The 227,728-nt window shown below is 62.1% G+C and carries 187 protein-coding genes, 6 tRNA genes and 2 pseudogenes (2 of these 195 running past the window's edge); 94 read left to right on the forward strand and 101 right to left on the reverse strand.

Features of this window, described 5'->3' with window-relative positions:
• Positions 1-193, reverse strand: the 5' portion of a protein-coding gene (locus tag ACI2JX_RS02530) for an SOS response-associated peptidase family protein (RefSeq protein ID WP_368971350.1). The gene continues 515 nt to the left of window position 1, outside the view; only the first 193 of its 708 coding nucleotides appear in the window; the start codon lies at positions 191-193; its stop codon lies beyond the left edge, outside the window.
• Positions 194-294: 101 nt separating this feature from the next.
• Here ACI2JX_RS02530 and ACI2JX_RS02535 point away from each other — a divergent pair, with 101 nt between their 5' ends.
• Both ACI2JX_RS02535 and ACI2JX_RS02540 read left to right on the forward strand, forming a co-directional pair.
• The gene (locus ACI2JX_RS02535; protein WP_264235457.1) at positions 295-726 is read left to right on the forward strand and encodes a LexA family transcriptional regulator; all 432 of its coding nucleotides are present in this window, start codon (positions 295-297) and stop codon (positions 724-726) included.
• Complete coding sequence (locus ACI2JX_RS02540; RefSeq protein ID WP_368971351.1) at positions 710-1,987, forward strand: Y-family DNA polymerase; 1,278 nt, start codon at positions 710-712, stop codon at positions 1,985-1,987. Before ACI2JX_RS02535 ends, ACI2JX_RS02540 begins: the two co-directional genes overlap by 17 nt.
• A 143-nt stretch (positions 1,988-2,130) precedes the next feature.
• Here ACI2JX_RS02540 and arsH read toward each other — a convergent pair whose 3' ends face one another.
• The 4 genes from arsH to ACI2JX_RS02560 are packed head-to-tail and all read right to left on the reverse strand — an operon-like array spanning position 2,131 to position 4,986.
• Entirely contained in the window at positions 2,131-2,832 is a 702-nt protein-coding gene (gene arsH, locus ACI2JX_RS02545; protein WP_264235458.1) for an arsenical resistance protein ArsH, read from the reverse strand.
• 12 nt (positions 2,833-2,844) lie between these two features.
• On the reverse strand, positions 2,845-3,315 hold the full coding sequence (locus tag ACI2JX_RS02550) for an arsenate reductase ArsC (protein ID WP_404689298.1): 471 nt from the start codon (positions 3,313-3,315) through the stop codon (positions 2,845-2,847).
• Between the two features lie 15 nt (positions 3,316-3,330).
• Positions 3,331-4,614, reverse strand: a complete 1,284-nt coding sequence (locus ACI2JX_RS02555; RefSeq protein WP_264235460.1) for an arsenic transporter — start codon at positions 4,612-4,614, stop codon at positions 3,331-3,333.
• 21 nt (positions 4,615-4,635) lie between these two features.
• Positions 4,636-4,986: a metalloregulator ArsR/SmtB family transcription factor gene (locus ACI2JX_RS02560; protein WP_404689299.1), complete on the reverse strand. Its 351-nt coding sequence runs from the start codon at positions 4,984-4,986 to the stop codon at positions 4,636-4,638.
• Between the two features lie 275 nt (positions 4,987-5,261).
• On the opposite strand from ACI2JX_RS02560, the gene ACI2JX_RS02565 reads away from it, so the two are divergent.
• The 4 genes from ACI2JX_RS02565 (at position 5,262) to ACI2JX_RS02580 (ending at position 9,782) form a co-directional block, all read left to right on the forward strand.
• On the forward strand, positions 5,262-7,502 hold the full coding sequence (locus tag ACI2JX_RS02565) for a TonB-dependent siderophore receptor (RefSeq protein WP_404689300.1): 2,241 nt from the start codon (positions 5,262-5,264) through the stop codon (positions 7,500-7,502).
• Between the two features lie 146 nt (positions 7,503-7,648).
• Positions 7,649-7,936: an iron transporter gene (locus tag ACI2JX_RS02570; protein WP_264235462.1), complete on the forward strand. Its 288-nt coding sequence runs from the start codon at positions 7,649-7,651 to the stop codon at positions 7,934-7,936.
• Positions 7,933-9,456: a PepSY-associated TM helix domain-containing protein gene (locus tag ACI2JX_RS02575; RefSeq protein ID WP_404689301.1), complete on the forward strand. Its 1,524-nt coding sequence runs from the start codon at positions 7,933-7,935 to the stop codon at positions 9,454-9,456. Before ACI2JX_RS02570 ends, ACI2JX_RS02575 begins: the two co-directional genes overlap by 4 nt.
• Positions 9,453-9,782 carry a DUF3325 domain-containing protein gene (locus tag ACI2JX_RS02580; protein WP_404689302.1) on the forward strand — a complete coding sequence of 110 codons (330 nt, stop codon included), beginning with the start codon at positions 9,453-9,455 and terminating at the stop codon, positions 9,780-9,782. The genes ACI2JX_RS02575 and ACI2JX_RS02580 overlap by 4 nt, the downstream gene beginning before the upstream one ends.
• 114 nt (positions 9,783-9,896) lie before the next feature.
• On the opposite strand, the gene ACI2JX_RS02585 is transcribed toward ACI2JX_RS02580, so the two are convergent.
• Together ACI2JX_RS02585 and ACI2JX_RS02590 are read right to left on the reverse strand one after the other, a co-directional pair.
• The gene (locus ACI2JX_RS02585; protein WP_404689303.1) at positions 9,897-10,988 is read right to left on the reverse strand and encodes a pyridoxal phosphate-dependent aminotransferase; all 1,092 of its coding nucleotides are present in this window, start codon (positions 10,986-10,988) and stop codon (positions 9,897-9,899) included.
• A gap of 84 nt (positions 10,989-11,072) precedes the next feature.
• Positions 11,073-11,663 carry a biliverdin-producing heme oxygenase gene (locus ACI2JX_RS02590; RefSeq protein WP_404689304.1) on the reverse strand — a complete coding sequence of 197 codons (591 nt, stop codon included), beginning with the start codon at positions 11,661-11,663 and terminating at the stop codon, positions 11,073-11,075.
• A gap of 129 nt (positions 11,664-11,792) precedes the next feature.
• Between ACI2JX_RS02590 and ACI2JX_RS02595 the strand changes: the two genes are divergently transcribed.
• The gene (locus ACI2JX_RS02595; RefSeq protein WP_404689305.1) at positions 11,793-12,332 is read left to right on the forward strand and encodes a histidine phosphatase family protein; all 540 of its coding nucleotides are present in this window, start codon (positions 11,793-11,795) and stop codon (positions 12,330-12,332) included.
• A 12-nt stretch (positions 12,333-12,344) separates the two neighbouring features.
• Here the strand turns inward: ACI2JX_RS02595 and ACI2JX_RS02600 are convergent, their stop codons facing one another.
• Positions 12,345-13,130 (reverse strand): sulfite exporter TauE/SafE family protein, encoded by a 786-nt coding sequence (locus tag ACI2JX_RS02600; protein ID WP_186555039.1) that lies wholly within the window; start codon positions 13,128-13,130, stop codon positions 12,345-12,347.
• A 111-nt stretch (positions 13,131-13,241) separates the two neighbouring features.
• Positions 13,242-13,865 carry a helix-turn-helix domain-containing protein gene (locus ACI2JX_RS02605; protein ID WP_404689306.1) on the reverse strand — a complete coding sequence of 208 codons (624 nt, stop codon included), beginning with the start codon at positions 13,863-13,865 and terminating at the stop codon, positions 13,242-13,244.
• A gap of 113 nt (positions 13,866-13,978) precedes the next feature.
• Between ACI2JX_RS02605 and ACI2JX_RS02610 the strand changes: the two genes are divergently transcribed.
• From ACI2JX_RS02610 to ACI2JX_RS02620, 3 genes are all read left to right on the forward strand, one after another.
• A complete protein-coding gene (locus ACI2JX_RS02610) occupies positions 13,979-15,115 on the forward strand; it encodes an NAD(P)/FAD-dependent oxidoreductase (RefSeq protein ID WP_404689307.1) in 1,137 nt (378 codons plus the stop codon).
• A gap of 13 nt (positions 15,116-15,128) precedes the next feature.
• Positions 15,129-15,506 carry a RidA family protein gene (locus ACI2JX_RS02615; RefSeq protein ID WP_404689308.1) on the forward strand — a complete coding sequence of 126 codons (378 nt, stop codon included), beginning with the start codon at positions 15,129-15,131 and terminating at the stop codon, positions 15,504-15,506.
• 66 nt (positions 15,507-15,572) lie between these two features.
• Positions 15,573-16,637: a hypothetical protein gene (locus ACI2JX_RS02620; RefSeq protein ID WP_404689309.1), complete on the forward strand. Its 1,065-nt coding sequence runs from the start codon at positions 15,573-15,575 to the stop codon at positions 16,635-16,637.
• A 71-nt stretch (positions 16,638-16,708) separates the two neighbouring features.
• On the opposite strand, the gene ACI2JX_RS02625 is transcribed toward ACI2JX_RS02620, so the two are convergent.
• The 3 genes and pseudogenes from ACI2JX_RS02625 to ACI2JX_RS02635 all read right to left on the reverse strand — a co-directional run bounded on the left by ACI2JX_RS02625 (position 16,709) and on the right by ACI2JX_RS02635 (position 19,611).
• Positions 16,709-17,449, reverse strand: a complete 741-nt coding sequence (locus ACI2JX_RS02625) for a methyl-accepting chemotaxis protein (RefSeq protein WP_372353318.1) — start codon at positions 17,447-17,449, stop codon at positions 16,709-16,711.
• Positions 17,450-17,563: 114 nt separating this feature from the next.
• Positions 17,564-18,595 (reverse strand): annotated as a pseudogene (gene mcpA, locus ACI2JX_RS02630) (methyl-accepting chemotaxis protein McpA); the annotation flags it as partial.
• A 143-nt stretch (positions 18,596-18,738) separates the two neighbouring features.
• Entirely contained in the window at positions 18,739-19,611 is an 873-nt protein-coding gene (locus ACI2JX_RS02635) for a LysR family transcriptional regulator (protein ID WP_264235468.1), read from the reverse strand.
• A gap of 104 nt (positions 19,612-19,715) precedes the next feature.
• On the opposite strand from ACI2JX_RS02635, the gene ACI2JX_RS02640 reads away from it, so the two are divergent.
• Positions 19,716-20,144, forward strand: coding sequence for a PACE efflux transporter (locus tag ACI2JX_RS02640; RefSeq protein ID WP_404689310.1), 429 nt, complete (start codon positions 19,716-19,718; stop codon positions 20,142-20,144).
• Here the strand turns inward: ACI2JX_RS02640 and ACI2JX_RS02645 are convergent.
• The 5 genes from ACI2JX_RS02645 to ACI2JX_RS02665 form a co-directional block, all read right to left on the reverse strand.
• The gene (locus ACI2JX_RS02645; protein ID WP_404689311.1) at positions 20,128-21,225 is read right to left on the reverse strand and encodes a hypothetical protein; all 1,098 of its coding nucleotides are present in this window, start codon (positions 21,223-21,225) and stop codon (positions 20,128-20,130) included. The genes ACI2JX_RS02640 and ACI2JX_RS02645 overlap by 17 nt on opposite strands.
• Before the next feature lie 120 nt (positions 21,226-21,345).
• Positions 21,346-22,041, reverse strand: coding sequence for a GntR family transcriptional regulator (locus tag ACI2JX_RS02650; RefSeq protein ID WP_264235471.1), 696 nt, complete (start codon positions 22,039-22,041; stop codon positions 21,346-21,348).
• 16 nt (positions 22,042-22,057) lie between these two features.
• Positions 22,058-22,762, reverse strand: a complete 705-nt coding sequence (locus tag ACI2JX_RS02655) for a FadR/GntR family transcriptional regulator (RefSeq protein WP_404689312.1) — start codon at positions 22,760-22,762, stop codon at positions 22,058-22,060.
• 70 nt (positions 22,763-22,832) lie between these two features.
• Positions 22,833-24,143, reverse strand: a complete 1,311-nt coding sequence (locus tag ACI2JX_RS02660) for a C4-dicarboxylate transporter DctA (protein ID WP_186555030.1) — start codon at positions 24,141-24,143, stop codon at positions 22,833-22,835.
• A gap of 206 nt (positions 24,144-24,349) precedes the next feature.
• Positions 24,350-24,664, reverse strand: coding sequence for a helix-turn-helix domain-containing protein (locus ACI2JX_RS02665; protein ID WP_264235473.1), 315 nt, complete (start codon positions 24,662-24,664; stop codon positions 24,350-24,352).
• Between the two features lie 273 nt (positions 24,665-24,937).
• On the opposite strand from ACI2JX_RS02665, the pseudogene ACI2JX_RS02670 reads away from it, so the two are divergent.
• From ACI2JX_RS02670 to ACI2JX_RS02680, 3 genes and pseudogenes are all read left to right on the forward strand, one after another.
• Positions 24,938-25,219 (forward strand): annotated as a pseudogene (locus ACI2JX_RS02670) (PAS domain-containing protein); the annotation flags it as partial.
• A 174-nt stretch (positions 25,220-25,393) separates the two neighbouring features.
• Positions 25,394-26,503 (forward strand): methyl-accepting chemotaxis protein, encoded by a 1,110-nt coding sequence (locus ACI2JX_RS02675; RefSeq protein WP_404689520.1) that lies wholly within the window; start codon positions 25,394-25,396, stop codon positions 26,501-26,503.
• Between the two features lie 12 nt (positions 26,504-26,515).
• Positions 26,516-28,219, forward strand: coding sequence for a putative bifunctional diguanylate cyclase/phosphodiesterase (locus ACI2JX_RS02680; RefSeq protein ID WP_404689313.1), 1,704 nt, complete (start codon positions 26,516-26,518; stop codon positions 28,217-28,219).
• Here ACI2JX_RS02680 and ACI2JX_RS02685 read toward each other — a convergent pair.
• The 9 genes from ACI2JX_RS02685 to ACI2JX_RS02725 form a co-directional block, all read right to left on the reverse strand.
• Positions 28,194-28,688 (reverse strand): Lrp/AsnC family transcriptional regulator, encoded by a 495-nt coding sequence (locus ACI2JX_RS02685; RefSeq protein WP_186555026.1) that lies wholly within the window; start codon positions 28,686-28,688, stop codon positions 28,194-28,196. The genes ACI2JX_RS02680 and ACI2JX_RS02685 overlap by 26 nt on opposite strands.
• A gap of 13 nt (positions 28,689-28,701) precedes the next feature.
• A complete protein-coding gene (locus tag ACI2JX_RS02690) occupies positions 28,702-29,520 on the reverse strand; it encodes an ABC transporter ATP-binding protein (protein WP_404689314.1) in 819 nt (272 codons plus the stop codon).
• A gap of 4 nt (positions 29,521-29,524) precedes the next feature.
• Complete coding sequence (gene hisM, locus ACI2JX_RS02695) at positions 29,525-30,181, reverse strand: histidine ABC transporter permease HisM (protein ID WP_404689315.1); 657 nt, start codon at positions 30,179-30,181, stop codon at positions 29,525-29,527.
• Positions 30,163-30,852 carry an ABC transporter permease gene (locus ACI2JX_RS02700; protein WP_404689316.1) on the reverse strand — a complete coding sequence of 230 codons (690 nt, stop codon included), beginning with the start codon at positions 30,850-30,852 and terminating at the stop codon, positions 30,163-30,165. The genes hisM and ACI2JX_RS02700 overlap by 19 nt, the downstream gene beginning before the upstream one ends.
• Positions 30,853-30,937: 85 nt before the next feature.
• Positions 30,938-31,717, reverse strand: coding sequence for an ABC transporter substrate-binding protein (locus ACI2JX_RS02705; protein ID WP_404689317.1), 780 nt, complete (start codon positions 31,715-31,717; stop codon positions 30,938-30,940).
• Between the two features lie 271 nt (positions 31,718-31,988).
• The gene (locus tag ACI2JX_RS02710; RefSeq protein ID WP_404689318.1) at positions 31,989-33,032 is read right to left on the reverse strand and encodes an ornithine cyclodeaminase; all 1,044 of its coding nucleotides are present in this window, start codon (positions 33,030-33,032) and stop codon (positions 31,989-31,991) included.
• An 18-nt stretch (positions 33,033-33,050) separates the two neighbouring features.
• On the reverse strand, positions 33,051-33,968 hold the full coding sequence (gene ctlX, locus ACI2JX_RS02715) for a citrulline utilization hydrolase CtlX (protein ID WP_264235481.1): 918 nt from the start codon (positions 33,966-33,968) through the stop codon (positions 33,051-33,053).
• Between the two features lie 149 nt (positions 33,969-34,117).
• On the reverse strand, positions 34,118-38,959 hold the full coding sequence (locus ACI2JX_RS02720; RefSeq protein WP_404689319.1) for a dermonecrotic toxin domain-containing protein: 4,842 nt from the start codon (positions 38,957-38,959) through the stop codon (positions 34,118-34,120).
• Between the two features lie 68 nt (positions 38,960-39,027).
• A complete protein-coding gene (locus tag ACI2JX_RS02725; RefSeq protein ID WP_404689320.1) occupies positions 39,028-40,833 on the reverse strand; it encodes a sigma-54-dependent Fis family transcriptional regulator in 1,806 nt (601 codons plus the stop codon).
• 234 nt (positions 40,834-41,067) lie between these two features.
• On the opposite strand from ACI2JX_RS02725, the gene ACI2JX_RS02730 reads away from it, so the two are divergent.
• From ACI2JX_RS02730 to ACI2JX_RS02755, 6 genes are read left to right on the forward strand one after another with little or no spacing between them, the layout of a single operon-like run.
• Entirely contained in the window at positions 41,068-42,162 is a 1,095-nt protein-coding gene (locus ACI2JX_RS02730) for an ABC transporter ATP-binding protein (RefSeq protein WP_264235485.1), read from the forward strand.
• Positions 42,162-43,259, forward strand: a complete 1,098-nt coding sequence (locus ACI2JX_RS02735; RefSeq protein WP_404689321.1) for an ABC transporter ATP-binding protein — start codon at positions 42,162-42,164, stop codon at positions 43,257-43,259. Before ACI2JX_RS02730 ends, ACI2JX_RS02735 begins: the two co-directional genes overlap by 1 nt.
• Positions 43,256-44,119: a carbohydrate ABC transporter permease gene (locus ACI2JX_RS02740; protein WP_404689322.1), complete on the forward strand. Its 864-nt coding sequence runs from the start codon at positions 43,256-43,258 to the stop codon at positions 44,117-44,119. The genes ACI2JX_RS02735 and ACI2JX_RS02740 overlap by 4 nt, the downstream gene beginning before the upstream one ends.
• Before the next feature lie 4 nt (positions 44,120-44,123).
• Complete coding sequence (locus tag ACI2JX_RS02745) at positions 44,124-44,924, forward strand: carbohydrate ABC transporter permease (protein WP_368971377.1); 801 nt, start codon at positions 44,124-44,126, stop codon at positions 44,922-44,924.
• A gap of 12 nt (positions 44,925-44,936) precedes the next feature.
• A complete protein-coding gene (locus ACI2JX_RS02750; protein ID WP_264235490.1) occupies positions 44,937-45,209 on the forward strand; it encodes a DUF2160 domain-containing protein in 273 nt (90 codons plus the stop codon).
• Between the two features lie 35 nt (positions 45,210-45,244).
• Positions 45,245-46,981: a carbohydrate ABC transporter substrate-binding protein gene (locus ACI2JX_RS02755; RefSeq protein ID WP_404689323.1), complete on the forward strand. Its 1,737-nt coding sequence runs from the start codon at positions 45,245-45,247 to the stop codon at positions 46,979-46,981.
• Positions 46,982-47,123: 142 nt separating this feature from the next.
• Here ACI2JX_RS02755 and folD read toward each other — a convergent pair whose 3' ends face one another.
• Positions 47,124-47,978 carry a bifunctional methylenetetrahydrofolate dehydrogenase/methenyltetrahydrofolate cyclohydrolase FolD gene (folD, locus tag ACI2JX_RS02760; RefSeq protein ID WP_404689324.1) on the reverse strand — a complete coding sequence of 285 codons (855 nt, stop codon included), beginning with the start codon at positions 47,976-47,978 and terminating at the stop codon, positions 47,124-47,126.
• Positions 47,979-48,248: 270 nt separating this feature from the next.
• Between folD and ACI2JX_RS02765 the strand changes: the two genes are divergently transcribed.
• From ACI2JX_RS02765 to ACI2JX_RS02825, 13 genes are all read left to right on the forward strand, one after another.
• Positions 48,249-48,325 (forward strand) — tRNA-Arg (locus ACI2JX_RS02765).
• A gap of 42 nt (positions 48,326-48,367) precedes the next feature.
• Positions 48,368-48,443: transfer RNA gene (locus tag ACI2JX_RS02770), tRNA-His, on the forward strand.
• A 57-nt stretch (positions 48,444-48,500) separates the two neighbouring features.
• Positions 48,501-48,585: transfer RNA gene (locus tag ACI2JX_RS02775), tRNA-Leu, on the forward strand.
• Between the two features lie 43 nt (positions 48,586-48,628).
• Positions 48,629-48,704: transfer RNA gene (locus ACI2JX_RS02780), tRNA-His, on the forward strand.
• Between the two features lie 57 nt (positions 48,705-48,761).
• Positions 48,762-48,846 (forward strand) — tRNA-Leu (locus ACI2JX_RS02785).
• A 160-nt stretch (positions 48,847-49,006) separates the two neighbouring features.
• Positions 49,007-49,267 (forward strand): hypothetical protein, encoded by a 261-nt coding sequence (locus ACI2JX_RS02790; protein WP_404689325.1) that lies wholly within the window; start codon positions 49,007-49,009, stop codon positions 49,265-49,267.
• Between the two features lie 157 nt (positions 49,268-49,424).
• Positions 49,425-49,730, forward strand: coding sequence for a DUF6388 family protein (locus ACI2JX_RS02795; protein WP_264235493.1), 306 nt, complete (start codon positions 49,425-49,427; stop codon positions 49,728-49,730).
• A 242-nt stretch (positions 49,731-49,972) separates the two neighbouring features.
• Positions 49,973-51,286, forward strand: a complete 1,314-nt coding sequence (tig, locus tag ACI2JX_RS02800; protein WP_186555009.1) for a trigger factor — start codon at positions 49,973-49,975, stop codon at positions 51,284-51,286.
• A gap of 91 nt (positions 51,287-51,377) precedes the next feature.
• Complete coding sequence (gene clpP, locus ACI2JX_RS02805; RefSeq protein ID WP_186555008.1) at positions 51,378-52,019, forward strand: ATP-dependent Clp endopeptidase proteolytic subunit ClpP; 642 nt, start codon at positions 51,378-51,380, stop codon at positions 52,017-52,019.
• A gap of 108 nt (positions 52,020-52,127) precedes the next feature.
• Entirely contained in the window at positions 52,128-53,411 is a 1,284-nt protein-coding gene (clpX, locus tag ACI2JX_RS02810; RefSeq protein ID WP_186555007.1) for an ATP-dependent Clp protease ATP-binding subunit ClpX, read from the forward strand.
• Positions 53,412-53,564: 153 nt separating this feature from the next.
• Positions 53,565-55,961: an endopeptidase La gene (lon, locus tag ACI2JX_RS02815; protein ID WP_186555006.1), complete on the forward strand. Its 2,397-nt coding sequence runs from the start codon at positions 53,565-53,567 to the stop codon at positions 55,959-55,961.
• Positions 55,962-56,115: 154 nt separating this feature from the next.
• Positions 56,116-56,388, forward strand: coding sequence for an HU family DNA-binding protein (locus tag ACI2JX_RS02820; protein WP_264235495.1), 273 nt, complete (start codon positions 56,116-56,118; stop codon positions 56,386-56,388).
• A gap of 182 nt (positions 56,389-56,570) precedes the next feature.
• Positions 56,571-58,442: a SurA N-terminal domain-containing protein gene (locus tag ACI2JX_RS02825; protein WP_404689326.1), complete on the forward strand. Its 1,872-nt coding sequence runs from the start codon at positions 56,571-56,573 to the stop codon at positions 58,440-58,442.
• Between the two features lie 159 nt (positions 58,443-58,601).
• Here ACI2JX_RS02825 and ACI2JX_RS02830 read toward each other — a convergent pair whose 3' ends face one another.
• On the reverse strand, positions 58,602-59,642 hold the full coding sequence (locus ACI2JX_RS02830; protein WP_264235497.1) for a patatin-like phospholipase family protein: 1,041 nt from the start codon (positions 59,640-59,642) through the stop codon (positions 58,602-58,604).
• Positions 59,643-59,797: 155 nt separating this feature from the next.
• Here ACI2JX_RS02830 and ACI2JX_RS02835 point away from each other — a divergent pair, with 155 nt between their 5' ends.
• The 3 genes from ACI2JX_RS02835 (at position 59,798) to ACI2JX_RS02845 (ending at position 61,740) form a co-directional block, all read left to right on the forward strand.
• The gene (locus tag ACI2JX_RS02835) at positions 59,798-60,076 is read left to right on the forward strand and encodes a hypothetical protein (protein ID WP_027593946.1); all 279 of its coding nucleotides are present in this window, start codon (positions 59,798-59,800) and stop codon (positions 60,074-60,076) included.
• Between the two features lie 14 nt (positions 60,077-60,090).
• A complete protein-coding gene (locus ACI2JX_RS02840) occupies positions 60,091-60,858 on the forward strand; it encodes a CHAD domain-containing protein (protein ID WP_264235500.1) in 768 nt (255 codons plus the stop codon).
• Positions 60,859-60,942: 84 nt separating this feature from the next.
• Positions 60,943-61,740, forward strand: a complete 798-nt coding sequence (locus ACI2JX_RS02845; protein ID WP_404689327.1) for an acyl-CoA thioesterase — start codon at positions 60,943-60,945, stop codon at positions 61,738-61,740.
• Here ACI2JX_RS02845 and ACI2JX_RS02850 read toward each other — a convergent pair.
• The 3 genes from ACI2JX_RS02850 to ACI2JX_RS02860 form a co-directional block, all read right to left on the reverse strand.
• The gene (locus ACI2JX_RS02850; RefSeq protein WP_186555001.1) at positions 61,737-62,105 is read right to left on the reverse strand and encodes an Mpo1-like protein; all 369 of its coding nucleotides are present in this window, start codon (positions 62,103-62,105) and stop codon (positions 61,737-61,739) included. The genes ACI2JX_RS02845 and ACI2JX_RS02850 overlap by 4 nt on opposite strands.
• A 75-nt stretch (positions 62,106-62,180) precedes the next feature.
• Entirely contained in the window at positions 62,181-63,659 is a 1,479-nt protein-coding gene (locus ACI2JX_RS02855) for a methyl-accepting chemotaxis protein (protein WP_264235502.1), read from the reverse strand.
• Positions 63,660-63,886: 227 nt separating this feature from the next.
• Complete coding sequence (locus ACI2JX_RS02860; protein ID WP_404689328.1) at positions 63,887-64,684, reverse strand: TatD family hydrolase; 798 nt, start codon at positions 64,682-64,684, stop codon at positions 63,887-63,889.
• A gap of 159 nt (positions 64,685-64,843) precedes the next feature.
• On the opposite strand from ACI2JX_RS02860, the gene ACI2JX_RS02865 reads away from it, so the two are divergent.
• From ACI2JX_RS02865 to greB, 4 genes are all read left to right on the forward strand, one after another.
• Positions 64,844-66,250, forward strand: a complete 1,407-nt coding sequence (locus ACI2JX_RS02865; protein WP_264235505.1) for a transglycosylase SLT domain-containing protein — start codon at positions 64,844-64,846, stop codon at positions 66,248-66,250.
• Between the two features lie 114 nt (positions 66,251-66,364).
• Positions 66,365-66,802 (forward strand): DoxX family protein, encoded by a 438-nt coding sequence (locus ACI2JX_RS02870; RefSeq protein WP_186554997.1) that lies wholly within the window; start codon positions 66,365-66,367, stop codon positions 66,800-66,802.
• A gap of 215 nt (positions 66,803-67,017) precedes the next feature.
• A complete protein-coding gene (locus ACI2JX_RS02875; protein WP_186554996.1) occupies positions 67,018-67,326 on the forward strand; it encodes a hypothetical protein in 309 nt (102 codons plus the stop codon).
• A gap of 80 nt (positions 67,327-67,406) precedes the next feature.
• Entirely contained in the window at positions 67,407-67,895 is a 489-nt protein-coding gene (gene greB, locus ACI2JX_RS02880) for a transcription elongation factor GreB (RefSeq protein ID WP_264235508.1), read from the forward strand.
• 60 nt (positions 67,896-67,955) lie between these two features.
• Here the strand turns inward: greB and ACI2JX_RS02885 are convergent, their stop codons facing one another.
• Positions 67,956-70,463, reverse strand: a complete 2,508-nt coding sequence (locus ACI2JX_RS02885) for an ABC transporter permease (RefSeq protein ID WP_404689329.1) — start codon at positions 70,461-70,463, stop codon at positions 67,956-67,958.
• A complete protein-coding gene (locus tag ACI2JX_RS02890; protein WP_404689330.1) occupies positions 70,463-71,146 on the reverse strand; it encodes an ABC transporter ATP-binding protein in 684 nt (227 codons plus the stop codon). Before ACI2JX_RS02890 ends, ACI2JX_RS02885 begins: the two co-directional genes overlap by 1 nt.
• 10 nt (positions 71,147-71,156) lie before the next feature.
• Between ACI2JX_RS02890 and ACI2JX_RS02895 the strand changes: the two genes are divergently transcribed.
• From ACI2JX_RS02895 to ACI2JX_RS02905, 3 genes are all read left to right on the forward strand, one after another.
• Positions 71,157-71,762 carry an arylesterase gene (locus tag ACI2JX_RS02895; protein ID WP_186554992.1) on the forward strand — a complete coding sequence of 202 codons (606 nt, stop codon included), beginning with the start codon at positions 71,157-71,159 and terminating at the stop codon, positions 71,760-71,762.
• 58 nt (positions 71,763-71,820) lie between these two features.
• Positions 71,821-72,102: a hypothetical protein gene (locus ACI2JX_RS02900; RefSeq protein ID WP_404689331.1), complete on the forward strand. Its 282-nt coding sequence runs from the start codon at positions 71,821-71,823 to the stop codon at positions 72,100-72,102.
• Positions 72,103-72,234: 132 nt separating this feature from the next.
• Positions 72,235-73,209, forward strand: a complete 975-nt coding sequence (locus tag ACI2JX_RS02905; RefSeq protein WP_264235514.1) for a L,D-transpeptidase family protein — start codon at positions 72,235-72,237, stop codon at positions 73,207-73,209.
• 132 nt (positions 73,210-73,341) lie between these two features.
• On the opposite strand, the gene oprI is transcribed toward ACI2JX_RS02905, so the two are convergent.
• Entirely contained in the window at positions 73,342-73,593 is a 252-nt protein-coding gene (oprI, locus tag ACI2JX_RS02910; protein WP_003259780.1) for an outer membrane lipoprotei OprI, read from the reverse strand.
• A 503-nt stretch (positions 73,594-74,096) separates the two neighbouring features.
• On the opposite strand from oprI, the gene ACI2JX_RS02915 reads away from it, so the two are divergent.
• Positions 74,097-74,378 (forward strand): GNAT family N-acetyltransferase, encoded by a 282-nt coding sequence (locus tag ACI2JX_RS02915; RefSeq protein WP_186554989.1) that lies wholly within the window; start codon positions 74,097-74,099, stop codon positions 74,376-74,378.
• Positions 74,379-74,578: 200 nt separating this feature from the next.
• On the opposite strand, the gene ACI2JX_RS02920 is transcribed toward ACI2JX_RS02915, so the two are convergent.
• Positions 74,579-75,655: a 3-deoxy-7-phosphoheptulonate synthase gene (locus ACI2JX_RS02920; protein WP_186554988.1), complete on the reverse strand. Its 1,077-nt coding sequence runs from the start codon at positions 75,653-75,655 to the stop codon at positions 74,579-74,581.
• Between the two features lie 349 nt (positions 75,656-76,004).
• Between ACI2JX_RS02920 and ACI2JX_RS02925 the strand changes: the two genes are divergently transcribed.
• The 3 genes from ACI2JX_RS02925 (at position 76,005) to cysB (ending at position 78,657) form a co-directional block, all read left to right on the forward strand.
• Positions 76,005-76,952 (forward strand): putative 2-dehydropantoate 2-reductase, encoded by a 948-nt coding sequence (locus ACI2JX_RS02925; RefSeq protein WP_404689332.1) that lies wholly within the window; start codon positions 76,005-76,007, stop codon positions 76,950-76,952.
• 105 nt (positions 76,953-77,057) lie between these two features.
• A complete protein-coding gene (locus tag ACI2JX_RS02930; protein ID WP_186554986.1) occupies positions 77,058-77,555 on the forward strand; it encodes a universal stress protein in 498 nt (165 codons plus the stop codon).
• A 127-nt stretch (positions 77,556-77,682) separates the two neighbouring features.
• The gene (cysB, locus tag ACI2JX_RS02935) at positions 77,683-78,657 is read left to right on the forward strand and encodes an HTH-type transcriptional regulator CysB (protein WP_186554985.1); all 975 of its coding nucleotides are present in this window, start codon (positions 77,683-77,685) and stop codon (positions 78,655-78,657) included.
• Positions 78,658-78,713: 56 nt separating this feature from the next.
• Here the strand turns inward: cysB and ACI2JX_RS02940 are convergent, their stop codons facing one another.
• The 5 genes from ACI2JX_RS02940 to ACI2JX_RS02960 form a co-directional block, all read right to left on the reverse strand.
• On the reverse strand, positions 78,714-79,448 hold the full coding sequence (locus tag ACI2JX_RS02940; RefSeq protein ID WP_404689333.1) for a phosphoadenylyl-sulfate reductase: 735 nt from the start codon (positions 79,446-79,448) through the stop codon (positions 78,714-78,716).
• A gap of 213 nt (positions 79,449-79,661) precedes the next feature.
• On the reverse strand, positions 79,662-81,005 hold the full coding sequence (gene pabB / locus ACI2JX_RS02945; RefSeq protein ID WP_404689334.1) for an aminodeoxychorismate synthase component I: 1,344 nt from the start codon (positions 81,003-81,005) through the stop codon (positions 79,662-79,664).
• Positions 81,006-81,201: 196 nt separating this feature from the next.
• The gene (locus ACI2JX_RS02950) at positions 81,202-82,182 is read right to left on the reverse strand and encodes an alpha-L-glutamate ligase-like protein (RefSeq protein WP_404689335.1); all 981 of its coding nucleotides are present in this window, start codon (positions 82,180-82,182) and stop codon (positions 81,202-81,204) included.
• Positions 82,182-83,717 carry an inactive transglutaminase family protein gene (locus ACI2JX_RS02955; protein ID WP_186554981.1) on the reverse strand — a complete coding sequence of 512 codons (1,536 nt, stop codon included), beginning with the start codon at positions 83,715-83,717 and terminating at the stop codon, positions 82,182-82,184. The genes ACI2JX_RS02950 and ACI2JX_RS02955 overlap by 1 nt, the downstream gene beginning before the upstream one ends.
• A 5-nt stretch (positions 83,718-83,722) precedes the next feature.
• Entirely contained in the window at positions 83,723-84,259 is a 537-nt protein-coding gene (locus ACI2JX_RS02960) for an ATP-dependent zinc protease (protein ID WP_186554980.1), read from the reverse strand.
• Positions 84,260-84,545: 286 nt separating this feature from the next.
• Between ACI2JX_RS02960 and ACI2JX_RS02965 the strand changes: the two genes are divergently transcribed.
• The 6 genes from ACI2JX_RS02965 (at position 84,546) to prpD (ending at position 93,032) form a co-directional block, all read left to right on the forward strand.
• Complete coding sequence (locus tag ACI2JX_RS02965) at positions 84,546-85,262, forward strand: GntR family transcriptional regulator (protein ID WP_186554979.1); 717 nt, start codon at positions 84,546-84,548, stop codon at positions 85,260-85,262.
• The gene (gene prpB / locus ACI2JX_RS02970) at positions 85,259-86,149 is read left to right on the forward strand and encodes a methylisocitrate lyase (protein ID WP_392465635.1); all 891 of its coding nucleotides are present in this window, start codon (positions 85,259-85,261) and stop codon (positions 86,147-86,149) included. Before ACI2JX_RS02965 ends, prpB begins: the two co-directional genes overlap by 4 nt.
• Positions 86,150-86,288: 139 nt before the next feature.
• The gene (gene prpC, locus ACI2JX_RS02975) at positions 86,289-87,416 is read left to right on the forward strand and encodes a 2-methylcitrate synthase (RefSeq protein WP_368973587.1); all 1,128 of its coding nucleotides are present in this window, start codon (positions 86,289-86,291) and stop codon (positions 87,414-87,416) included.
• Positions 87,417-87,574: 158 nt separating this feature from the next.
• Entirely contained in the window at positions 87,575-90,163 is a 2,589-nt protein-coding gene (gene acnD, locus ACI2JX_RS02980) for a Fe/S-dependent 2-methylisocitrate dehydratase AcnD (RefSeq protein ID WP_404689521.1), read from the forward strand.
• A 124-nt stretch (positions 90,164-90,287) separates the two neighbouring features.
• Positions 90,288-91,478 (forward strand): 2-methylaconitate cis-trans isomerase PrpF, encoded by a 1,191-nt coding sequence (gene prpF / locus ACI2JX_RS02985; RefSeq protein ID WP_404689336.1) that lies wholly within the window; start codon positions 90,288-90,290, stop codon positions 91,476-91,478.
• 69 nt (positions 91,479-91,547) lie between these two features.
• Positions 91,548-93,032, forward strand: a complete 1,485-nt coding sequence (gene prpD / locus ACI2JX_RS02990) for a 2-methylcitrate dehydratase (protein ID WP_186554975.1) — start codon at positions 91,548-91,550, stop codon at positions 93,030-93,032.
• Between the two features lie 192 nt (positions 93,033-93,224).
• Here the strand turns inward: prpD and acnB are convergent, their stop codons facing one another.
• On the reverse strand, positions 93,225-95,834 hold the full coding sequence (acnB, locus tag ACI2JX_RS02995; RefSeq protein WP_404689522.1) for a bifunctional aconitate hydratase 2/2-methylisocitrate dehydratase: 2,610 nt from the start codon (positions 95,832-95,834) through the stop codon (positions 93,225-93,227).
• Positions 95,835-96,241: 407 nt separating this feature from the next.
• On the opposite strand from acnB, the gene ACI2JX_RS03000 reads away from it, so the two are divergent.
• Entirely contained in the window at positions 96,242-96,727 is a 486-nt protein-coding gene (locus tag ACI2JX_RS03000) for a DUF1289 domain-containing protein (RefSeq protein WP_186554974.1), read from the forward strand.
• Between the two features lies 1 nt (position 96,728).
• Here the strand turns inward: ACI2JX_RS03000 and queD are convergent, their stop codons facing one another.
• Positions 96,729-97,085 carry a 6-carboxytetrahydropterin synthase QueD gene (gene queD / locus ACI2JX_RS03005; RefSeq protein ID WP_186554973.1) on the reverse strand — a complete coding sequence of 119 codons (357 nt, stop codon included), beginning with the start codon at positions 97,083-97,085 and terminating at the stop codon, positions 96,729-96,731.
• A gap of 52 nt (positions 97,086-97,137) precedes the next feature.
• Complete coding sequence (locus tag ACI2JX_RS03010; protein WP_264233089.1) at positions 97,138-98,217, reverse strand: patatin-like phospholipase family protein; 1,080 nt, start codon at positions 98,215-98,217, stop codon at positions 97,138-97,140.
• Positions 98,218-98,370: 153 nt separating this feature from the next.
• Here ACI2JX_RS03010 and ACI2JX_RS03015 point away from each other — a divergent pair, with 153 nt between their 5' ends.
• The 5 genes from ACI2JX_RS03015 to ACI2JX_RS03035 all read left to right on the forward strand — a co-directional run bounded on the left by ACI2JX_RS03015 (position 98,371) and on the right by ACI2JX_RS03035 (position 102,480).
• Positions 98,371-98,679, forward strand: a complete 309-nt coding sequence (locus tag ACI2JX_RS03015; protein WP_186554866.1) for a PepSY domain-containing protein — start codon at positions 98,371-98,373, stop codon at positions 98,677-98,679.
• A complete protein-coding gene (locus ACI2JX_RS03020) occupies positions 98,679-98,993 on the forward strand; it encodes a PepSY domain-containing protein (protein ID WP_186554865.1) in 315 nt (104 codons plus the stop codon). Before ACI2JX_RS03015 ends, ACI2JX_RS03020 begins: the two co-directional genes overlap by 1 nt.
• Positions 98,994-99,662, forward strand: a complete 669-nt coding sequence (locus ACI2JX_RS03025; protein ID WP_264233090.1) for a response regulator transcription factor — start codon at positions 98,994-98,996, stop codon at positions 99,660-99,662.
• A complete protein-coding gene (locus ACI2JX_RS03030; RefSeq protein WP_404689337.1) occupies positions 99,659-100,978 on the forward strand; it encodes a sensor histidine kinase in 1,320 nt (439 codons plus the stop codon). The genes ACI2JX_RS03025 and ACI2JX_RS03030 overlap by 4 nt, the downstream gene beginning before the upstream one ends.
• 344 nt (positions 100,979-101,322) lie before the next feature.
• Positions 101,323-102,480 (forward strand): HPP family protein, encoded by a 1,158-nt coding sequence (locus ACI2JX_RS03035; protein WP_264233092.1) that lies wholly within the window; start codon positions 101,323-101,325, stop codon positions 102,478-102,480.
• Here the strand turns inward: ACI2JX_RS03035 and ACI2JX_RS03040 are convergent.
• On the reverse strand, positions 102,454-103,320 hold the full coding sequence (locus ACI2JX_RS03040) for a LysR family transcriptional regulator (RefSeq protein WP_404689338.1): 867 nt from the start codon (positions 103,318-103,320) through the stop codon (positions 102,454-102,456). The two genes, ACI2JX_RS03035 and ACI2JX_RS03040, sit on opposite strands and share 27 nt — an antisense overlap.
• Before the next feature lie 66 nt (positions 103,321-103,386).
• Positions 103,387-104,676, reverse strand: a complete 1,290-nt coding sequence (locus ACI2JX_RS03045; RefSeq protein ID WP_404689339.1) for a leucine-rich repeat-containing protein kinase family protein — start codon at positions 104,674-104,676, stop codon at positions 103,387-103,389.
• Positions 104,677-104,860: 184 nt separating this feature from the next.
• On the opposite strand from ACI2JX_RS03045, the gene ACI2JX_RS03050 reads away from it, so the two are divergent.
• Positions 104,861-106,750 (forward strand): propionyl-CoA synthetase, encoded by a 1,890-nt coding sequence (locus ACI2JX_RS03050; protein WP_404689340.1) that lies wholly within the window; start codon positions 104,861-104,863, stop codon positions 106,748-106,750.
• Positions 106,751-106,907: 157 nt separating this feature from the next.
• Here the strand turns inward: ACI2JX_RS03050 and zapE are convergent, their stop codons facing one another.
• Both zapE and ACI2JX_RS03060 read right to left on the reverse strand, forming a co-directional pair.
• A complete protein-coding gene (gene zapE / locus ACI2JX_RS03055; protein WP_404689341.1) occupies positions 106,908-107,993 on the reverse strand; it encodes a cell division protein ZapE in 1,086 nt (361 codons plus the stop codon).
• Positions 107,994-108,196: 203 nt separating this feature from the next.
• Positions 108,197-108,439, reverse strand: coding sequence for a DUF465 domain-containing protein (locus ACI2JX_RS03060; RefSeq protein WP_264233096.1), 243 nt, complete (start codon positions 108,437-108,439; stop codon positions 108,197-108,199).
• A gap of 329 nt (positions 108,440-108,768) precedes the next feature.
• On the opposite strand from ACI2JX_RS03060, the gene ACI2JX_RS03065 reads away from it, so the two are divergent.
• Positions 108,769-108,843, forward strand: a tRNA-Gln gene (locus ACI2JX_RS03065).
• A gap of 69 nt (positions 108,844-108,912) precedes the next feature.
• On the opposite strand, the gene ACI2JX_RS03070 is transcribed toward ACI2JX_RS03065, so the two are convergent.
• From ACI2JX_RS03070 to ACI2JX_RS03080, 3 genes are read right to left on the reverse strand one after another with little or no spacing between them, the layout of a single operon-like run.
• On the reverse strand, positions 108,913-111,297 hold the full coding sequence (locus tag ACI2JX_RS03070) for a hybrid sensor histidine kinase/response regulator (protein ID WP_186554856.1): 2,385 nt from the start codon (positions 111,295-111,297) through the stop codon (positions 108,913-108,915).
• 11 nt (positions 111,298-111,308) lie between these two features.
• Positions 111,309-111,770, reverse strand: a complete 462-nt coding sequence (locus ACI2JX_RS03075) for a response regulator (protein ID WP_085674579.1) — start codon at positions 111,768-111,770, stop codon at positions 111,309-111,311.
• A 15-nt stretch (positions 111,771-111,785) separates the two neighbouring features.
• Positions 111,786-114,029, reverse strand: a complete 2,244-nt coding sequence (locus ACI2JX_RS03080; RefSeq protein WP_404689342.1) for an ATP-binding protein — start codon at positions 114,027-114,029, stop codon at positions 111,786-111,788.
• Positions 114,030-114,362: 333 nt separating this feature from the next.
• Here ACI2JX_RS03080 and ACI2JX_RS03085 point away from each other — a divergent pair, with 333 nt between their 5' ends.
• The 7 genes from ACI2JX_RS03085 to ACI2JX_RS03115 all read left to right on the forward strand — a co-directional run bounded on the left by ACI2JX_RS03085 (position 114,363) and on the right by ACI2JX_RS03115 (position 120,698).
• Complete coding sequence (locus ACI2JX_RS03085) at positions 114,363-114,890, forward strand: spore coat U domain-containing protein (protein WP_264233098.1); 528 nt, start codon at positions 114,363-114,365, stop codon at positions 114,888-114,890.
• Positions 114,891-114,920: 30 nt separating this feature from the next.
• Positions 114,921-115,457 carry a spore coat U domain-containing protein gene (locus ACI2JX_RS03090; RefSeq protein WP_264233099.1) on the forward strand — a complete coding sequence of 179 codons (537 nt, stop codon included), beginning with the start codon at positions 114,921-114,923 and terminating at the stop codon, positions 115,455-115,457.
• A gap of 17 nt (positions 115,458-115,474) precedes the next feature.
• Complete coding sequence (locus tag ACI2JX_RS03095) at positions 115,475-116,008, forward strand: spore coat U domain-containing protein (protein ID WP_264233100.1); 534 nt, start codon at positions 115,475-115,477, stop codon at positions 116,006-116,008.
• A 3-nt stretch (positions 116,009-116,011) separates the two neighbouring features.
• A complete protein-coding gene (locus ACI2JX_RS03100) occupies positions 116,012-116,515 on the forward strand; it encodes a spore coat U domain-containing protein (RefSeq protein ID WP_368972736.1) in 504 nt (167 codons plus the stop codon).
• A gap of 36 nt (positions 116,516-116,551) precedes the next feature.
• Positions 116,552-117,328: a molecular chaperone gene (locus tag ACI2JX_RS03105; RefSeq protein ID WP_186554850.1), complete on the forward strand. Its 777-nt coding sequence runs from the start codon at positions 116,552-116,554 to the stop codon at positions 117,326-117,328.
• Positions 117,329-117,396: 68 nt separating this feature from the next.
• Positions 117,397-119,730: a fimbria/pilus outer membrane usher protein gene (locus ACI2JX_RS03110; RefSeq protein WP_404689523.1), complete on the forward strand. Its 2,334-nt coding sequence runs from the start codon at positions 117,397-117,399 to the stop codon at positions 119,728-119,730.
• The gene (locus tag ACI2JX_RS03115) at positions 119,727-120,698 is read left to right on the forward strand and encodes a spore coat protein U domain-containing protein (RefSeq protein WP_404689343.1); all 972 of its coding nucleotides are present in this window, start codon (positions 119,727-119,729) and stop codon (positions 120,696-120,698) included. The genes ACI2JX_RS03110 and ACI2JX_RS03115 overlap by 4 nt, the downstream gene beginning before the upstream one ends.
• Before the next feature lie 89 nt (positions 120,699-120,787).
• On the opposite strand, the gene ACI2JX_RS03120 is transcribed toward ACI2JX_RS03115, so the two are convergent.
• The 3 genes from ACI2JX_RS03120 to ACI2JX_RS03130 all read right to left on the reverse strand — a co-directional run bounded on the left by ACI2JX_RS03120 (position 120,788) and on the right by ACI2JX_RS03130 (position 123,424).
• A complete protein-coding gene (locus tag ACI2JX_RS03120) occupies positions 120,788-121,936 on the reverse strand; it encodes a M14-type cytosolic carboxypeptidase (protein ID WP_368972733.1) in 1,149 nt (382 codons plus the stop codon).
• A 223-nt stretch (positions 121,937-122,159) separates the two neighbouring features.
• The gene (locus ACI2JX_RS03125; protein WP_404689344.1) at positions 122,160-122,675 is read right to left on the reverse strand and encodes a DUF4880 domain-containing protein; all 516 of its coding nucleotides are present in this window, start codon (positions 122,673-122,675) and stop codon (positions 122,160-122,162) included.
• A gap of 434 nt (positions 122,676-123,109) precedes the next feature.
• Entirely contained in the window at positions 123,110-123,424 is a 315-nt protein-coding gene (locus ACI2JX_RS03130; RefSeq protein WP_264233106.1) for a DUF6124 family protein, read from the reverse strand.
• 128 nt (positions 123,425-123,552) lie between these two features.
• On the opposite strand from ACI2JX_RS03130, the gene ACI2JX_RS03135 reads away from it, so the two are divergent.
• Positions 123,553-124,206 carry a LexA family protein gene (locus tag ACI2JX_RS03135; protein WP_404689345.1) on the forward strand — a complete coding sequence of 218 codons (654 nt, stop codon included), beginning with the start codon at positions 123,553-123,555 and terminating at the stop codon, positions 124,204-124,206.
• A gap of 171 nt (positions 124,207-124,377) precedes the next feature.
• Here ACI2JX_RS03135 and ACI2JX_RS03140 read toward each other — a convergent pair whose 3' ends face one another.
• From ACI2JX_RS03140 to ACI2JX_RS03155, 4 genes are read right to left on the reverse strand one after another with little or no spacing between them, the layout of a single operon-like run.
• Positions 124,378-126,330 (reverse strand): acetyl-CoA carboxylase biotin carboxylase subunit, encoded by a 1,953-nt coding sequence (locus tag ACI2JX_RS03140; RefSeq protein WP_404689346.1) that lies wholly within the window; start codon positions 126,328-126,330, stop codon positions 124,378-124,380.
• A complete protein-coding gene (locus tag ACI2JX_RS03145; RefSeq protein WP_368972731.1) occupies positions 126,327-127,139 on the reverse strand; it encodes a gamma-carboxygeranoyl-CoA hydratase in 813 nt (270 codons plus the stop codon). Before ACI2JX_RS03145 ends, ACI2JX_RS03140 begins: the two co-directional genes overlap by 4 nt.
• A gap of 3 nt (positions 127,140-127,142) precedes the next feature.
• Positions 127,143-128,750: a carboxyl transferase domain-containing protein gene (locus tag ACI2JX_RS03150; protein ID WP_186554842.1), complete on the reverse strand. Its 1,608-nt coding sequence runs from the start codon at positions 128,748-128,750 to the stop codon at positions 127,143-127,145.
• Between the two features lie 19 nt (positions 128,751-128,769).
• Entirely contained in the window at positions 128,770-129,933 is a 1,164-nt protein-coding gene (locus ACI2JX_RS03155) for an isovaleryl-CoA dehydrogenase (protein WP_264233110.1), read from the reverse strand.
• Between the two features lie 280 nt (positions 129,934-130,213).
• Between ACI2JX_RS03155 and ACI2JX_RS03160 the strand changes: the two genes are divergently transcribed.
• Positions 130,214-131,887 (forward strand): AMP-binding protein, encoded by a 1,674-nt coding sequence (locus ACI2JX_RS03160; protein ID WP_404689347.1) that lies wholly within the window; start codon positions 130,214-130,216, stop codon positions 131,885-131,887.
• Between the two features lie 128 nt (positions 131,888-132,015).
• On the opposite strand, the gene ACI2JX_RS03165 is transcribed toward ACI2JX_RS03160, so the two are convergent.
• The 3 genes from ACI2JX_RS03165 to ACI2JX_RS03175 form a co-directional block, all read right to left on the reverse strand.
• A complete protein-coding gene (locus tag ACI2JX_RS03165) occupies positions 132,016-132,243 on the reverse strand; it encodes a hypothetical protein (RefSeq protein WP_404689348.1) in 228 nt (75 codons plus the stop codon).
• Positions 132,244-132,366: 123 nt separating this feature from the next.
• The gene (locus ACI2JX_RS03170) at positions 132,367-140,964 is read right to left on the reverse strand and encodes a neuraminidase-like domain-containing protein (RefSeq protein ID WP_404689349.1); all 8,598 of its coding nucleotides are present in this window, start codon (positions 140,962-140,964) and stop codon (positions 132,367-132,369) included.
• Between the two features lie 490 nt (positions 140,965-141,454).
• Positions 141,455-141,622, reverse strand: coding sequence for a hypothetical protein (locus tag ACI2JX_RS03175; protein WP_264233115.1), 168 nt, complete (start codon positions 141,620-141,622; stop codon positions 141,455-141,457).
• A 138-nt stretch (positions 141,623-141,760) separates the two neighbouring features.
• Between ACI2JX_RS03175 and ACI2JX_RS03180 the strand changes: the two genes are divergently transcribed.
• The 3 genes from ACI2JX_RS03180 to glgB all read left to right on the forward strand — a co-directional run bounded on the left by ACI2JX_RS03180 (position 141,761) and on the right by glgB (position 149,475).
• Positions 141,761-143,782 (forward strand): alpha-1,4-glucan--maltose-1-phosphate maltosyltransferase, encoded by a 2,022-nt coding sequence (locus tag ACI2JX_RS03180; RefSeq protein ID WP_404689350.1) that lies wholly within the window; start codon positions 141,761-141,763, stop codon positions 143,780-143,782.
• A gap of 170 nt (positions 143,783-143,952) precedes the next feature.
• Positions 143,953-147,264, forward strand: coding sequence for a maltose alpha-D-glucosyltransferase (treS, locus tag ACI2JX_RS03185; protein ID WP_264233117.1), 3,312 nt, complete (start codon positions 143,953-143,955; stop codon positions 147,262-147,264).
• On the forward strand, positions 147,265-149,475 hold the full coding sequence (gene glgB, locus ACI2JX_RS03190) for a 1,4-alpha-glucan branching protein GlgB (RefSeq protein ID WP_404689351.1): 2,211 nt from the start codon (positions 147,265-147,267) through the stop codon (positions 149,473-149,475).
• A gap of 182 nt (positions 149,476-149,657) precedes the next feature.
• Here glgB and ACI2JX_RS03195 read toward each other — a convergent pair whose 3' ends face one another.
• The 19 genes from ACI2JX_RS03195 to tssF form a co-directional block, all read right to left on the reverse strand.
• Positions 149,658-150,734: an autotransporter outer membrane beta-barrel domain-containing protein gene (locus ACI2JX_RS03195; RefSeq protein WP_264233119.1), complete on the reverse strand. Its 1,077-nt coding sequence runs from the start codon at positions 150,732-150,734 to the stop codon at positions 149,658-149,660.
• A 317-nt stretch (positions 150,735-151,051) separates the two neighbouring features.
• The gene (locus ACI2JX_RS03200) at positions 151,052-151,846 is read right to left on the reverse strand and encodes an endonuclease/exonuclease/phosphatase family protein (protein ID WP_264233120.1); all 795 of its coding nucleotides are present in this window, start codon (positions 151,844-151,846) and stop codon (positions 151,052-151,054) included.
• A 135-nt stretch (positions 151,847-151,981) separates the two neighbouring features.
• The gene (glgX, locus tag ACI2JX_RS03205; protein WP_368973451.1) at positions 151,982-154,135 is read right to left on the reverse strand and encodes a glycogen debranching protein GlgX; all 2,154 of its coding nucleotides are present in this window, start codon (positions 154,133-154,135) and stop codon (positions 151,982-151,984) included.
• Between the two features lie 83 nt (positions 154,136-154,218).
• The gene (locus tag ACI2JX_RS03210) at positions 154,219-154,506 is read right to left on the reverse strand and encodes a DUF2934 domain-containing protein (RefSeq protein ID WP_404689352.1); all 288 of its coding nucleotides are present in this window, start codon (positions 154,504-154,506) and stop codon (positions 154,219-154,221) included.
• Between the two features lie 14 nt (positions 154,507-154,520).
• A complete protein-coding gene (locus ACI2JX_RS03215) occupies positions 154,521-157,295 on the reverse strand; it encodes a malto-oligosyltrehalose synthase (RefSeq protein ID WP_404689353.1) in 2,775 nt (924 codons plus the stop codon).
• Positions 157,292-159,361, reverse strand: a complete 2,070-nt coding sequence (gene malQ, locus ACI2JX_RS03220; RefSeq protein WP_404689354.1) for a 4-alpha-glucanotransferase — start codon at positions 159,359-159,361, stop codon at positions 157,292-157,294. The genes ACI2JX_RS03215 and malQ overlap by 4 nt, the downstream gene beginning before the upstream one ends.
• Complete coding sequence (gene treZ / locus ACI2JX_RS03225; protein WP_404689355.1) at positions 159,358-161,100, reverse strand: malto-oligosyltrehalose trehalohydrolase; 1,743 nt, start codon at positions 161,098-161,100, stop codon at positions 159,358-159,360. The genes malQ and treZ overlap by 4 nt, the downstream gene beginning before the upstream one ends.
• A 14-nt stretch (positions 161,101-161,114) precedes the next feature.
• Positions 161,115-162,674, reverse strand: coding sequence for a glycogen synthase GlgA (gene glgA / locus ACI2JX_RS03230; RefSeq protein ID WP_186554827.1), 1,560 nt, complete (start codon positions 162,672-162,674; stop codon positions 161,115-161,117).
• Between the two features lie 860 nt (positions 162,675-163,534).
• Positions 163,535-164,152: a hypothetical protein gene (locus tag ACI2JX_RS03235; protein WP_404689356.1), complete on the reverse strand. Its 618-nt coding sequence runs from the start codon at positions 164,150-164,152 to the stop codon at positions 163,535-163,537.
• A 711-nt stretch (positions 164,153-164,863) separates the two neighbouring features.
• Positions 164,864-165,130 (reverse strand): hypothetical protein, encoded by a 267-nt coding sequence (locus tag ACI2JX_RS03240; RefSeq protein WP_404689357.1) that lies wholly within the window; start codon positions 165,128-165,130, stop codon positions 164,864-164,866.
• Positions 165,131-165,853: 723 nt separating this feature from the next.
• Complete coding sequence (locus tag ACI2JX_RS03245; protein WP_368973778.1) at positions 165,854-166,237, reverse strand: hypothetical protein; 384 nt, start codon at positions 166,235-166,237, stop codon at positions 165,854-165,856.
• Between the two features lies 1 nt (position 166,238).
• On the reverse strand, positions 166,239-167,000 hold the full coding sequence (locus tag ACI2JX_RS03250) for an RHS repeat domain-containing protein (protein WP_404689358.1): 762 nt from the start codon (positions 166,998-167,000) through the stop codon (positions 166,239-166,241).
• Positions 167,001-168,023: 1,023 nt separating this feature from the next.
• Entirely contained in the window at positions 168,024-168,458 is a 435-nt protein-coding gene (locus ACI2JX_RS03255; RefSeq protein ID WP_404689359.1) for an RHS repeat domain-containing protein, read from the reverse strand.
• A gap of 624 nt (positions 168,459-169,082) precedes the next feature.
• The gene (locus ACI2JX_RS03260) at positions 169,083-169,481 is read right to left on the reverse strand and encodes a hypothetical protein (RefSeq protein WP_368973758.1); all 399 of its coding nucleotides are present in this window, start codon (positions 169,479-169,481) and stop codon (positions 169,083-169,085) included.
• Complete coding sequence (locus ACI2JX_RS03265) at positions 169,478-174,145, reverse strand: RHS repeat-associated core domain-containing protein (RefSeq protein WP_404689360.1); 4,668 nt, start codon at positions 174,143-174,145, stop codon at positions 169,478-169,480. Before ACI2JX_RS03265 ends, ACI2JX_RS03260 begins: the two co-directional genes overlap by 4 nt.
• On the reverse strand, positions 174,135-176,885 hold the full coding sequence (locus ACI2JX_RS03270; RefSeq protein ID WP_404689361.1) for a type VI secretion system Vgr family protein: 2,751 nt from the start codon (positions 176,883-176,885) through the stop codon (positions 174,135-174,137). The genes ACI2JX_RS03265 and ACI2JX_RS03270 overlap by 11 nt, the downstream gene beginning before the upstream one ends.
• 166 nt (positions 176,886-177,051) lie before the next feature.
• A complete protein-coding gene (locus tag ACI2JX_RS03275; RefSeq protein WP_186557246.1) occupies positions 177,052-177,315 on the reverse strand; it encodes a PAAR domain-containing protein in 264 nt (87 codons plus the stop codon).
• 29 nt (positions 177,316-177,344) lie between these two features.
• Positions 177,345-178,151 (reverse strand): type IVB secretion system protein IcmH/DotU, encoded by an 807-nt coding sequence (icmH, locus tag ACI2JX_RS03280; protein ID WP_404689362.1) that lies wholly within the window; start codon positions 178,149-178,151, stop codon positions 177,345-177,347.
• A gap of 14 nt (positions 178,152-178,165) precedes the next feature.
• A complete protein-coding gene (gene tssF / locus ACI2JX_RS03285) occupies positions 178,166-179,938 on the reverse strand; it encodes a type VI secretion system baseplate subunit TssF (protein ID WP_404689363.1) in 1,773 nt (590 codons plus the stop codon).
• A 319-nt stretch (positions 179,939-180,257) separates the two neighbouring features.
• On the opposite strand from tssF, the gene tssM reads away from it, so the two are divergent.
• Complete coding sequence (gene tssM / locus ACI2JX_RS03290; protein WP_404689364.1) at positions 180,258-183,923, forward strand: type VI secretion system membrane subunit TssM; 3,666 nt, start codon at positions 180,258-180,260, stop codon at positions 183,921-183,923.
• Between the two features lie 6 nt (positions 183,924-183,929).
• Here tssM and ACI2JX_RS03295 read toward each other — a convergent pair whose 3' ends face one another.
• The 5 genes from ACI2JX_RS03295 to ACI2JX_RS03315 all read right to left on the reverse strand — a co-directional run bounded on the left by ACI2JX_RS03295 (position 183,930) and on the right by ACI2JX_RS03315 (position 188,961).
• Positions 183,930-184,769 (reverse strand): alpha/beta hydrolase, encoded by an 840-nt coding sequence (locus tag ACI2JX_RS03295; RefSeq protein ID WP_392463591.1) that lies wholly within the window; start codon positions 184,767-184,769, stop codon positions 183,930-183,932.
• 11 nt (positions 184,770-184,780) lie between these two features.
• A complete protein-coding gene (locus ACI2JX_RS03300; protein WP_368973393.1) occupies positions 184,781-187,144 on the reverse strand; it encodes a TonB-dependent siderophore receptor in 2,364 nt (787 codons plus the stop codon).
• A gap of 66 nt (positions 187,145-187,210) precedes the next feature.
• Positions 187,211-188,137 carry a DUF4880 domain-containing protein gene (locus ACI2JX_RS03305; protein ID WP_264233136.1) on the reverse strand — a complete coding sequence of 309 codons (927 nt, stop codon included), beginning with the start codon at positions 188,135-188,137 and terminating at the stop codon, positions 187,211-187,213.
• Positions 188,134-188,652, reverse strand: coding sequence for a sigma-70 family RNA polymerase sigma factor (locus tag ACI2JX_RS03310; RefSeq protein WP_368973395.1), 519 nt, complete (start codon positions 188,650-188,652; stop codon positions 188,134-188,136). The genes ACI2JX_RS03305 and ACI2JX_RS03310 overlap by 4 nt, the downstream gene beginning before the upstream one ends.
• Before the next feature lie 141 nt (positions 188,653-188,793).
• Entirely contained in the window at positions 188,794-188,961 is a 168-nt protein-coding gene (locus tag ACI2JX_RS03315) for a DUF6026 family protein (protein ID WP_225915609.1), read from the reverse strand.
• Positions 188,962-189,160: 199 nt separating this feature from the next.
• Here ACI2JX_RS03315 and gnd point away from each other — a divergent pair, with 199 nt between their 5' ends.
• The 3 genes from gnd to ACI2JX_RS03330 all read left to right on the forward strand — a co-directional run bounded on the left by gnd (position 189,161) and on the right by ACI2JX_RS03330 (position 193,732).
• Positions 189,161-190,144, forward strand: a complete 984-nt coding sequence (gene gnd / locus ACI2JX_RS03320; RefSeq protein WP_404689365.1) for a phosphogluconate dehydrogenase (NAD(+)-dependent, decarboxylating) — start codon at positions 189,161-189,163, stop codon at positions 190,142-190,144.
• Positions 190,141-191,643 (forward strand): glucose-6-phosphate dehydrogenase, encoded by a 1,503-nt coding sequence (zwf, locus tag ACI2JX_RS03325; protein WP_404689366.1) that lies wholly within the window; start codon positions 190,141-190,143, stop codon positions 191,641-191,643. The genes gnd and zwf overlap by 4 nt, the downstream gene beginning before the upstream one ends.
• Positions 191,644-191,935: 292 nt before the next feature.
• Entirely contained in the window at positions 191,936-193,732 is a 1,797-nt protein-coding gene (locus ACI2JX_RS03330; protein ID WP_264233141.1) for a glycoside hydrolase family 15 protein, read from the forward strand.
• 32 nt (positions 193,733-193,764) lie between these two features.
• Here the strand turns inward: ACI2JX_RS03330 and ACI2JX_RS03335 are convergent, their stop codons facing one another.
• Positions 193,765-194,277 carry a hypothetical protein gene (locus ACI2JX_RS03335; RefSeq protein ID WP_404689367.1) on the reverse strand — a complete coding sequence of 171 codons (513 nt, stop codon included), beginning with the start codon at positions 194,275-194,277 and terminating at the stop codon, positions 193,765-193,767.
• A gap of 167 nt (positions 194,278-194,444) precedes the next feature.
• Here ACI2JX_RS03335 and ACI2JX_RS03340 point away from each other — a divergent pair, with 167 nt between their 5' ends.
• Entirely contained in the window at positions 194,445-194,702 is a 258-nt protein-coding gene (locus tag ACI2JX_RS03340) for a helix-hairpin-helix domain-containing protein (RefSeq protein WP_368971623.1), read from the forward strand.
• On the opposite strand, the gene ACI2JX_RS03345 is transcribed toward ACI2JX_RS03340, so the two are convergent.
• Positions 194,679-195,140 (reverse strand): GNAT family N-acetyltransferase, encoded by a 462-nt coding sequence (locus ACI2JX_RS03345; protein ID WP_404689368.1) that lies wholly within the window; start codon positions 195,138-195,140, stop codon positions 194,679-194,681. The genes ACI2JX_RS03340 and ACI2JX_RS03345 overlap by 24 nt on opposite strands.
• Positions 195,141-195,260: 120 nt before the next feature.
• On the opposite strand from ACI2JX_RS03345, the gene ACI2JX_RS03350 reads away from it, so the two are divergent.
• Entirely contained in the window at positions 195,261-197,459 is a 2,199-nt protein-coding gene (locus tag ACI2JX_RS03350; RefSeq protein WP_404689369.1) for an OsmC domain/YcaO domain-containing protein, read from the forward strand.
• Between the two features lie 68 nt (positions 197,460-197,527).
• On the opposite strand, the gene ACI2JX_RS03355 is transcribed toward ACI2JX_RS03350, so the two are convergent.
• On the reverse strand, positions 197,528-198,247 hold the full coding sequence (locus ACI2JX_RS03355; RefSeq protein ID WP_404689370.1) for a TorF family putative porin: 720 nt from the start codon (positions 198,245-198,247) through the stop codon (positions 197,528-197,530).
• Between the two features lie 313 nt (positions 198,248-198,560).
• On the opposite strand from ACI2JX_RS03355, the gene ACI2JX_RS03360 reads away from it, so the two are divergent.
• On the forward strand, positions 198,561-199,373 hold the full coding sequence (locus tag ACI2JX_RS03360) for a class I SAM-dependent methyltransferase (RefSeq protein WP_404689371.1): 813 nt from the start codon (positions 198,561-198,563) through the stop codon (positions 199,371-199,373).
• A 229-nt stretch (positions 199,374-199,602) separates the two neighbouring features.
• The gene (locus tag ACI2JX_RS03365; protein WP_186557228.1) at positions 199,603-200,223 is read left to right on the forward strand and encodes a TetR/AcrR family transcriptional regulator; all 621 of its coding nucleotides are present in this window, start codon (positions 199,603-199,605) and stop codon (positions 200,221-200,223) included.
• A 62-nt stretch (positions 200,224-200,285) separates the two neighbouring features.
• Here the strand turns inward: ACI2JX_RS03365 and ACI2JX_RS03370 are convergent, their stop codons facing one another.
• The gene (locus ACI2JX_RS03370; RefSeq protein ID WP_404689372.1) at positions 200,286-200,564 is read right to left on the reverse strand and encodes an acyl-CoA-binding protein; all 279 of its coding nucleotides are present in this window, start codon (positions 200,562-200,564) and stop codon (positions 200,286-200,288) included.
• 223 nt (positions 200,565-200,787) lie between these two features.
• Between ACI2JX_RS03370 and ACI2JX_RS03375 the strand changes: the two genes are divergently transcribed.
• Positions 200,788-201,189, forward strand: coding sequence for a DUF4440 domain-containing protein (locus ACI2JX_RS03375; RefSeq protein WP_404689373.1), 402 nt, complete (start codon positions 200,788-200,790; stop codon positions 201,187-201,189).
• A 146-nt stretch (positions 201,190-201,335) separates the two neighbouring features.
• On the opposite strand, the gene preA is transcribed toward ACI2JX_RS03375, so the two are convergent.
• The 3 genes from preA to hydA form a co-directional block, all read right to left on the reverse strand.
• Positions 201,336-202,610: an NAD-dependent dihydropyrimidine dehydrogenase subunit PreA gene (gene preA, locus ACI2JX_RS03380; protein ID WP_368971629.1), complete on the reverse strand. Its 1,275-nt coding sequence runs from the start codon at positions 202,608-202,610 to the stop codon at positions 201,336-201,338.
• Positions 202,611-203,978, reverse strand: a complete 1,368-nt coding sequence (locus ACI2JX_RS03385) for an NAD(P)-dependent oxidoreductase (RefSeq protein WP_404689374.1) — start codon at positions 203,976-203,978, stop codon at positions 202,611-202,613.
• A gap of 152 nt (positions 203,979-204,130) precedes the next feature.
• The gene (gene hydA / locus ACI2JX_RS03390) at positions 204,131-205,570 is read right to left on the reverse strand and encodes a dihydropyrimidinase (protein ID WP_264233153.1); all 1,440 of its coding nucleotides are present in this window, start codon (positions 205,568-205,570) and stop codon (positions 204,131-204,133) included.
• A gap of 617 nt (positions 205,571-206,187) precedes the next feature.
• Between hydA and ACI2JX_RS03395 the strand changes: the two genes are divergently transcribed.
• From ACI2JX_RS03395 to ACI2JX_RS03410, 4 genes are all read left to right on the forward strand, one after another.
• Positions 206,188-207,678 (forward strand): NCS1 family nucleobase:cation symporter-1, encoded by a 1,491-nt coding sequence (locus ACI2JX_RS03395; protein WP_368971632.1) that lies wholly within the window; start codon positions 206,188-206,190, stop codon positions 207,676-207,678.
• A 151-nt stretch (positions 207,679-207,829) separates the two neighbouring features.
• Positions 207,830-209,113: a Zn-dependent hydrolase gene (locus ACI2JX_RS03400; protein WP_404689375.1), complete on the forward strand. Its 1,284-nt coding sequence runs from the start codon at positions 207,830-207,832 to the stop codon at positions 209,111-209,113.
• A 236-nt stretch (positions 209,114-209,349) separates the two neighbouring features.
• Positions 209,350-209,580 carry a LysR substrate-binding domain-containing protein gene (locus tag ACI2JX_RS03405; RefSeq protein WP_404689376.1) on the forward strand — a complete coding sequence of 77 codons (231 nt, stop codon included), beginning with the start codon at positions 209,350-209,352 and terminating at the stop codon, positions 209,578-209,580.
• A gap of 18 nt (positions 209,581-209,598) precedes the next feature.
• Positions 209,599-210,300, forward strand: coding sequence for a YoaK family protein (locus tag ACI2JX_RS03410; protein WP_404689377.1), 702 nt, complete (start codon positions 209,599-209,601; stop codon positions 210,298-210,300).
• 34 nt (positions 210,301-210,334) lie between these two features.
• Here the strand turns inward: ACI2JX_RS03410 and ACI2JX_RS03415 are convergent, their stop codons facing one another.
• Entirely contained in the window at positions 210,335-210,640 is a 306-nt protein-coding gene (locus ACI2JX_RS03415) for an NIPSNAP family protein (RefSeq protein ID WP_404689378.1), read from the reverse strand.
• 233 nt (positions 210,641-210,873) lie between these two features.
• Here ACI2JX_RS03415 and ACI2JX_RS03420 point away from each other — a divergent pair, with 233 nt between their 5' ends.
• The 3 genes from ACI2JX_RS03420 to ACI2JX_RS03430 all read left to right on the forward strand — a co-directional run bounded on the left by ACI2JX_RS03420 (position 210,874) and on the right by ACI2JX_RS03430 (position 212,552).
• On the forward strand, positions 210,874-211,371 hold the full coding sequence (locus ACI2JX_RS03420; protein WP_264233157.1) for a GNAT family N-acetyltransferase: 498 nt from the start codon (positions 210,874-210,876) through the stop codon (positions 211,369-211,371).
• Positions 211,372-211,418: 47 nt separating this feature from the next.
• Positions 211,419-212,060 (forward strand): LysE family translocator, encoded by a 642-nt coding sequence (locus ACI2JX_RS03425; RefSeq protein ID WP_404689379.1) that lies wholly within the window; start codon positions 211,419-211,421, stop codon positions 212,058-212,060.
• 99 nt (positions 212,061-212,159) lie between these two features.
• The gene (locus tag ACI2JX_RS03430) at positions 212,160-212,552 is read left to right on the forward strand and encodes a GFA family protein (RefSeq protein WP_264233159.1); all 393 of its coding nucleotides are present in this window, start codon (positions 212,160-212,162) and stop codon (positions 212,550-212,552) included.
• Between the two features lie 132 nt (positions 212,553-212,684).
• Here the strand turns inward: ACI2JX_RS03430 and nhaB are convergent, their stop codons facing one another.
• The gene (gene nhaB / locus ACI2JX_RS03435; RefSeq protein WP_404689380.1) at positions 212,685-214,187 is read right to left on the reverse strand and encodes a sodium/proton antiporter NhaB; all 1,503 of its coding nucleotides are present in this window, start codon (positions 214,185-214,187) and stop codon (positions 212,685-212,687) included.
• A 149-nt stretch (positions 214,188-214,336) separates the two neighbouring features.
• On the opposite strand from nhaB, the gene ACI2JX_RS03440 reads away from it, so the two are divergent.
• Both ACI2JX_RS03440 and nudC read left to right on the forward strand, forming a co-directional pair.
• Positions 214,337-215,149, forward strand: coding sequence for a crotonase/enoyl-CoA hydratase family protein (locus ACI2JX_RS03440; RefSeq protein WP_368971637.1), 813 nt, complete (start codon positions 214,337-214,339; stop codon positions 215,147-215,149).
• A 33-nt stretch (positions 215,150-215,182) separates the two neighbouring features.
• Positions 215,183-216,013 (forward strand): NAD(+) diphosphatase, encoded by an 831-nt coding sequence (nudC, locus tag ACI2JX_RS03445; RefSeq protein WP_264233162.1) that lies wholly within the window; start codon positions 215,183-215,185, stop codon positions 216,011-216,013.
• Here the strand turns inward: nudC and ACI2JX_RS03450 are convergent.
• The 4 genes from ACI2JX_RS03450 to ACI2JX_RS03465 form a co-directional block, all read right to left on the reverse strand.
• A complete protein-coding gene (locus ACI2JX_RS03450; protein WP_186557210.1) occupies positions 215,981-216,760 on the reverse strand; it encodes a TSUP family transporter in 780 nt (259 codons plus the stop codon). The genes nudC and ACI2JX_RS03450 overlap by 33 nt on opposite strands.
• 178 nt (positions 216,761-216,938) lie before the next feature.
• The gene (locus ACI2JX_RS03455; protein ID WP_404689381.1) at positions 216,939-218,291 is read right to left on the reverse strand and encodes a glutamine synthetase family protein; all 1,353 of its coding nucleotides are present in this window, start codon (positions 218,289-218,291) and stop codon (positions 216,939-216,941) included.
• Between the two features lie 9 nt (positions 218,292-218,300).
• Positions 218,301-218,858: a helix-turn-helix domain-containing protein gene (locus ACI2JX_RS03460; protein WP_186557208.1), complete on the reverse strand. Its 558-nt coding sequence runs from the start codon at positions 218,856-218,858 to the stop codon at positions 218,301-218,303.
• Positions 218,859-218,872: 14 nt separating this feature from the next.
• The gene (locus ACI2JX_RS03465; protein WP_404689382.1) at positions 218,873-220,162 is read right to left on the reverse strand and encodes an NAD(P)/FAD-dependent oxidoreductase; all 1,290 of its coding nucleotides are present in this window, start codon (positions 220,160-220,162) and stop codon (positions 218,873-218,875) included.
• A 177-nt stretch (positions 220,163-220,339) separates the two neighbouring features.
• On the opposite strand from ACI2JX_RS03465, the gene ACI2JX_RS03470 reads away from it, so the two are divergent.
• The 3 genes from ACI2JX_RS03470 (at position 220,340) to ACI2JX_RS03480 (ending at position 223,530) form a co-directional block, all read left to right on the forward strand.
• The gene (locus ACI2JX_RS03470) at positions 220,340-221,227 is read left to right on the forward strand and encodes a LysR substrate-binding domain-containing protein (protein ID WP_264233168.1); all 888 of its coding nucleotides are present in this window, start codon (positions 220,340-220,342) and stop codon (positions 221,225-221,227) included.
• Between the two features lie 96 nt (positions 221,228-221,323).
• On the forward strand, positions 221,324-222,433 hold the full coding sequence (gene aguA, locus ACI2JX_RS03475) for an agmatine deiminase (RefSeq protein ID WP_404689383.1): 1,110 nt from the start codon (positions 221,324-221,326) through the stop codon (positions 222,431-222,433).
• Complete coding sequence (locus ACI2JX_RS03480; protein WP_312152392.1) at positions 222,433-223,530, forward strand: extracellular solute-binding protein; 1,098 nt, start codon at positions 222,433-222,435, stop codon at positions 223,528-223,530. The genes aguA and ACI2JX_RS03480 overlap by 1 nt, the downstream gene beginning before the upstream one ends.
• A gap of 158 nt (positions 223,531-223,688) precedes the next feature.
• Here ACI2JX_RS03480 and ACI2JX_RS03485 read toward each other — a convergent pair whose 3' ends face one another.
• The 4 genes from ACI2JX_RS03485 to purB form a co-directional block, all read right to left on the reverse strand.
• Positions 223,689-225,662 (reverse strand): DNA topoisomerase III, encoded by a 1,974-nt coding sequence (locus ACI2JX_RS03485; RefSeq protein ID WP_404689384.1) that lies wholly within the window; start codon positions 225,660-225,662, stop codon positions 223,689-223,691.
• Positions 225,663-225,841: 179 nt separating this feature from the next.
• A complete protein-coding gene (locus tag ACI2JX_RS03490) occupies positions 225,842-226,276 on the reverse strand; it encodes a GNAT family N-acetyltransferase (protein ID WP_264233175.1) in 435 nt (144 codons plus the stop codon).
• Positions 226,269-227,435 (reverse strand): cupin domain-containing protein, encoded by a 1,167-nt coding sequence (locus tag ACI2JX_RS03495; RefSeq protein ID WP_264233176.1) that lies wholly within the window; start codon positions 227,433-227,435, stop codon positions 226,269-226,271. The genes ACI2JX_RS03490 and ACI2JX_RS03495 overlap by 8 nt, the downstream gene beginning before the upstream one ends.
• A gap of 81 nt (positions 227,436-227,516) precedes the next feature.
• Positions 227,517-227,728, reverse strand: the 3' portion of a protein-coding gene (gene purB, locus ACI2JX_RS03500; protein WP_404689385.1) for an adenylosuccinate lyase. Its footprint extends 1,159 nt past the window's final position; only the last 212 of its 1,371 coding nucleotides appear in the window; its start codon lies off the right edge, out of view; its stop codon occupies positions 227,517-227,519.

Below are 227,728 nucleotides of genomic sequence, written 5' to 3' on the forward strand. Positions count from 1 at the left end.
GCGCCCAGCCCCAGTGGCAGGGGTCGATGCGCAGGCCATCTTCGGCCGTGTGCAGGATCAGTACGCGGCTACCGGGGGCGACGTTGTAACGGCCCACGGGGCTATTGTCATAGCCACTGACCACGTCTTGCTCGGCGTCCAGCTCACGCAGATAGTCGGCCAAGCCTTGGTACTGGACGAAGCGTCCGCACATTGCAGGTCTCCCACTTGTCGAAATTTCCTACGCCGAAATTGACCGAAGGCCCGGCGATCGATTAACTGTATATTCATACAGTTTATTTGCAAGGCTGGCTCATGACTTCCATTCTTGGCCCGATCGCTTCAGGCGGCAGTGCGCTGCCGCGCTATCTGTTTCGCGTGCCGGCGGGGTTTCCCTCGCCCGCTGCGGACCACATGGAGCAACCGATCTCATTGGATGAGCTGTTCAACCTGCGCGCACCGCACATGTATCTGGTCAGGATAGACGGCGACAGCATGCAAGGCGCTGGGATCTTCGACGGCGACCTGGTGCTGGTTGATCGCTCGGTCGAGGCCCACCACGGCCACATAGTCATCGCTGCCGTCAATGGCGAGCCGCTGTGCAAGCGCTTGCACAAGGTTGCTCGGCAGGTGTCGCTGCATTCGGAGAATCCCCGTTTCGCGCCGCGTTACATCCTTGAGGGCGACGAGTTGACGATCTGGGGCGTGGTGACCTTCAGTGTGCGTAGCCATGACCCAAAAGCCTGAAGCGGTGTTCGCCCTGATCGACTGCAACAGCTTCTACGCCAGTTGCGAGCGGGTGTTCCGCCCAGACCTGCGGCGCACCCCGATTGTGGTGCTGAGCAACAACGACGGTTGTGTCATCGCCCGCAGCGCCGAGGCCAAGCAGTGGGTGAAGATGGGCCAGCCGTATTTTCAGGTCAAGGACGTGCTGCGCCGCCATGGGGTGGTGGCGTTCTCCTCCAATTACGCACTGTACGGCGACATGAGCCAGCGGGTGATGACCGTGATCGAAGGCATGGTCCCGGCGCTGGAGGTGTACTCCATCGATGAAGCGTTCGCCGACCTCAGCGGCGTGCCTGGTGACCTAAAGCGCCTGGGCCGCGACATCCGCGAGCGGGTGCTGCAATACACCGGTATTCCGGTCGGCGTGGGTATCGCCGGTACCAAGACCTTGGCCAAGTTGGCCAACCATGCGGCCAAGCGCTGGCAGGAGCAAAGCGGCGGGGTGGTGGATTTGCGTGACCCGGGCCACCGTGACTGGGTACTGAAAAGGTGTGACGCCGCAGATGTCTGGGGCATCGGCCCGCGCATGGCCGCTCACCTGCGCGGCCTGGATATCCGCAGCGCCTGGGATCTGGCCCAGGCCGACCCGCGTAGCCTGGGCCAGCAATTTAGCGTGGTCATTGAAAAGACCGTCCGCGAGCTTGCCGGTACGCCATGCCTGGCGCTGGAGGAGGTGGAGCCGCCACGCCAGGAAATCTGCTGCAGCCGCATGTTCGGCAAACGCCTGACTGAACGTGCGCCAATCAGGCAGGCGGTGGCCAGTTATGTCATGCGTGCCAGCGAAAAACTGCGTGCGCAACAGTCCCTGGCGCGCAAGCTGCGGGTGAGCATTCGCACGGGCATGTTCAACCCCGACGAAGCCAAGTATGCCAATGGCGTGGTGGTGCAGTTGCCTTATCCCACCGATGACGTGCGCCTGCTCACCCGCCTGGCCATCGAGGCGCTGGACAGGGTGTTTCGCGAGGGCTTCAAGTACAGCAAGGCCGAGGTGTTGCTGCTGGAGTTGTGCCAGCGCGGGGAGTACACCGATGACCTGTTCGCCGCCTCGCAACCGCTCAAGAGTGGGCGGCTGATGAGCGTGCTCGATGGGGTGAATGGGCGCTGGGGCAGTGGGACCTTGCGGCCCGCTGCAGTGCCGGCGCTGCCCGACTGGGGGATGCGCCGGGAGTTGATGAGCAACAGCTTCACCACGCAGGTTTCTGGGCTTTGGCAGGTGAGATGATGGACGTTTGAGTTAGCGCATAGAGCTTTGCTGGGTTGGTGCCGGCCTCTCGCCCATTACAGGTGCAGCGGCGATCTTTAGCAACACGCCAAGCCTGTGGGAGCGGGCTTGCCCGCGAAGAGGCAGGCACGAACTTACCGACTTCAAATCGCCCGCTGATTCACCCGCGCCGACAACTGCTCGGCACTTTCCTTGCGCTCCGAGTAGCGGTCCACCAACTCCGGCGCATGATCGCGCAGCAAGCGGGTGAACTTGACCAGCTCCTCCATCACATCCACCACCCGGTCGTAGTACGGCGAGGGCTTCATCCGGTCGTGCTCGTCGAATTCCAGGTAAGCCTTGGGCACCGAGGACTGGTTGGGGATGGTGAACATGCGCATCCAGCGGCCGAGCACGCGCAATTGGTTGACTACGTTGAACGACTGCGAGCCGCCGCACACCTGCATCACCGCCAGGGTCTTGCCCTGGGTCGGGCGAACGGCGCCAAGGCTGAGCGGGATCCAGTCGATCTGCGCCTTGAACACCGCCGACAGCGCGCCATGACGCTCGGGCGAGCACCAGACCTGCCCTTCGGACCACAGCACCAGATCGCGCAGCGCTTGCACCTTGGGGTGGTCGAGCGGAGCGTCGTCGGGCAACGGCAGGCCGCTAGGGTCGAAGATGCGCGTTTCTGCACCGAAGTGCTCCAGCAGACGCGCAGCTTCCTCGGTCAGCAGGCGGCTGAACGAGCGTTCGCGGGTCGAGCCGTACAGCAGCAGGATGCGCGGCTTGTGGCTGCTCGATTGGCTCACCTGCGGCGGGGTATCGAACAGGCTCAGGTCGAGATTGGGCAAGTCAGGGTTCATCGGGCCTCCAGATCAAAGTGTGCCAATGCGTTGCAGTTCAGCCTTGAGCGCAGCAGGGTCGAGCTGGGCGAAAGGCAGGGCGAGGAAGGCGCGGCAGCGCGTCTCGATGCGTGCCAGGGTGGCGCGGAAGGCGGCGTCGATGGTCGCCTCGTCGCCTTGCACCTCGGAAGGATCTTGCAGCCCCCAATGCGCTTTGAGGGCGGGGCCGAAGTACACCGGGCAGGTTTCACCGGCGGCCTTGTCGCAGACGGTGATGACGATATCCGGTGGGTTGTCGGCAAACGCCTCGTTGCCTTTGCTGGCCAGGCCGGTAGTGGCGATACCGGCCTGCTGTAGGGTGAACAGGCTACGTGGCAGCACCTCGCCCTTGGGAAAACTGCCGGCGCTCACGGCGCTAAAACCCTGTGGCGCCAGGTGATTGAACAGGGCTTCGGAAAGAATGCTGCGGCAGCTGTTGGCCGTGCACATAAACAAGATACGCATGCGGGACTCCAGTGATCAGACGCTCAGGCGCAAGGCCAGGGCCGAAAGGGTGATAAGCAGGACGGGCAGGGTCAGCAACAGGCCGACCTTGAAGTAGTAGCCCCAGGTGATACGCACGCCTTTACGGGCTAGCACGTGTAGCCAGAGCAGGGTGGCCAGGCTGCCGATGGGGGTGATCTTCGGTCCCAGGTCGCAGCCGATGACGTTGGCGTAGATCATCGCCTCGCGCACCACCCCGTGGGCGTCGCTGGCATGAATCGACAGGGCGCCGATCAGCACGCTGGGCAGGTTGTTCATCACCGACGAGAGCACCGCCGAAATCAGCCCGGTGCCCAGGGTCGCGGCCCACAGGCCATGTCCGGCCAGAGCATCGAGGACGCGGGCCAGGGCGTCGGTCAGCCCGGCATTCCTCAGGCCATAGACCACCAGGTACATGCCCAGTGAGAACACCACGATCTGCCAGGGTGCTTCGCGCAGTACCCGGCGAGTGGAGATCACATGGCCGCGGGCGGCGACGGCGAACAGCACTGCCGCGCAGACCCCGGCCACAACGCTGACCGGGATGCCCAGCGGCTCAAGGATGAACAGACCCGCGAGCAGGCCGACCAGTACCACCCAGCCCACCCGGAAGGTCGCTCGGTCGCGGATGGCCAGGGCAGGGTCTTTCAATTCGTCCAGTGCGTAGTGCGCCGGAATGTCGCGGCGAAAGTACCAGAGCAGTACCAGCAAGGTTGCCGCCACCGCCGCCAGGTTCACCGGCAGCATCACTGCCGCGTACTGGTTGAAACCGATGTTGAAGTAATCCGCCGAGACGATGTTGACCAGGTTCGACACCACCAGCGGCAAGCTGGCAGTGTCGGCGATAAAGCCTGCGGCCATGACGAAGGCCAGGGTCGCAGCAGGCGAGAAGCGCAGGGCGATCAGCATCGACATCACGATTGGCGTGAGGATCAACGCCGCGCCATCGTTGGCGAACAGTGCCGAGACCGCCGCGCCGAGCAGCACGATGAAGGCGAACAAGCGCCGGCCATCTCCGCGAGCCCAGCGGGCCACATGCAGCGCCGCCCATTCGAAGAAGCCAGCCTCATCCAGCAGCAGGCTGACGATGATGATGGCAATAAAGGTAGCGGTGGCGTTCCAGATGATCGCCCACACGGCGGGGATGTCGTGCAGCGACACTGCCCCCACAAGCAAGGCGAGCAGGGCGCCGATGCTGGCGCTCCAGCCAACGCCCAGGCCTTTGGGCTGCCAGATGACCAGGATCAGGGTGAACACGAAGACGGCGGCGGCTATCAGCATGGCATTAGGCTCGGCGTGGCATTAGCAGCAGGTGGCGCGCGCGGGGCGGCCAGCCATGGTCTGCAGGCGGGCGCTGTCGGCTTCGAGCCAGGCGCTGTTGGCGTGCAAGGTGGTGCTCAGCACGGTATGGACCCAGGCCGGCAGCGCAGGGTTGAGGCGGTAGTACACCCATTGCCCTTGGCGACGGTCGAGCAGGATACCGGCACTGCGCAGCTGCGCCAGGTGGCGGCTGATCTTGGGCTGGCTGTCGTTCAGCGCGCACATCAGCTCGCAGACGCACAGCTCGCCTTGCTCGACAATCAGCAGGGTGGCGCGAGCGCGCGTCTCGTCGGCGAGGGACTTGAAGAGCTCGGGAGGCGTGAGTGTAGTCATAGGTATATATGTAAATTCGAATATACGGATTTGCATATATTAGTCAGGCCTTGCTGCTATCAGCAAGGGTCTTGTGCCGGCAATGCCGGCGAGGCAGGTAAGCAAAGTTCCCCGCGCAATCTGTAAATTTCGTAAATAAGATTTAAACCTATTTGAGAATCATTATATTCACCGTCCCATTGGCCCCCAAGCTTGCTTGTGAGGCCGGTGGGCGTGAGCCTTCCGGTTTCCTGGTGCTGGGCGTGGCCTTCGTCCATGAATCAGGAGATGTGTCGATGCAATCCAGAACCTCACCCAACGGCCTGGCCCTAGCCTTCGTCGCGCTGGCCTCGCCGGCCATGCTTGCGACTGCGGCCAACGCCCAGGAGCAGCAGTCTGCCGAGGTGCTGGAAGTGCCGGTCGACAGCAACGCGTTGGTGATCCAGGACACTCTGGTAACCGCCGAGCGTGAGGCCCGCCAGGCCCTGGGTTCGTCGATCATCACTGAAGAAGACATCAAGCGTCGCCCGCCCGCCAATGACCTGTCCGACATCATCCGCCGCGAGCCTGGGGTCAACCTGACTGGCAACAGCGCCAGCGGTGCGCGCGGTAACAACCGCCAGATCGACCTGCGCGGCATGGGCCCGGAAAACACCCTGATCCTGATCGACGGCAAGCCCTCCAATGCCCGCAACGCAGTGCGCTACGGCTGGAACGGCGATCGTGACACCCGCGGTGAAACCAACTGGGTACCGGCCGAGGCGGTCGAGCGCATCGAGATCCTGCGGGGCCCGGCAGCGGCGCGTTATGGTTCGGGGGCGATGGGCGGGGTGGTCAACATTATCACCAAGCGTCCCACCGACGAGCTCAAGGGCAGCGTCAACTTCTACACCCAGATGCCTGAAGACAGCGCCGAGGGCGTTAGCCGCCGGACCAACTTCAACCTCAGTGGCGGGCTGACCGATAACCTCGGCTTCCGGGTCTACGGCGGCTTGGCCAAGACCGACGCCGATGACCTGGACATCAACGCCGATCATGCTGGCAGTTCGACGGTTGCCGGCCGCGAAGGCGTGCGCAACAAGGACATCAATGGCCTGCTGAGCTGGAAGCTCAACGATGAGCACCGCGTTGAAATGAGCGCCGGCTACAGCCGCCAGGGCAACATCTACGCTGGCGACACCATGAACAGCAACGGTGGTGGCAACCCTGAACTGATCGCCGACTTGTATGGTCATGAGACCAACGTCATGCAGCGCAATACCTACGACCTGACCCACCTGGGCGACTTCAGTTGGGGTACCAGCAAGACCGTGCTGGCCTACGAGTACGTCCGTAACTGGCGCCTGAACGAAGGCCTGGCCGGCGGCCCGGAAGGTGCGATCAATGACAGCGGCGCGGCCATGTCGCGACTGCGCAACACCCGCCTGAGCAGCGAAGTGAACCTGCCGTTTGCCATGGGTAGCACCGAGCACGTGCTGACCCTGGGCGGCGAATACCTCTACGAAACCCTCAATGACCAGGGCTCGTTCCGGCCGCAGAGCTTCGATCCGAGCGGTAACGGCAACAACGTCATCAATGGCTTTGACCGTAGCGACTCGAAGATGTCGGCCAAGAGCTATGCGTTGTTCGTCGAGGACAACATCATCGTCGGCGACACCACCGTCACCCCGGGCCTGCGTCTGGATCACCACGAGGAGTTCGGTGACAACCTGAGCCCAAGCCTGAACCTGTCGCACAAGTTGACCGATCACCTGACCGTCAAAGGCGGCATCGCCCGGGCCTACAAGACGCCGAACCTGTACCAGTACAACCCCAACTACCTGCTCTACAGCCGTGGTCAAGGGTGCAGCGTGCAGCAAACCAACTCCGGTGGTTGCTACCTGCAGGGTAACGCCGACCTCGAGCCGGAGATCAGCGTCAACAAGGAAATCGGCCTGCTCTACGACCGTGGCACCTGGCGTACCAGCGCGACCTATTTCCGCAACGATTACAAGAACAAGATCATCGGCGGCACCGATGTGCTCTACGCCATCAACAACGGCCGCCGCGTGACCCAGTTCGAAAACGCCGGTGAAGCGCGGGTCGAAGGCATCGAAGGCAACTTCTTCATGGAGTTGACCCCAAGCCTGGACTGGAACACCAACCTGACCTGGATGCTCGACAACGACAACCGCGAAACCGGTGAGCCGCTGTCGGTGATTCCTGAGTACACCGTCAACACCACCCTGGACTGGCGTGCAACCGACAAGCTGTCGTTCCAGGTCGCCGGCACCTACTTCGGCAAGCAGAAGTCGCCGACCTACAACTACCGCACCCAGCAGAGCTACGACCAGGACGCCCAACAGGACGTCGAAGCCTACGGCCTGGTGGATATCAGTACCGGTTACAAGTTCAACCAGAACTATGACGTGCGGGTTGGGGTGAACAACGTCTTCGACAAGCAGATCCTGCGCGGCGGCAATGCCAGCAGTGCGGGGGCCAATACCTACAACCAGCCGGGGCGTGCGCTGTTTGCCTCGCTGAACATCTCGTTCTGATCATCGCTAACGGGGGCCGCCTTGCGGCCCAATCGCGGGGCAAGCCCGCTCCCACGCCAGCCGCAACTACCGGGCTGGCGTGGGAGCGGGCTTGTCCCGCGATTGGGCTGCACAGCAGCCCCTCCCATGGTTAAGAGGAACCTCTGATGAGTGAATCGCCCGCCTGGTTGCGCATCCTCTCGCGCAGCGCCGCAGCCCTGCTTGGCGGCTATGCCTTCAGCTACGCCGCTACTGCCTGCCTGGCGCGGATCCTGCCGCTGTCGCCTGCCGACGCGGTATTGGTCGCCACACTCCCGGCCTTCATTTTCTACACCCTGGCAATCCTCTGGGCCTTCGCCAGCCGTGACGCGCTGCGTGCCTGGGCGCCGTTGGCGCTGGCCGCGCCGCTGATGTTGATCGGCTTCTGGCCACAGGCATTAGGGTGGCTGGCATGAAAAACACCTTCACCCAATCGATGTCCTGGCTGCACACCTGGGCCGGGCTGATCTTCGGCTGGCTGTTGTTCGCCATCTTCGTCACCGGCACCCTGGCGGTGTTCGACAAGGAGCTCAACCACTGGATGCAGCCGGAAATCCCGGCTGCCGAGGTGTCCCAGGTCGATGCCGCCACGCGCGCCATCGCCTACCTGCAGACCCACGAACCGAACGCCGGCAACTGGAGCATCAGCCTGCCTACCGAGCGTGCTCCGGGGCTGAGGGTATCTACTGGCGATCGTCGCCATGGCGTGGGCGTGCAGCTCGATCCGCAGACTGGCGAGCCGATTGCCGTGCGCGACAGCGTCGGCGGCAACTTCTTCTTCCGCTTTCACTTCACCCTGGATCTGCCGCGCAACTGGGGCATCTTCGTCGTCGGTGCGTTGGCGCTGGTGATGCTCGCCGGGTTGCTCACTGGCATCGTCATCCACAAGAAGATCTTCAAGGAGTTTTTCACCTTCCGCCCGGACAAGGGCCAGCGCTCGTGGCTGGATTTTCACAATGCCAGCGCCGTGTTGTTGCTGCCGTTTCATTTGATGATCACCTACACCGGCCTGGTGATTTTTATGCTGATTTACATCCCGGCTGGCGTGGACGCGTTGTTCGAGGGTGATACTCGGGCGTACTTCCAAGCCCAGGGCAATGCGCGCATGGAACAACCACGCCGGCTGGCCAAGCAACCGGGTGAGCTGGTCGATGTCGCGCCGTTGCTGGCCCAGGCCGAAGCGCGCCTGGGGCCGATTGGTGGGCTGAACATTCGCAATCCCAATACTGCAGGTGCGCGCATCGAGATCCGTCCGGTGCTGGGTAATCGCATCGCCCTGACCAAGGGCAACGCAATGGTATTCGATGGTGTCAGCGGCAAGCTGCTCAGTGATGTCCCTGAGCTACGCCCGGCACCGCTGACCCAGCGGGTGATGGCCGGCCTGCATTTCGCCCAGTTCGGCGGCTACCCGATGCGCTGGTTGTACTTCATCTGCGGGCTGGTTAGCTGCGCGATGATTGCCAGCGGATTGGTGCTGTTCTGCGTCAAACGCGGGCGCAAGTACGCCAATGCCAATGCCGATGCCTCGGCGCGCCGCTGGTATCGCGTGGCTGAAGTGTGCAACGTCGGCTTCATCGCCGGGCTGTTGCTGGCGTGCGTGGGCCTGTTGTGGGCCAGCCGCCTGTTGCCGGCGGAGCTGGCGCACCGTGAAGCGTGGGAAGTGCGCAGCTTCTTCGGCCTATGGTTGCTGGCGTTGTTGCATGCCGGCGTGCGTCCGGCCAAGCGCGCATGGATCGAGCAACTGGGGGTGAGCGCACTGCTGTGCGCCGGACTGGGCGTGCTGGGCATGCTGGCGGGCGCCGCGGATAACCTGCGCATCGGCGTCGAAGTGACCGGGCTGGTGCTCGGCCTAGGCCTGGCCCTGGCAGCCTGGCGAGTCGCTCATCCCAAGCCTGCGCCGGTCAGGGCCAGGCGCCAGGTGGAGGCTCAGGCATGACGATGATTATTGGCAGTTTGCTGTTCGCTTATGCCGGCATGCTCGGGCTGTGCCAGGGGCTGGAGCGACATTTCAAACAGGTGTGGAACCGACCTGGCCCGCGCAGTCTGCGCCTGGCCCTGCGCGCAGCGGGCTGGTTGGGCTTGGCGATCAGCTTGCTGTTGTGTGCCCAGGTCTGGGGCTGGGCGATGGGGCCGGTGGCGTGGTGTGGGGTGATTTCGCTGGCGGCGATGGTGCTGGTGATGCTGTTGCCCTATTGGCCCAAGCTGGCAGTCGGGCTGGTGGCGGCGGTGCCGGTTTGGGGTGGTTTGCAGATGTTGATATGAGCCAAGCTTTTTCAGCTCAGAGGCGGCCTCTGCGCGGGTAAAGCCACTCCCACAAGATCTCAACGGTAATTCTTGTGGGAGCGGGCCGCAGCAGGCAGCGCCAGTGCCAGAGTCTTAACTGACGGTCACCTTGGCAAACGCCTCGCGGAACCTGAGCATCTCCCGTTCATTCCCGACGCTGACCCGCACCCAGTTCGGCCAACTCGGCCAGACCCTGCCAATCAATACCCCCTCCTTGGCCAGACGCTCGACCACCGGCTGGCCCGGCCCTCGCAGGTCGATCATGAAACAGTTGGTCTGCGAAGCGGTGCAGCGCCAGCCGCGCTGGTTGAGCCAGGCGATGGTGGCATCGCGCACGCGGGCATTTTCGGCCTTGCGCTCAGGCACCAGTTGGCGGTCGTGCAAACTGGCCAGCGCACCGAGCAGGGTAGGTGCCGCAGCGACGTTCCCGCCATCATAGACTTCCAGGCGCTGCAACAAAGACGCCTGGCCGATGGCCAGCCCCAGGCGTGCGCCGGCCATGCCGTAGAGTTTGGAGAACGTCTGCAGGACCAATAGCTCAGGGTGCTCCTTGACCAGGTCGATGCAGCTTTGGGCATCGCTGAAGTGAATATAGGCCTCATCGACCAGTACCACGCTGTCCTTGGCCTTGTTTGCCAGCAAGCGCTCGATGTGGCGCCGCGGGGTGAGGGTGCCGGTGGGGTTGTTGGGGTTGCATAGGTAGATCAGCCCGGGTGCCTGATCGGCGGCCAGCATGGCTTGGATGTCATGCGCATGTTGCCGATCCAGAGCAACCCGATGCACCTTGGTGCCGCGACTCAAGGCCGCTTCGATCGGGGCTTCGTAGGAGGGCTCGGGCACCACCAGGCTGTTGGCGCCGGTGAAGGCCATCACCGCATGTTGCAACGCCAGTTTCGAGCCACAGAACACTTGCACTTGATCCGCCTGCAGAGCGTTCTGGGCGGCGAATTCGTCGATCAGGCGATACTGCGCGTCGTAGGGATAGCGGCCGCATTGCTCGATGCCCTCGCGCATCGCCTGGCGCGCGGCGCTGCTCGGGCCCCACGGGCTTTCGTTGAAGTTGATGCGCACCGGGCCGGTGGCGGCAGGGATGCCTGGCGAACGTGGTGCGGCCCAACTCACCTGGCCGAGCAGCGGTAGAGCCATACCCAGGCCCACCAACGAGCGACGCGTCATATCGGTCATGCTTCGTCTTCCCTGTTGTCATTGGTTACATGAGGGACGAGAGCAGGCGCCGCTGATTAATGGTGGCACTTGGCTTCGCAGGCGCTAGCGCAGCACCCCTTGCTGCGCCAGCCACTGTTCGAAGCACTCGAAGGTGGCGATTGCCGCCTGCACTGTGCGCGTTTGATCCTCGGCGCCACTTGGCGCCTGCTCGAGCCGTTCGAGCAAGCTGCGCCAGCGCGCGCCCGTCAGTGGGCCGTAGACATCGAGAAAGCCTGCGCCGCTGTCTGCGCCAAGGGCCAGGCGTTCGCTCATCGCCCGCTTGAGTACCTGGCCGCCGAGGGTCGAGCCTTCAACCACATACATCACCCCCAAGGCACTGGCTTGATCGCTGATTTGCGGTAGCGCTTGGCAGAGCGGCAGGGTGTCGATCTCGGCGCGGGTCATCGCCAGTGCCAGCAGGTCGGCGACCAGTGTGGGGGTCTTGACCCGCTCGCACTCTTGATAAGCGCCGAGCAGTGATTCCAGCGGCGCATGAAAGCCGAAATAAGCCTGCATCAGGCGCCGATAGGCCGCCTTGTCGAAGTCAGCGGAAAAAAACGGCAGGCGGGCTTCCAGGCGCCTGTGGCAGGTTTGCGTGCCCTCGCGCAGGGCGAGCAGCAGAGGGCTGGAGTAATGGCTGGCAGTGGCGGACATCTTGGGCTCTTGCGATGAGGTGCCAGGGTTGGACTGGCGAACCTGGCGCGGCGTTCCTGCTACGCGACAGGGTTGGCGAAAAACAGGCATGCTAACGCATCTGCGCGTTTTCTTTCGAAGAGGATACCGGTGAAAGCCGTCCGCCTGACCCTGATATGCCATGGCCTGACCGAGGCCCAGAAGAGCGGGCGCTTGGCCCACCCTGAGGATGCCGTGCTGGCGTTAGCCGAACCGCTGGAGATGGCTGCTCCAGATGTGCAGGTGCTGTGCGCGCCTGAACGCAGAGCGAGTGAAACGGCTGCGTGGCTCACCGCCCAGGCCCCTATCGAACCTGCGCTGGCTGACTGCGATCTGGGCAGTTGGCAGGGCCTGGCGCTAAAGCAGTTGCAGCTTGAGCAGCCCGATGCCCTCGCTCAGTGGCTGCAAGATCCGTATAGCGCCCCGCACGGCGGCGAGTCGATCGCGCAGCTGGTGGAGCGGGTCGGCGCCTGGTTGGCCGGCTTCGATGGGCCGGGACAGTGGCTGGCGGTGACCCATCCAATGGTCATTCGTGCGGTGCTGGTGCAGCTGCTCGGTTGCCCGTTGGCGTCGTTCCAGCGCATCGATGTGTTGCCGCTGTCACGCCTGGCGTTGAGCTTCACCGGGCAGTGGCGGCTGCGTCTGAACTAATCGGCAGTTGGCTCAGAACGCCAGCTTGTAGCCGATCATCAGCAGCATGGCCGCCAGGCACGGGCGCAATACGCTGTCGGAGATGCGTCCGGTGAGGTGGCTGCCCAGGTAGATGCCAGGCAGCGAACCGAGCAGCAGGTAGCCCAGCAGCGACCAGTCCATGTTGCCCATGCCGGCGTGGCCAAGGCCCGCGACCAGGGTCAGCGGCACGGCGTGAGCGATCTCGGTGCCGACCAGGCGGCGGGTGACCAGGAACGGATACAGCAGGAACAACGCCACGGTGCCCAGGGCACCGGCACCAATCGAGGTGAGGGTGACCATCACGCCCAGCACCACGCCGGTGAGCACGGTGAGGATGTTCAGGTTGCGGTCGCTGAGGTGGTAGTGATCACCGGCGTGGCGGTTGGCGAAGGCTTGCAGGCGCGACTTGAACAGAATCGCCAGCGCCGTGAGGATCAACACCACCGCCAGGCCTTGCTTGATCACCGCGTTGAGCGCCGAGGTGTCGGCATGCAGGGTGCTGAGGAACCACAGGGTCAGGGCCGCCGCAGGCACGCTGCCCAGGCTCAGCCAGCCGGTGATCTTCCAGTCGATATTCTTGTTGCGCCCATGCACCCAGACGCCACTGGCCTTGGTGATGGCGGCGTAGAGCAGGTCGGTACCCACGGCGGTAGCGGGGTTGACGCCAAACCAGAGCAGGATCGGGGTCATCAGCGAACCTCCGCCGACGCCGGTCATGCCAACGATGAAACCCACAACCAGTCCCGCAATGGTGAAACCGAAAGAACCTACATCCATACGCTACTCGACTGCCCAACTTGCCCGTGATCGGATGGGTGCCAGCATATAGATTTTTTTATAGCCAAATAGACTTGTTCGTTATTAGGTTATAACTGTTGGCCCAGGCAGTCAGCGATCGGTCATCACCACCATGACATGCGCATCGCCGCCATCCTCGCTCTCGGACAGGTAGATGTGGCCTACCTGGCTGTCGAAATAAGCGGTCTGCTGCGGACCGATACTCACCGCCTCGCCGGTCTCGAATTCAATCCGCACGCGACCGCTCAGAACCACTGCGAATTCCTGCCCAGGGTGGCGGATAAAATCGTCGAACTCGCCGCGTTCGCGGGCGATGATGCGAGCATAGGCCGGGGTCATGCGCCGTTCCGGGAAGTCCCCGGCGATCGGGTAATAATCGTAGGTGCCGGTGGAGTAGCCTGCGGCGTCTGTGATCGAGTCGACCACCACGGTCGCCGGCGACGGCACATTGACCTGGCCGCTGGCGCGAAACAGCTGGGCGATATCGACATTCAACGCGCGCGCCGCAGCCGCCAGTTTTTCGTAGCTGACCGAGACCTGCGCCAGTTCCATCTTCGATAGCGTCGAGACCGGTACGCCGCTGAGTTCAGCCAGTTGCTTGAGGGTCAGCTGGCGGGATTTGCGCACTTGCCGCAAGCGTGCGCCGACTTCGCCGCGATCAAGCTGGGGGAGGGCGCTGGAGCGCTCTGGAACAGGCGTTTGGTCGGCGGGCATCGGGGCTCTCATCGGCGGCGTGGGTCGAACATCTTACCTTGGACACTTGCGGGATCGTAAATTCTCATATATTAGAATTCTCATAAATGATAATTATCGTGACGAGAGCCTGCATGACCCAGATCTACGACACCCTGATCATCGGCGCCGGTATTGCCGGCGCCTCTGTTGGCTACCGCTTGGCTGGCCAGCGCAAAGTCCTGCTGCTCGAGCGCGAGGCGCAGCCTGGCTATCATTCCACCGGGCGCTCGGCGGCGATGTTCATGGAGGCCTACGGTACCCCGCAAATCCAGGCCCTGACCCGCGCCAGTCGGGCGTTCTATGAGGCGCCGCCGGAGGGCTTCTGCGAGCATCCGCTGCTCGAACCTCGCGGCTGCCTGTATGTTGCCAGCGTGGAACAGCGCGATCTGCTCGAGGCGACCTACGCACAGAATCTGGCCAATGGCACCCAGGTCAGCTTGCTTGATCGCGACGGCGCCCTGGCCCTGGTGCCGAGCCTGCGTGGGGAGATTCTCGCAGGCGCGGTACTTGAGTCCGGCGCGATGGACCTCGATGTACATGCCTTGCACCAGGGCTTTCTGCGTGGTTTGCGCCAAGCGGGCGGTGAGCTGCGCTGCAACGCTGAGGTGGTCCAGGCGCACTTTCTGGATGATCTGTGGCAGGTCGAGCTGGCCGATGGCAGTTGTATCAAGGCGCGGCAATTGGTCAACGCCGCTGGTGCTTGGGCCGATCAGGTTGCTAAGCAATGTGGCGTGGCCAAGGTCGGCTTGCAGCCTTGCCGGCGTACTGCCTTCACCTTCCCCGGGCCTGCGGCGCAAGACTTCGCCCGTTGGCCCGCGGTGATCGGCGTCGACGAAAGCTTCTACTTCAAGCCCGATGCCGGCCAGCTGCTCGGCTCGCCGGCCAACGCCGACCCGGTCCAGCCGCAGGACGCTGCGCCAGAAGAGCTGGACCTGGCGCTGGGCATCTACAACATCGAAGCCATCACCACGCTTGAGATTCGTCGCCCCAGCCACAGCTGGGCGGGGCTGCGTTCATTCGTGGCCGATGGCGATCTGGTGCTTGGCTTTGATCCAGGCATGCCGAGGTTTTTCTGGCTGGCGGCACAAGGTGGCTACGGCATCCAGTCGGCGGCGGGCGCCTCACGCCTGGCGGCCGACCTGCTGCTGGGCCAGCCGATCTGCACCAGCTTGACCACCCAGGGGGTAGTGCCTGAGCTGCTGTCCCCTGCACGTTTTCAGCAACCGTAACCAGGAGTTTGTCATGAGCAATGAAATACAGCGTTTTCCTAGCAGTTTGCCGTTTCCCTTCTCCCGTGCAGTCAAGGCTGGGGGCTTTGTGTTCCTCTCGGGCCAAGTGCCGATGACCCCCGCCGGCGAGGTAGTGCGCGGCGATATCCAGGCCCAGACCCGCGCGGTGTGCGAGCGTATTGGCGAGAGCCTGGCCGCGACGGGTGCGCGCCTGGACCAAGTGGTGAAGGTGACCGTGTGGCTGTCGGACATGAGCCACTTCGCCGGCTTCAACGAGGTGTACAAGGCGTTCTTCGGCGCGGCCTTGCCGGTGCGTTCTACCGTGGCTTCGGCGTTGGCGCTGGGGGTGGATGTGGAGATTGAAGTGCAGGCGTTTGTCGGGCAGAGCTGAGTGGGGCTGGGCCTGCCAACCCGTGCAAAAACCAACAAGAACAACAACTAACAGCCAGAGGTTCACATGCAAGAGCAGCTGAAGATCGCCGGTGCCTTCATCGGTGTGATCGTGGGCGCGGGGTTCGCGTCCGGACGGGAACTGTTGTTGTTCTTCGTCGACTTCGGAGTCTGGGGCTTGGTCGGCGCGGCGGTCAGTGCTGCCTTGTTCACCTTCCTGGGCATGGCCCTGGCGGGGCTGGGCAACCGTCAACAGGCCACCTCGCACAAGGACGTGATCCAGGCCATCTGTGGCCGTCACCTGGGGCTGTTCGTCGATTGGCTGATCACCTTCTTCATGTTCGCCGTGACCGTGGTGATGCTCGCCGGTGGCGGGGCGTTGCTCGAACAGCAGTTCGGCGTACCGGCCCTGGCCGGCAGCGTAGTGGTGACGCTGGTGGTGGTGGCGATCGTGTGCCTGGATGTGCAGAAGGTGATTCTGGCCATCGGCGCCATCACCCCGCTGCTGATTCTGGTCGCCTCGGCGATTGCCTTGTACGCCGTGTTCACCCGCGAGCAGAGTTTTGCCGAGCTGGATGTGCTGGCCAGCCAGCAGCAGGCAGGCACTCGGCACTGGTTGCTGGGGGCGTTCTTGTATGTGTCCTACAACATCGTTGCCGGTGCGCCGATCCTGGCTATTCTCGGTGGCTCGGCCAAGGGCGAGAAGACGGCAATCTGGGGTGGGCTGATTGGCGGGGCGGCGCTGGGTTTGCTGATGCTGGTGATGAGCGCCGGGCTGTTGTCACGCTTGGACAGCGTGGCTGAGCTGCCGATGCCGATGTTGTCGATTGCCAACGAGGTGTCGACGCTGCTGGGCGTGGTGATGTGCCTGATTATCTTCGGCATGATCGTCAACACGGCGGTGGGGACGATGTTTTCGTTCTTGTCGCGGCTGTTGCCGGCGGGGACTGCGCAGTTTCGCTGGGGCTCGCTGGTGACGGGCGTGGCGGCGTTCGGCTGCAGCCTGGTGGGGTTCATCAGCCTGGTGGGCGAGGTGTATCCGTTCTTCGGCTACCTGGGCTTCGTGCTGATGGCGGCGGTGTTGCTGGCGTGGGTGCGGCGTGGGCGGGTGAGTAAGGCGCTGGCGGTCTAGATGCATCGCGAGGCAAGCCCGCTGCTACACGATCGGTATCGACCGGTAGCAACGGGCTTGTCCTTGGCTGGTTAGATTCGGAAACTACCCACCAACTGCTTCAAACGCCCGGCCTGCTGGCTGAGGGCATCGCAGTGCACCAGGGTCTCGTTGAGGTTCTGCACCCCTTGCTGGTTCAGCGCGTTGATCTGGGTGATGTCCAGGTTGAGGCTTTCGACCACCGCCGTCTGCTCCTCGGTCGCGGTCGCCACCGATTGGTTCATGCCGTCGATCTCACCGATGCGCTGGGTGACGCTGGCCAGGCGCTCACCGGCTTGGTTGGCGACTTGCACGGTCTGTTCGCTGGACACCTGGCTGGCGTTCATGGTGTGCACCGCTTCACGCGAGCCCACTTGCAGGCTGGTGATCATGCGGTGGATCTCTTCGGCCGACTCCTGGGTGCGGTGCGCCAGGTTACGCACTTCGTCGGCCACCACGGCAAAGCCACGCCCGGCTTCACCGGCCCGCGCGGCCTCGATGGCAGCGTTGAGGGCCAGCAGGTTGGTCTGCTGCGAGATGCCCTTGATCACGTCGAGGATCTTGCCGATGTCGTCGGTGCTGGCATTGAGGGTTTCGATCTGCTCGCACGACTCGCTGATCTTCAGCGACAGCGCGGTCATGGCGTTGATGGCATCGTCGACCACCTGGCGGCCGTCATGCGCCTGCTCGCTGGCGCCGCTGGCGTGCTGCGAGGCATCGGCGGCGTTGCGGGCGATTTCCTGGGTGGCGGCGCCGAGCTGGTTGATTGCCGCCGCCACGCTGTTGGTGCGCATGCTTTGCTCTTCGGAGCCAGTGATCGAGGCGTTGGAGGCGCTCACCACTTTTTCCGACAGGTCATGTACCAGGCGGGTGGCCGAAGACACTTCGCTGATCGAGGCGTGGATACGCTCGACGAAGCGGTTGAAGGAGCTGGCCAGCTCGCCGAACTCGTCTTTGTTCTGCACATCCAGGCGGCGGGTTAGGTCGCCTTCACCTTCAGCGATATCGCGCATGGCCCGGCCCATGGTGGTCAGCGGGCGCATCAGCACTGGAATTAACAACCCCAACAGGCCTGCGATGGCCGCCACGGCGATGAGCATGGCGATGATCGCCGAGGTGCGGAATTGGCTCAGCGCTGCGAAGGCCTTGTCTTTGTCGATCGACAGGCCGATGTACCACTGCGCCGAAGGCAGGCCGGTCACGGGTGCGAACGAGATCAGTCGCTCTTCACCGTTGAGGGTCACATCCTGCATGCCCGACTCGACCCGCAGGTTGCTGGCGGGGTAGATGTCCTTGAGGTTCTTCATCAGCTGGCTTTTGTCGGGGCTGACGATCACTTGGCCATCGCGATCGGCGAGGAACGCGTGGCCGATGCCGCCGAAGTCCACCGAGTTGATGATCTCCACCAGGGTATCGAGGGTCAGGTCACCGCCGACCACGCCGATCAGCTGGCCGTCGGCCTTGGCTTTGACCGGGGTGGCGATGGTCACCATCAGGCCGCCCACTGCGCCTTGGTAAGGGGCGGTCAGCACTGTTTGTCCGGCGCTGGCAGCGGCGCCGTACCAGGGGCGCTGGCGTGGGTCGTAACCTGCCGGCATCTGCGTGTCGGGGCGCTGGGTGAACACGCCGTTGGCCTGGCCAAGGTAGGTAAACAGGAAGTTGCGCGTGTAGGAAGGCTGATCGACCAGCCCCGCCAAGTTGTCGCCAGCGCCTTGCTGGCCGATATCCTGGGCGAGGTTTTCCAGGACCAGGATGCGTCCGCTCATCCAGTTCTGCACGCTGCTCGCTGTGAGCGCGCCGGACTGCTGGACCGACGATTCGATATTCTGGCGAATCGTGCTGCGTTGCAGGTAGTCGTTGTAGAGGGTGAACAGTGCGAATGCCAGGACGACGACACCGCAGGCGCTGAGGAGAATCTTGTGGCGGAACTTCAGGTTCATGTTTCGAGACCTTGAGCCATTTCTTGGGGGAGGGCGCCGTGCGCTCGTGGCGCGATGGCGGGACCTTTCAAAGGTTTTATCGGCTCAGGGTGAAAAATGTTGAAACAGTTACCGGCTGTTCTTCATGCGATGTCGACGGACGGCTATGCCAACAACTCAACCAATGTCCGCGCGCCTTGGCGCAACGGCTGCTGCTTGCCCCAGAACGCATGCACAGGCAACTCCAGGGCATTGTGCGTGTTATGAAAATCCAGCCGCACCAACCGCCCGGCAGCTATCAATGGCGCTACCCGTGACAAGGGAAAATCGCCCCAGCCAAGCCCGGCTTCGACCATCTGCAAGGCCAGGTCCAGGCTGTTGCTGCGCCAATGACTGGCGCCGATCAGCGAGCGCGGGTCGGCCAGAGGGAGCTCACTGCTACAGACCAGGATCTGCCGCACGTTGACCAGATCCTCCAGGTAGCGGATGCGTCCGCTAAGTAGCGTCGGATGGTGAGGTGAAAGTGTTGCGACCAACGACTCGCTGGCGATGTGCTGAAAACTGCGGCGTGGATCGACCTGCAGCCCGGCAAAGGCCAGGCACAGGCTGACCCGACCGCTGTCGAGCAGTTGCAAGGCCTCCTCTTGCGGGGCGCTGAGCAGCTCGATGTCGAGCAAGGGGTAGCGCTCGGCCAGGCTGGCAATGGCGCGTAACAGGGGGCGGTGATCGATGTCTGGCACCACGGCAATGGCCAGGCTGCTTTCCAATCCCTGGGACAACTCCAAGGCATGCACTTGCAGCAACCCCAGCTGCTCGGCGATCAGCCGGGCATGCGGCTCCAGAGCCTTGGCCTGGGCAGTGGGCCGGGCCTCGCGCGAACCGCGCTCGAACAGCGCATAGCCAAGCTCCGCTTCGAGGTTGCCGATGGCCATGCTCACCGCCGAAGGCACCCGCTTGAGCGCCCGCGCCGCTGCCGAGAACGAGCCGTGGTCGAGTACCGCGAGAAACACCTGGATGGTATCGCTGGAAAAATTCATAGGGTCAGCTCCTTTCAATTAATTTGAAAGCTGCTGACTTTCTCTGTCAAGTTGATTGAAGCATCCTGCACCGCTTTCGTAACCGCATCACCCGAGGTAACCCGGTGCAAGGACTTAAACGCAAACTGGTCTACGTGACCTTCTATGAACTGATCGGCCTGTGCATGTCGACCCTTGGGCTTGCCTACCTGTCGGATACCCAGGCGTCGCACACCGGGCCCTTGGCGGTGATGATCACCACCATCGCCATGCTCTGGAACCTGATCTACAACAGCCTGTTCGAGTGGTGGGAGAGCCGCCAGGTCAAGCGCGGGCGCAGCGTGGCGCGGCGGATTGGCCATGCCATAGGCTTTCAGCTGACGCTGGTGGTGTATTTGATTCCGCTGATTGCCTGGTGGCTGGACATGACCCTGATGGACGCATTGTGGGTGGACCTGGCGTTCATCGTGCTGGTGCCGTGCTACACCTTTGCCTACAACTGGGCGTTCGATCGGATCTTTGGCTTGCCGACTTCGGCTATGGCCACGGCTTGAGGTTAGCTGCCCCGGCCTCATCGCGGATCAGCGACAACCCTGTAGAAGCGGGCTCGCCCCGCGATGAGGCCGGTGCAGGCGCCTGTGATTGTGCATCCTTGCTCAACAGGCTGTCCTCCACCTGCCCCGACAAGTAATACACCCCAGCCATCGCGCCACTCTGACGATTCTCCATCAACTCTTTCCATTCCTCGTTCAGCGCCACATTCAGAATCACCCGCAACTGCTCGACCATCTGTGGATGTTCACGGTCGTGGGTCATCATGCCGATGCCGGTCGCCGCCACCGAAATCAATGCACCGGCCGCCTTGCCCACCGCAGCGGCAACCGCACTGGCGATACCACGCGGGGCCAGGGTAGCGCCGAGTTTTTCACTGGCGCGGGTGGCCACCGATGACAGCCCCACCTGGGTCTTGCTGGCCAGCTTCGCCGCCTGCTGATTGAGGTGCTGGCGTAAAGCAAGCCAGGCCGGTTGCTCATCCAGCGGCTTGGCCCTGAGCAACTGGTACAGCGTGGCGTTACGCGCGTCCGGCGGGCCCAGGGCGATTGCCGGGACACGGTTGAGGCGTTGGCTGATCTGATCGGGCGGGGCGTTATAGCGCTGGATGATCGCTGGCAACTGTTGGCCGAACAGCTGCAAGTACAATTCGCTGGCGCGATCACGGATAGCCTCGGGATTGATCTGTTCGGCCACCGGTTCAATCACCCGGTCGTGATACTGCTCTTGCAGATATAACGCCAAGCGTTTCTCCGGTGGATCAGCGCCATTGCCGCTGTTCATCTTGTACCAGGCCACTTTCATGGTCAGCCATTGCTGGGTCCAATAGCCGGTGAACCACGGAATGAAGTCGCTTTCGGTGCGCTGCTGAACCTGCTCCTTCCACACCCGCATCGAGCGCCGGGCATAGTCATTGGCTGAACCTGTGGCGCCGACCGAAGCCTCGATCAGCTCCTGGTCGATCTGTTGCCACATCGCTGCGCTCAGCACGGCAGGCGGCGGCGGGGCAGGCGGGCGCTTGCTGGCGCAACCGGTGAGGGCCAGCAATAGGCAGAGCACGACCAATGCAACACGCGGGTTCACGCAAATAGCCCCCTGGATAGAGGCTGGGTGGTTACCTGATTATAGGTAAGGGCAGGCAGTGGGGCCGGAAGGCGGCCCCTTTTGCGGCAAACGGCATGCCTGCCCGCGCTTATCGCCAGTTCAGCACATTGCGTGCGGGCCGAGGTCCAACTTGGCTTCCAGGCGGTCCAGGTGCTCATGCATCAGCGCCAGGGCCGCCTGGCCGTCGCCGCTCTCCACCGCATCGATAATCGCCGCGTGTTCCTGCCAGGCGCAGTGTTCGCAGCAAGGCGATTCGTAGCGGGCGATGATCAGCGAGGTCATCGGCACCAGACCGTTGAGAAAGCGCGCCAGCGGCGCGTTGGCGGCCATCTGCGCGAGCTTGAGGTGAAACTCGCCGCCCAGGCGGATCGCCGTGCAGCGTTCACCGCTTTCATGGTGCTGGCGTTCGCGTTCGACCAACTGGCGCAGTTGGCGGATCTGCGTAGGCCGCGCACGCTGGGTGGCCAGGGTGATCAACGTGGTCTCGGCCAGGCGCCGGGCGCTGAGCACCTGGCGCGCTTGCTCTGGATCGGGTGCTGCCAAGTGCGCCGTGTGGCTGGGGCGCTGGACCACCACTTGCTGGTCCGACAAGCGCCCGAGCACCCGCCGGATCACCGTGCGGCTTACTCCAAAGGCGTTGCCCAGGGCCTGTTCGGGTAGGGCGCTGCCGGGTGGCAGGCGCTGTTCGAGGATGGCGTCGAACAGGCGCGGGTAGATCTGCTCGGCCGACAGGCGAGTCTCGCCAGCGCTGAGCAGGGCGGGCAAGTGCGAGGCGGCGTGGGCGCAGGCGGTCATGGTCGCTCTCCTAGATTCAGGGCCCGGGATGTTCGTCCGGGATATTCAGTTCGATGCCCATGCGCTGGCCTTCCTGAAGAATGTGCAGACGCATCTGAGCGCTGGCCTGGGCGCTGTTCTTGTCACGGATGGCGCGCACCACCGCTTCGTTCTCGCTTAGCCGCGCGGCCAGGTGTTCTGGCGAGTTGCGCAGCATGTCGGCGCTCTGCTTGAGGGCATTGCCGGTCTGCTGCACCACGCTCTGGAAGATCGGGTTGGTGGTCAGGGCGAACAGCGCCTGGTGAAAGGCGATGTAGGCGCCAACGCCGGCTTCACTGTCACCGGCATCCAGCGCTTCGCGCATGTCCATCAGGGTCAGGCGCAATTGGCCGATGTCCTGGCTGTTGGCCGACTGCGCGACCAGGCCGACGATGAACGGCTCAAGCGTGTAGCGCAGCTCCAGTACATCGGCCAGGCTGGCTGTGCCCACGCCATCGCTGAGGTGCTCGGGCTGGGCGGCTTCGGCATCGAGTACCAGCACGCCCTTGCCGGGCAGCGAACGCACCAGGCCGAGAGTTTCCAGCACGGTTACCGCTTCACGCAGGCTGGGCCGGCTGATGCCCAGTTGTTCGGCCAACTCGCGCTGGCCCGGCAGCATCTCGCCAGTGCGCCACTGGCCACGAGCCAGCGCCTGGCGCAGTTTTTCCACCACTGAGGTGACCACGGTCGATGAGCTGATCATGGTTTGCTCCCTGTCGAAGGTTGCATCAAAGCTCCTTGAACAGGCCGGCGCGGTGGCCGGCCTGGGTCAATCAGAATTCCTGTTGATGGGCGTTGGGCTGCTTGCGCGGCAGCGGCGCGAAGCCCGGCTTGCCGCTAAGCACATTGTTGGCCCGCTCAAGGTCGATGTCTTTCTCCCAGCGCGCGATGGCCACGGTGGCGACGCAGTTGCCGATCAGGTTGGTCAGCGCCCGGCCGATACCCATGAACCAGTCCACCGCCAGCACCAGCACCAGGCCAACCACCGGGATCGCCGGCACGGCGGTCAGGGTCGCGGCGAGAATCACCAGCGCCGAGCCTGGGATGCCATGCGCGCCCTTGGACGTTACCAGCGACACCAACAGGATGGTCAGCAGGTCAGTCATGGCCAGCGGCGTGCCGGTGGCATTGGCGATGAACACGATAGCCAAGGTCAGGTAGATGGAGAAACCGTCGAGGTTGAACGAGTACCCGGTAGGGATGACCAGGCCGACCGTCGAGCTGCCGATACCCAGATGCTCAAGCTTGCGCATGATCTGCGGCAGCACGGCGTCGGACGAGGCGGTGCCCATGACGATGGTCAGTTCTTCACGCAGGTACTTGATCAGTGGCAACAGCTTCAGGCCGGAAAGGCGCATCACCGTGCCCAGCACGATCAGCACGAAGCCTGCGCAGGTCAGGTAGAACAGCGCCACCAAACCGCCCAGGTGCTGCAGCGACTCCAGGCCATATTTGCTGGTGGTGAAGGCGATGGCGCCGAACACGCCCAGCGGCGCCAGGCGCACGATCATGCCCATGATGCGGAAGATCACGTGGCTGAGTTCGTTGATCAGCCGCGAGATACCCGAGGCCGACTCGCCCACCAGGTTCAACGCGCTGCCGAACAGCACCGAGAACAGCAGCACTTGCAGAATGTTGTTGTCAGCGAAGGCGCCCACCACCGAGGTGGGGATCAAGTCCATCAGGAAGGTGGCGGTGCCATGGATGTGCTGGCCGCGCTCGGCCAGGCCATTGGCGTCGGCCGTAGACAGCTGATCGAGGTGGATGTTGGCACCGCTGCCAATGCCGGAGGTGAAGGCGAACACCAGGCCAATGACCAGGGCGAGGGTGGTCAGCACTTCGAAGTAGATCACCGACTTCAGGCCAATCCGACCGACCTTCTTCAGGTCGCCAGCACCGGAGATGCCGCTGACCACCACGCAGAACACGATCAGGCCGATGAGCATCTTGATCAGCTTGATAAAGCCGTCGCCGAGGGGTTTTAGCTGCAGGGAGACTTCGGGAAAACTGAGGCCGCAGGCAATGCCCAGGGCAAGCCCTAGCACCACTTGGAGGAAGATCGAACGCGAGCACCATTTAAGCATGGGAGGGGTCTCTGATCGGTGTCCTTGCTTCGATGGCGCAGGGTCAAAGAGCGCAGGACTTAATTATTGTGGTCTTACCGGTTTGTTCAGTGCGTCCCCATAAAAACGCGAAAAATCACACAAAGCAAGCAATTTTGGCCTTACCGGTCTGACCAGTTGTGGTGCGATTATGCTTCGACCGCTCTGCTCTGGTGCACGCATGGTTTTCAGGCCTTGGCCAGCGCCTGGTTGACGGCGGTAATCAGCTTGGCGAGGTCCTTGGGCGCTGCGTTGTGCACGACACCGAACAGGTAGGCGCGCTGATCCTCTTCGTCGTCTGGATCGGCGAAGAAGGCCTTGAGCTTGATCCCTAGCACCCTGGCAAACACCTGCAACGCGTCAATGCTGGGGGTGTAGGTGCCGGTTTCAAAACGACTGATGGTCTTGGGGTCGAAGCCGCTTTGCTCGCCAAGCTGAGCCTGTGTCAGTCCGGCGAGCTTGCGGTAGCGACGCAGGGCAGATCCTAGACCTGACATCGTCATCTCTTAATTCCCATTTAGAATCAAGAACTTAACGATATAAATCGTCATAGCGCAACGCCATGATTCATCACATTTATTGGCAAAATGTGATGGATTTCGTAGAATTAGCTTCTTTGACTGATCAGTCATTCAAGTTAATGTCCAAGGTGATTCGACCGCCTGTGAGGTCGCGCAAGCCGTTGTTGGACATTGGAGCTGGTCAAGGATGAACGGTTCCGGTAAGCCGCTGCCATCAAGGCAGGGCGCCGTTTCGTCTGCGAATGGAGTCTCATCGTGCGCCTCAACCTGCCGGTTTCGCCGGTCGAACAACGCTTCCCGCCAGAACAACGGCTGATCTCGGCCACCGATACGGCCAGCCTGATTACCTACTGCAATGCCGAATTTGCCGCCATCAGTGGCTACAGCCAAGCTGAGCTGATCGGCCAGCCGCACAATCTGGTGCGCCATCCCGATATGCCCGAAGCGGTGTTCGAGGATATGTGGCGCTACCTCAAGGCTGGCAAAAGCTGGATGGGCATCGTCAAGAACCGCTGCAAGAACGGCGACTTCTATTGGGTCAATGCCTATGTGACGCCGATTCTTGAAGACGGGCGGCTGGTGGGCTATGAGTCGGTGCGGGTGTGCCCAACCCGCGAGCAAGTGCAGCGCGCTCAGGCCTTGTATGCCCGCTTGCGCGCAGGCAAGCCCGCCTTGTCATTCGGCCGGCGCCTGGCAGGTCTTGGCCAGGCTATGGCTTTGCCGGTGGTGGCTGGGGCGTTGGCGGTTGCGGCTAACCAGCTGTGGCCGGGTCTGCGGGGGCAGGGGCTGACGCTAGCGCTGTTCGTCTCTTATGGGGTGTGGGCCAATGGCGGTGTTGGCCGGCAACTGCGGCGGATCGTCAACGGCGCCGAAGGCACCTTCGCTGACCCGATAGTGGCACTGACCTACAGCGATTTGCCCGGCGCCGCGGGGCAGCTCGAGCTGATTCTGATCGGCGAAGAGGCGCGGCTGAAAACCGCGCTGACGCGTTTGAGCGATCTGGCCGGCCAAATGGCCGTGGCCGCCAGTGATGCTGGTCGGCTGTCGCGCAGCACCGAACAAGCGCTGCTCGAACAGCGCGCCGAAACCGACCTGAGTGCCACGGCCATGACCCAGATGGCCGCCTCCATCGCTGAAGTGGCCAATCATGTGCAACTGACCGCAGGCGAGGCGCACACCGCGCATCAGTTGGCGGAGCAGGGCAGTCAGGTCGCCGATGCCAGTGGCACGGCGATCCGTGACTTGGCCGGCACGGTCGATCAGATCAATCAGGCCGTCACCGAGCTCGCCGGGCAGACCGATAACATCGCCGAAGCGGCGGGGATGATCCGCGCCATTGCCGAACAGACCAACCTGCTGGCGCTCAACGCTGCCATCGAGGCGGCGCGGGCGGGTGAACAGGGGCGAGGCTTTGCCGTGGTCGCCGATGAGGTGCGGGCGCTGGCCGATAAAACCCGCCAGTCCACCTTGCATATCCAGACCATCATCGACGGCTTGCGCGGCGGTGCCGAGCAGGCTGTGGCCATTGCCAGTCTCGGTATCGCCGGTGCCGAGCAGGGCGTGGCGCGTGTTCTCGAGGCGCAACATGCCCTCGACGGCATTCGCCAGGCGGTGCAGCGCATCAGCGACATGGGCCAGCAAATGGCGACGGCTTCGCAACAGCAATCGGCGGTGGCCGAGGATGTCTCACGGCAGATCAACGGCGTGGCGGGCATCGCCCAGCAGAGCGCGCTCGGTGCCAACGCCGCAGCGTCGCGCGGCGCCGAACTGGAACAGGTGTGTGCCGGGCTGCGTGCCCTGGTTGAGCGCTTCAACCGCTAAGGCATGATGTACATGGATGATATCTATCGCGCGGCTGTGGACGCGGCCGCGATCTTTTCCGAAACCGACCTGAGCGGACGGATTACCTACGTCAACGAGCAGTTCTGCAGCATCTCCGGCTATGGCCGCGAGGAGCTGCTGGGCGCCAACCACCGCATCCTCAACTCGGGCTTGCACGAGCCGGAGTTCTTCCTCGAAATGTGGCGAGCGCTGGTCGCTGGCCGGGTGTGGAAAGGCGAAATCTGCAACCGCGCCAAGGACGGCTCATTGTATTGGGTCGACAGCACCATGGTGCCGCTGATCGATCCGCAGTCGGGCAAGGTGCACAAATATGTGTCGATCCGCTTCGACGTCACCGAGAAGCGTCAGCTGCTGCACACCTTGCAGTGGCGGGTTGGCCACGATGTGCTGACCGGCCTGCCCAACCGCGCTTATCTCTCCGACCTGCTCAACCAGGCCTTGGCCTTTTCCCGCCGCGAGGAAATTCCGCTGGCGGTGTGCATGCTCGACCTGGATGGCTTCAAAGCGGTCAACGATGGCTACGGGCATGCCGCCGGTGACCTGCTGCTGATGGAAGTCGCCCAGCGCTTGCAGGGCATTTTGCGCGCAGGTGACTCGGTGGCGCGGCTATCGGGCGATGAGTTCGTGCTGATCTTGCGCCACATCGATGGCAGTGCGCCGCTGCATGCGGCGTTGCAGCGCATCCTGCACACGTTGGCTGCGCCGTATCTGATTCGCGAGCGAAGCCTCTCGCTGAGCGCTAGCATCGGCGTCACCCTGTTCCCGCAGGACGATGAGGACGCCGATACCCTGGTGCGCCATGCCGACCAGGCCATGTATGTGGCCAAGCAGCGAGGGCGCAACCGGTATCACCTGTTCGATGTGTCCCAGGAGCAGGAGCTCAAGGCCACCCACCAGACCGTGGCGCGGGTGCGCCAGGCCCTGCACCAGGGCGAGCTGTGCCTGCACTATCAGCCGAAGGTCAACATGCGTACGGGCCAGGTGTTGGGGTTCGAGGCGTTGCTGCGCTGGATGCACCCGGCCAAGGGGCCGGTGCCACCCGGAGCATTCTTGCCTTTAGTGGAGCAAACCGACCTGATCGTCGAGATCGGCGAATGGGTCATCGACCAGGCCTTGGCCCAACTGCAAGGCTGGCAACGCCAGGGCCATCGCTGGTCAGTCAGCGTCAACATCGCCGCCCGCCACCTGCAACGCAGCGACTTCGTCCAACGCCTGCAAGACGCACTTTCCCGCCACGCCGAGGTCGACCCCAAGCAGCTGGACCTGGAAATCGTCGAATCCGTCGCCATCGAGAACATCCACCATGTCAGCCGTTGCCTGGAGGCTTGCCAAGCCCTGGGTGTGCGCTTCTCGCTGGATGACTTCGGCACTGGCTATTCGTCGCTCAATTACCTCAAGCGTCTACCCACCCAGACCATCAAGATCGACAAATCATTTGTGCGCGACATCCTCCATGACCACGACGACCTGGCCTTGACCGGCGCAGTCATCGGCCTGGCCCGCGCGTTCGATCGTGAGGTGATCGCCGAGGGCGTGGAGAGTGTCGAGCATGGTCGGCTGCTGATGGAGCTGGGCTGTGAACTGGCCCAGGGCTACTGCATCGCCCGGCCCATGCCGGCGGGCGAAGTAGTGGAGTGGGTGGCCGACTACCTGCAGCCGGCGCAGTGGCTCACACCTGTGGCGCCGTGCTCTTGACCGAGGCCAGTTCCGGGTGCGCCACCAGTTTGTCGATGTGCAACTCGTCGTTGTTCATCCAGGTCTCGGTCAGCACCCGGTAGTGCTCCATGTCGCGGCAGCGCATGCGCAAGCTGTAGTCGAAATGGCCGCTGATCAGCTGGCATTCATACACCTGCGGGCAGGCACGCACGGTGGCCTCGAAGGCTTTCTGCGCGGCGCGCCCGCTCTGGTTGGACAAGGCCACCAGCACCAGCAATGACAAGCCCGGCGAGACCGTTTGCAGGTCGATGATTGCGCCATAGCCGCGGATCACACCGCGTCGCTCCAGCTTGCGCACCCGCTCCAGGCAAGGCCTGGGGGTCAGGTGCACGAGGGTCGAAAGCTTCTCATAGGTGATGCGCCCGTTGTGCCGCAGCACATCGATGATGGCTTCATCGATGCGGTCCAGTGCGGCAGGGGCGTGAGCGGTGTTGGCCTTGGTATCCATATACGGCGTGACTTCACTTAAGACGGTTGGAAAGGAACTGCCGCAGGCGATCGCTCTGGGGGCGATCGAGGATCTCGGCGCTGCCGTGCTCCTCGACCAGGCCCTGGTGCAGGAACAGCACCTGGCTCGACACCTGGCGGGCGAATCCCATCTCGTGGGTAACCATCAGCATGGTACGTCCTTCCTCGGCGAGCGTCTGTATCACCTTGAGCACTTCCCCGACCAGCTCGGGGTCGAGGGCTGAGGTCGGCTCGTCGAACAAAATGATCTCCGGCTCCATCGCCAGCGCGCGGGCGATGGCCACCCGCTGCTGTTGGCCGCCAGAGAGAAACGCTGGGTACTGCTCGGCTGCGCGCGCGGGCAGGCCGACCTTGTCCAGGTAGGTGCGCGCGCGGGCCTCGGCTTCGTTGGCACTGATGCTCAGCACCTTGCGTGGTGCCAGGCAAATGTTCTCCAGCACGGTCAGGTGGCTCCACAGGTTGAAGTGCTGGAATACCATCGCCAGGCGCGTGCGCAGGTTCTGCAATTGAGCCGGCGGCGGGGTGCGGGTGCCGGGGCGGATCTCAAGGGTCTGGCCGTCCAGGGTGATACTGCCGGCGTCGGGTTGCTCAAGGAAATTGATGCAGCGCAGGAAGGTGCTCTTGCCCGAGCCGCTGGCGCCGATCAGGCTGATCACATCGCCCTTGCGCGCTTGTAGCGAAACACCCTTGAGCACCTGGTGCTCGCCGTAATGCTTGTGCAGGCCGTCGACGCTGAGTTTGCGGGTGCCGCTGAGGCTGTGGGCGCCAGGGGCGAGTTCGGTGATGGGCAGGGACAGGGCAGACAGGGGCATCGGTTCAGCCTCGGGTAGGGTTCAGAAAACGCATCCAACGACGCTCGGCCAGTCGGAACAAGCCGACCAGGGCGAAGGACAACAGCATGTACAAGATCGCCGCGACGCCGAAGGCCTGGAAAGTCAGGAAGGTCGCGGCATTGGCGTCGCGGGCCACCTTGAGGAGGTCGGCGACAGTGGCGGTGAAAGCCAGCGAAGTGGCGTGCAGCATCAGGATCAGTTCGTTGCTGTAGGCCGGTAGCGAACGGCGCAAGGCTGCAGGCAGCACCAGGAACAGGTTCAGCCTCCAGCCGCTCAGGCCATAGGCTTGGGCCGCTTCCATCTCGCCGTGGGGGATGTTGCGGATAGCCCCGGCGAAGATCTCCACGGTGTAGGCGCAGGTGTTGAGCACCAAGGCCAGCAGGGTGCAGTTCAAGGCGTTGCGAAAGAACTGGTCGAGCAGGGCGTAATCGCGCACCACCTCCAGGCTGTACAAGCCGGTGTAGCAAATCAGCAGCTGGATATACAGGGGGGTGCCGCGAAACACGAAGGTGTACAACTGCACCGGCAGGCGCAGCCAGGCGCGGCGTGAGACCCGGGCCAGGGCCAGCGGCAACGAGAGCAGCAAGCCCAGGAGCATGCTGACCACGAACAACCAGAGGGTCATGGCCAGGCCGGACACCGCTGCAGGTAGTTGAGCAGGCGATTGGAGAGGGTGGTGATCAACAGATAGACCAAGCCTGCGATGCACAGGAAGAACAGCATGTCGTTGGTGGTCTTGCCGGCGTTCTGCGCGGCTTTGACCAGGTCGGCCAGGCCGATGATCGAGACCAGCGCGGTGGACTTGAGCAACACCAGCCAGTTATTGCCCAGGCCCGGCAGGGCGAAGCGCATCAGTTGCGGAAACAGCACCAGCGCAAATCGCTGTGCCCGGCTCAGGCCATAGGCGGTGGCCGCTTCCAGTTGGCCTGCGGGCACGCTGAGGATGGCGCCGCGAAAGTTCTCGGTGAAGTAGGCGCCGTAGATGAAGCCCAAGGTCAGCACGCCGGCGCTGAACGGGTCGATTTCAACGTAGTCCCAGCCCAGCGTTTCGGTCAGGTCGTTGAGCCAGATCTGCAGGCTGTAGAACAGCAGCAGGATCAGCACCAGGTCCGGTACGCTGCGGATCAAGGTGGTGTAGAGGGTGGCGGGGATGCGCAGCAGGGCTGAGCGCGAGAGCTTGGCGCAGGCGCCGATCAGGCCCAGCAGCAGGCTCAGGGCCAGCGCCAGCAGGGCCAGTTTGACCGTCATCCAGGTGCCTTCGGCCAGCAACGGGCCGAAGCCTTGCAGGCCGCTCGTGAGCAAGTCGTTCATGGGGTAGGGATCTCGTGGAGGCCACTTCGCCGGCAAGCCCGCTGCCACACAATGGTGTGGACAGCGAGGTGAGCTACCGGTCAGGTCATTCGTTGTAGATATCCAGTTCGCCGACGTACTTCTTCTGGATCGCGGCATAGGTGCCATCGGCATGGATCGCGGCAATGCCCCTGTCGAGCAGGGCCTTGAGCTCGGGATCGGTCTTGCGCAGGCCCATGGCGATGTCCAGCGGCAAGGTCGGATCCTTGATCGCCGGGCCTGACTTGAAGCCTGCCCCTTCGGGCTTGGAGAGGAAATTGAGCTGGGCTTCGAGCTTGTCGGTGACGGTGGCGTCGAGGCGGCCGTTGATCAGGTCGGCGTAGTTCTGGTCTTGGGACTGGTAAGCCTTGACCTGGGCACCCAACGGCGCCAGCTTGGCGCGGGCATAGGCTTCTTGCAGCGAGCCTTGCAGCACGCCGACCTGTTTGCCCTCGAGCGATTCTGCGGTTTCGCCGAAGTCAGCCCCGTTGCGCACGATGACTGAGGTGGGGCTGAGGAACAGGCGCTCGGTGAAAGCGATCTGCTTGAGCCGCGCTGGGGTGACGGCCATCGACGACATGATGGCGTCGAACTTGCGTGCGCGCAGAGCCGGGATCATGCCGTCGAACTCGTTGTGCACCCAGGTGCATTTGACTTGTAGCTTTGCGCAGATGGCATTGCCCAGCTCGATGTCGAAGCCTTGCAGGCTGCCGTCTGCGGCGACCGATTCAAACGGGGGGTATTCGGGGAACACGCCGAAGCGGATTTCAGTCCACTCCTTGGCTTGGGTGGCGCTGGCGCACAAGGAAAGCAGAAGGACGCCGAGGCGTTTTCGCATGCGGATCATATGAAGGTCCCTGGGTGTTGTTATTTGAAGTAGGGGCAGTTCAGAACGGTCGGTTGCTGGTGTTAAGGGTGACTCATCGGTCAGGGCTCAGGATGCGCGAGCTAGAGGGTTTTTTTGTGTCGTTTGGTGTGTGCTGGGCTGACCGATTCGGTTGTTAGGTTCGTGTTGGCAGCAGAATCGGCTGTGGCGACACAGGTTTATAGAAGTGCGACAGCGGTTTTAGCGTGGGTTTTGGCGTTTTGGGGCCTGCAATGCAGACCCCAAAAACCGTTCAGGCAATGCGTTTGACGCTGGCCACCTTCGGCTGCAACAGCGCATACAGATCCTTCGGATTCTCCAGCGTCGGCACCAGCGCGATGTCACTGCCAATCTCCAACGCCTTGGCCTCATCCAGCACATAACGCAGCGCCGAGTAATCCTCGATGGCAAACCCGACCGAGTCGAACAGGGTTACCTGCACGTCACTCTCGCGCCCGGCGACCAGCCCCTGGACCACCTGCCAGAATTCAGTGGTCGGCGAGTCCGCCGGCAGCTGCTGAATCTCACCCTCGATGCGGCTCTGCGGCTCGTACTCGACGATCACCCGCGCTCGCTCGACGATCTCCCGGTGTAACTCGGTCTTGCCGGGGCAGTCGCCGCCCACGGCATTCAGATGCATGCCCGGTTCGATCATCTGCGGGGTGAGAATGGTCGCGTAAGCCTTGTCGGCAGTCACCGTGGTGACGATGTCGGCGCCGCGTACCGCCTCGGCCACGGAGCCTGCAAGGGTCAATTTCAAGCCAGGGTAGCCGGCCAGGTTGGCCAGCAGCTTGGCCGATGCGTCGGGGTCGATGTCATACAGACGGATCTCCTCGATCCCCAGCATCGTATGGAAGGCAATGGCTTGGAATTCGCTCTGCGAGCCATTGCCGATCAGCGCCATGCTGCGGCTGCCAGAGCGGGCCAGGTAGCGGGCTGCCAGGGCTGATGTGGCGGCAGTACGGATGGCAGTGGTCAGGGTCATTTCGCTGAGCAGCACCGGTGCGCCGGTGTCAACGTCGCCCAGGGCGCCAAAGGCCATGACCGTGAGCAGGCCATTGTGGGTGTTCTTCGGATGGCCGTTGACGTATTTGAAGGCATACAGGTTGGCGTCCGATACCGGCATCAACTCGATCACCCCGTCAGGCGAGTGGTTGGCCAGGCGTGGGCATTTCTCGAAGTCGTGCCAGCGCAGATAGTCCTGGCGGATGTACTCGGCCATTTCGCCAAGGCAGCTGGGCAGGCCCTTGCGATTGACCAGGCGGGCGAGGTCTTGCACGTCGATGTAGCGGGTCATGATGGTCTCCTTCAAGGGTCAATGGCGCACGGGCAGGTGCACTTCGGCGAGCATGCAGCGGGCGCTGCCGCCGCCGATGCGTTCGATATGGTCGATGTTCACCACCACCGGCCGGTTGTGCCGCTCGACCTGGCTGCGCTGGCGGCTGTCGAGCGAGCGCCAGGCACTGCGCGACATCACCAGCAGTGGTTGGCCTTGTTTGTCGTGGACTTCGAGCATGTTGCCGGCGAAGTTCTCCAGCTGCTCGAAACCCAGGGCAAGGATGTCTTTGCCGGTATCGCGCAGCGAGTGTTCCAAGGCCTTGCGTTCATGGGCGTGGGGCAGGGCATCGAGACAGGCGACGGCGAGCTGGCGGCCTACATTCATCATTACGTTGCTGTGGTAGATCGGCGCCTGCTGGCGATCAACGGCATGGAACAGGCACAGGCGATAGTCCAGCTGTTCGGCGAATTGGCGCAGCGCGGTCTCATGGGTGCGGTCGGAGTGGCAGGCGTAGCTGATCCGGTGTTCGCGGTCCAAAACCATGCTGCCAGTGCCCTCGAGGAACAGATTCTGCTGCTCCAGCGGGCTCAGATCGATGGTCTGGCCGATGCTGAAACGCTCGCGGATAACCTGCAAAACGCCCTTGTCGCGCTCCAGGCGGCGGTTGTGGCCCTCCATGGGGTAGAGCACCAGGCTGCCGTCGGCATGGCTGCTCCACCAGTTGTTGGGAAAGATCGAGTCTGGGGTGTGCGGCTCAGGGGTGTCTTGCACCACCAGTACCTCGACCCCGTGCTGGCGCAAGGTGTCGACGTAGCCATCGAACTCTTCCAGTGCTTTGCGGCTGGCGCTTTCTGGATCCAGCGGGGCCTGCTGGAAACGGTTGTTGCTGGCGGTATCGGGGTTGAAGGCGAACCGCGCCGGGCGAATCATGAGGACGGTATTTGTTGTTTGCATTAGGGCACGCATCCACAGGTGGGCTGTGTGTCCATTGTCCGCTCAAGGGTGATGAAATCCCGGCTGAAGCGCGGCTGGAGTTCAGCAGGTCCAGCTGAAAAGGTGGGGTGTGCAGCCGAATCGGCTGCACGTTGTCAAAGCCGCCCTGATCAGGCTTGGCTGACGTGGAACAATTCTTCAGCCAGCTGAGCATAAAGCGCTTGTTCTGCTTGGCGACGGGTGCTTAGCAGCAACCTGCCTGCCAGCTCATACAAGGCACTCTCGCCAGGGTAGCGATTGGAAACCAGATCGATGCGTTGCAACACGCCGTCGATCCGCCAGATCAGGCCAGGCACCGCCTGGGTTTGTCGCTCTAGTGCAGCGACAAAGCGTTCGGGCACAGCGGGACCACTGTAGGGGCCGGGGCTGGAAGTTGCCTCGCTGAGTTCATTGAAGTATTCCGAAGCCGCTTCCCAGTCTCGCGCCAACGCCTCGAACGAGGCCGGACGCAAGCGCCGGGTCCAGGCCTGCCAGAAGCGTTGCTCGCTGGCCCAGTGCGCCAGGTAACGAGCATCTGTCTCGCGCTCAACCGCTACTGCCAGGCGTTCTAGCGTCGCCTCGCTGAGGTTGGCCAAATAGCCAAAGGCGATCTGTCCGGGCTGCTCGGGCAAGCCCAGCCGGTCAGCGAGGTAGATCCGCGCAACCAGCGCCATTTCGATTTCATCCAGCGGGCTTTGCGGGTTGCTCAACAGCGCGTCGCTCAGATCGTCATCAGGGTGCAAGGCGGGAGCCGCCTGGCGCGCTACATCGTCTTGTGCGGCTGCCAATGCACTACGCCGAGCGACGCGGGCGTCGTACACGGCGGCGACTTGCGCATCCAGGCGGCTCTGGCGTGCCATGGCGGTGGCCACGGATACCGCCACGGCCTCGTCGCCAGCACCGGCTTGGGCGGTAGAGACGGCGCGCCAAATCGATACCTCTGTCTCGACCTGCTGGAACAGCAGGCTGGCCTGATCAACGCACGCTTGGGCGGCGGCATCGATCTGGTTGACCAACTGTTGCTGCAATTGCGCCAATCCCCAACCGCCGTCTTCGCCGGCAACCGGTTGCAGGCTTAGCACACGCAGGATATGCACGATCCGTTCGCGCATCCGAGGTGGGCTGGCGACATATTCCGGCGTATCTATCATGCGCTCGAACAGCTGGTACAGCGGGGCCCACATAGGGTCCTCGGCGTTGGCTTGACGTTGCGCTTGCAGGTCGGCGGGAAGCTCGATATTCCACGCTTGGGCGGGCGCCTCGAGCGCGTCCATGTCGGGAATCGCTGCCAAGCCAGCATCACGCAGGGCGCGTTGGGCGGGTTCGGCGAATGGATTGCCGTCGAAATCGTAGAAGGTTGCCTGTTCTTGGTTGCGGATCGCTTCGGCAAATGCACTGTCATTTAGCGCTGGTGCATCGACCAGTCGGTTGTCGCTCAGGTCCAGTGAGCGTAACACCAGTGGCCGCTGGTTCATCAGATCCGCCAGGCCCTGGGGCCACTGGGTGAGTTCGCACTGACCCAGGTCCAACGACTCCAGGTGTTGCCAGCCGCTGACATCGGGGGCCAGCTGCAATGGGTTTTCCCCCAAGTGCAGCGAGCGCAGACGAGTGAGTTGAGCGAGTGCTGCGCGGCTTTCGGCGGTCAAGGTGATGGAGTTGGAGCCGAGGCTGAGTTCGGTCAGTGCAGGCCAGCCGTGCAAGGCTTGGAAATGCTCGGTTTGCAGGGTCAGCTTGTTAGCGTCGAGTTGCACCGCTTGCAGGTGTTGCAACTGCGCCAGTCGTTGCAGCGCTGCAACCGAAAGATTTTCAGCGGCATCGGTCAGGTTCAGGCGCTGTAGCTGCGCCAGGCGAGTCAGCACATTGAGGTTTTGTTCGCCATCGAGCGGGAGGCAATTTTCCGCGACATCCAATGCTTGCAACTCGCGCATCTGGGCGATGGACTCAGGCAACCAGCGCAGCATGTTGGAGGAAATGTCCAGTAGCTGAACCCGCGGGAAGGCTTGCACAAAGCCCTCCATGTTCATCGCTTCGCCACTGCGTGAGCCGTTGATCATGAGCATCCTCACGTGTTCGAACTGGGTTGGCAGATTAGGTAGCGGGCCCAGGTGCTCGGCCTGCAGGATCAGCCCCGCATCACCCGGCTGGCTTTGCCTGCGCCAGGCTTGGCGTATTCGCTGCGCAGCCTCGGCACGTGCGGCCCTTCTTTGCTCGAATTCGCCTTCAGCGATGCCGGCTGGATCGTTGGTCCAGGTATCGAGCGTGCGGTTAAGCCGCTGCAGGTCGCTGCGTAGACGTTCCAGCAATCTGCCGAACGCACCTGGGCTGTTGCCTGCTTCCTCGCGCAGGCGCTGGCGTAACCAATCACGATCCTGCGGCTCGCGGCTGGGAAACAGCGCCTCGAACACTTGCTCATCAGTCGTCCAGCCTTGGCCTCGGCCGCTGAGTGGATAACCGATACGGCGGTCTTGTGGCAGACGCGTTGGCAGACGGTACAAAGGGCGAATGGGCACCAGCCCTAGTTGATTGGCAGTACGCTGCCGATCTATCGAGGCCTTTTCGAACAGCGCGTCTCGCAGGCGCAGCGGCTGATGGATCTCAAGTTTCATTGCAACGCGCTCGGTATCGGGCAGTGCGTTGAGAATCGCCTGGTAGATAGTCATCTTGCTGGCCAGAGCCTGGCTGCGTTCATCAAAGGGTTGGTAGCCCTGCGCGCTGCGCACCAGGGTTTTGACCGGCCCATCCTGGGCACCGCAGGCCTGGAGCAGCGAGCCATATGGGCTGCCTTGGCGTAGCTCGAGGCGTACCTCGTTGGTCCAACCAGGCAGTTGCTCAAATGTGCTGAAGATCAACGCATCACGGTCCTGGGCTGGGCCGCTTTCTTGATAAAAGCGCTGCAAAGCGCGGTCGATGCGCGCTTCACGCAAATACACGCGGGCCGTTTCGGCGATCGGCAGGGGCAGTCGGCTGCTCTGTTGCATCCGCATGACGTCTTTGGCATCTGCCTTGGCCAGGATCTCAGCGCGGACCCTTGAGCTTAGCGATGGGAAGTCGCGCGCCAACGCGCTGGCGTCCGCCCAACTGCTCTCAGGCCCAGCTGCACCAGTGGCATCCAGTGCTTGCAGGCTGTCGAGCAGCAGGGCGGGCGCCGCTTGCTGATCGGCCATCACTCGACGTACCGCCGCTTCGCTGTAGCCACTGCAGCGCAGCGCACGCAGCAGGGTTTCATCGCTCACTGCCGGCCCGCACTTGGCGATGCGCCTGAGCGACTTGGCAGTACCCCAGGCCAAAGGTTGCTCGTGTTCGAGCTGCCAGGGTATCTGGCCGTTACCAAGCAAGCGCGGCTGATACTGATGGCCCTTGGCAGGCGCCAATTGCCAGCCACCTTCGGGGTTTTGCTCCACGGGCAATGCCTTGCCATCAAGGTTCAGCCAGTGCTTGCCTTGCCATAGGCGCAGGCCTTCGCCGTTGCTGGCGGTGCCGCTGGGCCATGGGGTTGGCTTGCTGAAAGGCTTGAGATCTCCGTGCCACAAGCGTGCACCGGATTTGCCGGCAATGCTTGTCCAGTGCTCCAGCGGCCCAGGCAGTTCGATTGCCGCATGTGCAGCCCCCAGCACAGCGAATTGCACCAGGCTATCGAACACCTCGAAGAGATGCTCGATGGCCGCATCCGTTTCGCCTTCCTCGAGTGCGTGGACCCCTTCGAGAAACTCGTTGACGATCTGCGCGCCTCCTACCACCAACATGACTTGAGCAAGACCAGGAACGAACAAACTGACCACGTTCAGCACAGTCAGGCCGACACCGAACCAGCCCATAATTCGCGTGCGTTGCGCCTGGGTGTCCAATCGCGCGGTCGGGACGGCGAGGGTGACGGCATCGTCAAGCATGCTCTGAACCTGATTGCTGGCGCGGGCAGTGAAGCAGTTGCCGGGCCACTGGGTGAATGTCAGGCTCAGGCGGGCATTCTTATCCAAGGTTTCCTGCCACAGCTCATGCGGGGCGGGAAACGCACGCTTGATCCAGCTGAACGTCTGGCCTTTTTCCAGTACGGGTGGTGTGGGATGAAGGGTTGCGTAGGGATAGCGCGGATAGAGCGTCTGGCGCAGCCGGGCGATGAAAGTGGGGCGTTGCGCGTGGCTGACGTAACGCGTGAAGAATTGGCGAAAGTCGGACTCCCATAGCCTTCGAGTCAGCGCGGCTCCAGCAGCCTGCAAGGAGGGATACTGGCGCACTGCGCCTGGCTGATCGCCAGGTAGATAAAGTAGGCATGGTTCGGTTTGCCCTTGGGGCTCGCGGCGCACCAGCAGCGGTCCGCTCAGAGGTACGCCCAAGAGGCTCAGGTAGCCACATTGCAGGCGCGCCGAGCCGTGTACAGAAGGGATCTCGACCGCTCCTGCCAGGGCGGCTTCGCCCAGCGCTTGCCCCCGGCTGTCGAGCCGACCCTGCATCTGTGCGCAGCTGAGCTCGGCGGCAAAAGCGGCGTGGTCCTGGGCGCGCAACAGGCTGCGAAAAATGTCGTTGTCGACATGATCGCGCAGGTGGTTCAGATAGCGCTGGCCCAGGTCAAGGTTGCGGATGCCCTTGACGAACCTGCTCGTATCCAGCGCCATCCGCTCGCCAACGGCTGAAGGATAAAGCCAAATTGGCGTGTCCGGCTTCAGGTTTTGCAAAGCGGCCTCCAACCAGGACATCGATCGGTGGTGGTCCGGGGTGCGATCGCTGAGTACTGCTTGGTCAACCTGGGGCAGCGTTTGGCCGGGATACCAGGACTTAAGAGCGTCGTGCAGCAGTGGCCGGCAGAAAGTCTCGACCGATTGGATAGAGGCCATGGCCTGCTCCAGCTTGCGGGTTGCCTTATGACTGAGCTGCAGACGGCTTTTCAGCGTGCTGCGCTGCGCAAGGGTGCTCTGTTGCAGCCAACTCGGCATTCGTTGATGGATCAAGGCAAGGTGATGAGGCAGTGCGTGAGACATGAGCTGCTCCTGGTGTGTGGAGCAGAGAGGCTAAGCAAACGCCAGTGCCGGGATTGTGTATCCGGTTGCTACCTGTGCCGGACAAGGCTTGAGTGGGCGGGCTCGACACCTTGCTCACGCAAGCGTTTGTACAAGGTGGTGCGGCTGATACCCAGGCTGCGGGCCAGCGATGAGAGGTTGCCGTTAGCCGAGCGCAGCAGTTCAACCAGGCTGCCGGTTGCCGGCGCACTGCCTGGCAACGCGCAAGGTTCTGAGATACCAGGCTGTGGTTCAGCAAAGCCTTGTGGTAGGTGCTCAATGCTGATCGCAGCGGTACCGGCGAGTGCCAGTGCCACTTGCAGCACGCTGCTCAGTTGCCGCAGGTTGCCAGGCCAGGGGTGATTGAGCAAAACCTCCAGCACTGGGGCAGTCAGCTGCTGGGGTTGCCCAGCCTCGCAATAGCGGGCGTGCAGTTGTTCGATCAACTGGCGGCGGTCGCTGCGCTCGCGTAGCGCCGGCAGGGTCAGGCTCAGCCCGGCGATGCGGTAGTAAAGGTCCTGGCGAAATGAGCCGTCGCGCACTTGCGCGGCCAAGTCACGGTTGCTCGCCGAGACCACGCGGATGTCCACCGCTACCGGCTCAGCGCTGCCCAGCGGTTGAATGCTGCGCGATTGCAGCACCCGCAGAAGACGAGCTTGGGTGGCCAGTGGCATGTCGCCGATCTCATCGAGAAACAGGATGCCCAGGTGGGCCTTGCGGATCAGCCCAGGGTTGCCTTTGTGGTGGGCACCGGTAAAGGCGCCTTTGTCATAACCGAACAGTTCCGACTCCACCAGATCGGCCGGGATGGCTGCACAGTTGACCGCCACCAGTGGTTGCTGGGCACGGCTGCTGGCGCCGTGCAGGGCTTGCACGAAGACTTCTTTGCCGACGCCCGTTTCGCCCTGAACCAGCACCGGGATGTCCTTTTCCAGCAGTAGCCCAGCCTGGGCCAGGGCCTTGTCCACGCGCGGGTCGCAGTGGCCGCTGCGCTGCCGAGTGCGCGGCTTGCGTGGGGCGTGCCATTGGCAATGCAAGCGGTTGCGCCCGGTCGCTTGCAGGGCAAACGGCTGACCTTCGGCTTGCGCCAGTATCTGGCGTAGTGGGATCTGAAAGAGTTGTTCCAGATTGTGCTGCAGCGGCACCCGTCCCAGCAGGCTATCGGCCCGGTGGTTGGCGGCCAGTATCCGACCGTGCTCGTCGAACAGCAGCAGGCCGGCCCATGAGCTGTCGAGGTTGTCCGGACCACTGTTGAACAGCAGCTGATGCAATTGATCGGCATGCCGGGCGAGGATCAGCCGGTTCTCCAGGCTCTGGCTCATCATGCGCACCAGGCCCAGGGTTTGAGCGGCGGGCAGATAACCATCGCTGGCCACATCGAGCACGCCAATCAGGCCCCGCTCGGCATCGAACAACGGCGCAGCGGCGCTGGCCATGTAGCGATTCTGGCGCAGGAAGTGCTCGTCCTGGCTGACATGAATGGCTTCACCGCAGATCAGCGCGGTGCCCAGGGCATTGGTCCCCACGCCTTGCTCGCGCCAGCAGGCTCCGGGGCAGAAACCATGTTGCTGGCGCGGCTCGACAAAACGCTGCGTACCCCAGGTCTGCAGCAGGCAGCCAGCGGCATCGGCGAGCATGACCAGATAGCTGGAGTTGCCCAACAGGTGGCTGTATTGCGGCATGACCTCATCTCGGGTCACGCGCAGCAGGGCTTGCTGGCGTTCGAGCAGGGCGCTGAGTTGCGCGGGGGGTAGGCAGTCGAAATCCGGCGCGCCGTGGGGCGCCAGGCCATGCTCGCGGCAACGTGCCCAGGAGGCCTGGATCAGTTGGGCATGGGTCGATGCGGATGCGGCCATGGGCCTGTCCTGTGTGATTGTTGTTTTATGCCGACCGCAGTTCAGTGTTGTTCAGCTCTGTTCATTGTCAATGCCGAGCCTGTTCAGCTGTGCAGCGAAACTGTTCATTTGTGTTCAGTCGCGTTGTGCTGGCAACCAGCGCTGAGGCCCCACGGCTCGGTGATAGAGCGCTTGCCCCTGGCCTGGCACGGATCTGGCTCTGGTCTGCGCACAACAACGAGAAAAGGCCACGCCATGTCCCTGGTGCTCGAGCAGGTCAGCCGCAGCGTCGATAACCAACCCTGGATTGTCGATGCCAGCCTGCGTTTCGAACCCGGCTCGTTCAACGTGCTGCTGGGTCGCACGCTGGCCGGCAAGACCAGCCTGATGCGCCTGATGGCCGGGCTCGATCGGCCCGATCGTGGCCGGGTGCTGATCAATGGCCAAGACGTGACCGGCGTGCCGGTGCGTCAGCGCAACGTGTCGATGGTCTATCAGCAGTTCATCAATTACCCGACCCTGACGGTCTTCGAGAATATCGCCTCGCCCTTGCGCCAGGCACGTCTGGCGGAGGACGAAATTCGTCGGCGCGTGCAGGAAACTGCGCAGATGCTGCGCATCGAAGCCTATCTGCAGCGCTTGCCGTTGGAGCTTTCCGGCGGCCAGCAGCAGCGCACGGCGATGGCTCGCGCGCTGGTCAAGGACGCCTCGCTGATCCTGTTCGACGAGCCGTTGGTCAACCTCGACTACAAGTTGCGCGAAGGGCTGCGCCAAGAGTTGCGCGAGCTGTTTGCCGCACGCAATTGCATTGCCGTGTACGCCACCACCGAGCCGAACGAAGCGTTGGCCTTGGGCGGTACCACGACCCTCGTTGATCGAGGGAGAATTATCCAGAGTGCAGCCAGTGCCGAGGTCTACCACCACCCGTGTAATGAACTGGCCGCCGAGCTGTTTTCCGAGCCGCCGATCAATCTGGTGCCCGGGCAGATCGCCGGTAACGAAGTCAGCCTGGCCGGCGCGGTGCACTTTGCCCGCAACGCCGACCTGCGCAGGCTGGGCGATGGCCAGTACCGCTTCGGCGTGCGTCCCAGCCATATCACGCTAGTGCCGGCGCATGACGATGATCTGGAGTTGCCGGTGTTGGTGGAGTTGGCCGAAATCAGTGGCTCGGAAACCTTCCTGCATGTGCGCAACGAGCACTGGCGGATGATTCTGCACCTGCCCGGTGTGCACGAGTATCAGGTCGACACGGCCATTCGCGTGTTTGTCCCGACCCACAAGCTGTTCGTCTTCGACAGCACCGGAGCACTGGTGCAGGCGCCTGGCCTGCGCGAAGCGAGGAGCGCCTGATGGCTGAGATCCGTTTGCGCCAGTTGGCTCACAGCTACAGCCGTCAGCCACGCTCATCGGCCGACTATGCCTTGCATGAGCTGGAGCATGTCTGGGAGCAGGGTGGGGCCTATGCCTTGCTGGGGCCGTCGGGCTGCGGCAAGTCGACCTTGCTCAACATCATTTCCGGTTTGCTCAGCCCATCCCAGGGCGAGGTGCTGTTCGACGGCAAGCCGGTCAATGAACTGTCGCCGCAGCAGCGCAACATCGCCCAGGTGTTTCAGTTCCCGGTTGTCTACGACACCATGAGCGTGTTTGACAACCTGGCCTTTCCCCTGCGCAACCAGGGCCTGGACGAAACCCGGGTGCGCGCGCGGGTGGCGGAGATCGCCGAGGTGCTCGACCTGACTGACGTGCTGAAAAAGAAAGCGCGCAACCTCAGCGCCGACGAGAAGCAGAAAGTTTCCATGGGGCGTGGCCTGGTGCGTGATGACGTCTCGGCGATCCTCTTCGACGAGCCGTTGACGGTGATCGACCCGCACCTGAAGTGGAAGCTGCGGCGCAAGCTCAAGCAGATCCATGAGCAGTTCAACATCACCATGATCTACGTCACCCATGATCAGCTGGAAGCCTCGACCTTCGCCGACAAGATTGCGGTGATGCATGGCGGACGTATCGTCCAGTTCGGCACCCCGCGTGAGCTGTTCGAGCGCCCGCGTCACACCTTTGTCGGCTACTTCATCGGTAGCCCTGGGATGAACCTGATCGAGGTGCGCGCGCAGGCCGATGGGGTGGGTTTTGGCGACATCCACCTAACGCTGCCAGCAGGCTTGCGCGAGCGGCTGGCGGCGCAGCCGGGCGGGCGCCTGCAGGTGGGGATCAGGCCGGAGTTCGTGCAGGTTTGGGAGCGGCCGCTGGACGATACCTTCGAGGCGCGTGTGGTGGATGTGGAGGATTTGGGCACCTACCGCATTGTCACGCTCGATTTGGCCGGCACCCCGCTCAAGGCGCGTATGGCAGAAGATCGGCCGGTGCCACAGGGGCGCGCCTGGGTGAGCTTGCCGAGCCAGTGGTTGATGCTCTATGTCGATGATCTGCTGCTGGAGCTGGCGCCATGAACAAGGTGCCGAACAACAAGGCCTGGTGGCTGGTGCTGCCGGTGTTCCTGCTGGTCGCGTTCAGCGCGGTGATCCCGATGATGACCGTGGTCAACTATTCGCTGCAGGACATCTTCGATCAGTCCAATCGCTACTTCGTCGGCGCCGACTGGTATCGCCAGGTGCTGCGAGACCCGGCCCTGCACGACGCGCTGTTGCGTCAGTTCATCTATTCCGGTTGCGTGCTGCTGATCGAGATCCCGCTGGGCATCGCCATCGCCCTGACCATGGCGACCAAAGGCCGCATGGCCTCGGTGTGCCTGATCGTGATGGCCATCCCGCTGCTGATTCCATGGAACGTGGTGGGCACCATCTGGCAGATCTTCGGCCGTGCCGATATCGGCCTGCTCGGGGCTACCCTGGCGCAGCTGGGGGTCAACTACAACTATGCCGGTAACCCCTTCGATGCCTGGGTCACGGTGCTGGTAATGGATGTCTGGCACTGGACTTCACTGGTCGCGCTGCTGTGCTACTCGGGCCTGCGCGCGATCCCCGATGTGTATTACCAGGCCGCGCGCATCGACCGCGCCTCGGCCTGGGCGGTGTTTCGGCATATCCAATTGCCGAAGCTGAAGAATGTGCTGCTGATCGCGGTAATGCTGCGTTTCATGGACAGCTTCATGATCTACACCGAGCCTTTCGTGCTCACTGGTGGCGGCCCCGGAAATGCCACCACCTTCCTCAGTCAGACCCTGACGCGCATGGCCGTGGGGCAGTTCGACCTAGGCCCGGCAGCGGCTTTTTCGCTGGTGTATTTCCTGATCATCCTGCTGGTGTCGTGGCTGTTCTACACGGCCATGACCCATGCCGACAAGGACTAGGCCGATGACCGTGCGCAAGACAGTGCCACTGCTGCTGTACTTCTTCTTCCTGCTGGTGCCGATCTATTGGCTGCTGAACATGTCGTTCAAGCCCAACAGCGAGATCCTCGGCGGCCTGACCTTGTGGCCAGAGGCATTCACTTTGGATAACTACAAGGTGATCTTCACTGACCCCAGCTGGTACACCGGCTACCTCAACTCGCTGTACTACGTGTGCCTGAATACCCTGATCTCGCTGGCGGTGGCGCTGCCGGCTGCGTATGCCTTCTCGCGCTACCGCTTTCTCGGCGACCGGCATCTGTTCTTCTGGCTGTTGACCAACCGCATGGCACCGCCGGCGGTGTTCTTGCTGCCGTTCTTCCAGCTGTATTCCTCGATCGGCCTGTTCGACACCCATATCGCCGTAGCCCTGGCGCACTGCCTGTTCAACGTGCCGCTGGCGGTGTGGATCCTGGAAGGCTTCATGTCCGGCGTGCCCAAGGAAATCGACGAAACTGCCTACATCGACGGTTATAGCTTCCCGCGTTTTTTTGTGAAGATTTTCATCCCGCTGATCGGCTCAGGGATCGGTGTGACGGCGTTTTTCTGTTTCATGTTTTCCTGGGTCGAGCTGCTCCTGGCGCGCACCTTGACCTCGGTCAACGCCAAACCGATCGCCGCGGTGATGACCCGCACCGTGTCGGCCTCGGGCATCGACTGGGGGGTGCTGGCCGCCGCCGGGGTGCTGACGATCCTGCCAGGCATGCTGGTGATCTGGTTTGTCCGTAATCATGTGGCCAAGGGCTTTGCCTTGGGCCGGGTGTAGGAGGGCGACGCGATGGAGTGGATGGCCTGGACCTTGCCCACTGCGCTGTTTTTCATCGCAGTCGGCCTGTTGCTGTTGGGCATGACCGTGCTTGAGCTGCGCCGGCCGTGCATCGAGCGGCGTGGTTTTCTGCCGATCGCCACCACCCGTGGTGACCGGCTGTTCATCGGTTTGCTGGCCAGTGCCTACCTGCACCTGTTGCTGGTCGGGGTCAGCGACTGGCCGTTGTGGGTGGCCTCGCTGTTGTCGCTGGCTTGGCTGGTGCTAGTGCTGCGCTGGGGATGACTGGCGCCGTGGAATAACTCAATCGGGAGATCACAATGTTCGATAACGACAACAACCGGCGACATTTGACCCTGGCCGCGGTACTTGTGCTAGGGCTGCAGGGCAACGCCTGGGCCGATCAGTACGAGGACGCGGCGAAGAAGTGGATCGACAGCGAATTCAAGCCCTCGACCCTGACCCCGCAGCAGCAGATGGACGAACTCAAGTGGTTCATCAAAGCCGCAGAGTCGTTCCGTGGGATGAAGATCAACGTGGTGTCGGAAACCATCACCACCCACGAGTACGAGTCCAAGGTACTGGCCAAGGCCTTCAGTGAGATCACCGGGATTGCGCTGACCCACGATCTGCTGCAAGAAGGTGATGTGGTGGAAAAGCTGCAGACCCAGATGCAGTCGGACAAGAACATTTATGACGGCTGGGTCAACGACTCCGACTTGATCGGTACGCATTTTCGCTACGGTAAGGTCGAATCGATTACCGACATGATGGCCAACGAAGGCAAGGCCTACACCTCGCCGACCTTGGATCTGCAAGACTTCATCGGTATCTCGTTCACCACCGCGCCAGACGGCAAGGTCTACCAACTGCCTGACCAGCAGTTCGCCAACTTGTACTGGTTCCGCGCTGACTGGTTCGATCGCCCCGAGCTCAAGGCCAAGTTCAAGGAGAAATACGGCTACGAACTGGGCGTGCCGGTGAACTGGTCGGCCTATGAGGACATCGCCAAGTTCTTCACTGAAGACGTCAAGCAGATCGACGGCAAGCGCGTGTATGGTCACATGGACTATGGCAAGAAGGACCCATCGTTGGGCTGGCGCTTCACGGACGCCTGGTTTTCCATGGCCGGCGGCGGCGACAAGGGCCTGCCCAATGGCCTGCCGGTGGACGAGTGGGGAATACGCGTTGAGGACTGTCATCCGGTCGGCTCCAGCGTGACCCGGGGGGGGGACACCAACGGCCCAGCAGCGGTCTATGCGACCCAGAAGTATGTCGACTGGATGCGTGCCTACGCGCCCAAGGAGGCCCAGGGCATGACCTTCTCCGAGGCAGGCCCGGTGCCTGCGCAAGGCAACATCGCCCAGCAGATCTTCTGGTACACCGCGTTTACCGCTGACATGACCAAGCCCGGCCTGCCAGTAGTCAATGCCGACGGTACGCCGAAGTGGCGCATGGCGCCTTCGCCGAAGGGCCCTTACTGGGAGGAAGGGATGAAGCTCGGTTACCAGGACACGGGCTCCTGGACGTTCTTCAAATCCACTCCCGAGAAGCAGCGTTTGGCGGCCTGGCTGTATGCGCAGTTCGTGACCTCCAAGACCGTGTCGTTGAAAAAGACCATCGTCGGCCTGACGCCAATTCGTGAGTCGGACATCAATTCCCAGGCCATGACCGAGCTTGCGCCCAAGCTTGGCGGTTTGGTGGAGTTTTACCGCAGCCCGGCTCGGGTGCAGTGGACGCCGACCGGGACCAACGTGCCGGATTATCCGCGCTTGGCCCAGTTGTGGTGGAGCCATATCGCCGAAGTGGCCAGTGGCGAGAAGACTCCGCAACAGGCGCTCGATGGGTTGGCCCGCGATCAGGACCGCATGCTTGAACGGCTTGAGCGCTCCAAGGCGCAGGCGACCTGTGCACCCAAGCTCAATCCGGAGAAAGATGCCCAGTATTGGTTCGACCAGCCGGGTGCACCCAAGCCTAAGCTTGAGAACGAGAAGCCCAAGGGCGAGACGGTGAGCTACAGCGAATTGCTCAAGTCGTGGGAGGCGGCGCGTAAGTGACTTGAGGGTGCTGCTGTACGTGCCAAGGCGCAGAGCGCTCTGGGTGGGGGCGGGCTTGCCCCGCGATGAGGCCGGTGAGGGCTGCATGAAATTCAGAGCATAAAAAAACGGCACCTGCTAAAGGTGCCGTTCTCTGTTCAACTCACTTATGCAGCTCTTCGGCGGCAAACAGTGTGTTCTCCAGCAAGCAGGCCCGGGTCATCGGGCCCACGCCGCCCGGTACCGGGGTGATCCAGCCTGCGCGGGGCAGGGCAGTCTCATAGACCACGTCGCCGACCAGCTTGCCGTCTTCCTGGCGGTTGATGCCGACGTCGATGACGATGGCACCTTGCTTGATCCACTCACCCTTGACCAGGCCTGGTTTGCCAGCAGCCACCACCACCAGGTCGGCGCGGCCGACGTGGCCGGCCAGGTCCTTGGTGAAGCGGTGGGTGACGGTCACGGTGCAGCCGGCCAGCAGCAGCTCCATGGCCATTGGCCGGCCAACGATGTTTGAAGCGCCCACTACGACCGCGTTCATCCCATACAGATCCTGCCCGGTGCTTTCCAGCAAGGTCATGATGCCTTTCGGCGTGCACGGGCGCAGCAGCGGGATACGTTGGGCCAGACGACCGACGTTATAAGGATGGAAGCCATCGACGTCTTTGTCCGGGCGGATGCGCTCGAGCAGCAGCGAGGCGTCCAGGTGTACCGGCAGCGGCAGTTGCAGCAGGATGCCGTCGACCGCTGCATCGTCATTGAGGCGATCGATCAGCTCGGTCAGGGCTTGCTGCGTAGTATCGCTAGGCAGGTCGAAGGCCTGGGAAATGAAACCGACCTCCTCGCAGTCCTTGCGCTTGTGCGATACATAGACTTGGGAAGCGGGATCGGTGCCGACCAGGATCACCGCCAGGCCTGGCGTACGCAGGCCTTGCTGGCGACGCTCCACGACACGTTGAGCGATCTGCTGGCGCAGGCTGGCGGCGATCGCCTTGCCATCGATAAGGTGTGCAGTCATAGACGCGTGATTAACCATCGAGAAAGGAACATATAGAAGCGCGCATTCTCGCACGACACGGCGCGAGGGCAAAGGCGGGTGGTCGGGCAAATCCCCTAACCCCTTCAATAATTTAAATTTTTTAGAGAAAGAGGTTGACGCTTTTGCAGCTCGTCTATAACATTCGGCGCACTTGTCGGGCACAGCCTAGCACTGGTTGGCTAAGTCGGGCAGAATGAGTGGTTTAACAGCTTGACTGATAAGCCTCATTCGGTCAGGCGGCATGCTTATGCGCCCGTAGCTCAGCTGGATAGAGCATCCGCCTTCTAAGCGGATGGTCGCAGGTTCGAGTCCTGCCGGGTGCGCCATTAGGCGGCATAGGCACGCAAGTGAAGTTGTAGCGCGATATGGTGGGCGTAGCTCAGTTGGTAGAGCGCCGGATTGTGATTCCGGTTGTCGTGGGTTCGATTCCCATCGTCCACCCCATATTCTGCAAAGGCGCCTTGATTGTTGGATCTGGCGCCTTTGTTTTAAGTGTTACACGCGGACGTGGTGAAATTGGTAGACACACTGGATTTAGGTTCCAGCGGCGCAAGCTGTAAGAGTTCGAGTCTCTTCGTCCGCACCATGTTTCTGTAGGCTTCAGCGCAACACTGCAACACCGCAACATGGTGGGCGTAGCTCAGTTGGTAGAGCGCCGGATTGTGATTCCGGTTGTCGTGGGTTCGATTCCCATCGTCCACCCCATATTTTTCGAAGGCGCCTTGATTGTATAATCAGGCGCCTTTGTTTTATCTGCTCCACGCGGACGTGGTGAAATTGGTAGACACACTGGATTTAGGTTCCAGCGGCGCAAGCTGTAAGAGTTCGAGTCTCTTCGTCCGCACCATCCAAGTGCTTGATTGTTCGAGCGCAAAAAAGCAGCCTGCAGGCTAATGCTGTTTACTTTGGCTGTTGGGGCCAAAGCAGGCGACACAGGCCTCATGTGAGCAGCATTGACCTGCAGAGCTGCCTTTTTCTGCCTGTTTCGATGCTTTCTGCGAGGCTGAATGATTCGCCGCTGCGCCGCACTGCGCGGATTGTTCCTGCTAATGGCCACCTTGCTCAGCGCGGGATGCCAATCGCCGCGCGAAAGCCTGCAAGCCCTCGCAGCCGAGCATGCGCAGCGCGTTGAGCTCATCCACACTCGCGACTATCCAGTGCTCTACAGTGCAGTGCGTGTTCCTGCGGCGCCCACGCTGCAGGTGCAGACCTTGGCGGGTAATCTGAGTCCACAGCAATGGGTGCGCTTGCTTCTATTGACCTCATGAGCAAGCCTGGCGTCAGTGGCGCGGGCGCTCGCTGGAGTGCGTGGGCGCGCAGGATTAGCGCCGATCACGCAGCTGGCTCTGGTGGCGGCGTAATAAAAGCTGATAGATTTCAGTCGGTTGAAACTCCGGTCGACAAACCGGTAGAGGGATTGCCCCAATGATTGCAAAAGAAGCCCGCCAAGCCTTGGCGCTAGAGCGTTTCGCCCAAGCCAATCCGCAGATGCTCGAGGAAATCCGCGAGTTGGATCCGCGCGAGCAGGCCCAGCAGATTGAATGGGCGTTCGAAGATGCAGCGCAGGAGCAGGGCATAGAGCCCTGGGAGTTGACCCTGCAACTGATCGCCGAGAGCCCAGAACAGCTGCAGGCCATGCGTCTGGAGGTCCATCGCGAGGTGGCCGAGGCGCTGGGGATGGAGTGGCAAGAGTACTGCGCGTTCAACGAGATCGATCCCGAGCAGGGGTGATGGTCGCTTGGCCGGGTAGTTGTTTGACAAGGTTTTTCAGCTGCGTGCCCCAAGCGGTGGCGTGCAGCCCTTAACGGATAGGGCCTGGCGGCTGATCGCGCAGGTCCTTGAATGAAATCGATCGGCGTGGTTTCCCGTCGTCCCGAGTGGGGTGACTTCTGGTGCGTGAGTCACTAGAATGCTTGCCCTTGATTCTGGAGTCGGGCTATCGCCGGCTAACGTCTGTGCAACGAGGAATATCCATGCAAGTTTCGGTTGAAAACACTTCCGCTCTCGAGCGCCGCATGACCATCGCCGTTCCGGCCGAGCGCGTCGAGACCGAAGTCAACAAGCGTCTGCAACAGACTGCCCGTCGCGCCAAGGTTCCAGGCTTCCGTCCTGGCAAGGTGCCAATGAGCGTCATCCGTCAGCGTTACGAAGACGCTGCCCGCCAGGAAGCGTTCGGTGACCTGGTCCAGTCGTCCTTCTACGAAGCCGTCGTCGAGCAGAAGCTGAACCCGGCTGGCGCCCCAGCTGTTGAGCCTAAGTCCTTCGAAAAAGGCAAGGACCTGGAATTCGTTGCCATCTTCGAAGTATTCCCAGAGTTCACCGTTGCAGGTTTCGAGTCGATCAACGTCGAGCGCCTGAGCGCCGAAGTGGCTGACGCTGACCTGGACAACATGCTGGAAGTCCTGCGCAAGCAGAACACCCGTTTTGAAACCGTTGAGCGCGCTGCGCAAAACGATGACCAGGTCAACATCGATTTCGTTGGCAAGGTCGACGGTGAAGTATTCGCCGGCGGTTCGGCCAAGGGCACCCAGCTGGTGCTGGGTTCCGGCCGCATGATCCCAGGCTTCGAAGATGGCCTGGTTGGCGCCAAGGCTGGCGAAGAGCGCGTTGTCAACGTGACCTTCCCAGAGGACTACCAGAACCTCGACCTGGCGGGTAAAGCCGCCGAGTTCACCATCACTGTCAACAGCGTTTCCGCGCCTCAGCTGCCAGAGTTGAACGAAGAGTTCTTCGCTCAGTTCGGCATCAAAGAGTCGACCCTGGAAGGCTTCCGCAACGAAGTTCGCAAGAACATGGAGCGCGAGCTGCGCCAAGCGATCAAGACCAAGGTGAAAAACCAGGTCATGGACGGTCTGCTGGCCGCCAACCCGATCGAAGTGCCAAAAGCGCTGCTGGAAAACGAAGTCAACCGTCTGCGCGTACAAGCTGTTCAGCAGTTCGGTGGCAACATCAAGCCTGACCAACTGCCGGCCGAACTGTTCGAAGAACAGGCCAAGCGTCGCGTTGTCCTGGGTCTGATCGTTGCTGAAGTGGTCAAGCAATTCGACCTCAAGCCTGACGAAGGCAAGGTTCGCGAGATGATCGAAGAAATGGCTTCGGCTTACCAAGAGCCAGAGCAGGTCATCAGCTGGTACTACAAGAACGACCAGCAACTGAACGAAGTGCGTTCGGTTGTGCTGGAAGAGCAAGTTGTAGATACTGTCTTGCAGAAAGCGACTGTGACCGACAAATCGGTCTCGTACGAAGACGCAGTCAAACCAGCCCAGGCCCCTGCCGAAGCTGAGTAAACTGCCCCTCTCGTAGGAAGCCCCCACAAGCCAGCCTTCGCGCTGGCTTGTGCGTATTCAAGCCATGACTATTTGGGAGTGAGTGCAGGACATGTCCCGCAATTCTTATATTCAGCAGAGCTCTGACATCCAGGCCGCAGGCGGTCTGGTCCCGATGGTTATCGAGCAGTCCGCCCGTGGCGAACGCGCCTATGACATCTACTCGCGCCTGTTGAAGGAGCGAGTGATCTTCCTGGTAGGTCCGGTAGAAGACTACATGGCCAACTTGGTCGTGGCGCAACTGCTGTTCCTGGAAGCGGAAAACCCGGACAAGGATATCCATCTCTACATCAACTCACCGGGCGGTTCGGTGACTGCTGGCATGTCGATCTACGACACCATGCAGTTCATCAAGCCGGACGTCTCCACCATCTGCATCGGCCAGGCCTGCAGCATGGGCGCCTTCCTGTTGACCGCGGGTGCCAAAGGCAAGCGTCACTGCCTGCCGAACTCGCGCGTCATGATTCACCAGCCGCTCGGCGGCTTCCAGGGTCAGGCGACCGACATCCAGATCCACGCCCAGGAGATCCTCAGCATCAAGGGTCGTCTGAACGAGCTGCTGGCCTACCACACCGGCCAGGACCTCGAGACCATCCAGCGTGATACTGAGCGCGACAACTTCATGAGCGCCCAGCGCGCGGCCGAGTACGGCCTGATCGACTCGGTATACGACAAGCGGCAACTGGTCTCCTGATCCCAGGGGCCAGAGCGGGTAGGCGCCGAAAGCGCCTACCTGCGGACTTGAAAAAGCCCGCAATTGCCTTCATCTTGTGTTTCAAGCCTACCGGATTGGATCGATCGAATGACTGACACCCGTAACGGCGAGGACAGCGGCAAATTGCTCTATTGCTCCTTCTGCGGCAAAAGCCAGCACGAAGTGCGCAAATTGATTGCCGGGCCCTCGGTATTTATCTGCGACGAGTGCGTCGACCTGTGCAACGACATCATCCGCGAGGAGGTGCAGGAAGCCCAGGCCGAGAGCAACGCGCACAAACTGCCTTCGCCGAAAGAAATCAGCGGCATCCTGGACCAGTACGTCATTGGTCAGGAGCGCGCCAAGAAGGTGCTGTCCGTAGCGGTGTACAACCACTACAAGCGCCTGAACCAGCGTGACAAGAAGGGCGACGAAGTCGAACTGGGCAAAAGCAACATCCTGCTCATCGGGCCTACTGGCTCGGGCAAGACCCTGCTCGCCGAAACCCTTGCACGCCTGTTGAACGTACCGTTCACCATTGCTGACGCCACCACCCTGACCGAAGCCGGTTATGTCGGTGAGGACGTCGAGAACATCATTCAGAAACTGCTGCAAAAGTGCGACTACGACGTAGAAAAAGCCCAGATGGGCATTGTCTACATCGACGAGATCGATAAGATTTCGCGTAAGTCGGACAACCCGTCGATCACCCGCGACGTTTCGGGCGAGGGCGTGCAGCAGGCACTGTTGAAGCTGATCGAAGGCACCGTGGCCTCCGTGCCGCCGCAAGGTGGCCGTAAGCACCCGCAACAGGAATTCCTGCAGGTTGATACCCGCAACATCCTGTTCATCTGCGGTGGCGCGTTCTCGGGTCTGGAAAAAGTCATCCAGAACCGTTCCACCAAAGGTGGCATCGGCTTTAGCGCTGAAGTGCGCAGTAAGGAAGAAGGCAAGAAGGTCGGTGAATCCCTGCGTGAAGTCGAGCCTGACGACTTGGTCAAGTTCGGTCTGATCCCAGAATTCGTTGGTCGTCTGCCAGTGCTGGCGACGCTCGACGAGCTGGATGAGGCAGCGCTCATGCAGATCCTCACCGAGCCGAAGAACGCGCTGACCAAGCAATATGGCAAGCTGTTCGAAATGGAAGGCGTGGACCTTGAGTTCCGCAGCGATGCGCTCAAGGCCGTTGCTCGCAAGGCTCTGGAGCGCAAGACTGGCGCCCGTGGCCTGCGTTCGATCCTCGAAGGCGTGCTGCTCGACACCATGTATGAAATTCCTTCGCAGAAGGAAGTCAGCAAGGTGGTGATCGACGAGAGCGTCATCGAAGGTAGCTCGCAACCGCTGCTCATCTACGAGAACAGCGAGCCGCAAGCCAAAGCCGCGCCAGACGCCTGAATCAGGTATTTGTTGCGTAAACAGAAGGGGCCTACGGGCCCCTTTCTGCTTTTCCTGCTTAAGCGCTTGTAATTTCGCAGGGCTGCCCCCACATTAGGTCCAAGCATCATTTCCACCGGTTTCCGGCCATAAGGCCGCTGTAGAGGCGAAATCATGAAGACCACCCTCGACTTGCCTCTTTTGCCATTGCGCGATGTCGTCGTCTATCCGCACATGGTTATCCCGCTGTTCGTGGGGCGCGAAAAATCCATCGAGGCCCTCGAGGCCGCGATGACGGGCGAAAAGCAGATCCTGCTGCTGGCCCAGAAGAATCCAGCCGATGATGATCCAGGTGAAGACGCCCTGTATCGCGTGGGCACCATTGCCACTGTTCTGCAGCTGCTGAAACTGCCCGACGGTACCGTCAAGGTGCTGGTCGAGGGTGAGCAGCGCGGCGCGGTCGAGCGTTTCACTGAAGTCGATGGGCATGTGCGTGCCGAAGTCAGCCTGATCGATGAAATCGACGCACCTGAACGTGAGTCGGAAGTCTTCGTACGCAGCCTGCTGTCGCAGTTCGAGCAATACGTGCAGTTGGGCAAGAAGGTGCCAGCCGAAGTGCTGTCCTCGCTCAACAGCATCGAAGAGCCTGGGCGCCTGGTCGATACCATGGCCGCGCACATGGCGCTGAAGATCGAGCAAAAGCAAGAGATCCTCGAGATCGTCGACCTGCAGACACGTGTCGAACACGTGCTGGCCCTGCTGGACGCGGAAATCGACCTGTTGCAGGTTGAGAAGCGTATCCGTGGTCGGGTCAAGAAGCAGATGGAGCGCAGCCAGCGCGAGTACTACCTGAATGAGCAGATGAAGGCCATTCAGAAAGAGCTCGGCGATGGCGATGAAGGTCACAACGAAGTCGAAGAGCTGAAAAAGCGTATCGACGCCGCTGGCCTGCCTAAAGATGCCCTGGCCAAGGCCCAGGCCGAGCTGAACAAGCTCAAGCAAATGTCGCCGATGTCGGCCGAAGCCACCGTGGTCCGTTCCTACCTGGACTGGCTGGTGCAGGTGCCGTGGAAGGCGCAGAGCAAGGTGCGTCTCGATCTGACCAAGGCCGAGGAAATCCTCGACGCCGACCACTACGGTCTGGAGGAGGTCAAGGAGCGCATCCTTGAGTACCTCGCCGTGCAAAAGCGGGTGAAGAAGATCCGTGGTCCGGTGTTATGCCTGGTCGGTCCTCCGGGTGTCGGCAAGACCTCGCTGGCCGAGTCGATCGCCGCTGCGACCAACCGCAAGTTCGTGCGCATGGCCCTTGGTGGGGTGCGTGACGAGGCTGAGATCCGTGGCCACCGCCGCACCTACATCGGTTCCATGCCCGGTCGTCTGATTCAGAAAATGACCAAGGTGGGTGTACGCAATCCGCTGTTCTTGCTCGATGAAATCGACAAGATGGGCAGCGACATGCGTGGCGACCCGGCATCGGCGCTGCTGGAGGTGCTCGACCCCGAGCAGAACCACAATTTCAACGATCACTACCTGGAGGTCGACTACGACCTGTCGGATGTGATGTTCCTGTGCACCTCCAACTCGATGAACATCCCGCCGGCGCTGCTTGACCGGATGGAAGTGATCCGCCTGCCGGGTTACACCGAGGACGAGAAGATCAACATCGCGGTCAAGTACCTGGTGCCCAAGCAGGTCAAGGCCAACGGTTTGAAGAAGGATGAGCTTGAGGTCGACGTCAGTGCGATCCGCGACATCATTCGTTACTACACCCGTGAAGCTGGCGTGCGTGGCCTGGAGCGGCAAATTGCCAAGGTCTGCCGCAAGGTGGTCAAGGAGCACACCGGGCAGAAACTGGTGAAGGTCAAGGTCACTGGCGAGCAGCTTGAGCAGCTGCTGGGTGTGCGCAAGTTCCGCTACGGCCTGGCCGAGCAGCAGGACCAGATTGGCCAGGTCACCGGCCTTGCCTGGACCCAGGTGGGCGGCGAATTGCTGACCATCGAAGCGGTGGTCATCCCGGGCAAAGGCCAGTTGATCAAGACCGGTTCGCTGGGCGATGTGATGGTCGAATCGATCACTGCCGCGCAGACCGTGGTGCGTAGCCGTGCCCGCAGCCTGGGGATTGCCGCTGACTTCCACGAGAAGCGTGATGTGCACATCCACATGCCCGAGGGCGCCACGCCCAAGGATGGCCCGAGTGCCGGTATTGGCATGTGCACTGCACTGGTCTCGGCCCTGACCCAGATCCCGGTGCGGGCAGATGTCGCGATGACCGGCGAAATCACCCTGCGCGGGCAGGTTCTGGCCATTGGTGGTTTGAAGGAAAAACTGCTCGCAGCGCACCGTGGTGGGATCAAGACCGTGATCATTCCCGAGGAGAATGTTCGCGATCTGAAGGAGATTCCGGAAAATATCAAACAGGATCTTCAGATCAAACCGGTCAAATGGATTGACGAAGTCCTCCAAATTGCGCTGCAATACGCCCCGGAGCCCTTGCCAGATGTGGCTCCTGAGATTGTCGCGAAAGATGACAAGCGCGACAGCGATGCCAAGGAAAGAATCAGCACGCACTAATCCGTTTCTCGCTGGGGGGCTTTCCTTGACAGTTTTTTCGGGCCCTTGTTATAAAGCGGCACGCCAGTGTCAACAGGCCACCCAGCGCTAGTTTCATACGCTTTTCATTACATACTTAGAAACAAACTCAAATAGAGATATAAGGGGACTTAGAGTGAACAAGTCGGAACTGATTGACGCTATCGCCACATCTGCTGATATTTCGAAAGCCACCGCCGGCAAGGCGCTGGACGCCGTAATCGAATCCGTCACCGGCGCCCTGAAGCAAGGTGATGACGTGGTACTGGTAGGCTTCGGTACTTTCTCCGTCAAGGATCGCGCTGAGCGCACCGGCCGCAACCCGCAAACCGGTAAGGCGATCAAGATCGCAGCTGCCAAGGTTCCAGGTTTCAAAGCTGGTAAAGGCTTGAAAGACGCCGTCAACTAAGTCGTCTCTTTCAGCCGGTCCGGGCGCCGCCAGGGCCGACCGCGTGACGGCGGGACGCAAACGTTCCCGCCCGACACGCTCGCTTCGAGAAGGCGCATCTTCGGATGCGCCTTTCTTCTATCAGGACTCTACCCACGCTCCGCGGTTGACGACGCAGTGGTACAACCGTTTCTGGGGGACGCATGCTGCAGAATATCCGGGACAATTCACAAGGTTGGATTGCCAAGTCCATCATCGGCCTTATCGTCGTGTTGATGGCGTTGACTGGCTTCGAGGCCATTTTCCAGGCCGCCAGCCATAGCCAGGACGCCGCCAAGGTGAACGGCCAGACCATCAGCCAGAACGAGCTGAGCCAGGCCGTCGACATGCAGCGCCGCCAGCTGATACAACAGCTGGGCAAGGATTTCGATCCTGCTCTGCTGGATGAGAAAATGTTGCGCGAAGCCGCGCTCAAAGGGCTGATCGATCGCAAACTGCTGTTGCAGGGTGCCGAAGACGCCAAGTTCGCATTCTCCGAGGCTGCACTGGATCAAGTGATCCTGCAAACGCCGGAGTTCCAGGTTGACGGCAAGTTCGACGCCAACCGCTTCGACCAGGTCATCCGCCAGATGGGCTACGGTCGCATGCAGTTCCGTGACATGCTCGCCGAAGAAATGCTCATCGGCCAGCTGCGCACCGGGCTAGCCGGTAGCAGCTTCGTCACCGACAAGCAGGTCGATGCGTTTGCCCGCCTGGAAAAGCAGACCCGTGATTTCGCTTCGCTGACCTTCAAGGCCAACCCGGCATCGGTCAACGTCAGCGACGACGAGGTCAAGGCCCATTACGAGCAGCACGCCAAAGAGTTCATGACGCCTGATCAGGTAGTCATCGACTATATCGAGCTGAAGAAGTCGGCGTTCTTCGACCAGGTCAAGGTCAACGAAGACGAGCTCAAGGCGCTGTACGAGAAAGAAATCGCCAACCTGTCCGAGCAACGCCATGCCGCGCACATCCTCATCGATGTCAACGACAAGGTCAGCGAAGCCCAGGCCAAGGCGCGTATCGAAGAGATCCAGCAACGTCTGGCCAAGGGTGAAGACTTCGCCAAACTGGCCAAGGAGTTCTCCCAGGATCCAGGTTCCGCGACCACCGGTGGTGACCTTGGCTTCGCAGGGCCTGGCGTCTACGACCCAGCCTTCGAAGATGCGCTGTACAAGCTGAGCAAGGACCAGGTCTCCGAGCCAGTGCGCACAGAGTACGGCTATCACCTGATCAAGCTGCTGGGCGTCGAGGCACCTGAAGTGCCGAGCTTTGCCAGCCTGAAAGACAAGCTGACGCGTGAGCTCAAGACCCAGCAGGTCGAACAGCGCTTCGTCGAAGTGACCAAGGAACTCGAAGATGCTGCCTTCGAAGCCTCCGACCTGGCCCAACCGGCCCAGGACCTGGGCTTGAAAGTGCAGACCTCGGCGCCGTTCGGTCGTGAAGGTGGCGAAGGCATCACCGCCAACCGTGCGGTAGTCCAGGCAGCCTTCAGCGAAGAAGTGATCGATGAAGGTTCCAACAGCAACGCCATCGAGCTCGATCCGGAAACCGTGATCGTGCTGCGCGCCAAGGAACACCGCAAGCCAGAGCAACTGCCGCTGGAAGCGGTAGCCAAGAACATCCGCGAGCACCTGGCCAAAGAGAAGGCGACCGCCGAACTCAAAGCCAAGGCTGACAAGCTGATTGCAGGTCTGCGTGATGGCTCGATCGCTGCCGGCACCGCCCACGAAGGTCAGAGCTGGAAGGTCCAGGAAGCGGTCACCCGTGGCCAGGACGGCATCGACCCGCTCGAGCTGCAGGCGGTATTCCGCCTGGCCAAGCCAGCCGCCAAGGACAAGCCGGAATACGGCAGTGTGGTCCTGGCCGATGGCAGCCTGGTGGTAGTGCAGCTCAAAGGCGTCAACGAAGGCGCTGCGGCCACTGACGAGGAGAAGCAGCAGATCCGTCGCTACCTCGCCTCGCGTGCAGGCCAGCAGGACTTTGCCGCCTACCGCAAGCAGCTGGAAGCCAATGCCGATATCACGCGCTACTGAGTGATCATTGGATAACCAGACAGGCCGCTTTTGCGGCCTGTCTGCTTTGCGCGATCTGAACTACCATGCCGACCTCATCGCGCGGCTAGCCCAGAGGCATCGCCTGGCTAGCTGAGCGACCTCGTGGGAGCGGGCTAGCCGCGCGATGCTCAGCTTGCATCAACGCCGTGTCCCTTCGTAGTTATCCAGCGTATCGCGTGCAATCTCCCGCCCCAGCGCAATCAACTCCGGCGCCTTGTAGAACTCGAAGAACTGACACACCCGCTTGGGTACGTTGATCAGTACATCCGGCGGATAGCCGGCGATCTTGTATTGGGCCAGCGAGGTCTGCATCACTTCAAAACTTTGGTTGATCAGGTCCAGCAACGACGCAGGTCCCACGTTGTCGATGATGAACGAGCCGGTCGCCGACTTTGGCGCGCCGCTGCTTTCCGGCGCCGCCGCCGGTTGCTGGCCTTCAGGTTCGGCCGAGTCACTGAGCCAGGGGTTGGGCGGCGCCATGCCCTCGGCAGCGATCTCCTGTTCGATGCGGATCATCTGCTCGGCCGGCTTGCGTCGAAACGGCAGGCGCGAGCCTACCGAGTTGATCAAGGAATCAAAGCGCTTCTTGAACGCTGCTGGGCGCTCGATCACGGGCAGTTGATACTGCTTCTGGTTGGTGGCGTTGAGGTTGACCGCGATGATCAGGTCGCAGTGGCTGGACACCACCGGCACGATTGGCAGCGGGTTGAGGATGCCGCCGTCCACCAGCATACGATTGCCTTGCACCACGGGCGTGAACAGGCTGGGGATCGCCGCCGAAGCGCGCATGGCCTGATGCAGGCAACCTTCCTGGAACCAGATCTCCTGTTGGTTGGTAAGATCGGTGGCTACCGCGGTATAGGGGATGCGCAGCTGCTCGATGTTGATCTCGCCCACGATCTTGCGGATCTGGCCAAACACCTTATCGCCCCGAATGGCGCCAAGGCGAAAGCTCACATCGACCAAGCGCAACACATCCAAGTAGTCCAGGCTTTCGATCCAGTGCCGGTATTCGTCGAGCTTGCCAGCGGCGTAGATGCCACCGACCACGGCACCCATGGAGCAGCCGGCGATGCAGGCGATGTCATAGCCGCGTCGCTCGATTTCTTCGATCACACCAATGTGGGCATAGCCCCGTGCACCACCTGATCCCAGCACCAACGCGACACGTTTGCTCATAGAATTCCCCCGCAGCTGTGCAACCATGGTCCAACAATGCACCCATTGCACCCTGTGCTTCAATGGACGCCGTGCTGAGCTACGCTGAACAGGGCACTTTTCCCTAGCCTGAGCGTCGAACGGCCACTGACTTTTTCACCTTTGGAGTATTACCGATGAAAGCCTGGATCTGCCTTCCACTGATCGCCCTGGCCCTGGCTGGCTGCGCGGGCAAGACGGCCTACCGTGACAGCTGCGCGACCCAGTTGGATGCCGCCTGGAAGGAGCTTGACCTGGCCAAGGCCGAAGGCTTTGCCGGCACTGTCAGCTACTCCAAGGCGTTATCGCTGCTGACCGGTGCCAAGACCCAGCAGCAGTTCGAAGGGTTCGAGGGTTGCACCAAGAAAGCCGAGAAGGCGCGGTTCTACATTCGTGAGTCGCGCGCGGGTCGTTGATCAAGGAGCCTTGAATGTCTGCCATGCTCGATCATGTCGTCGCGCAACTATTGACCTTGCAAGTACGCCTGCTGGCCTGCCGCGAGCGCTTGGCAGGCGATGTCGACAGCGAGGCGCTGCATGACCTGCGCACCACCACCCGGCGCTTGCGCAGCCTGCTCAGGCCGTTACGCGGCCTGCCAGGGGTCGAACAGCTGGAAGATGCCGCTGGGGCCCTGGGCGACCTGACTACGCCACTGCGCGACCGTGAGGTGCTGGCCGATCAGTTGCTCGAGCGCGGTTACCAGCAGGCCGGTCAAGCGCGTTTGCAGGGCAGGGCGCGCACCTTCGCCAGCGTGGCCGGCAGCGCTCAGCTCACGCGCATGCTGGCGATTGTCGATGCCTTCCCGCTGTTTCTGCGTGCGGCCGATCGTGAAGGGCTCGCCGATCGGCTCAAGCGGCGCATCGACAAACGCCTGACCAAGCAATGGCGCAAGCTGGAAAAGGGGTTGAAGGATCCGGCCCATGATCGCCATCGGCTGCGGCTGCTGATCAAACGGGTGCGCTATGGCGACGAAGCCTACCCGCAGCTCGATCACGCTGGGCGCAAGCTGCAGCGGTTGCTCAAGCGCGCCCAGGGCGACCTGGGCGACTGGCATGACCGCGTTCAGTGGCTGTCGCAGGTGCCGAGGCATGCCGATCTTGCGTCGTGCCAGGTGGCCTGGGAACAAGAGCTGCAGGAGGCTGAGCAGCAGTCTGATGTCACCCTGCAGAAGCTGCAGGATGCCTTGGCGCGACGATAGCCCGCTGAAATGACCGATATGCGGGCTGCTGTGTGCAGGTTCGCTGGCTAACATCGGAGTTTTCCTGCAAAAGCCGAGGGCATCATGAATTTCACTCAATTGCTGGTTGCGGTGCGCGAGCACCCCGAATCGGTGTGCGTGCCCGCCAGCTGGGCTCAGGGGCGGGCGGCGTTTGGCGGTCTGATGGCCGCGCTGGTGTACCAAGCCATGCGCTTGAAGCTGACAGACGAGCGCCTGGTTCGCTCCCTGGCGATCACCTTCGTTGGGCCTGCTGCGCCTGATGTGCCGATCAGTTTCGAGGTCGAGGTGCTGCGTGAGGGCAAAGCCGTCAGCACCCTGCTTGGCCGTGCGGTGCAAGACGGCCAGGTGGTGACGCTGGTGCAGGGGAGTTTCGGTGCGGGACGAGCCTCAGAGGTCGAGGTGACGGCGCTGCCCGCGGTAGAGATGAAAGCGCTCGAGCAGAGTGCCCCCGAGCTGCCTTATATCAAGGGCATCACACCGGAGTTCATGCGCCACGTGGCGCTGCGCTGGGCTATCGGCGGGTTGCCTTTTACCGGCAACGCTTCGCGGCAAATGGGCGGTTGGGTGCGCCTGCGCGATGTCGAGCAGGGGCCGGTCAACGAATCGCACCTGCTGGCCCTGGTGGATGCCTGGCCGCCTAGCTTGATGCCGTTTCTCAAGCGGCCCGCTGCGGGCAGCACGTTGACCTGGACCATCGAGTTCGTCCAGCCGACACCGACCCTGTCGACCCTGGACTGGTGCCGCTATTGCGTCGAGACCGAGCACGCCAAAGACGGTTACGGCCACGCCTCGGCCGCGCTGTGGAGCGCCGAGGGTGAGTTACTGGCGCTAAGCCGGCAAACGGTCACGGTGTTCGCTTAACGCCGGTGCTTGTGCCGTTCGCGCCAGGCCCGCCACCAGGCGCCACTCAAAAGGAAGCGGGGAAAGGTGATGAATTGCTCGGTGAGCAGGCGCTGCACGGCGTCCTTGCGATTGGCGAAAGGCTCTGGCTGCTCGGCTTCCAGGCGATGCCCTTGGCGTTGTAGCCCAAGCCCGGCAATCAGGGCGATGATGCCCACAGCGATCTGCCCCAGATCCAGGCCGAACAGCCCGGACAGCACCAGCAAGGCGCCGAGGATGAACAGCGGCACGGCAATCAGGTGCAGTACCAGGTTGGCCGGGTGACGGTGATTGTGGTGATAGCCGCGCCATTGCCAGGCGGGCAGGTTGGGCAGGCGTTTGCTCATGGACAATTCCTCAGGGTCATGTCCAAAGCTTAGTGCGGCCCCCGCCAGGGGGCCAATCGAGGCTGGCTATGATGACTATAGCTTGAGCTGGCCGATGGCCTTGCTCAGTTCCCCGGCGAGGGTCGCCAGTTCGCTGCTGGTGGTCGCCGAGCCGACCGTCTGCTGCACGGTCTGTTCGGTCACGTCGCGAATGCTCACCACAGCCCGATTCATCTCTTCGGCGACTTGGCTCTGTTGCTCGGCAGCTACCGCTATCTGGGTATTGCTCTCACGCATCTGTGCTACGGCGCTGGTGATTTCCGCCAGCGACTCACCCGCCTCCTGGGCCTGCTTGACGCAGTCGTCGGCCTTGTACGAGCTCTCCTGCATAAACTCCACCGCATCGCGTGTGCCCGATTGCAGCGCAGCGACCATGCCGGTGATTTCATCGGTGGAGGTTTGCACGCGCTTGGCCAGGTTGCGCACCTCGTCGGCGACCACTGCGAAGCCGCGACCGAGGTCGCCCGCCCGCGCGGCTTCAATCGCAGCATTGAGCGCCAGCAGATTGGTCTGCTCGGCAATACTGTGGATCACCCCAACCACGCCATTGATCTTCTGGCTGTCTTCGGCCAACTGGCGGATCATTTCGGCGGTCTGTTGCACGCCGCTGGACAGGCCGGAAATCGAATCCTGCACCCGGCTGACCACAACCTGGCCGCTGCCTGCCAGACTATCGGCGGTTTGCGAGAGGTCACGGGTGGCGCCGGCGTGCTGGGCGATATGATGCACGGTGGCCGACATCTCGTTGATCGCTGTCGCCGCCTGATCGGTCTCGCTCTGTTGGCCGATCATGCCGTGGCGCACCTCGTTCATGCTCGCCGCCAGGCGCGCCGCGCCGGAGTCGAGCTGCGCGGCGGTGCGGGCGACGGTGCTGACGACCCGGTGATAGGTCGACTGCATGGCATTGAAGGCGCCAGCCATCTGCCCGACCTCGTCGCCACAGGCCAGTGGCACCCGCGCCGACAGGTCGCCAGTCTTCTCCACATGCAGCATCACATCCTTGAGAGTGTTGAGCTGGCTGAGCAGGAAGCGGATCAACAATTGCGAGGCACAGAGCATCGCCAGCATCAGGATGGCTACGCACACCGCATAGTTGCCGAAACGGTCGAAGAACACCTGGCGCAGGCTCGGCGACTGGGCCAGAACAGCCAGCTGCTGATCGCCCTGGCGCACAACCTGGGCGCCGCGCAGTGGATTGTCGCCAAGGATCCACGCGCTGGGTAACTCGACCCAGCCTTGGGCGTCCTTGGGTAGCATCAGGGGTTCGCCAGCAATGCTCGGTGTTTGCCCCGGCTGCCAGCTGATCACGTTGCTTTGCTTGGGCAGTTGCTGTGCGCTGGGCCAGGCTGCCAGCAGCTGCGCCTGGGCTTGCGCTTGTGCGCGTGCGCCCTCGGCGCGGGCCTGTTGCTCCAGGTGCACGGCATACAGCACCAGCAACAGGGTGGTGACGAAGGCCACCGCATTGACGGCCCAGAACTTGTACTTCAGGGAAATATTGCTAAGCCAGGCACCCATCGTAGGTCTTCTCTGAGTTGAGCGGAAACAGTATTGGCAAGGTGCCATCATTGTGTCCGAGCGGCTCAGTGGGGGTCTTGATGTGCGTCAAGAAAGCGCAGGGGGAATCTGTCAGTTGCGCGGTGCTCTTTTCGCGGGCAAGCCCGCTCCCACAGGTTCCGCGCAGGATTGGAAATCTGCGCTTAGCCTGGGGGAGCGGGCTTGCCCGCGAAAACAACGACTCGATTTCAAGGCAAATCGAAGAACTGCCGGGCGCATTCGCTGGTATGTCGAGCCGTATGCTCTGGCGCTTCGCCCCGATGCAAGGCCACCTCGTGTAGCACCTGGGGCAAGAACGCCGGTTCATTGCGGCCATTTTTTGGTTTGGGCCGCAAGCTGCGTGGCAACAGGTAGGGCGCATCACTTTCCAGCATCAGTCGCCCTTCGCGAATATTGCCCACCAGCGGATGCAGATGAGTACCGCGGCGCTCATCGCAGATCCAGCCGGTGATGCCGATGTGCAGGTCCATGTCCAGATAGGCGAACAGCGCCTCACGCTCACCGGTGAAACAATGCACCACGGCGGCCGGCAGGTGATCGCGATAGTCCTTGAGAATGGCCAGCAGGCGCTCGCTGGCGTCACGCTCATGCAGGAATACCGGCAGCTGCAGTTCCGCGGCCAGGCTCAGTTGCGCCTCCAGGGCTTTTTCCTGCAGCGGGCGAGGGGAGAAGTCGCGGTTGAAGTCCAGGCCGCATTCGCCCACGGCCTTGACCCGAGGTTGTTCGAGCAACTGGCGCAAGCGACGTTCACTGGCGTCATCCCAGCTCTTGGCGTCGTGCGGGTGGACACCTGCGGTCGAGAACAGCCGCTGCCCTTGCTCATCGAGTTGCTGGCACAGTTCCAGGGCCTGTTCGCTGACCGCCAGGCTGGTGCCGGTTACCACCATTTGCACCACGCCCGCTTGCACGGCCCGCTCGACGATCTCCGCCTGTTGGTCATGGAAGCTGCTGTTGGTCAGGTTGACGCCGATATCGATCAGTTGCATGGTGCTACCTCGTGCCGCGGGGCGGCCAGCATAGCAAAAACCGGGAATTTCAGGAAAAAGCCAAGAACTTCAAGCTGTTGCCATGGTCTTCTAGCGTCATTTGTCACGGACGCACTGGCCTTGATGGTTTCCGCCCACAGCCCTCGGACACGTTTTCGCATGCAGCGAACCTTGCTGACCCTACTGCTGATGATTGGCTTGCTCCTGCCTGGGGCGGCCAGCGCCCGCTTGCCAGGGCCGCAGCAGACTGCAAACAGCAATCAGCCTCGTGATCTGGCCCAGGTGCGCGCAACCAAGGTGCTGCGGGTGCTGGTCAATCAGAGCCGCAATAGCTCTGGCGAGGTCAAGGGCGAGCCGGTTGGTATCGAATATCACCGGCTCAGGGCGCTGGAGCACTACCTTAACGGCCGCGAAAGGGAAGGGCAGCTGATCCAGGTCAAACTGATTCCGCGGGCCAAGGAGCAGTTACTCGGCGCCTTGGCCCGGGGTGAGGGTGATCTCGCCGCTCCCGGCGAACTACTTGATCCGGGCGTGGTGCGCGGTGTCAGTACCAGCGCCCCGGTGCTCGATCAGGTGCCGTTGCTGCTGGTCGGGCGCAAGGGCGAACGCAGTTTCAGCCGGGTCGAGCAACTGTCCGGGCGGACCATCGCGCTGACCACGGCCAGTGCCGCCGGCGCGCTGATCCAGGACATCAACGAGCAGTTGGCCCTGCGCAAACGCGCGCCGATCAAGATCGAGTGGGTCGATCCGAGCTTGGCCATCGAAGACGTGTTGGAGATGGTCCAGGCCGGCATCTATCACCTGACAGTGGTGGAGCGGCCCATTGCCCAGCGCTGGGCGCGCGTGATGCCGCGTCTGCGTGTAGACACTCGCTTGAAGCTCGGCGAACCCCAGGCCATGCGTTGGTATGTCGGTCGCGATGCGCATCAGTTGCTGGCCACGGTCGACCGCTTCCTCGCGGGCTACCGCGCCCCAGACAACCAGGACGCCGCGTTCGAGCGCATTTATCGGCGTCAGTACCGGGTGCACAACCCATTGGCGCGCAAAGACCGCCAGCAATTGCAGACGCTGCGGGCGGTGCTGCAAAAGCATGGGCAGGCGCAACAGATCGACTGGCTCAACCTGGCTGCGCTGGCGTTCAAGGAGTCCACCCTCAATCCCGCCGCACGAGGGATGGGCGGCGCTCATGGATTGATGCAGATCACGCCCTCGGCAGCGCAACGGGTCGGGGTCAGTAACACCACCACGGTCGATGGCAATGTCCAGGCCAGCGCCCGCTACCTGGCGTTGATCCGGCGCAAGTTCTTCGCCAGCCCCAAGCTTAACGAGCGCGAGCGCATGGCGTTCATTCTGGCGGCTTACAACCTAGGCCCGGAGCGGGTGCAGGCGATGCGTGCCGAAGCGCGTCGGCGCGGACTCAATGGCAACCAGTGGTTCTTCCAGACCGAACGCATCGCCATGGAGCAGGTGGGCATGGGGCCGGTCAATTTCGTCAACAGCGTCAACAAGTACTTCCTGGCCTTCAATCGTGAGCGGGCTGCGCTAGAGCGCGTGGCAAAGCGTTAATGAATCGAATTATCCGATATTAATTACGCATATTATGCGATTTTACTATTGGTTAATTTGATTAAGATGGCGCCCATCCCAACCCAACATTGCTTGCCCTAAGGAAGATTTGAAATGAACTCCAACACCCTCAACTCGCTGTTCGTCACCCGTGCTGGCGCTGGCTTGAGCGTTATCCGCATCCTGGTCGGTCTGATCTTCATGGCCCACGGCGCACAGAAATTGTTCGGCCTGTTCGGTGGCTACGGCCTGGAAGGCACCGGGCAGTGGATGGAAAGCATCGGCCTGGCCCCGGGTTACCTGATGGCCCTGTTGTCGGGTAGCGCCGAGTTCTTCGGTGGTCTGGCACTGCTGATTGGCCTGCTGGTGCGCCCAGCTGCCCTGGCACTGACGGTGACCTTGGTGGTGGCGATCTTCTCGGTGCACATCGGCAATGGGCTGTTCATGTCAAACAACGGCTACGAGTTCGCCCTCGCGCTGATGGCAGGCACCGTGGCAGTGCTGATCGAAGGTGCCGGTCGCTTCTCCCTGGACCGCCTGATCGCCCGCTGACACAACGCTGTAAAGCCCATCCCTCAAGCTGCGAGTAAAGTCTACTTGCAGCTTGTCGTTTCACTCTCTAGGATACCGCTTGCGCCGATTTAAACAGCTACTTGCGGGGCGCAGGAAAGGCCCCCAGCCGGGTCATCCGAAATACCGCTAAAGCGCTGGTTCGGTGACGCCTCCCACCGCTGCCCAGCGGGATTTGCGAGGCGGAGAAATACTCCATGAGTTGTCCACGTACCAGTGTCTGCCTGACCCCCCTGCCTGCCAGCCAGGCCTCTCGCACACCGCGCATCCTGCTCGGTGGCCAGCATCAGCCTACCTTGTTGCGTCACCTCGATGGTTTCTCGCGACGCAAGGGCCAAGCCCGCGCTTTCCTCATCCAGTTCGCTGAAACCTGCGGCCTGCTCGAACAGTACGGCAGCGATCGCTTTGACCTCGCGGTGATCCAGTCGCCGGCAGCCGAAGACGCCGCCGAGGTTATCGGCCATCTCACCCGCATCGCCCGCCAAGGCCTGATTACCCGTCGTTGAGTAGCATGTCAGCGCCGGGCGTTTTTGGTTAAGCTCGGCCTCACTACGTCGGCACGCACAGGCGTTGAGGAGAATGCCGTTTGAGCACCAACATCATCACCACCGAAGGTCATCAGGCGCTCAAGCAAGAGCTCGACCATCTGTGGCGGGTCTACCGGCCGGAAATTACCCAGAAGGTTGCCTGGGCAGCGTCGCTGGGCGATCGCAGTGAAAACGCCGATTACCAGTACAACAAGAAGCTCTTGCGCGAGATTGATCGTCGCGTACGTTACCTGCGCAAGCGTCTTGAAGATGTCAAAGTGGTTGCCTATTCCCCCGAACAGGAAGGCAAAGTGTTCTTTGGCGCTTGGGTGGAAATCGAAAACGATGACGGCGAGACCCTGAAGTTTCGCATTGTCGGTTATGACGAGATCTATGGGCGCAACGACTACATTTCGATCGATTCGCCCATGGCCCGCGCGTTGCTCAAGAAGGAGGAGGGCGACGAGGTGGTGGTCAAGACGCCGACGGGGGATGCTACCTGGTATGTCAACAGCATCCGTTATCCGGCTGTGCAGGCGGATGCCTGAATAACTGAAGCTTCCAAGACTGGGGCCGCAAAGCAGCCCCAGTTCACAGTTGCGTTGAGCTCAAGTGTCGCGCAAAACCGCCAGAGGGCTGGCATTGAGCGCGCGCCGGGTGCCAATCACACCAGCACCCGCCACCAGCAATGCCCCCGCCAGCGGCAATGCCAGTAGCCATGGATGCGGACTCCACGGCAGGTCGAACGCGTAGCGATACAGCGCCCAGCTGATCAGCTCGCAACCCAGTGCCGCCAGGACGCCGCTGGCCGCCCCCAGCAAGCCGAACTCGATGCGCCGGGTCCTGACCAGCAAGGGCCTGGGCGCACCCAGCGCGCGCAGCAAGGCGCCTTGGTGAATGCGCTCATCCAGCGTTGCCTGTAGCCCGGCGAACAGCACTGCCAGGCCCGCCGCCAACACGAACAACAGCACATACTCCACCGCCAAGGTCACCTGGGCCAGGATGCTGCGCAATTGCTCGAGCAGCGCGTCGACCTGAAGAATGGTCGCGGCCGGGAACGCGCGGGACAGGGCGACCACTTCCTGGTCGTGACCCGCTGCCAGGTAGAAGCTGGTCAGGTAGGTGGTGGGCAGGCCCTGCAGGGTGCCGGGTTGGAAAATCATGTAGAAGTTGGGCTGGAAACTGTCCCAGTGCACCGAGCGCAAGCTGCTGACCCGTGCCTGGCGTTGCTGACCACCGATATCGAAATTGAGCAGGTCGCCCAGCTTCAGGTGCAGGCTGGCAGCAAGCTCCGCTTCTACCGAAACACCAGGGATGCCATCGCTTGCTGGAGTGGGTTGCCACCAACCACCTGAGGTCAAGGCATTGCCCTCGGGCAGCTCGGCGGCCCAGGTCAGGCTGAGGTCGCGTTGCACGGCGCGTTCACCGGTGGACTCCTTGCTCACCAGCTGGCGTACCGGCTCGTCGTTGATGTGCGTCAGCCGACCCGGGATCACCGGATACAACGGCGCCGAAGTGGCGTTAACCTCGCGCAAGCGCTGGATAAAAGCATCGCGTTCATCCGGTAGGATGTTCAGGGCGAAATGGTTGGGAGCATCTTTGGGCAGTTGCGCTTGCCAGGTATCCAACAGCTCGGCGCGCAGCAATGCGACCAAGCCCATGGCCAGTAGGATCAGGCCAAACGCCAGCGCTTGGCCGGCCGCCGCCAGCGGATGGCGCAGCAATTGGCCCAAGCCCAGCCGCCAAGTCAGGGGAGCGCCCGCCAGTAACCGGCGTAGGCTGCGTAAACCGAGCAGGAGCAAGCCGCCCAGTAGCAGCGCAGCGATCAGCCCGCCGCCGAGCAGGGCAAAGGTCAGCAGCAGATCCAGGCTCAGGCGCCACATGATCAGGCCCAGGGCGAATAGGGCAGCGCCATACACCAGCCAGCTGCTGGGCGGTACCGGCAGCAGATCGCGGCGCAACACCCGCAGCGGCGGCACACGGCCCAGTGCCGCCAACGGCGGCAGGGCAAAACCTGCAAGGGCGACCAGACCCGTGCCGATGCCAGCCAGCGCCGGGGTGATGCCACCGGGTGGAATGACGCTGGGCATCAGCCCGTGCAGCAGGCGAAACAGGCCCAGCTGTGCCAGCCAGCCGACCAGAGCCCCGGCCATTGCTGCCACCAGGCCCAGCGCAGCCAGTTGCACGCAGTACAGGCCCAGGGCCTGGCGGCGAGACAAGCCCAGACAGCGCAGCAGGGCGCTGGCGTCCAGGCGACGGGCCGCGTAGCGGCTGGCCGAGAGCGCCACGGCAACGCCTGCCAACAGCACCGCCACCAGGCTGGCCATGTTCAAGTAGCGCTCAGCCTTGCCCAGGGCGCCGCCGATTTGCCGGTTGCCATCGCGGGTATCGAGCAGGCGCTGGTTGGCGGCCAGATCCTTGTCGATGGCCTGGCGATACTGGCTCAACGTTTGCGCCTCGCCTCGCCATAGTTCGCGATAGCTGACCCGGCTGCCTGGCTGGATCACGCCGGTGCTTTGCAGGTCGTCGAGGTTCATCAGCACCCGCGGGGTGAGGCTGTAGAAATTGTTGGCGCGGTCTGGTTCGTAGGTCAGTACGCGGGTCATGCGCAAGCTCTTCATGCCAACATCGATGCTATCGCCTATCGCCAAACCCAGCGCCGCCAGCAGACGTGGCTCGACCCAGACCTCGCCGGCTGCTGGGCCACCCCCGGGCGCTTCCTGCGCATAGGGCGCTGCGGCGCTGCGTAGTTTTCCCCGCAGCGGGTAGGCAGTGTCGGCGGCCTTGATGCTGGAGAGCTGGATGCCGCTATCGCCCCCGACCACGCTGGTAAATTCCACCACCCGTGCATGGCGCAAACCCAGCGCCGTGCCGGCGTCGATCTGCTCCTGGCGAGCTGGCGAGCTGCCCTGCAGGACCAGATCTGCGCCGAGAAACTCGCTGGCGCGCAGCTGCATGGCGCCATTCAGGCGTGCGCCGAAATAGCCGATGGCGGTGCTGGCCGCCACGGCCACCAGCAGGGCGAAGAACAGCACGCGTACTTCACTGGCACGGGCGTCGCGCCAGAGCTGGCGCAGGGCCAGGGCGCACAGGCGCAGAAACGGCAATCGAGTCATCACGGCTCCAGGGGCGCCACCAGGCGCCCAGCGTCCAGGCGGATCAGGCGCCGGCAGCGCTTGGCCAGGCGTTCGTCATGGGTGACCAGAACCAAGGTGGTGCCGCGCTCTTTGTTCAGTTCGAACAACAGGTCGCTGATGCGCTCGCCGGTGTGGCTGTCCAGGTTGCCGGTAGGCTCGTCAGCGAACAGCACCGCTGGCTGCGCGGCGAACGCGCGGGCAATCGCCACTCGCTGCTGCTCACCGCCTGAAAGCTGGCGCGGGGTATGAGTCAGGCGTTTGCCCAGGCCAACCCGTTCGAGCAGGCTGCGCGCATGCTCGCGGGCATCGTGGCGGCCATCGAGCTCCAGCGGCAGCATGACGTTTTCCAGTGCATTGAGGCTGTCGAGCAATTGGAACGACTGGAACACGAAGCTGACATGCTCGGCGCGCACCCGCGCCCGTTGATCTTCATCCAGCGGCCCCAGGTCGTGACCTGCAAGGATCACCGTACCGGCGCTAGGGCGGTCCAGGCCTGCGAGCAAGCCCAGCAGGGTCGATTTGCCCGATCCCGAAGCGCCGACGATGGCCAGGCTGTCGCCCTGGTTCAGATCGAGGGAGAGTGCGTGGAGGATGGTCAGGTCGCCTTCCGCACTGGGAACCACTTTGCTAAGGTGCTGCGCAACGAGAATGCTTGGGCCCATGGAGAATCCGATGCGAGTGTGGTGGTTGAGTGCCGGTCTGGCCCTGTATTGCTTGGCCCAGAGCGCGGCGGCGGGAACACTGCTGGTCGTGGGCGATAGTATCAGCGCCGGTTTTGGCCTGGATACCCGCCAGGGGTGGGTTTCCCTGTTGCAGCAACGGCTGCAGCAGGAAGGCTCCAGCGATCAGGTGGTCAATGCCTCGATCAGTGGTGACACCAGTGCAGGTGGCCAGGCGCGGCTGCCGGCGCTGCTTGCAGAGCATAAGCCGAGCCTGGTGATCATCGAGCTGGGCGGCAACGATGGGCTGCGTGGGCAGCCGCCAGAGCAATTGCAACAAAATCTTGCTTCGATGATAGACCGCTCCCAGGCGGCAGGGGCCAAAGTGGTCCTGTTGGGCATGCGCCTGCCGCCCAATTACGGGGTGCGCTATACCACTGCCTTTGCCCAGGTCTATGAGCAGTTGGCGACACAGAAAAAAGTGCCCTGGGTGCCGTTTTTCCTCGAAGGGGTTGGCGGTGTGCCGCAGATGATGCAGGCCGATGGCATTCACCCAGCCCAGGGCGCCCAGCAGCAACTGCTGGAAAATGCCTGGCCGGTGATAAAACCCTTGCTGTGACGCTTTTAACGGGGGCTGCTTTCAGATAATGTTGCGCCCCCCGTTTCGAGACCCCCCAATGCCGCGCCCTGCCTGGTCCCTGTATGCCTATCAACTGATCGAGCCCGATGAGCAACTCGACCTGTTCGCGTGTCAGGAAGTCCGCGTCCACCTGGTAGCCCGCCAACTTGAGCTGGGCGCGCCGGTCGACCGCACCCTATGCGGCGGTCTGTTGCCAGCACAGCCACGGTGGTCGTTGGTGCCGCGCACGATCAATCGCGACAGCCGCCTGTGCACGCTGTGCAAAGCGATCCTCGATGCCCAGCGCCGTGGCACTCGACCGATATGGCCGCAACTCTAGAGGGCAACTGCCGGCCGGAACTAAGACTGCCTTTCATCATCTGAAACGCATGCAACTGCCCGATGCCTCCCGCTTGTGCCGGGGCGGGTGTACAATCGACCCTCTTGACCCACCTTTCGAAGGATTTACCGGATGTTGCCGCGCTTTCCCGCCGTCACCCGTAGCCTGTCCCTGGCCGCCCTGCTGGTAGCGGGCCCTGCCTGCGCGCTGGAGCTGCCACTGCCGCCACCCGGTGAGGACGTCGTCGGCCAGGTCCAGACGATCAAGGCCAAGTACGAAGACACCTTCGCTGACATCGGCACCGCCAATGATCTGGGCTATCTGGAGATGATCGCGGCCAACCCGGGCGTCGATCCATGGTTGCCCGGCGCCGGAACCGAAATCATCCTGCCGACGCGCTATGTGCTGCCTCCGGGGCCACGCGAAGGCATTGTCATCAACCTGGCTGAATACCGCCTGTACTACTTCCCGAAAGGGCAGAACGTAGTGCATACCTTCCCGCTGGGCATCGGCCGTGAAGGCTGGGGCTCGCCGATTGCCAATACTAAGATCACCGCCAAGACGCCGAATCCGACCTGGACGCCGCCTGCTTCGATCCGCGCCGAGCATGCCGCCGATGGCGACATCTTGCCGACCGTAGTGCCCGCTGGCCCGGACAACCCGCTGGGGCCTTTCAAGTTCACCCTGGGGGTACCTGGGTACCTGATCCACGGTTCCAACAAGAAGTTCGGTATTGGCATGCGCACCAGCCATGGTTGCTTCCGCATGCTCAACAATAACGTCCTGGAACTTTCCAAGATGGTCCCGGTAGGCACGCCGGTGCGCATCATCAACGAGCCGTACAAGTTCGGTATCAGTGCCGGCAAGGTCTACCTCGAGGCGCACACACCGCTTGATGATCATGGCGATCCGTCGGTGGTCGACAAGCACACTGCAGTTATCAATGCCTTGCTCAAGCGTGAAGACCTGGCCAATAACCTGCGAATGAACTGGGACATGGTGCGCGACGTGGTTGCCGCTGAAGATGGCATGCCGGTGGAAATTGCCGTTCCCGTCAGCGGTGGTGCGGCACCGATGGTCTCGAGCATCCCGCCTGAACTTCAGTAAGTCGTAAGTCCCTGTGCCGCGATCAGGCCTGCCTTAGTGCAGGCCTTTTTCGTTTTTGCCGCAGGCTTTTTCATCGGCAATAAAAAAGCCGACCCACAAGTGGGTCGGCTTCATAACAATCCGTGAGGATTATTACTTGCGGCTGGCTTTGTCCAGCATACGCAGAGCGCGCTCGTTGGCTTCGTCAGCGGTTTGCTGAGCCTTCTGAGCGGCAGCCAGAGCGTCGTCAGCCTTACGGTAGGCTTCATCGGCACGGGCTTGGGCGCGAGCTGCTGCGTCTTCGGTAGCAGTCAGGCGAGCTTCGGTTTCTTTGGAGACGCTGCTGCAACCGGTAGCCAGAACTGCGGCCAGAGCCAGAGCAGAGAATTTCAGAACGTTGTTCATCGTGTTCCCCTTCAAGGACTTTCTATTAAAGAGCCATCTCTCGGAAAAGAGAAACTGGCCGGCGTACATAGTACCCATTACTTGTAGTAAGTAAACTGACTGAGCGCAAGAACTGCAAAAAAAATGTGGACTGCTGGGGCGCTGACACCTTTGTAGCGCTTTTGTGAACAACCTGTTCAGGATTCGCAAGCGATTGTACTAGCGGAACTTTTTGTTGAACTAAAGGTGACTTGTACTGTCCTTGTGCGTCTTAGCAGTACAACATCCGCGTGCTGTTGCGAGTCCACCTTCAGGTCCGTTCAACTGGGTGTAACGGCTAATTTTTGCCGTCTACCACCTTGAGCAATCCCGCTGGCGGCGCCTACTATTTGTGGGTGCCCAGGGTACAGAACGACCCAGTCACCTTGCTGTCCAAGGGGGCATGAGGGGGCGTAGAAGATTCCGCGCCGGATATATCATCGGGTAAGGTAAAGGTCTGCCGAGAAGACCTGCGAGGAGTAGTGATGAGCGAAGCGCTGACCATCCACCATGACCAGGCCGGTCATCAGTTCGAGACCAACGTGGACGGTCATCGTGCCTACCTGACGTACATGGACCTGGGCAAGCAGACGCTGGATATCTATCGCACCTTCGTGCCCAACGCCCTGCGCGGCCGCGGCATTGCCGCAGCACTGACCGAACAGGCCCTGCAGTATGCTGACCAGATGGGCTACACGGTCATCCCGTCGTGCTCGTACGTCGAGCGCTACATGGAGCGCCAGCAGCGCCATTCCAGCAAAGCCTGACGTTCGGGGCTGATCGAAACACAGAAAAATTCCGGGCATTGCCCGTAATGCTGTTCACTTAAGATTTTGGGGCCGCCTTGCGGCCCTTCGCGGGCAAGCCCGCTCCCACAGGTATCGCGCCGCCCTCAAGTTAAGCGCTGTCCCTGTGGGAGCGGGCTTGCCCGCGAAGGGCTGCAATGCAGCCCCAAAACAGACGACCCTCAGCCGCGTTGGCGTTTGGGCAGAACGTCCTTGAGCTTGTCGCGCATGCTGCGCACGGACTTTTCGGTGGCGGCCCAATCGATACAGGCGTCGGTGACCGATACGCCGTACTGCAGGTCGGCAAGATCCTTGGGAATCGACTGGCAGCCCCAGTTAAGGTGGCTCTCGACCATCAGGCCGATGATCGACTGGTTACCTTCGAGGATCTGGTTGGCGACGTTGTCCATCACCAGCGGTTGCAGGGCCGGATCCTTGTTGGAGTTGGCGTGGCTGCAATCGACCATGATGTTGGCCTTGATCTTGGCCTTGGCCAGGTCTTGCTCGCACAAGGCCACGCTGACCGAATCATAGTTGGGCTTGCCGTTGCCGCCGCGCAGTACTACGTGGCCATAGGCATTGCCCTTGGTGGTGACGATGGACACGCCACCTTCCTGGTTGATCCCCAGGAAACGGTGTGGCTTGGATACCGACTGCAAGGCGTTGATCGCCACGGTCAGGCCGCCATCGGTGCCGTTCTTGAAACCGACCGCCGAGGACAGGCCTGAGGCCATCTCTCGGTGGGTCTGCGATTCGGTGGTGCGAGCGCCGATCGCCGACCAGCTGATCAGGTCCTGCAGATACTGCGGGGAGATCGGGTCAAGTGCTTCGGTGGCGGTTGGCAGGCCCATTTCGGCCAGGTCCAGCAGCAGTTGGCGACCGATATGCAGACCGTCCTGGATCTTGAACGAGTCATCCAGGTACGGGTCGTTGATCAGGCCTTTCCAACCGACGGTGGTACGTGGTTTTTCGAAGTACACGCGCATTACCAGGTACAGGGTGTCGGCGACTTCCGCGGCCAGTACCTTGAGGCGCTCGGCGTATTCGTGAGCGGCCTTGATGTCATGGATCGAGCAGGGGCCGATCACGACGAACAGTCGATGGTCCTTGCCGTCGAGGATGTTGCGCACCACTTCGCGGCCGGCAGTCACGGTCTGCAGGGCCTGGGCGCTGAGAGGAATTTCCTTCTTGAGCTGATCGGGGGTGATCAAGGTCTCGTTGGAGGCAACGTTTAGGTCATCGATCGGTAAATCAGCCATCGTGTTACTCGTCAGGTCACGGGTGCCGGCCGCCAGCAATCCCCGTGCGGCCTAGCAGCAGATTGTTCGCAACGGGGAGGCCGAACCTTAGCGCGTTACAGGGGGCGCGACAATGGGCTGGGCCCCGTCGGCGTGGGGTTTTTGGCCTATAGAGGGTTTTTTGTTTCTGCGCGCTGGAAGCTACCTGCCGGCAGTGCCTGTGTGCTTGGTTGGGCCGGCCTCATTGCGGGGCCAGATCTGACACTAGAAAATGCTGCTCTGACTTCAATCGCGGCATTACAGTTGGGCCACATCGGCCTGACTTGTAAGCATCTGGCGAACCAGCAACTGGATCGAAAAGGAGTACAGCATGGAGTCTCGCAGTACGCGTATCGGGATCATCGGCAGTGGTGCCATCGGTGGGTTCTACGGGCTGATGCTGGCCCGCGCAGGCTTTGAGGTGCACTTTCTGTTGCGCAGCGAGTATGAGGCGGTGCGCGAGCAGGGGCTGAGCTTGCAAAGCGCGGTGCATGGTCAAGTGCATATGCAGGTCAACGCCTATGCCTCGGCCGCCGACGTGCCGGCGTGCGACTGGTTGCTGGTGGGCGCCAAGGCCACCAGTAATGCCGAGCTTGCGCCGCTGATCGTCCAGGCTGCCGCGCCTGGGGCCAGGGTGGTGCTTTTGCAAAATGGCCTGGGCGTTGAAGAGCAGTTACGCCCTGCGTTGCGTCCAGACATGCACTTGCTCGGCGGCTTGTGCTTTATATGTGTCAACCGCGAGGCCCCCGGAGTGATTCGTCACCAGGCGCTGGGCGCGGTCAACCTTGGCTATCACAGCGGCCCGGCCGCAGGTGCAGCGCTGGCCATCGTCGAGGAGGGCGCCGCGCTGTTTCATGCCGCGGGGATCGACTCGCAGGCCATGGAAAACCTCGACCAGGCCCGCTGGCAGAAGCTGGTGTGGAATGTGCCCTACAACGGCCTGTCGGTACTCTTGCAAGCCAGTACCACGCCGTTGATGGCCGACGCCGACAGCAGGCTGCTGATCCAGCAACTGATGGCCGAAGTGGTGCAGGGCGCCCAGGCCTGCGGCCAGCTGCTGGCGCAGGGCTATGCCGAGCACTTGTTGCGCATCACTGAGCAGATGCCTGACTACTGGCCCAGCATGTATCACGACCACGCCCAGCAGCGTCCGCTCGAGCTTCAGGCGATCTATGCCGAGCCCCTGGCGCGGGCACGCGCCGCAGGCTGCCAACTGCCGCGCATGGAAATGCTCTACCAATCGCTGGCCTTCATCGATCGACGCAATCGCCAGGCCTGACTGAGCCTGAAGGCCTGCTGGGCAGCACGCCGGACGGCGCAGCGCCCGGCTACGGCGCTGCTAAGCTGAAACTTGCTCTGCCGTAGCGGCAGTCGAGGAGGTCGAATGATTCGTTCCATGCTGTATGCCACCGACCTCGGTGTATACGCGCCTGTTGTCATGCAGCACGCCCTGGCCTTGGCGCGCACCTTCAATGCAGAGCTTTATGTAATCCACGCGGTCGAGCCGATGGGCCAGTTCGCCGAATCGTTGCTGCAGAGTTACCTGGACGAACAGACCCTGGACCAGTTGCACAGCCAGGGGGTGAACACGGTGATGGCCAATATCGAGCAGAGGGTCCTGGAAAATTTTCGCGATGAGCTGGGCGAGGAAGCGGATCTGGCAGTGATCCGTGCCGTGCGTGTGCGCCAGGGCGATCCTGCACAGGTGATCCTCGATCAGGCGCAACGGCTGAGTGTCGATCTGTTGATCTTCGGCAGCCATACCCAAGGTGCTGGGGTAGATGTGCCGATTGGCAGGACGGCAGTGCGGCTCTTGCAGCTGTCACCGGTGCCGGTCTACATGGTGCCGTTGGCGCAGCATTTGGGGCGTAGGAAAGCATGAAGATGGCGGTAGGTCATTTCCCCTTGGCGTAACAAAATAGTTCTAGATTTATTTCCAGAACCACTAATATAGTTATATATCGTCGCTGCCAGCTGCCGGTGACCTACCGCTGAACCGAGGGAAACCTATGAAGCTCCAACAACTGCGCTACATCTGGGAAGTGGCGCACCACGACCTCAACGTCTCCGCGACAGCGCAGAGCCTCTATACTTCCCAGCCGGGGATCAGCAAGCAGATTCGCTTGCTCGAGGATGAGTTGGGCGTCGAAGTTTTCGCCCGCAGCGGCAAGCACCTGACCCGCGTTACCCCGGCCGGCGAGCGCATCATCAATACCGCTGGCGAAATCCTGCGCAAGGTTGAAAGCATCAAGCAGATCGCCCAGGAATTCTCCAACGAGAAGAAGGGCACCCTGTCGATCGCCACCACCCACACCCAGGCGCGCTATGCCTTGCCGCCGGTAATCAGCAGCTTCATCAAGCAGTACCCGGAAGTGTCCCTGCACATGCATCAGGGCTCGCCCATGCAAATCGCCGAAATGGCGGCTGACGGCACTGTCGACTTTGCCATCGCCACTGAAGCCCTGGAGCTGTTCGGCGATCTGATCATGATGCCGTGCTACCGCTGGAATCGCTGCGTGGTGGTACCCCAGGGCCACCCGCTGGCCAAGCTGCCGAAGCTGACCCTCGAAGCGCTCGCCGAATACCCGATCGTCACCTACGTGTTCGGCTTCACTGGCCGTTCCAAGTTGGACGAGGCGTTCAACCATCGCGGCCTTACGCCAAAAGTAGTGTTCACCGCCGCTGATGCTGACGTGATCAAGACCTACGTGCGTCTGGGCCTGGGCGTGGGCATCGTGGCCGGTATGGCGGTGGATGCCAAGCTTGATAGCGATCTGGTTGCCCTAGATGCCAGCGAACTGTTCGAAGCCAGCGTGACCAAGATCGGCTTCCGCCGTGGCACCTTCCTGCGTGGTTTCATGTGCGACTTCATCGAGAAATTTGCTCCGCACCTGACCCGTGAAGTCATGGCCAAGGCTATCCAGTGCCATAACAAGCAAGAGCTTGAAGAGCTTTTCCATGGCGTGGAGTTGCCGTTCCACTGATTGACAGGCGAAAAAAAACCGGCTGATTGGCCGGTTTTTTTATGCCTGCTACAAGGTTAGGCCTTGGAGATCAGGTTGCCGGCATGCAGCCCGCATTCCTTCTGCGTGGACTCTTCCCACCACCAGCGGCCTTCGCGTTCATGCTGGTTAGGCAGCACTGGGCGGGTGCAAGGCTCGCAGCCGATACTGATGAAGCCGCGTTCATGCAGGCTGTTGTAGGGCAGCTCAAGCATGCGGATATAGCCCCACACTTCAGCGCTGGTCATCTGCGCCAGGGGGTTGAACTTGTACAGCGTGCGTTCAGCTGTGGAGAACGCCGAGTCGATTTCCAGCGCGGCAACCTGGCTGCGGGTGCCAGGGCTCTGGTCGCGACGTTGGCCTGTGGCCCAGGCGCTGACGGTGGACAGCTTGCGCCGCAGCGGCTCGATCTTGCGGATGCCGCAGCATTCGCCATGGCCATCCTTGTAGAAACTGAACAGGCCCTTTTCCTTGACGAATGGATCCAGCTTGGCCCGGTCCGGGCTGAGGATCTCGATCGGCAGGTTGTACTGCTCGCGGACCTGATCGATAAAACGATAGGTCTCCGGGTGCAGGCGGCCGGTATCGAGGCTGAAGACCTTGACCTGTTTATTCAGTTTCCAGGCCATGTCCACCAGCACCACATCCTCGGCACCACTGAATGAGATCCACAGGTCGTCGCCAAAATGTTCGAAGGCGAGCTTGAGAATGACCTGCGGGGACTTGTTGGCGTAGGTCGCGGCCAGGGCGGCGACGTCGAAGGCTTGGCTCATCAGGCGGTTTCCATCGTGTGTATGGCGCTGTGCGCTCGTAATAGGCAGATGGTAACAAAAAATGGCGGGGTAGACGTTCTGCCATGGCGTAATCGGTTCGAGAACGGTGTTGTCCTTTTCGCGGGCAAGCCCGCTCCCACAGGGATAGCGCTGATCTGAAAATATGCGCGGTTCCTGTGGGAGCGGGCTTGCCCGCGAAAAGGGCGACACGGATCAGAGGCTTTGCAGCGTCTGCATCAAGACCCGCACCTTGGCGATCGACTCTTCATACTCCGCCTCCCACTGCGAATCCGCCACCACTGCGCCGCCACCCCAGCAACAGGCCTGACCGTCCTTGATCAGCAGGCTGCGAATGGCGATGGAGCTGTCCATTTCGCCGCGCACATCGATGTACAACAGCGAGCCGCAGTACAACGCCCGGCGCGTCGGCTCCAGCTCGTCGATGATCTGCATGGCACGGATCTTCGGTGCGCCGGTGATCGAACCACCGGGGAAACTGTCGCCGATCAGGTCCAGGGCGTCTTTGCCGCTGGCCAGGCGCCCGGTGATGCTGCTGACCAGGTGATGGACATTGGGGTAGCTCTCCAGGCTGAATAGCTCGGGAACCTTGACTGTGCCGATCTCGCAGGTGCGCCCCAGATCGTTGCGCAGCAGGTCGACGATCATCAGGTTTTCCGAGCGGTCCTTGGCGCTGGCGCGCAGTTCGGCAGCGTTGCGCGCATCTTGCTGCGGGTCGCTGGAGCGCGGCCGGGTGCCTTTGATCGGTCGGGTTTCTACCTGGCCCTGGCTAACGCGAACAAAGCGCTCAGGGGAAAAGCTCAGCAGCGCGCTGCCGTCGGCCAACTGCTGGTAGCCGGAGAACGGCGTCGGGCACGCCTTGCGCAGGGCCTGATAGGCGCGCCACGGATCGCCCTGGCACGGTGCGCGGAAACGCTGGGTGAGGTTGATCTGGTAGCAGTCGCCGGCCTGGATGTAGTGCTGGACCTGATCGAAAGCCTGGCGATATTGGGCGGGTTCAAGGTCGCCGCGCATGGGCGCAAGCAGCTGGAAGTCACCGCATTGATCAACGGCCGGCGCATCGAACAGGCTGATCAGCCGCAGCTGCTCGCTCGCTGGCAAACTGGGGTGAAATACCAGTTGCGTGGTGCCCAGCAGGTGGTCGCTGACCAGTGCCCAGGCATACAGGCCCAGCTGTGCATCCGCCAGGCCCAGATCGTCCACGGCCATGCTGGGCAGCTGTTCCAGGCGCCGACCGAAGTCGTAGCTCAGGTAGCCGATCAGGCCACCGGCAAAGGGCAGCTCAAGGTTATCGGGTAGATCGGCGTGCCCCAGCTGGGTCAAGCCATCGCGCAGGCGCTGCAAGTAAGCCCGGCCATCTTCGTCAGGCTCTGCCTGCAAATGGGCCACCGGCCAGGCGCTGAGCAGGTCGAAGCGGCCACGCTCGGCTCCAGGGCGGGCGCTGTCGAGCAGGATCGCGCCGGGCGCCTGGCGCAGTCGGGCGAAATAGGCGGCAGGGTCGGGCTGGTAGGGTAGGGGGTGGAGCGTACAGGTCGGCATGCGAATGGGCGGCGATGGAGGCGAGGAGGGGATTGTAATGGTCTGTAGGAAAAGGGCCTAGCACTGGGCGCGACATTCAAGCTTGTGTTTGGGTCCGCTTCGCGGCCCTTCGCGGGCGAGCCCGCTCCCACAGGGATAGCGCTGATCTGAAAATATGCGCGGTTCCTGTGGGAGCGGGCTCCAACGGGCTAAGCCATTAGCGTGAAGGTACGTGCCCAAACAGCCCTTGGGCCACGCGTACACGCTGGTCGGCATCTTCGCTAACGCCATCTTTGGCCAGCGCTTCCAGATGCGCCTCGATGGCGTGGGTGCGCTGGGTCAAGCCGCAATCGTTGGCAATCTGAATGTTCAGGCCCGGACGCGCATTCAGTTCAAGGATCAACGGCCCTTTGTCCTGGTCCAGCACCATGTCTACACCGATATAGCCCAGGCCGCACAATTCATAGCAACCAGCGGCCAGCTTCATGAAGCCGTCCCAGTTCGGCAGTTGCACGCCGTCCACCGCGTTGGTGGTGTCCGGGTGCTTGCTGATGATGTTGTTCAGCCAGGTGCCGCGCAGGGTCACGCCCGTCGCCAGGTCGACACCGACACCAATGGCGCCCTGGTGCAGGTTGGCCTTGCCGCCCGACTGGCGGGTCGGCAGGCGCAGCATGGCCATGACCGGATAGCCCATCAGCACGATGATGCGGATATCCGGCACGCCTTCGTAGCTGATGCTCTTGAAGATCTGGTCCGGGGTCACCCGGTATTCGATCAGCGCCCGGTCCCGGTGGCCGCCCAACGAGTACAGGCCAGTGAGGATGCTCGAGACCTGGTGCTCGATCTCCTCGTGGCTGATGATCTTGCCCGACACCGTCCGGTAGCGATCCTCGAAGCGGTCGGCGATCACCAGGATGCCGTCACCGCCAGCGCCTTGCGCCGGCTTGATGACGAAATCGCTACGCCCGCCGATGATCTCGTGCAGCTTGTCGATCTGCTTTTCGGTCTCGATGATGCCGTACATCTCCGGCACATGGATGCCGGCCTTGATCGCACGCTCCTTGGTGATGATCTTGTCGTCGACGATCGGGTACAAATGGCGCTTGTTGTACTTCAGGACGTAGTCCGCGTTGCGCCGGTTGATACCCATGATGCCCCGGGCCTCCAGGGCTTTCCACGTCTTGATCAGTCCGAACATCAGGCGTCAGCCTTTTTTACGAAAGCCTTGAAGCGAACGAGCTCGGTCAGGCGGTAGCCGCGGTAGCGACCCATCGCCAGCATGAAGCCCACCAGGATCAGCAGTACCGCCGGGAAGGTGAAGACGAAGTACACCAGCTCCGGCACCATCATCAGCAGGTGCGCCAGGGAGGCTGCGAACAGGGTGCCGATCGCCACTTTCATGGCATGGCCACCACCGCGTTCTTCCCAGGTGATCGACAGGCGTTCGATGGTCATGGTCAGAATCACCATCGGGAACAGCGCAACCGACAGGCCGCGCTCCAGGCCCAGCTTGTGGCTGAACAGGCTGATCGCGGCAATCAGCACCACGACGAAGGTCAACACCACCGACAGGCGCGGCAGCATCTGCAGCTTCAGGTGCTCAAGGTAGGAGCGTAGCGACAGGCCCAGCGCGGTGATCACGGTAAACAGCATGATGCCAAAGCCCAGCTGGGTCTCGCGGAAGGCCAGGGCGATCAGCACCGGGGTGAAGGTACCCAGGGTCTGGATGCCGATCAGGTTGCGCAGCACCAGGATCACCAGCACGCCGATCGGGATCATCACCATGATCATGAAGGTCTGCTGGGTTTGCAGCGGCAGGCCGTACAGCGAGTATTCGAGAAAATCGGCGTCGGTGTTCTCGTCGGTCAGCTTGGCCAGGCGGATGGCGTTCATCTCGCTGTTGTTCATGCTGAAGGTGACGTTGGCTTTCTTGCCGCCATCGACGGTGATCAGGTTGTCATCACCGGTCCACCACAGCAGGCGATCGCTGGGCAGGCCCTGCTCGCCGGTATCCGGGTTGAAGTACAGCCAGTCATTGCCGTTGAAGCTGCGCAGCCACAGTTCCGGGGTCTGCGGGGTGTCGGCGACCAGGCGGATGGTGTGGACTTTTTCCATCGGCACGTGGGCGATCGACAGCAGCAGGTCGATGACCTTGGCCTTGTTCAGCGCCGAAGTATCACCGGCCAGCAGCAGCTTGACGTTGTCATCGTTAAGGTTGTTGACCCGCTTGATGGTCTCGCTGACAAAGGTCTCGACGTCGGCCGAGTGCTGGCGGATCGGCGCCATCAGGGCTTCGGCGGCAATCTTCTCGGGGCCTTCCACGGCCAGGCTGTCACGGAAAGTCGGGCCTTTGATGGTGGTTTTTTCGTTGCTGTAGCGCTTGGTCAGCACCAGGCGGTAATAAAGCGTCTGGTTGCCGCTGGCGCGGCGAGCCGACCAGGTTACCTTGCGGTTGCCGTCGGCGCGGTTGACGCTCACCCCATAGTTGTTGGAGATGAAGCTCTCGTTGAGGCTGACGTAGTCACGGCTCAAGGGCGGCACGAACATCTGTACCTTGACCGGATCCTTGGCACTGGCGACGAACTCGACCTTGGCGTCGATGTTCCACAAGTCGTCGGTCTCATCCTCGGTCACCGGGATGCCGAGGAAGAAGATCTGATAGGCCGTAACCGCCACGCCCAGCAGCACCAGCACGGTGATGAGGACTTTCAGGTGAAGGGTAAGAGAGCGCATCGGGATTACTCTGCTTTAGGAGCGTCGGTGGCACAGGCAGGTTTGCCGGCCGCGTATTTGAGGCTTGGGTCGACCAGCGCATCGAAGTCTTTCAAGGCCTCCGAGCCGATCAGCAGCGGGAACTGGAAGGCGCTGCGGTCGGTGAGGTTGACTTCGATGGTGCGCAGGGTCTGGCCCATGCAAATGTTCAGTTCGATCACCGGGCGGGCGGTGTAGGCCTTGCCTTCTTCAGCGTCATAGTCGCCAGCGCGGCGCTTGATCTTGCTGACCCGGGCCAATGGCCGTTCGATCGGGTGCGAATGCGCGGCGTCGATGGCCAGGTAGAAACGTACCCAGCTCTCGCCGTTGCGCTTGAAGCGCTTGATGTCGCGGGCGCTGAGCGAGGCGGTCTTGGCACCGGTATCGAGCTTGGCCGCGACCTCAAGGTCCAGGTCGTTCAAGCGCGCATATTCGTTGAGCCCGTACACGGACTTTTGAGCCGCTTGGCCAAGGGCCGGCAGCAGGGCAAGGCAGAGCAACATTAAAACGGGTGTAAGTCTCATAAATCCTGGCGCGGTGCTGTGCTGGGTTCAGGGCAAGGCGACTGGCCAAGCATCCTCGTTAATCTGTCAACAATATGAATTGCCGTACAGACAGACTACTCATTCTCCCTCGGGAAGCGCGGCATTCTATCACGCCGACGTCTTGACGCCAGCGCGCCGCGATCTGACAGCGAATCAGCTGGGTAAGTTCGTTCTTAGACGATTGTCGACAATGTTGATTTTGTCTTTGACTGCGACGTTCTGTTTCGCTAGTTTTGGCCATAGAGAAAACCAAGGTGTCGACAATATGCTGGACGTAACTCAGGCGCCCGCCACGCTGGCAGAAGAAACGGAAACCCTTTCCGAGAACGTTTTCCGGCGCATCCAGGCGGCCATCGTCAAAGGCGACATCGCCCCAGGCAGCAAGATCTCCGAGCCTGAGCTGGCGCGCACCTACGGCATCAGCCGCGGCCCACTGCGTGAAGCCATCCACCGCCTGGAAGGCCAGCGCCTGCTGGTGCGAGTGCCGCACGTCGGCGCGCGGGTGGTGTCGCTTAGCCACGCCGAGCTGATCGAGTTGTACGAAATCCGCGAATCCCTCGAAGGCATGGCGTGCCGCCTGGCTGCCGAGCGTATGAGCGTAGCCGAGATCGATGAGTTGCGCCGGGTGCTCGACACCCATGAGCGCGATGCCGCGTTCCAGGCCGGGGTTGGCTATTACCAGCAGGAAGGCGACTTCGACTTCCATTACCGGATCATCCAGGGCAGCGGCAACCAGACCCTGGTCAAGATGCTCTGCGGCGAGCTGTATCAGTTGGTGCGCATGTACCGCATCCAGTTTTCCGCCACGCCCAACCGCCCGCACCAGGCATTCGCCGAGCACCACCGGATTCTCGATGCCATCGCCGACCGAGACGGCGAGTTGGCAGAACTGCTGATGCGCCGCCATATCGGTGCATCCAAACGCAATATCGCGCGCCACTATCAAGGCGCTGACAACAATAGCCCACGAGGTGAGTCATGACTGTGAAGAGCACGCCCGGCCAACGTTTCCGCGACGCGGTGGCTGCCGAACATCCGTTGCAGGTGGTTGGCGCGATCAACGCCAACCACGCCTTGCTGGCCAAGCGCGCCGGCTTCAAGGCCATCTACCTCTCTGGTGGCGGCGTCGCTGCCGGCTCCCTGGGCCTGCCGGACCTGGGCATCAGCGGGTTGGATGACGTGCTCACCGACGTGCGGCGCATCACCGATGTGTGCGACGTGCCGCTGCTGGTCGATGTCGACACCGGCTTTGGCGCCTCGGCCTTCAACGTGGCGCGGACCGTGCGCTCGATGAACAAGTTCGGCGCGGCAGCGATTCATATCGAAGACCAGGTAGGCGCCAAGCGTTGCGGCCACCGGCCAAACAAGGAAATCGTCTCCCAGCAGGAGATGGTCGATCGCATCAAGGCGGCGGTAGACGCTCGCCTGGATGACAGCTTCGTGATCATGGCGCGTACCGATGCCTTGGCCGTGGAAGGCCTGAACGCTGCCCTGGACCGCGCTGCGGCGTGTGTCGAGGCCGGCGCCGACATGATCTTCCCTGAGGCGATCACTGAACTGCAGATGTACAAGACCTTCGCCGATCGGGTCAAAGCACCGATCCTGGCCAACATCACCGAGTTCGGCGCCACCCCGCTGTACACCACCGACGAGTTGGCCTCGGTCGACGTCTCGCTGGTGCTGTACCCGCTGTCGGCGTTCCGCGCGATGAACAAGGCGGCGGAAAACGTCTACACCGCGCTGCGCCGCGATGGCACGCAGAAAAACGTCATCGACACCATGCAGACTCGCATGGAGCTCTACGATGCCATCGGTTATCACGCCTTCGAGCAGCGCCTCGATGCGTTGTTTGCCCAGAAGAAGGGCTGAGCCGAGTTGCAACGAACTCAATGATTCGCCTGTGCCGGCGCTATCGCGGGGCAAGCCCGCTCCCACGCTCTGGTGGGCTGGCACAGGCACCCTTGATTAGCCAGAAATTCCATAACAAGTTCAATAAAGGAGAAACACCATGGCCGAAGCAAAAGTACTCAGCGGCGCAGGCCTGCGTGGCCAGGTGGCCGGCCAGACCGCACTGTCGACTGTAGGCCAGGCCGGTGCCGGACTGACCTACCGCGGTTATGACGTCCGTGACCTGGCCAAAGATGCCGAATTCGAGGAAGTGGCCTACCTGCTGCTGTATGGCGAGTTGCCCAGCCAAGCCGAACTGGACGAATACAAGACCAAGCTCAAGGGGCAACGTGATCTGCCCCAGGCACTCAAGGAAGTGCTTGAGCGCATCCCCGTCACTGCCCATCCGATGGACGTGATGCGCACCGGCTGCTCGGTACTCGGCACCCTGGAACCTGAGCTGACCTTCGACACCCAGCGCGACAAGACTGACCGCCTACTAGCGGTATTCCCAGCGATCATGTGCTACTGGTACCGCTTCACGCATCACGGCGTGCGCATCGACTGCACCAGCGATGAAGACACCCTGGGCGGGCACTTCCTGCACCTGCTGCACGGCAAGAAGCCGAGCGCGCTGCATGTCAAAGTGATGAACGTGTCGCTGATTCTCTACGCCGAGCACGAATTCAACGCCTCGACCTTCACCGCCCGGGTGTGCGCCTCGACCCTGTCGGACCTGTACTCCTGCGTCACCGCCGCCATCGGCTCGCTGCGCGGCCCGCTGCACGGCGGCGCCAACGAAGCGGCGATGGAGTTGATCGAACGCTTCCAGAGCCCGCAGCAGGCCACTGCCGAGCTGCTCAAGATGCTCGAGCGCAAAGACAAGATCATGGGCTTTGGCCATGCGATCTACAAAGAGTCCGACCCGCGCAACGAGGTGATCAAGGGCTGGGCCAAGCAGCTTGCCGATGAAGCCGGCGACAGCGTGCTGTACCCCGTCTCCGAAGCGATCGACAAGACCATGTGGGAGCAAAAACGCCTGTTCCCCAACGCCGACTTCTACCATGCCTCGGCGTATCACTTCATGGGTATCCCGACCAAGCTGTTCACCCCGATCTTCGTCTGCTCGCGCCTGACCGGCTGGGCGGCGCATGTCTTCGAGCAGCGTGCCAACAACCGCATCATCCGTCCGAGCGCCGAGTATGTCGGCGTTGAACAGCGCCAGTTCGTGCCCATCGCACAGCGCTGAATAGAAATAGAGAGGCAACCCGTTTCCCCTGTGGGAGCGGGCTTGCCCGCGAATGCGTCCGACTGGGCAACTGATGTGCACCTGCTGACGTATTCGCGGGCAAGCCCGCTCCCACAGGGACGGTGGAGCTTTCCGAATCCTGTGACCGAGCCTGAATGATGAACACTGCATACCGCAAAGCCCTGCCAGGCACCCCCCTGGACTACTTCGACGCCCGCGCAGCTGTCGAGGCCCTCAAGCCCGGCGCCTACGACGGCCTGCCGTACACCTCCCGCGTGCTCGCCGAGAACCTGGTGCGCCGCTGCGATCCGGCCACCCTCGATGCCTCGCTCAGCCAGCTGATCGAGCGCAAGCGCGACCTCGACTTCCCGTGGTTCCCGGCGCGTGTGGTGTGCCACGACATCCTAGGCCAGACCGCGCTGGTCGACCTGGCTGGTCTGCGCGATGCCATCGCCGACAAAGGCGGCGACCCAGCCCAGGTCAACCCGGTAGTGCCGGTGCAACTGATCGTCGACCACTCGCTGGCGGTCGAATGCGGCGGTTTCGACCCGCAGGCATTCGACAAGAACCGGGCCATTGAAGACCGTCGCAACGAAGACCGTTTCCACTTCATCAACTGGACCAAAAAGGCCTTCAAGAACGTCGACGTGATCCAACCGGGCAACGGCATCATGCACCAGATCAACCTGGAGAAGATGTCGCCGGTGATCCACAGTGATCGCGGCGTGGCCTACCCAGACACCTGCGTCGGCACCGACAGCCACACCCCGCACGTCGATGCCTTGGGCGTGATCGCCATTGGTGTCGGTGGCCTGGAAGCTGAGAACGTCATGCTCGGTCGCGCCTCGTGGATGCGCCTGCCGGAAATCGTCGGCGTCGAGCTGACCGGCAAGCTGCAGCCGAACATCACCGCCACCGACCTGGTATTGGCCCTGACCGAGTTCCTGCGCAAGCAAAAAGTGGTGGGCGCCTACCTCGAATTCTATGGTGAGGGCGCCCGTGCCCTGACCCTGGGCGATCGCGCCACCATCTCCAACATGGCGCCGGAGTACGGCGCCACGGCGGCGATGTTCGCCATCGACCAGCAGACCATCGACTACCTGCGCCTGACCGGCCGTGAAGAGCAGCAGGTCCAGCTGGTCGAAACCTACGCCAAGGTTGCAGGCCTGTGGGCCGACAGCCTGGTTAACGCCGAATACGAGCGGGTGCTCAGCTTCGACCTGTCGAGTGTCGTGCGCAACATGGCCGGCCCATCCAACCCGCACGCCCGTGTCGCGACGAGCGAGCTGGCGGCCAAGGGCATCGCTGGCGCCTGGCAAGAGCTGCCGGGGCAGATGCCTGATGGCGCGGTGATCATCGCCGCCATCACCAGTTGCACCAACACCAGCAACCCGCGCAACGTGATTGCTGCAGGCCTGCTGGCGCGCAATGCCAACAAGCTGGGCCTGACCCGCAAACCGTGGGTGAAGTCCTCGCTGGCGCCAGGCTCCAAGGCGGTCAAGTTGTACTTGGAAGAAGCCGGCCTGGAGCAGGAGCTGGAGCAACTGGGCTTTGGCATCGTCGCCTTCGCGTGCACCACCTGCAACGGCATGTCTGGCGCGCTGGACCCGAAGATCCAGCAAGAAATCATCGACCGCGACCTGTACGCCACCGCGGTGCTGTCGGGCAACCGCAACTTCGACGGGCGGATTCACCCGTACGCCAAGCAGGCGTTTCTCGCCTCGCCACCCCTGGTAGTGGCCTATGCCATCGCCGGCACCATCCGCTTCGACATCGAGAAGGATGTGCTGGGCGTGGTCGACGGCAAACAGATTCGCCTCAAGGACATCTGGCCGAGCGACGAAGAGATCGACGCGGTGGTGCGTGCTGCGGTCAAGCCGGAGCAGTTTCGCAAGGTGTATATCCCGATGTTCGCCATTGAAGAGGACAAGGGGCCGAAAGTCGCGCCGCTGTATGAGTGGCGCGAGATGAGCACCTATATCCGTCGCCCGCCGTACTGGGAGGGCGCCCTCGCTGGCGAGCGTACCCTGCGCGGCATGCGCCCGCTGGCGGTGCTGCCGGATAACATCACTACAGACCACCTGTCGCCGTCCAATGCGATCATGCTCGACAGCGCGGCGGGTGAGTACCTGGCGAAGATGGGCCTGCCCGAGGAGGACTTCAACTCCTATGCCACCCACCGCGGCGATCACCTGACGGCCCAGCGCGCCACCTTCGCCAACCCCAAGCTGTTCAACGAGATGGTGCGCAAGGAAGACGGCAGCGTGCAGCAAGGCTCGCTGGCGCGGATCGAGCCAGAAGGCAAGGTGACCCGTATGTGGGAGGCGATCGAGACCTACATGCAGCGTAAACAGCCGCTGATCATCGTTGCCGGTGCCGACTACGGCCAAGGTTCGTCGCGCGATTGGGCGGCCAAGGGCGTGCGCCTGGCAGGGGTTGAAGCGATTGTCGCCGAAGGCTTCGAGCGCATTCACCGCACCAACCTGGTAGGCATGGGTGTGCTGCCGCTGGAGTTCAAGCCGGGTACCGACCGCAAGACCTTGCAGCTCGATGGCAGCGAAAGCTACGACGTGTTGGGCGAGCGTACGCCGCGGGCGACCTTGACCTTGGTGGTCACCCGCCGTAATGGCGAGCGGCTCGAGGTGCCGGTGACGTGCCGGTTGGATACCGCTGAAGAAGTGTCGATCTACGAGGCGGGTGGGGTGCTGCAGCGCTTTGCCCAGGACTTCCTGGAAGGCACCGCGTAAAGCGGGGCCGCTCCGCGCCCCTTCGCGGGCAAGCCCGCTCCCGCAGGTCCCGGTAGGAGCGGGCTTGCTCGCGAAGGGGCGCGGAGCGGCCCCAGCCGTACAACTGAATGATCAGGACCAAACCATGGCACACGCACCGCAGATCAAGATCCCCGCCACCTACATCCGTGGCGGCACCAGCAAAGGCGTGTTCTTCCGCCTGCAAGACCTCCCCGAGCGCGCCCAGCAACCAGGCCCGGCCCGCGACGCCCTGTTGCTACGGGTGATCGGCAGCCCCGATCCTTACGGCAAGCAGATCGACGGCATGGGCGGCGCCACCTCCAGCACCAGCAAGTGCGTGATCCTCTCGGCCAGCAGCAACGCTGAGCACGACGTCGACTACCTGTTCGGCCAGGTCTCGATCGACAAGGCCTTCGTCGATTGGAGCGGCAACTGCGGCAACCTCTCGGCAGCGGTCGGCTCGTTCGCCATTAGTAGCGGCCTGGTCGATCCCGCGCGCATCCCGCATAACGGCATCGCCACCGTGCGCATCTGGCAGGCCAACATCGGCAAGAGCATCATCGCCCATGTGCCAATCAGCGAAGGCGAAGTGCAGGAAACCGGCGATTTCGAATTGGACGGCGTGACCTTCCCCGCTGCCGAAGTGCAGCTGGAATTCCTCGACCCGGCCGCCGACGAAGACGGCGGCGGTGGGGCGATGTTCCCCACCGGCAACCTGGTCGACGATCTCGAAGTGCCAGGTATCGGCACCTTCAAGGCGACCCTGATCAACGCGGGTATCCCGACCATCTTCGTCAATGCCGCCGACATCGGCTACAGCGGGCGCGAACTGCAAGACGCGATCAACGGCGATCCGGCGGCGCTGGCACGTTTTGAAACCATCCGCGCCTATGGTGCGCTGCGCATGGGCTTGATCGAGCACCTCGATCAGGCGGCCACGCGTCAGCACACTCCCAAGATCGCCTTCGTCGCGCCGCCAGTGGCCTATACCTCATCCAGTGGCAAGGCGGTTGCGCCAAGTGACATCGACCTGTTGGTTCGTGCGCTGTCGATGGGCAAGTTGCACCACGCCATGATGGGCACCGCCGCCGTGGCGATCGGTACCGCCGCCGCCATTCCAGGCACGCTGGTCAACCTGGCAGCGGGCGGCAACCCGCGTAGCGCGGTACGTTTCGGCCATCCCTCGGGCACTTTGCGGGTCGGCGCCGAGGCGCGTCAGGTGGATGGCCAGTGGACAGTCACCAAAGCAATCATGAGCCGAAGCGCTCGCGTGTTGATGGAGGGCTGGGTACGGGTACCTGGTGATGCCTTCTAGGCGCACTCCCTGACACGTGAGCGGCGCTCGGCTTCTTTGTTCAACCCTCTGCAACAGGAAGCAACCGAGATGAGCGCCAACGTTGACCTCAACGACCGCCCGGACTACGACCGGGTGCTGCAAACCATCGCCGACTACGTGCTCGACTATCAAGTTGGCTCGGCCGAGGCGCTGGACACCGCGCGCAACTGCCTGATGGACACCTTGGGCTGCGGCCTGCTGGCGTTGCGCTTCCCCGAGTGCAGCAAGCACTTGGGGCCGCTCGTCGAGGGCACGATCGTGCCCAACGGCGCGCGGGTGCCCGGAACCTCGTACCGGCTTGACCCGGTCAAGGCAGCCTGGGACATCGGCTGCATCGTCCGCTGGCTGGACTACAACGACACGTGGCTGGCGGCTGAGTGGGGGCATCCGTCCGATAACCTCGGTGGCATCCTGGCGGTGGCCGATCACCTCTCGCAAAAGCGCGTGGCAGCGGGCGAGCAGCCGTTGAACATGCGCCAGGTGCTCGAAGCCATGGTCATGGCGCACGAAATCCAGGGAGTGCTGGCGCTGGAGAATTCCTTCAACCGCGTCGGCCTGGACCATGTGCTGCTGGTCAAGGTCGCTTCCACGGCGGTATGCGCCAAGTTGATGGGGGCCAACCGCGAGCAGCTGTTGTCGGCGCTGTCGCATGCCTTCGTCGATGGCCAGGCGTTGCGCACCTACCGCCATGCGCCTAATGCCGGTTCACGCAAGTCGTGGGCGGCAGGCGATGCGTCAAGCCGTGGTGTGCGCCTGGCCGATATCGCCCTGCGCGGGGAGATGGGCATTCCGGGTGTGCTCAGTGCACAGCAGTGGGGCTTCTACGACGTCTTGTTCAGTCATACCAACAAGGATCTGGCGCTCAAGCCGGTCGACCAGCGTCAGCTGCGACTGCCTCAGGCGTTTGGCAGCTACGTGATGGAAAACGTCCTGTTCAAGATCAGCTTCCCGGCCGAGTTTCACGCCCAGACCGCCTGTGAGGCGGCACTGGTGTTGCATCCAAAGGTGCGTAACCGACTGCATGAAATCGAACGCATCGTCATCACGACCCATGAATCAGCGATCCGCATCATTTCCAAGGTGGGGCCGCTGGCCAATGCCGCTGACCGTGACCATTGCCTGCAATACATGACCGCCGTGCCGCTGATTTTTGGCAACCTGGTGGCTGAGCACTACGAAGACAGCTTCCATGCCGCGCACCCGACCATCGACCGTCTGCGCGAGAAGATGGAGGTGGTCGAGGAGCCGCGATTCAGCCGTGAATATCTTGAGGCTGACAAGCGCTCGATCGCCAATGCACTGCAGGTGTTCTTCAACGATGGCTCAAGTACCGAGCAGGTGACGGTGGAGTATCCGATCGGTCATCGGCGGCGGCGGGCCGAGGGTATCCCGTTGCTTGAGGAGAAGTTCAAGGCCAACCTGGCCACCCGCTTTGCCGGGCAGCGTTGTGCGCAGATCTTTGCCTTGTGCAAGGCGCAGGCGCAGCTGGAGGCGACGCCGGTGCATCGGTTTGTCGATCTGTTCGTGATCTGATGATTTTGTAGTGTCGATGCGAGCTTCATCGCAGGACAAGCCCGCTCCCACGCAATCCAGAGCCCATGTAGCGAACTGCGTGGGAGCGGGCTTGCCCCGCGATAAGGTCGGTTACAGGCACCGCAAAAAAAAGCCCCGGCATTCCTGCCGGGGCTTCTTCTACAGCTTGAAGCTTAACGCTCGTAGCTGCTGTTACGCCTGAACAACCGGGATCTTGGCGCTTTCGGCCGCTTCACGGAACTCGGCGATCTGGTCGAAGCTCAGGTAGCGGTAGACGTCGGCAGCCATGCTGTCGATGTCCTTGGCGTACTGCATGTACTCTTCGACAGTCGGCAGTTTGCCGATGATCGAAGCGACTGCAGCCAGCTCGGCCGAGGCCAGGTAGACGTTAGTGGCGTCGCCCAGACGGTTCGGGAAGTTACGGGTCGAAGTGGAGACCACGGTAGAACCGGTCTGCACACGTGCCTGGTTACCCATGCACAGCGAGCAGCCTGGCATTTCCATGCGCGCACCGGCCTTACCGTAGATGCCGTAGTAGCCTTCCTCGGTCAGCTGGTGGGCGTCCATCTTGGTTGGCGGAGCCAGCCACAGACGGGTCGGAATACCGCCCTTGACCTTGTCCAGCAGCTTACCGGCAGCGCGGAAGTGACCGATGTTGGTCATGCACGAACCGATGAACACTTCGTCGATTTTCTCGCCCTGTACCGAAGACAGCAGGCGTGCATCGTCCGGGTCGTTCGGCGCGCAGAGCACAGGCTCTTTGACGTCGGCCAGGTCGATCTCGATGATCTCGGCGTATTCGGCATCGGCGTCGGCCGACAGCAGTTGCGGGTTGGCCAGCCAGGCTTCCATGGCTTGCGCACGGCGCTCCATGGTACGCGCGTCACCGTAGCCTTCGCTGATCATCCAGCGCAGCAGGGTGATGTTCGACTGCAGGTACTCGGCAACGGCTTTTTCCGGCAGCTTGATGGTGCAGCCAGCAGCGGAACGCTCGGCCGAGGCGTCGGACAGCTCGAAGGCTTGCTCGACAGTCAGCTCGTCCAGGCCTTCGATTTCCAGGATGCGACCGGAGAAGGCGTTTTTCTTGCCTTTCTTCTCGACGGTCAGCAGGCCTTGCTGGATGGCGTAGTAAGGGATGGCATGTACCAGGTCACGCAGGGTGATGCCCGGTTGCAGTTTGCCCTTGAAACGCACCAGGACCGACTCAGGCATATCCAGTGGCATGACGCCAGTGGCTGCGGCGAACGCCACCAGGCCGGAACCGGCCGGGAACGAGATGCCGATCGGGAAGCGGGTGTGCGAGTCGCCGCCGGTGCCGACGGTGTCAGGCAGCAGCATGCGGTTCAGCCAGCTGTGGATGATGCCGTCGCCTGGACGCAGCGACACGCCGCCACGGGTGCGGATGAAGTCTGGCAGGGTGTGGTGGGTGGTGACGTCGATCGGCTTCGGATAAGCCGCGGTGTGGCAGAACGACTGCATCACCAGGTCAGCGGAGAAGCCCAGGCACGCCAGGTCTTTGAGTTCATCACGGGTCATAGGACCGGTGGTGTCCTGAGAACCGACGGTGGTCATCTTCGGCTCGCAGTAGGCGCCCGGACGTACGCCTTGGCCTTCTGGCAGACCGCAGGCGCGGCCGACCATTTTCTGTGCCAGGGTGAAGCCTTTGCCGGTGTCGGCTGGCTGCTCGGGCTTCTTGAACAAGTCCGATGCACCCAGGCCCAGTTCGGCGCGGGCTTTTTCGGTCAGGCCACGGCCGACGATCAGCGGGATACGGCCGCCAGCGCGGACTTCATCGAGCAGCACTTCGGTTTTCAGGGCGAAGTTGGTGACCAGCTCGTCGCTTTCGTGACGGCGCACTTCACCTTTGTACGGGTAGACGTCGATGACGTCGCCCATGGCCAGGTTGGTGCAGTCGAATTCGATCGGCAGGGCGCCGGCGTCTTCCATGGTGTTGTAGAAGATCGGGGCGATCTTGGTGCCGAAGCAGAAACCGCCAGCGCGCTTGTTCGGCACGTTAGGGATGTCGTCACCGAAGAACCACAGCACCGAGTTGGTCGCCGATTTACGCGACGAGCCAGTACCGACCACGTCGCCGACGTAGGCGACCGGGAAGCCTTTGGCGCGCATCGCTTCGATCTGCTTGAGCGGGCCAACCGAACCCGGTTGCTCAGGCTCGATGCCGTCACGGGCCATCTTCAGCATGGCCAGGGCGTGCAGCGGGATGTCTGGGCGCGACCAGGCGTCCGGGGCAGGGGAAAGGTCGTCGGTGTTGGTTTCGCCAGGCACCTTGAACACGGTCAGGGTGTATTTGTCGGCGATCGCTGGACGGTTGGTGAACCACTCGCCAGCAGCCCACGACTCGAGCACGGCCTTGGCGTGGACATTGCCAGCCTTGGCTTTCTCGGCGACGTCATGGAAGGCATCGAACATCAGCAGGGTGTGCTTGAGCTGTTCGGCCGCGACGGCGCCCAGTTCGGCGTCGTCCAGCAGTGCGACCAGCGTTTCGATGTTGTAGCCGCCCTGCATGGTGCCCAGCAGCTCGGTGGCATGCTTGCGGTCGATCAGCGGCGACTTGGCTTCGCCCTTGGCGATGGCGGAGAGGAAACCGGCTTTGACGTAGGCGGCTTCGTCGACGCCTGGCGGTACGCGGTCGGTGATCAGTTCTACGAGGAAGGCTTCTTCGCCGGCCGGCGGGTTTTTCAGCAGCTCGACCAGGCCTGCGGTTTGTTCGGCGTTCAGCGGCTGGGGCACGATACCCAGAGCGGCACGCTCTTCGATGTGTTTGCGGTAGGCTTCAAGCACAGTTATTACCCTCATCAGTGGTCCCTAAAGGGAGTCCGGGACGCTCATCCAGCATTCTCATGCACCCATGCGCAATGACGGCTTCTTGGGCCGCCCAGCCAGGGTCGCAGAGAATCCTTACAGAAGCTGCTTTCAAAGTTTTACGCCTGTAGAACGGAGGCTGATGAGGGGTTGGCGCGGACCATGCGAGGGTGCATGAGCCGGGCCAACGCCGTTCTACCGGATCAACTGTGCTCGTGACGCTTTGAAAACAGCTTCCAACGGACATTGTTGCCTTGAAAAGGCGGAGTGATTCTACGGCAAAAAGCGAACGAAAGTAAGGCGGCACTTATGACTTTAACGGGTGACCCTGGTTAGACAAAGGGCTAACATGGGGGCGTGTTCCACCGCCAAGCCGTTGTTTTTTCATGTCCAATCAATCCATCAAAACCCCTTGCGTGGGCTTGTGCTCTACCGTCTACGGCGACTTGGTGTGCCGCGGCTGCAAGCGTTTTCACCACGAGGTGATCCACTGGAACGGCTACAGCGACGAGCAAAAGCGCGCGGTCTGGCTGCGCCTGGAGCAATTGCTGGTGCAGGTGATGATGGCCAAGCTTGAGGTGTTCGACAAAGACTGCCTGCGCCAGCAATTGGAGCAGCGTTCGATTCGCTTCGTCGCCCATCAATCCGAATACTGCTGGGCGTATCAGTTGATCGCCCGCGGCGCGCGGATGATTCGCGACCTGGAAGCCTACGGCATGGCGTTGATGCCGGAGTTTCGCGACTGGGAGCTGCCGCAGCTGCGCGATGCCATCGACCGCGAATTCTTCTTGCTGTCCGAGGCGCACTACGAGCGCTACATCGCCCCGCGCTTTTTGCGCGACGCCCTGGAATTGGGCGCCGGGCAGGCCTGACTCAGTCGCCGGTGTATTCGCAACCGCTGGTGCAGGTTTCGTGGATACGTACTTTCGACAGCTCAGGCAGCAGCGGCTTGACCTGTTCCCAGATCCACTTGGCGATGACTTCGCTGGTCGGGTTTTCCAGGCCAGGAATGTCGTTGAGGTAGTTGTGGTCCAGCTGCTCGTAGATCGGCTTGAAGATCGCCTTGATCTCGGAGAAATCGCGGATCCAGCCAGTGTGCGGGTCAAGCGGGCCGGTCAGGTGCAGGGCGACCTTGAACGAGTGGCCATGCAGACGACCGCACTTGTGGCCTGGCGCGACGTTGGGCAGGCGGTGGGCCGATTCGAATGTGAATTCCTTGAAGATTTCCACGCTGTAGAGACTCTTGTAAAAAATGCTGACGGCGATTCTACCAGCATGCCCGCTATAACGGTTGCAGCCGTTCGTGCAGCCGCCCGGTGGCGATCAACTCGAGGAACTCATCGCCCAATCGCTGGCTCTCGGCAATCGCCTTGTACCAATAGCGCTTGCGGCTTGGCGCATCGCCCATGAACCGCTTGAAGTCGTTGCGATCTGGCAGCTTGCCGTAGGGCAGGGCCGCCAGGTAGTGCGCCGAGGGGGTCATCAGCAACACATTCTGCAGCCGCGTGGCATCACCCTTGCGCCAGGGCAGGGCCTTGTCGAACCAGCCAGGCACCACCTTGTCGGTGAAGTGCGGGTAGATCACCAGGTCATCGCCGCGGTAGGGCAGGTCCAGGTGATAGTCGAGCAAGCCGCCGTCACGGTAGGTGCCGCTGCCAGCGCCTGGAATATCACGCACCCCTTGCATGACCATGGGGATCGAACCCGAGGCGAGCAGGGCGTGGCGCAGGTTGGCCAGGTCCAGCGGCAGGTAGCGCGAGGGGAAGTCGGTCAGCTCATCCAGCGGCGGTGGCGAACGCCTGTCATGCAGGATGATCCGTTCGAAATGCCGGCCCAGGCGGGCGCGCCCAAGCAGGTTGCTGGCAATCACCGAAGACAAGCCCACCCCTAGCCGAGCGCGATGGTCGTCGGCCAGCAGGCCGTGGCTTTTCACCACCATGATGTTCAGCCGGTAGTGCGCATTGGCCAGGATCTGCCCATCGTTGCCCTGCAACAGGTCATCGAGCATGCGCTGGCAACTGCGGCTGATCTCGGCGGGCGTCACGCCCTTGGCGAAGTCTTGCTCGGTGTACAGCTCGCCCAGGCGGCGCAGGCCGGCAACCGGGTCATCGAGGCAGGCACTTGCAAAGCGCCAGGAGCCGATCGAAGCGCCAATCAATGCCCGCTGGCGCGGCGCCGAAGGCAGCCACTCACCGAACAACGCGAGGTCCAGCCCCTGGATCCCCAGCGGCTTTGGCCCGCCCGCAGCGCCAGGCACCACGCCCACATCGGCGGCGCGCAGGCCCCGCTCGCGGATCTGTTGCAAGGCACGCTTGCCCGCTTTGAACGTCAGGGCAGGGAACTTGATATGGATGGCGCTCATGCACGACCTCGCGGCTAACAAGCGGGGCATTATAGGGAACCGGCGGCTAACGCGCTGCGCTATCATGGCGCCAGCTGTTTTCAGGTTGAGTTAAGGACCGGTGGTTAATCTTAACCCCGTAGACAAATTACACATCTCGACGGAGAGACCCTCATGAAAACTTTGACTGCCCTGTTCACTGCCGCTGCCCTGGCCTTTGGTGCCAACGTCGCCCTGGCCAAAGACGTCCAGCCTGACGAAGTGGTCAAGCTGGTCAACGCCAAGACCATCATGTCGCTGGACGAATTGAAGGCCAAGGCGGTCGCCAAGCACCCAGGCGCCACCGTCACCGATTCGGAACTCGAAGACGAGTACGGCCGCTACATCTATAAGGTCGAGCTGCGTGATGCGCAGAACGTCGAGTGGGACGTGGACCTCGACGCCAAGACCGGTGAAGTACTCAAGGACGCTCGGGATAACTGATGAACCCTGTACCGCGAACGGCGCGCTACCTCGCCCTTGCGCTGATGACCGTCTGTTCGCTGGCCGTGGCCCGTGACCTTGACCAGGATGAAGCCCTTGAGCTGCGGCAAAAGGGCATCATCCTGCCGCTTGAGCAACTGCTCGAGTCCGCCCTGGGGCGTTACCCCGGGGCGCGGCTGTTGGAAGCGGAGCTGGAAGAAAAGCACAACCGTTACGAGTATGAAGTCGAGTTGCTGACCCCTGCCGGCGTAGTGCGCGAGATCAAGCTGGACGCCCGCAGTGGCGTGCTGCTCAAAGACGAGGAAGACGACTGAATGCGCCTGCTGCTTGTCGAGGACAATGTCCCCCTGGCGGACGAACTGACGGTGGGCCTGCAACGCCAGGGCTATGCCGTGGACTGGCTGGCCGATGGCCGCGATGCGGTGTACCAGGGCCAAAGCGAACCCTATGACCTGATCATCCTCGACCTGGGCTTGCCCGGGCTGCCGGGGTTGCAGGTGTTGGCCCAATGGCGCGCGGCAGGCCTGGCCACCCCGGTATTGATCCTCACCGCGCGCGGCTCCTGGGCCGAACGCATCGAAGGGCTCAAAGCCGGGGCCGACGATTACTTGAGCAAACCGTTCCACCCCGAAGAGCTGCAACTGCGCATCCAGGCTTTGCTGCGCCGTGCGCGTGGCCTGGCCAACCAGCCGAAACTGGAAGCTGCCGGGCTGCACCTGGATGAGGGGCGGCAATGCGTCAGCCGCGAAGGCGTCGACATCCAGCTGACCGCGGCCGAGTTTCGCCTGCTGCGTTACTTCATGCTGCATCCGGGGCAGGTGTTGTCCAAGAGCCACCTGGCCGAGCACTTGTATGACGGCGAGACCGAGCGCGATTCCAACGTGCTCGAAGTGCACGTCAATCACCTGCGGCGCAAACTCGGGCGCAGCGTGATCGAGACCCGTCGCGGCCAGGGCTACGTCTACGCGGGAAGCAGCCAGTGAAGTCGATTCAGGCGCGCCTGAGCCTGGGCCTGGTCGCGGTGCTGGTGGTGGTCGGCCTGGCCTTGGCCCAGTTGACTTTGTGGCTGTTCGAGGTGGGCCTGCAACGCTACCTGGAAACCGGCCTGCGCAAGGAAAGCGAGAACCTGCTGGTAGCCATGGTGCGCGGCCCCAATGGCCTGCAGCTGGACGAGCGACGGGTGTCTGCCGCTTACCAGCGGCCCTTCTCTGGCTATTACTTTCGCATCGACTTCGACAAGGGCACCTGGCGCTCACGTTCGCTGTGGGACCTGGACATGCCCAAGCCGTCCAAGCCCGGCCTGGAAGACAGCCATGAGCTAGGGCCCGAAGGCCAGCAGCTGCTGGCATTTCGCGCCGATTACCGGCGCCTGGGTCAGGACATCTCGATCAGCGTCGCCCAAGACTATTCACCCGTGCGCGATGGCTTTCGCCGGATGCAACAGATTGGTCTAGGCATGGGCCTGGTGGCGCTGGTGCTGGTGCTGGTGTTGCAGCGCATCACCGTGACCCGCTCGCTGCGCCCACTGGAGCGCGCCCGCCAGCAGATCGCCCAGTTGCAGCAAGGCCAGCGCTCACAGCTGGATGCCGAGGTGCCCAGTGAGTTGCAACCGCTGGTGGATCAGGTCAACCATTTGCTGGCGCACACTGAAGACAGCCTGCGACGCTCGCGCAATGCCCTGGGCAACCTCGGCCACGCACTGAAAACGCCGCTGGCGGTATTGATCAGCCTGGCCTCCAGTGAACGGCTCAAGGATCTGCCTGAGGTGCAGGCGCAGATGCGTGAGCAGCTGGAACAGATCCAGCAACGCCTGACCCGCGAACTGAACCGCGCCCGGCTGGCCGGCGATGCGCTGCCGGGCGCGCAGTTCGACTGTGATGCAGAACTGCCGGCGCTGCTGGCAACCTTGGGCATGATCCATGGCGAGGGGCTGTTGCTTGAGCACGATGTCGCACCGGGGTTGCTGCTACCGTGGGATCGCGAAGATTTGCTGGAGCTGCTCGGTAATCTGTTGGACAACGCCTGCAAATGGGCCGACAGCGAAGTGCGTCTTGGCATTGCCCAGATGGGCGATGGCTATCAGCTGTGGGTCGACGATGACGGCCCGGGGATTCCCGAAGCGAACCGCATGCAGGTGCTTGAACGCGGATCGCGGCTCGACGAGCAGGTCGATGGGCATGGCCTGGGCCTTGGCATCGTGCGCGATATCGTCGAGGCCTGGGGCGGGCGCATCGCCTTGCTGCAAAGCTCCCTGGGCGGGTTGCGGGTAAGCATCGAGCTGCCGCGCAAGGGGCGCTGAATTTCGTCGTTCGCTGGGGCCTCATCGCGGGCCAAGCCCGCTCCCACGCCATCGTCGAGCTATCCGCACATTCGTGGGAGCGGGCTTGCCCCGCGATGAGGCCGGCCCTGCCAGCCCACGTCCCACCCTGCAAAAATATTGCAGCTCAAGCGCATTTTTTTGAATTGGCCCCAAAACGGTGCGCCCGGCACAATCCCTGCCACGAAACTTACCAGTTTCCATCTCCACGGACGGAGCCTCTTAGCGATTGCATCTGCAATACAGGGCCCAGGCCAATTGCGGCTGGGCTTTCTTTTTAAAAAAAGACATAACCCATCAACCCCTGGAACACGATCAACTGCCCGATGTCTGCCTCGCGTCCTGAAAGTCGATTGCAGCGCCTGTTGCCGGCGCCTCTGAATATCCCCCGCAAAGAATGGCTGCGTGCCGGCCTCGGCGCACTACTTGGCCTGTTCCTGGCCGGTTGGTTGTGCAGCCTGGCCTACGGCCCCTCCATCGCGTTACACCTGCTCGGCCCCCTGGCCGCCACTGCGGTGCTGGTGTTCGCCGTGCACTCCGGACCGTTGGCGCAACCCTGGCCGGTGCTGGGCAGCTACGCCCTGGCCGGTGCAGTGGGCCTGGCGATGCGCCATGGTTTTGGTAGCGAGCTGTGGGTCGCTGGCGCCGCCCTGGGCATCTCGATCCTGATGATGTGCCTGCTGCGCTGTCTGCATCCACCCGGTGGTGGCGTGGCGGTCAGTGCGGTGTTGGCCGACTCAGGGCTGGTCGCGCTGGGCGATCACCTGCTTGAGCCGATCATGCTCAACGCGCTGATCCTGATCACGGTTGCGGTGCTCTACAACCGCCTGACCGGCGTGCGCTACCCCAAAGGCCCGTTGCCGCGCAAAGACCTGCATCACACCCACGATCCATTGCCCAGCGAGCGCGTCGGTATCAACAGCGCCGACCTCGACCAGGCCCTGGAAGAGATCGGCGAATTCGTCGACGTCACCCGCGACGAGCTGGAGCGGATCATCCTCGCCACCGAGCAACATGCCTTGCAGCGCAGTCTGGGCGGGATCACCGCCGCCTCGGTGATGTCGCGGGATATCCAATTCGCCAGCAAGCACACCACCTTGGAGCAAGCCTGGAAGATGCTCGCCAGCCATCACCTCAAGACCCTGCCAGTGCTTGATCAAGGCCGCCTGGTGGGCATCGTCAGCCTTAGCGACCTGGTAGGCCCGGCCATGGCTCGGGGGCGTTTCAGCTGGCGCGGCGTGCTGCGGCGCAAGCCGGTGCTGATGGAGCAGGTGATGAGTCGGCGGGTGGTCAGCGTCAGCAGCCAGCACCCGCTGGAGCGGCTGTTGCCGCTGCTCAGCGAGCAGGGCCTGCACTGCCTGCCGGTGCTCGATGGCGACAGCCTGGTCGGGGTCATCACCCAGAGCGACCTGATCGCCGGGCTCAAGCGGCACTTGCTCAACGCCGCTGCGCTGAAATCAGATGATCGGGTCCCAGCGCTGTGACCAATCGCTGGCGCCGGCGGCGACTTGCCGGCGCAGCACGCTGAAGGCCTGCTGCAAGGCCTCGCTGTCTCGTTTACGGGCATACACCAGGAAGGTCGGGTAGGTGAACTCCGGCGCTTGCGGCACCCGCTCGAACACGCCGCTGTCCAGGTACGCCTGGACCACGCGGGTGCGGAAATAGCCGCTGCCGCCCTGGTCGAGAATGAACTGCAAGGCCAGTGGGCCGAGGTTGAAGCTCAGTGCCGCGCGGGCACAGTCGGGCAGGGCGGCGTCGTGCTGGCGGCGAAAGGCTTCGCCCCAGTCGATATAGATGTAAGGCTCAGGCAGATCGACGCGGCGGATGCGGATCAGCTTTTCTTCCATCAACTGCTCGACCTGCAGGCCCGGCCCGTAGGTCGGCTGATAGACCAATGCGGCGTCCAGCAGGCCCATCTCCACTTTGCGCAACAGCGCCTCGCCGTCGCTGACCTCGCTGCGAATCGCGTGACTCGGCAGCTCGCGGTGCAGGGCGCTGACCCAGTCGAGCAGCATCGGATTACCCAGGCTCACCTCACCCCCGAGATGCAGCACTTGCTGGCAGCCCTGCGGCAGCGGCAGGTCGCGGCGCGCCGCCTCCCACGTCTCGACCAGCTGGTTGGCATAGGTGACGAACGCTTCGCCGTCGCTGGTCAAGCTGGCGCCGCTGCGGCTACGCACGAACAGTTGGCAGCCCAGTTGCTGCTCGAGGCGCTGGACTCGGGCGGTAATCGCCGTTTGCGAGACGAACAGGCGCTCGGCGGCAGCCACCAGGCTGCCGCAACGGACGATTTCCAGGAAGGTACGGGCCTGATCGATGTCCATGGCTGCGCTCGTTGAGGTAGGTGGCGGGTATTCTAGAGGCTTCGCACCGGGTTGGGGCAGTGCCGCTCAATGCGCCAGTAGCGCCAGCAGTTCGCTGAAGCTTGGGCGCTGGGCGACGTCGGCCTGCTGGCAGTGCTCGGCCAATGCCTGCAGCTGCTCATCGGGCTGCGCGCAGTGCGCCAGCAGTTCGCTCAGAAGAATGCCGAAGGCGCGTACTTCCAAACGCTGCAAAAGGACGGCGGCAGGCTGCTCGGCTGTTGGGTGGAAAGAGGCCGCGCCGAAGTCGCCGAGCAGGCACTGGCCGTGGTCATCGCAGAGGATGTTGTGGGCATACAGGTCGCCATGGCTCAGGCCACGGGCGTGCAGGTGCGCGCAGACCGAGGCGATGCCCAAGGCCAGGCGGCGCAGCGCCGTGGGCGATAAACGGCGTGCGTCCGGATACTGGTCGCGGGTGCAGCTGGCCAGGCTCGGCGGCCCGGCGAGGTTGTGCCAATGGGCGGGGATCAACTGCATTGCCAGGGCCGGTAACCGCTGCGGATGGTCGTCGATGCGTCCGGCCAGGCGCACCAGTTGCGGGTGATCACCGGCAGCGATGCAGGCGCTCATTTCCGCCAGGGGTGAGCCGTCGCTGGTAATCGCCCCTTTGTACAGTTTGACCGCCAGTGGCGCGTCCTGGCCACGCCAGTGCGCCAGGTGGATCAAGCCGGAAGCGCCGCGACCGAGCTCAGCCCCAAGCTCGATGTCTTGCCAGGCTATGCTCGGGCACGGGGCATCGACAGGGGGCGCGACAAAGCCCTCCGGCAGTGGGTTACCGGCATAGGCCAACCAGGCCAGGCGCGGCATGTGCAGCAGCCAGTCGGGCAGGCTGGTGAGACGATTGCTGGCGATACGCAACAACTCCAGCCGTTGGCAATCAGCCAGGCTTGCCGGCAGGGCGCTCAGGCGATTGCCGGTCAGCATCAGCTTTTGCAACTGATGGCATTGGCCCAGGCTGTCTGGCAAGCGTTCAAGCGCGTTGTCCGTGAGGATCAGCGCACGCACGCTGGGCGGCAGCGCGGCGCCGCTTACCTCGCTGAGCTGATTGCTCCTAAAGCCAATGGTCTCAAGCTTCGCGCAGCGTCCCAGTGCCACGGGCAGGTGGGTGAAGCGGTTGTTGGAGCAGAACAGCACCTTGAGCCGGGTCAGCCGATGCAGATCCTCGGGCAGCGTGCTCAGGGCATTGCCGCTCAGATCGAGTATTTCCAGGCTCTCGGCCAGCGCGAAGATTTCCTCGGGGAACTGCTCGAGGCCTTGCTTGAGGTTGAGGCGGGTGATGCCGCGCAGGCGGCCGGCTTTGAGGTCGTCGAGGCTATGCATGGGGCAGTGGCACGGGTGCTGGGGCAGGGCCCGGCATGATACCGGCAAATTCACCCTGGGCGTGGCGCCGGGTCTGCGAATTTGCAGGTCGGTTATGGACTTTCGTCCCATGGCAGGCGCGTGCTGGCGGTCCATACTGAAAGCTCGCCCTTCAATAACAACAAGTATTTAGGTTGCGACCGACATGACTTACCAGCACAGCTACGCCCGTTCCATTGCCGATCCCGTGGCCTTCTGGGCCGAGCAGGCCGAGCATTTGGCCTGGTATCGCAAGCCTTTGCAGACCCTGCAAGACAACCCCGACGGTACCCACCGCTGGTTCGCCGATGGCCGCCTCAATAGCTGCTACCTGGCGCTCGATCATCAGATCGAGCAGGGCCGCGGCGAGCAGACCGCGCTAATCTACGACTCGCCAGTGACCGGCGTGCAGCAGCGCTTCAGCTACCAGCAGCTATGCGATGAAGTGGCGCGCCTGGCCGGGCTGTTGCGCGAGTTGGGCGTGCGCAAGGGCGATGGGGTGATCATCTACATGCCCATGGTGCCCCAGGCGGCGATGGCCATGCTGGCCTGTGCGCGGATTGGCGCGGTGCATTCGGTGGTGTTCGGTGGCTTTGCCGCCAACGAGCTGGCGCTGCGCATCGACGATGCCCGGCCGACGCTGCTGCTCACCGCCTCATGCGGGCTGGAGTTCGAGCGGGTGATCGAATACAAACCGCTGGTCGACCGCGCGCTGCAGCTGGCCGCGCATCAGCCCAAGCAGGTGCTGGTGCTGCAGCGACCGCAGGCACGCGCTGAACTGCAAGTCGGGCGAGACCTCGACTGGAATCAAGCGCTGGCCAACGCCCAGCCCGTGCCACCGGTCGAGCTGGATGCGGGCGATCCGCTGTACATCATGTACACCTCCGGTACCACCGGCAAACCCAAGGGCATCGTGCGCGAGAACGGCGGCAACGCGGTGGCCCTGAGCTTTGCCATGCGCCATATCTATGGCATGCAGGCCGGCGATGTCTGGTGGGGGATCTCCGACGTGGGCTGGGTGGTCGGCCACTCGCTGATCGTCTATGGGCCATTGATGAACGGCTGCACCACGGTGTTCTACGAAGGCAAGCCGATCCGTACCCCCGATGCCTCGGCGTATTGGCGGGTAGTCGAGCAGTACCAGGTCAATGCGCTGTTCTGCGCGCCCACTGCCATGCGTGCGATTCGCAAGGAAGACCCCGATGGCGAACTGATCGCCCGGCATGACTTGAGCTCGTTGCGCCAGTTGTTCCTGGCAGGGGAGAAGCTCGACTCCAGCACCCATCAATGGTTGGAGCGGGTCAGCGGCAAGCCGGTGCACGATCACTGGTGGCAGACCGAAACCGGCTGGCCGGTCACCGCGCCTTGTGTCGGCCTTGAGGGCAGCGCCGCCCGGCCTGGGTCGAGTAATCGCGCCGTGCCCGGTTATCACGTGCAGGTGCTGGATGACGACGGCCAATTGCTGGGGGCCAACCAGCAAGGCGCGATCGTGATCGCATTACCGCTGCCACCCGGTTGCAGCCAGACCCTGTGGGGTGATCATGAGCGCTATCTGCAGGCTTATCTGCACACCTATCCGGGCTACTACCACACCGGCGACGGCGGGTATCTGGATGACGATGGCTTCGTCTACATCATGGGCCGCACTGACGATGTGATTAACGTCTCCGGGCACAGGCTGTCGACTGGCGAAATGGAGGACTTGGTGGCACGCCATCGAGCAGTGGCCGAATGCGCGGTGATCGGCGTGCATGACGAGATCAAAGGGCAGGTGCCGTTGGCACTGGTGGTGCTCAAGGATGGCGAAGGGATTGGCGAGCAGCAATTGCAGAAGGACCTGGTGGCCAGCGTGCGCGAACATATCGGCGCGTTGGCCTGTTTTAGCCAGGTGCGCTTGGTCAAGCGTTTGCCCAAGACTCGCTCGGGCAAGATCCTGCGGGCCGTGTTGCGCAAGATTGCCGATGGCCAGGATTATGTGCCGCCTTCGACCTTGGATGATCCGGCGGTGCTTGGCGAGATTGAAGGGGTGCTGGCGGATTTGCCCAGGGCTGGCTGATGCGGCAGCGCTGATATCGCTATCGCGGGGCAAGCCCGCTCCCACGCCACCCGCGATAGCGTCAGTTCGTCCTCCACGCCACCCGAGATAGCGCCTCCACGCCATCTGTGAACATTGCGCTATTGTGGGAGCGGGCTTGCCCCGCGATAGCGTCGGTTCAGTCCAAGCGCGTTACCGGCCCAACCTGATGCAACTGCCCCAAGCGACTGCGCGTACGCATCAGATCAGCAATCGCCCCACCCAGACTTTCCGCCAGCGGCCGCCGCGCAATCACCACCAGCTCGCAGTCCTGGTCATACAACACATCTACCAGGTTGACGAAGCGCTGCTGCGCCGCCAGCGAGCACTCGGCCAGGTCATCCAGACCTGCGATCACCCAGCGTTCATAACGCCCAGCCAGGTGCAGATAATCGATCACCGCCGTCGCCTGCTCGCACAAATCGGCAAAGCCAAACATCACTTGTCGCTCATCGCTGGCCAGTGCGCGCAGCGGACGCTGGTTCACCTCCAGCATGATCGGTTCGGTAGCGGGCACCAGCAGCCCCTGCAACTGCTGCGCATCACCCGGCCACACGTAGTGGCCTTGGGTAAAGCGCTGGTGCGCGCGGTTGGCGGGCAGGCTCCGAAAATCGGTATCGCCGCCCACTTCGAGCACGTGCATGCGGCCGTTGATCAAGCGGATCACCGGCAGAAAACGCTCGTGATACAACGGATTGGGCAGCAGCCCCTCAGGGGCATAGTTGGACGTCAGGAGGACAAAAATCCCCCGCTCGAACAGCGCCGTGAACAGCCGGGTCAGCAACATGGCATCGCCAATGTCATGCACATGGAACTCATCGAAGCACAGCACGCGACACTCGCCGATCAACTCATCGAGGGTCGCGCCCAAGGCATCGTCCAGCGCCCGGTGGCGATGCATGCCCTGGTGCAGGCGAGCGAAGAAGTCATGAAAGTGCAGGCGACGCTTGGCCTCTACTGCAAGCGCCTGGAAAAAACCATCGAGCAGCCAGCTTTTGCCCCGCCCAACCGCGCCATGCAGGTACAGGCTGCGTGCCTGGCCTTGCTCCAGCAATGCCAACTGCTCGGCCATGCAGGCAATTACCCGGCGCTGGCCGGCGCTCAGGGTGTAGCCACGTTCGCGGGCTTTATCCTCGAAGCTGGCCAGCAGCGCGCCGTCGGCGCGCGCATCGCTGCGCAGGCGCTGGTGCAGGTGGCGCAGCGGCGTAGGGATCCAGGCGGACAAAGCGAAAGCTCCTCGAAGAACAGGGCAGGGCGCAGCATGCGCGAGGGCGGCTATTTTGACCAATAGATAAACAGGCAGGCAACGATCACCTTATGCGATAGCTCCGATACTGGGCGGATACCGGTCAACGTCGCTGGTCAGCTGACCCTGCTTGGTGCTTTGTGGATGCGCGCACGCCGGCGATGCTCGAGCAGTCTCGCGACTCAGCTTTTGCGTTCGAGTTGCCGTTCGATCATGTACTTGACCGCCAGGCGGCGCTCCTTGAGGCGATGCAGATCGTCATCGTTGGCGATGCCCGCCGAGATCGCTTCTGCGGCCAGCACCTGATTGTCGATATCGATGTACTCGTCGAGCAGGCGATCGAGCTTCGGGTCTTGCTGGCGGCGTTGCTGGACGATCTCGCGCGGGTAGTGCAGGTCCTGGTACAGGTCATGGGAAACTGGCATGGCGCCCTCCTTGTGATGCGCTGATATGGCTTATCTGATTGGAAGGGGGCGAGGCGATTGTGTTGAGGCAGCGTTGGGAAATTACGACGGATGGTCGAGAGGTGCCTGCACGATCACCGCGCTACCCGTGGGAGCGCGCTTGCATCGGATGAGGCTCACACAGCTCGCCAATGACTAACCTGCTGTTTTCCGGCAATTTTTTTTTAAAAAAAACTTCCCACATCGAACGTTTGTTGTTAAAGTGCCGCGCATTCCCCGACAGCAACCCATGTTGTCATCCAAGGGGAGTTGTCAGAACGACAGTGCCCAGCACTCGTCGCATCCGATACAGGGGCGTCGCCAAGCGGTAAGGCAGCAGGTTTTGATCCTGCCATGCGTTGGTTCGAATCCAGCCGCCCCTGCCATTTTCCTCCTCGCTTTACCCTCCAACACTCTCCCGCTTTCTTCGTTTGAAAAACGGCCGAGCTTCCTGCTCAGACCGCTCCCAACAGATCGTTCAATGCCTGCGCCAGTACTTGCGCCTGCACCGGTTTCTGGATCACCAGGCTATCGGCCAACTCCAGGCCTTGCAGCTCGGCATAGCCGGTCAGGATCACCACCGGCAGCTTGGGAAAACGCGTGCGCGCTGCCAAGGCCAACTGCGCGCCATTGAATTCGGGCATGGCGAAGTCGGTCAGCAGCAGGTCGATGTGCTCATCGAGCAGCACCAAGGCCTGCTCGCCGCTATGCGCCTGGCGCACCTGATAGCCGTGCAGGCGCAACACATCGCCAATCATGTCGCGTACCAGGTGATCATCGTCGACCAGCAACACGGTGCGATCGCGCCCCTCGGCCGCCAGCGGCTGCGCTTGATTGACCACTGCCGCTTCAAGCACGTACGGCTGCTTGACCGCCGGCAGGTAGACCGACACCAGCGTGCCATGCCCCGGTGCGGTATCGATGCGCACACCGCCACCGGATTGTTTGGCAAAGCCGAACACCTGGGCCAGGCCCAGCCCTGAACCCTTGCCGATGTCCTTGGTGGTGAAGAACGGTTCGAATACCTTGCCCACCACGTCCTCGCTCATGCCGCAGCCGGTGTCGCGGATCGACAGCGAAACGTACTCGCCAGGCTCGGGGTCCTCCGGTCGCTGCGGGCGGGCCAGCACCTGGGTGTTGCGCGTGGTCAGGGTCAATTGGCCGCCGTCGGGCATGGCGTCGCGGGCGTTGATCGCCAGGTTGAGGATGATCATTTCGGTTTGGGTCGGATCGGTCAGCGCTTGCCAGAGGCTGTCGTCCAGGTCCAGGCGCACCGAAATGTTGCCACCCAGGGTGCGGCGCAGCAGCTCCTCAAGGCCGGCCAAGGTCTGGTTGAGGTTCAGCGGCACCGGCTCCAGGCGCTGGCGGCGGGAGAACGCCAGCAATTGCGAGGTCAGCTTGGCGCCGCGCTCGCCCGCTTCGCGGATGTGTTGCAGACGGCTGCGGGCCTTCTCGTAGTTTGCCTTGTCCAGGTCGCGTTCAAGGAAGCTGGCGCCGGTGAGGATCACCGTCAGCAGGTTATTGAAATCGTGCGCCACGCCTGCGGTGAGCTGGCCAACCGCTTCCAGGCGCTGCATCTGTTGCAGCGCCGCTTCGATTCGTTCGCGCTCATCGATCTGCTCACGCAGGCGGGCGTTGGCCTCGGCCAGGCCCAGGGACGATTCACGCTCGCTGGTAATGTCGCGCGCCACTACGTAGAGCAGGGTGTCTTCCGGCACCACCACCCACGACAACCAACGCTGCTGGCCACTGGCATGCTGGATGCGGCCCACGAAGCGCGCACTGGTGCGGCCATGGGCGAGGGCCGCCAGTTCGGCAAGAAACGACTCCTGATCCTGCTCGGGCAACAGGTGCAGCAGCGAGGTCTGGCTCAGGCGCTCGCGCGAGATGCCCAGGCTGGCTTCCCAGGCAGGGTTGAGCGCGACGGGGGTGAGGTCTTTGTTAAGCACCGCGAGCAAATCCTGGGACAACTCCCAGGCGCGGTCGCGTTCGCGGGTGCGTCGCTCGACGCGCTCACCGAGCATCTCGTTGAGCTGTTTCAGCGCCTGGGTGGCCTGGCGCTGTTGCTGGATGTCCTGCAGCACGCCGGAGAACCGCACGCAGCGCTCTTCGACAAACTGACACTGGCCGCTGCTGAGCAACCAGCGTGGCTCCAGGCCGTTGGCCTGGGCGATACGAAACTCAACCCGGTAGCGGCCATCGCTGGTGGGCAGCATGGCTTGCTCGACCGCGTTGCGAACCATTTCCCGGTCATCGGGATAGATGCCCGCGTAGAACACATCCAGGCTCATCTCGGTATCGGTGGGCAGGCCAAACAGGGTCTTGCAGCGGTCGTCCCACAGCAGCAGGCCGTCTTCGGGGCGAAAGTCCCAGGTGCCCATGCCGGCGGCATCGATGGCAATCCGTGCGCGCGCCTCGACATCGGCCAAGGCCTCTTCGGCGCGGCGCCGACGCTGGCGCTCTTGCACTTCGGTGAGTGCCCGGCGCACAGCTTTGGGCAGCAGCGGCAGGTTCTTTTTCAGCACGTAGTCGGTGGCGCCGAGGCGGATCATCTCCACCGCGTGCTCTTCGCCGTAAATGCCCGACAGGAAGATGAACGGCACATCCGGTGCCAGGCGCTGGGCAATCGCCAGCACCTCGGTGCCGGAGGAGCCGGGCAGCACGCAGTCACACAGGATCAGGTCGAAGCTGGCTTCACGCAGCGCGTGCTCGACGCCGACATGGTCGAACACCAACTGCGACTGAATCTGCAGGCCGCTGCGCTCCAGACGCAGCAAGCTCAGCTCGGCGTCCATCGAGCTGTCTTCGACCATCAGCAGTTTCAGCGGGCTGGGCAGCATCGGCGCCAGGCTCAATTGCTGCCGCGCCGGTTCAGGCGCAACGAGCCAGGTGGCGGCTCGTTGAGCACCGCCCAGAACACCCCAAGATCAGAGATGGCGGCGACGAACTCCTTGAATTCGACCGGCTTGACCACGTAGGCGTTTACCCCCAGTTCGTAGGCGCGTAGCAGGTCTGGCTCCTCGCGTGAGGAGGTCAGCATCACCGTCGGGATACTGCGCAGCTCGGCGGTCGCGCGTACTTCCTTGAGCACTTCCAGGCCATCGACCTTGGGCAGTTTCAGGTCCAGCAACAACACCGCCGGGTTGCCATCGTCGCGATCGGCGTAGGCGTTACGGCGTAACAGGTAATCAAGGGCATCGGCGCCATCGCGCAAGACGATGACTTCGTTGGCCAGTTGACTGCGCTCCAGCGCAAGGAGGGTCAACTCCAGGTCCCTAGGGTTGTCTTCGACCAAAAGGATGGGCTTGAGCATGATCGTACGGTTGCCTCAGGTATTGATTGAATTACGCGGGAGCGTGAAATGGAAGCTGGCGCCCTGGTCGATCTGGCCATCGGCCCAAACTCGGCCATCGTGCCGTTCGATGATCCGCCGGACACTGGCCAGGCCAATCCCAGTGCCTTCGAAATCTTCCATGCGGTGCAGGCGCTGGAACACGCCGAACAGCTTGCCGGCATAGGCCATGTCAAAGCCCACGCCGTTGTCGCGGATGAAAATCTCGGTTTCGTTTTCCAGTTGCCGGGCGCCGATGCTGATCCGCGCAGGCTGGCGGCCCCGGGTGTACTTGATGGCGTTGGCGATCAAGTTGTGCAGGGCCATGTTGATGAAAGCTGGGTCGCCGATCACCCTGGGTAATTGCTCGACCTCCCAGACGATCTCGCGACCGGCATAGTCGGGGGCCATTTCGCTGCGGATCGCCTCCACCAGGGTATTGAGGTCGACGTCCGACAGGCGCAGCGCCGAGCGGCCCATCTGCGAGAAGTTGAGCAGGTTGTCGACCAGGGTGCCGGCAAAGTGCGCGGCTTCCTCGATGTGCTGCAAAAAACGCCGGCCGCGTTCGCTGAGCCCGGCGCCTTCGATCTCGCCGAGCAGCTCGGTGTAGCCGGCGATATGCCGCAGCGGCGCCCGCAGGTCGTGTGACACGCTATAGGAGAAGGCTTCAAGCTCCTTGTTCGAACGCTTCAGCTCGCCGGCCAATTGCGCCAGCTCCTCAGCCTTGCGCAGGACGATGCCGAACACCGCGCCGCGCAGTTCCTGAGCGCCTTCGATGACCAGTGGATCCCAGGCCTGGCAGAAACCGCTGAGCTGCTCTTGCCAGCGCTCGAAGCTGTTGCGCGGGTCGAGCGAGCCTTGCGCGCTGATGTGTTTTTCCGGGCGCCCGGCCCAGGTCACGGTGCGGATCTGCTCGGGGCGGAACCACACCAGGTAATTGGAGTGGATCTGCGAGATTGACACCGCCAGCAGGCCGCCAGCGTGTTCGGCCAGTTCCGGCAGCTCGTCGATATCGCGGCGAATGTTGTCGGTGTGGAACACCTCGCCACGCCCGCCCAGCCAGTGCACCAGGGCGTTGACCTGGGCCTCTGGCGGCGTGATGCCGATCAGGTCGCAGCGTTCGGCGGAGATGATAGCGGCGCCGCTGGCGCCAGCGAAGTCCAGCAGCACATCGGGCAGCGCACGCAGGCCTTGGCTGACGTTGTCATGGTCGGCCATCGAGGCGAGCATGCGCACGATGCGCTGGCGCATGTCGAGCAGGGTCCTGGTGCTGGTATGCGCCTCGCGTGACTCGATCTGCAGCGACAGCACGCTGCCGAGCAACTCACAGGCGGTACGGGTCGGCAAGTCGACCCGGTGCGGCTGTTCATGGTGGCACGAGACCAAGCCCCACAGCTGGCCATCGACCACGATCGACAGCGACATCGAGGCCAGGGTGCCCATGTTGCGCATGTATTGCAGGTGCACCGGAGAGACGCTGCGCAGCGCGGCAAAACTCATGTCCAGTGGTTTGCCGGTGCGCGGGTTGTTGCTTGGGACAAGCACCGAGGCCTGGTAATTGGCGTCTTCGATCACCCGGATGCGATTGACCCGGTACAGCTCGCGGGCCTGGCGCGGAATGTCGGAGGCTGGGAAGCACAAGCCCAGGTAGCTTGGGTAGCCAGGGTCCGCCACCTCGGCCAGCACCTGGCCATTACCTTCGGCATCGAAGCGGTAGGCTTTGACTCGGCCGAAACCGGTGATGCGCTTGAGCTGCACCACCGACTGCTGCAGCAGCTCTTCGATCGAGCCTGCCTGGTGCACGCTACTGACGAACGCACGCACCAGCGGGTAATAGTCGCCATGGCCGGTCGGCCCGGGGCTTGAGCGAATCGGTTCGAATTCGCTGATCAGCACCTGGTCATGGCGATGCACCAGCACCCGCATGCGCTCGCCGCCGGGACCTTGGCGCAGTTGCACGTCGCCAATATGGAAGGGAAACACTTCGTCATCAGGCAGGTACTGAAGGTGCGCGCGCAGGTCGAAGCCTTCACTGATCAGGTCGGGGAAGGCGCAGCCGATCAACTCGCGGGCTGGCAAGCCTAGCCAGCGCTCGGCGTTTTCGCTGGCCTGGAGGATGCGCAGGTCGTGCTCGTCCAGCACCAGCAGAAAGCCCTGCGGCTGAATGCTGCCGGGGACCTGGATCGGTTCCTGGGCACAGCGTTCGACCGCTTGGTCGAGCGCGTTCTGGGCAGTAGTCAAAAGAGGTTCTCCTGTCGGTTCCGTCCGCGCATGGCGGAATGCGCATGACACAGGATGTTTCACATGCACGGTATCAGAATGTCGTCTGCTTTGCCGGCATATGGCCATTTGAGGGCTGATAAGTTCAGGGGTTCTGCCGCTGTGTCAGAAAATTCTTTCACAATGATAGATCGCGCCCCGGTATGCGTAGCCTCGCCCGCGATGAGGCCGCCAGCCCCGTCCAAACCTGCGCTAAGCCCTTGTTATTAATGCCAAGGAAGGGGTCGCCAAGCCCGGCGCTATCTCCCCTGGCTGCTACCCTCAAGCTCAGTACCTACAGACAGGAATATCGAGGTGACGAGACGCTTTCTGGCCGTGTTGTCGGGCCTGCTGTTAAGCGCGAGCACCCTGGCGGCGGACTTTTTGCTCGAAGTGCGGGTCCAGGTGCAGCGCGGCTGCATGCTGGTCAACCAGCAGCGCGAAGCTGGCGCCCAAGCGCTGGGTCGCATCGACCTAGGCGCGGTTGCGCGGCTGGACGGGCCGGGCGCGCCGTTGTCCGGCGTGCTGCTCAGCCAGCGCCCACCGCGGCTGGAGTGCAACCCTGATACGCCTTATCAGATCCGCGTCGACGGCGGCCAGCATGGCGGCGTTGGCGAGCTGCGTTTCCTGGCCAGCGACGACCGCCAGGCCAAGCCCATTCCTTACCGCCTTTACCGCGATGCCGCCTGGCGCCAACCGCTGAGCGTCGGTGTGGCGCACGCGGCGCGGGTGCCGGACAGCGGTTCGGCGCAACTTCCGCTCTACGCGCGGATCGACCGACTGGCCTGGGTACCACGCCCAGGCCTGTACGCCGACCTGCTCAAAGTCACGCTCACCTGGTAGGGATCTCGCCATGGACAAGGACGCCGCCCGATGAACCGCACCTCGTTCCTGCTGCTGACCCTCGGCCCGCTGCTGTTGCCCAGCGCAGTGGTGCACGGCACCACCACCGGGTTTATCGAGGCGCGCCTGGTGATCAGTGCGGCCTGCCAGATCAGCAGCGACCCGCAGCAACCGGCCACCTTGGGTAACCCCGGTGTGATGGATTTCGGCGCCCGTGGGCCAAGCTGGGACCAGCCCCTGCAAGGCCGGGTTGACGAGGCGGGCGGTGAGGGCGGGTTGCAGATCAGTTGCACGCCGTCGGTGCGCGCTTTCAGCGTGCGTATCAATGGCGGCCAGAATGGCGGCGATGGCGTGCGCCGCTTGAGTAATGGCCGCGAACTGATCCCCTATCAACTGGCCGTCGACCCCAATGGCAATAACCGTTATGGGGTCGGCCAGGCGCGCACCTTCACCATCAGCAGCACCCGACAGATCCCCATCCCGATCTACGGCGTGGTGGTCGCGCAACCGCGCGCACTGCCCGCAGGCCTGTACCGCGACACCCTCAGCGTGACCCTGGACTGGTAACACCCAAGGAGATTCCGATGCGTACTCATGTCACTTGCTTCATCCTCGCTGGCCTCGGTCTGGCCTTGGCGTCCCAGGCCCAGGCCGCGACCGTCACCGGCACGATCAACTCGACCCTGACCCTGACCGCCGCCTGCCAGGTCAACGGCAGCGCCGGCACCTCGGGGCTGAACTTCGGTAGCCTAAACTTCGGTACCCAGGACGCCTTGTTCGGTACTGCCAATGCCCAGGTTCTCGGCCCGGGCGGTGGCGCCATGAGCATTCTCTGCTCCAATGGCACGGTGCCTTCGATCCGCGTGCGCGCCGGCGCTCATGACGGCCAGTCGACCGGTGGCACTCGCGCCCTGGCCGATGGCAGCGGCAACTTCGTGCCCTACGACTTCTACACCGATGCCGGCCACACCCAGGTGCTGGCCATCGACGGCACCATCACCTTGCCGACCAGCACGGGCGTGGCGCAGACCGTCAACCTGTATGGCCAGGCGCGTGGCAAGGCCGGGCTGCCGGCAGGCACCTATACCGACACGGTGGCAGTCGAGCTGACGTTCTGAGCCATGAGCGCCTGGCTGCGCAGTGGCGTCGGCGCCCTCGGCCTGCTGTTGGCCTTGCCGCTGGGGGCGGTGACCAGCAGCACCTTCCAGGTCAGCGCGCAGATTGTCGCCGGCTGCCTGGTGGTGGGCGGGGTGAGCAACTATGGCGTGCTGAATTTCGGCAGCCAATCGGCGCTGTCCACGGCCACCCTGAGCACCTCGTTGGGTGGCACCACGGTGACCTTCCAGTGCACCCCGGGGGTGGCCCTGAGCATGAGCCTGGATGGCGGCCAGAACAGCGCCAGCGGCAGCCGCAACCTCAAACGCAATGGCGGCAGCCAGTTGCTCGCCTACCAGCTCTATCGCGACGCCGCCCTGAGCCAGGCCCTGGCGATTGGCCAGAGCGTGAGCGTGAGCTACAGCGACCCGACGGCAATCAAGCTGCCGGTGTACGGGCGCACCCAGTTGAGCGGCACGCTGCCCGCCGGGACCTACACCGATGTGGTGCAGGTGACGGTGACCTGGTGAGGCCCGGATCAATCACAACCAGCGAAGGAGAGCAGCATGGGGGCAGGCGCAAAATGGGCGCGAACATTGATCGGTTTGCTGCTGCTGGCCAGTGTGCCAGCAGGGGCCGCCACCTCGGTGCTGATCTGGCCGATCGACCCGGTGCTCGAAGCTGACCAGAAGGCCGGCGCACTGTGGCTGGAAAACCGCGGCACGGCGCCGGCCAGCTTGCAGGTGCGGGTTTTCGCCTGGCGCCAGGGCGAGTACCAGGAGCAGTTCCAGGCCCAGCGCGAGATCATCGGCAGCCCGCCGGTGGCCAATATCGCGCCAGGGCAAAAACAGCTGATCCGCCTGACCCGTACCGGCACTTCACCGGCCGGCCAGGAGCAGGCCTACCGGATCATCATCGATGAAATCCCCTCGCCGCTGCCGGCCGATGCGCCCAGCGCAGGCACCCTGGCGGCGATCCGCTTGCAAATGCGCTATTCGGTGCCGCTGTTCGTCTACGGCGAAGGTTTGTGGGGCAAGCCCGACCCTGAAGGCAAGCGCAGCGCCGAGGGCGTCGGCAAGCCGCAACTGAGCTGGCGCCCGGTCAGCGTGCAAGGCAAGCCCTACCTTGAGCTGCGCAACACAGGGCCGGTGCATGCGCGCCTGACTGATGTGGTGTTGCAACAGGGCGGCCGGGATACACCCGTGGTCGAAGGCCTGCTCGGCTATGTGTTGCCCGGCGCCAGCATGCGCTGGCCGGCACCGAGCGCGCCGAGTGCCGCCAGCGTGCTCAAGGGCCGGGTCAATGGACAGGATGCGGCCCAGGCGATCAGCCAGGGCCGTTGAAGCAATCGTGAAACGACGTCAGGGGCCATGGAGGACCCGACAATGGCTGGAAGCCGTGTGTGAAATGCGTGTCGCAGGCGACATGCCGCGTGTGCTTAGGCCTGTTGCTGCTGGGGCCGGGCCTTGGCGTGGCCAACGAGCTGCCGCCGCCGCCCAGCGAAACCGCCGCCATTGCCGACGCCACGCTGTACCTCGATCTGTTGGTGAACCAGATGCCCAAGGCTGAGTTGGTGCCCGTGCAACAGCGTGCCGGGCGTTTGTTCATCGACAGTGCGGCGCTCAGTGCCGCGGGCATCAGCCTGCCGGGTACACCGCGGGGCGAAATCGCGCTGGATAGCGTTGCGGCGCTGCACAGCGACTACGACAGCCAGAACCAACGGCTGTTGCTCCAGGTACCCGCCGCCTGGTTGCCAGGGCAGCAGGTCGGCGCTCGCAACCTGTACCCGGCCAGCGATGCGCGCAGCAGCTTCGGCGCACTGTTCAACTACGACCTGTACCTGAACGACACCGATGAAGGCGGCACCTACCTGGCGGCCTGGAACGAGCTGCGCCTGTTCGACAGCTGGGGCACCTTCGCCACGACCGGGCAGTGGCGTCAGTCATTCAATGGGGCGCCTGAGGACGATAGCCGCCAGGGCTTTTTGCGCTATGACACTACCTGGCGCTACACCGACGAACAGCGCCTGCTGACATTCGAAGCCGGGGATGTGATCACCGGCGCCTTGCCCTGGACCAGCTCGGTGCGGGTTGGCGGTGTGCAGCTGTCGCGCGACTTTGGCGCGCGTCCCGACCTGGTCACCTATCCCTTGCCGGCCTTTGCCGGTGAAGCGGCGGTGCCGACCTCGCTGGACCTTTTCATCAACGGCTACAAGACCAGCACCACCGAGCTGCAGCCTGGGCCGTACACCCTGACCAATGTGCCCTTCATCAATGGTGCGGGCGAGGCAGTGGTGGTCACCACCGATGCCTTGGGCCGACAGGTTTCGACCACCTTGCCGTTCTACGTCACCAGCAGTTTGCTGGCCAAGGGCTTGAGCGATTTCTCCCTGGCCGCCGGTAGCCTGCGTCGCGACTATGCGCTGCGCGATTTCAGCTACGGCCCAGGCGTCGCCTCGGCCAGCCTGCGCCATGGCCTGAGCGACAATTTCACCCTCGAAAGCCACCTTGAAAGCGCCGAGTCGCTGATGCTCGGTGGCCTGGGCGGCAACATGCGCCTGGGCACCTTTGGCGTGCTCAATGCCGCGGTGGCGCAAAGCCGTTTCGAAGGCGAGCAGGGCCAGCAGGTGGCCCTGGGCTATCAGTACAACAGCCAGCGGCTGGGCTTCAATTACCAGCGCCTGCAACGCCATGGCGAGTATGCCGACCTGTCGCGGGTCGACACCCCCTACATGCGCCTGTCGCAACGTAGCGAGCAGGTCACCCTGAGCCTGAACCTGGACAGCTATGGCAGCCTTGGTGCGGGCTACTTCGACGTGCGCGCCGGCGACGGCTCACGCACCCGCCTGATCAACCTCAGTTGGAGCAAGCCGCTGTGGGGCAGCAGCAGCCTGTACCTGTCGGCCAACCGCGAAGTCGGTGACAGCCAGTGGGCAGTGCAGGCGCAGTGGGTGATCCCGTTCGACCTGCGCGGCACCCTGGCCCTGAGCATGGAGCGCAGCACGGACGGCGAACGCTTGCAGCGGGTCAACTACAGCCGCGCCGTGCCAGTAGAAGGCGGTGTTGGTTTTAACCTGGGCTATGCCGACGGTGACCGCGAGGCCTATCGCCAGGCCGACGTCACCTGGCGTTTGCAGTCGGTACAACTGCAGGCCGGGGCCTATGGCAGCAGTGGTTCGATGACCCGCTGGGCCGACGCCAGTGGCTCGCTGGTGTGGATGGATGCCGGGGTGTTTGCCGCCAACCGCATCGACGATGCCTTCGTCGTGGTCAGCACCAGCGGTTATGCCGACGTGCCGGTGCGCTATGAAAACCAGCTGATTGGGCGCACCGATAGCAAAGGCCATTTGCTGGTGCCGTACAGCAGCGGTTATTACCGCGGCAAGTACGAGATCGACCCTATGGAGCTGCCCGCCGACATCCTCGCGCCACAGGTCGAGCAGCGCGTGGCGGTGCGGCGTGGTAGCGGCTATCTGCTGGAGTTCCCGCTCAAGCAGGTGCTGGCGGCGAGCATCGTGCTGGTCGACGCCAAGCAGCAGGTGCTCAAACTTGGCAGCCGCGTGACCGACGCGCACAGCGGCGCCCAGGCAGTGGTGGGCTGGGATGGCTTGGTCTACCTGGAGAACCTCTCGGCGCACAACCGCTTGCAGGTCGACGTGGCGGAGGGCGGCCAGTGCCAGGTTGAATTCGCTCTGCCCGAAGGGCAGGGGCCCATCCCATTGATCGGCCCGTTGGTGTGCCAATGAACACCTTCAGCCGTAGCGCGCTGCTGTGCACCATGCTGCTGCCAGCCGCTCCGGCCTGGGCCTTGTGCTCGTCGGTGGCGACCGCGCCGGCCGCCTTTGGCACCATCAATTCCACCCTGGTGCGCAGCACGGTGCAGACGGCCAGCAGCACCAACGCCGGCCTGCAATGCACCGGCTCGCTGTTGTCGCTGCTGACCAGCAACGACCACTTCTACGCCACCATTACCTCCAGTCGCAGCGGCCTGGTGGGCCCTACTGGCGATGTGATCCCGTATACCATCTATGCCAACAACACCACCTCGTTTCCAATCGCCCGCGGTACCCAGTTCGATTTCGCCCCGGCGGGCATCATCGATGCGTTGGGGCTGCTCAGTGGCACCACGCCCAAGTCGGTGCCGCTGTATTTTCGAACGGTGGTCGGCGCCAACGTGGCCGCCGGGCTGTATCAGGAAACCCTGAACATCGCCTGGAGCTGGAACTACTGCTCAGGCATTGGCATTGGCGCTATCTGCCTGGGGCGCGACATCGGCAGTGGCGTGCAGACGCTGACCGTTAGCCTGACGGTGAGCAACGATTGCCAGATCACCACGCCTAATATCAGCTTTGCCAGTGCGCCAGTGGTGGCAGGGTTTGGTACGGTCAACCAGAGCATCAATATTGCCTGCACCAAAGGCAGCAACTACACCGTTGGGCTCGATGATGGGCAGAATGTGCTCAATGGGCGGCGGCGGATGAAGTCGGCGGCCAACAACTATCTGGCTTACGACATCTTCAAGAGTGCCGGCAGTGTCCGCTGGGGGATGTTGAGCAGCGCACGGCGGGCCAGCAGCGATGCGGATGTAAACCCCGGCGCGGGGACTGGCATCGGGAGTCAGGTGTTCAACTACAACGCCAAGGTGTACACCGACCAAGCAACCCCGCCGGCGGCCAGTTACACCGACAGTGTGATCCTTGATGTGCAGTTCTGAGGTGGCTGGGCGTACACCGCTCCCACTACGTGCATTTCGCAAGCAAAGATGCGTGGGAGCGGGCTTGCCCCGCGATGAGGACGGTACAGTCAGCGCAAATCCCTGACCATTTTCCCCAGGGTTTGCAGCACCGCCGCAGCCAACGCCTTGGAACGCTCACCCGACCACCCGGTACGCGCATTGGGCGCATCGTCATGGTCCTTGAACGGCATTTCCAGGGTCAGCGACAGGCAGTCATACATCTGGCCTACCGCGTTACAGGCCAAGGTCATGTTGGCCTGACCCGGTTGGTCGCGGGTGTAGCCATGCTTGGTCTGAAAATCCTTGGTGACGCTGCACAGGGTGCTGCGGAACTGCTCCTCGAGCTTCTCGATCCGCGCCGTGTACCCAGGGTTACCTTCACAGGCTGCGGTAAACACATGGGGGATTTCTTCATCGCCATGTACATCGATGAAGGCATCGACGCCATACAGCTTCATCTGCGATTGGGCGAAGAACACCTCAGGGCTGAGCTCGACACTGGCGTCCTGCCAGGCGCGGTTCAGATCCTTGCCCTTGAAGTTGGTACGTAGGTGGCCGAGGAAGGCGCCGTCAGGGTTCATGTTAGGGATCAGGTACAGGTCGGCCTCAGCGAGCAACGCCTGGATGCTCGAATCGTTGGCTTCAAGGCGATCGATCACGCCCTCCATGAACCACTCGGCCATGTGCTCGCCGGGGTGCTGCTGGGCGATCAGCCACAGCTTGCGTTTGCCCGCCGCGCCATCGCCTGCGCGCAGCAGCGGGATATCGCGGCCCTGCACGCTGCGTCCGCTGGCCAACAGCTCGACGCCAGGGAGCTGGCGAGCACGTTCGATCAGTTGATTGTGGCGGGCGCGCGGATAAGGTTCGAAGTAGGCGAACCAGGCCTGCGGCTGCTCAGCCTGCAATTCGAATAGCAGGGCCTGGCCATCGAACTGGCTGGGCACGCGGAACCAGCTTTTCTGATCATAGGAAGCGACTGCCTGATAGCCATCCCAGGCATTCTTGTAGGAAGACTGGCTGGCGTTGTCGAGGCTGAAGAGGTGGGTGTGGCCCGGGGACAAGCCGTCGACCTTGAAGTGGAACCACTGGAAGTGGTCGCTGTGGCTGTCAGGGCGGATGGCCAGGTGTACCCGACTGGGGTCGCTGGCGTCCTTCACCTGAATGTTGCCGGAATCGAAATCGCAGTCGATCTGCAGGGGGGACAGCGTCACGGTCATTGCCAGACTCCTGTGGCTTTTGTTGTGACGCTACTGTACACCCCTCGGTGGGGCGCTTGGTTCGAATGTTGTGCGGGTAAAGTGTTGCGTGGTGTCTGTGAGGTCGCTATCGCGGGGCAAGCCCGCTCCCACTCTGTCAGTGTTCAATGAAGCTGTCAGTGTTCAATGAAATAGCACGTGGGAGCGGGCTTGCCCCGCGATAGCGACCTCATCGATACACAAATCAGGCCCAGAAACCCAAGGCGAACAGGGCTGCGACGCCCAGCCCAATGGCAATCGAACAGCCTCCCAACGACAACGCCGCCCGGCCTTGCCGGTACCCGCCATCGTGGCCTAACTGCCGCGCTGGGCCGAGCAGGCTGCGCCAGCGCAGCTCGGTCTGGTGAAACGCCTCAAGATGCTCGGGCGCTGCATCTAGCCAGCGGCGAAAATCAATCCGCTCGCACGCGGTCACCTGCGGGCTTTGCAAGCGCACATACCATTGCCCGGCGACACCGGCCAAGCCATCGCCATGCGGGCGAGCGGCCTGCAACGCTTGGTTCATATACCGCTCGATACTGAGCAAGGGCAAATCGAGCCGGGCAGCGATAGCGGCAAAATCCAGTTGATCGAGGCGGTTGAGCAGAAACACTTGCTGCACCCGGCGCGGCAGGCGTTTGAGGGCATGCAGCAGGGCGTCATCATCAAGTGCTGCAGCAGTGTGCGGGGCGTGTTCAAGGGGCAGCAGCAGGCGGGTCATGGATTGCTCCTTGCTCAAGGGTAGGGGTGGGGGCATCTTCCTTGATGCGCAGTCAGCTTAATCGTAACGAGATTGATTCTCAAGTGCTGTTTGCGCAAAACGCTGTAACAACCATTCACCAATTGACACACCTTTGCTATCATCGCGGCCATTCAAGCGGTAACCCTTCTTCATTAGCCTGAAGAGCCAAAAAAAAGACCCGGCAAAAAGCCGGGTCAAAAACCGTGATTAGCCTGATGAGGAGATAATCTGAGAGTCCGACCTAAGGGCTCCAGGTTATCCAGCGGGTCTCGCGACCTACTGAGTGCAATAATAATCGTTATCATTTGCCAGTCAAATGATATTTGTTTAATTCGGCAAAATATTTTACCGATGTACTCCCTCGGTCCCGGCAATCGGGGCCATTGCCGTTAACCGGCTGTCACGTTTCTCCCTTATTTCCCTTCTGATTGAACCGCCTGCTTGTGCTCCAGCAGGGCCCTGGCCATGTTCACCATGTGCATCAACGCCAGCGTGATCTCACGGGTCATGCCGTCTTGGTGAATGGCGGTTTCGTGGGCGGTGGCTGCGGCGCAGCGCAGCAGGGCCAGCGCGTGGTCGTGGGCTTCGGTGCTGGAAACCCCTGGCTGTAGGGCCCACAGCTTGTTGTCCAGGTTCGGCCGCGGTGGCGTGGGGTTGAGGTAATAGTCGAGGGCGCGGCGTGCGGCTTCGCTGTCGAGATCTGTATCTTGGTTTTTCTGCGGATTCATTTGGATACCTTCGATTTCCTTTCAAGGACAGTGAATGCCGAGCATAGGTCAATTTGTACTAATTATCTCCTTGAAGATAATTCACAATGTGTATTGATGAGATTAATACAGCCCGTATTGTTCCGGTCATGGAAAACTGGATCGATTTTCTCACGCGCTACAAGCGCGAACACAACCTCAGCCAGATCAAACTGGCCGAGCGCCTGCAGATGACCCAAGGCGGCGTCGGTCATTGGCTGCGCGGTTCCCGCCGGCCGACCTTGCAGACCATCAACGAGAAACTTGAAGTGCTGGGCCTGGTGTACCTGGAGGCGCAGGCGATGGTGGTCGAGCGTGATCTGGTGCGCGAGGCGCAGGGCAGTTACGCTGCCGAGCAGCCGCTGTCGGCGCAAGCGCTGCGCTATGCCAGTTTTCGCTTTCCGGTGTTGAGTTGGGCGGATCTGCAGGATGGGCTGCCGACGGCAAGCGAGCTGCAAGAGCAGACCGATTACATGCCTGCGGGGAATGCCTACTGGCTGCCGGTGGAAAACGACTCGATGAACGCCGCCAGCGGCAAGAGCGTACCCGAGGGCATGCTGATACTGGTGGATACCGGGCTTGAGGTGCAGCCGGGCAAGCTGGTGATCGCGCGCCAGCCGGGCAAATCAGCGGTACTGCGCCAGTTGATCGAGGAGGGCGGTGAACGTTTGCTTAGGCCGCTGAATACGCGCTATCCGATGGTGCTGTGCGAACCTGGGTGTGAGTTTCTAGGCGTGGTGGTGCGGGTTCACGGGATTTTTTAGATTTGGGATTTTGGGGCTGCTTCGCAGCCCTTCGCGGCGGTTCGGCGCCCCGACAAGCCCGCTCCCACAGAGAGCGCGCTGCACTTAGTTTCAACACAGTACCTGTGGGAGCGGGCTTGCCGGGGCGCCGAACCGCCGCGAAGGGCCGCAGCGCGGCCCCAAAATCTCCGATCAGTCAGCCAACTCGACCAACACCGCCCCTTCACTGACCATATCCCCCTCCTGACAGAACAGCGCTTGCACCGTCCCGCCCTGCGGCGCGCGAATGCTGTGCTCCATCTTCATCGCCTCCAGCACCACCAGCGCGGTGCCGGCCTCGACCAGCTGCCCAGGCTCGACCAGCACCCGCACGATGCTGCCGTTCATTGGCGCACTGAGCCCGCCCTGGTGACTGTGGCTGGCTTCAGCTTCGGCAATCGGGTCGAACGCGGTAATGGCATGCATGTCGCCCTCCCAGCGCAGATACAGCGTGCCTGCCCGGCGAATGGCCAGATGCCGGCGGCGCTGGCCATCGCGGTCCTCGCACAGCTGCTCGCCTTCAAGATGCAAAGTGGACGGCGCACTGCGCTCCAGCGCCACGGCTTGATCTTGTCCAGCACTGACCAGGTGCACACTGCTACGCGCTGGCAAGCCTAACCGCAAACCCTCCCGTCCAGCCCACGGCGAGCCTGGATCATCAGCGCGCAGCCGCGCAGGCGTGCTCTGCAGCCAGGCCTCGGCAGCAGCCTGCCAGAACGCGGCGGGCAGCTCGCTGGCAGTCGGCAGCAACACCTCTTGATGACGCGCAATGAAACCCGTATCCAGCTCTGCCGCGGCAAACGCCGGATGCGCGAGGATTCTGCGCAAGAAAGCAATGTTGGTTTTCACCCCGCCAATGGCGAACTCATCGAGCATCGCCAGCAAGCGCAGCCGCGCCTGTTCGCGATCTTCACCCCAGGCAATCAGCTTGCCCAGCATGGGGTCGTAGAACGGCGACACACTGTCGCCCTCGCTGACGCCGCTATCGACTCGCCGGCCTTCACCAGGCGCCGATTCGCGGTACAGGCTGAGGGTACCCGTGGCCGGCAGGAACTCATTGGCCGGGTCTTCAGCATACAGACGCACCTCGATCGCATGACCGATCAGCGGCACCTGCGCCTGGCTGATCGGCAGCGCCTCGCCACGCGCCACACGAATCTGCCAGGCGACCAGGTCCAGGCCGGTAATCGCCTCGGTCACCGGGTGCTCGACCTGCAAGCGCGTGTTCATTTCCATGAAGAAGAACTCGCCGCGGGCATCAAGCAAAAACTCCACGGTGCCTGCGCCGACGTAACCAATCGCCTGGGCGGCACGCACTGCGGCCTCGCCCATGGCCTGGCGCAACTCGGGCGAGAGCCCTGGGGCTGGCGCTTCCTCGACCACTTTCTGGTGGCGACGCTGAATCGAACAGTCGCGCTCATTGAGGTACAGGCAGTTGCCATGCTGGTCGGCGAATACCTGGATCTCCACGTGGCGGGGCTTGAGCACGTACTTTTCCACCAGCATCCGTGAATCGCCAAACGACGACTGCGCCTCACGCTGGGCCGAGGCCAGGGCGTCAGCCAACTGGCTTTCTTCCTCGACCACTTTCATGCCCTTGCCACCGCCGCCAGCGCTGGCCTTGAGCAGTACCGGATAGCCGATACGTTCGGCGGCGGCGCGGAAGGTTTCCAGGTCTTGCGCTTCACCGTGATAACCCGGCACCAGCGGTACGCCTGCGTTTTCCATCAGTGCCTTGGCCGCCGACTTGCTGCCCATCGCGTCGATGGCGCTGGCCGGTGGGCCGAGGAAGATCAGCCCGGCCTGTTCAATGGCGCGGGCGAAACCTGCGTTTTCCGACAAGAAACCGTACCCTGGGTGAATCGCCTGGGCGCCACTGGCCTTGGCGGCGGCCAGCAACTTGTCGATGTCCAGATAGCTCTCGGCAGCCTTGGCGCCGCCCAGGTCGATACGAATATCAGCTTCACGCGCATGCCGGGCTTCGCGGTCGATGGCGCTGTGCACGGCGACCGTGGTCAGGCCCATGGCCTTGGCCGTGCGCATCACCCGGCAGGCGATCTCACCGCGGTTGGCGACCAGCAGGGTGGTCAGCGTGGGTTGGCTCATGGGCGCGGTTCCTTATCAAAGTCTTGCCAGGCAGGGCGGCGTTTTTCCAAAAAGGCGCGTAGGCCCTCCTGGCCTTCGGGGCTGACGCGGATGCGGGCGATGCTGTTTTCACAGTAGCGGCGCACGGCCGGGGTCAGCTCGCCATGACCGACTTCACGCAGCAACTCCTTGCTCACGCGCAGGGCCTGGGGGCTGTTGAGCAACAGGTTGTCGACCCAGGCCTCGACCTGCTGCTCAAGCTCGGCGCCAGGGTAGGCCTCGGCCAGCAGGCCCAGCTCGCGGGCGCGCAGGCCGCTGAAGCGTTCGGCGGTGAGCGCGTAGCGGCGTGCGGCGCGCTCGCCGATGGCCTTGACCACGAACGGGCTGATCACCGCTGGCGCCAGGCCGATGCGCACCTCGGACAGGCAAAACTGGGCATCCTCGGCACCAATGGCCATGTCGCAGCAGCTGATCAGCCCCAGTGCGCCGCCGAAGGCCGCGCCTTGCACCACCGCCAAAGTCGGCAGCTTGAGGTTGTGCAGGTTGTACATCAGCTCGCCCAGTTCATGGGCGTCGTCCAGGTTGGTGTTGAAGTCCAGCTGCGCCGATTGCTGCATCCAGGCCAGATCCGCGCCGGCACTGAAGTGCCGGCCACGGCCGCGCAGCAGCACGAAACGCAGGCTGGCGTCGGCGCCGAGCTGGTCGATGGCGACGATCAGCTCGCGGATCATCTGCGCGTTGAAGGCGTTGTTCTTGTCGGCGCGGTTCAGCCACAGGGTGGCGAAGCCGCGCGGGTCCTTGATCAGTTCAAGGGTGCTGAAATCGCTCATGGGTCACATCCGGAATATGCCGAAGCGGCTCTGTTCGATGGGCGCGTTCAGCGCGGCAGACAACGCCAGGCCGAGCACGTCGCGGGTTTGCGCCGGGTCGATGACGCCGTCGTCCCACAGCCGGGCGCTGGAGTAGTAGGGGTGGCCCTGGCGCTCGTACTGATCGAGGATCGGCTGCTTGAGCTTGGCCTCATCGTCGGCGCTGAAGGCCTGGCCACTGCGCTCGCTCTGCTCACGCTTGACCTGCGCCAGCACCCCAGCGGCCTGTTCGGCGCCCATCACGCCAATCCGCGCATTGGGCCACATCCACAAGAAGCGTGGGTCGTAGGCCCGCCCGCACATGCCGTAGTTACCCGCGCCAAAGCTGCCGCCGATGATCACAGTGAACTTCGGCACCTGGGCGCAGGCCACCGCGGTGACCAGCTTGGCGCCGTGCTTGGCGATGCCGCCTTCTTCGTATTTCTTGCCGACCATGAAGCCGGTGATGTTCTGCAGGAACAGCAGGGGGATGCCGCGCTGGCAGGCCAGCTCGATGAAGTGCGCGCCTTTTTGCGCAGCTTCGGCAAACAGGATGCCGTTGTTGGCCAGGATCGCCACCGGGTAGCCGTGCAGGTGGGCAAAACCGCACACCAGGGTGGTGCCGAACAGCGCCTTGAACTCATCGAACACCGAGCCGTCGACCAGCCGCGCAATCACCTCGCGCACATCGAACGGCTGCTTGGCATCGGCTGGCACCACGCCGTACAGCTCATCGGCAGCATACAGCGGCGCCACTGGCGCCTGGCGCTGCAGCTTGCCCAGCTTGTGCCAGTTGAGGTTGGCCACGCTGCGCCGGGCCAGGGCCAGGGCGTGCTCGTCGTTGTCGGCATAGTGGTCGGCCACGCCGCTGGTGCGGCAGTGCACGTCGGCGCCGCCCAGGTCTTCAGCGCTGACCACTTCACCCGTCGCGGCCTTCACCAAGGGCGGGCCGGCGAGGAAGATGGTCGCCTGCTGGCGGACCATGATCGCCTCGTCGGCCATCGCCGGCACATAAGCGCCGCCAGCGGTGCACGAGCCCATCACCACGGCGATTTGCGGTATGCCCAGGGCGCTCATGTTGGCCTGGTTGAAGAAGATCCGCCCGAAATGCTCGCGGTCCGGGAATACTTCATCCTGGCGCGGCAGGTTGGCCCCGCCCGAATCCACCAGGTAGATGCACGGCAGGCGGTTCTGCAGGGCGATGGTCTGTGCGCGCAGGTGTTTTTTCACCGTCAGCGGGTAGTACGAGCCGCCTTTGACCGTGGCGTCGTTGGCCACGATCATGCATTCGACACCTTCGACGCGGCCAATGCCGGCAATCACCCCGGCAGCGGGGACGTCTTCGCCGTACACCTCATGGGCGGCCAATTGGCCGACCTCAAGAAACGCCGAGCCGGCATCCAGCAAGCGGTCGATACGCTCACGTGGCAGCAATTTGCCGCGCGAGGTGTGCCGCTCCTGGGCCTTGGGCCCGCCGCCCTGCGCGATGTGGGCGAGCAGGCCGCGCAGGGCCTGGACCTGTTCGAGCATGGCCGCGCCATTGGCGGCGAACTCTGCCGAGCGCGGGTTGATCTGGGTATGCAGGATAGCCATGGGCGCCAGTTCCTTATGCTCAGCGGGTTTCGTTGAACAGTTCGCGGCCGATCAGCATCCGGCGAATCTCGCTGGTGCCGGCGCCGATTTCGTACAGCTTGGCATCGCGCAGCAGACGCCCCGCCGGGAACTCGTTGATGTAGCCGTTGCCCCCCAGAATCTGAATCGCCTCCAGGGCCATTTGCGTGGCGCGCTCGGCGGTGTAGAGGATCACCCCAGCGGCGTCCTTGCGGGTGGTCTCGCCACGGTCGCAGGCCTGGGCCACGGCATACAGGTAGGCGCGGCTGGCATTGAGCTGGGTGTACATGTCGGCGATCTTGCCCTGGATCAGCTGGAACTCGCCGATGCTCTGGCCGAACTGCTTGCGGTCGTGGATGTACGGCACCACCAGGTCCATGCACGCTTGCATGATCCCGGTCGGGCCACCGGAGAGCACCACGCGCTCGTAGTCCAGGCCGCTCATCAGCACGCGCACGCCGCCGTTGAGCTGGCCGAGGATGTTTTCTTCAGGCACCTGGACGTCATCGAAGAACAGCTCGCAGGTGTTCGAGCCGCGCATGCCGAGCTTGTCGAACTTGTTGCTGCGGGTAAAACCTTTCCAGTCGCGCTCAACGATGAATGCGCTGATGCCGTGGGCGCCCTTGTCCAGGTCGGTCTTGGCGTAGATCACGTAGGTGTTGGCGTCGGGGCCGTTGGTGATCCAGGTCTTGCTGCCGTTGAGCAGGTAGTGATCGCCGCGCTTTTCGGCGCGCAGCTTCATCGATACCACGTCGGAGCCTGCGTTGGGTTCGCTCATGGCCAGGGCGCCGATGTGCTCGCCGCTGATCAGCTTGGGCAGATATTTTTGCTTCTGCTCGTGGCTGCCGTTGCGGTTGATCTGGTTGACGCACAGGTTGGAGTGCGCGCCGTACGACAGCGCCACCGAGGCCGAACCGCGGCTGATCTCTTCCATGGCCACCACGTGGGCCAGGTAGCCCAGGCCGGCACCGCCGTATTCTTCCGGCACGGTGACGCCGAGCAGGCCCATGTCGCCGAATTTGCGCCACATGTCGGCGGGGAACAGGTTGTCCTGGTCGATCTGCGCTGCGCGCGGAGCCAGTTCGGCCGCGACGAAGGCCTGCACCTGTTCGCGCAGCATGTCGACGGTTTCGCCCAGGGCGAAGTTCAGGGAGGGGTAATGCATGTGGGGCACCTTCTTGTTCTTGGCTAGGCCTGAGTGAGCTTTGAGCGTGGGAGCGGGCTTAACCCCGCGATGGCGTTTATCAGGATTATGGCCCTGGATGCCATTGGATCGCTGTCGCGGGTCAAGCCCGCTCCCACGTTGCTTGTAACCTTTACGTTAACGTAAACCTGGCTCACTTCACTGTCAATCTGCTCGTGACCTTTACGTTAACGTAAATCTGCGCCAGAGTATTCGTCGCTTGCTTCAGTCATGCCCAGAACAACCACAAGAAGGGACAGTCATGAATCAACCCAGCTACACCCGCGGCCGCCAGGACCGGCCCTTGCTCGAGCAGACCATCGGCCAGGCCTTCGCTGCCACCGTGGCCCGTCATGCCGACCGCGAAGCGCTGGTGGTGCGCCACCAGAACGTGCGTTACACCTGGCAGCAGTTGGCCGAACAGGTCGATGTGCAGGCCCGCGCCTTGATGGCGCTGGGCGTGAACACAGGCGATCGGGTCGGCATCTGGGCGCCCAACTGCGCCCAGTGGTGCGTCCTGCAGCTGGCCAGCGCCAAGGTCGGCGCGATTCTGGTCAACATCAACCCGGCTTATCGCGTTGCTGAGTTGGACTACGTGCTGCGCCAGTCCGGCTGCCGCTGGCTGGTCTGCGCCGATGCCTTCAAGACCTCCGATTACCACGCCATGGTGCAAGCGCTGGTACCCGAGCTGGCCACGGCAGCCCTGGGCGAACTGGCCAGCGAAAGCCTGCCCCAGCTACGCGGGGTGATCAGCCTGGCCGCCCAGCCGCCGCAAGGCTTTCTGACCTGGCAGGCGCTTGCCGAGCGGGCAGGGCAGACGTCGCTCGAGGCCTACACGGCCCGCCAGCAGAGCTTGCAGTTCGACCAGCCGGTAAACATCCAGTACACCTCCGGCACCACCGGTGCGCCTAAAGGGGCGACACTCAGCCACTACAACATCCTCAACAATGGCTGGATGGTCGGCGAAAGCCTCGCCCTGACCGAGCACGACCGCATGGTGATCCCGGTGCCGCTGTACCACTGCTTCGGCATGGTCATGGCCAACCTGGGTTGCATCACCCATGGCAGCACCATGATCTACCCCAACGACGCCTTCGACCCCGAGCTGACCCTGCGTGCGGTGGCCGAAGAGCGCGCCAGTATCCTCTATGGCGTGCCGACCATGTTCATCGCCATGCTCGACCACCCGTCACGCCAGCAGCTCGACCTCTCAAGCTTGCGCAGCGGCATCATGGCCGGCGCCACCTGCCCGATCGAGGTGATGCGCCGGGTGATCGAGCAGATGCACATGGCCCAGGTGCAAATCGCCTACGGCATGACCGAGACCAGCCCGGTGTCGCTGCAAACCGGCCCGGACGACGAACTGGAACTGCGCGTGGCCACTGTCGGCCGCACCCAGCCACAGCTGGAAACCAAGCTGATCGATGAGCACGGCTGCATCGTCCCCCGTGGCCAGATCGGCGAGCTGTGTACCCGCGGCTACAGCGTGATGCTCGGCTACTGGGACAACCCCCAAGCCAGCGCCGATGCCATCGACCCGGCGCGCTGGATGCACAGCGGCGACCTGGCGGTGATGGACGAGCAGGGCTATGTACGCATCGTTGGGCGCAACAAGGACATGATCATCAGGGGAGGGGAGAACATTTATCCGCGCGAGCTGGAAGAGTTCTTCTACACCCACCCGGCGGTGGCCGATGCCCAGGTGATCGGCATTCCGTGCAGCAAGTATGGGGAAGAGGTGGTGGCCTGGATCAAGCTGCATCCGGGGCACACGGCGACGGTTGAAGAGCTACACAGCTGGTGCAAGGCGCGCATGGCGCATTTCAAGGTGCCCAGGCATTACCGCTTGGTGGATGAGTTTCCGATGACGGTGACGGGCAAGGTGCAGAAGTTTCGCATGCGCGAAATCAGCCTTGCAGAAATCGGCAAGACTTGATGACTTGAAGCACCTTTGTTACCTAGAGCGCCGACTACGAGTTGGTCCGACGGTCGCCAAGCCTCGTGCACTGTCGGCTTCGAGCTGTGTAAACCGCTCAGCGCGAAGGCCGACGAGTGCACGGGGTATCAATTGCCATTTAGCATTTTTAACAAATCATCAACGGTCTCAAGGGGCCGGAAGTCGTCCGCGGTTAGAGTAACGTCGAATTCTGAGTTAAGGGTGCTGGCAAAGTGATTTATATCTACCGTGAACTCCTCGATCTTTGTTGTTTCGCTGATGTCTTTGAGATCTTTTATGCGGTCATATATCAGGTTGCGTAATTGCTCAAATGTGATGTTTGGTGAATGACTCATTGTGGCTTCCTCGTTGTGGGTAAACATACAGAGCTTGCTCGCGCCCTCGGCGTGGTGCAATCACATGAGGCGTCTGCGGCGTGCGTGTTTTCGCCTTGATGTATATTGTTGGGCTGGCTGTGATCAATCGCCAATTTTCTTGATGTCCTTTAGTTCTACTGTTTTGTCCTTGTTATTTCCGTAGTCATAGAAAGTTATACTGGTTTCGCTCACGCTATTGATATGGCCGGTCGTCCAGCCGCCGATGCGCCAGTAAATCCTGGTATTTGCCTGGTCCCGATGCTTTAGCGCATCGGCCAGAACTTTCTTTGTCGTGGTGATGTCCTCAGCGGTGATCCGGGCTGCTGCCGCTTTATTCGCCGCGTCTTTAGCCTCTTGAGCCGCACGTTCAGCCTCGTCCGCAGCGTTATCCATACCCTCCACCGTTGTAGCCCGTTCGGCTTTTTCCCTGGCGGCCTTGGCTTTTTCGGCTGCGGTTTGGGCTTCGGTGACTGCCGCAGTGGCTTTGCTCAGCTCGGCGGCGGCTTCTGGGGCTTTGAGCACGTCGGCGCTGGCGTCGCTTTGTGCCTGTTCGCTCGACGCGTTGGCGTCTTGCTCGGATTTTCGGGCCTTGGCCAGGGCATGGGTGCGGCGTTGTGTGGCCAGATCCTCGGCAGCCTTGCGGGCTGCTGCCGCTTTATCCGCGGCGTCTTTAGCCTCCTGAGCCGCATGTTCAGCCTCGGCCACAGCGTTATCCATATCCTCCACCGTTGTAGCCCGCTCGGCTTTTTCCCTGGCGGCCTTGGCTTTTTCGGCTGCGGTCTGGGCTTCAGTGGCCGCCGCAGTGGCTTTGCGCAGTTCGGCGGTGGCTTCGGGGGCTTTGAGCACGTCGGCGCTGGCGTCGCTTTGTGCCTGTTCGCTCGACGCGTTGGCGTCTTGCTCGGATTTTCGGGCCTTGGCCAGGGCATGGGTGCGGCGTTGTGTGGCCAAATCCTCGGCAGCCTTGCGGGCTGCTGCCGCTTTATCCGCCGCGTCTTTAGCCTCCTGAGCCGCACGTTCAGCCTCGTCGACAGCGTTATCCATATCCTCCACCGTCTTAGCCTGCTCGGCTTTTTCCCTGGCGGCCTTGGCTTTTTTGGCTGCGGTCTGGGCTTCGGTGACTGCCGCAGTGGCTTTGCTCAGCTCGGCGGCGGCTTCTGGGGCTTTGAGCACGTCGGCGCTGGCGTCGATTTTTGCCTGTGCGCTCGACGCGTTGGCTTTTTGCTCGGCTTTTCGAGCCTTGTCCAAACTCCTGTCGGTTTTGCGCTCCACTTGCGTTTTGTTGAATTCGTTTAGTTCTTGCTTGACGGCGTCACAGAAAGCAACATCACCTTGGGCGGCGGAGATAATAAGTTTTAAGGTAATATCCTCCAATACGAATTTTCCATGTTCGTTGTATAACCCAGGGTTACAGGCAGCGTCAGTCGGGAAGGTGAGTGTATAGCTTGAAATCAATCCTGTGCCTTCAAAGACGTTATAACGTGATTTGTCGGTAAACGTTGGCAGCAGGTCATAGTGCAGTGCAGGTCGGGAGGCTACTGAAATGGCCATGTACTGGTCGACACGCAAATTGGTTTTTATGGCGTCATGTCCCTCCCGCTTACCGGCGTAGAGAAGCGCCAATGCTTCGACGTTTGGCTCCAGCAAGACTGTGCTCGAGGTCTGTCGTAGCATCGCCGACACGGTGTGTAGGCCGATGGCCATTCTGTTGAACTTGGTGAATTCAACATCAAAATCTTCAATGCGCCGCAGATAGTGCCCGGGGAAGTGAGCGTCAAAATGATGAGGGGCTAGTTCGAAATAAATTGTGCCCTTCTCAATGTTTTCTTTGAGTTGAGCCTGGCTCCAGCCCTTTATCTTTCTCAGTGAGACATTCGCGTGGACAATCAGCGGCCGATGACAATCGCGCACGGCAGCCACGTCCATCAGCATCAGGTCGCGCATCAGTGCCTCGCCGGCGAGCATGCCCCGCCAGTTGTCTAACCAGGCGCCAGGTTTGATCCAAGTGGTCTTGAAATCACCAAGTTCATACTGCAGGCAAGCCTCGGCCATCAGACACAACGAGAGCGTGGCATCGTAAGCGCTGTTGTAGATCTGCGACAGGCGCTCGATCAGCCAGAGGTAGGTGGTGCGGCTGGGGAATACCGAGGTCATCACCTCGTACTCGGCCTGGTGGGCCTGGCGGGTGGCATTGGTTTCTTGCAGGGCGATGCGGGCGGCTTTGATATGCACCTCCCGTTCGCGCAGTTGATTGTCGAACATCGTGAGTTCGTGGGTGGCCTGATCGACTTCGTACTTCCACTCTTTACGACGCAGTTGGAACGCTAAGTTTTTATCCACGGTATTACTGATGGTCTCGAGTGTTTCAGCGGTTGCTTCGAGCAGATTGGCCAGTGACTCAAAGGTCTCGTTTGGATGGTAGCCTCCATTGGCCATGCCAAAAATCGTCGGGAACGCAGCCGCCCCAGAGGCGGCTGCATAAATCGGTAATGAAATAATGCGTGTTGCGGATGATCCGTCCGCTAATTTTATGATCGACTCTTCGAGCCCTTCTACGACACTATCATCCATCAATTGCTGATAGTGGACCTGCCGCTGTTGAACCATTTTTCGGGCCGTCAGAACAGTCTCACGCTCGCGCTTGGCCAACTCCAGCGCCTGTTCTTGAAGTTGGTAAGGGAAGTCCAGCAGCTTGATCAGGTTACGCTTGCTGAGCAGCTCAAGCTGCTGGGTCGCTTCGGTCTGGTAGTAGCCCAGCAGGGTCTGCCCCATGCCAATCAGTTGCTGTACCGCCTCTCCTGCGCATTTGCGCACTTCCGCATAACGCAGAGGCGGCACCACCCGGGCTTTGCTCGCCTTGCAGCTTTGGTCCTGGTCTGCGCTGCCATGGCCCAAGGCGAGCTGATCGATGACGTCGGGGTCGAGCATGATCGAGGCGGGCTTGCCATCCAGGGTCAGGCCGTGGCGTAGGTTGAACAGGCGATTGCGCAGCAGATTGCGTAGCTCGACCAATTTGTTGTTGAGCGGCGGTGTAAAGGCGCTTGAACGGGCATCGTCCAGCGACGGTGGCTGGGCGGGGGCGCTCGACAGGTTTTCCGGCAGCACACCGATCAGGCGCAGGGCCTTGTCGTAGCACAGCGCCGCCTCGACCAGTGAATCGAGGGTGAGCAGGCGGTATTGGTCGTCACCCTGGCGTTGCCAGTTGCTCACCACGAACAGGTGCAGAGCCTTCTGGTAGCGTTCAGGCTCGGCGTAGGCCAGCAGGTCGGGGTCGTTCGATTGGGCGGCGACAGCATAGCCGACGTCGTCGAGCAGTGCTTGGCTGAGCCAGTACTTCGGTGGGCGATCGCCCTCGGGCACCCAGGTACGGTACGGGTCGAACAGGTAGCGGGTACAGCAGCGCCAGGCCTGGCTGTATTCGCGGTTCTGGCGTTGCAGCCAGGCAAGCAGGAATGGAACGTGGAAGAACAGTTCCCAGAAGTACAGACCGTTGGCACTACGGAAGTCGACGGTGGTACCCGAGCTGCCGGGTTCCAGGGGCGGCTCAGGTAGATGCTGGGCTTTCCACGACAGGGCCTGTTCAACCGACTGGGTGGCCAAGGCTACCAGCTGTTTGCCGAACAAGGTGTTGAGGCGCAAGCTGTCGACTTTGAGTTTGTCCTTTTCATCCGCTTTCGCATTGGCCTCAGTCAGGTCGAGGTAAAGTGCCTGCTGGTCGTTACGCCTGATGAACACGCTAGGCACAGCATCATCTTCTTTGCTGACCAGGGCGTAGACCTCTTCAACAGAGGCGAGCGGCTCTTCGTCTATCGCTTCATCGAAGACTTCAAGCTTGACCGTGTACTCAGTGATGTCCCGGTTGATCGGGTATTGGCAGAGCATCTGGGACAGGTCATTTTTCAGCAGCTCGTCCTCGAAGACCATGATGTGCGTGGGGTCGAGGTAGAGCAGTATTCTGAGGCAGCTTTCAGGGTGGAAGTGGCGTAGCCGAACAGCAGCCTTTAACAGGTCATCTGGCAAAGTACTGTGTGCCTGCTTTATTTCTTCGGCTTCTTTGTCGATAAAGGCGGTGATGGCGTCGGCCGCCTTGCTGTGAATTGATTTTCGAGCCATGGCGATCGCTTCGCCATAGGCCAGGCGGCTTTGGTCATTGGTGCCCTCGGTTATCCCGAGCTGTGAGTTGTATTCAGATAGCGTGGTGTAGCGGGTTTTCAATAGCGCTTTTTTTAACGCGTTGAAGAGGGGCAGGTTTGCGCTGGCGAGCGTTTTTAGTTGGCTCAGAACTGGAGTTTCGAGTTTTTTTGAGTCTTCGTCGGGTAAGGTCCAAGTTGCTTCTATATTGGATGGTGTGATAGTTAGCCTAGATTTTATTGTCTGTGCGTCGAAGGGGGTGAGCGTTATAGGAGAGAGCTGGACTCTTTCCCAGTCGGATGTTTTTTGTTGGTAGTGCGTGGCGTTTGTGGAATAATTTATCAGGTGGTGTTTTGAGAAGTGAGAAAACTTAGAGCGGTTGATTTTGGTGCGGAACTCTTGTGGTTCTAAATGCTGCTCAAGTTTTATTGTTGAGAGATCTGTAAGGAGGAATTTTTCGGTTTTGGAATCCAAGGAATAGAATGATATATTTTTGATTGAGTAAGCGTCTTTCGAGTGTCGAATTGCTTTTGTGATGCATTCGTATTCTCCGGTTGAACTGTAAGTGTTGCGAATTTCGATTGTGATTGTTGCAAAGTCTTTGTGGTTCCCTCCGGTTATTTTAAATGGTTCTGAGGCAAATAGCGTTTTGGGTAGCCATGTATCCTGCATTTTGGCCGTAACGGTGACTACTTTTTCTTCTGGCTTTTTTTTCGCTGCAAAATCTATTTTTCCGATGGGCGGAAGACGATATTTTTTCGCCAGTGCACTATCTGGTGTGGTCCTGCTCCACGTGTGCTGTGTCTTGGTGCGTACTTTCGGTTCAAGTTCGATTGATGGGCCTGTGTAAGGGTGCTGAACCGTCCGTGGGTCGTTGAACAGGATCAGCCAATTGGTCGCCAATTTTTTTTGAATGGGTTTTTCATCATTGCGTATGTCGAGTGACCTGTTTTCCAGTAACAATAGGTCCTTCATTACAATGAAAGATGCGGCATTTTCTTTGGCGTTTGGGGAGGCGTCGAACAATAGAACGGTTAGCCATGGGTCATCCAGGCGATCACCTTCAATGTTCACCATTACCATCAGGCCAGGTTTGAAATCTTTGGTTTTCAGGTAATCATTGGGTTTCGCTGTGCCATTGACCTGCGTGTCATTGCCGGCAATTAGGGTGAATGTTCCCTTGCCATCTTTCCCGTCCAGACATATCAGTTCATTGGCAGGGGTCCACATACCGTCGGTCTGCTGGTAGCTGAAACAGACCCGTAACGCATAGTAGGGGCTGGGTTTACTGTCTTCGCCCATGATCGCGGTGGCGTCGCGTTCCACCCAAACGGCATAGCGACGCCCTGCGATAACGACCGGACGGACCAGATCGATATGCTCACGCGAGTCGTTCTCAAGCAGTTTTTGCTCTGCGGCGTTATCGACAAAAAACTGTTTCTCTTTCGCGTCTTCTTCCTCAGCCGTTCCCTGTCCTTTTACATAAACCAGCGTTTTGGGCAGAGGTGTCACAACCATCTCCCCGCTGACCGTCAACATGATCTTTTCCCACTCACTCCATGCCAGCATGCTGGGCGCGCGCTGCTTGTCGAGTTGTTTCATATCCAGCGTGCGCCAGTAATACTCGGTAGGCTCGACGTTGGTCTTGCCGATGAAATGGTAGGTATCGGTCAACGGTGAAGTACCGTCGGCATACACCGAAATCGGCTGGATATTGCTGACTGTCTCAAAGCTGCTGAGGTAACCCAGCATCGCTATCTGCACGTCATCCGCCGTGCATTTGCCTTGGGCGAGTGCAGTTTCCAGGTCCTTGAACGCGGTAGTCTTGCGCTGGCGGCGGGTGGGGTCGATGAAATTTTGCGGTTCGTTATGCGCGTCCTTGCGCAGCTTCCAGCGTTCGTAGCTGCTGCTGAAGGTTTCCCACTCGTCACGCTCCTCTTCGCTGATCTCGGTGTTGCGGTAGCCGTTTTCCAGGTTCGAGTGAATCTGATGCAGGTAGCGCTGCAGGCTGGCGGTGGCCGAGAGCGTGCGGGTGGTTAGTGGTTCATGGGACACCTGAAGGTCGATCAGCAGGTAGTCGGCCAGGGTCTGCGGGCTGCTGATCCAGCCACGCGCGGCTTCCTTGGGCACCCAGTTGACGATCATCCATTGCATCAGCGCGTCGCGCCAGGCCAGGCTCAGTTGTGCGTCGAGCGCTTTGCGCTGTTTGTTGGAGCAGCCTTTGCGCAGGGCGACGGCTGCTTGCTCGAAGGCCCCGTACTCCTTGGCCTTGGGAAGTGCGCCCAGTTCGAGCAGGGTGTCTACCGCCAGGCGGTGCTTGTTCGCCTGTTCCAGCAGGCGCAGTAGCCGATCGAGTTCACTCAACGTCGAGGGCGGCGCGATGCCTGCCAGGGCGCTGAGCGCGCCGCTGGGTTGGTCGAGCAGCCGTTCGAGTTCGCTCCAGGCCTGGTCGACCCGGGAGCCTTCAAGTGGGCCGTTGGTCTGCGTGTCGAACTCGGCCAGGTAGTGCAAGACATGGGGCTCGCCATAGCCCTGTGCCAGCCTGGCCAGCAGCGCCTTGTAGCGACTGAGTTGATAGACGGTGGTGAGGTCGAGGGGGCGCCAGGTGTTCTTCTTCTTGCCCTCCAGGTTGAACCAGCCAGGGTTCAGCGAGACTTGCTGGAGCAGGGCGGCGCTGAGCTTGAACAGCTTCACCACGTCGCTCAGGCGCTGCAGCGTGGACCACTGAAGATAGTCGCTGGCCGTGAAGCAGCTGAGTGGTGTGGCGCCTTGGGCACTTTGCTGGGCAATGGCTTCGATCCTGTCAGCAAGCGCCTTGGCGTCGACCTTGGCCCAACGCAGCAGGGGTTCCACCAGATTGTCGGCGTCAAGGCCAAGCGCAGTGCGCAGTGCCAGGTGCAAGGCGTCGGGGCTCTGGGCAAGGCCGGGTTTGAATGCAGTTTCCCATGCCCTCGAAGTGTACGGGGCTTGTCGACTCAGGACCCTGGCCAATCGCTGGGTATCCAGCCCCTGCTGCTGCACCCACTCCATGGCATGGGCCACGCCGGCGATCACGTCGACGATGTCTGCCTTACCGGCTTCCCCCAGCAGGCTCGGTTTGCCGGCCAGTTGCTGATGGTAGACGGGTTGCTCCTCCATCAATAGCTCGAGCAGGCACAGCCCTTGCTGGGTCGAGGTGCCGAACAGGCGTGCCAGGGCAACGATCCGGTAGCAGGCCGAAACCACCGCCAATGACCGCGTTGGCTTGGCCAGCCCTTGGGCGCTGGTGACCCAGCGGAGGATGACGCGCAAAAAGGCGTTGTCCACGTCCAGTGCCAGGCAGAGCTGTTTTACGGTCAGCCCGTCGCTCGCACTGGTGGCCAGGGGATCGAACTCGCTGTCGTCGAGGCACAATACGGGGGCTGCGGGATTGGCATCGTCACCGTTGGCTGGAGCAAACAACTGGTCGTAGAACGACACCTGGCGGTCAGTGGCGTAGGGCGAGATCGCATCGAGGAATGCGGCATATTGCCAAGGGGTGACCCGGTATTTGTGTTGTAGATGACGGAACATACCCAGGGCGCGCAGGGTGTTTTCGGTCAGGTGGTAGGCGGTCTGCTGGCCCTCGGCACGCAGCGCAGCCATGACCAGGCCATCGCACTCCGCGGCGTTCAGGCCCAGGGCACGCTGCACGCGCAGGATGCGTTGCATGCGGTCCAGGTGCGCGTCCGTGAGGCCGGTGATGACCACGGTCTTCTTCGTCGACGGCTGCGCTGGCTGCGATTCGGTGAGCGATAGTGGCGTCGCGCCATTGTTGATGAATGCCGCGCCATGCACCGCGCTCGATGCCACGGCTGCCGAGCTGACATGGGCGCTGCGGTTCACTGCGGTTTTACCCTCACCGACAGCGTTGACGGCCAACAGCTGGCGCAGCTCGCGACGCGTAAGCCCCAGAGCCTTGGCCATTTTCCGTGTGGTATCGACGGACGTCAGTGCGAGGCTGTCCTGGCCATTTTTGCTCAGCAGCACTGCCTGCAGTTGGGGGGCGAAGCCGTTGCTCAGGGTGGTGGCGGAGCGCTGGGCAGCCTGCGTGAGGTTGTCGAAGGTGAAGCTGGGGTAGGTTGCATGGGCGCTGCTCAACACATCCCAGAGCGGCATGTGTTTGGCTGCCAGCGTGGCCTTGATCGATTCCCAGGCAGCGTGGTAGGGCACGTTGGCGTTATACAGCCCCTTGGCTACCATCGCCTGCAGCGTTTGCTTGGCCGTCAAGGCCTCTTTGGCACGGCTCTCTAGCAGGCTGAGGGCCAGGCGAACCTTGGGCAGGATTTTGCGGCTGTTCTTGTCGTCGAGCGTCAACGCCAGCAGGTCGGGGCGCCGCTTGAGCAGGGTGATCGGCGCGCTGATCTTCGCCCGCACCTCGAATGCCTGGATCAACTCCTTGAGATGCACCAGATAGGCCAGCCGGCTATTGTTGGCCATCAGCGCCCCGGGTGCGCAGCGGGTCTGCTCGTCCGGGAACAGACGCATGTAGGTGGCGGCATCATTTTTTTCGGCGGGGATGGTGCCAGCGGCTGGTGAGGTGAGTTCGTTCATCGCCTGAATCCTTTGCAAACGAATAGGGGCAGGGGGTGCAGGCACAGTCCCTGCTGTGTGCATGAGGGGATGAGCAGACGCTACGCCTGGGAGGGAACTGGCGCACCTGGCAGAATTACTAGGTGCTGTGAGGTAGGTTTTACTGCTTGGGGAGCAGGGTATAGGGACGGGTAAGCGTTGGCTTTTTCGCGGGCAAGCCCGCTCCCACAGGGGCCTGCGCTGGATTTGCGGTTGTGGTGAGCCTGTGGGAGTGGGGCTGTCTGGCGGGGCGAGGATTGGGCTAGCGGTGTGAGGTACCAGGCGGTTTACTCACGGCGGCGCTCAAGGCAGTGACCAAGGTATCGATCGTGGTGCGGGGGGGGCACGCTTGTTCTCGTTCCGCGCGGGTGAGCAACTCATCCATGCTGGGTTCTCCTGTTGTTGTTCGAGAGAACCCATCATCGGAACCTGGCGCGATTGCCGCTACTGGCAGAATTATCAGGCCGTTGGTCTATCCTTTGGCTTTCACCGGCGGCTCCTGGCTCGGCGGGTCACCCACGGTTGGCGGCACGGTCGGCTTGATCGGCAGCTCGTCCGGCTCTTGTTCGGGCACCGGCGGCGGCAAGCTGGGGTCGTCGATGTTCGGATCGGGGGTTTCCGGTGGAATGGGAATGTTCATCGCCTGTCCTCGCTGGAGTGTTCAGAGGGTGTAGAGGCTTTGATCCGGGCCTGTGCCATTCGCTCAATTTTTTTGAACCCCTCCCGCGTCCGACGGCTCTGAACCCTTACCGCCATCGCCAACAGGGAGCACAGTCCGATGTCTCGCAGCGAGCCCTTCGAAAGCGTACCCATGGCCAACGACCACCCCGAACAGGCCATCAGCCTGTCGCAGGCGCTGCTGGCGCCACGTTTGGTGATCGAAAACACAAGCCCGGTGCTCGACGGTGGCACCTTCGCCGCCAAGGCCATCAGCGGCCAGCCGGTGCAGGTCAGCAGCAAGGTCTACAGCGACGGCCACGACCAGTTGATGGTGCTGCTGCACTGGCGCGAGGCCAACAGTCGACACTGGCACGGCGTGCCGATGCAGGCGGCGGGTAACGACCTGTGGCTGGCCGAGTTCACGCCTGTCCAGCTTGGCTTGCACCTGTTCAGTATCGAGGCCTGGATCGATCCGTTCGCCACCTATTGCCATGACCTTGAAAAGAAGTACCACGCCGGGGTCGAGGTCAAACTAGAGCTGGAGGAGGGCAGGTTATTGCTGGGCAAGGGCGCAGAGCGCAGCGAGGGGCTGCTACGCGAAGCGATCGTGGCGCTGCAATCGCGCTTGTCTGAGCTGCCGGCGGACGAGCAGGTCGCCCTGCTGCTGGACGCCGAGACCGCGCGGCTGATGATCGAGGCCGAACACCGCAGCTACCTGACCCGCAGCGCCGAGTTTCCCCTCGATGTCGATCGACCGGCAGCGCAGTTCGCCAGTTGGTACGAGCTGTTCCCGCGTTCGATCACTGATGACCCTGAGCGCCATGGCACCTTCAATGATGTCCACCAGCGCCTGCCGATGATCCGCGACATGGGCTTTGACGTGTTGTATTTCCCGCCCATCCATCCAATTGGCAAGAAGCACCGCAAGGGCCGCAATAATGCCCTGCAAGCCGAACCCAGCGATCCCGGCAGCCCTTACGCCATTGGTAGCCCCGAGGGCGGCCACGATGCCATTCACCCTGAGCTGGGCACCCGCGAGGACTTCCGCCGGCTGGTGGCGGCTGCCGCTGAGCATGGCCTGGAGATCGCCCTGGATTTCGCCATCCAGTGCTCGCAAGACCACCCTTGGCTGATCGAGCACCCCGGCTGGTTCAGCTGGCGTCCCGACGGCAGCATCCGCTATGCAGAGAATCCACCGAAAAAGTACCAGGACATCGTCAACGTCGACTTCTATGCCGCCGAGGCGGTGCCCTCGCTGTGGCTGGCGCTGCGTGACGTGGTGGTCGGCTGGGTCGAGGAGGGCGTGAAGACCTTCCGCGTCGACAACCCGCACACCAAACCGCTGCCGTTCTGGCAATGGCTGATCGCCAATGTGCGCAGCCAGCACCCGGAGGTGATCTTCCTCGCCGAGGCCTTTACCAAGCCTGCGATGATGGCGCGGTTGGGCAAGGTCGGCTATGCGCAGAGCTACACCTATTTCACCTGGCGCAATACCAAGCAGGAGTTGCGCGAGTATTTCGAGGAGCTCAACCAGCCGCCGTGGAGCCAGTGCTACCGGCCGAACTTCTTCGTCAATACCCCGGATATCAACCCATTCTTCCTGCAGAGCTCCGGGCGTGCCGGGTTTCTCATTCGCGCAGCGCTGGCGACCATGGGTTCGGGCCTGTGGGGCATGTATTCAGGCTTTGAGCTGTGCGAAGCCGCGGCGATTCCGGGCAAGGAGGAGTACCTCGATTCGGAGAAGTACGAAATCCGCCCGCGTGATTTCACCGCCCCCGGCAACATCGTCGCCGAGATCGCCCAGCTCAATCGCATTCGCCGGCAGAACCGGGCCTTGCAGACCCATCTGGGGGTGGCGTTCTTCAACTGTTGGAACGACAACATCCTGTATTTCGCCAAACGCACGCCGGAGCGGGACAACTTCATTCTGGTGGCCATCAGCCTCGATCCGCACAACGTGCAGGAGGCGAGCTTCGAGTTGCCGCTGTGGGAGCTGGGGTTGGACGACGATGCCGACACCCTGGGGGAAGATTTGATGAATGGGCATCGCTGGACCTGGCATGGCAAGACCCAGTGGATGCGGATTGATCCTGGTTATCAGCCGTTTGGTATCTGGCGTATTGAGAAGGCCTTGAAGTAGGTAGCGCCCTTGAGGTTTTGGGGCCGCCGCGCGGCCCATCGCAGGCAAGCCAGCGCCTACAAGCACCGCGCGAACCTGTAGGCGCTGGCTTACCTGCGATGGGGTGCGAAGCAGCCCCAATCCAGCCAACCCCATCTCACGAAATAATCTAGGACAGCAAGGAGTCGCACATGGCCAAGCGTTCCCGCCCAGCAGCCTTCATCGACGATCCGCTCTGGTACAAGGACGCGGTGATCTATCAACTGCACATCAAGTCGTTCTTCGATTCCAACAACGACGGCATCGGTGATTTCGCAGGTTTGATCAGCAAGCTCGACTACATCGCCGAACTGGGTGTCAACACCCTCTGGCTGTTGCCGTTCTACCCCTCGCCACGGCGCGACGATGGCTATGACATCGCCGAGTACAAAGCCGTGCACCCCGACTACGGCAGCATGGCCGACGCCAAGCGCTTCATCGCCGAGGCGCACAAGCGTGGGCTGCGAGTGATCACGGAGCTGGTGATCAACCACACCTCCGACCAGCACCCCTGGTTCCAAAAGGCTCGCCACGCCAAGCGCGGCAGCAAGGCGCGGGATTTCTACGTGTGGTCGGACGACGACCAGAAATACGACGGCACGCGGATCATCTTCCTCGACACCGAGAAATCCAACTGGACCTGGGACCCGGTCGCCGGCCAGTACTTCTGGCACCGCTTCTATTCGCACCAGCCGGATTTGAACTTCGACAACCCGCAGGTAATGAAGGCGGTGATCGATGTCATGCGCTATTGGCTCGACATCGGCGTCGACGGCCTGCGCCTGGACGCCATTCCGTACCTGATCGAGCGCGACGGCACCAATAACGAAAACCTGCCCGAGACCCATGGGGTGCTCAAGGCCATTCGCGCCGAGATCGACGCCAACTACCCCGACCGCATGCTGCTGGCCGAGGCCAACCAGTGGCCTGAAGACACCCGGCCGTATTTTGGCGAGGGCGATGGCGATGAGTGCCACATGGCCTTTCACTTCCCGCTGATGCCGCGCATGTACATGGCGCTGGCCATGGAAGACCGCTTCCCGATCACCGACATCCTGCGCCAGACCCCGGAGATCCCCGCCAACTGCCAGTGGGCGATCTTTTTGCGCAACCACGATGAGCTGACCCTGGAGATGGTCACCGACCGCGAGCGCGACTACCTGTGGAACTACTACGCCGAAGACCGCCGCGCGCGGATCAACCTCGGCATCCGCCGGCGCCTGGCGCCGCTGCTGCAGCGCGACCGGCGGCGCATCGAGCTGCTGACCAGCCTGCTGCTGTCGATGCCTGGCACGCCAACCTTGTACTACGGCGATGAGCTGGGCATGGGCGACAACATCTATCTGGGCGATCGCGATGGTGTGCGCACGCCGATGCAGTGGTCACCTGATCGCAACGGCGGCTTCTCCCGCGCCGACCCGCAGCGCCTGGTGCTGCCGCCGATCATGGACCCGCTGTACGGTTACCAGACGGTCAACGTCGAAGCCCAGTCGCACGACCCGCATTCGCTGCTCAACTGGAACCGCCGCCTGCTGGCGGTGCGCAACCAGCAGAAGGCCTTTGGCCGTGGCACGTTGAAGATGCTCACGCCGAGCAACCGGCGCATCCTCGCCTATATCCGCGAGTACACCGACGCCAATGGCAACAGCGAAATCATCCTGTGTGTCGCCAACGTTTCCCGCGCAGCCCAGGCCGCAGAGCTTGAGCTGTCGCAGTACGCCGACAAGGTGCCGGTGGAGATGCTCGGCGGCAGCGCCTTCCCGCCGATTGGCCAACTGCCGTTCCTGCTGACCCTGGCGCCCTATGGCTTCTACTGGTTCTTGCTGGCCAGCCGCGATCGCATGCCCAGCTGGCACGTCGAGCCCACCGAGGGCCTGCCGGAGCTGACCACGCTGGTGCTGCGCAAACGCATGGAAGAGCTGCTCGAAGCGCCTTCGATCGACACCCTGCAAGGCGCGATCCTGCCGCAGTACCTGCCCAAGCGGCGCTGGTTCGCCGGCAAGGAAGGGCCGCTCGATCAAGTACGCCTGAGCTACGGCGTGCGCCTGGCCACGGCGACCACGCCGGTGCTGCTCAGCGAGCTGGAAGTGATTAGCGATGGCGTAGCCAATTACTATCAGCTGCCGTTCGGCTTCCTCCCCGAGGAGCAGATCAACACCGCGCTGCCGCAGCAACTGGCATTGTCGCGGGTGCGCCGTGGCCGCCAGGTCGGGTTGATCACCGATGCGTTCGTGCTGGAGCCGTTCATTCGTGCGGTGCTGCGCAACTGCCAGGACGGCACCCGGCTGCCCAGCAGTGCCGGCGAGCTGCGCTTTGAGAGCACTGACTTGCTGGCGCCGCTTGAGCTCAACGAGGACAGCGAAGTGCGCTATCTGAGCGCCGAGCAATCCAACAGTTCGGTGGTGATCGCTGATCGGGTGGTGCTCAAGCTGATCCGGCGGGTCAACCCCGGCATTCACCCGGAGCTGGAGATGAGCGCCTACCTGACCGCTGGCGGCTTTGCCAATATCTCGCCGCTGCTGGCCTGGGTCAGCCGGGTCGACGCGCACGATCAGCCGAACCTGCTGATGATCGCCCAGGGCTACCTGAGCAACCAGGGCGATGCCTGGGCCTGGACCCAGAACACCCTGGAGCGGGCGATCCGCGATGAGATGGAGCCCGATAGCGTCGAAGCCGAAGCGCACACCAACGCCTTGGCTGAGCTGAACGGCTTTGCCACCTTGCTCGGCCAGCGCCTGGGTGAAATGCACCTGCTGCTCGCCGCTGCCACTGACGATGCAGCGTTCAAACCCCGCGCCAGTACCAGCGAGGACAGCGTGCGCTGGAGCCAGCAGATCAGCGCCGAACTCAGCCATGCGCTGGACCTGCTGGTGCAGCACCGCGACAGCCTCGATCGCGACAGCCAGGCCTTGGTCGACGATTTGCAGCAGCAACGCGATGGCCTGGCCAAACACATCGACAACCTCGCCCAGCAGGCCCAAGGGGGCTTGTTGATGCGGGTGCATGGCGACTTGCACCTGGGCCAGGTACTGGTGGTGCAGGGCGATGCCTACCTGATCGACTTCGAAGGCGAACCGGCGCGCCCGCTAGACGAGCGGCGGGCCAAACACAGCCCGTACAAAGATGTCAGCGGCGTGTTGCGATCCTTCGACTATGCTGCTGCGATGATCCTGCGCAGCGCCTCGGCGGTAGACCTCTCCGACGCCGCTCGCCAGGCTCGTCAGCGGGTCGCAAGGCAGTACCTGCACCAGTCGCGCCATGCCTTCGTTCAAGCCTACGGCCTGGCCACCGCCGCCATGCCCCACGCCTGGGAACAGGCCGAGGGCGAGCGCGCCGCATTGGAACTGTTCTGCCTGGAAAAAGCTGCCTACGAGATTACCTATGAAGCCGAGAATCGGCCGACGTGGCTGGCCGTGCCTTTGCATGGCCTGCATGGACTGATCAGCACTTGGGGAGAGTCATGAATGAACGCAACCACGCGTGAAAACGGCGGACTTCGGCAACGGGACATCGACGCCCTGGCCCGCGCCGAGCACGCCGATCCATTTGCCGTGCTCGGCCCGCACCCGGACGGTGCGGGCGGCGTGTTCGTACGCGCCTTTTTGCCCAATGCCTTGAATGCCAAGGTGCTGGCGCGTGACGACGGCCGCGTGCTGGCCGACATGCACCAGGGCAGCCTGCCGGGCTTGTTCACGGCCCATCTCGATCAGGCCCAGCCTTATCAGCTGCAGGTGGCTTGGGCCGGTGGCGAGCAAGTCACCGAAGACCCCTACAGCTTTGGCCCGCAATTGGGCGATATGGACATGTACCTGTTCGCCGAGGGCAACCACCGCGACCTGTCCGGGCGCTTTGGCGCGCAGCCGACCCAGGTCGACGGCATCGACGGCGTGCTGTTCTCGGTATGGGCGCCGAATGCCAAACGGGTCTCGGTGGTCGGCGATTTCAACAACTGGGACGGCCGCCGCCACCCCATGCGCCTGCGCCACAACGCCGGGGTGTGGGAGCTGTTCGTGCCGCGCCTGGGCGTGGGCGAGGCCTACAAGTACGAAGTACTCGGCCGCGAGGGTGTGCTGCCGCTCAAGGCCGACCCGCTGGCGCGGGCCACCGAACTGCCGCCGAGCACCGCCTCGAAAGTGGCAGGGCCGCTGGCCCATGAGTGGCGCGATCAGCAGTGGATGGAGCAGCGCGCCCAACGTCATGCCTACAACGCGCCGCTGTCGATCTACGAGCTGCACGTCGGCTCCTGGCGCTGCGAGCTGGACGATGGCGGTGAAGTGGCGCGCTTCTACAACTGGCGTGAGCTGGCCGAGCGCCTGGTGCCCTACGTGCAGGAGCTGGGCTTCACCCATATCGAAATGCTGCCGATCATGGAGCATCCGTTTGGTGGCTCCTGGGGCTATCAGCCGCTGTCGCTGTTTGCGCCAACCTCGCGCTATGGCAGCGCCGAAGACTTCGCCGCTTTCATCGATGCCTGCCACCAGGGGGGGATCGGCGTGATCCTCGATTGGGTGCCGGCGCATTTCCCTACCGATGAACATGGCCTGGCGCGTTTCGACGGCACCGCGCTGTACGAATACGACAACCCCCTGGAAGGCTTCCACCAGGACTGGAACACGCTGATCTACAACCTGGGTCGCAACGAGGTGCGCGGCTTCATGCTGGCCTCGGCGCTGCACTGGCTCAAGCACTTCCACATCGATGGTTTGCGCGTCGATGCAGTGGCCTCGATGCTCTACCGCGACTATTCACGCAAGGCCGGCGAGTGGGTGCCCAATCGCCATGGCGGGCGGGAAAACCTCGAAGCCATCGATTTCCTGCGCCACCTCAATGGCATCGTCAGCCACGAAGCCCCCGGCGCGCTGATCATCGCTGAAGAGTCGACCGCCTGGCCTGGGGTCAGCCAACCGACCCAGCAGGGCGGCCTAGGCTTTGCCTACAAGTGGAACATGGGCTGGATGCACGACACCCTGCATTACATCCAGAACGATCCGGTGCACCGCGCCCATCATCACAACGAGATGAGCTTCGGCCTGATCTACGCCTATTCCGAGCACTTCATTCTGCCCATCTCTCATGATGAAGTGGTGCATGGCAAGCATTCGCTGATCGACAAGATGCCCGGCGATCGCTGGCAGAAGTTCGCCAACCTGCGCGCCTACCTGACCTTCATGTGGACTCACCCCGGCAAGAAGTTGCTGTTCATGGGCTGCGAGTTTGGCCAGTGGCGCGAGTGGAACCATGATCATCAGCTCGATTGGTACTTGCTGCAGTACTCCGAGCACAAAGGCGTGCAGCAGTTGGTCAGTGACCTTAACCGGCTGTATCGCCAGTTGCCGGCGCTGCATGAACAAGACTGCCAGCCCCAGGGCTTCCAGTGGTTGATTGGTGACGATGCGCACAACAGCGTGTTCGCCTGGTTGCGCTGGAGCAGCACCGGCGAGCCGCTGCTGGTGGTGGCCAACTTCACCCCGGTGCCGCGCGAGGGCTATCGGATTGGCGTGCCGTTTGGCGAGCGCTGGGAAGAGTTGCTCAACAGTGATGCGCAAATGTATGCCGGATCCAACGTGGGCAACCTCGGGGCGGTGGCCAGTGAAGACCTGCCCAGCCACGGCCAGCCATTGTCATTGGCCCTGAACCTGCCGCCACTTGGCGTCCTGGTCATGAAGCCAGCCTAACCGTGGGAGCGGGCTTGCCCCGCGATAGCATCAGCAGCTTCAATTGAGGGTGGCTGATCTGACGCTATCGCGGGGCAAGCCCGCTCCCACGAGGCGGTGTAGCGCATGGTCGTCGGCTTTTGAGCCTGCGCCGCTTGGTAACGACACCCACAACCACCCACTCCCACAGGCTGGTGTGGCGGCTACCAGCGCATCTTCACCCCAAGACTGCCAATCAAGCCATTGAGGTCATTGCCATCCATATCGCTGCTGTAATCGGCACTGACGAACAACGCCACATTCGGCGTCATCCGCGCCACCAGGCCCAAGCCCAATTCCACCGTGGTCGAATAGCGTGAGCTGGAGATCTTGTCGACCTGGTCCAGCTGCACCCCATCGGCGTTGCTGAAGTCGTACCAGACGTTGGTCCGCACATAGGGCTCGATCGGCATTCCGCTCACTACATAGCGCCCAGACAATTTGGCACCGACCCGGCCGCTCCAGCTGGGCTGGCTATCGAACGCCTGCAAGGTCGCTTCCTGCACCTGGCTGCCGGGGAAGAACTGCTGGTTGATCAACTGCGCCTGCGGCTCGATCACCCAGCCGCCACCCAGGCCAATCGGGTAACCGCCTTCCAACGAGAAGGTCATCGCGTGGCCGCTGTCATCCAGGCGCTGGCCGCTTTCGCCACGGCCACTGACATCGATGCGGGTGCCCATCGCTACCGCATCCAGGTGCCAGCCCTGGGCATGGCTCATGCTCCAGTACACCCCCAGGCTCTCGCCGCTGAGGTTGACGGCGTTGCGCTGCTTGTCGCCGAGCAACTGGCGCATGCCGTTGAAGCTGCTTTGCAGGTTGTTATGGCCGACAAATACCCCGGCTCGGTGGACGTTGCCCGAGGTCGATTCGCGCACGAACAGGTCCGGGCCAATCATCAGTTGCTGGCTGGGTGCTTCGAGTTGATTGGGGGGTTGCGCGCCGATGTGGGGCAGGCCGGGGAAGAACTGCGACCATTGGCTGGCGACCAGGTCCGGTGCCGCCTGCCCATGGCGCTGGCTCATGCGCTCGGAAAAGGCGCTGAGGGTATTGAGGCTCAAGCCGCTGGCGCTGACCGGATCCAGCGACAGCTGGGGCATCGCCGGCTGCTGCAGAAGGTTGGCGTAAGGCTCATCCTCTTGCAGATCGAACGCGAAAGTTTCCACCGGGGTTGCCAGGAGCAGCGACGTGGAAACCGCGCACAGAACATGATCGAGGCGCAGGGGGCGCGCAGTTCTTTTCATGGCGGTTCTCCTCTTGTTTTTAAGGTACAGCCCAAGGACCTGGCCTGTTGTCACGAGCTGTACGACAAAACAGAGGGCGACCCAAACCAGCACGCCAGCCTGTTCGAGCGCGCACGAAGGCGCGAGCTAGAGGCCCGGCGCAAATTTTTTACGTCTGGTATTAAGTTCAGCTAAGGAGAGGACAAGGCTTGCGTCAAGAAAACGTGAAGGATCTGTGCGAGGTCTGTAAGTAGAGTTAACTCATTGAATTAATGGGCAAACCAATTGCCCATAGCCAGGTTCGCTATTTGCCGTTGTGCGGCTATGCCGAATCATTGCTACAGACGCACTTCCACTGCCAGTGGCAGGTGGTCCGACAGGTGCGTCCAAGGCTTGTGGGCGAGAATTTGCGGGGCATGGCTCTGGGCATTGCGCAGGTAGATCCGGTCCAGGCGCAGTAATGGCAAGCGCGCCGGATACGTTCGGGCGAGCAGGCCATGGTGGCGCTCGAACGCTTCATGCAGGTCGCGCGCAAGGCCCAGGGTGCGGTTGCCGCGCAGCTTCCAGTCGTTGAAGTCGCCGGCGATGATCACCGGCTCGTCAGCGGGCAGGGCGTCGAGCAGTTTGCGCAGTAGCTGCAATTGCTGCTGGCGGTGGCTCTCGAGTAGCGACAGGTGCACGCAGATGGCATGCACCGGGCGCTGGCCGGGCACATCGAGAATGCAATGCAGCAGGCCGCGGCGCTCGGGGCCGGTGATCGACACGTCGAGGTTACGGTGCTCCAGGATCGGGTACTTGGACAGCAGGGCGTTGCCGTGGTGGCCATCGGGGTAGACCGCATTGCGGCCGTAGGCGAAGTCACTCCACATGCTGTCGGCGAGAAACTCGTACTGCGAGGTCTGTGGCCAGCCGGGGTAACGCGCAGCGTGGCGGTCGTGGCTGCCGAGCACTTCCTGGAGAAACACGATATCGGCTTGGGTGCTGCGCACCGCCTCGCGTAGCTCCGGCAAGATGAAGCGCCGATTGAAGGCGGTAAAGCCTTTGTGGGTATTGACCGTCAGGACCCGGAGGCGGTCGACGGCCGGGGATTGGCTGACGGAGGCGAAACCTTGACTGCCGGCTTCGAGGTTCACGGGGGCTCCTGTTCCTGGCTGGCTGCTGTTTGGGTTGAGCCAGTGGCGGCCTCATCGCTCCCACAAGGCCCTGCGATGAGGGCGCCACTGACACAACAAACGCTATTGTCTAGGACCGAATCAGCCCGGCTGGGTTCAGTCCTCCTCGCGCTGCAGCACCATCAGCAGCAACGAGCGGCCAGTCGCCTCGAACATCGTTTCGAATGGCAAATGCTGCGGCTTGCGCAACTGCGGACGATCGGTATCGATCAGGCAGCTCCAGTAGTCGCCTTCAGGCACGGCAGGCAGTTTGAACGGCACGGTGTCGTGGTGGGCATTGACGATCAGCAGCATGGTCGCCTCAGACCCTGGCCGGGCTATCCCGCTGACTTGCGCGCGGCCATCTATCAGCATGCCCAGGCAACGCCCGTGCGGGTCTTGCCATTGCTCCACGCTCATCTCGCTGCCATCGGGGGCCAGCCAGGTGACATCCTTGACGCCAATCGCCTCGTTGTAGTCGCCGACCAAAAAGCGTGAACGGCGCAGCACCGGGTAGGTCAGGCGCAAGCGGGTCAGGCGCTTGACGAAGGTCAGCAGCTCGCTGCCTTGCTCGTCCAGGTCCCAGTTGATCCAGCCGATCTCACTGTCCTGGCAGTAGGCGTTGTTGTTGCCATGCTGGGTGCGGCTGAACTCGTCGCCGGCAACGATCATCGGCGTGCCTTGGGCCAGCAGCAGGGTGGCGAAGAAGTTGCGCATCTGGCGCATGCGCAGGGCGTTGATTTCAGGGTCGTCGGTCGGCCCTTCGGCGCCGCAGTTCCATGACAGGTTATTGTCGGTGCCGTCCTGATTGTTCTCGTCGTTGTCTTCGTTGTGCTTATCGTTGTACGAGACCAGGTCACGCAGGGTGAAGCCGTCGTGGGCGGTGACGAAGTTGACCGAGGCATAGGGGCGCCGGCCGCGGTTGTTGAACATGTCGCCTGAGGCCGTCATGCGTGAGGCGAAGTCGGCCAATTGGCCCTCGTCACCCTTCCAGAAGCTGCGCACGGTGTCGCGGAAGCGATCGTTCCATTCGGCCCAGCCGGGGGCGAAGTTGCCCACCTGATAGCCGCCTGGGCCGCAGTCCCAGGGTTCGGCGATCAACTTGACCTGGCTCAGCAGTGGGTCTTGGCGGCAGGCGACGAGGAAGCTGTGCCGCTCGTTGTAGCCATCGTGGTAGCGGCCCAGGATGGTTGCCAGGTCGAAGCGAAAGCCATCCACGCGCATCTCGCCGGCCCAGTAGCGTAGCGAATCGGTGACCAGTTGCAGCACGCAAGGGTGGCTCAGGTCGAGGGTGTTGCCGGTGCCGGAGTCGTTGATGTAGTAGCGCTTGTCATCGGGCATCAGGCGGTAGTACGAGGCGTTGTCGATGCCGCGCATCGACAGGGTCGGGCCTTGCTCGTTGCCTTCGGCGGTGTGGTTGTAGACCACATCGAGGATCACCTCCAGGCCTGCGTCGTGCAGGTGGGCGACCATCTCCTTGAACTCGGCGATCTTGCCGCTGGCCAGGTACTTGGGGTGCGGCGCGAAGAAGGCGATGCTGTTGTAGCCCCAGTAGTTGTTCAGGCCTTTGTCGAGTAAATGCTGGTCGTTGACGAAGGCGTGGATCGGCAGCAGTTCGATGGAGGACACGCCCAGATCCTTGATGTGCTTGAGCAGCTCATCGTTGGCAAGGCCGGCAAAGGTGCCGCGCAACGCCTCGGGCACCGCCGGGTGGCGCATGCTGATACCGCGGGTGTGCGCCTCGTAGAGGATGGTGCGTTCCCACGGCACCTGCACCCGATGGTCGCGGCCCCAGGTGAATGCCGGGTCGATGACCTTGCATTTAGGCACGAAGGGCGCGCTGTCACGCTCATCGAACGACAAATCGCCGTCGGGATGGCCAATGGTGTAGCCGAACAGCGCCTCGGACCATTTCAGGGTGCCGACCAGTTGTTTGGCGTAGGGATCGATCAGTAGCTTGTTGTGGTTGAAGCGATGGCCATTCTCCGGCTCGTAGGGGCCGTAGACGCGATAGCCGTAGACCAGGCCTGGGTGGGCGTCGGGCAGATAGCCGTGGTAGATCTCATCGGTGTATTCCGGCAGCTCGATGCGTTCGAGCTCCTGCTCGCCAGTGGAGTCGAACAAGCACAGTTCGACTTTGGTGGCATTGGCCGAGAACAGGGCGAAGTTGACTCCCAGGCCGTCCCAGGTGGCGCCGAGCGGGAACGGCATGCCTTCACGAATGCGCGATGGGGCGACAGAGCGGGTTTTCTTCGGGGTGCGGGGGCTCATGGCAGTCCTCGTTGGCCAAGGGGAGGGGGTGTCAGGGGCGCGCAGTGGCCCCTGTATTGCTGGGCTAAGGCGTCTGGATAGACTCACCCTGCACTAGGCTTTTTCACCGCCCGGGGCTTCTTCTCGGCCACCGGCTTGGCGGCCGTGTTGCTGGCCACCTTGGGCTTGGCCGCAGCCTTGGGTTCTGCCGCTACCTTAGGCTTGGCTGCAGCCGGCTTCTTGCGCGGCGCAGCCTTGGGCGCCAGGGCTTCAGCTTCGGCAAGCTTGCGCGCCATCTCCCAATGGCGCTCCTCCTGCCCGGCAGGCTTGCCCTCGGACTCCCAGATCTCATAGGCAAATTGGCGAATACGCTTTTCATCGACACTCATCATGACGCTCCTGATGCTCAAGATTGTTGTATCAACAGATTGACCGGACATTCAGCCAGCACAGCGCTCAACATCAGCTCTCTAGAAGGGCTGACCGCGCGGCTGGCGAAAAGTCCAGTCCAATTGGCAGGTGACGAGGTAAACGGCAGAATCAGCCGGGTGTCGTCCCAGTTCTGTGCCGGGATCAACGGTGTTGGGCGAGTGCCCAGTAACGCGTAGGTCAAACGTGGCACCACCACAATCGCGCGCTCACCGTCGCCCAGGCGGGCAAACGCCAGTACCTTGTCGGCATGCCGGCCCTGCACGGCCAGCGGCAGGTAGTCACCCCGGCGAAATAACGCTGGGTAGGCCTGACGGCAGTCGAGGACCTGGGCGATCAGCGCCTGCTTGATCCGCCCATCGCGCCAGTGTTCGAGCAGCGCTGCCAGCGGTGTGCTGTCGTCCAGGCTGGCTCGCCTCACAGCGTAGTCCACTGGGCGGCGGTTGTCCGGGTCGACCAGGCTCAGGTCCCAGTACTCATTACCCTGGTACAGGTCGGGCACCCCCGGCGAAGTCATCCGCAGCAGGCACTGCACCAGCCCATTGAGCGCGCCGGCGCAGGCAATCGACTGCGCAGCGTCTGCCAGTGAATTGCGCAGTTGCTCATTCTCGCGCTCAAGCAGCAGGCCATCGATATAGGCCGCGCACGCTGTTTCATAGGCCTCGTTTGGCGCGCTCCAGGCGCTGCGCAATTTGGCTTCGCGCAGGGCCTTCTGCTGCCACTGGCGAATCCGTTCGGCGTAGCGGCCAAGGGCGGCTTGATCGTGCCGGTCAAGCTGCAGCGGCCAGCTGCCGAGCAGCGTCTGCAACAGCATCATTTCATCAGCCGGGCTCGGCGCCGGGCCATCTTCCAGCGCCTTGCGCAGCGGCGCGGCCAACTCGCGCCAATGCTCGACCCGGCTGGCCAGCCAAGGCCCACGTTCGCTGAGCACCGCCAGGCGCGCGCGGCAGTCTTCGCCGCGCTTGTGGTCATGGGTGGCGGTGGCCAGCAGGTTGTCGGGGAAGTCGCGCAGGCGGCGCTCGGCCTCGGTGTGAAACGCCTCGGGCGCGGCGCTGAAGCGCTCGGCCTCAAAGCCCACATCATTGCGCGAGAGCAATCGGGCCGAGCGGTAGAAGGCAGTGTCTTCCACAGCCTTGGCCGCACTCGGCGCGGTCAGCTGCTGGAAGCGCACGCAGGCATGGCGCAGGTGCTTGCGTGGCCGGCCTGGCGGCAAGCGGCGCCAGGGTTGGCCGCCGAGCCACAGCTGCAGCTGGTCGAGCAACGGCCAGTCGGCTTCGCTCAAGGTTTGCCGGGCGCCGCTCAGGGCCTGCTGGAAAAACGCTTCGTCTTCAGCGGGGCGGCCGATGGCGTTGATATAGGTACGGTACACCGGGTAATGCTCGACCAGCGCCTGGAGCGCCCGGCGAATCGCACCCAGGGTCAGGTCACGGGTCATCAGGTCGTCGCGCGCCACTTGCAGCAGCGCCTGGGCCACCGACTCACAGTCGCCGGCCAGGCTGGCGTTGAGCACCAGATGGCGCGCCTGGCGGACTTCTTCAGGGAAGTCAGGGCGCTCGCTGACGCTGCGCCACAACTCGGTCAGCGGCTCTTCACCCGCGGGGTCGTGCTGGAGCAGCGACACCTGGTTCATGAACTCGTAGCCGGTGGTGCCGTCGGTGAGCCAGTCCTGATGCAGGTGCTCATCGACGCCGAGGATCTTCTCCACGTAGATCGGGAAGTGCTCAAGCGCAGCGTTCAGCGGGCGCGTGGCCAACAGGCTGTCGACGCGCCGGCGCAACTTGCGACAGTAACCGCGTGGATCGGCCAACCCGTCGATATGGTCGATGCGCAGGCCATCGACCAAACCGCGCTCGATCAGCTCGAACAGCTTGGCATGGGTCGCTTCGAACACCAGCGCGCGCTCGACCCGCAGGCCGCCCAGCTCGTTGATGTCGAAAAAGCGCCGCCAGTTGATATCGTCCGCCGCCGTGCGCCAGCTGGCCAGGCGGTAGGTCTGGCGTTCGAGCAACTGATGCAGGCGCTTGAAGCCCGCTTCGGTGCGGCTGTCGAAGGCGCTCAGGGCCTCATCCAGGCTAGCGCCTTGGTTGACCACGCGAGCCAATTCGGCGTGCAAGGGCAGGGCATCGGCCAGTGGCTCGGGCGACTCATGCAGGCTGTTGAAGCGTTGGGCCAGCTCGCGCAACTGCGGGTGCTGGCTGTGCCCCAGGATGCGCGGGTAGTCCATCGGGCAAATGGGGAAGCGATGGTCGTAATGAGCGACCTCCAGTACCCCTTGATCGGCGTCGAAGGTCAGCGGGATGTCGCCCTGTTGCAAGGCCACGCCATAGTCTGTGCCGAGAAACGGCAACAGCAATTGGCCGGCCAGCAGCGGGTCGCTGGAGTGCCATTGAATGTCGAAGAACTCGGCATAGGGGCTGCGTCGCCCCCAGGCCAGCAGGCTCTGCCACCAAGGGTTGTCGGCGCCGCCCACAGCCATGTGGTTGGACACCGTGTCGAGGATCAGCCCCATGCTGTGCTGACGCAATGCACCGACCAAGCGCAGCAGCGCGGCTTCGCCGCCCAGCTCCGGGTTGACCCGCGTCGGGTCGACCACATCGTAGCCATGCCGCGAGCCGGCGCGGGCCTTGAGGATCGGTGAGGCGTAGAGGTGGCTGATGCCCAAACGGGCGAAGTACGGCACCAGCGGCACCGCGTCATCCAGGGTGAAGTCGCTGTGAAATTGCAGCCGCACGGTGGCGGTCAAGGGTTTCATCGGTCACGCTCCCAGGCTTGTTCGCGGGCCTGGGCCAGCAGCTCCAGGCGCCGCGCGGCGTCTTCATCGTCGAGCAGGTCGCGCACCGGCAGGGCGAAACGGCGACGCCAATTGGGGTGGCCTTCGGTGGTGCCGGGCAGGTTGGCTTGCTCGTCGCTGCCCAGCAGGTCCTCCAGCGGGATCAGCACCAGCGGCGCGCGGGTATGGCCGACGTAGCGGATGGCCGCATCGATCAGCTCGTCATCGGATTTGAGCGGGCCATAGTTGGCTTCCAGCAGGCGGCGCAGCCCCTCGCGCTCCTTTTGCCGGTCATGGCGCCAGTGCAGTTCGGCAGGCGCATCGATCAAGTGCAGGCGGTGATACCAGTCGATATCGCGGCTTTGCAGCCAACCGGCCAGCGGCGCCAGGTCGTGGGTGCCGGTGGTGGCCAGGGCGTTGTCGGGCCAGTCGAGAATGGGCTTGAAATGGCCGGTCGAGGTCTGCTCGAAGGGCAGCACGCGCATGCCCAATATGGCCTTGTCGGCGAGCACCTCGCGCAGGCCATCCGGCACCGTGCCGAGGTCCTCGCCAAGGATCACCGCCTGGTGGCGCACCGACTCGAGGGTCAGCAAACGCAGCAGATCATCCAGGGGGAAATTGAGGTAGGCGCCCTCGCTGGGCTTGGCACCACGGGGGATCAACCACAGCCGGCGCAGGCCCATCACATGGTCGATGCGCAGGCCCCCGGCATGGGCCAGATTGGCCCGCAACATTTCGATGAAGGCGCGGTAGCCGTTGCGCTTGAGACCTTCAGGTGAGAACGCGCTGATGCCCCAGTCCTGGCCGGCGCGGTTGAGGATATCTGGCGGGGCGCCGACCGTCAGCTCAGATAGCAGCTCGTCCTGGCGGCTCCAGCCTTGGCTGCCAGCACCATCGGCACCCACCGCCAGGTCGGCGATCAGCCCGACTGCCATGCCGTTGCCGCGCGCTGCTTCCTGGGCGCGTTGCAGGCCGCGCTCAGTCAGCCATTGGCAGAACGCGTGATACTCCACCCAGGATGGATGGGCGCTGGCGAAGGCTTCCACCTCGGGGTGATATGGGTCGTGCCAGGCGGCTGGCCAGTTGCGCCAGTCGGCACCCAGGCCGCGCTCCATGGCTTCGGCTTGCAGCACCTCGAAGCGGCAATGATGCTCCAGGGCTTGGCCACCGGCTTGGCGAAAACTGTCGAAGTCTTCGCGCAGCGGGTGATTGCCCTGGCTGAAATCCTTGTACAGCGCCTTGAGCAGACGCTGTTGGGCGTCGGCGGCGCGTGGCCAGTCGACCAACGACTGGCGCTCGAGCTCATCGAGCGTGGGTTGCAGCTCGCAGGCCTCGATGGCCAGGCGCACGGTGCGCTCGCCGAGCAGCGCCGCGGGGCTGGCGTAGAGGCTGTTGAGCAGCAGCCGGCTGGACGGGGAGTAGGGGCTGTAGTGGCGCTGGTCGGCGCCCGACAACGCGTGGATCGGGCTGATCGCCAAGGCATCGGCGCCACGCTCGGCCGCACTGCGGGCCAATTGCTCCAGGGCCAGGCAGTCGCCATAGCCGCCGTCACCCGGGCGGCGCAGGCTGTACAGCTGCACCGACAGGCCCCAGCAACGCGGCGGTGGCTCTTGAACGGCATCGTGCAATGCATGGCAACGCAGGGGCGCTACCGCCACGCTGAAGCTGCGGCCATCGATATCCAGCTGGTGATAGCCGATGGGCAGCTTGCCAGGCAGTTGCGCCTGTTCGTCGAGGTTCAGCTCCACAGGGTCGCCGTTTTCCAGCACACAACGCACCGGGCTGCCGGCAGAAAAGTAACGCGCCAGCGGCAACGGTTGGTCGATATCGACGGTCAGTAGCGGCGGCAGGTGCTCGCTGTCTTCGGCTTGATCCAGGTTGTGCAGGCTGGCCGCGATGGCCGCGTCATCGGTTGCCGGGTGGCCAAGCCCGGCGAGGACTTGGCGCAGTACCGGGTCGCTGACCTTCTGCGGGCGGTTGTTGGCATCGATCCAGTCACGGGCCACTCCCACACGGGCGGCCAGACGGTGCAACGGCAATTCGCTCATGTAGGCTCCAGGGCAGGGGCAAGCAGGCTGACCACGCAACTGTGCGCGGCCAGGGTGGAATCGGGGTGGGCGTTATCGCTGCTGTCGAACAGACGCTGCGCGGCAGGCGGCAGTTCGACTGGCTGCGGCGTAGCGCCCAGGTTGAGGTCGATCCGCAGCTGCTGACCATTGCCCAGGCGCCAGCGCGCGCTGAGCGCCTTGTCGCCGAGCACCTCGGCACCAAGTGCCTGGCTACCGGGCAAATGCGGCGATACGTGCAAGCGGCGTAGTTCGAGCAATTGCTGATACAGGCCGTGCCAGCCAGCCAGGACCTCCTGGCGCTGGAGCCGAGAGGCCTGGAAGGTGTCGGCGGCATTCGGGTCGGGGATCTGCTCGCGCTGGTCGGGGTCGGCGAACGCGGCAAAATGGGCGAACTCGCCGCGCCGGCCTTCACGCACCGCGTCGGCCAACTCGTCGTGAAAATCAGTGAAGAACAGGAAAGGTTTGCAGCTGCCGTCGTCGTCGCCCATGAACAGCAGCGGGATCATCGGCGACAGCAACAACAGCCCAGTGGCGGCGCGCAGCGCCTGCGGTGAGCAGAGCCGGGTGAGGCGCTCGCCCAAGGCGCGGTTGCCGATCTGGTCGTGGTTCTGCAAAAACAGCACGAACTTGCTCGGCTGCAAATGCGCACTGGGTTCGCCGCGAGGGGTGCCGTGGCGATTGGGCTGGCCCTGGAACACGAACCCTTCGCTCAGGCAGCGGGCGAGCTTGTCGATGGGGCGGTCTTGGTAATCTTGGTAGTAGCCTTCGGTTTCGCCAGTCAGCAGGACGTGCAAGGCGTTATGGCCGTCGTCGTTCCACTGGGCGTCGAAGCCTTGTTCGAGCAGGCTTGCCTGGTTGTGTTCGTTTTCCAGCACCAGCCACACGTGGCGACCGGGCTCGACTGCAGCGCGCACTCTGTGCGCCAGTTCAATCAAGAAATCAGGTTGGTCGATGGCATGTACGGCATCCAGGCGCAGGCCATCGACGCGATAGTCACACAGCCACATCAGCGCGTTCTGAATGAAGTACTCGCGCACTTCAGGGCGGCGAAAGTCGATGGCTGCGCCCCACGGGGTCTGCCGATCTTGGCGAAAGAACGGGCTGGCGTATTCATGCAGGAAATTGCCATCGGGGCCGAAGTGGTTGTAGACCACATCGACCATCACCATCAGCCCAAGGCCATGCGCCTGATCGATCAGGGCACACAACTGCTGCGGGCTGCCGTAACTGTGCTGGGGGGCAAACGGCAGCACGCCGTCATAGCCCCAGTTGCGCTCTCCGGGAAACTGCCCCAGCGGCATCAGCTCGATCGCCGTGATACCCAGCTCGGCCAGGCGTGGCAATTGCCCTGCAACCCCGGCATAGCCGTCGGCCAAGCCCACGTGCAGCTCCTGGATCACCGCCTCGTGCCAGGGCCGGCCTTGCCAGGGGTGCAGCCACGGATAACGGGCCAGGTCGACCACCTGGCTCGGGCCATGCACCCCTTCGGGCTGATAGCGCGAAGCCGGGTCGGCGACTTCCAGCTCATCATTGATGCGGTAGCGATAGCGGCTGCCTGCCTGGGCCGGGGCAATGCCGCTGAACCAGCCATCGCCTTCGGCCTGCAAGGCAATCGCCGGTTGTTGGTCCAACTGCAAGCTCACGTTGCGCGCATCCGGCGCCCAAAGGGCGAAGCGCGCCGACGTGGCGTCCAGTAAATGTGCGCCATGCCTGTGCATCTTCGACACCTCGATCAGTAGCGGCTGAACTGAACCTGCTTGACCAGCTCTTCATACAGGTGCGCATAGGGCTCGACCGCCTGGCACCAGTTGAACGGCTGGGTCATCGACAGGCAACGCATGGCGTGCAGCAAGTCCTTCTTGGCATAGATATAGAAAGCCCGGCTTAGCGCCTCGCGGTAGCTGTCCACGGTCGACTCGTCGAACAGAAAGCCCGTCACGCCATTTTCAATGGTGTCGGCCAGCCCGCCGGTATTACGCGCTACCGGCAGCGAGCCGAAGCGCTGCGCATACATCTGGCTCAAGCCGCAGGGCTCGTAGCGCGACGGCATCAGCAGAAAATCGCTGCCGGCGAACATGCGCCGGGCATCGGTCTCGTTGAAGCCGATGCGCACGCCGATCCGCCCTGGGTGACGCAAGGCCAGCTCACGCATGGCCTGTTCTTCTTCCGGCTCGCCACGGCCGATGATCGCGATCTGCCCACCTTGCTCGACGATGAAGTCGGCCACGCCCAGGGTCAGGTCCAGCCCCTTTTGATAGACCAGGCGCGAGACCACGGCGAACAGCGGGCCTTCGGACGGCTCCAGCTCGAACAGCTTGCGCACTTCCTCGGCGTTACGCGCCTTGCCGTCCCAGTCGTTGATACTGAAGTTGTGCTGCAAGTGGCGGTCGGTGGCCGAGTCCCAGCTTTCGTCGATGCCATTGGGGATGCCGCTGAGCAGCCCTTGATAGGCCTTGCTGGCGAGAAAACCATCCAGCCCACAGCCAAATTCTGGCGTGGTGATTTCCTTGGCGTAGGTGGCACTCACGGTGGTGATGTGGCTGGAGTAGGCCAGGCCCGCCTTGAGGAACGACAACTTGCCGTAGAACTCCATGCCCTCTTGCTGCATGGCGTGGTCAGGGATCGCCAGCTCCGGGCTGCAGCCACGGCTGTAGACACCCTGGTACGCCAGGTTGTGAATGGTGAACAGGGTCGGCGTGCTCAGCCCGCGCCAGTGCATATAGGCCGGTGCCAGGCCTGCTGGCCAGTCATGGGCGTGGACCAGATCGGGCTTCCAGTGCGCCATGCCTTCACCGGCCGCGATCTCGGCGGCAGCCAGGCCCAGGCGGGCGAAGCGGATATGGTTGTCAGGCCAGTCGCGGCCATTGTTGGCGCCATAGGGAGTGCCCTCGCGCTGGTACAGCTCGGGGCAGATCAGTACATAGATGACCAGGCCGTCGGCCAAGTCCATCCGGCCCAGCTTGCAGGGTGGCAAGGCGGCGTGGCCACCCAGTTCGCCAACGATATGGATCGGATTGTCACTGTCCACCACCTGCGGATAGCCTGGGATCAGCACGCGGACATCGTGCAGATGGGCCAGCGCCCGCGGCAGGGCAGAGGAGACGTCGCCCAACCCACCGGTCTTGACCAGGTCAGCGATTTCCGAGGTGACGAACAGCACTTTGCGCTTGTTCGGATTGTGTTGGCGCTGGGCGCCCGGTGCCTTGGCTGTCGTGGCGAAATCCGGCTGGAGCGGCTCGCGGTTGTCCGGGTTGAATGAATCTACGTGAGGCTCGACAGCGGCACTGATCATACTTCTCTCCGTCCCTATTGGCCGGGTGGCAGGCACCCGTTGCGTTATTTCGTGTTGGTTCTCTCTAGTGCGAATCTTGGTAGTGCAGTCCTTGCCCCGAGGTCGTGCGCGCACGCACTGCGCGATCAGCATTCCTGCCGATGGCGGTGAGACTGATTGGGGTGGTTGGCCGAGGCTGGGGAGGTCCCGTTGCGCTGGCCTACTTAGTTCCTGACCCACCGCTGTTTAGGAAAGTTCGACTTTTTTTAGCTCGGTTTTTCCTGAGCAAATGGCGGGCCGAAACCAGAGTGTAGGAGAGCCGGGGATAAAAATGTGACCCGTTGGTCACTTTCGTTATGAGGCGAGATAGACGCAAACGTTGGCGTCTGTTGCAGGATGTGAATGGAGTGGGAGAGGGGTATTTTTAATTGGCACAACGGTGGGGCGGTGGTGGTTTTCAGTTGCGCTATGGTGAGGCGTGAAAGCGGTGACGCACCATTTCGGGGCATTGCTTGCGGTGTCATAGGCCCTGTTCTTGGCCCACAGCGTCATGCCCCTCATAGCGCTGGCGGCGATCCTGTAGGAGCGGGCTTGCCCGCGATGAGGCCGGCACGGGTTGTTTTCAAATTGTTTCTTGCGTTGTGAAGATCTGCTGCAATGCGGCTGTTTGTTGGGAGACAGTTCTTTTCCGTCGAAAGAAATTCGTTTAAGCCTTCGTCTACCGCTTTGAGAAGCTCTACTCGGTCGATGGGGGCGTGATCTGGTGGTTGTGCATCAATTAAGGCTTCTTGAATTTCCGAGAGCCTGATCAATATGAGCTTGAGTTCTTCTAAGTTTATTTTTTTATGGGCATGGTGAGTTATACATGTCGCCTTGGGTTTCTATGTTTTGGTTACATTGATGCTCCTGATTATATTTGTCAGTCGATGGAGTGCGGGCGTGCGACGGAGTGGTGAAGAACTTGTGTGAATGGTGGCGCTGTAGGGGTTCATTGTTTTTTTAATTTGATTGAGCGAGATATTTTTAAGCTCATCTTGTATGTTTGTAATGCTTTCTATTGTCGTTGCAAGGTATGCGCCTTTGCTGGTCCATTGGCTGAATCTGCATAGGGTGTTGTGATTAAATATGATCGCTCCATCTTTGAGGTCGTGAGTGAGGTAAAGTTCTATATTTTTGATTGTGCCGTTGCCCTTGATGTTCTTGTTGTGTTTTTTGATTAGAGTGGTGACTCGTATTGCTGGTTCGATTTGCAATCCAACAAACATTGGTTTGTCTAGGTAGTAGTAAATTTTATTTTGGAAGCTTATTGTTTTATTTTTATAGTCGGTTTTTAGCTCTTTTTCGTAAAAATTAAGGTCATCTTTTGAGCCCACTAATAAATAGTTGGATTCGTTCAGTGCTGCCTTGGAGAAGCTCGGTAGGTCTATGATGCCAGGGTTGTCCAGTGAGGCTCCATCTAGGTAGGTGCTGAGTATCTCGTTAAGCGGGGCTACAGGCATTATAATTCTCTCTGTCAGCGACTTGGGTTGGTTTTTAAATCATGATGTCGTTGTAGAATTATGCGGATTTGTTTCAGTTCTGGAGCACGATGTGAATTAGGATTCGCATTAAGTCCTGCCTCTGCTGACTTTGCCAGTTGTTCAACTTTTCTTGGGTTGTTAAGGAAGTTTGTCACACATTTGCAAGCCTTTTCCCACTGTGAGTTAGTAAGCTTTCTGGTTGCAGGATCAATTGGTTTGAATTCTATGTTTGAGCCTGATTGACTGGGCTTCAGCTCTATATCGCCACCGGACGATTTTGGTAAGCCTGGGCCATACATATTGATTGAACACCTCGACCTAATACATCACCACCTGCAGTATTGGATTTTACTTGGTAGTTAGACAGTCCTAGAGAGCCATCCCATTGGATTCGGCGCGTACTGATAGAGATTCAGCCTCCGGCATACCCAATCGGATCCGCCGAAACAACCGCCCCACCTGCGGATCATGGTGGTGGTGGAATTTTGCCGTTGATAAAACTGTGTATGTAGTGTCTTAAAGGTATAGGGAGTATTGTCCTGGTGTTAGGTTGTGTAGGTCTGTGCGATAGTCAGGAATTATATAGATGTTTAGCTGTTTGCCTGTGGCATAACAATCTCCAAATTTCTGTATTTCTGCGATGGATTTTGGGGCCTCAACATCGCCGTAAATACCATCTACATCTAGGCACTATAAGTCATCAATCTTTACTAAGTGTTCACCGGTACAAATGGAATGGGCCTGGTTTCCTTTCCATAGAATTTTAAGGTCTACAACATCCTCTACGATTATTTTGATAGTGTCCCATCGCTCGCTGGATGCAAGGTGGTTTTTCGCGTAAAAAAGCCCCTGCACTGAAAGATTTCCTGAAGCCGGATAGAAAAATCCGAATGATAAAACTAATCCTTCATAAAGGTTGTGGTATTCGGTCATGAACTTGGCTTTAATGTCGGTCATGGCTACGCGTTATCCGATAATTGATTTTTTTAATATTATAAGGGTCATTGATTTTATTTGTTGTGCGTTGCCCGTTGAGTGATAAGTTTGAGCGTTATTCGATTATTTGGAAAGTTATCCAGCCTTCGATTATTTGCAGGTCTTTGATGGTGAGTTTGTTCTCTGGTTTTGTATCTGTTGTGGCGTAAAAATTTAGCGAGGCAATTTGTTTTTCAAGTTGATCTGCATGGGTAAGGAGGATCTGGTTTGCTGCGTGCTCTAGACTTCTGAAGAGATTTTCGTACTGCTTAAAATATTGTGTTGGTAAAAACGTTCCACAGATCTTTAACTCTGGTTCAGCTGTTGTTCTACCAATGAGAGTATGGGGGCTGTCAAATATTTCGAATTTCGATTTGGTGGTTGGTATTTGGTGTTTTCTCCTAATTAATTAGTTGATTTCTTGGTTTTTTCGGTGAGTGCTAAGTGTCCTCTGATGAAGTGTGAAGCCTTGGCTATATGTCTGTTGCGTGCAATTCCATGTAAAAATACCAGTGTATGACAGTTCTTCTATTTTCCGATAGAAATATTCTATTGATGAAGTCAAGCTTATCTATAAAATAAAGCCAGTCCCGTAGGCTTGCTCTAATTGCTGTGAATGCATTGTCAATATTTATAATGAATAATTTTCGTATGGAGTTAGTAAGTTTTTGCTAGTTCGTATTAGTTAATAAGCCTGGGGCGGATTTATGTTTCCTGAGATCGATTTAAGACGGGCTTTTGCTGTTTTAGCCAATTGTTCATTGCTTTTTTGATTTGCGCGATATTTTGTACGCTGCCACAAATGCAAAGCTCTTTTGAGTTATTTAGTTTGTTCTCAAAGCAAGTTGTGTCGCTTGCGTCAATGTCGAGAATCACCCTAAGCCTGTCCTGGCTTGATAGATGCTTTGTTGAAAATATGGGGTTGCCATTCATGAAAGGCATTCCGTTTGCAAAATGGGTCCTATAATAGGGGGTTTGGAATTGTTCTTGATCTAAATTCTCTTTTTTTAGAAGGGCATTGAAGGTTTTTTCGAAGTGCTCTTCGAGGGCTTGGTAAATTTCGGGGTGGGATAGATAGTTTTCAAACATGTTATTTCTCGGTGAAGGCTATGCCGGAGTTAACTTCGATGTCTACTCTTTCGTGTGCCGTTTCTTTAACCTTGAAGGATACTCTGCTGTCGGCTTCGACGCCGCCGCAGCTACATGCGTTGTTAATAAAGCGTTCTGCACGCTTGAAGGCGCTATCCCGAATATTAAGCTCTTTTTTGCTGAGTTTTCCCTTGAGCTCTTCTATTTTGCTTTTAGCTTGCTCGGCGGTAAAAGGAGTATCTTGATTCCAGCTCCCAGATTGTTCGAGTTTATCGCCTTGAGCTTGGATTCTCCCTCTATGCGCTGCGAGACCTAATGGGTCCGTCCATGCAACCGGATTCGGCGCATATTGATAAAGATTCAACCCCCCGGCATACCCAATTGGATCCGCCGAAACAAACCGCCCCACCTGCGGATCATAGTACCGGTACCGGTTGTAATGCAGTCCGGTCTCCACATCCAGGTACTGCCCCTGAAACCGTAGCGCAGTGTCGAGTTTCCTGCGCTGCGCGGCCTCGCTGAGCCTCACCTGGGCCTGCCCCCAGGCGTGGTAGTCCGCCCGCCAGACCATCTCGCCGTGCTGATCGGTCAGCTCCAGCGGGGTTCCTAGGTGGTCGCATTGGTACCAATCCAGCGCTTTGAAGGCCGGTGCCTGTGGCTGGTATTGCCAGACCGGATCCTGATCGATGTCATACGGCCCGTCATAACTGGGCTCGGGCAGCAGGGCGATTTGTTGCTCGTACGAGGCCTGCACCAGCGGCACGAAGGTGCCTGGCTCGTAGAGGTAGGGGGTGGTGCGTTCGCCGCGCGGGTGGTAGGTGCTTTCAAACGCCAGGTTGTCGCCGTCCCAGCCATAGATGCTGCTCTTGCAGCCGTAGCGCTCATCGAGGTCCAGGCGTTGCTTGCGGTTCCACAGCGGGCCTGCCTGCGCGCGGTCTTGGTACTTGGCGGCCGATTGCTTATAGAGGAGCCGGCCGAGGCGGTCCCAGCGGTAGCCGAGCGTATCTTCAGTTAGTTTCTAGTCTAAATGGTTGGTGTGTTATCGAGGTGTAATTATTAAAGAGCGCTTACGTGGCTATAGGTAAAGCTTTGATGGGGTGTGTGGTTGTTCTCTGGGGTGGTAGGTGTATGATTATTTTTATGTGGTGGGTATGATATATGGGGTGAGCATTTCTATAATTTCTTCCTTTGTAAAAGTGAACTCATCTCCTGCGTCCATGCCGCTAAGTTTATCAATGTTGTCGCAAAAAGGTTGGTCGTCGGAAAGGTAGATTTTTTCATCAAGCCATATCTTGAATATATATTGGGCCGCTCGATCGGGCTGGTACTTGTGCGTATTCAAATAGTCTAGGATTTCGGTGGCTATCCTTGACTTGTCAATTTCGTGACTCACCTTGTGCACCCGCATTTTATTGCCCGACCTTCGGGCGTTGCTAATCCCTGTTCTATGTCCGCTTTAGTTGGCGGGTAATGTGGAAGAGATATTGATTCGCCATTATTCATTTTAGGGTGGACGCGATTGATTTTTCCAGAATGATCATATGTTTCTTCCCATACTCTGACCTGCCCTGTTGTGGGATTGTATTCTGTCGTGCGAGATCTTCCTCGAGTGGGGCCTGGGTTTTTTGCAAGTGCTTCTCGTCCATAATATCTTATTCTGCCATCTGGTAAGATTCGCTCTCTAGCTGATGTATTTTGAGCATTCTCAAGGACAGAAAGTTTTCGCTCAAGGATTGCGGTCGGTCTGAAGTCTCTATTTGAAGCCAGGCCCAGTGGATCAACCCACTCAACTGGATTCGGCGCATATTGATAAAGATTCAACCCCCCCGGCATACCCAATCGGATCCGCCGAAACAAACCGCCCCACCTGCGGATCATAGTACCGGTACCGGTTGTAATGCAGTCCGGTCTCCACATCCAGGTACTGCCCCTGAAACCGTAGCGCAGTGTCGAGTTTCCTGCGCTGCGCCGCCTCGCTGAGCCTCACCTGGGCCTGCCCCCAGGCGTGGTAGTCCGCCCGCCAGACCATCTCGCCCTGCTGATCGGTCAGCTCCAGCGGGGTTCCGAGGTGGTCGCATTGGTACCAATCCAGCGCCGTGAAGGCCGGTGCCTGTGGCTGGTGTTGCCAGACCGGATCCCGATCGATGTCATACGGCCCGTCATAACTGGGCTCGGGCAGCAGGGCGATTTGTTGCTCGTACGAGGCCTGCACCAGCGGCACGAAGGTGCCTGGTTCGTAGAGGTAGTGGGTGGTGCGTTCGGGGCGCAGCTAGTCGTTGCTGCCGGGCTGGGTGAGGCTTTGTGTGTGCAGGTAGCCGTTGGCCGTCCATTGCTGGCGTTGCTTGCAGGCCGTTTCCTTGCACGCGGTTGAGCTAAATTATTAAAGAGCGCTACTTTGGTGTCAGGATGGATTAACCTCTCTCCACGTGTTAAGGATAAATTTGAGATTTATTTGACTATTTGGAAAGTTATCCAGCCTTCGTTTATTTGCAGGTCTTTGATGGTGAGTTTGTTCTCTGGATTTGTATCTGTTGTGGCGCAAAAATTTAGCGAGGCAATTTGCTTTTCAAGTTGATCTGCATGAGTCAGGAGGATATGGTTTGCTGCGTGCTCTAGACTTATGAAGAGATTTTCGTGTTTCTTAAAATATTGTGTTGGTAAAAACGTTCCGCAGATCTGTAATTCTGGTTCAGTTGTTGTTCTGCCAATGAGAGATGGGTGCTGTCAAATATTTCGAATGTCGATTTGTTAGTTAGTATTTGGTGTTTTCTCCTGGTGCGTTAGTTGATTTACTTGGTTTTCTCGGGGAGTGCTAAGTGCCCTCTGATGAAGCGTGATGCCTTGGTTATATGTTTGTTGCGTGCAATTCCATGTAAAAATCCCAGTGTATGACAGTTTTTCTATTTTCCGATACAAATATTGTATTGGTGAAGTCAAGCTCATCTATAAAATCAAGCCACTCCCGTAGGCTTGCTCTAAATGCTGGGAATGCATCGTCAATATTTATGATGAATAATTTTTCGTCTGGAGTTAGTTTCATGCAGGTGAATATTTTGTTTATCTCAATTGCTAGTTTGTCTCGCTGGATTTTGCCGAACTCTTCTTTTTTGAGGATGCGGCTCCAATGAATGGCGGATGAACTTACTGGGAGAGCTTTGCTGAGTAGAGCTATTACTTCATTTTCTTCATCGTTAGTGCATGAATTATTAGTGATAAAACTGATGCATTCGCTGGTAAAACTCATCGATTGAATCTCCTGATTATTCTTGCCACTGTTTTCGGGGAGGCTTCAAAGCAGATCGTTCTACCTCGCTTTTTGCCATCAAAAGCGTTGATGTGCGCTTTATGCCTGTCATCGTGTTCCACTCGAAAACCACGATGTTCATCAGGTGCTCGTCTTCCATTATATGGATAAGGGATGAATTTTGCTGGGTTTGGAGTAGACCCTTTTGCTGTGATTTGTGTGAATTCAAGGGCACTATTCATCGCCTGGTTATAATCGTCATGCATCTCATCGCACTGACGTTCAGATTTCTTCTTCTCTCGCTCTTCCTCCTTTTTTTGATCTTTTGGGGCACATGTGTGGCATTGTTTTGTAAGACCCTCAGGATCAATCCACTCAACCGCATTCGGCGCATATTGATAAAGATTCAACCCTCCGGCATACCCAATCGGATCCGCCGAAACAAACCGCCCCACCTGCGGATCATAGTACCGGTACCGGTTGTAATGCAGTCCGGTCTCCACATCCAGGTACTGCCCCTGAAACCGTAGCGCAGTGTCGAGTTTCCTGCGCTGCGCCGCCTCGCTGAGCCTCACCTGGGCCTGCCCCCAGGCGTGGTAGTCCGCCCGCCAGACCATTTCGCCGTGCTGATCGGTCAGCTCCAGCGGGGTTCCTAGGTGGTCGCATTGGTACCAGTCCAGCGCTCTGAAGGCCGGTGCCTGTGGCTGGTATTGCCAGACCGGATCCTGATCGATGTCATACGGCCCGTCATAACTGGGCTCGGGCAGCAGGGCGATTTGTTGCTCGTACGAGGCCTGCACCAGCGGCACGAAGGTGCCTGGTTCGTAGAGGTAGTGGGTGGTGCGTTCGCCGCGCGGGTGGTAGGTGCTTTCAAACGCCAGGTGGTCGCCATCCCAGCCATAGATGCTGCTCTTGCAGCCGTAGCGCTCATCGAGGTCCAGGCGTTGCTTGCGGTTCCACAGCGGGCCGGCCTGCGCGCGGTCCTGGTACTTGGCAGCCGATTGCTTGTAGAGGCGCCGGCCGAGGGCGTCGTAGCCGTAGTTGACCTTGAGCCGGGCGTCTTCGTAGCCCACCAGGCGGTCGTACAGGTCCCAGGTGAAGCGGCCGTGCTGGCCGTCCAGCCAGCGCTCGCTGAGGTTGCCGCGGGGGTCGTAGCGGTAGTGGTTGCCCAGGTACTGGTGCAGCAGGTTGTCCATCTGCCGGCTGCGTTTGAGGCCGTTGGCCTGGGGCGCTTCGTGGGGGTCGAGCAGGTTGCTGGCGGGGTCGAAGGCGAAGGTTTCCGCGCCTAGCCGGCTGTGTGCGCCGAGCAGGCGGTTGAGCGGGTCGTAGCGGTAGCTGAGTGTGCCGCGGTTGCTGTCGTCGATGGCGGTCAGTTGGCCGGCGGGGTCGTAGTGGTGCTGGCGCTTGCGCAGGTAGTCGTTGCTGCCGGGCCGGGTGAGGCTTTGCGTGTGCAGGTAGCCGTTGGCCGTCCATTGCTGGCGTTGCTGCAGGCCGTTGCCTTGCACGCGGCCGATTTCCCGGTGCAGGGCGTCGCGCTGGTAGCTGAGCAGCTCGGCGTCATCGAGCTTGATCGCCAGTAGGTGGCCGCTGCCGTAGGTCAGCCAGCTGACCCGGTGGCCATCCGGGCGGGTGGTGGCACAGCGTTGGTTGAGGGCGTCGTACTCGTGCTGCCAGATGGCCACGCTGGGGGTGTCGAGAAAGCGGTAGTACTGGTGCTCGCGGCTGAGGTTGCCGGCCCGGTCGTAGAACCACTGCAGCTTGCTCTGGCTGTTCTCGGCCATGAGCAGCTGGCCGTTGCCGTCGTAGTGGAAGGCTTCGCTTTGCCAGTGCTGGCCATGGCGGTGGCCGGCGTGGCGTTGGCTGAGGCGGCCGAGCGGGTCGAAGGCGAACTCGATGATCCGGTCTTCGTCCAGCTGCTGGGCGAGCACGCCGCTTTCGGCGTGGTAATGGTAGCTGCGGCGCTTGCCGTCGAAGCCGGTCTCGCTCAGCAGGCGGCCCATGCTGTCGTAGCTGAAGCGGGCGCTGCTGTGGTTTTCGTTGCGCAGCTCGAGCAGGCGGCCGAGGCGGTCCCAGCGGTAGTCGAGGGTGTGGCCCTGGGCGTCGGTGCGCGTGGCGATCAGGCCGGCGACGTTGTAGGCCCAGCAGGTGCGCCGCTGCAGCGCGTCGGTATGGCTGAGCAAGCGGCCTTCGGCGTCGCGCTCGAACTGCTCGTGGCTGTGGTCGGGGTGGGTGAGGCGGGCCAGTTGGCCGGCTTCGTAGGCGTACTCGGTGACTTGGCCGAGGGCGTCGGTGTAGCGGATCAGCTGGCCGCAGGAGTCGTAGTGCCAGTGGCGGGTGTGGCCGGAGCAGTCGGTGTATTGGCTGAGCAGGCCGTCGGCGGTGTAGGCGAGGGTTTTTTCGTTGCCATTGGCATCGACTACGGCGATGGGCAGGTTGTCGCTGTTGTAGCGGTACTGGGTGGTGTTTTCCAGCGGGTCGATGGTTTCGATGAGGTTGCCGCGCTGGTCGTAGTCCCGCCGCCACAGGCCGCCTTCGGCGTCGCGGGTCTTGAGCAGCTGGTCGTGGTCGTCGTAGGCGTAGTGCACGCAACTGCCGTCGGCGCGGGTATGTTGCAGCAGGTTGCTGCGGTCGTCGTAGGCGAAGAGGTCGGTGCTGCCATCGGCGTGCACATGGCGCACCACGTTCTTGGCCGCATCGCGGAACAACCACTCTTCGCTGCCGTCGGGGTACACGATCCGATAGGTGTAGCCAAGAATGTCGCAGTAATGCCAGGTCTCGTGCCCCAGGGCATCGGTGACGTAGGTGAGGCGGATGTTCGGGTCCCACTCCAGGCGGGTGTCGAAGCTGCCGTCGTCGGCCCATTCGCGCACGGCCTTGGCCTGCGGCCCGGTGCCTTGCCATTGCAGGTTGATGCCGCGCCCGGTGCGATCGCTGTAACGAGTGATCAGGTGATCCTGGTACTGGTAGCTCCAGGCTGCCTGGTGCTCATCCTGGGCCTGGAGCAGATCGCCGTGCTCGTCGTAGCGATAGGCGGCCAGCTGGCGGTGTGGCTGGCCGTTGCGCACCTGCCACAGCGCACTGATCCGACCTTGCTCGTCAAGCTCGGTGGCCAGGTGCTGGTGCTGCACCTCGTTCTGGTAGGTCAGCAGGTCTGACAGCACCTGCCTGCCCGCCACCTGATGCTCGTAGTGCAGGGCAATCCGAGCGCCGCCGCGAAGGGTGATGGTGCTCAGGCGGAATTGTTGACCGACCCGCTGGAAGTGCTCGTGGCGCTCATAGCCGCGGGCGAGGATCAGCGTGTCTTGGGCGCTGCGAATGAGCGTCATGCCCTCGATGGGGTCATGGTGAAACTTGCCGGGTTTGGGCAGCGGATAGGCATGGCTGCGGCCATCGGCAGCGTGGTAGCTCACGCCCTTGGCCGTGATGTCCAGGCGTACGCTGAAGGGGCTGATCCAGCGGGCACCGAGCTCAGCCTGATCATAGGCGTCGAGGTTGGAGCAGTAGGTGCGCGTCCAGGTAATCGGAAACGGCCCAGGCAGGCTGAAGTCGGTATGAGACAGCGACTCGGTGCCCAGTGCGTAGCTGATGCTGTTTTGTGTACCGTCGCAGGTGCGATTTTTGCTGCAGTTGGGGTTGGCCCGGGTTGGCGCCTGGCTACCGATGCGTTCGACGCTGCCTTTGTTGCCCTGGTGCCGGGCGACGGCGCCATTGGCGGTGATGTTGGCCTGACGCGTGCGACCACCGCGTCGACGCAGTACGGCGCTATGCAGGCTGTCGAGCAGCCAGCCGATACTGTGTTGCAGGGTCGGGTTGGCCAAGGCGTGAAGGTTGCTGCGAATGGTTTCAGCGGCCCATGTGAGGAGCTTGATATGCGGTGTGACCAGTGGCAGCAGCACGCCGGAGGCTAGCGCACCGACGCTGTTGCTGAGGTGGGTCAGGCCGAGCTCTGCTGCGCTGACGCCGACCTTGGCCAGCTTGACGCTGTGATCAGCCAGGTAGCTCCAGAGCGACACCGTGGTGGTGGGATCGCGGAGCATCAGGCGGCTGGCGTTGGTTTTCAGTTGCTGGCTTGCCGCGCGGGTGTCGAGGGTGCCGGTGGCGAATCGGTGGAGCATGTCGGCCATCGTCATCAGTGCCGTATGCCCGGTATTGCCGGCGTGGGTCAGAATCGCGGGGAGCTCCTCCTTGCCCCGTTCAATGAAGGTTTCGATCTCGCCTTTGAGCGACTCGTTGACGTGATCGATGATGATGGTGATTACCGAGTCGGCAATGTTGCCGGCGGGGTTGTGGCGCAGTTTCTGCCGGGTGAGGAAGATCACCGGGCGCAGGGTCATGCGGGCGGCCGCCATGGTCGGTGGCAAGGGCACCACGCCGATCAGGTTGACCCCCAGGCTGAGCCAGTCCAGCACGTTGCGCGATTGGGTCTTGAGCAGATGAATGATGTCGCCGATGGCATCGACCAGGGCGATGATGTTGCCGACAGCGGGGACGAAGCTGGCGAAGTCCTTGATCTTGCTCAGCGACAGGCTTTCATGGATCCCTTGCAGCCAGTTGTTGATGGTGGCCAGGCCCTTGCCGATGTCCTCTTCGACCAGGGTATTGAGGGGGGCGATGGCGTCCTGGGCTTCACGAACGGCTTGGGTTTCATCGCGCTCAGCTGACATGCTGGGTCACCTCGCTGGCCGATGGCGTCAAGGCCCGTGAGAGCATGGTTTTGCTGGGGGTAAATCTATGGGCGGAGTGGTTTAGGAGCTGGTTGGCCAGGTCCGATGCTGGCTGCGTCAGAGCCGGAACAGGGACGCTGCCGGTGAGCGTTTGCGCCACCATCTGGTTGAGCTGAGTACTGATGGTGTTCGCTGCCGCCTCGTTTGTGGCTGGCCAATGTTGCTCGCCAAAGTAACTAGCGGGCACCCAGGGGTCGGCCGGGTCTTTGCCAAAGTCAACTTTGGTTGGACCTTGACTCAGGCCTGCGACAAGCGCGTGTCCCTTGCCATCGAGCGTGCCGCTGAACACCTTTCCTAAGGCGTCTTCGACGCTGTAGCTGCTGTTGCTTAGTGCCTCGCGACTGGCGTAGTGGCTGAACAATTGCAAATTCCCTTTGCCCGTCGTGAGTTCCTCTGGAAACGCCGCCGCCTCACTCTTCGCGCCCTGGTACACGAAGTCGCTGGCATGGGCGCTATACACCCCACTGGTGGCGTGGCTGATGCCGCCAGCGTTGTAGGTGGTGCTGCTGCCGGCGGCCTGGATCACCAGCTCTTCCTTGGCACTGAGGGTGATGCGCTCGGCCGTGACGCTGACCTTGAGCTTGGCCAGCAGGTTGATGTTGTCTTTCAGGGCGCGGATATCGATGTCGCCGGAGGCGGCGACCAGGCGCCAACCAAGGCTCTGCACGAAGCTGCGCATCCCCCGGCTGGCACTGACCAGCAGGCGCTTGCCGATGGCCAGGCTGGTGTGGCCGCCACTGCTCAAGGCCAGGTGTTCGCCGCTGGCAATGTGGGTGGACCCAGGCGTTGAGGTGGCGATGCCGGCCGGGCTGGCCATGACCAGTTGCGGGGTGCCCAGTTCGGTGCGGGCACCACTGCCTTTAATGGCCTGATGCTGGTCGTGCAGGGCCTTGGCGACGTCATCCTGATCGCCTGCCTCTTGGGCCAGGTGATCACGTGCGAGGGCGTAGAACGTTTCGTGGTACTGCTGGGCAACGCCCAGGCGTTCGGCGGTTTCGGCCAGGTCGGTATGGTGCTCGCAGGCATTGCGCCGGGGCTCGGTGGTCAATAGCAATCCGGCGCCGGCGCGTACCACGCCGTGGCCATCGCTGCGTAGCTCGAAACCTTCGCCGCGTGGATGACCGCCCAGGGGGCGAGGGTGGGTCAGATAGCCCAGGTGCAGGGCCGAGGCCTGGTGGTCGCTCATCAGCGTGGCACTGATTTGCCCTTCGGTATCGTCCAGGCGCAGCTCGTTGTGGCGTTGGCCTTTGTGCTCCTTGCTGCGGATCGGGCTCAGCGCCTTGAAGTCGGGCAACTTGTACGGCGGCCGGTTGACCGCATGGTAGCTGCGGCCAATCACCAGCGGCTGGTCGCCATCGCCATCGAGAAAGGCCACCACCACTTCCTGACCCACCCGTGGAATCGCCATATGGCCCCAACCGGCGCCAGCCCACTGTTGAGCCACCCGCACCCAACAGGAGCTATGGCCATCCTCGCGACCTTGGCGGTCCCAAGGAAACTGCAAGCGCACCCGACCGTGCTCGTCGCAGAAGATCTCCTCGTTGCTCGGGCCAACCACATGGGCAATCTGTGGCCCGTCGATGCGCGGCTTGGCCAGCAGCGGCGCTTTCCAGTCGACGCTGTCGGGAATCAGCTCAGCGGTGAAGCTGTAGCGGGTGCCGACTTCGGCACCTGCCGCCTCTTCCTCCAGGCTGGTGTGTTGCACGCCTTCATGCCGCATGCTCACCGCGCGCCAGCCACTGTTCAGGCTCTCGCGTGGGTGGCCGGTGAGGGTGAAGGCAAGGCCGGGGACAATCCGCGCATCGTCGCCAATGACCGTGGCTGTGCGCGCATCACGGCGCAGCGCCTTGAGGCGGGTCTGGGTGAAGGGCAGGCCGGCTTCATCACGCTTGTAGCGCCCGGGTGCGTCATAGCGTTCATAGCGTGGGTGCTGGTGTTCGAGGCCTTGGGCCTGGACGCTGTGCTGCTGGTCGTAGCGTGGGTGTTTGAAACTGTAGTCGCGCTGGGTCTGGCTGCTGCTGCGCAGCTGCTCGCGGTAGCTGAAGCGGCGCAGTGCCGGCTGCGGCTGGTCGCCGCCGGGGTTAGGCTGATAGAGCACTGGCGCGCCTTCGATGGCGCCGAGGGTCATGATTCGGTCGGTGTAGATCAATGCATGCGCGCTGGCACTGTGCCGGAAGACCGACAGCAGGCCTTCTTCGGCGGCCAGGCGTTGATAGAAGTCCAGGTCCAGCTCGCCCACTTGGACGCAGTACTCGCGCGGTTGATGGGGGCACGTCAGGCGTTGCTCGGCACTGAGCCGGTAGCGCGACTGCAATTGCTCATCGAGGATCTGCGTCACGCTGCGGTGCTGGAACACTTGCCAGTCCGAGCGCAGCTGGGCGCGGGCCAGTTGCGGAACGACTTCGGCGCTGTAGCGGGTGCGCCGCTGACCGCTGCTGCCTTGCTCGAAGCGGCTGATGATGCCGTGCACATGGCGCACTGCTTCGCCGTGGCTCCACACGGTCAGGCAGGCGGGCAGGTCGAGCAGTTGCGCAAAATCGATATCGGGGTCGTCGCTGACCAGTTCGATCTGCAACGAAAAGCACTCGGAGATCGCTTCGCTAAGCGTGAAGCTGACGACATCGAAGGCGATGTCGTTCGCGCAACTGAAGGTAAAGCGCACATCCTGCTGTGTGGGCATTCGGGCTTCCTGCATCGCCGATCCATGGGCCAGGATGAACCCCGCAGGGGCAGGGCATCCGTTTGGGCTCGATGGTGCAAGGAAGCGCTTCTCGGTCAAAAGCAGACCGGTCTGATGCGAGCGTGGGAAATTTCTCTAAATGCGGCTATCGCGACGGCTGCCGCGACTAGCGGTGCACGCTGGCCTGGCTGTTGCTGGCGATTAGCGAGGCGCCGCAGGCGGTTTTCATGCCGTCCAGGGCGACCGGCGTGCCATTGACCGAATAGGTGGGGCTACCTTCGATGATGGGAAAGCTGCCCTTGCACAAGGGGCAGGCCACCAGGTTGCCTTTGCCCGCCATTGGCCGGCCATTGAGATGGGTGTGGGGGATCGATTCGATCACGCTGCCGCCGTGATCGGTCTTGTCGCCCAGGCGCACTATCGCTTTCATGGGGCACTCTCCTACGCTGTGAAGTGGGGTTATCGAACCAGGATGTCACTCAAGGCCTGCAAGACTTCTTGGGTGCTGTGCTGCAACCGCCAGGACAACACCCCGTACACCGCCGTGCAGACGCCGCAGAGCACCACCCAAGGTGTCCACCAGGGCCATTGCCGGTTCATGCGGTAATGGCGTGGGGCGAGGTTGTCCAGCGGCTTGGTCAGCTGTTCAGGCAGCGGTCCGCGCAGCGTTCGCAGGGCGTGCTGCAGGCGGCTGATCAAGGCTTGCAGGGTGTTGCTGCCATCGGCCTGGATGGCGTACTGGCCCTTGTAGCCAAGGCACAGACAGAGGTACATGAACAGCAGGACATCGGCGTACTTGCTCGGCTCGAGCAGCATGCGGTCGAGCAAGGCAAAGAACTTGGCGCCACCCCAGGTTTCGTTGTGCAGGCAGCTGAGCATCGGATCACTGCCCCAGACCGACTGCTGGCCCCACGGGGTGGTCAGGACCGCCTCATCGACGAATACGCACAGGCAATAGCTGAAGGCCGAGAGGGTGGTTGGGTCATAGTGGAGCTGGCCAAGCTCTTGCAGGATGGCGGTTATCTGTAGTTTGACGTCGCCATGCAACTGGGCGATGTCGTCGAAGCTATGGCTGTGGCGCAGCCGTATCACCAGCCCAAGCAGGGGCATGCTGGCATCGGTCAGCGGGTTGTAGCTGCTGCCGCGCAGCTCGAAATCGATGCGGTCGATGACGTGGCTGCGAGCGCGTCGGCCGCCGTGCCAGCCGGTGTTCGCCTGCTCGATGTGTTCGAAGCGGTTGCTCGGCGCTGCCGGTGGAGATTGCATCAGTTGCCTCCTTTTCAGAGCGTGACTTGTCGGCCAACACGGGCCGGCCAGCTGTAGTGCTCATTGCTACGGGTGTTGATGATGTCCAGCTTGTGGAACGACTGTGGGCTGGCGTAAAGCGTGAAGAAGTACGACAGCACGCTGCCGAACAGGTACAGCTCGCCGTCGCTGTCGAACGGGCTTGGATCGACGCGCAGCGTAGTGTTCAGGCCGCGCACGGGTACACCTTTGAACAGCCAGTCCAGCGGCCGCGTGTCGGCCTGTTCGATGGCTTGCAGGCGGGCGCGGGTGGCGCGCTGTTTGGGCAGGTCGGTGAGGCCGGCAAAGTCGTAGCTAGCCAGCACTGCGCGCAAGCCTTCGGCGCAGTTCAGCGACAGGCTGTTGAGCGACAGGTTCGACAGCAATTGCCAGTGCAGCTGGCCATCCAGGAGCGGCGGCAGGCTTTGGGTCGGGCGGGTGATATTGCTGAAGTTGGCAAAAGCCGGGGTGGATTGGCTGGGGCGATCGATCTCACCGATGCCCAGCTGGCTGGGCAGTTGGCCGTGGGTGCAGGTCATTTCAATGCTGAGGACTTCGCGGTTGCCGCACCAGGCTTTGCCGTCACGCTGGAGCAAGCTCAGGATTCGCTGGCTTTGATCCTTGCTCGGGATGAGCTCGACGACTTCCTGGTAGTAGGGGCGGGCCTCCTGCTCAGCCAGTGCCGCGGGGTGGTCGAGGCTTTCGAATGGCTGTAGATCGTACAGCCACTGTTTTTTCGTTTGGCCCTGGTCATTTTCGTAGCGGCATGCGCGAACCCGGTCGACGCAAAATACCTCGCCTCGGGTCTGGTTTACCCCGGGCGGCTGCAACAGCATCGAGCTGTCCTGGCCGTCGAGGGGGGTGGCTTCGACGGTATGTTGGAATTGATTGATCGCGGGTGTGCAGTACAGGGCCAGATCTTCTAGGCGCAGATCACAGCCTGCGGGTAAGGGTTTATGGAATGTAAATTGAAAACTGACCTGCTCAGTTGGGTAATCCGGTAGATAGGCAGCCAGCTCATTTAATGTGAATGCCCAGAAGCGCTGCGGGAAATGAAAGTACTCCTGCAGTAGGCGATAGCCATCCAGCTCTGCCCGAGGGCTGGGTAATAGTGCCTCCTCTGGCGTAAAGCCTGGGAAGTCGATGATGTTCGGCGGCAGGCTGAGGATCTTGTCATCGATGACGATACTGATGCGCCGCAAGTGCTGGCTAAGCCAAAGATAGAGCGTTTGTGCAGCGATCGGCTCACCGATCAGTTGCACGGTGAAGTTGTCGCAGCCTGAATGCTTGAGCGCCAGCTCAGTCAGTGATTGCAACTCGATGCGTAGGATTGAACTGTCAGGCCGGTGTTCGGTAGTGACGGCTGTTAGTTGCAGGGGGTGGATCGCCACCTGCGTGCAGGTGCGAAACTCACATGACACGCCCTCAACCTGGGATGAGAACAATCGAGTGCCCATGGCGATGGGTTGACGTTCGCTGATGGCCTTGGCGATAGGTTCGAATCGCACCAAGGTCAGGCTAGGCACAGGCCGCAGGTAATTGGGCCAGAGCATCTGCAGCAGTGGGTGGGTGGTTTCTGGCAGGTCATCATCGAGCTTGCGCCGCAACTGAGTGGTGAGGAACGCGAAGCCTTCGAAGAGCCGCTCGATGCTTTCGTCGCCTGATTCGTTATTCAGAAACTGGGCGAGCCTGGGGTCGTCCTGAGCGAAGTCATGCGCCAGCGCTCGAAGAAAAGCCAGCTCGGATTGATAGTCGTTTTTGAAAGTCATGGGCGTGCTCGTTGCGGCGGCTTGATAAATGGCAAGTTCAATGGGTATGCATGGTGGAACTAAGTTTTTACATTGCTGGGTAACTTGTAGGAAATTTCTTACTTTTGTATTGGCTGGCACTTAAATAGCGTTCGATGCTACTCGCCCATTTACGCTATGGCTGTTATCAATATGTAAGGGAATATGTTTTGTTGTCGTTGCTTGTCAAGGTTTTTTATCTGCTGTTACTGTGCGTTGGTTTTTCGATAGAACGCATGGCGTCGCTAATTAAATGACGCGGCGGTGGATTGTCAGTGTGAAGTAGAGGACGTGTCTAATAATGAATCGGGGCAAGGACGTTCTGGTGCGCGGTTGGGCAAAGTTCCAGCCTCATCTCGCGCTGCTCACCGTGTGGCTGCTGGCTGCGCTGGTCGTGGCACTGCTGGTTGCGATCTGGTGGCTAGGGCCGGACTGGAACTGGGGTGAGCGGCAACCACTGGCGCCCCTGGCAATGCGGGTAGCCGGCAGCACGCTGGTGTTGGCGATGCCATTGTCGCTCTGGGCCGTGTGGCTGTTTTGGCGCAATCGGCAACTGCTGGGTGAGCGCCAACAGCGTACCGAGCGCCTTGAAGACCCTTGCCTGGTTCATCTGCAGGCCCAGACGCGCGCGCTCGATGCCAGCCTGGCGACCTTGCGTAGCCACAGTCATGAGCGTGGCTACCTGTACCGTATGCCGTGGTACCTGGTGCTGGGTGAGCAACACTCCGGCAAGTCCAGCTTCATCGAGCGCTCCAGTCAGAACTTCGCCCTGAGCCGGGTAACGCGACAAGCGCAGCCGAGCGACCCTGACCTGGCCTATCCGATCGACTGGTGGATGGGCGAGCAGGCGGTGATGATCGACCCGCCGGGCGAGTTCATCAGCCAACCCGAGCGCCAGGTTGCCGCGCCAGCGCTTGCTAATGTCGCTGGCGACGATGATGAGCACCTATCCGTGGGGCCGCCGCCTTCGGGTGTGCTGCACGAGCAGTCCGGGTTGGGCCTGCCGGCGCAAGCCGAAAAGCGCCTGTGGCAGCATTTGCTCGGCTGGCTGGCGCGCAATCGCAGTCGTCAGCCGCTCAATGGCATCGTGTTGCTGGTCGATGTGGTGGCATTGCTTGAAGGCACGCCCGAGCAGCGTCGTGCCCTGGCGTTCGTGCTCCGGACGCGGTTGTTCGAGCTCAGTGCAGAATTGGGCGTGCGCCTGCCGCTGTATGTGGTGTTGAGCAAATTTGACTTGCTCGAAGGCTTCGAAGAGCTGTTCGCCGGTCTGCCCGCTGCGCAGCGTGAGGAGATTTTCGGTTTTACCTTCAGCCTCGATGCCGTGCATGCGTTCGACACTTGGTTGGAGGAGTTGGCCAAGGCCTATGCGCAGATGGTCGAGCTGCTCAACGAGCGGGTGCTGCAGGCCATGGGTGAGCCGCGCGCGCAGCAGGAACGCGAAATGCTGCTGTGCCTGACGCGCCAGGTCAGCGGCTTGCAGCCGCTGCTGCTGAGTTTTCTGCGCGATGTGCTCGGCAGTGATCGCTACAGCACACCGGCCTTGGTGCGTGGGCTATACCTGTCGTCGGTGTACCAGCAAGGGGTGCTGTCCAACGTCTTTCTGGGCAAGGCCGCGCGCACGTATGGTTTTGTCGAGTTGGCTAACGCGGCCAAGCCGCAAGGTCGCTCGGTGGTGTATTTTGCGCAGCACCTGTTGCAGCGGGTCATCTACCCCGAAGCAGGCCTGGCCGGCGATAACATGAAGGTGGCGCTGCGCAAGCGCCGTCACTTGCTGGCAGGCTCGATCGCCGCTGGCGTGCTAGGGCTGTGCTTGACCGCAGCCTGGGCCAATTACTACTTGGACAACCGCGCCAAGACCGACCAAGTCCTGGCCAGAAGCCAGCTGTTCAGTCAGCTCGACGATGAGCAGAACCTTGACCCTACCGGACGCAACTTGCTCGCCTCGCTCGACGAAATCCACGGCGCATTGGCGGTCTATGGCAATTACCGTGAGGCGTGGCCGCTGGCTAACCTGGGGCTGTACCAAGGGCGTGCTATCGGGCCGATGGTCGATCACGCCTACCTGAATGTGTTATCGCGGCGTTTTCTCCCGGCCTTGGCCAAGGGTGTGCTTGAGATGATTCGCCAAGCCGCCCCCGGCAGCGACGAGCAGCTGGCAGCGCTGCGCGTCTATCGGATGCTCGAAGAGCGCAACAACCGTCGTGCGCAGGTGGTGCAGGAGTGGATGGCCAAGCGCTGGCAGCAGGCTTACCCTGGCGAGCGCGCGGTGCAGACGGCGTTGATGCGCCACCTTGAATACGGCTTGAGCTACGCCGACGCCGACTTGCCAGCCAACGACCCGCTGATCAGCGAGGCGCAGCAACAATTGCGCAAGTTGCCCCTGGAGCAGCGGTTGTACCTGATGCTCAAGCAGGATGCCCAAGAGCACTTGCATGGCGCGTTCGACCTGCGCAACCAGGTGGGGCCAGCCTTCGATCTTGTCTTCCAGCTGCCGCAAGCTGGCGACAGCGATGGCGACGACGCCCTGATTGTGCCGGCCTTGATGACGGCCAATGGCTTCAAGCAGTTTTTCGAACCGCGTAGCAAAGCCGTCACTGAGCTGGCGATGATCGATCAATGGGTGCTCGGTGAGCGGGCTGCGCTCGATTACTCAGAGCATGATCGGCAGGCCTTGCTCGACCGCTTGCGGGCGCTGTACAGCGCCGATTACATCGATACCTGGCGACGAGCGCTGAATCAGCTGAGTGTCCAGCCGTTTGCCGATCTGAGCCAGGCCTTGACCGTGCTGGAGCAGATCACTGGGCCGGCAGCGCCCATGCGCCGTCTGCTCGAAGCGGTTCGCCAGCAGTCGGTCATCTACCCTCAAGTCGCGGTGGCGCCTGGCAATGACGAGCAGGGCGCTGCTCAACACGCTGCGGCGCAGCTCCAGGCCCAGGGCATCCGGCGCGCCTTCAATGGCTTGTCTGGGATGCTGGCTGGAGAGGGCGACAAACCTAGCTACTACGACGAAACGATCAAGGCGATCAGCGCCATGCAGGACTACGCCAAGTCAGTGCAGGACAGCCCCAACCGCGGCAAGGCGGCGCTGGCCCTGGTGACATCACGCTTTACCCAGACTGAGCCCGACCCGATTGCCAATGTGCAGCGCATCGCCAGCGGCCTGCCCGAGCCGCTCAATCAGCAAGTTCGCTACCTGGCCGAGCACACTGCACAAGTGCTGACGGTGGCGGCCCTGCGTGAGCTGGAGAAACGTTGGCAGGTGGATGTCTACAGCTTCTTCCAGGCGCGCCTGGCGGGTCGCTATCCGTTCCGGGGGCGTGCCGAGGATGCAGCACTGGAAGACTTCGAGGCGTTCTTTGGCCCCAAAGGGCGCTTGCAGACGTTCCAGGCGCAGTATCTGGACGTCTTCCTCAAGGACATACCCGACGCGCTGCACGGCGGCGAGCAGCGCAATCAATTGGTCCGGCGGGAGGTGATCGAGCAGCTAGCGGCGGCTGAGCGCATCCGCGAAACCTTCTTCGACGCCAGCGGCAATCTCAGTGTGCAGTTCAACATCGAACCCTTGGGCTTGAGCCCAAACCAGCGCACCAGCCTGTTGGACCTGGACGGGCAGACGGTTTCCTACACCCATGGGCCCCCGTCCATCAGTGGGGTGATCTGGCCGAACAAAGGTAGCCCGATGCGCAGCAACCTGACCCTGCTCAGGCGCAATGGCACTACCAGCAGCCTGGAGTACCGCGGCCCCTGGGCGATGTTCCGCCTGCTCAGCCGCGGCGCGCTCAATGGCCGCACGGCGACCAGTGTCGACCTGAGCTTCCGGACCGGGGATGGCATGATGCGTTACAAGCTGAGTTCGGAAAAAACCTTCAACCCGATCACCCAGCAGCCGTTCAAGGGGTTCTCCCTGCCACGGGCTCTGCTGCAGCCAAGCGTGGTGGAGCAGCAGGCGGCTGCCTGGGTGCAGTAGCGACAGTCAAAAACGCCGGGTACTGAGCAACTCATCCAGCACCCTGGCTGCGACGCGGAATGGCATCGACATGTGATCCTCGCCCGGCTCGACCTGAAAATCACTGCGCAGCCCGTACTGCGAGAGCTGCTCGAGCCTCAGTTGCAGCGAGCGCGCATCCTGGATCTCTTGTGGCATCTCGCGCTCGCCCATCAGCAAGCTCAGGCTGCTATGGGTCAGGTCGATCTGCCCGGCCTGGGCGCGCTGGGTGAAGGTGCGCTCGTGCGCCATCAGGTAGCGATCGCGCCACCACAGGCTGGGGCTCACCGCCACCACGTGCTGGAACAGCTGCGGCCGGGTGAACAGGGTGTACACGCCGAACATCCCGCCAAACGAATGCCCGACCAGGCTACGTTGATCCTGGTCGACCTTGAAGCGTGCGTTGACCTTGGGCATCAGGCGCTGTTCGATGAAGTCGAGAAACAGATCCTGGCCGCCCTGGGGCGGCACGTTGCGCTCAGGCGGTTGCGGTGGCGACAGGTCGAAGGCGCGGCGCTCGAAGTCCAGCGGCGTGTCGCTGGGGTAGCCAATGGCGACCAGGATCGCGCCGCGCAACCTGTCCTGCGCGCGTTTGGCGGCGTGGAAGGCGGGGAAGTAGGCATTGCCGTCCAACAGGTAGATCACCGGATACCCCCCCGTCCAGGGCACATCGCCCTCGGGCAGGCTGATCATGATGCGGTACTCGCGGCCTTCGGCGCTTGTCATCGTCCACTGCTCGCTGCCGTCCAGGCTGACCGGATCTGCCTGGGCCAGCGACAGGCTGGCCAACAGCAATGTACCTATGAATAGAAACAGTCTGGCAAACATGCGTGTGCTCCTTACCAGCGATAGCTGAGGCTGGTGACCAGGCTGCGCGCTTCACCGCGGTAGCAGTAGCCCTGCTGGCAATTGATGTAGCGCTTGTCGAACAGGTTGCGCGCGTTGAACGCCAGGCGTACGCCGTCCAGGCCGCCGCCGAAGTCGTAGTGCACACCAGCATCGACCAGGGTGTAGCCTTCGTTCTTCACGGTGTTCTGCGCATCGCCATAGTTGCTGCCGGTGTAACGCGCACCGCCCCCCACGCCAAAGCCCAGCGGCAGGCGGTAGTCGAGCCACAGCGAGGCCAGGTGACGTGGCACGTTCAGCGGTTCTTTGCCCTCGTTGCCGTCGGTGCTCTTGGTCACTTCAGCGTCGTTGAAGCTGTAGCTGGCGGTCATCTTCAAGCGCTCGGTGAGGTCGGACACCGCCTCCAGCTCAAGACCACGCGAGACTTGCTCGCCGGTGGCGATGCTGCGGGTGGGGTCGGACAGGTCGCGGTTGAGCACGTTCTGCTGGGTCAGGTGATAGAGCGAGGCGGTGAGCATCGTCGCGCTGCCCGGTGGTTGATACTTCACGCCCACTTCGTACTGCTCGCCCTCGGTCGCCTTGTACGGGCTGCCATCGGGCTGGCTGCTGCTTTGCGGCAAGAACGAGGTGGCGTAGCTGGCGTAGGGCGCCACGCCGTTGTCGAACAGATAGAGCACGCCGAGCGAGCCGGTGGTGGCCGAGTCGTTGTCGTTGCGGTTGGCGCTGTTGTCGGCGACCAGGTTGTTGCTGCGGCGCACGTTGACCCAGTCGCGGCGCAGGCCGGCCGAGAGGCGCCAGCGATCGATTTCGATCTGGTCTTGCAGGTACAGGCCGCTGCGGTGCTCCAGGCCATCCTCGTCGGCCAGCGCATCGCTCGGGCGCGCCACCGGTTGGTGATAGTTGGGAGCGAAGCGGTCAATCGACGGCGCCGGCCCCATGGCATAGAACAGCTTGGTGTCGACCAGGGCGTAATCCCAGCCGCTGACCAGGGTGTGCCGCCAGTCGCCGGTGGCGAAGTGGCTGACCAGGCGGGTGTCGGTCGACAACGAGCTCAGCTGTTCGTAGACCCCCACCGCGTAGCGGTCGAGCACCGTGCCGCGCTCCTGGTACGGCTGCAGGTACTGGTTGGTGGTATCGACCTGGCCGTAGCGCAGGTTCTGCTGGAAGGTGAAAGTATCGTTGAAGACATGCTCGAACTCGTAGCCCAGGGTCCACTGGCGCTGTTCGAGTTTGTCGAAGTACTCATCGCCCTGCCAGAAGTTGGTCAGGTGATCGCCTTGCTGGTAGAGCATCGGCGAGGCGGCGGTTTCCCGCTCTTGGTATTGCGCCAGCACGGTGAGCCGGGTGTCGGGGTCGATCTGCCAGGTCAGCGAGGGCGCGATCAGGCGTACGTCGTTGTTCAGCTGCTCGATGTAGTTTTCCGCGTCGCGATAGACACCCACCACGCGAAACAGCAGGTCACCTTGCTCATCCAGGCGCCCGCCGATATCGAACTGACCCTGTTGGTGGTTGTAGTTGCCCGACTGGATTTGCACTTCGTTCTTGGCCAGCAGGCTCGGGCGCTTGCTCACCCGGTTGACCATGCCGCCTGGGCTGATCTGGCCGTAGAGCACCGATGAGGGGCCCTTGAGCACTTCGATGCGCTCAAGGTTGTAGGCCTCGGTCTGGTACAGCGACAGCCAGCCACTGCCCGGTTGGCGCAGGCCGTCGAGGAAGTCGGCGGCGATGGTGGTCTCAAAGCCGCGCACGCTGATCATGTCAAAGCGCGGGTCCAACCCAGAGCTGCCGACCCGCACGCCAGCGGTATAGGCCACGGCGTCTTCGACCCGGTCGACCTTGCGGTCGGCAATCTGCTCGGCAGTTACCACGCTGATGCTTTGCGCGGTTTCCAGGATCGGGCGGTCGGTCTTGGTGGCGCTGCTGGCATTGCTGGCGAAGTAGCCTTCGACTGGGGCAAAGGCGCTCTGCGTGCCTTTAGCGTCGATAGTGGTCGGCTCCAGTTGCACCCCCAAATCGCTCGGCGCGGGCAGCACCACGTAGCCAGCGGCGGTCTTGTGCGCGGCCAGGCCGCTGCCGCTGAGCAGATGGTTCAGGCCATCCTCCAACGAGCCGCCACCCGCCAGGCCTGGGCTGTTCAACCCACGGACAGCCTCTGGGGAAAACGACAAGGTGATGCCCGCACGCTCGGCAAAGCTGCTCAGGGCTTGATCCAGCGGCCCGGCAGCAATGCTCGGGGCGCTCTGCGCTTGGGCCAGGGCGGAACCTGCGAACAGGCTCAGCGCCAGGCAGATGGCACGTGGCAGGGTGCGGCTGGGGAAGGGCGCTAGGGGTTTGGGGGAGCGGCGGGCGGGCAACATGAAAAGGGTCCGTTCAGGAAGTGATCATCCCTAACCGGATGAGGCGCAAAAGTCCGACAGGTTTTTTTAAGCCTGGACAACCCGTACCCACCAGCGGCTGCGCTCGACGATGCGCACCGGCAACAGGTGGGTGATGTTGCGCAGCATCAGCGCCGGTTCATCCAGGCGGAACACCCCGGACAAGCGCAGATCCGCCACCGCCGCATCGCAGCCTAACCAGCCGTGACGGTAGCGGCTGGCTTCGGCGAGCAAATCGCCCAGGCGGATATCGCTGACCATCAGCAAGCCACGGCTCCAGGCGAACGGGTCGAGTGGCCCTGGCGCCAAGGCACGCATGCCCTGGGCGTCGATGGCCAGGCCGGTGCCGGCTTGTACGCTTCGCATGCCGCTGCTGGCGCGCACCCGCACTTCACCGCGTTCGACGTGCAGTTCGCTGTAGCCTTGCTGTTCGCGCAGTACCGCCCGTGCCTGCTTGCCGTCACACAGTGCATAGCGGCAATGGGCGCGCCAATCGGCGCCGTCGAGCAAGACTTCGCCGGCCCGCAACGTCAGCGCATGGCCGTGCACATCGACTGCGCTGTTGGTGTTGAGCATCACCTGCAGGTCACTGGCCAGTGCCAGCTGACGGCGCTCGCCGGTGGCCGTGGCGAAATCGCTACGCCAGCCAGGGGGTGCCTTGCTCACCAGCAGGGTGCTGGCGCCCAGCGCCGCGCCGACGCCGAGCAGCTTGAGCATGCGTCGTCGGCCCAGGTCAGTCTCGGCGCGGCGTAGCAGTGCGTTGGTCTGGGCGGCATCGGGTAATTGGCTGGCATTGAAATGCCCGCTCAACTGACGCATGCGCTGCCAGGCCAGTTCATGACGGCCGTCGCGCAGGCGCCAGGCCTGGAGCTGGGCGAGCAGCTCGTGGCTGTCGGGATGCTCGCGCAGGCGCATTTGCCATTCGATGGCCTTGCACACAATGGCTTCGGGTATGCGCTCGGCGCTGGCGCTCATGGCGCCTCCTCGAAACACACCCGATAACAATGCAGCAAGGCAGTGGCGACGTGACGCTCGGCAGTGCGGCTGGAGATGGCCAGTTGTTCAGCGACCTGGGCGTGGCTCAGGCCGCCCAGTTGATAGAGCAAGAAGGCTTCGCGCACTGCAGGCTTGAGCCCGTCGAGCATCTGCGCGATGCGTTCCAGGCACAGCAGCGCCTCGTGGCGTACTTCAGGCGAGGGGTAGTGGGCCTCTGGCACCAGGGCCAGCGCTTGCAGGTAGGCGCGCTCCAGCGCATCGCGGCGCCAGTGGTCGATCACCAGGCCGCGGGCGATGCGCGCCAGCAGTGCTTTCGGCGCACGGTCGCTGATCGGCTGGTTGCGCACCAGCAGGCGCACGAAGGTGTCCTGGGCCAGGTCCGCCGCTTGCTGCGAGCAGCCCAGTGAACGGCGCAGCCAGCCGTCTAGCCACCCGCGGTGGGTGCCGTACAAGACCTCGAGCGGGATGATTGAATCCGTTTCAGGCAGCGACATGGAACGCCCCGGGGCAGACAATAGAAGAGGGAATCACGAAAGCGCGCACCATAAACGCGAATCGTTCCCAGTTCAACTGTTTTTACAGGGCAGGGGAGGCAACGTGGGAGCCGGGTCAGCTCCCACTGGAGGAGGGGTCAATCAGACGCTGACAGCTTTACCTTCACTGCGGCTCTGTTCGAGCAGCAGGCTCAACTGCGCAACCTGGCGCTGCAATTGGTCACGCTCTTCCTTCAGACGGCGCAGTTCATCACGACGTACGGAGACATAAAGGGTCTGGACGGGAGTAGCTGGCATCAAGGTACCCATTGCACACCTCGCAATTGGCTAGTGACATTTGTAAGCGTAGACGCTCGCGCGGCGCGCATTCTGAATTCTTTCTGCGGCCTTGGGAACTTTTTTGTTTATCGTTGTCACGCCGTTCGTCGCTGAACCCTCGGGCGAAGTGCTGGACTAATCTGAAAACCTGAACCGCCTTGTCATCCATTTCTTAGGGGAGCGTCAGCACATGCAACTGGGAATCGTCGGGCTGGGCCGCATGGGCGGCAATATCGCAAGACGGCTGATGCGTGCAGGGCATCGTACCGTGGTCCATGACCGCAACCGCGAAGCGGTCACTACCTTGGAAGCCGAGGGCGCCCAAGGTGCGCATGACCTCGGCGCGCTGATCCAGAAACTCAAGGCGCCGCGCGCGGTATGGGTGATGCTGCCGGCCGGCGAGCCCACCGAGCAGACCATCGCCCAATTGGCTGAGTTGCTTGAGCCGGGCGATGCGATCATCGACGGCGGCAATACCTTCTACAAGGACGATATGCGCCGCGCTGCCGAGCTGGCCAAGCGTGGCCTGCATTACCTGGACGTTGGCACCTCCGGTGGCGTCTGGGGCCTGGAGCGCGGTTATTGCATGATGATTGGCGGCGAGCAAGCGGTGTTCGAGCGCCTTGAACCGCTGTTCAAAACCCTCGCTCCAGGGGTCGGCGATATCCCGCGTACCCAAGGCCGCAGCGGTGAGCATGAGCGCGCCGAGCATGGCTATATCCACGCAGGCCCTCCCGGTGCCGGGCACTACGTGAAGATGATCCACAACGGCATCGAATACGGCCTGATGCAGGCCTATGCCGAAGGTTTCGACCTGCTGCGCAGCAAGGGCGGCCATGAGTTGCCCGAAGCCCAGCGCTTTGACTTGAACGTGGCCGAGATCGCCGAAGTGTGGCGCCGTGGCAGCGTGGTCACCTCTTGGCTGCTGGACCTGACTGCCGATGCCCTGGTCGCTGACCCTGCGTTGTCTGAGTTCAGCGGTTCGGTGTCCGACAGCGGGGAAGGGCGCTGGACCATCGATGCTGCGGTCGAGCAGGCGGTGCCGGTGCCGGTGCTGTCCAGTGCACTGTTCGCGCGTTTCCGCTCGCGTCAGCAACAGGGCACCTTCGGCGATAAAGTGCTCTCGGCCATGCGCCTGGGCTTTGGTGGCCACGTCGAGAAGAAACGCGGATGAGCCAACAGAAGATCCCCGCCGCGCCGCCCTGCACGTTGTTCTTGTTTGGCGCCAATGGCGACTTGGTCAAGCGCCTGCTGACGCCGGCGCTGTACAACCTGAGCCGCGATGGTCTGCTCGATCGCAACCTGCGCATCGTCGGGGTCGATCACAACGCCGCCACCGCCACGCAGTTCGCCGAGCGCTTGCATAGTTTCATGGTCGAGCGCGACAAGGGCGAAGGGGCCGCCACGTGCCTGGATGACAAGGTCTGGGCTCGCCTGGCCAAGCGCATGGACTACCAGACGGGCGATTTTCTCGACCCAGCTACCTACCACGCGCTGGCCAAACGCATCGACAAGACAAGCCACGGCAACGCGATTTTCTACCTTGCCACCTCGCCACGTTTCTTCCCGGAAGTGGCCCAGCGCTTGGGCGCTGCCGGCCTGCTCGACGAATCGGCGGGTGGCTTTCGCCGGGTGGTGGTGGAAAAGCCGTTTGGCACCGACCTGGCCAGCGCCGAGGCGCTTAACGCCTGCCTGCTGAAAGTGATGAGCGAGCGGCAGATCTACCGCATCGACCATTACCTGGGCAAAGAGACGGTGCAGAACATCCTCGTCAGCCGTTTCTCCAACGGCCTGTTCGAGTCGTTCTGGAACAACCACTACATCGACCATGTGCAGATTACTGCCGCCGAAACCGTCGGCGTCGAGACCCGCGGCGCCTTCTACGACAACACCGGGGCGTTGCGCGACATGGTGCCCAACCACTTGTTCCAGCTGCTGGCGATGGTCGCCATGGAGCCGCCGGCGGCGTTCGGCGCAGATGCCGTGCGCGGCGAGAAGGCCAAGGTGATCGGCGCCATCCGCCCGTGGTCGCAGAAAATGGCCCTGAAAAACTCCGTGCGCGGCCAGTACAGCGCCGGCAAGCAAGGCCGCAAGCGGGTGCCGGGCTATCGCCAAGAGGCGAACGTCAGCAAGGACAGCCAGACCGAAACCTACGTTGCCCTCAAGGTGATGATCGACAACTGGCGCTGGGCCGGTGTGCCGTTCTATTTGCGTACCGGCAAGCGCATGAGCGTGCGCGACACCGAAATCGCCATCTGCTTCAAGCCCGCGCCGTATGCGCAGTTTCGGGAGTCGGAACTGGAGCGGCCCAAGCCCAACTACTTGAAGATCCAGATTCAGCCCAACGAAGGGATGTGGTTCGACTTGCAGGCCAAGCGCCCGGGGCCTGAGTTGGTGATGGAGAATGTCGAGTTGGGTTTTGCCTACAAAGACTTCTTCAAGATGACTCCGGCCACTGGTTACGAGACTTTGATCTACGACTGCCTGACCGGCGATCAGACCTTGTTCCAGCGCGCGGACAATATCGAGAACGGCTGGCGTGCGGTGCAGCCGTTTTTGGATGCCTGGGCCAGCGAAAGCGAAGTGCACCCGTACCCTGCAGGTGAAAATGGCCCTGATGCCGGCAACGAGCTGCTCAGCCGCGACAAGCGTGAGTGGCATACCCTGGGCTGATGGCTGGGCATCGGTGTCGCCCTCTTCGCGGGCAAGCCCGCTCCCACAGGGATAGCGCTGCTTTCAGGATCGGCGCCGTACCTGTGCGGGCTTGCCCGCGAAGAGGGCGGAACGTTCATTGCCCTACTGGCAGACCAAGCCGCCCAGGCACGACGCCGTCATCCAGTCAGCGCGCCCCCTGTGGGAGCGGGCTTGCCCGCGAAGAGGCCGGAACTTTCACCACCCTACTGGCAGACCAACCTAGAGACCTCGAACAACCCAGGTCAAGCATCAAGACCCGCAAGGAGCCCCCATGCCAGCACCGATCGAAGACTACGCCCTGCTGGGCAACTGCCGCAGCGCCGCGCTCGTCAGCCGCGATGGCTCGCTGGACTGGCTGTGCCTGCCGCGCTTCGACGCCCCTGCGGTGTTCGCCGCGCTGCTGGGCAACGAAGAAAACGGCCGCTGGCGCCTGGCTCCCTGCGATCCGGTCGAGCACTCCAGCCGTCGCTACCTGGGCGATACTCTGGTGCTGGAAACCACCTACAGCACCGCCAGCGGTCGCGCCCGGGTGCTCGATTTCATGCCGTTGGACGAAAGCAACGCGCTGATCCGCATCGTCGAAGGCCTCGCCGGCGAAATCAATTTCGAAATGGACCTGGTCCTGCGTTTCGATTACGGCCGCAGTGTGCCCTGGGTAGAAAAACTCGACCCGCTGACCTTGAGCGCCGTCGCCGGCCCCAACCGACTGATCCTGTGCAGCACCGTCACCACCCACGCCCGCGACCACCACACCGTCGCCCGCTTGCGCGTGTGCGCCGGCGAACGGCACAGCTTCAGCCTGCGCCACCAGCCTTCGCACCTGCCGGTGCAGCCCGGATGCGACATCGACAACGCTCTTGAACACACCCTCACCGGATGGCAAACATTCGCTGACCGTTGCCCGGACATCGGCCCCCACACCGCTCAGGTGCGCCGCTCCCTGCTGACCCTCAAGGCCATGACCTACGCGCCTACTGGCGGCATCGTCGCTGCCGTGACCACCTCGCTACCCGAGCGCATCGCTGGCGAGCGCAATTGGGACTATCGCTACTGCTGGCTACGCGACGCCACCATGACCTTGCTCGCTTTCATGAACCTGGGCTACTTCGACGAAGCCCAGGCCTGGCGCGAATGGTTGCTGCGCTCGGTAGCCGGCAACCCCGAGCAGATGCAGATCATGTATGGCCTGGCCGGGGAGCGCGATCTGCAGGAATACACCCTGCCGTGGCTGCCCGGCTACGAGCACTCCCAGCCGGTGCGCGTGGGCAATGCGGCGTCACAGCAGCGCCAGTTGGATATCTACGGCGAAGTGGCCGACGCCATGACCCAGGCGATCAAAGGCGGCTTGCCGCGCCATCCACGCAGCGCCGCGATTGCCCGCCTGATCCTGCCGTACGTGGAGCGTATCTGGCGCGAGCCCGATGAAGGCATCTGGGAAGTGCGCGGCGGGCCGCAGCATTTCGTGCACTCCAAGGTCATGGCCTGGGTGGCATTCGATCGTGCTGCGGGGCTGGCCGACACTACCGAGGAGGACCGCGAACGCGGCCGGCATTATCGCCAGGTGGCCGATGAGATCCATCGCGACGTCTGCGCGCGCGGGCTGGATGGCAAGGGTGAGTTCTTCGTGCAGGCGTACGGCTCCAGCGAGCTGGATGCCAGTCTGCTGCAAATCGCCCTGACCGGTTTTTTACCGGCGGACGACCCCCGCTTTCTGCGCACGCTTGAGCAGATCGAAAAACGCCTGCTGAGAAACGAGCTGTTGCTGCGCTACGACAGCGACAGCTGCAGCGATGGACTGACCCCAGGGGAGGGCACCTTCCTGGTCTGTTCGTTCTGGCTGGCCGATGTCTATGTATTGCTTGGCCGCCAGGAGCAGGCCCAGGCGCTGTATGAGCGTTTGCTTGGCCTGTGCAATGACGTGGGGTTACTGGCCGAGCAATACGATCCGGCCGGCAAGCGCATGCTGGGCAATTTCCCCCAGGCATTCAGCCATATCGGCATCATCAATACCGCGCTGAATTTGCACCGGGCGCAGTGTCCGGTGCGCGATCGGGCTCGCTGTGGTTGAGCTGCGGGGAGAGGCCACGAGGTGGGGCGCGGTCACTGATGATTGGCGGCCCCAACCGCAGCACTGTCAGTCGCTACCGTTCTTGCAACCAACCCCGCAAGCGCCAGGCGCAGGCCGGGCAAATCGCTGAAACGCCGCTCACGCGTGACGCTACCGCCCTGCATTTCCAGCCACTGAACACTGTCGCGGTCACCGGCGTAGCGTTCGGCGACCTGGCCGTCGCGGTCCAGCAGGATGCGGTAGTTCGCCGAGCGCATGTTTGGCACCAGCACAGCCTGGACCAGGCTCGGCAGCTTTTCGATATCCGCCACGAAGACCACGCCGCGTTGTTCCAGATAACCTTTCGGGGTGTGTTCCACCGCACTGTTTACCAGGCGCGCGCTGGACATGCTGCGGGCAATCATCAGTACACGGGTCTGCCCATCGAGGGTGTAGGGCTGGTCGAACTGGTCAGAGAGCGTCCAGGCATCGCGCACAGGCAAGGCCTGTTCGGCCAGCAGTGGGGGACAGCTCAGGCTGAGGATCAACAATAGCCAGGTCCGCATCGGGCAATGCTCGCGAGTAAGTGTGCTCCTTACCCTAGTCGTGCGCATACGCTAAAGCCAGCCGGCGCATGCTAAGTTACCCCGACCTCTCCCTCACCCGAGATGAGGCCCGAACCGGCGGTGGCAAACTCAGCCGACCCCACATGGCCCATAAAGGGAGTTTACCGATGCCATTCCCAGCCCATGAACACACCGCCCTGTTAGCGCTCAAGGGCGTCGGGCCGACCGTCATCGCACGCCTTGAACAAATGGGCATCGACTCGCTGGCGCTACTCAGTCAGGCGAATGTAGGCGACATCCTCGCTCAGGCTTCTGCCGCAGTGGGCTCGACCTGTTGGAAAAACAGCCCGCAAGCGCGGGCGGCGATTACTGCGGCGGTCGAGTTTGCCAAGAGTGCCCAGTCAAGCACAGCCGCCGTCCGCTAGGCAGCGCTGGTACCTGAGATAGTCGTGCGTGCCGGTGCCCGTGCAGATGAACCCCGCCTGCTCATACAGGTACCTGGCGGGGTTATCGGGGCGCACGCTCAAGGCCAGCTGGGTGAACCCCAGGCTCAGTGCATCAGCGCTGTACCTGTCCAGTAGCGCCCGCCCCACGCCGTTTCGCCGGTAGCGCTGCGAGACATGGATAGTGCACAGCTCAGCCGCGCCTTGCTCGGCAGTCCATAGCGCGTAACCGGCGAACTGCTCATCGATGAGCGCGACCGTCAGTCGCTCGAAGTTATCCACCCAGCGCCGTAGATGCCTTTCCAGTTGCAGGCGCCAGGCCGCCTCGTGGGCCGGCTCCCAGCGTTGGATGTAGGCCTGTTCGCCTTGATAGATCGACGGCAGGTCGGTCACCTGCGCGGGTCGTAGTCGAAGGGTCATCCTTGTGCCCTGTAGCTGATGAGCGGAGGTGGGGCGCGACGAGACAGAACGCTCAAGACTTCCCGTCAAGAAACCCGGATAATGCCCGCCATCGTTTTGCTCGAATTATGGTAATCCTGCATGGAAATCAAGGTAAATTTTCTCGATAACCTTCGACTTGAAGCCAAGTTCGATGATTTCACGGTGGTGGCCGATCAACCTATCCGCTACAAGGGCGATGGCTCGGCACCGGGTCCGTTCGACTACTTCCTGGCTTCGTCGGCGCTGTGCGCGGCTTACTTTGTAAAGCTGTACTGCCAGACGCGCAATATCCCTACGGAAAATATTCGCCTTTCGCAGAACAACATCGTCGACCCAGAAAATCGCTACAACCAGATCTTCAAGATCCAGGTCGAGCTGCCGGCCGATATCTCGGAAAAAGACCGCCAGGGCATCCTGCGCTCGATCGATCGCTGCACGGTGAAAAAGGTCGTGCAGACCGGGCCTGAGTTCATCATCGAAGAGGTGGACAACCTCGACGCCGATGCCCAGGCGCTGCTGATGCTCGACAGCGACGCCCAGGCCCGCACCTATATTGCCGGCAAGGACCTGCCACTGGAGCATACCATCGCCAACATGTCGGCGATTCTCGCTGACCTTGGCATGAAGATCGAAATTGCCTCGTGGCGCAATATCGTGCCTAACGTCTGGTCGCTGCACATTCGTGATGCGCACTCGCCGATGTGCTTCACCAACGGCAAGGGGGCGACCAAGGAAGGCGCGTTGGCCTCGGCCCTGGGCGAATTCATCGAGCGGCTGAACTGCAACTTCTTCTACAACGATCAGTTCTGGGGCGAAGACATCGCCAATGCAGACTTCGTGCACTACCCCAACGAGCGTTGGTTCAAGCCGGGTCCGAAGGACGCGCTGCCGACGGAAATTCTCGATGAGTACTGCCTTGAGATCTACAACCCCGACGGCGAGCTGCGTGGCTCACACCTGTACGACACCAACTCGGGAAACAAGGAGCGCGGCATCTGCTCGCTGCCGTTCGTGCGCCAGTCGGACGGTGAGGTGGTGTACTTCCCCTCCAACCTGATCGAAAACCTGTACCTGAGCAACGGCATGAGCGCCGGCAATACCCTGGCCGAAGCGCAGGTGCAGTGCCTGTCGGAAATCTTCGAGCGCGCGGTCAAGCGCGAGATCCTCGAAGGCGAGCTGGCGCTGCCGGATGTGCCGCAGCAGGTGCTGGCCAAGTACCCTGGCATTCTCGCCGGGATCCAGGGCCTGGAAGAGCAAGGCTTCCCGGTGTTGGTCAAGGACGCTTCGCTGGGCGGTGAATTCCCGGTCATGTGCGTGACCTTGATGAACCCGCGTACCGGCGGTGTGTTCGCCTCGTTTGGCGCGCACCCAAGCTTTGAAGTGGCGCTTGAGCGCAGCCTCACCGAACTGCTCCAGGGCCGTAGCTTCGAAGGCCTCAACGACCTGCCGCAACCGACCTTCGAAAGCCACGCGCTGACTGAGCCGAACAACTTCGTCGAGCACTTCATCGACTCCAGCGGCGTGGTGTCGTGGCGCTTCTTCAGTGCCAAGGCCGACTTCGAGTTCGTCGAGTGGGATTTCTCCGGCCAGGGCGAGCAGTCCAATGCCGATGAAGCGGCGACCTTGTTCGGCATCCTCGAAGGCATGGGCAAGCAAGTGTACATGGCGGTCTACGACAGCCTTGGCGCCAATGCTTGCCGGATCCTGGTGCCGGACTACTCGGAAATCTACCCGGTGGAAGACCTGATCTGGGACAACACCAACAAGGCCTTGCTGTTCCGCGCCGACATCCTCAACCTGCACCGTCTCGATGACCGCAGCCTGAGGGCGCTGGTCAAGCGTCTGGACAACTGCGAGGTGGACGAGTACACCGCCATCAGCACCTTGATCGGCATCGAGTTCGACGACAACACCGTGTGGGGTCAGTTGACGATCCTGGAGTTGAAACTGTTGATCAGCCTGGCCTTGAAGCGCTTTGAAGTGGCCAAGGAGCTGGTGGAGACCTTCTTGCAGTTCAACGACAACACCCTGGAGCGCGGTCTGTTCTATCAGGCGCTGAACGTGGTGCTCGAAGTGCAGTTGGACGATGAGCTGGAGCTGGCCGACTACGAGGTCAACTTCCGTCGCATGTTCGGCAACCCACGGATGGATGCGGTGCTCGGCTCGGTCGACGGCAGCGTGCGCTTCTATGGCTTGACCCCGACCAGCATGAAGCTGGAAGGGCTCGACCGACATTTGCGCCTGGTCGACAGCTACAAGAAGCTGCACAGCGCTCGGGCCAAGGCGGCGCTGTCCTGATAACGGCGTAAACAACAAAAGCACCCGAGGGTGCTTTTGTTGTTTTTTGCAGCTTAGAACGTCCCGCGCTAGAAGAAGCTGCGCTGGGCCTTGAAGGTGAGCATGCCATCGCAGTAGCTGTTGATACCTGTATAAGCTGCGCAGCCGCCCCCACTGAGGTCGGAGTTGCTGTAGATCAGGTTCAGGTCCAGGCCCAGCCACGAGCGCGACAGCTTCAGCGACCAATCGTTGAAGCTGTCGACCTGGCGGCCATCGCCGATGGTGTAGGGCGTGCCGAGGCGGTGATGGGCCAGCTTCACGGTCACCCCGACATCCAACAGCGGCAGTTGGCCCAGATCGGCGAACAGGGTACCAATGCGGTTGTCGGGGTTGTCATTGAGTGCGCCGCCCAACTTGCTGCCCAACAGTGACAGGCCGCCGTACATCGCGTAGCGGTCACGGCCTGATATCTCGGGGTAGCTGTAATGGATCAGCCCTACCTCGTAGCCCAGGCTGTTGTCGAAGTGGTGCTTGTAGCCCAGGTAGTTATCCAGTTGCAGGGTGGAAGTGGGGGTCAGGCCCATGCTCGGCGCGTACTGGCCGAAGTACCAGCCGCTGGGGTGGGTGAAATCCAGGCCGCCGTGGAACGAGCCGATCGCGCTGGGAGAGATCAGCCCTTGGGCCATGCTGCGCGAAGCGCTGGTGCCCAGTTTGAAATCGAACTCGCCTAGCTGGCGCTGGATGATCTGCGCCTGCAGCGGCGGGCTGAGGAGCAGGGCTGCGCTGAGCAGCAATAGCGGCTTGGTCATCGTTACCGTTCTGGAAAGCCCGGATTTGAGAGGTCGAGGATACCTGTGCCCGCCGGCATGGGGAACCCTTGAGCGAGCCTGCTGGTTTTCCCTCTGGGCGATCTGCGGCCTGAGCGTGGGTATATTCGATCAGTCACTAAGCATGTACCCAACTCATCTTATGTCCCGGGCACAGGCCATTGCCGTTAACCGGGGATAGGGTTTAGCTAATCGCTGGCCGGGCGCAATCGGCTCGGCCTGAACACTCCAAGACAACAATGGCGCGCTGACCGCCTCAAGCAAGACGGCCGCGCGGAAAAATCAGGTGCACGCCATGAGCACACCCCTGGATTTGCAAGCATTGAAGGCCCGCCAGCAGGCAGCGTGGGCCAGTGGAGATTACGCGGTCATCGGTACCACGTTGCAGTTGGTCGGCGAGCGGTTGGCCGAAGCCTGCGACCTGCGCTGGGACGAGCAGGTGCTGGATGTCGCCGCCGGCAACGGTAATGCCACCCTGGCGGCTGCACGGCGCGGTTGCCGAGTCACTTCCACCGACTATGTACCCGAGCTGCTCAAACGAGGTGAAGAGCGCGCCCGCGCAGAACACCTGGATGTCGTGTTTCAAACCGCCGATGTTGAGGCTCTGCCGTTCGACAGTGGCGCGTTCGATGCCGTCATTTCGACCTTCGGTGTGATGTTCGCCCCCGATCAGGCGCAGGCGGCCAAAGAGCTTGCCCGTGTTTGCCGCTCGGGCGGCAGGATTGGCCTGGCCAATTGGACCCCACAAGGTTTTATCGGCCAGATGTTCAAGACCCTGGGCCGGCACGTGCCACCGCCTGCCGGTGCGCAACCGCCATCGCGCTGGGGCGATGAAGAGCAGTTGCACCAGCTGTTCGGCGATGCCATCGGCTCAATCAAGGTGAGCCGCCAGCATTTTAATTTTCGCTACCGTTCGCCGGCGCATTTCATCGATGTGTTTCGCACCTGGTACGGCCCGGTGCACAAGACCTTTGCGTCGCTGGATAGCGCCGCGGCGGGTGCACTGGAAAGCGATTTGACCCAGCTGCTCAATGAGCACAATGGCGCAGGCGAAGCGTCGTTGGTGGTGCCCAGTGAATATCTGCAAGTGGTGATCAGCCGCCGCTGAAGGTGAAGCCAGCGCCAGGCGGCGCCTGGGCTGGCGTTATCTGGTGATAGTGACAGGTGTGGGGGACACTCTGGCCTCTTCGCGCCGAACCGCCGCGAAGAGGCCAGAACCCACAACACAAAAATAGAAAATCAATCGTTGGCTTGGGCTTTGGCTTAACTGGGGTTAGTTGCCTGCGCCTTGCGCAAAACTGTTAGCCTTGACAGGTTTCAGTCGCATTGGACAGGCCATGGCCAACCACAAGATCGAAATCCGTCGACGTAACGTCGAGAAGATTCTGCAAGCTGCCGAGAAAGTGTTTGCCGAAAAGGGCTTCGGCGCCACTTCGATGGGCGATATCGCCGAGCAGGCCGAACTGCCGCGCTCCAATCTGCATTACTACTTCAGCACCAAGGACGACCTGTATCGAGCGGTACTGCAGGATCTGCTGGATGTGTGGAAGCAGGACGCCCTGTGCTTCGAGCGCTTCGACGACCCGCGGGTGGTGTTGACCAGTTATATCCGGGCCAAGATGAGCCACTCGCGCTCGCGCTCGCTGGGCTCGAAGATCTGGGCCGAGGAGATGTTGCACGGCGCGCCGCTGCTGGGCGCGAGCCTGGATGACAGCCTGGTGCCCTGGGCGCAGCTCAAGCAAGCGAAGATTCGTCGCTGGGTCGAGGAGGGGCGGATCTTGCCGGTCGAGCCTTCGGCGCTTTTGTACATGATCTGGGCCTCGACCCAGCACTACGCCGACTTTGGTTATCAGGTCGAGCTGCTCAATGGCGGCGAGCCGCTGTCGGACATGGCTTTTGAAAGGGCGGTGCAGACGGTGACCGGCGTTATCCTGCGCGGTATTGGCTTGGAGCCGTGAGCTCATCGCCCGTATAGCCGTATAGGCAGGTTATTGATTTGCCTATACGGCTGGACGACGCTTTATCTGATGCTCTTGGCGAGTTCTATATATTTTTCCATCGCCATCTCCTTGGACATTCCTTTCAAGTCTCCCCAACCTCCTTGTTTTATTTCGATATCGCCCTGTTTTTTGTAATGTCCCAAGTCTACGTTGCCTACCTTGCTCTGGGCATAATCGCCATAGATCGCTTGCTTGTAATGCATCCAGAGTTGGTGTCGTACTGGAGTCGGAACTTGCGGTTCAGGAGGTAGAGCAGAGATGCGATTTACTTCGTCATTAAATTGGCGCTCGAGAGTCATTTTGGTGCTCCTGTAGACAGTGGTTAACGCAGTGCTCAGAGCAGCACTGTTTGGCTTTTTGCACTTGCTTACCGCAGAGCATTAGGTCACTTGGCGAGTTGACGCATTGGCTCTCTACCTACATTGGTTTTGCTGGTTGTGTATGTCTACTGGCAAAAATGTCAGGTGTATGTGCTGAAAGCAGTAAGATTCCAGGTTTCATGCCGATGTCAGGAAGCAATGGATGAATGAAGCACTGATTGAACGAGCTGAACGCAGTATCCATGACGTGCACCAACTGATTCATACGGTGTTTACCCGACCTGCGGCAGAGACCCGCGAGGTGCTTGAGCAACTGATGGCGGTGTTTGCCGATGACTTCAGCATGGTCACCACGGCTGGGGCGCTGGTGGACCGTATCCAGGTGGGGCAGATGTTCGATCGCGTTGCGGGCACCCGAGTGGGGTTGGAAATGCTGGTCAGCGATGTGCAGGTGGTGTGGCAGGCGGGGAGTGGCGTTGCCTTGAGGTACAAGGAGACGCATCGTTTGCCCGGGGTTGAGCAGGTGCGGTATTCGTTGGTGATCGTGCGGTGCAGCGCACAATCGATTGTTTGGCAGTGTTTGCATGAGACGGCGTTGGGGTGAAGTACTGGGGCCGCCTTGCGGCCCATCGCAGGCAAGTCAGCTCCTACTGGATTCTGCTCGGTCCCTGTAGGAGCTGGATTATCGGGGCGCCGAACCGCTGCGATGGGCTGCGCAGCAGCCCCGACTATCGCCGAACAAACCGCAACCTAACTGGCCTCACGATACGGATTGCGCGGATCCTGGGTCCAATTCAGATAAGGCTTGCCGGTATCCTGCGCCACCATCTCGATGCAGTCCTCGACTGGGCAGGTGATCTGGCACAGGTTGCAGCCCACGCATTCCTCCTCGATAACGCGGTATTCATGGGTGCCATCGGCCTTCAGTGTACTGCTTATCGCCTGGTGCGAGGTATCTTCGCAGGCGATGTGGCAACGCCCGCAGCCAATGCACGCTTGCTGGTCAATCTGGGCAATCACCTGGTAGTTGATGTCCAGGTACTTCCAGTCCGTGGTATGTCCAACCGCCTGGCCACGGAACGCTTCCAGGTTGCGATGGCCATGCTGGTCCATCCAGCGCGCCAGCCCGTCCTTCATGTCCTCGACAATCCGAAAGCCATGCAGCATTGCCGCCGTGCATACCTGCACCGCACCGCTGCCCAGCGCGATGAACTCGGCGGCATCCCGCCAGTTACCGATGCCGCCGATGCCGCAGATCGGCAGCCCGCGAGTCTCAGGGTCGCGGGCAATCTCGGCGACCATGTTCAAGGCAATCGGCTTGACCGCCGAGCCGCAATAACCGCCATGGGTGCTCTGATCGCCAACGATTGGATGCGCAACCATGCGCTCGAGATCGACGCTGGTGATCGAGTTGATGGTGTTGATCAGCGACACCGCATCGGCGCCACCGCGATGCGCAGCGCGGGCCGACTGACGAATGTCGGTGATGTTCGGGGTGAGCTTGACGATCACCGGCAGCGAGCAGTAGGTCTTGCACCAGCGGGTGACCATCTCGACATACTCTGGCACCTGGCCGACGGCGGCGCCCATGCCGCGCTCAGGCATGCCGTGTGGGCAGCCGAAATTCAGCTCGATACCATCAGCGCCGGTGGCCTCTACCAGCGGCAGGATGAACTTCCACGACTGCTCCTCGCACGGCACCATCAGCGACACGATCAGCGCGCGGTCGGGCCAGTCCTTCTTGACCTGGGTGATCTCGCGCAGGTTGATCTCCAGCGAGCGGTCGGTAATCAGCTCGATGTTGTTGATGCCCTGCACCGAACGGTTGGCGCCAAAGTGCGCCGAGTAGCGCGACGACACGTTGACCGCTGCTGGGTCTTCGCCGAGGGTTTTCCAGACCACGCCACCCCAGCCGGCCTCGAACGCGCGGACCACGTTGTAAGCCTTGTCGGTTGGCGGTGCGGAGGCCAGCCAGAACGGGTTGGGTGCCTTGATACCGGCGAATTCGATAGATAAGTCGGCCATTTACGCAGCCTCCACATTGAGCATGAGTTGGGCATGGATGGCTTCGGCGGCCAGCTTGCCGTGTTGCACGGCCTGGACGGTGAGGTCCTGACCTAGCGCGGTACAGTCGCCGCCGGCATAGATGCCGGGCAGGTTGGTGCGCAGGTTATGGTCGACCTGAATGCGTTCGCCGTCGCGGGCCAGTTGCGCGGCCAAAGGGTCGCTGAGGCAGGCATCGTCGAAGCGTTGGCCGATGGCCTTGAAGATGGCGTCGGCGGCCAGTTCAAAGGTTTCGCCGGTATCGCGCAGGCGGCCTTCGACCAGCTCGGTGCGGGCAAAGCGCATGCCGCGCACGCGATTGTGCTGATCGAGCAACACCGCATCCGGGCGTGCCCAGGTGTGCAGGCGTACCTGGTTGGCCTTGGCGATGTCCTGTTCATGACCGGTGGCGCCCATGTCAGCATGGCCACGGCGGTACACCAGGTTGACGTCGCGGGCGCCCAGGCGGCTCATCTGCACGGCCATGTCGATGGCGGTGTTGCCCGCGCCGATCACCAGGCAGCGGTCGGCCAACGGCAACTGGCTCAGGTCATCGGTCTGGCGCAGTTCGCGAATGTAGTCGGTGGCGGCGAGCAGGCCGGGCGCTTCTTCGTCCGCCAGGCCGAGTTGGCGTACAGCGTTCAGGCCCAGGCCGAGGAATACCGAGTCGTACTGCTGGTGCAGCTCGCTCAAGCTCAGGTTGCCGCCCAGGCGCTGGCCGTGGCGGATCTCGATGCCGCCGATGCCAAGCAAAAATTGCACTTCTTGCTGGGCGTAGTCATCCACCAGTTTGTAGCGGGCGATGCCGTACTCGTTGAGGCCGCCGGACTTCTCGCGGGCCTCGAAGATCACCACGTCGTGGCCATGCATCGCCAGGCGATGAGCGCAGGACAACCCGGCCGGGCCGGCGCCGACCACTGCGATACGCTTGCCCGTGGCCGGCGCGCGCTTGAATGGGTGCTCGCTGAAACCGGCGTTGTCCAGCGCGTAGCGCTGCAGCTGGCCGATCAGCACAGGCGCGCATTCCTGGGCGTTGTTGCGCACGCAGGCTTGCTGGCAGAGGATTTCGGTCGGGCAGACCCGGGCGCAGCTGCCACCGAGGATGTTCGCCGACAGAATCCGTTCGGCGGCGCCTTGCAGGTTGTCGTCACTGATGCGGTGGATGAACGAGGGGATGTCGATCTCGCTGGGGCAGGCGTTAACGCACGGCGCATCGAAGCAGTACAGGCATCGAGCGCTTTCCAGCGCAGCCTGGCGGGCGCTGAGGGGGGGAGCGAGATCGCCGAAGTTATTGGCCAGTTGGTCGGCGCCGGCGCGGGGGCGCGGCAGGTGCTTCAGGGCATCGATCACGGTTGTAGCCTCTCTCTTTTTTATGGATCCAGGCGGCGGTCACCCGCCTGTCCGTTTCGGGGATGGCAGTCAACGGGTACATCATTCTTGTTCTTGCTCGCCCAGCGCAGGCTATCGCCAGCCTGCGATGGGCTGCCTAGCAGGCCCTTGCTTCAACGCTGAACGGGTGTCGGCCGCTGATGCTCGGCGCGTCGGCTGAGCACCTCATACACCGAGGGGTAGGCCGGGCGCTCCACGTAACGACCGGCGCCAGGTTCCGCGCGCAGGTCGCCATCGGCCCAGAGCACCCGGCCCTGGCTGATGGTGTGGCTGGGGATGCCGCGAACCGTGCGGCCTTCGAAGATGTTGAAATCGACCTGCTGGTGGTGGGTCTTGGCCGAGATCGTGCGGCTGCCCTGTGGGTCCCACAGCACCAGGTCGGCATCGGCGCCGACGCGGATGGCGCCCTTGCGCGGGAACAGGTTGAAGATCTTCGCCGTGTTGGTGGAGGTCAGCGCGACGAACTCGTGCATCGACAAGCGCCCGCTGTTGACCCCGGCGTCCCACAGCACAGCCATGCGATCCTCGATGCCGGCAGTGCCGTTGGGGATGCGGCTGAAGTCGTTGCGCCCGGCGGCTTTCTGCTCGGCGCAGAAGCAGCAGTGGTCGGTGGCGGTGGTGTGCAGGTTGCCCGATTGCAGCCCGCGCCACAGCGCCTCTTGATGCTCGCGTGGGCGGAACGGCGGGCTCATCACAAAGCCTGCGGCGGTGGCCCAGTCCGGGTCGCGGTAGACGCTGTCGTCGATCAACAGGTGGCCGGGCAGGACTTCGCCGTACACCGGCTGGCCCTTGGCCCGGGCATAGGCGATTTCATCCAGCGCCTCGCGGGTCGACACATGCACCAGATACAGCGGCGTGCCCAGGGTTTCGGCGATGCGGATGGCGCGGCTGGCGGCTTCGCCTTCGACCTGCGCAGGGCGCGACAGCGGATGCGCCTCGGGGCCGGTCATGCCCTGGGCGAGCAACTTCTGCTGCAGGTGGTAGACCAGCTCGCCGTTCTCGGCATGCACGGTAGGCACTGCGCCCAGTTGCAAGCAGCGCTCGAAACTGGCCACCAGAGTGTCGTCGGCGGCCATGATCGCGTTCTTGTAAGCCATGAAGTGCTTGAAGCTGTTGACCCCATGGTGCGCGACCAGCTCGCCCATCTCTTCGGCGACCTGCTCACTCCACCAGGTGATGGCGACGTGAAAGCCATAGTCGCTAGCGGATTTTTCCGCCCAGCCGCGCCAGGTGTGGAAGGCTTCCAGCAATGACTGCTGGGGGTTGGGGATGACGAAGTCGATGATCGAGGTGGTGCCGCCGGCAAGCCCTGCGGCAGTGCCACTGAAGAAGTCTTCACTGGCCACCGTGCCCATGAACGGCAATTGCATGTGGGTGTGCGGGTCGATGCCACCGGGCATCAGGTATTGACCGCTGCCATCGAGGGTTTCGCAGCCGGCGGGGGGATCGAGGTCTTCGCCAATGGCGCGGATCAGGCCATCAACACACAGGACATCAGCGGGGTAGCTTTCTTCGTGAGTAACCACGGTGGCGCCACGGATCAACAGGGACATTGCCGTCTTCCTCGCAGGCTGACCGGTCTTGGGCCGGTTCTTGAAATTATTTTTCTGGCAGTGACTGGAGGATAGTTTTAATCCTGTCAGGCCTGACAAGAATGAAATCTAGATGGGGATCTACTATTGTTCAAGAAATATTTTTATAAGCATATTCAGTTTATAAGTTATTGAAAAATAACGAATTAAAACAAAAATCACCAAAATGGTGAGCCTCCTCACCATTTTGACGCACTTGACAAGATGGCAAATTGGTCAAGATTTTCCATGCAAAATCAGCTGCTTGAAACTGGGTGTGAGGGCCTGGTCCGCGGCGCAGAAAAAATCGCTGCACCAGATTGAAACCTGATGCAGGGGCCAAGGCCGGCTCGTTGCAGTAACAGCGTCAGCCACGGGTTTGACCGTGTCCGCCGCTGGCGTTGAACAATGCTTTGCAGATCAGTTGATTACCTGTGGTCGGCGGCGGCCGACCGGGGCAGCTTCGGCCAACCCGGCACGCTTATTGAGAGGGCCCGCAGCCAGGCCGGGCCACAGGTGCAGTACTGGTGGTGTGTGTACTCCGGCCATCGCATTAGCCCGATGAGCGAAAAATTAAAAGAAAATCTGGAGAAGGCCCCATGCAACCGAGCAGATCGGAAGTGATCGAAAAGGATGGTCTGTGCGAGCTCAATGCTGGCAGCGACGTCCTCGACAGCCCCCGCTACAACCACGACATGGCCCCCACCAAGGTGCACCAGCGCACCTGGAACAAGTGGCACATCACCGCCTTGTGGGTGGGGATGTCCATCTGTGTACCGACCTACACCCTGGGCGGGGTGCTGACCGCCTACTTCGGCTTGAGCGTGGGTGAGGCGTTGCTGGCGATCCTGCTGGCCAACCTCATCGTATTGATCCCGCTGACCCTCAACGCCTTTCCAGGGACCAAGTACGGCATTCCCTTCCCAGTGCTGCTGCGCTCCTCGTTCGGCATCCTCGGCTCCAACGTGCCGTGCCTGATTCGTGCGGTGGTCGCTTGCGGCTGGTTCGGTATCCAGACCATGTTCGGCGGCTTGGCCATTCACCTGTTCCTGGGCTCGGTGTTCGACGGCTGGAAGGCCCTGGCCGGTACCGGCGAGGTGCTGGGCTTCATGATCTTCTGGGCGCTCAACCTGTGGGTGGTGCTGCGTGGCGCCGAGTCGATCAAGTGGTTGGAAACGCTGTCTGCGCCGCTGCTGGTGGCAGTCGGTTTCGGCCTGCTGTTCTGGGCCCTGCCGCACATGTCGATGACCGAGCTGCTGGCGCAACCCCCCAAGCGTCCAGAGGGCGCCAGCGTGGTCAGTTACTTCTGCGCGGGGCTAACGGCGATGGTCGGCTTCTGGGCCACGCTGTCGCTGAACATTCCCGACTTCAGCCGCTATGCCAAGAGCCAGAAAGACCAGATCCTCGGGCAGATTTTCGGCTTGCCGCTGACCATGTTCCTGTTCGCCGCCCTGGGGGTGGTGATGACCGCCGCCTCGGCCTCGCTGGTGGGGGAAACCGTCTCCGATCCGGTCAGCCTGATCGGCCGTATCCAGAGCCCAGGCTGGGTCGCATTGGCCATGGCCTTGATCGTGATCGCCACGCTTTCGACCAACACAGCAGCGAACATCGTTTCGCCCACCAACGATTTCCAGAACATCGCCCCCCGCTTGATCGGGCGCACCCGGGCGGTGCTGCTGACCGGGGTGATCGGCTTGCTGCTGATGGGCCACGAGCTGTTGAAAAAGCTCGGCTGGATCGTTTCCGACCTGAGCCTTGAGAGCGTCTATTCCAACTGGCTGCTGGGCTACTCCAGCCTGCTCGGGCCAATTGCCGGGATCATGGTGGTGGACTATTTCCTGATCCGCCGTCAGCAGCTGGACCTTGCCGGGTTGTATCGCGACGACGTTTACCCGGCCTGGAACTGGGCGGGTTTTGCCGCCTTCGCGCTACCGGTGGCGCTTACCGTGATGGCTATCGGCAATAGCAGTTTCAGTTGGTTCTATGACTACGGCTGGTTTACCGGTTCGCTGCTGGGTGGGGCGCTCTACTACGTCCTCGGTGGCATCGCTGCCCGCAGTCCCGCACGGCTGGCTAAACCTGTGCCCTGAGCAACCACGCTGGTCTGTTCGCGGGCAAGCCCGCTCCCACAGGGCTTGGCGTGATGTTCGGATCAGCGTTCAGCCTGTGCGGGCTTGCCCGCGAACAAGTCCCACTCGACAACCCATGCGTGTCAGCAGAAAAAAGCCTGAGGAGATGACCATGAATCCTGCCAAGGATGTCCTGCAATCCACCGACCGCCACGTCGACAGCGCCCGCCTGTGGCAATCTTTGATGGACCTCGCGCGCCTCGGCGCTACCGCCAAGGGCGGCGTCTGTCGCCTGGCGTTGACCGACCTCGATCGCCAGGCCCGTGACCTGTTCGTGCAGTGGTGCCAAGCGGCCGGCTGCAGCGTCAGCATCGACGGCATCGGCAACATCTTCGCCCGCCGCCCGGGGCGCAATCCCAAACTGCCGCCGGTAATGACCGGCAGCCACATCGACACCCAGCCTACCGGCGGCAAGTTCGACGGTTGCTTTGGCGTGATGGCGGGTCTTGAAGTGATCCGCACCCTCAACGACCTCGGCGTCGAAACCGAGGCGCCGCTGGAAGTGGTGGTGTGGACCAACGAAGAAGGCTCGCGCTTCCCTCCCTGCATGATGGGCTCGGGCGTGTTCGCCGGTAAGTTCACCCTCGAGCAGACCCTGGCCAAGACCGACGCGCAAGGCGTGACAGTGGGCGATGCGCTCAACGCCATCGGCTATGCCGGCCCACGTGCCGTGCTTGGTCATCCGGTGGGTGCCTACTTCGAAGCGCATATCGAACAGGGGCCGATTCTTGAGGACCAGGCCAAGACCATCGGCGTGGTGCTCGGCGCCCTCGGGCAGAAGTGGTTCGACCTGAGCCTGCGTGGCGTCGAAGCGCATGCCGGCCCCACGCCCATGCATTTGCGCAAGGACGCCCTGGTCGGCGCTGCGGCGGTGGTCGAGGCGGTCAACCGCACTGCGCTCGGCCATCAGCCCCACGCTTGCGGTACGGTTGGATGCCTGCAAGCGTATCCGGGCTCGCGTAACGTCATTCCGGGGGAAGTGCGCATGACCCTGGATTTGCGTCATCTGCAGGGCGATCAACTGGATGCGATGATCGTCGAGGTGCGTGAGGTGATCGAGGCTACCTGTGCCAAGCACGGCTTGAGCTACGAGCTGACCCCAACCGCAGATTTCCCCGCGCTGTATTTCGACCGCAGTTGCGTCGACGCGGTGCGCGACTCGGCGCGCACGCTTGGCCTGCCGCACATAGACATCGTCAGCGGGGCAGGGCATGACGCGATCTTCCTCGCCGAGCTAGGCCCGGCGGGAATGATCTTCGTGCCCTGTGAAAACGGCATCAGCCACAACGAGATCGAGAACGCCACGCCCGAGGATTTGGCGGCAGGCTGCGCGGTGTTGTTGCGGGCGATGCTGGCAGCGTCCGAGGCGATTGCCAGCGGGCGCTTGGCCGCCTGACGGCGGCTAACACTGCTGGGCTAGCGGCACGGGGAAGGGGCAGCACGTCCTGCCCCAGTGCCTCGTTGACGACGGCCGCTGGCCCTCGCCAAAGGCCCGGCCATCCAGAGTCCGGCGGATTGCCTGCACCATCCGCTGTCGCAAGGCTCCGACCGCGCTGACTGGGACCTATGGCTACAGACACATGGCGTGGAGCCTGACGGCGCGGGCCGAGCTTTGCTGAGGATCTATTGTTATTGCGCGCAGCGGCGATGGGCCAGGGCATTGCTCTGGTGCAAGACAATCATGCCCAGGAAGAGTTACAAAGTGGCAGGCTGGTGGTGGTGCTGGACCTGCCCTGGCCCGCGCGCTTCGCCTATTACGCGGTTGCTCGCCCGCATGCCTTGCAGCGTGCGCCGGTATCCGCGTTCATCGATTGGCTCAGGCAACAGGCGAACCTTGCATCGCCAGTATTGCCCACCGTCTGAAGGGAGATCGCCCCGCCCATGCTCACCCATACCGCTTACCTGCACAGTGCCAAACGCGCCAGGTTGCAACGCTTGCGCGGGCGCGTCGGCTTGGGCCTGGTCGCCGGGCTGTCGGTGCTGGCGGGAATGACCGATGCCATCGGCCTGTTGGCGATGGGCGATTTCGTCTCGTTCATGAGTGGCAACACCACCCGCTTGGCCGCAGCCATCAGCCAGGCCGATCTGGCCCTGGTGGTGCGTCTGGCGCTGGCGATTGTTGGCTTCGTAGTCGGCAATGCCCTTGGCGTGATGCTGGTGCGCAGCTTCAAGCGCAAGGCCTGGCCGGTGCTGTTGATCGTCGCCAGCCTGCTGACCGGCGCTGGCCTGTGGCCGGTACCGACGGCATTGCCAGCGCTGCTCACGGCGATCCTGGCCATGGGCATGATCAATGCCGTGGTCGAGCAAGTGAATGGCCTGCCGATCGGCCTGACCTATGTGACCGGTGCGCTGTCACGCTTCGGTCGCGGGCTTGGGCGCTGGCTGCTGGGCGAGCGGCGCAATGGCTGGCGGGTGCAGTTGGTGCCTTGGACTGGCATGTTGCTGGGCGCCGCGCTGGGGGCTTGGTTGCAACAATGGCTGGGGCTGATGGCGCTGATTGGCAGTGGCGCGTTGGCCAGCGTACTGGCCTTGGTCTGCGCCTTCATCCCCAGGGCTTGGCAGTTGGGCTACCTGCCGCGCTAACGGAGCTGTAGTCCTTTTCGGTAAGGGTAATGGCTTAGTCGAGCACCGGCCGCAGGAAGCTTCGCTCATAACTCAGAATGAACCGTTGCTCGGTCGCCAGGGCGAACGCGGCGATGCATTCCGGATCGGTTTCGGACGCTTTGCGGTACTGTTCGTACGCCGCAAGGCTGGGGAAACTGAACAGTGCGTAGGCGATATTGTTGGCGCCCTCGCAAGGCAGGAAATAACCATGGTGGGTGCCGCCCATGCGGTTGACCAGATGAATCCACAACCGTGAGTAGTGCTCGAAGGCAGGGATCTGGTAGGGGTCGATGACGTATCTGAGGTGGCAGGTAATCATTCGCTCATTCCTTTGCTGCGAGGTGGGGCGCACACCTTAGCAGGCAACCCGTAGCAGCGTCGATTAGCGCCCCATCAACGCGAGCACCAGGGTCTGACTGATCATTCGCAGCAATCCCTTGTGACAGGGGGGTGTGCCGGGGTTGCCTCTGTATGGTCCGATTGGCCCCCATCTGTAGCTTATGCCAGTTGCCTCCCTGCTTTAGCATCGATGGCCCAGCCTAGGTGCAAGTTATGAACGAGACTCCCCGCACAATCGATTTTTCCGGCCTGATGGTGCGTCGGTTGCAAACGGGTGACCACGCGATGATCTGCGCCCAGCGCGAAAAAATGTTCGCTGAGGCCGGTGGTGAGCCTGCCCAGCTGCGCGTCATGACCGAGCACTTCGCGACTTGGTTACGCCCGCGTTTATTGGACGGGCGATACTTTGGCTTCGTCCTCAGCGATCAAGGCAAAACCGCTGCGGCGATTGGTTTGATGAGCCTGGACTGGCCGCCGCATCCGGCTCATCCAACCTGCGCCCAGCGTGGTTATGTGCTCAATGTGTTCGTCGAGCCTGACTACCGACGGCGCGGGTTGGCCTCGGCCTTGATGAACCTGGCCGATGCCGAGTTCGCCCGGCGCGGCATCGGCTTTGCCATTCTCCATGCCACCGAACTTGGCCGGCCGGTGTATGAAAACCTGGGCTGGGTACCGACCGCTGAGATGGCCAAGACCATCCCGCTCGATTGAGCGACTAACACGCCCTACAGCATTTCACTTTTATTGAGTTCCAAGACATGGATATCCACTTGCTCCTCGCTTATTCCCTGGTTGCCGCGATTGCCATCGCCAGCCCTGGGCCTGCCTCATTGATGGCGATCAACAACAGCATCCAGTACGGCGCACGCTCGGCGATCTGGTCGTCGCTGGGCAATGTCAGTGGCCTGTTCTGCTTGTCGGCAGCGGCGATGCTCGGCTTGGGGGCCTTGCTTGCCAGCTCGGAAATACTGTTCAACGCCGTGAAGATTCTGGGGGCGGCTTACCTGTTCTACCTGGGCGGCAAGCAGCTATTGAAGAAGAATTCGATGCTTGCGAACGATGGCGCGGGCAGCAGCAAGGCCAACAGACCGACGCGGATGAAACTGTATAAGTCGGCATTTCTCACGGCAGCGACCAACCCCAAGGCGACTATGTTCTTCACCGCGTTGTTCCCGCAGTTCATTGACCAGGGGGCTGCATTGCTGCCGCAGTTTCTGATCCTTACCTCGATTTTCATGGCGCTGTCGCTGATGTCGCTTGGGCTGTACGCAATGCTCGCCTCGCGGGCCAAGGGCGTGTTGACCCGGCCGGCGTTTTCGCGCTGGGTCAGCCGGGTGGTAGGGACCACCTTCATTGGCTTCGGCGCGGCGATTTTGATGATGCGTCGGCAGACGGCCTGAGCGCGGCGCAGCTGGAGACTGCTCAGGGGGGCATCGCTGGCAATCGAAGGCTGTGAGCTCCACTATTGAAGCTGATCGAATAGGTGGCGGAGGTGCGTCATGCAGCGATTCAGCGCAGGGTGTCTATGCGGCGACGTCCGGATTGAAGCAACGGGGAGGCCCTACCGGGTTGGCCTGTGTCACTGTCTGGATTGTCGAAAGTTTCACGGGGCGTTGTTTCATGCCTCGGCGATCTTTCCTCAGGCGGCGGTGACGATCACGGGTGAGACGCGCGATTACGCGGGGCGGCATTTTTGTCCGCGTTGTGGTTCGTCGGTGTTCAATCGCAGTGCTGATGAAGTCGAGGTCAATCTGGGGGCGATGGATGCGCCTGATCAACTGCAGCCGACCTATGAAAGCTGGACGGTGCGCCGCGAGGGCTGGTTGCCGGCGTTTGCCCTGGCCAAGCATTACCCGCAGGACCGTGAAGGGGTAGGGCGAAGCGAGGATTGATGGCGTGTCAGTGCCGGCCTCATCGCGGGGCGAGCCCGCTCCCACGCCCATCTCCCACGAGGACCTGAGCGGCCTGCGTGGGAGCGGGCTTGCCCCGCGATGAGGCCGGCACAGTCAATCCATTGGCTGGGCTTACAACCAGTAAGTCACCGCCCACCAGCCCAGGCCACCCATCACGACGGTATACGGCAAGGCCATCCACACCATCCGCCCGTACGATAGCCGAATCAGCGGGGCAATCGCCGAGGTCAGCAGGAACAGAAACGCTGCCTGGCCATTGGGCGTGGCCACGCTGGGCAGGTTGGTGCCGGTATTGATCGCCACCGCCAAGGTCTCGAAATGCTCGCGGCTCATCGCACCGTTGACAAATGCTTGCTTGACCTCGGTGATGTAGATGGTCGCCACGAACACGTTGTCGCTAATCGCCGACAGCAGGCCGTTGGCCAAGTACAACATGCCTGGCTGCTGCTCGGCCGGTAGGGCCAGCACCGAGGCGATCAGCGGGCTGAACAACTGCTGCTGATGGATCACTGCGACCACCGCGAAAAACACCACCAGCAACGCCGTGAACGGCATGGCGTCCTGGAACGCGCGGCCCAGGCGGTGCTCGTCGGTAATGCCGGTGAACGCGGTGATCAGCACGATCACCATCAGGCCAATCAAGCCGACTTCGGCGATGTGCAGACCCAGGCAGACAATCAGGATCAGCGCGGCAACCCCCTGCACCAGCAGTGCCAGGCGCTGCGCTGGGGTGCGCGCGGCATCGTCCTCGGCGGCGTGGGCAGCCAGCACCTGGCGTACGCGCTCGGGCATCAGGGTGCCGTAGCCGAACAGGCACAGCTTCTCCAGGGCTACGCAGGTCACCAGGCCGGCGGCGAGTACTGGCAAGGAAACCGGCGCCACCTTGAGGAAGAAATCGGCGAAGTGCCAATCCAGCTCATGGCCGATCAGCAGGTTCTGCGGCTCGCCGACCAAGGTGCACACCCCGCCCAGCGCCGTGCCGACTGCGCCATGCATCAACAGGCTGCGCAGAAAGGCGCGAAACTGGTCGAGGTCTTCACGGTGCAACTGGGCGACCTGCTGGTCGCTGGCCAGCTCGGACTCTTCCCGGGGGTTGGCCCCATCCGCCACCCGGTGATAAACCGCATAGAAACCCACCGCCGCGCTGATGATCACCGCCGTCACGGTCAGGGCATCGAGAAACGCCGAAAGAAACGCCGACAACACGCAGAACAACAGCGCCAGCAGGGCCTTGGAGCGCACCCCCAGCAGGATTCGCGAGAACAGGAACAGCAGCAGCTCCTTCATGAAGTGAATACCCGCGACCATGAACATCAGCAGCAGGATCACCGGGAAGTTGTGCAGCAGCTCTTCGTACAGCGCCTGGGGCGTGGTCAGCTTGATCAGCAAGGCTTCGATCAACAGCAGACCGCCAGGCATCAGCGGATAGCACTTGAGGGCCATGCCCAAAGTGAAGATGAACTCGATCACCAGCAGCCAGCCTGCGGCCACTGGGCCAGCGCTGAGCAGCACCAGTGGGTTGAGGATCAGGAACAGGCAGATGACCGCCTTGTACCAAAGCGGCGACTGGCCCAGAAACGAGCGGGCGACAGTGCCGGCCAGAGAGCGTGACATGAATTTGTATCCTTATGATTCTGCAGTGGCGCAAAGTGCCCCAAGCGGGCGCATCGCGCAAGCTGTGCAGTCCCGCTTTTGGCACAAGTGCGGCCTGTGGGGTGCGCTATAGTCCGGCGCTGAACCCTTTTCCCACAGGAGTGCCGCCCGTGACCGACTACACCGCGTTCAAGGTCGAACTGACCGACAACATCGCCCACGTTCAGATCAATCGCCCGGAAAAGATCAACGCAATGAATGCGGCGTTCTGGGAAGAGATCATCGCGATCTTCAAGTGGATCGACGACACCGATGCGGTGCGCGCCGTGGTCATCAGCGGCGCAGGCAAGCATTTCTCCTCGGGCATCGACCTGATGATGCTGGCGTCGCTGGCCAACCAGTTGGGCAAGGACGTCGGTCGCAATGCTCGCCTGCTGCGCCAGACCATCCTGCGCATGCAGGCCTCGTTCACCGCGGTCGACAAATGCCGCAAGCCGGTCTTGGCGGCGATCCAGGGGTATTGCCTGGGCGGTGCGATCGACTTGGTTTCGGCCTGCGACATGCGCTACTGCAGCAGCGATGCGCAGTTCTCGATCAAGGAGATCGACATGGGCATGGCCGCCGATGTCGGCACCTTGCAACGTTTGCCACGGATCATCGGTGATGGCGTGATGCGCGAAATGGCCTATACCGGTCGTCACGTCGAGGCCGAAGAGGCGCGGCAGATCGGCCTGGTCAACCGGGTCTACCCTGATCAGGCGGCGCTGCTTGATGGAGTCTTTGCCATTGCCCGGGAAATTGCGGGAAAATCCCCCATTGCCGTGGCCGGCACCAAAGAGATGATCGGCTACATGCGCGACCATCGCATCGACGATGGCCTGGAGTACATCGCCACCTGGAACGCCGCCATGCTGCAGTCCGAAGACTTGCGGGTAGCCGTGGCGGCGCACATGAGCAAACAGAAACCGACGTTCGCCGACTGATTGGGCGGGGGACGCGCTTGAAGGAAGCCGAACATGTCAGCACGCTGGACTACCGCAGTACTCGACCCGCAGATCTCTGGGGGCTGGGCCGTTGCCCGCGGCCCGGACGGGTTCCTGGTGGATGACAACGGCGCGCTGTTCCCTCGCGAGTGGCTCAAGCGCCAAGCGCTGGACGTGCTCAGCGAGCACGGCATCGGCCACTTCGACGGCGAGCCGGTGTTCTTGCTCGAACTGCGCAGCGCTGGCGAAGTGGCCGGTTGTGGCTGGCGTGGCCTGCGCCAGTTCATGCTCGAAGGCGATTTCGATACCTACAAGCTACTGGGCTATGCCGCGCAGATCGGCACCTGGGCGCGTGAGCACCGTTTCTGCGGCAGCTGTGGCCAGGCAATGACGCAGATCCACTGGGAGCGGGCGATGTACTGCAAGCCTTGCGATCTGCGCAGCTACCCACGGATCTCGCCGAGCATGATCGTCCTGGTGACGCGCGGCGACGAGATTCTGCTGGCGCGCTCGCCGCGCTTTGTCACCGGGGTCTACAGCACCCTGGCTGGTTTCGCCGAACCCGGTGAGTCGGCAGAAGACTGCCTGGTGCGCGAAGTGCGTGAGGAAGTGGCGGTGGAGGTGAAGAACATCCAGTACGTGGGCAGCCAGTGTTGGCCATTCCCGCATTCGATGATGCTGGGCTTTCATGCCGAGTACGCCGGTGGCGAGATCGTCATGCAGCCGGATGAGATCGAGGATGCGCAGTGGTTCAACGTCCATGCGTTACCGCCATTGCCGGCCGGGCGTTCCATCGCCCGGCACCTGATCGACCTGTATGTCGCGCGCCGCTTAGGCTTGCCCGAACCAGTGCTGCCAGGCTAGGCGCACGGTCAACGCCAGCACCACGGTGATGAACACCGGGCGGATGAACTTGCTGCCGCCGCTGATCGCCGTGCGTGCACCGAAGAAGGCGCCGACCATCACTGACAGGCCCATGGCCAAGCCGACGATGTAGTCCACTTGCCCAGACACGATGAACACCGTCAGCGCCGCGATGTTGCTGACGAAGTTCATGCTGCGCGCCACGCCGCTGGCGCGGACCAGGTCGATCGGATACAGCAGCAGCGTGCTGACCGTCCAGAACGCCCCGGTGCCAGGGCCTGCCACGCCATCGTAGAAGCCCAGGGTGAAGCCCTGCGGCACCTGCCAGGTTTTCTTGATCGGTGCATCGGCATCCAGCGGCGCCTTCGGCGTGCCGCCAAACAGCAGGTAGATACCGCAGGCGAAGACGATCACTGGGAGCATTTTGTTCAGCCATTCGGCGGGCAGGTAGTGAGCGATGATCGCCCCCAGCAGTGCCCCGACCAGGGTGGCGAACAGGGCAGGGCGCCACTGCGCCGGGTGGAACAGCTTGCGCCGGTAGTAGGTGAAGCCGGCGGTGGCCGAGCCGAAGGTCGAGCTGAGCTTGTTGGTGCCCAGCACCAGGTGCGGCGGCATGCCTGCGGTGAGCAGTGCTGGTGTGGTCAGCAGGCCGCCACCGCCGGCGATGGCATCGATGAAGCCGGCGACGAAGGCGACTGCGGCGAGGATCAGCAGGGTGAGCGGTTCTACAGAGAGTTCGAAAGGCATGAGGGTTCGGGCTTAAGCGGCAAAGGCGCGGCAAAAGGCCGCGCTAAAGCCTGCCATGGTAGCCCTCGGGGTGAAGGGTTGCCAGTGCTGGCCTTATCGCGGGGCAAGCCCGCTCCCACGTTGGCCCTGCGATAAACCCAGCCATCGTCACAGGAGCCGGTGGGACTGCCAGCAATCTTCACAGGAACCAGCGGTACTCCCTGGCACTGACCTCCTGCATGAATGCCAGGTGATCCTGACGCTTGTTCTCGCAGTAGACCATCACGAACTCCTCGCCCAGGCCTGCCAGCACGGGTGGGTAATCGCGCATCGCGGCTACGGCGCTCAGCAGATCCTTGGGAAAATCAATGCCGCTGCGACGATCTTCATTGAGCGGCGCGATCGGTTCCTGCGCCGCGTCCAGGCCATGCTCCATGCCCGCCAGAATGGCCGCCAGCACCAGGTACGGATTGGCGTCGGCCCCGGCCAAGCGGTGCTCGATGCGCAGGTTGCGCGGATCCGACTCGGGAATACGGATGCACGCGTCGCGATCTTCGAACCCCCAGCTGGCGCGGCTGGCGGCATTGACCATGGCGCCATAGCGCCTGAACGCATTGTGGTTGGCGGCAAAGATCGGCATGCAATGCGGCAGCAGCGCCAGGCAACCGGCCACCGCATGGCGTAACGGCCGTTGCTCGTCAGCGGCCAATAGGTTGTTGCCGGCCTGGTCATACAGGCTGACATGCACATGCATGCCGCTGCCCGGCGCCTGCAAGTAGGGTTTGCTCATGAAACTGGCGCGCAGGCCGTGCTTGAGGGCCACGCCGCGGGTGCTGCGGCAGAACAGCGCCGCCCAGTCGGCGGCGCGCAGGCCGTCGTCGCAGTGGCCGAAGTTGATCTCGAACTGGCCGGGGCCCAGCTCGGCGGTGATCACGTTGGCGTCCACGCCTTGCGCATTGGCGGTCTCGACCATCTCGCGCAGCACGTCGCTAAAGCGCGACAGCCGTTCGATGTGCATGTTGGGCTGGTCATCCTGATCGCCGCTGAGCGGGTCGCGGGGGAACTGCGGCACACCGTCCTGGAGCGTGCGTTCGAACAGGTAGAACTCCAGCTCGAAGGCCACCACCGGGCGAATGCCGCGACGCTGCAGACGTTGCAGCACACGGGCGAGCACTTCCCGTGGCTCGAACTCGATGGGGGCGGCGGTGCCGTCGGAGCTGATCAGCATCTGCCCCAGCGGTTCACGCTCCCAGCTAACCGGCGTGAGGGTGCCGGGGATCAGCCGGCGTGGCGCGTCCGGGTCGCCGTCGTTGAAACAGTAGTCGCCAATGTCGAACAGTCCGCCTTGCACGCCGAGCAGTACGCAGTTTTGCGGCAGCTTCAGCGGGCTGCCAGCCGCGACCTTTTCCAGCATGTCGACGGGGTAGCGCTTACCGTAAAAATGCCCGGGGATGTCCAGGCTGATCAAGTCGACATAGCGTACAGCGGGGTGTTGGCTGCGAAACGCGCGTACTTCACTGAGCAAATCGGCAAAACCTTGGGTGGTGGTCATGGTGTGCTCTCAACGGAAGACCCAGAGGACGCGGGTCGCCTGGGTGGACAGGTTGGCATAGCGAAAATGACGGTTGGGCGGCAGCTGGAAGCTGTCGTTGGGGTAGAGGGTGACGGGCTCATCCTGGCCATCGAGCCAGAGGGTCAGCTCACCTTGCAGAACAAAGCCGCCTTGCTCGGAGCTGTCGTTCAGGTGCCCCTCGCCACTGCTGGCACCCGGTGCCAGGTGGCTATCGAGCATCGAGAAGCCGCCGTTGAGCTTGGGCGACACCAGCACATCGGTAACGCCACCGGCGTAGTACAGCGTGCGCCGCTCGTCCGGGCGGGTGACCCAGTCCAGCGCGCGCGGTTTGCTGACGTTGTAGAAATAGGTAGTGGGCACCTTCAATGCTTCGCTGATGGCGGTCAGGTCAGCCACGGTCGGGCGCGACAAGCCGCGCTCGACCTGGGACAAGAAGCCTACCGAGCGATTGATCTGATTGGCCAGTTCATCCAGGGTCAGCCCACGGTGCTTGCGCAGGTCGCGGACCAGGATCGCCAAGCCTTCGATTTCATCTTGCATGTTCATTGCCATGGCTCCGATCAGAAGTTGTCGCGTAGCCGATACCAGGCCTTGGCCGCCGCCTCCAGTGGCGCGGCCAGCAAATCGCCGCCGGGGAAGCGGCCGTTGTCGATGCCCTGGTACAGGCTTAGCAACTGCTCATCGCCGAGGATCGCATCGCTGACCGCCCGCGCCCCGGCCAGGGTCGGCAGCACGCCATGGCCGGAAAACCCCTGTAGCCAGTAGCGCTGGCCCTGGCGGCCGATGTCTGGGGTGCGTTGGATGCTGCAGTCGATGTGCCCGCCCCAGGCATGCTCCAGCGCGACCCCGGCCAGTTGTGGGAAGACCCGCTCCAAATACGGTCGAGTGGCGCTGGCGATGTCCTTGGGAATGCCACCCAGATAGGTGCAGCCGCCGCCGAACAGCAGGCGATGGTCCGGGGTCAGGCGGAAGTAGTCGGGGACGAACTGGTTGTCGATCACGCAGCTGTTGCGCGGCAGCAGTGACTGGGCGAAGGCCGGTTCCAGTGGTGCGGTGGTCACTTGGTAGGAGCCCACCGGCAGCAGCCGGCGGGCCAGGGGCCGATCGAGGCGGTCGATGTAGGCGTTACAGGCCAGCACCAGCACCTGGCTGCGGACCTCGCCATGATCGCTGCGGGCGACGAAACCGCTGGCGGTTTGCTGGTAGTCGTGGACCTGGCTCTGTTCGAAAATCTGCCCGCCAGCGGCTTCGATGGCACTGGCCAGGCCTTGCGCCAGCTTCAGTGGGTTGAGATGGGCGCCATTGGGGTCATACAGCGCGGCCTGGTAGCGGGGGCTGTCGATCCAGTCGGGTAGTTCATCGTGGCCGATCAGGCGCAAGGCGTCGTAGCCCCATTTTTCCTCGGCTTCGCGTTTTGCCTGGGCAAGCAGGTTGACCCGGCGGGGTAGCACGGCAGTCCACAGGCTGCCGGTCCGGTAGTCGACATCGAAGCCATGGCGCTGCGGCAGTTCGCGCAGCTCTTGGGCAGCCCAGCACATGCTGTCCCATAAACGGCGGGTACGCTCAAGGCCCAGGGCTTTTTCCAGCGGCGGCATATCGCACGACCAGCCCAGCAGCGCCTGGCCGCCATTGCGCCCGGACGCAGCCCAAGCCACCCGGCTGGCTTCCAGCAGCGTTACCCGTTTGCCGGCTAGGGCTAGGCGCAGGGCGGTGTGCAGGCCGCTGAAGCCGGCGCCGATGATCAGTACCTCGGTATCAAGCGGGCCTTGCAGGGTAGGGCGTAGCGGGATCGGTGCGGGGTAGGTTTTGGCGTAGTAGCTGGCGACGTGCTGTGCGGATTGCTTGAACATGCCGAGCCTCGTGAAATTTATTGTTGTTTATTTCATGAAAATTTAGCAGAAGATTTTCATTGTGCCAGTGAGGTTTGTAGGCATGCGCCGCGAAGAGGCCAGCACAGACAACGGCCCAACAGGTAAGCTTCGCCTCGAACGCCCAGTTTCATTCCTCGAACAAGAGCGATTACCGCCATGCGCCGCCTACCCTCGCTGACCGCCCTGCGCACCTTCGAATGCGCCGCCCGCCACGGCCATTTCGGCCGTGCCGCCGCCGAGCTGTGCGTCACCGACAGCGCCGTCAGCCACCAGATCCGCCAACTGGAAGAGCAGTTGGGCGTGGCGCTGTTCGAGCGCGTCGGCCGCCAGGTGCGCCCCAGCGCGGAAGCCGAGCGCCTGCTGCATCACCTGCAACAGGCCTTCGAGTTGATCGGCAAGGCCTGCGATGAGCTGCGTGACCCAGCCTCCCAGGCGGTGCTGCGGGTGGCGGTCACTGCGGAGCTGGCGCAGAAGTGGCTGGTCGCCCGCTTGGCCGACTTCAGCAGCCGCTACCCGCACATCACCCTGCACCTGCACGACCAGCCAATCGATGCTGGCGCCCCGGCCCTGGATGTCGATATCGCCATCACCTACGGCACCAGCGCATTGGACGCCAGCACCCACTTCGTCCGGCCGCTGCCGTTGTTGCAGTTCTTTCCGGTGTGCAGCCCTGGGCTGTTCAACCAGGGCGGGCTCAAGCGCCCACGCGACCTGGTACGCCACTGCCTGCTGCACGACGACCAGGATGGCAAGACCTGGACCACCTGGCTGGCCACTCACGCCGATGACGCGCTACCTACCCGCCAACTGTATTTTCCCCATGCGGCATTGGCCCTTGAGGCGGCGGTGCTGGGCCAGGGCGTGGCGATGGGCGACAACCTGACCTGCCAGGCCGATCTGCAAAGTGGCCGCCTGGTGCGCCCATTCAGTGCCAGCGTCACTGCCCAAGGGCAATACGCCCTGGTGTGCGAACGCCTGCGCCTGGAGCGCGCAGCAGTGGCGGATTTCGTCGATTGGTTCATCGAACAGATCGCCGAACCCTGAATTGAATTCACCTATCGCTGAGTTTTCATCGTTGGAAGCGTGGCGTTGGGCGGCGTAGCGTCTGCTCATCCCATCCAGTGACGACGAGATTGACCCATGGCACGTTCGCTTACCACCACTCCCAAAGCTGATGGTTTCCGCCTGCCCGGAGAGTTCGAGCCAAAGGCTGGCTGCTGGCTAGGCTGGCCGGAGCGCACGGATGTCTGGCGCAATGGGGCAAAGCCTGCGCAAAAAGTTTGGGTCGAGATTGTCACTGCTATCGCCAGCAGTGAGCCGGTGACGGTCTGCGCCTCCGCTGCCCAGTACGCCAATGCCCGGCGGGTACTGCCCGAGCAGGTGCGGGTGGTGGAAATGACCTGCAATGACACCTGGTTCCGTGACAGCGGGCCGTGTTTTGTGGTCAACGACAGCAGCGGCGAGGTGCGCGGCGTCGACTTTGAGTTCAACGCTTATGGTGGGCTCGATGGCGGTCTGTACTACCCGTGGGACAAGGACGATCAGATCGCCCGCAAAGTCCTCGAAATCGAGCACCTGGACCGCTATCGCGCCCCATTGATCGCCGAGCTTGGCGGGATCCAGAGCGACGGCCAAGGCAGCCTGCTGACCACCGAACAATGCCTGCTCAACCGCAACCGCAATGCCCATCTGGGCAAGGACGAAGTGACCCGCAGGCTGCAGGACTACCTGGGCGCTGAGCAGGTGATCTGGTTGCCACGGGGCTGCAAGTTCGACGAAACCGACGGCCATGTCGATGATCTGGCGTGTTTCGTGCGCCCTGGTGAAGTGGTGCTGCAATGGACCGACAACCGCGACGACCCGCAGTGGGAAATCTACCAGGAGGCCTACGATATCCTGCGCAGCACCCGCGACAGCCGTGGCCGCGAGCTTAAAGTTCACAAGTTGCCCCAGCCGGATGTGCTGCAATGGACTGCCGAAGAAGCTGCCGGCCTGGATCAGGTCGAAGGCACCCACCTGCGCGAGGCGGGCACGCGCATCTGCGCCTCGTATATCAACTATTACGCGGGTAACTCGGCGATTGTCGTGCCGCTGTTTGGCGACCGCAATGACAGCGTGGCGCAGGCGACGTTGGCTGAATTGTTCCCTGGGCACCGCATCATCGGCATTGAAAACTCCCGCGAGATCCTGCTGGGTGGCGGCAACGTGGCCTGCATCACTATGCCGCAATACGCTGGGGGACGCCGCTGATGAAACTGCGCAACCTCGCCCTTGCCGTGGCGTTGGGCTGCGCAGGGGCGGCGGCGCAGGCCGCCGACGCACAACAGCCGACCGTCAACCTGTACATCTGGGGCGAATACCTCGCCCCGGACACCCTGGCCAACTTTGAGAAGCTCACGGGCATCCGGGTGGTTGCCGACCATTTCGATTCTCTGGAAACCGCCGAGACCAAGCTACTCACCGGCGGCAGTGGCTACGATCTGGTGCTCAGCGCCGGGCAGCACTTGAGCCGAGCCATTGCCAGCGGCGCCTTGCAGCCGCTGGACAAGGCCAAGCTGCCGCACCTGCAGGGTATCGGTGAAGAGTTCCGTCAGCACATGGCAGTGTTCGACCCCGGCAACCACTACGCCGGGACTTACGCCTGGGGCACTACCGGGGTGGGCTTTCAGCAGCAGGCGGTCCAGGCGCGGCTGGCCGATGCGCCGCGCGATAGCTGGGCGATGTTGTTCGATCCGCAGGTGGTGGCGAAATTCGCCGATTGCGGGGTCAGCCTGCTGAATGATCCCAATGAGGTGTTTGCCGCGGTAATGCGCTACCTGGGGTTGGACATCAATCAGCAGCGCCTGGAAGACCTCAAGCTGGCTGAGGCGCAGCTGCGCAAAATACGGCCCTACATCCGCTACTTCGACAATGATCGCAACATCAATGACCTGGCCAATGGCGAAACCTGTGTGGCGATGTCGTGGAACGGCAATGTGGCTATTGCCCAAGGCCAGGCGCAGCAGGCGGGCAAGCCGTTCAGCCTGGATTACCGGATTCCGCAGGAGGGCACGTTGATCTGGCTCGATGCCCTGGTGGTGCCCAAGGATGCACCGCATCCACAGGCCGCCTGGGCGCTGATGGACTACTTGATGCGCCCTGAGGTGATCGCGCCGATTACCGACACCATCCACTATGCCAATGCGATAACCGCCGCTGATGGCCTGGTGGATGCGCAGATTCGCAATGCGCCAGGAACGTACCCGCCGGCAGAGGTGCGGGCGCGGTTGTATAGCAAGAATGACAATGGCAAGCAGTTCAATCGCGAGCTGACAAGAGCCTTCAGCCGGCTGAAAAGTGGGACGTAGGTTGGCTGATGGCCTCTTCGCGGCGGTTCGGTGCCCCGACAAGCCCGCTCCCACAGGGATAGCGCAGACCCCGAGAACAGCGCAGTACCTGTGGGAACGGGCTTGTCGGGGCGCCGAACCGCCGCGAAGAGGCCGCAACAGGCTCCACAGTCATGCGCCTAGGTTGCAGGCGTCTTGCGCTTGCTTTGTCGAGGCTTGCCACTGGCGGCTTTGGCCGCTCCAGCGGCCTTGGCCTTGCCGCCGCTGCGGCGCTTTTTCTTCCAAGGCGCACCCTTGCCACCCGCAGGCACCAAAGGCCCACTGATGGTCATGCGCATGCCTCGGCAGCGCTCGACCAGTTTGCCCATCCATGCCGACTGGCGGGCGACGAACTCTTCCAGGCTCATCTCGCCACTTTGCACCATGTCCAGCGCCTGCTCCCAGATCGCCGTGGTGCCAGGGTCGGCAATCGCCCGGGGTACGGCATCGATCAGGCTGAACGCCGCCGGGGTAGCCGCCAGCGCCTTGCCATTTTTCACCAGGTAACCACGATCGAGCAGGCCTTGAATGATGCTGGCGCGAGTCGCTTCGGTGCCGATGCCGGTGGTGTCCTTGAGCTTTTGCTTGAGCTTGGGATCGTCGACCAGCTTGGCGACGTTCTTCATGGCCTTGATCAGGTCGCCTTCGGTGAAGGGCTTGGGCGGCTGGGTCCACAGGTCCTTGAGCTGCAGGCCATGCACGGCGCAGTCCTGGCCTTCGCGCAGTGCGGGCAGTACCTGCGCAGGTGGCGCTTCACGGCCTTTGGCTGGGGTCAGCGCTTCGGGCAGGGCGCGGCGCCAACCCGCCTCGACGATCTGCTTGCCCACCGCGCGCAAGGCGTGGCCGGCGCAATCGAATTCGGCCTGGGTGCGGTCGTACTCGTGATTGGCCAGGAACTGCGCCAGATAGCGTGCCCGCACCAGGGTGTACACCGCCTTGTGCTTGGGCGGCAGCCGCGAGGGATCGCTGGCTGCGGCGGTGGGAATGATGCCGTGGTGCGCGCTGACCTTGGCGTCATTCCAGGCCCGCGAGCGGCGCTGCGGTTGCAGATGTGCGTGCAGTGGCGCAAGGCTGGCGTCGACGCGCTGCAGGGCGGCAAGAATCGCCGGGGCCTCGGCGTGTTGGCTTAGCGGCAGGTAGCCGCAATCGCTGCGTGGGTAGGTGATCAGTTTGTGGGTTTCGTACAGGGCCTGGGCAATGTCGAGGGTTTCCTGGGCGCCCAGGCCGAGCTTTTTCGAGCACACCTCCTGCAGGGTGCCCAGGTCGAACGGCAGCGGTGCTACCTCGCGCACGCGCTCGGTGGTCACCTTGCTCACTCTGGCACTGGCGGCAGCGTTGATCTGGTCAGCGGCTTGCTGGGCCAAGCCCTGGTTGAGGCAGCGACCCTGATCGTCACAGGCATCTTCAGGTGCGCGCCATTGGGCGTTGAATACGCTGCCGGCGTGTTCCAGCTGGACGTCGATGGCCCAGAACGGCACGGGTACGAAGTCAGCGATGCTGCGATCACGGTCGACCACCAGGCGCAGCGTCGGCGTTTGCACCCGGCCCACTGGCAACACCCCTTGGTAGCCAGACTGCTGGCCGAGCAGGGTGAACAGTCGGCTCATGTTCATGCCGATCAACCAGTCGGCACGCGAACGGCCCAGGGCTGAATGGTACAGGCTGAAGGTTTCATTGCCGGGTAGCAGGCGTGCCAGGGCCTTGCGAATAGAAGCGTCATCCAGCGCCGACAGCCACAGTCGCTGGATCGGTCCGCGGTAGCGGCAGTGCTCGACCAGCTCGCGGGCGATCATCTCGCCTTCACGGTCGGCGTCGGTGGCGATCACCAGCTCACTGGCTTGGCCGAGCAGGCGTTTAACGGCCTTGAATTGGCTGGCGGTCTTGGGCTTGACCAGCATCTTCCACTTGTCCGGGATGATCGGCAGGTCAGCGAGGTTCCAGCGCTTGTAGCGGTCGTCGTAGTTGTCGGGTGGGGCGGTTTCAAGCAGGTGGCCGATGCACCAGGTGACGCACAGGTCAGGGCCTTGCCAGCAGCCATCGCCGCGGCGGGTGGCGCCGAGGACTTGGGCGATGTCTTTGGCCTGGGAAGGCTTTTCGCAGAGAAAGAGGCGCATGGCCGGCAACGCTTCGTGGGCAAACGATGGGCGTTAGGATGCGCAAAGAAAAGGGGGGAAGCAAGCTATATCTGTATGGATGTACAGCTTTTTGTGTCGCGCAGCTAATTGGCTGTCGACCCTGAACGCGGGGCAAGCCCGCTCCCATCCAGGAGCAGGATTGCCTCGCGAAGATCAGATCAGGCGATCTCGTGGGAGTCGCGAACCATATCTACGTGCGGGATACCGGCCTCGAGGAATTCCTCGCTGACCACGCGAAAGCCCAGCCGCTCATAGAATGGCGTGGCATGCACCTGGGCACTCAAGGTCTGCTGCTTGAGGTCGCGGTGCTGCGCTTCGGCGATCACTGCCTGGACCAGCGCGTCGCCCACCTTCAGGCCACGCCAGTCCTTGAGCACCGAGATGCGGCCGATGGTGCCATCGGCGAGCAAACGGGCGGTGCCGATCGGGTAGTCGCCTTCCAGGGCCAGGAAGTGCAGGGCTTCCTGATCTTCGGCATCGAACTCCAGCTCAGGCGGAATGTGCTGTTCGGCGACAAACACCGCTTCGCGGATGCGGCGGATATCGGCGTTGTCTTTATGCCAGTCGGCGAGGCGAACGCTGATTTTATTCATTGGCGAATCCCACACTCCCTTGTTTGACCAGCTGGCAGACCAACGTGCGGCCTTCTTCGTCGTTGAGCCACTCTACAAGGTTTTCGATGTGCAGTGCGTCGGCCGCGCAGATCAGCTTCAGCAGTTCGCGCAGATGCCCCGAGACCAGACGGCTCTGGCCACTGGCGAACAGCAGCAGGTTGTCGTCGACTTCCGACCAGGCCAAGCGCGCGCTTGGGTTGCGCACCAGGATCGCGCCTTGCTCCAGGCTGTCGATCAGTTCTTCTTCGCTGAGCTCTTCGCCGGCAACCTGCTCGGGGTAACGCGGCTCGGTCATGAACTGGCCGAACCAGGTCAGCAGCAGGCGCTCGTCGCCCATGTGCTCGGCGAGCAGGGCCTTGAGGCGGTCGAGGGCGTCGTGCTGGATCTGGTGCGGGTCGCTGACCGGCTGGGCGTCGGCGTCGCTGTAGCGCTCTTCGTCCGGCAGGAACTGGCTGAGGAAGTCGGTGAAGTGGGTCAGCACTTCAGCGGCGCTCGGCGCACGGAAGCCGACCGAGTAGGTCAGGCAGTCGTCTTCGGCGACGCCGTAGTGGGCCAGGCGTGGTGGCAGGTAAAGCATGTCGCCCGGCTCCAGGCTCCACTCGTCGGTCTGCTCGAAGTCGGCGAGGATGCGCAGGTCGGCGTGCTCGATCAGCGGACTGTCGCTGTCGCACATCTGGCCGATCTTCCAGTTGCGGTTGCCGTGGCCTTGCAGCAGGAACACATCGTAGTTATCGAAGTGCGGGCCGACGCTGCCACCAGGGGCGGCGTAGCTGATCATCACATCGTCGATACGCCAGCTTGGTAGGAAACGGAAGTTTTCCAGCAGCTCGGCCACTTCCGGGACGAACTGGTCCACAGCCTGTACCAGCAGGGTCCAGTCACGCTCTGGCAGCTCGGAGAAGGCGTCTTCGGCGAACGGGCCGCGGCGCAGTTCCCACGGACGCTCGCCGTGCTCGAGCACCAGGCGCGACTCGACTTCCTCTTCCAGGGCCAGGCCGGCCAGCTCGTCGGGGTCGATCGGGCTTTCGAAATCAGGGAAGGCCTGGCGCACCAGCAGGGGCTTCTTCTGCCAGTAATCGCGCAGGAATTCACGAGCAGTCAAACCGCCAAGCAGCTGCAGTGGAGTATCAGGATTCATGTTCAACCTATTGAAAAAATGTAATTTTCGTCCGGGAATAAAAACGCCCGGCCAGGCCGGGCGTTGCACGCGGGCACAGACTTAGATGCGTTTGGCCTGGGCCACGGCGTTACCGATGTAGGTCGCCGGGGTCAGCAGCTTGAGCTCAGCCTTGGCTTCGGCAGGCATATCCAGGCCGTCGATGAAGGTCAGCAGCGCTTCAGGGGTGATGCCCTTGCCACGGGTCAGCTCCTTGAGCTTCTCGTAGGGGTTTTCGATGTTGAAGCGGCGCATGACGGTCTGGATCGGCTCGG

This window comes from Pseudomonas sp. NPDC088890, assembly GCF_044900155.1.
Lineage (GTDB): Bacteria > Pseudomonadota > Gammaproteobacteria > Pseudomonadales > Pseudomonadaceae > Aquipseudomonas > Aquipseudomonas urmiensis.

What these genes read in the sequence shown, in the direction of transcription:
- ACI2JX_RS02535 (WP_264235457.1), top strand. Translation starts at nt 295, where the DNA reads ATGACTTCCATTCTTGGCCCGATCGCTTCAGGCGGCAGTGCGCTGCCG.
- ACI2JX_RS02540 (WP_368971351.1), top strand. Translation starts at nt 710, where the DNA reads ATGACCCAAAAGCCTGAAGCGGTGTTCGCCCTGATCGACTGCAACAGC.
- arsH (WP_264235458.1), bottom strand. Translation starts at nt 2,832, where the DNA reads ATGAACCCTGACTTGCCCAATCTCGACCTGAGCCTGTTCGATACCCCG.
- ACI2JX_RS02550 (WP_404689298.1), bottom strand. Translation starts at nt 3,315, where the DNA reads ATGCGTATCTTGTTTATGTGCACGGCCAACAGCTGCCGCAGCATTCTT.
- ACI2JX_RS02555 (WP_264235460.1), bottom strand. Translation starts at nt 4,614, where the DNA reads ATGCTGATAGCCGCCGCCGTCTTCGTGTTCACCCTGATCCTGGTCATC.
- ACI2JX_RS02560 (WP_404689299.1), bottom strand. Translation starts at nt 4,986, where the DNA reads ATGACTACACTCACGCCTCCCGAGCTCTTCAAGTCCCTCGCCGACGAG.
- ACI2JX_RS02565 (WP_404689300.1), top strand. Translation starts at nt 5,262, where the DNA reads ATGCAATCCAGAACCTCACCCAACGGCCTGGCCCTAGCCTTCGTCGCG.
- ACI2JX_RS02570 (WP_264235462.1), top strand. Translation starts at nt 7,649, where the DNA reads ATGAGTGAATCGCCCGCCTGGTTGCGCATCCTCTCGCGCAGCGCCGCA.
- ACI2JX_RS02575 (WP_404689301.1), top strand. Translation starts at nt 7,933, where the DNA reads ATGAAAAACACCTTCACCCAATCGATGTCCTGGCTGCACACCTGGGCC.
- ACI2JX_RS02580 (WP_404689302.1), top strand. Translation starts at nt 9,453, where the DNA reads ATGACGATGATTATTGGCAGTTTGCTGTTCGCTTATGCCGGCATGCTC.
- ACI2JX_RS02585 (WP_404689303.1), bottom strand. Translation starts at nt 10,988, where the DNA reads ATGACCGATATGACGCGTCGCTCGTTGGTGGGCCTGGGTATGGCTCTA.
- ACI2JX_RS02590 (WP_404689304.1), bottom strand. Translation starts at nt 11,663, where the DNA reads ATGTCCGCCACTGCCAGCCATTACTCCAGCCCTCTGCTGCTCGCCCTG.
- ACI2JX_RS02600 (WP_186555039.1), bottom strand. Translation starts at nt 13,130, where the DNA reads ATGGATGTAGGTTCTTTCGGTTTCACCATTGCGGGACTGGTTGTGGGT.
- ACI2JX_RS02605 (WP_404689306.1), bottom strand. Translation starts at nt 13,865, where the DNA reads ATGCCCGCCGACCAAACGCCTGTTCCAGAGCGCTCCAGCGCCCTCCCC.
- ACI2JX_RS02610 (WP_404689307.1), top strand. Translation starts at nt 13,979, where the DNA reads ATGACCCAGATCTACGACACCCTGATCATCGGCGCCGGTATTGCCGGC.
- ACI2JX_RS02615 (WP_404689308.1), top strand. Translation starts at nt 15,129, where the DNA reads ATGAGCAATGAAATACAGCGTTTTCCTAGCAGTTTGCCGTTTCCCTTC.
- ACI2JX_RS02620 (WP_404689309.1), top strand. Translation starts at nt 15,573, where the DNA reads ATGCAAGAGCAGCTGAAGATCGCCGGTGCCTTCATCGGTGTGATCGTG.
- ACI2JX_RS02625 (WP_372353318.1), bottom strand. Translation starts at nt 17,449, where the DNA reads ATGCGCACCAACAGCGTGGCGGCGGCAATCAACCAGCTCGGCGCCGCC.
- ACI2JX_RS02635 (WP_264235468.1), bottom strand. Translation starts at nt 19,611, where the DNA reads ATGAATTTTTCCAGCGATACCATCCAGGTGTTTCTCGCGGTACTCGAC.
- ACI2JX_RS02650 (WP_264235471.1), bottom strand. Translation starts at nt 22,041, where the DNA reads ATGACCGCCTGCGCCCACGCCGCCTCGCACTTGCCCGCCCTGCTCAGC.
- ACI2JX_RS02655 (WP_404689312.1), bottom strand. Translation starts at nt 22,762, where the DNA reads ATGATCAGCTCATCGACCGTGGTCACCTCAGTGGTGGAAAAACTGCGC.
- ACI2JX_RS02660 (WP_186555030.1), bottom strand. Translation starts at nt 24,143, where the DNA reads ATGCTTAAATGGTGCTCGCGTTCGATCTTCCTCCAAGTGGTGCTAGGG.
- ACI2JX_RS02665 (WP_264235473.1), bottom strand. Translation starts at nt 24,664, where the DNA reads ATGACGATGTCAGGTCTAGGATCTGCCCTGCGTCGCTACCGCAAGCTC.
- ACI2JX_RS02675 (WP_404689520.1), top strand. Translation starts at nt 25,394, where the DNA reads ATGGCTTTGCCGGTGGTGGCTGGGGCGTTGGCGGTTGCGGCTAACCAG.
- ACI2JX_RS02680 (WP_404689313.1), top strand. Translation starts at nt 26,516, where the DNA reads ATGGATGATATCTATCGCGCGGCTGTGGACGCGGCCGCGATCTTTTCC.
- ACI2JX_RS02685 (WP_186555026.1), bottom strand. Translation starts at nt 28,688, where the DNA reads ATGGATACCAAGGCCAACACCGCTCACGCCCCTGCCGCACTGGACCGC.
- ACI2JX_RS02690 (WP_404689314.1), bottom strand. Translation starts at nt 29,520, where the DNA reads ATGCCCCTGTCTGCCCTGTCCCTGCCCATCACCGAACTCGCCCCTGGC.
- ACI2JX_RS02700 (WP_404689316.1), bottom strand. Translation starts at nt 30,852, where the DNA reads ATGAACGACTTGCTCACGAGCGGCCTGCAAGGCTTCGGCCCGTTGCTG.
- ACI2JX_RS02705 (WP_404689317.1), bottom strand. Translation starts at nt 31,717, where the DNA reads ATGATCCGCATGCGAAAACGCCTCGGCGTCCTTCTGCTTTCCTTGTGC.
- ACI2JX_RS02710 (WP_404689318.1), bottom strand. Translation starts at nt 33,032, where the DNA reads ATGACCCGCTACATCGACGTGCAAGACCTCGCCCGCCTGGTCAATCGC.
- ctlX (WP_264235481.1), bottom strand. Translation starts at nt 33,968, where the DNA reads ATGCAAACAACAAATACCGTCCTCATGATTCGCCCGGCGCGGTTCGCC.
- ACI2JX_RS02720 (WP_404689319.1), bottom strand. Translation starts at nt 38,959, where the DNA reads ATGTCTCACGCACTGCCTCATCACCTTGCCTTGATCCATCAACGAATG.
- ACI2JX_RS02725 (WP_404689320.1), bottom strand. Translation starts at nt 40,833, where the DNA reads ATGGCCGCATCCGCATCGACCCATGCCCAACTGATCCAGGCCTCCTGG.
- ACI2JX_RS02730 (WP_264235485.1), top strand. Translation starts at nt 41,068, where the DNA reads ATGTCCCTGGTGCTCGAGCAGGTCAGCCGCAGCGTCGATAACCAACCC.
- ACI2JX_RS02735 (WP_404689321.1), top strand. Translation starts at nt 42,162, where the DNA reads ATGGCTGAGATCCGTTTGCGCCAGTTGGCTCACAGCTACAGCCGTCAG.
- ACI2JX_RS02740 (WP_404689322.1), top strand. Translation starts at nt 43,256, where the DNA reads ATGAACAAGGTGCCGAACAACAAGGCCTGGTGGCTGGTGCTGCCGGTG.
- ACI2JX_RS02745 (WP_368971377.1), top strand. Translation starts at nt 44,124, where the DNA reads ATGACCGTGCGCAAGACAGTGCCACTGCTGCTGTACTTCTTCTTCCTG.
- ACI2JX_RS02750 (WP_264235490.1), top strand. Translation starts at nt 44,937, where the DNA reads ATGGAGTGGATGGCCTGGACCTTGCCCACTGCGCTGTTTTTCATCGCA.
- ACI2JX_RS02755 (WP_404689323.1), top strand. Translation starts at nt 45,245, where the DNA reads ATGTTCGATAACGACAACAACCGGCGACATTTGACCCTGGCCGCGGTA.
- folD (WP_404689324.1), bottom strand. Translation starts at nt 47,978, where the DNA reads ATGACTGCACACCTTATCGATGGCAAGGCGATCGCCGCCAGCCTGCGC.
- ACI2JX_RS02790 (WP_404689325.1), top strand. Translation starts at nt 49,007, where the DNA reads ATGATTCGCCGCTGCGCCGCACTGCGCGGATTGTTCCTGCTAATGGCC.
- ACI2JX_RS02795 (WP_264235493.1), top strand. Translation starts at nt 49,425, where the DNA reads ATGATTGCAAAAGAAGCCCGCCAAGCCTTGGCGCTAGAGCGTTTCGCC.
- tig (WP_186555009.1), top strand. Translation starts at nt 49,973, where the DNA reads ATGCAAGTTTCGGTTGAAAACACTTCCGCTCTCGAGCGCCGCATGACC.
- clpP (WP_186555008.1), top strand. Translation starts at nt 51,378, where the DNA reads ATGTCCCGCAATTCTTATATTCAGCAGAGCTCTGACATCCAGGCCGCA.
- clpX (WP_186555007.1), top strand. Translation starts at nt 52,128, where the DNA reads ATGACTGACACCCGTAACGGCGAGGACAGCGGCAAATTGCTCTATTGC.
- lon (WP_186555006.1), top strand. Translation starts at nt 53,565, where the DNA reads ATGAAGACCACCCTCGACTTGCCTCTTTTGCCATTGCGCGATGTCGTC.
- ACI2JX_RS02825 (WP_404689326.1), top strand. Translation starts at nt 56,571, where the DNA reads ATGCTGCAGAATATCCGGGACAATTCACAAGGTTGGATTGCCAAGTCC.
- ACI2JX_RS02830 (WP_264235497.1), bottom strand. Translation starts at nt 59,642, where the DNA reads ATGAGCAAACGTGTCGCGTTGGTGCTGGGATCAGGTGGTGCACGGGGC.
- ACI2JX_RS02835 (WP_027593946.1), top strand. Translation starts at nt 59,798, where the DNA reads ATGAAAGCCTGGATCTGCCTTCCACTGATCGCCCTGGCCCTGGCTGGC.
- ACI2JX_RS02840 (WP_264235500.1), top strand. Translation starts at nt 60,091, where the DNA reads ATGTCTGCCATGCTCGATCATGTCGTCGCGCAACTATTGACCTTGCAA.
- ACI2JX_RS02845 (WP_404689327.1), top strand. Translation starts at nt 60,943, where the DNA reads ATGAATTTCACTCAATTGCTGGTTGCGGTGCGCGAGCACCCCGAATCG.
- ACI2JX_RS02850 (WP_186555001.1), bottom strand. Translation starts at nt 62,105, where the DNA reads ATGAGCAAACGCCTGCCCAACCTGCCCGCCTGGCAATGGCGCGGCTAT.
- ACI2JX_RS02855 (WP_264235502.1), bottom strand. Translation starts at nt 63,659, where the DNA reads ATGGGTGCCTGGCTTAGCAATATTTCCCTGAAGTACAAGTTCTGGGCC.
- ACI2JX_RS02860 (WP_404689328.1), bottom strand. Translation starts at nt 64,684, where the DNA reads ATGCAACTGATCGATATCGGCGTCAACCTGACCAACAGCAGCTTCCAT.
- ACI2JX_RS02865 (WP_264235505.1), top strand. Translation starts at nt 64,844, where the DNA reads ATGCAGCGAACCTTGCTGACCCTACTGCTGATGATTGGCTTGCTCCTG.
- ACI2JX_RS02870 (WP_186554997.1), top strand. Translation starts at nt 66,365, where the DNA reads ATGAACTCCAACACCCTCAACTCGCTGTTCGTCACCCGTGCTGGCGCT.
- ACI2JX_RS02875 (WP_186554996.1), top strand. Translation starts at nt 67,018, where the DNA reads ATGAGTTGTCCACGTACCAGTGTCTGCCTGACCCCCCTGCCTGCCAGC.
- ACI2JX_RS02885 (WP_404689329.1), bottom strand. Translation starts at nt 70,463, where the DNA reads ATGACTCGATTGCCGTTTCTGCGCCTGTGCGCCCTGGCCCTGCGCCAG.
- ACI2JX_RS02890 (WP_404689330.1), bottom strand. Translation starts at nt 71,146, where the DNA reads ATGGGCCCAAGCATTCTCGTTGCGCAGCACCTTAGCAAAGTGGTTCCC.
- ACI2JX_RS02895 (WP_186554992.1), top strand. Translation starts at nt 71,157, where the DNA reads ATGCGAGTGTGGTGGTTGAGTGCCGGTCTGGCCCTGTATTGCTTGGCC.
- ACI2JX_RS02900 (WP_404689331.1), top strand. Translation starts at nt 71,821, where the DNA reads ATGCCGCGCCCTGCCTGGTCCCTGTATGCCTATCAACTGATCGAGCCC.
- ACI2JX_RS02905 (WP_264235514.1), top strand. Translation starts at nt 72,235, where the DNA reads ATGTTGCCGCGCTTTCCCGCCGTCACCCGTAGCCTGTCCCTGGCCGCC.
- oprI (WP_003259780.1), bottom strand. Translation starts at nt 73,593, where the DNA reads ATGAACAACGTTCTGAAATTCTCTGCTCTGGCTCTGGCCGCAGTTCTG.
- ACI2JX_RS02915 (WP_186554989.1), top strand. Translation starts at nt 74,097, where the DNA reads ATGAGCGAAGCGCTGACCATCCACCATGACCAGGCCGGTCATCAGTTC.
- ACI2JX_RS02920 (WP_186554988.1), bottom strand. Translation starts at nt 75,655, where the DNA reads ATGGCTGATTTACCGATCGATGACCTAAACGTTGCCTCCAACGAGACC.
- ACI2JX_RS02925 (WP_404689332.1), top strand. Translation starts at nt 76,005, where the DNA reads ATGGAGTCTCGCAGTACGCGTATCGGGATCATCGGCAGTGGTGCCATC.
- ACI2JX_RS02930 (WP_186554986.1), top strand. Translation starts at nt 77,058, where the DNA reads ATGATTCGTTCCATGCTGTATGCCACCGACCTCGGTGTATACGCGCCT.
- cysB (WP_186554985.1), top strand. Translation starts at nt 77,683, where the DNA reads ATGAAGCTCCAACAACTGCGCTACATCTGGGAAGTGGCGCACCACGAC.
- ACI2JX_RS02940 (WP_404689333.1), bottom strand. Translation starts at nt 79,448, where the DNA reads ATGAGCCAAGCCTTCGACGTCGCCGCCCTGGCCGCGACCTACGCCAAC.
- pabB (WP_404689334.1), bottom strand. Translation starts at nt 81,005, where the DNA reads ATGCCGACCTGTACGCTCCACCCCCTACCCTACCAGCCCGACCCTGCC.
- ACI2JX_RS02950 (WP_404689335.1), bottom strand. Translation starts at nt 82,182, where the DNA reads ATGTTCGGACTGATCAAGACGTGGAAAGCCCTGGAGGCCCGGGGCATC.
- ACI2JX_RS02955 (WP_186554981.1), bottom strand. Translation starts at nt 83,717, where the DNA reads ATGCGCTCTCTTACCCTTCACCTGAAAGTCCTCATCACCGTGCTGGTG.
- ACI2JX_RS02960 (WP_186554980.1), bottom strand. Translation starts at nt 84,259, where the DNA reads ATGAGACTTACACCCGTTTTAATGTTGCTCTGCCTTGCCCTGCTGCCG.
- ACI2JX_RS02965 (WP_186554979.1), top strand. Translation starts at nt 84,546, where the DNA reads ATGCTGGACGTAACTCAGGCGCCCGCCACGCTGGCAGAAGAAACGGAA.
- prpB (WP_392465635.1), top strand. Translation starts at nt 85,259, where the DNA reads ATGACTGTGAAGAGCACGCCCGGCCAACGTTTCCGCGACGCGGTGGCT.
- prpC (WP_368973587.1), top strand. Translation starts at nt 86,289, where the DNA reads ATGGCCGAAGCAAAAGTACTCAGCGGCGCAGGCCTGCGTGGCCAGGTG.
- acnD (WP_404689521.1), top strand. Translation starts at nt 87,575, where the DNA reads ATGAACACTGCATACCGCAAAGCCCTGCCAGGCACCCCCCTGGACTAC.
- prpF (WP_404689336.1), top strand. Translation starts at nt 90,288, where the DNA reads ATGGCACACGCACCGCAGATCAAGATCCCCGCCACCTACATCCGTGGC.
- prpD (WP_186554975.1), top strand. Translation starts at nt 91,548, where the DNA reads ATGAGCGCCAACGTTGACCTCAACGACCGCCCGGACTACGACCGGGTG.
- ACI2JX_RS03000 (WP_186554974.1), top strand. Translation starts at nt 96,242, where the DNA reads ATGTCCAATCAATCCATCAAAACCCCTTGCGTGGGCTTGTGCTCTACC.
- ACI2JX_RS03010 (WP_264233089.1), bottom strand. Translation starts at nt 98,217, where the DNA reads ATGAGCGCCATCCATATCAAGTTCCCTGCCCTGACGTTCAAAGCGGGC.
- ACI2JX_RS03015 (WP_186554866.1), top strand. Translation starts at nt 98,371, where the DNA reads ATGAAAACTTTGACTGCCCTGTTCACTGCCGCTGCCCTGGCCTTTGGT.
- ACI2JX_RS03020 (WP_186554865.1), top strand. Translation starts at nt 98,679, where the DNA reads ATGAACCCTGTACCGCGAACGGCGCGCTACCTCGCCCTTGCGCTGATG.
- ACI2JX_RS03025 (WP_264233090.1), top strand. Translation starts at nt 98,994, where the DNA reads ATGCGCCTGCTGCTTGTCGAGGACAATGTCCCCCTGGCGGACGAACTG.
- ACI2JX_RS03035 (WP_264233092.1), top strand. Translation starts at nt 101,323, where the DNA reads ATGTCTGCCTCGCGTCCTGAAAGTCGATTGCAGCGCCTGTTGCCGGCG.
- ACI2JX_RS03040 (WP_404689338.1), bottom strand. Translation starts at nt 103,320, where the DNA reads ATGGACATCGATCAGGCCCGTACCTTCCTGGAAATCGTCCGTTGCGGC.
- ACI2JX_RS03045 (WP_404689339.1), bottom strand. Translation starts at nt 104,676, where the DNA reads ATGCATAGCCTCGACGACCTCAAAGCCGGCCGCCTGCGCGGCATCACC.
- ACI2JX_RS03050 (WP_404689340.1), top strand. Translation starts at nt 104,861, where the DNA reads ATGACTTACCAGCACAGCTACGCCCGTTCCATTGCCGATCCCGTGGCC.
- ACI2JX_RS03060 (WP_264233096.1), bottom strand. Translation starts at nt 108,439, where the DNA reads ATGCCAGTTTCCCATGACCTGTACCAGGACCTGCACTACCCGCGCGAG.
- ACI2JX_RS03070 (WP_186554856.1), bottom strand. Translation starts at nt 111,297, where the DNA reads ATGCTGCCCAGCCCGCTGAAACTGCTGATGGTCGAAGACAGCTCGATG.
- ACI2JX_RS03075 (WP_085674579.1), bottom strand. Translation starts at nt 111,770, where the DNA reads ATGCTCAAGCCCATCCTTTTGGTCGAAGACAACCCTAGGGACCTGGAG.
- ACI2JX_RS03090 (WP_264233099.1), top strand. Translation starts at nt 114,921, where the DNA reads ATGAACCGCACCTCGTTCCTGCTGCTGACCCTCGGCCCGCTGCTGTTG.
- ACI2JX_RS03095 (WP_264233100.1), top strand. Translation starts at nt 115,475, where the DNA reads ATGCGTACTCATGTCACTTGCTTCATCCTCGCTGGCCTCGGTCTGGCC.
- ACI2JX_RS03100 (WP_368972736.1), top strand. Translation starts at nt 116,012, where the DNA reads ATGAGCGCCTGGCTGCGCAGTGGCGTCGGCGCCCTCGGCCTGCTGTTG.
- ACI2JX_RS03105 (WP_186554850.1), top strand. Translation starts at nt 116,552, where the DNA reads ATGGGGGCAGGCGCAAAATGGGCGCGAACATTGATCGGTTTGCTGCTG.
- ACI2JX_RS03115 (WP_404689343.1), top strand. Translation starts at nt 119,727, where the DNA reads ATGAACACCTTCAGCCGTAGCGCGCTGCTGTGCACCATGCTGCTGCCA.
- ACI2JX_RS03120 (WP_368972733.1), bottom strand. Translation starts at nt 121,936, where the DNA reads ATGACCGTGACGCTGTCCCCCCTGCAGATCGACTGCGATTTCGATTCC.
- ACI2JX_RS03125 (WP_404689344.1), bottom strand. Translation starts at nt 122,675, where the DNA reads ATGACCCGCCTGCTGCTGCCCCTTGAACACGCCCCGCACACTGCTGCA.
- ACI2JX_RS03130 (WP_264233106.1), bottom strand. Translation starts at nt 123,424, where the DNA reads ATGAATCCGCAGAAAAACCAAGATACAGATCTCGACAGCGAAGCCGCA.
- ACI2JX_RS03135 (WP_404689345.1), top strand. Translation starts at nt 123,553, where the DNA reads ATGGAAAACTGGATCGATTTTCTCACGCGCTACAAGCGCGAACACAAC.
- ACI2JX_RS03140 (WP_404689346.1), bottom strand. Translation starts at nt 126,330, where the DNA reads ATGAGCCAACCCACGCTGACCACCCTGCTGGTCGCCAACCGCGGTGAG.
- ACI2JX_RS03145 (WP_368972731.1), bottom strand. Translation starts at nt 127,139, where the DNA reads ATGAGCGATTTCAGCACCCTTGAACTGATCAAGGACCCGCGCGGCTTC.
- ACI2JX_RS03150 (WP_186554842.1), bottom strand. Translation starts at nt 128,750, where the DNA reads ATGGCTATCCTGCATACCCAGATCAACCCGCGCTCGGCAGAGTTCGCC.
- ACI2JX_RS03155 (WP_264233110.1), bottom strand. Translation starts at nt 129,933, where the DNA reads ATGCATTACCCCTCCCTGAACTTCGCCCTGGGCGAAACCGTCGACATG.
- ACI2JX_RS03160 (WP_404689347.1), top strand. Translation starts at nt 130,214, where the DNA reads ATGAATCAACCCAGCTACACCCGCGGCCGCCAGGACCGGCCCTTGCTC.
- ACI2JX_RS03165 (WP_404689348.1), bottom strand. Translation starts at nt 132,243, where the DNA reads ATGAGTCATTCACCAAACATCACATTTGAGCAATTACGCAACCTGATA.
- ACI2JX_RS03170 (WP_404689349.1), bottom strand. Translation starts at nt 140,964, where the DNA reads ATGAACGAACTCACCTCACCAGCCGCTGGCACCATCCCCGCCGAAAAA.
- ACI2JX_RS03175 (WP_264233115.1), bottom strand. Translation starts at nt 141,622, where the DNA reads ATGAACATTCCCATTCCACCGGAAACCCCCGATCCGAACATCGACGAC.
- ACI2JX_RS03180 (WP_404689350.1), top strand. Translation starts at nt 141,761, where the DNA reads ATGTCTCGCAGCGAGCCCTTCGAAAGCGTACCCATGGCCAACGACCAC.
- treS (WP_264233117.1), top strand. Translation starts at nt 143,953, where the DNA reads ATGGCCAAGCGTTCCCGCCCAGCAGCCTTCATCGACGATCCGCTCTGG.
- glgB (WP_404689351.1), top strand. Translation starts at nt 147,265, where the DNA reads ATGAACGCAACCACGCGTGAAAACGGCGGACTTCGGCAACGGGACATC.
- ACI2JX_RS03195 (WP_264233119.1), bottom strand. Translation starts at nt 150,734, where the DNA reads ATGAAAAGAACTGCGCGCCCCCTGCGCCTCGATCATGTTCTGTGCGCG.
- glgX (WP_368973451.1), bottom strand. Translation starts at nt 154,135, where the DNA reads ATGAGCCCCCGCACCCCGAAGAAAACCCGCTCTGTCGCCCCATCGCGC.
- ACI2JX_RS03210 (WP_404689352.1), bottom strand. Translation starts at nt 154,506, where the DNA reads ATGATGAGTGTCGATGAAAAGCGTATTCGCCAATTTGCCTATGAGATC.
- ACI2JX_RS03215 (WP_404689353.1), bottom strand. Translation starts at nt 157,295, where the DNA reads ATGAAACCCTTGACCGCCACCGTGCGGCTGCAATTTCACAGCGACTTC.
- malQ (WP_404689354.1), bottom strand. Translation starts at nt 159,361, where the DNA reads ATGAGCGAATTGCCGTTGCACCGTCTGGCCGCCCGTGTGGGAGTGGCC.
- treZ (WP_404689355.1), bottom strand. Translation starts at nt 161,100, where the DNA reads ATGCACAGGCATGGCGCACATTTACTGGACGCCACGTCGGCGCGCTTC.
- glgA (WP_186554827.1), bottom strand. Translation starts at nt 162,674, where the DNA reads ATGATCAGTGCCGCTGTCGAGCCTCACGTAGATTCATTCAACCCGGAC.
- ACI2JX_RS03235 (WP_404689356.1), bottom strand. Translation starts at nt 164,152, where the DNA reads ATGCCTGTAGCCCCGCTTAACGAGATACTCAGCACCTACCTAGATGGA.
- ACI2JX_RS03240 (WP_404689357.1), bottom strand. Translation starts at nt 165,130, where the DNA reads ATGACCGACATTAAAGCCAAGTTCATGACCGAATACCACAACCTTTAT.
- ACI2JX_RS03245 (WP_368973778.1), bottom strand. Translation starts at nt 166,237, where the DNA reads ATGTTTGAAAACTATCTATCCCACCCCGAAATTTACCAAGCCCTCGAA.
- ACI2JX_RS03260 (WP_368973758.1), bottom strand. Translation starts at nt 169,481, where the DNA reads ATGAGTTTTACCAGCGAATGCATCAGTTTTATCACTAATAATTCATGC.
- ACI2JX_RS03265 (WP_404689360.1), bottom strand. Translation starts at nt 174,145, where the DNA reads ATGTCAGCTGAGCGCGATGAAACCCAAGCCGTTCGTGAAGCCCAGGAC.
- ACI2JX_RS03270 (WP_404689361.1), bottom strand. Translation starts at nt 176,885, where the DNA reads ATGCCCACACAGCAGGATGTGCGCTTTACCTTCAGTTGCGCGAACGAC.
- ACI2JX_RS03275 (WP_186557246.1), bottom strand. Translation starts at nt 177,315, where the DNA reads ATGAAAGCGATAGTGCGCCTGGGCGACAAGACCGATCACGGCGGCAGC.
- icmH (WP_404689362.1), bottom strand. Translation starts at nt 178,151, where the DNA reads ATGCAATCTCCACCGGCAGCGCCGAGCAACCGCTTCGAACACATCGAG.
- tssF (WP_404689363.1), bottom strand. Translation starts at nt 179,938, where the DNA reads ATGACTTTCAAAAACGACTATCAATCCGAGCTGGCTTTTCTTCGAGCG.
- tssM (WP_404689364.1), top strand. Translation starts at nt 180,258, where the DNA reads ATGAATCGGGGCAAGGACGTTCTGGTGCGCGGTTGGGCAAAGTTCCAG.
- ACI2JX_RS03295 (WP_392463591.1), bottom strand. Translation starts at nt 184,769, where the DNA reads ATGTTTGCCAGACTGTTTCTATTCATAGGTACATTGCTGTTGGCCAGC.
- ACI2JX_RS03300 (WP_368973393.1), bottom strand. Translation starts at nt 187,144, where the DNA reads ATGTTGCCCGCCCGCCGCTCCCCCAAACCCCTAGCGCCCTTCCCCAGC.
- ACI2JX_RS03305 (WP_264233136.1), bottom strand. Translation starts at nt 188,137, where the DNA reads ATGAGCGCCAGCGCCGAGCGCATACCCGAAGCCATTGTGTGCAAGGCC.
- ACI2JX_RS03310 (WP_368973395.1), bottom strand. Translation starts at nt 188,652, where the DNA reads ATGTCGCTGCCTGAAACGGATTCAATCATCCCGCTCGAGGTCTTGTAC.
- ACI2JX_RS03315 (WP_225915609.1), bottom strand. Translation starts at nt 188,961, where the DNA reads ATGGGTACCTTGATGCCAGCTACTCCCGTCCAGACCCTTTATGTCTCC.
- gnd (WP_404689365.1), top strand. Translation starts at nt 189,161, where the DNA reads ATGCAACTGGGAATCGTCGGGCTGGGCCGCATGGGCGGCAATATCGCA.
- zwf (WP_404689366.1), top strand. Translation starts at nt 190,141, where the DNA reads ATGAGCCAACAGAAGATCCCCGCCGCGCCGCCCTGCACGTTGTTCTTG.
- ACI2JX_RS03330 (WP_264233141.1), top strand. Translation starts at nt 191,936, where the DNA reads ATGCCAGCACCGATCGAAGACTACGCCCTGCTGGGCAACTGCCGCAGC.
- ACI2JX_RS03335 (WP_404689367.1), bottom strand. Translation starts at nt 194,277, where the DNA reads ATGCGGACCTGGCTATTGTTGATCCTCAGCCTGAGCTGTCCCCCACTG.
- ACI2JX_RS03340 (WP_368971623.1), top strand. Translation starts at nt 194,445, where the DNA reads ATGCCATTCCCAGCCCATGAACACACCGCCCTGTTAGCGCTCAAGGGC.
- ACI2JX_RS03345 (WP_404689368.1), bottom strand. Translation starts at nt 195,140, where the DNA reads ATGACCCTTCGACTACGACCCGCGCAGGTGACCGACCTGCCGTCGATC.
- ACI2JX_RS03350 (WP_404689369.1), top strand. Translation starts at nt 195,261, where the DNA reads ATGGAAATCAAGGTAAATTTTCTCGATAACCTTCGACTTGAAGCCAAG.
- ACI2JX_RS03355 (WP_404689370.1), bottom strand. Translation starts at nt 198,247, where the DNA reads ATGACCAAGCCGCTATTGCTGCTCAGCGCAGCCCTGCTCCTCAGCCCG.
- ACI2JX_RS03360 (WP_404689371.1), top strand. Translation starts at nt 198,561, where the DNA reads ATGAGCACACCCCTGGATTTGCAAGCATTGAAGGCCCGCCAGCAGGCA.
- ACI2JX_RS03365 (WP_186557228.1), top strand. Translation starts at nt 199,603, where the DNA reads ATGGCCAACCACAAGATCGAAATCCGTCGACGTAACGTCGAGAAGATT.
- ACI2JX_RS03370 (WP_404689372.1), bottom strand. Translation starts at nt 200,564, where the DNA reads ATGACTCTCGAGCGCCAATTTAATGACGAAGTAAATCGCATCTCTGCT.
- ACI2JX_RS03375 (WP_404689373.1), top strand. Translation starts at nt 200,788, where the DNA reads ATGAATGAAGCACTGATTGAACGAGCTGAACGCAGTATCCATGACGTG.
- preA (WP_368971629.1), bottom strand. Translation starts at nt 202,610, where the DNA reads ATGGCCGACTTATCTATCGAATTCGCCGGTATCAAGGCACCCAACCCG.
- hydA (WP_264233153.1), bottom strand. Translation starts at nt 205,570, where the DNA reads ATGTCCCTGTTGATCCGTGGCGCCACCGTGGTTACTCACGAAGAAAGC.
- ACI2JX_RS03395 (WP_368971632.1), top strand. Translation starts at nt 206,188, where the DNA reads ATGCAACCGAGCAGATCGGAAGTGATCGAAAAGGATGGTCTGTGCGAG.
- ACI2JX_RS03400 (WP_404689375.1), top strand. Translation starts at nt 207,830, where the DNA reads ATGAATCCTGCCAAGGATGTCCTGCAATCCACCGACCGCCACGTCGAC.
- ACI2JX_RS03410 (WP_404689377.1), top strand. Translation starts at nt 209,599, where the DNA reads ATGCTCACCCATACCGCTTACCTGCACAGTGCCAAACGCGCCAGGTTG.
- ACI2JX_RS03415 (WP_404689378.1), bottom strand. Translation starts at nt 210,640, where the DNA reads ATGATTACCTGCCACCTCAGATACGTCATCGACCCCTACCAGATCCCT.
- ACI2JX_RS03420 (WP_264233157.1), top strand. Translation starts at nt 210,874, where the DNA reads ATGAACGAGACTCCCCGCACAATCGATTTTTCCGGCCTGATGGTGCGT.
- ACI2JX_RS03425 (WP_404689379.1), top strand. Translation starts at nt 211,419, where the DNA reads ATGGATATCCACTTGCTCCTCGCTTATTCCCTGGTTGCCGCGATTGCC.
- ACI2JX_RS03430 (WP_264233159.1), top strand. Translation starts at nt 212,160, where the DNA reads ATGCAGCGATTCAGCGCAGGGTGTCTATGCGGCGACGTCCGGATTGAA.
- nhaB (WP_404689380.1), bottom strand. Translation starts at nt 214,187, where the DNA reads ATGTCACGCTCTCTGGCCGGCACTGTCGCCCGCTCGTTTCTGGGCCAG.
- nudC (WP_264233162.1), top strand. Translation starts at nt 215,183, where the DNA reads ATGTCAGCACGCTGGACTACCGCAGTACTCGACCCGCAGATCTCTGGG.
- ACI2JX_RS03450 (WP_186557210.1), bottom strand. Translation starts at nt 216,760, where the DNA reads ATGCCTTTCGAACTCTCTGTAGAACCGCTCACCCTGCTGATCCTCGCC.
- ACI2JX_RS03455 (WP_404689381.1), bottom strand. Translation starts at nt 218,291, where the DNA reads ATGACCACCACCCAAGGTTTTGCCGATTTGCTCAGTGAAGTACGCGCG.
- ACI2JX_RS03460 (WP_186557208.1), bottom strand. Translation starts at nt 218,858, where the DNA reads ATGAACATGCAAGATGAAATCGAAGGCTTGGCGATCCTGGTCCGCGAC.
- ACI2JX_RS03465 (WP_404689382.1), bottom strand. Translation starts at nt 220,162, where the DNA reads ATGTTCAAGCAATCCGCACAGCACGTCGCCAGCTACTACGCCAAAACC.
- ACI2JX_RS03470 (WP_264233168.1), top strand. Translation starts at nt 220,340, where the DNA reads ATGCGCCGCCTACCCTCGCTGACCGCCCTGCGCACCTTCGAATGCGCC.
- aguA (WP_404689383.1), top strand. Translation starts at nt 221,324, where the DNA reads ATGGCACGTTCGCTTACCACCACTCCCAAAGCTGATGGTTTCCGCCTG.
- ACI2JX_RS03480 (WP_312152392.1), top strand. Translation starts at nt 222,433, where the DNA reads ATGAAACTGCGCAACCTCGCCCTTGCCGTGGCGTTGGGCTGCGCAGGG.
- ACI2JX_RS03485 (WP_404689384.1), bottom strand. Translation starts at nt 225,662, where the DNA reads ATGCGCCTCTTTCTCTGCGAAAAGCCTTCCCAGGCCAAAGACATCGCC.
- ACI2JX_RS03490 (WP_264233175.1), bottom strand. Translation starts at nt 226,276, where the DNA reads ATGAATAAAATCAGCGTTCGCCTCGCCGACTGGCATAAAGACAACGCC.
- ACI2JX_RS03495 (WP_264233176.1), bottom strand. Translation starts at nt 227,435, where the DNA reads ATGAATCCTGATACTCCACTGCAGCTGCTTGGCGGTTTGACTGCTCGT.